The organism is Pseudomonas sp. GT1P32 (genome assembly GCF_054897805.1).
In genome coordinates this window covers 1,982,480-2,208,953 of the sequence record NZ_CM142704.1, presented here as the reverse complement: position 1 = coordinate 2,208,953, position 226,474 = coordinate 1,982,480, and the positions used below count along the sequence as shown (strand labels likewise).

Below are 226,474 nucleotides of genomic sequence, written 5' to 3'. Positions count from 1 at the left end.
ATTTATAAGCTGTTAAACCGCTTATAAAGTTTTTAGCTTGACCATTGTTAGAGTTCCTGCGGCAGCCCCTTAACATTTTAACTGGGGAGCGTGATACCTAGTCGATGCCCAAGCTCTTAAGTCGAGCCAAACCCTGCTTGATATGGCCGGCGTTTTCACCAATCGTTTGCAGCGCTCCCCGGACATTTTCTCCCGCTTCAGCTAAACCCTGCACTTTAACCTGAAGCGTCAGCTCCATCACAGCCGCCTCCAGAGCTAACTGGTTGTGGTGCATCCTCTCCAGCACATCCGACGGCGAATATTCACTTGGCATGGTTTCGACTCCTTTCGAGAAAAAGTACAAGCATAGTACCGGTCGTGCCCGAGACAGGCAGGTGTTATAGCTTGCTTAGAAATTGCTACAAAGCGAAGAGGTTTCAGCGGGTTAGCCAGAGTGGCTGGGGCGTTGGGGGAGTGCTATGTACAATCCATCATCAGGGCGACGGAGAAGCGGCGGGAGAGTGGGGCGGGTGTGGCGGTGATTGGGGGCATTGGCGTTTCTGAGATGGTCTGGGAGGAGGGAGTTTATCAGGATTGAAGAGGTGAGGTTTTGGGAGGGCTGTTACCGCGAATCCGTAAACTGAGTGGATGAACGGTTTGTCCGGAAATGGGTTATTCAGATTGTTGCATATCACTTGCTGCCTTTAGGAGTGATTCTGGTGTAATAGTAGAAAGCTCCAGAAGATGGCTGTTTTCATGTATTTTTATGAGTGGTATTACTTCTTCAATTTTAACTATGTTTCGATCTAAAAAAGCAATTTTGTGATCCTCATTTAGAGCATTTCTGTACGAGACTGTAGTTATAGTTATGAACTTATTGTCGATATATGTTTGGTTTTTTTCTGATCTTTCTAAGAATAGTTTGCTTATTCGGGCGGCGTGATAGTTGTTGTTGTGTCCTCTTAGGGTCGCAATTAGCTCTTTTGGTGCATGGGTTGGGGATGTCATATCAAAATACCCGATTATGGGTATGTACACTGGTTTGGAATGTTCGCTATTTAGTAGGTTGATGCTTATAAAAGTATATGATCTGGTTGAGATGTTGTAAACTGGCGCGCCAGCATTATATAAGCGTAACTCTTGATCGTCATATTTTTGAGATTCTGTGTTTTTAAATAGAATGGTCTCAATATAAAATAACGGTTCCGTTGCAACTCGGGATACCTGGAGTTGAGCCTCACTCACCTGATAGGAAGCATACCCAACGAACACGGCTGCAAGTCCGAGCAAAGATGAAGAAAAAATCTCAAAAAAAACTTTGTTTTTGGTTAGCCAGTTTCTTGTTTTCTCTACGGACATAAGGTGGCTTCGTGAGTTTGTTTAAAGGTGGTTGGTGAAGAATTATAATATTACTTTGCTCGTATGGTAAGTCAGTGATTTGCATTGTTTCAATGCTTTTGCTGTTTGCGCTTTATTCAGCGAACTGCAGCGTTAAAGTTTACACCGATGCCGCTGAAATTTGGCTTTGATTTTTTGATCGAAAGCGCGCTCCAGGGAGAGCGTCCTTTGTTGCATCCAAAAACCGCACAGCTGAACAGAAGCTGTCAGCCTGCGAGGTTTCATAATCCCCTATGGGCGCACGACCTAGGATTACGACTAAAGCTCGCATCACCACACCCCCAGCTCACAGGAAAACCGAAAAATGATCTCAACTCTCTCCAAAGTCTTGCTGATCGCCGGTGCCTTGCTGTTGAGCGCCTGCTCAGGTGTGAGCACCTCTGACAACTATTCAGAAGACCTCCAGCCGTCCGCCGGCTTCGGCCCGGGCCCGACCAATAACCACAGTCAGTTGAATTTCCATGGCAGTGCGCTCGGTAGCAGCTTCGGCGAGTACAGTTCCGGGTTGTTGCACGACGATTGAGGTGTGACGCAACGGCGCGGTATTTCTGCCGTTGCGTAGTCTCCGAGGGGCGGCTGCATGAAATACGGCTATTTGGCCTCAGGCGTAGCAATCCACTCACCCAAAACCTTCTGATACTTCCCCGTCACCTTAGCCAAGTGCAACCACTGATCGACATACAGCTTCCACGTCATGTCATCACGCGGCAGCAGATACGCCTTCTCCCCATACTGCATGTACTGGCTCGGATTCACTGCGCACAAACCGGGTTTGAGTTTCTGCTGATACAGGGCTTCCGACGTGTCGGTAATCATCACGTCAGCTTTCTTGTCCAGCAGCTCCTGAAAGATGGTCACGTTGTCGTGCAACTGCAGCTGCGCCGCTGGCAAATATGCGTGGACAAAAGCTTCGTTGGTGCCGCCGGCCGGTTCGACCAAGCGAACCGAAGGCTGGTTGATTTGCTCGACGGTCTGATACTTCGCCTGATCTTCGCAGCGTACCAACGGGATTTTGCCGTCGACGTCCAGCGTGGTGCTGAAGAAGGCTTTTTTCTGCCGCTCCAGGGTGACCGAGATCCCGCCCATGCCGATGTCGCATTTACCCGCCAGCATGTCGGGCATCAGGGTTTTCCAGGTGGTCGGTACCCACTCGACCTTGACGCCAAGGCTGTCGGCCAGCGAGCGGGCCATGGCGATGTCGATGCCCGAGTATTCGCCGTTCTCGGCTTTAAACGTGTAGGGCTTGTAATCGCCCGTGGTGCAAACACGCAATTGGCCTTGCTGAATGACGCTGTCCAGGTGCGATTGTTCGGCCTGGGCGCCAAACGAGAGTGCGAGCAGGCTACCGAGCATTACTGTGCATTTATTGGTTTTCATGTGTACCCGACTTCCATGATGGATTGGGGCTGAGAGTACTTAATTTTTCCCGACGATGGTTATAAGTACTTAGGGATCTCCTACCCGATTGGCTATTGCGCAGCGTCCTCCATTTCCGGACTCAGCGTCCCCAACCAAGCCACCAGCCCCACAATCAACACCGCGAGCGCCAACTCAAACACCATACTGCGTCGCAACGCGTTGGCGGCAACGACGTATTGCCCCTCCCGCAGCGACCGCTCCAGAAACGGCCCAAGGTGAAACCGGTTCAGCGCGGCGAGCACCAGCATTCCGGCAAACAACCCCACTTTGATAAACAGCAAAATCCCATAGGTACTTAGCAACACGGCATCAAGCTTTGGCCCGACGATGAACAGGTAATTCACGACGCCCGTGACCGTGATGACGACCACGATCACCGCGCCCACCGATTCAAATCGAGCGACGGCCCGAGCCAGTAACCTGATGCGTTCTGCGGTTTTCAGCGCGTTGATTTTCGCCATCAATGCAAACGCGACCAGCGCCCCAACCCAAGCCCCCGCTGCCAGCAGATGCAGAATATCCATCGCAAAATGCCAATAACGACGGCTGCCTTCATCCATCGCCCCATGACCGCTCCAGGCCAGGCTGGCCAAGGCGATAGCGCCGGCAAAAGATGCAATCAGCAGGCTGAATCCGGGCGCACGGTCATTGAACGTAACCGCCAAACCGGCGATAACCAGCGCGGTGATGCGCACTGCCCAGGCCAACCCGAAATCCGTCTCGAACACCAACATCTGGACATGCGGAAGCAGCTCGGTGAAGTCCGACTCTCCGCTCATCGCACTCACCATCGTCAGCATGCTCGCCACGGACAACAGCGCTCCGAACGCGGCCGTCACCAGCAGGATCGACCGAAACGGCAGCACCGCGCCGGACACCCGTTCCCGGCCGGCAAGGCTGTAGAGCCCGAACAAGCCCAGCCCAAACAGCACCATCAAATCCACATACAACCCAAACCGCAGAGCAATGCTGACCCAGTCGCTCATCAATCACTTCACTTTGAACGTAACGTTGCCGGTGATCGGGTGAGTGTCCGAAGACACCGCGCGCCACTCGACTTTGTAGCTGCCGGCGGGCAACGGCGAGAGCGGGGTGATGAGCATGGTTTTCGGGTCGCTGCCGCCGGTGACTTTGGCTTTCATCGGCATGGGGGAGTGCGCCATGCCGGGCATTTCGGTCATGACCAGTTTCGCCCCGGAAAACTGGGTCATGAGGCTTTCGGAAAAGTGCAGTTCGATCGTGCTCGGTGCCGCGCCATCCGCGCCTTCGGCCGGGGTGGATGAGAGCAGTTTCGGATGCGCCTGAGCCAGTGTGCTCATGAGCAAGCCGATGACAACAGCGGTGGTTTTCATTGTGCGCATGCAAGGCCTCTTTACCGCTCGAAGCGGTTTTTTTTGATGGTGATGTGAGTGCGATCAGAACCACAGCCGAACGCCGAGAACGACGCGTGTTTCGCTGCGATCCTCGCCATCGTCTTTGGCGTAGTCGGCGGTTTTGCCGTAGGTGCGGTTCCAGGTCACGCCGATGTACGGGGCGATTTCCCGGCGAATTTCATAGCGCAACCGCAACCCGGCTTCGGTGTTGGAGAGCCCGGAACCGATGCCCCGCTGCGGATCGTTTTTGCCGTAGACATTCAGCTCGGCGGTCGGCTGCAAAATGAGCCGGTTGGTCAGCAGGATGTCGTAGTCACCTTCCAGCCGCGCCGCGCTCTGGCCGCCTTCGCCGATGAACGCCGTGGCTTCGGCTTCGAAGTTGTACAGCGCCATGCCTTGCACGCCGAACGCGGCCCAGGTTTGCGGGGCGCCGGGTTTGAAGTCCTGACGCACGCCGCTCACCACATCCCACCACGGCGAGATCGCGTGGCCCCAAAGCGCCTGGACTTCCGCGTCTTCGGTTTTGCCGTTGCTGCGCTCGCCTTCGGATCGCAGCCACAGGCGATCGATGTCACCGCCGATCCAGCCCGACAAATCCCAGGCCAGCGCGCTGCCATCGTCGGCGTCCTGCCATTCGAGTTTGTCGGCGAGGAAGTAGTGATTGAGCGCAGAGTCATGCACGTTGTGGCCGCCGGGGCTGACGAACACGGCGGCGCGGTCGGCATCGGTCAGCGGCGGGATCGGCGTGCGGCTTTCAGTGGGCGCGGCGGGCTGCATCTGGCCGTCGTCCATGCTTTGCATCTGGCCATGGTCCATGCCCGGCATCTGGCTGTGATCCATGTTTTGCATGTCGTTGGTGGCAGCGATTGCCGAAGAAAGCGTCAGGCCCGTCGTGCAAACGGCGAGAAAAATCGATGTAAGTCTGGTCATGGGTAGCGCCTCATTCTTCCACGCGAACTTCACGGAACATGCCCATTTCCATGTGGTACAGGAGGTGGCAGTGATAGGCCCAGCGGCCGAGTGCGTCGGCGGTCACCCGATAGCTGCGTCGGGAGCCGGGGGGCATGTCGATGGTGTGTTTGCGCACCATGAACTCGCCGTTCTCGTCTTCGAGGTCGCTCCACATGCCGTGCAGGTGGATGGGGTGGGTCATCATCGTGTCGTTGACCAGCACGATGCGCACGCGCTCGCCGTACTTGAGGCGCAGCGGTTCGGCATCGGAGAATTTCACGCCGTTGAACGACCACGCGAATTTCTCCATGTGGCCGGTGAGGTGCAGTTCGAGGGTGCGGCCCGGGTCGCGGCCGTCCGGGTCTTCGAAGGTGCTGCGCAGGTCGGAATAGGTCAGGACGCGGCGGCCGTTGTTTCTTAAACCAAGGCCAGGATCGTCGAGTTTCGGCGAGGTGCTCATGGCTTGCATGTCCACCAGCGGGTTGTCGTTTTCCGTCGCGGGATGCGCTTGCATGCCACCCATCGCGCTGTGATCCATGCCGGCCATGCTGCCGTGATCCATCCCGCCCATGCCCATGTCATCCATGGTCACCAACGGTCGCGGATCGAGTGCAGGCACAGGCGCGGACAAACCCGCCTTCATCGCTAGCGTGCCGCGCGTATAACCGGTGCGATCCATCGATTGGGCGAACACGGTGTAAGCGTCCTGCGTCGGCTCGACAATCACATCAAACGTCTCCGCCACCGCAATGCGGAATTCATCGACGCTCACCGGTTTGACGTGCAGCCCGTCCGCCGCGACCACCGTCATTTTCAGGCCGGGAATGCGCACGTCGAAGTAGGTCATGGCTGAACCGTTGATAAACCGCAGTCGCAGTTTTTCACCTGGCCGAAACACGCCCGTCCAGTTCGAGTCCGGCGCCTGGCCGTTCATTAAATAGGTGTACGTGGCGCCGCTGACGTCGGCGAGGTCTGTGGGATTCATCTTCATTTCCGCCCACATCTTTCGATCGGCGACTGTGGAAGCCCAGCCGTTTTTGCTGACGTCGTCGATGAAATCGCCCACGGTGCGCTTGTTGTAGTTGTAGTAGTCGGATTGCTTTTTCAGGGTGTTCATCAGGCTGGCCGCGTCTTCGTCGGTCCAGTCGGTCAGCATCACCACGTGATCGCGGTCGTATTCAAAGGGCTCCGGTTCCTTGGCGTCGATCACCAGCGGGCCGTAAACGCCGGACTGCTCCTGAAGGCCCGAATGGCTGTGATACCAGTAAGTGCCGTTCTGCCGGACCTGAAATTGATAGACGTACACGCCGCCCGGTTCGATGCCGTGAAAACTCAGGCCCGGCACGCCGTCCATGTTGGCCGGCAGCAAAATGCCGTGCCAGTGAATCGAGGTGGTTTCCTTGAGTCGGTTCTTCACCCGCAGCGTGACCGTGTCGCCTTCACGCCAGCGCAGCAGCGGGCCGGGAATGCCGCCGTTGATGGTCATCGCGGTGCGCGGATTGCCGGTGATGTTGACCGGGGTTTCGCCGATGAACAGCTCGAAATCGCTGCCCGTGAGCATCTGCGGTTCGCCCGGGCGGGTGAGCGCCCACACAGGCGTGCGCCATAACCCGAGGCCGCCGAGCAATCCGCCCGCGGCCAGCCCCTTTACGAAGGTGCGTCTTGAAGTATTGGAGTGCATGCCGTTTTTATTCCCGGTCCGTCAGTTGGGAGACAACTTGACGACGAGGCTAACGGGCGATGCCTTTCAGCAGACTGAGGCGGGGATTACAGTTTTGACAGCTTCAACGCGGTGTTCAACGGTTGGTTGAGGGCTTGGCGGTCGACGCCACCGTCCCGCTACCGCAATTGATATACGAAGACTTTTTCAGCCAGCGCTGATCCGGGTAGTACGAAAACAACAGTTGCCCGTCTTTCATCGAGTCAATCAGCTTGTGCGCAATCGCCGGCCGTACCGCCGGGCAACCGAGGCTGCGGCCAATCCGCCCGTTTGCCCGTGCAAGCACCGGGCTGACATAAGGCGCGCCATGAATGACGATCGCCCGGTCGAAGGCGTTGTCGTTGAAGCCCGGTTCGAGTCCTTCCATGCGCAACGAATAACCGTTTTGCCCGACGTAACTTGACTGTGTGCGATACAAGCCCAGGCTGGTGGCGAAGCTTTCGTTTTGATTGGAAAACTTGACCGCCATGTTCTCGCCGCTGTTGCGACCGTGGGCAACCAGTTCGTGAAACAGCAACTTGCGCTGTTTAAGGTCAAACACCCAAAGGCGTTGTTCGGTGGAGGGCAGGGAGTAATCGATGACGGCAAGTCTTTGGACAGGCGCGGCACCTTGGGCCAAGCTGCATTGAGAGGCACGGACGGCCAGTGCAATCACCTTGGCGTTAGCGTCTGGAGCGGCTTTGACCAAAGCGGCTTCAAGTGAGTCGGCGTAGGCTGCCGTGACTGATGTTGAACTCAGCAGCAGGGCCGTAATTAGGAAGCCGAAGCGGTCTAGCGCCATATGCGTGTCTCATCATGATTGTTTCGAGTCTAGCAGCGCGAGCGCGGCTAGCCGGTGAATGCGGGAGATTAAGGATTATCCATGGGGCAGTTAACAAGGTTATTCGTCATAAGCCGTGTGTTTTTTATGGGCTTTCTGATCAGCGGTGCAGCGATTGCGCAAACTTCGCCGATCGAGCAGTCATCTCCACCTAACAACGTCAGTGAGGCAGCAGCGGATGACATCGTCGGTCAGGCGATTCAAAGCATGCTGGCGCCGTTGGCCTCGGCGTTTCCGCCGCTGCTCACATCCTCCCGGCATCAACGGGTGGATGTCAGCCGCGTGGTCATGGATTTTTATACGCATCGCAGCTATCGCGCAGCGTGGACACACGACAGTGATGTCACGCAGTTGCTGAAAAGCCTGGGCGACACGCAAGCGGATGGTCTGGAACCGGCGGATTTTCATATTGATGAACTGGCCAAGGCACGAGCGTCGATGCAAACCCCGGCGCAGCGGGCGAGTTTCGATGTCGCGGCCACCCGAACGTTCATCGCCGCGCTCCTGCAATTGCGGCGCGGCAAGGTCGACCCTTCGCGCCTGGACATGCATTGGAATTTCGACCCGGTCGGCGTCGATCCGCGTGAAGACGTGAACACCTTCTTCGCCGCCCTCGACAGCCATGACGTCGCCCGGGCATTCGCTCAAGCGCCACCGCAAGAAGCGGTTTATGGCAGCTTGCGCATGGGTTTGGCGCAACTGCGCAAGGTCCGGGATGCGGGTGGCTGGCCGAAGGTTGCCGAAGACAAGTCGCTCAAGCCTGGTATGGACGAACCTGCGGTCGCGCAGCTGCGAGCCCGTTTGGCGGCCGGTGGTTATCTGGCCCCGCAACTGAAACCACGTAACGACTATGACGCTGCCGTCACCGCGGCGGTCAAAAAGTATCAAGCCGAACAGTACCTGGGCGCGGACGGTGTCGCCGGGGCGGCGACGCTCGCGGCGTTGAATGTGTCGGTTGAGGCGCGGATCGACCAGGTTCGGGTGAACATGGAGCGTGCGCGTTGGTTGCTGTACAAACTTCAGGGCACTTTTGTCATTGTTGACATAGCTGGTTACAAAGTTGCGCTCTACCGCGACGGCAAGCCGATTTGGCGTTCTCGGGTGCAAGTCGGTAAACCGTTTCGCAGTACGCCGGTGTTCCAATCAGAGATTACTTACGTCACGTTCAACCCTACCTGGACTGTGCCCCCGACCATTCTGGTCAAGGACATGCTGCCCAAGATTCAGAAAAATCCTGGCTACCTTGCCGCCAACCGAATCAAGCCCATCGACCGTGAAGGGAACTTGCTCGACCCAGCGACGGTCGATTGGTCCAATCCGCGCGGCGTTACGCTGCGACAGGATGCCGGGCCGGACAACTCGCTGGGCCAGGTCGTGATCCGGTTTCCCAATGACTATGCGATTTATCTGCACGACACGCCGCATCGCGAGTTGTTTGCTCAATCTCGCCGCGCCACCAGTTCAGGCTGCATCAGGGTCGAGAACCCGCTGCAGTTGGTGGAACTGTTGTTCAACGATCCGGTGCATTGGAACAGCGCCGGGATCCAGGCGCAGTTGGCCAACGGCAAGACCGAAAACATCCGGCTTCCTGTCAAGGTGCCGGTGCTGTTGGCTTACTGGACGGTGGACCTGAGTAACGATGGTCGCGTGATGTTCAAGCCCGATGTCTACGGGTACGACTCTGCGGTTCTGCGGGGATTGAATCTGCGTTCGGAACTGCCTGCTCCGCAATGGCAGCAGGCAGGAATGCCTGCGCTGGCGGCCGGGCAAAAGAGCACTGGCGAGTAGCAGGGAGGCGCAGTTGTAGAGGACGGTTCCTGTTCATTTGGCGAGGCCAATCCGCAGCGGCTGTAGCGACGCGGTTTGCGCCATGGTTGAAAGCTACCACAATGAAAAAAGACCCAAAGGAACAGGGACAGTGAAGATGGATGTTGTGCCGGAAAACACGGTACCCATTGCAGGTTTGCCTCATGTGCATGACCTCGATGAGTGCCGCAACATTCAAAAAGGACCGGTGTTCATCATTGCCTCGGGGGCAACCGCCAAGGATTTTCCGCTGGAGAACTACGCAGACATTCCGATGATCACGATGAACGGGGCCATCTCGAAGTTCATCGGTACCGATATCAAGCCGTTCTTTTATGCCTGCACCGACATTGCCTTTTACCGGGAACAGCCCGAATTGCTGGCGGCGGCCATGCACCTCAGCGAACGGGTTGCCGTGTGGGAAGAGCACATCCGGTGTTCGGCCGTCATGCCTGAAGGGGACCTGTACCTGTTGACCAAGGCGCCCAAACTTTCCTGGAGTGACCTGGTCTTCAGGGGCGATAAAGAACTCGTCAGACGTCGCAGGCTTGGAAACGGTCGCAACAGAACCCTGGGGTTCAGCAAGAACCTCAAGCGCGGCTTTTTTGATGCGCGCACGGTGGCCTATCTGGCGCTGCAAATTGCCTACCACGCAGGTTTTAACAAGGTGTTTCTGGTGGGGGTCGACTTGAATCAGTCAGTGCGGCGTTTTTATGAAGAAGACGATGCCGACGCGTCACCGTGCATGCTCGATCAGCATTTTTTTACGAGAATTCTGCCCTCGTTCAAGATCCTGTCGAAGTACGTCGTGAATGATGATTTTCGGGTTTACAACTTGTCCGGCTCTTCAAGAATTCCTGGCGAACTTATTCCCCGAGTGACGTTGGATGAAGTCGACAGGATGCTCTAAGGATTGTCTGTGTTTCATGACTGTGGGTGCTCTTGAGGCACCCTTTTTTTGCGCGGGCTTCAACCGGCGTCGCCTAAGCTTTGAGGTATCGGAAATTCCTCCGGTGCTTGCAAGGAAGGTGTGGCATGACTTCATTAAAGTTCGGCGCGTCCATCCTGTTGGTCTGCCTGGCAGGCTGCGTAACCAGCAGCCATTACGAACCACCACCGGTGCCTGCGTCGGCAGTGACGCTGGATGATGGGCAAATCACCAGCACATTGGTGGGCAAGAAGTTCTATGGCACCACCAGGGAAGGTAGTCACCCTTACTCGATGAGTTTCGCCTCAAACGGAGTAGAAATCTTCGAAATGGCGCCGAACAAACCGGAGAAGGAAAAATGGACGTTGAAAGATGGCGTTGTGTGTATTGAACCGAAAGATTACCCAACCGAATGCGGCCAGTTGAAGACGGCCAATAACGAGTACTGGTTTGTCGATCCGAAGAGCGGCAGAGTTAATGCCCACTTGAAACTTGCGCCTTGAGGCCGGGTTTCGCGCACGAATGGGCGTTCATTGCGCGCCCATTCTTCATGTTCATGCCTTGCCCAGCTCCTCCTGCAAAAAAGCCACGAGGGCACGCTGCAACCCGGTCAACGCGCCCTCGTGGCTGATCAACGCCAACTCGGTCGGCGGCAGCTCGGGCAGATCGCTGCACACTCGGTGCTCAGGCAACACCGCCGAAGCGGGCAGCACCGACACGCCCAGCCCGGAGGCCACCGCTGCCTGAATCCCCGTCAGGCTGTGGCTGCCAAACGCAACGCGCCAGGGCCGCTGCGCCACATCCAGCAGACGGATCGCCCGTTGCCGATAAATGCAGCCCTGTGGAAACAGGGCCAAGGGCAATACCCCGTTGGCCGAGTCGACCCCCGCACCCTTGACCCACACCAGCGTTTCCGGCCACGCCGCCCAGCAGGGACCACTGTCCGGTTCGCGTTTGACCAGGGCAATATCGAGGGTGCCCGCCGCGAGTTTTTGCTTGAGATCGGTGCTCATGCCGCTGACGGTTTCCAGGCGCGCTTCAGGCCTGGCCCGGTTGAATCCGGCAAGGATCACGGCCATGCGTCGGGCATCGAAATCTTCCGGTACGCCGATACGCAAGATCTCCAGGTCGAGGTCGCTGGCCAAGGCTTCCACCGCCTCCGAGGACAGGGCCAGCAAGCGCCGTGCATAGTGAATCAGCATCTCGCCATGCTCGGTCACGCTGATGTTCTGCCCGGTTCGGTCACGCAACAGCAGCGCATGTCCGACCAGTTCTTCGAGTTTGCGCACCTGTTGGCTTACGGTGGATTGGGTCCGGTGCACGCGTTCGGCAGCGCGGGTGAAGCTGCCTTCGTCCGCCACGCAAACGAAGGTCTTGAGCAATTCGAGATCGAGCATGGCGGCCTCTTGATATTCGATTTGTCACTGACAGATCGTTATTAATTTAATTTCACACTATCACTGATCGCTCTTAACCTGAAGATCACCCTTCAGAGGAAACGAACATGACACTCACAATCACCCCGCGCCCCGAGTGGCTGACCTTCGATTGCTACGGCACGTTGATTCAGTGGGATGAGGGCTTGAAAGCCGTGGTGGCGGACATCTTGCGCGACAAGGGGGATCACAGCGTTGATGTCGATCGTCTGATCGAGGTGTACGACAGGCATGAACACCGGCTGGAACAGTTGCCGCCGCATCGTTCGTTCCGCGAGTTGAGCACTTGCGGGTTGCATCTCGCCCTGGAAGAACTGGCGCTGACAAGTGCCCCTGAAGACAGTCTGCGCCTGGCCGCGGCGATCCCGCGGATGCCACCGTTTCCGGAAGTGATCGAGACGCTCGCCCGGCTCAAGGCGATGGGCTTCAAGCTGTGCATTGTGTCCAACACCGATGACGACATCATCGCCGGCAATGTTGCGCAACTGGGCGGGTACATCGATCGGGTGATCACGGCGCAGCAGGCCGGCGCTTACAAGCCGGATCCGCGACTGTTCGACTACGCTCACGAGCAACTCGGCGTGACACGTGATCAAGTGGTGCACATCTGCGCCAGCCCGACGCTGGACCACACCGCCGCGCGGGACATGCACTTTCGCTGCGTGTGGGTCGATCGCGGCACCGGTCGGCAATTGCTGCCGGACTACCGGCCCGATGTGACAGTCAACACGCTGGATCAAGTCGTGCCCTTGTTCAAATCCCTTGGCTGGTAAACCCGGAGTCATTGCCATGGCACACACCCTTGCAGGCGGTTCCCGTCCCACCCGTTACACCGAGCTGAATCTGGATTCGCAGGCGGCCATCACCGCGCGCACGGAACTGGCAGCGTGCTTCCAGCTTGCGGCACTGCACGGCCTGGAGGAGGGGATCTGCAACCACTTTTCCGCGATGGTGCCGGGCCGGGATGATCTGTTCTTTGTGAACCCCTACGGTTATGCCTTCGAAGAAGTCAGCGCTGAAAATCTTCTGGTCTGCGACTTTCACGGCAATGTCGTGGCCGGCGAAGGGCAGCCTGAAGCGACCGCGTTTTACATTCACGCCCGCCTGCACCAACAGCTGCCAAGGGTGAAAGTGGCGTTCCATACGCACATGCCTCACGCCACGGCGTTATGTTTGCTGCAAGGTCCGCCGCTGTTGTGGCTGGGGCAGACGGCATTGAAATTTTATGGTCGCACGGCGGTGGACGAGGACTACAACGGCCTGGCCCTCGATGAATCCGAAGGCGACCGGATTGCCAGTGTCATGGGCAATGCCGACATTCTGTTTCTGAAAAACCACGGTGTGATTGTCGCCGGACCGACCATCGCCGAGGCGTGGGACGATCTGTATTGCCTCGAACGCGCCGCCCAGGTGCAACTGATGGCGATGGCGACCCAGCGCGATCTCAAGCCTGTGCCCGAGCCGATTGCCCGGCGCGCCTACGAACAAATGCGCCAGGGGGATGCCGAAAGCGCGCGGGCGCATTTGCACAGTGCGATGCGCAGACTGTCCAAAGGACAATTGCCCCTCACTACGGCGTAGACTAAGCTCGCAAAATATAAGGGTTTTGGGCCTTCGCCCATGCCTTACCCTTGCAGGATGAGCTTTGCATATTCTCCAAAACGACCCGCACATCGCCACTGGCGTTGCTTTGAAACGGCTACCGCTGCGCAAGGCAGCGATGCTGTTCATTGCTGTTGTGTGCCTGTGCCTGTGCGGTTTGCTTTACCTGCAACTGGAGCAATCGCGCCGGCACGATCTGGCCGTGGCCGAAGTAGCGTCTTCGAACCTGACGCGAGCCATGGCGCAGCAGGCCGAAGACACCTTCATGAAAGCCGACCTGGTGTTGACCAGTCTGGTTGACTGGATTCAGGCCGACGGTTTCGGTCCGCCGCAGCGCCCACGTCTTCAGAAAACGTTCGCTCAGCGGGTGCAGACGCTGAGTCAATTGCACGGGATCTTGCTGTTTGACCAGAAGGGCCAGTGGATCGTGACCTCTTTTGCGGATCTGCCTCGTGGTCGAGGCGTGGCGGACCGCGAATACTTTATGTATCACCAGCAGAACGTATCGTCCGTGGCGCACATCGGGCCTGCCATTCGCAGTCGTGAGAATGGCGAGTGGATCATCCCGGTCTCCAAGCGCATCAACGACAAAAACGGCCATTTCCAGGGCGTGTTGCTGGCCGGCATCAAGATGTCCTACTTCGACCAGTTCTTCAAAAGCTTCAGCCTTGATGACAATGGCTCGATGTTTTTGGGGCTGACCGACGGGACGTTGCTGGCGCGCCGGCCGTTTGTCGAATCGCAGATCGGCACGTCGCTGGCCAATGGCGAGATTTTTCAGACGTTGCTGCCCAACGCGCCCTCCGGCAATGCAACGTTCCGTTCGGTGGTCGACGGCACCGTGCGGTTGTATGGCTACCGACAGCTCGACGCCTATCCGCTGGTGGTGTCGGCGGCATCGTCCAGGGATTCGATACTCAAGGGTTGGTACGACACCGCGTTTCGATCCAGCGTCATCGTTGCCCTTGTCGTGCTGGGGATTGGGTTGTTCGGCTGGGTGTTCGTGCGCCAGGTTCGCCTCGGCGAGCAGGTCGAGGCGGATTTGCGCAAGGCCAAGGAGGCGCTGAAGCTCATCGCGACCCACGACAGCCTGACCGGCCTGGCCAATCGCCGACTGTTCGAGCAGGCGCTGGACATCGAGTTCGGCCGTGGCATCCGTCAGTCGAGTTCATTGAGCCTGATCATGCTCGATATCGATTACTTCAAGCGCTACAACGACGCTTATGGCCACGTGGCGGGGGACCATTGCCTGGCGCAAGTGGCGCGGGCGGTGAAGGGTTGCTGTCATCGAAAAGCCGATCTGGCGGTGCGGTACGGTGGTGAGGAGTTCGCAGTGTTGCTGCCGGATACCGATATTCACGGTGCGATGGTCATTGCCGAGCATATCCGTCGCGCCGTCATGGCCAAAAACATCAGCCACAGCGGTTCGCCCAACGGTTTCGTCACGGTCAGCCTAGGTTGCTATTCGTTTGTGCCCACGCGGCTGGACAGCACCGAAGTGTTCATCGGACGTGCGGACGCTGCCTTGTATCAGGCCAAGCATTCAGGGCGAAACCGTTCGGCGGTGCTGTCCATCGACGGCGGGATCGAGGAGTTGATGCGCTCGGATCGTTGAGAAGACTCAGGCACGAGCGGTCTGTGCGGATCAGCGAAGGCTGTAATCGGCAAGTTTTTGTTCGAGCCGCTGACGCACCATCGGCCATTCATCATCGATGATGCTGAACCGCACCGAGTTGCGCTTGCGTCCATCCGGCATGATCCGTTCGTGACGCACGATGCCTTCCTGTTGCGCGCCGAGCCTTAGGATTGCATTGCGCGACTTCTGATTGTTCTCGTCGGTGGTGAACTGCACCCGCACGCAGTCCAGCACCTCGAAGGCGTGGCGCAGCATCAGGTATTTGGCTTCGGTGTTGACGAAGGTTTTTTGCCAGCGGGTCGAGATCCAGCTGCTGCCGATTTCGAGCTTGCGATTGAGCCGGTCGATTTTCCAGAATCGCGTCGAACCGATGACCTCGCCGGTGTCCTTGAGCACGATGACGTAGGGCAGAACAGTGCCTGCATCCCGGCCGTCGAGGGCTTTTTTCAGGTAGCTGTGCACCGTGGTCGGGGAGGGCACGACGGTGACAGTCAGGTTCCACAGTTCGCCATCTTCGGCGGCGTGTACCAGCGCATCGGCATCGGCGTATTGCAGTGGGCGCAGGCAGATTCTGTTGCCTTCCAGCGGTGTTTCCATGGCGTCGGTTTTCTCGGCAGATCAGGCAGGCGTCGGGCGCCTATTACGCCGTAGTTCCGACGGCTGACGCAACTGGCAGGGCTAATCGTCGTGGAACGGGGTGGCGATTCTGGCGTGGGGTGCGCAACGAGCCGCATTCAACTGGGTTCGCGCAAGCGCCGTCGATTTTTCGGTCGTGTGGCGATTGGCGAAATCAATTGTCGGTCGTACCGCTTTTTCCCTTATACATGGCGGCCATCGGCGCAGAGATCTGCGGCCACTGCATAAGGACCGAGCAATGAGCGAGCCACGCCTGAGCAATCTTGCGTTGTACCTGCAACGCCTGGGTTTCGACGCGCCACCGGCACCGACCCTGGACACCCTGCGTCAACTGCAACTGCGTCATACCGGCGCATTCCCGTTTGAAAACCTCACCACGCTGTCAGGCGAGCCAGTGCTCATCGATCTGCCGTCCATCGAGCAAAAAGTCCTGCACGATGGTCGTGGTGGTTACTGCTACGAACTCAACAATCTGTTTCTGGCGCTGCTTCAGGCGCTGGGCTTCAACGCTCGTGGCATCTCCGGCCGAGTGGTCATGGGCCAACCCGAGGGCGCGTGGACGGCGCGGACACATCGCTTGAGCCTGGTCACCCTGGATGACGTGCGCTACATCACCGATGTCGGCTTCGGTGGCATGGTGCCTACGGCACCGCTGCTGCTCGATACCCCGGCCGAACAGCGCACGCCCCACGAACCCTATCGCATCGAGCAACATGCCGATGGCTACACCTTGCGCGCCAACGTTGCCGGTGAGTGGCGGGCGATGTACATCTTCGACCTGCAACGGCAGGAAGACATCGATTTCGCCGTCGGCAACTGGTACGTCTCGACCCACCCTGAATCGTCTTTTGCCAGGCAACTGATGGTGGCGCGAACGGGAGAAGGCTGGCGGCGCACGCTCAATAACGGCAGTTTTGCGATTCACCGGATGGGCGGCGAGAGCGAACGTCGGCAGGTGACGGATGTGGATGAGCTGGTCGGGTTGCTGGGGCGCGAGTTCGGGATTCGGGTGCCGGAGCACACAACGCTCAAACAAGTGCTTGCGCGGTTGATCGTGGCGACGTAGCTCAAGGCTTCATCACGCGATGAATTTCACTGAGCACCTCCGATAGTTTTTTCTCCAGGCTTTTTAGCTCGGCGGCCGTTATCCCTTCTTTGAAATGTCCGGCATTTGCAACGGCGGTGTTCGGGATGGCCGCTGCGCTCGTGCTTCCATCGCCGAGCAAGGCCTTGCGCAAGGTGTTGTTGATCACCGTCTGATAACCGAAACCTTCGCTCTCGGCGGCAAGGCGCGCCGCGTCTAACACGACATCGTCGAGCATGATGGTGATGCGGGTTTTGCCTTTGCTCGAGGCAACCGCTCCGCGTTTGGCGTTACTGAAATCGTATTCGTCTTTCATGGTTCAAGCCTCCAGATATCGGCGCCGCTCATTTTTGGTAGCGACGCGCGCGGAAATGATTCGAACGAAATTCGGCTCGCGCCAGGTGTACGCAACGACCAACAATCGACCTTTGGCATCCAGCCCCATGGTGATCCACCGCTGCTCATCGTGATGGTTGTCCTCCAGCGAGAGGGCTCTCTCGTCATAAAACACGGCCTCGGTCTCCGCGAGGCTGATCCCTTGGTGCTTTAATTTGTTAGCTGCGTTCTTTGCCTTGTGAAACTGAATCTCGAATGACTTCATTATGCATACTTTATATGTATAAGCGAGAAGGCGTCCGTGCCGGCGGTCGCTTGGAATGCCAAAGACTAGCGGGCGGGGGAGAAGGCGCTGGAAGGATGTATTTCAAATGTTTTTTTGGAGGGGGAAACAGCGCAGGGAAAGGACTGCATGGACACATGTCCATAATCTGACTGATGAGTTGTATACAACTCTATAGACATTTGTCCTGAGTCTTGCATACAGTGTGCGCATAACAAAAACCAGGGAACCCCCCAACCATGAAAACGCCCCATGTTTCACACCAACGGCCTGAGGACGAAAACCTCGGGATCGGCGCGAATATGGCTTACGGCCTGCAACACGTTCTGACCATGTACGGCGGCATCGTCGCGGTGCCTTTGATCATCGGCCAGGCGGCCGGGCTCTCGCCGGCGGACATCGGTTTGTTGATTGCTGCTTCATTGTTTGCGGGGGGCTTGGCAACATTGCTGCAGACCCTCGGTTTACCGTTTTTCGGTTGTCAGTTGCCGCTGGTGCAGGGCGTGTCCTTCTCGGGCGTCGCGACGATGGTGGCGATTGTCAGCAGTGGCGGGGAGGGCGGGTTTCAGTCGATTCTGGGTGCGGTGATTGCCGCGTCGTTGATCGGTTTGCTGATCACGCCGGTGTTCTCGCGAATCACCAAGTTCTTCCCTCCGCTGGTGACGGGCATCGTGATCACCACCATCGGCCTGACGCTGATGCCGGTGGCCGCGCGCTGGGCCATGGGTGGCAACAGTCATGCTCCGGATTTCGGCAGCATGGCGAACATCGGCCTGGCGGCGGTAACGCTGGTGCTGGTGTTGTTGCTGAGCAAGATCGGCAGCGCGACCATCTCCCGGTTGTCGATTCTGCTGGCCATGGTCATTGGCACGCTCATCGCGGTGTTCCTCGGCATGGCGGACTTCTCGTCCGTCACCCAGGGCCCGATGTTCGGCTTCCCCACGCCATTCCACTTCGGCATGCCGACCTTCCACTTCGCTGCGATCCTGTCGATGTGCATCGTGGTCATGGTGACGCTGGTCGAAACCTCGGCGGATATCCTCGCGGTCGGTGAAATCATCGACACCAAGGTTGACTCCAAGCGTCTGGGCAACGGTCTGCGCGCCGACATGCTGTCGAGCATGATCGCGCCGATCTTCGGCTCTTTCACCCAAAGTGCGTTCGCCCAGAACGTCGGGCTGGTGGCGGTGACCGGGATCAAGAGCCGTTTTGTGGTGGCCACCGGCGGTTTGTTTCTGGTGATCCTCGGCTTGCTGCCCTTCATGGGACGGGTCATCGCTGCGGTGCCGACCTCCGTGCTCGGCGGCGCCGGGATCGTGCTGTTCGGCACCGTGGCGGCCAGCGGAATTCGCACGCTGTCCAAGGTCGACTACCGCAACAACGTCAACCTGATCATCGTCGCCACTTCCATCGGTTTCGGCATGATCCCCATTGCCGCGCCGAACTTTTACGACCACTTCCCAAGCTGGTTCGCGACGATCTTCCACTCGGGCATCAGCTCCTCGGCAATCATGGCCATCGTGCTGAACCTGGCCTTCAACCACCTCACTGCCGGCAACTCGGATCAGCAGTCGGTGTTTGCTGCCGGTACTGAGCGAGTCTTGCGTTATCAGGATCTGGCTGCATTGCGCGAAGGGGATTACTTCAGCGAAGGCAAGTTGCATGACTGCGACGGCAAAGAGATCCCGGTGGTAGAGACAGATCATGGGCATGGCGAGCCGAAGGCGGTGCATGCGAAAAGCAGTGAACATGTCTGAATAAAAAAGGCGCCCCCAGGGGCGCCTTTTACATGATATGACCCCCGTACTGTAGGAGCCGGCTTGCCGGCGATGGCGGCCTTAAGAACGATGCATTCTTCAAGGCCCTCATCGCCGGCAAGCCGGCTCCTACAGGTCTTTAGTCGTCTTTTTCACCGCCCACAAAAAAGCCCCTGAACCTTTCGATTCAGGGGCTTTTCGATATTGCTGTCTGGCTCCACGACCTGGACTCGAACCAGGGACCCAGTGATTAACAGTCACTTGCTCTACCAACTGAGCTATCGCGGAATGGCGTGTATGTTACTGATTCAAAAAGAGAAGTCAAGCACCTGTTGGCAATATGAGCGATTCGTCGGGACGGACGGCGGTTTATCGGCGATTGGCGGTTACCAGAATCGCACCAGAGGTCTACCATGGCCGCCCGGAAGTGGTGACACGCGCTGCCGGCCATTCGCCGAAAAGGTACGCGCCATGAATCACCCAACCCTCACACTTCGCCACAACGAGGTGTTCGTATGAGCATCGCTCAGATCAGCCTGCCCAAAGGCGTCGGTCCGCACGCCGAAAAACTGTTCGACGCAATCACTCAGGCCAGCACCGCTGACGAATTGAATCGCGCTGGCGGCAAGGCCGAAGGTTTTGTCCTGGGCCTGGAAAGCACCAAGGCCATCAAAAGTCAGGTCGCCGAGTCGCTGTACGTCGCATATGACGATGCAGCCAGCCAGCGCGCGACCGAACTGGCTTAACCGCCGAACGTAATGGTGCCGAGCATCAATTTGGCGTACAGCAGTGTCGCGCCCAGTTGAACCAGCCACAGCGCCAGGCCGCCAAGAAAGACCCCCGCAGCCACTTGCAGCACCAGGTTACTGCCGCGTTTGGCCGGGGTGCGGGGGATGAAGTCATTCAGGTCATCCAGGTCATCGCGCTCAGCGCGCAGGTCATCGTTTTTCATATCGGCTCACATCGAATTCGGTGGTGTACACAAACACTGTAGGAGCTGGCTTGCCGGCGATAGCGGTGGGTCAGCCAACCTGTTTATAGATGGGGCGGACGCCATCGCCAGCAAGCCGGCTCCTACAAAGTAGATGTGTGCAGTCTAGAGGGCTTGGTTGGCGGGTTGAGAATTATCTGCGGCCAATAAAAAACGGGAAGCCCAAGGGCTTCCCGTTTTTCGTATCACCGTGAGACTCAGATCACCGCAACGATGGCCTTGGTCACCACGTCGATGTTGCTCTGGTTCAACGCCGCCACGCAGATGCGGCCGGTGTCCAGGGCGTAGATGCCGAACTCGTTGCGCAGACGGGTCACTTGCTCAACCGTCAGGCCGGAGTAGGAGAACATGCCACGCTGACGGCCCACGAAGCTGAAATCGCGCTGAGGAGCCTGTTTCGCCAGCAGATCAACCATCTGGGTGCGCATGCCGCGAATCCGCAGGCGCATTTCGGCCAGTTCTTCTTCCCACTGTGCGCGCAGTTCCGGGCTGTTCAGCACGGCGGCGACGATGCTTGCACCGTGGGTCGGCGGGTTGGAGTAGTTGGTGCGGATCACGCGCTTGACCTGCGACAGCACGCGCGCGCTTTCTTCTTTCGATTCGCTGACGATCGACAGGGCGCCAACGCGCTCGCCGTACAGCGAGAACGATTTGGAGAACGAGCTGGAAACGAAGAAGGTCAGGCCCGACTCAGCGAACAGGCGCACGGCTGCGGCGTCTTCGTCGATGCCATCGCCAAAGCCCTGGTAGGCCATGTCGAGGAACGGCACGTGACCTTTGGCTTTCACCACGTCCAGGACGTTTTTCCAGTCCGCCGGGCTCAGGTCCACACCGGTCGGGTTGTGGCAGCAGGCGTGCAGCACAACGATCGAGCCGGACGGCAGGGCGTTCAGGTCTTCCAGCAGGCCGGTACGGTTAACGTCGTGGGTCGCGGCGTCGTAGTAACGATAGTTCTGCACCGGGAAACCGGCGGTTTCGAACAGCGCGCGGTGGTTTTCCCAGCTCGGGTCGCTGATCGCCACGACGGCGTTCGGCAGCAGTTGCTTGAGGAAGTCGGCACCGATTTTCAGCGCGCCAGTACCGCCAACGGCCTGAGTGGTGATGACGCGGCCAGCAGCGATCAGCGGCGAGTCATTGCCAAACAGCAGTTTTTGCACGGCCTGGTCGTAGGCAGCGATGCCGTCGATCGGCAAGTAGCCACGGGAAGCGTGTTGAGCGACGCGAATCGTCTCGGCTTCGACAACGGCGCGCAGGAGTGGAATTCGCCCCTCCTCGTTGCAGTAAACACCGACCCCCAGGTTGACCTTGTTGGTACGGGTATCGGCGTTGAATGCTTCGTTGAGGCCCAGGATTGGATCGCGTGGTGCCATTTCGACAGCGGAGAACAGGCTCATTTTTGCGGCGGCTCTGAATGGAGTGTGGAGGGACGTGTCGCGCTCCAGCCGAATGCACTAGAGCGGTGCACAAACGGGGAGCTAGTATAGAGGTCATCCGCGATTGATGGCGACAGTCGATTCGGCTTTTACCGTAAGTTTTTCCGATTATTTTTCGACCGTTAGTCGATTGATCGCGTCAGAGGCTTCAAGGGATGTAGGACGTTTGCCTTGAAAGCGAGGGCAATCGACTCCACATTGAGCACAATCCAGTTTTTTCCTCGGGCGACGTCGGTCGTTTGCGGTCTTTCTCGTTCCTGTCCGGTTTGACCGCGTACGGGTGAACCCAGAGGTATTTCATGTCTGAATTCCAGCTAGTCACCCGCTTCGAGCCCGCCGGCGACCAGCCGGAAGCCATCCGCCTGATGGTCGAGGGCATCGAAGCCGGGCTGGCGCACCAGACGTTGCTCGGTGTGACCGGTTCGGGCAAGACGTTCAGCATCGCCAATGTCATCGCCCAGGTTCAGCGCCCGACGCTGGTACTGGCGCCGAACAAGACCCTGGCCGCGCAGTTGTACGGCGAATTCAAGGCGTTTTTCCCGAACAACGCTGTCGAGTATTTCGTTTCCTACTACGACTACTACCAGCCTGAAGCGTATGTGCCGTCCTCGGACACCTTCATCGAGAAAGACGCCTCGATCAACGACCACATCGAGCAGATGCGACTCTCGGCGACCAAAGCGCTGCTGGAGCGCAAGGACGCGATCATCGTCACCACGGTGTCGTGCATCTACGGTCTGGGCAGTCCGGAAACCTATTTGAAAATGGTGTTGCACGTGGATCGTGGCGACAAGCTCGATCAGCGCGCCTTGCTGCGCCGTCTCGCCGATTTGCAGTACACCCGCAACGACATGGATTTCGCCCGCGCGACCTTCCGTGTGCGCGGTGATGTGATCGATATCCACCCGGCAGAATCCGATTTCGAAGCGATCCGCATTGAGCTGTTCGACGACGAAGTCGAGAGCCTGTCTGCGTTCGATCCGCTGACTGGCGAGGTGATCCGCAAACTGCCGCGTTTCACCTTCTACCCGAAAAGCCACTACGTGACGCCACGAGAAACCCTGCTCGAAGCCATCGAGGGGATCAAGGTCGAGTTGCAGGAACGCCTGGAATACCTGCGTTCCAACAACAAATTGGTGGAAGCGCAACGCCTCGAGCAACGTACGCGTTTCGATCTGGAGATGATCCTCGAACTGGGCTACTGCAACGGTATCGAAAACTACTCGCGCTACCTGTCGGGTCGCGATTCCGGTCAGGCGCCACCGACTTTGTTTGACTATCTGCCGGCCGATGCCTTGCTGGTGATCGACGAATCCCACGTCAGCGTGCCGCAGGTCGGTGCCATGTATAAGGGCGACCGTTCGCGTAAAGAAACGCTGGTGGAATACGGTTTCCGCCTGCCGTCAGCGCTGGACAACCGGCCGATGCGCTTCGACGAATTCGAAAGTATCAGTCCACAGACGATTTTCGTTTCGGCCACGCCGGGCAACTACGAGGCGGAACACGCCGGGCGTGTCATTGATATGGTGGTGCGCCCGACCGGCCTGGTGGATCCGCAAATCGAAATCCGCCCGGCGTTGACCCAGGTCGACGATCTGCTCTCGGAAATCAGCAAACGCGTTGCACTGGATGAGCGGGTATTGGTCACGACGCTGACCAAGCGCATGTCCGAAGACTTGACCGATTACCTGGCCGACCATGGCGTGCGCGTACGTTATCTGCACTCGGACATCGACACCGTGGAGCGTGTGGAAATCATCCGCGATTTGCGCCTTGGCACGTTTGATGTGCTGGTGGGGATCAACCTGTTGCGTGAAGGCCTGGACATGCCGGAAGTGTCCTTGGTGGCGATTCTCGATGCGGACAAGGAAGGCTTCCTGCGTTCCGAGCGCTCGCTGATCCAGACCATTGGTCGCGCGGCGCGTAACCTCAACGGTCGGGCGATTCTGTATGCGGATCGCATCACCGGCTCCATGGAGCGGGCGATGGGTGAAACCGAGCGTCGTCGCGACAAGCAGATCGCCTTCAACCTGGCCAACGGCATTACGCCGAAGGGTGTGTTCAAGGACGTCGCCGACATCATGGAAGGCGCCACCGTACCGGGTTCGCGCAGCAAGAAGCGCAAAGGCATGGCCAAGGCTGCCGAGGAAAACGCCAAGTACGAAGCGGAATTACGTTCGCCGGGCGAAGTCGCCAAGCGTATCAAGGCGCTGGAAGAGAAGATGTACCAGCTCGCTCGCGACCTGGAATTCGAAGCGGCGGCGCAGATGCGCGACGAAATTGCCAAGCTGCGGGAGCGGTTGATCGCGGTTTGAGTGTTGTGGTGACTGGGCTGGCCTCTTCGCGGGCAAGCCTCGCTCCTACAGGTTTTGTGTCGTTTATCAATTTTGTGAACGATGCAAAACCTGTAGGAGCGAGGCTTGCCCGCGAAGGCCGCACCACCAATTTAATGTGCTTCGCCAGCCTTGAGCCCCGCCGGCAACTGCTTGGTCAACAACACCGCAATCATGCTGATCCCCAGCGCAATCCCGACAAAGTGAAACGCATCGTTGTAAGCCATGATCGACGCCTGCTGATGGGCAATCTCACTGAGCTTGCCCAGCGCCGCCGATTCACTGCCTAACCGGTCCGTCAGCGACGCCATGCGCTCGGCCACCTGCGGGTTACTCGGCACGATGGATTCACGCAAATAATCAAAGTAGGTCTTGGTTCGCGCATCCAGCAACGTGGCGAGGAGGGCGATGCCAATGGCGCCGCCGAGGTTGCGCAGGATGTTGAACAGGCTCGACGCCGAGCCCGCGTCCTGCGGCAGGATGTACGCGGTGGCGATCAGCGAGATGGTCACCATGATCAGGGGCTGGCCGAGTGCGCGGATGATCTGGATCTGGTTGAACTGCGGCCCGGCGAAATCCGGGTTCAGTACCCCCGAGGAAAAACTCGCCAGGCCGAACAAGCCGAAGCCTAGCGTGCACAGCCATTTCGGCGAGATGACCTTCATCAACTTAGGCACCAGCGGAATCAGGAACAGCTGCGGCACGCCCATCCACATGATCACTTCGCCGATCTGCAGAGCGTTGTAGTTTTGGATCTGCGCCAGGTACAGCGGCAACAGAAAGATCGAACCGTACAACCCGACCCCCATTCCCAGGCTGGAAATACTCGATAAGCCGAAGTTGCGATTGCCCAGGATCCCGAGGTTGATCAGCGGATTGGGTTTGGAAAACTGCACGATCACAAAGGTGATCAGGCTGATCAGCGCGATGCTGCCCAGGGTCACGATCAGGTCTGATTCCAGCCAGTCCTTGCGATGGCCTTCCTCCAGAAAAACCTGCAAACAACCGAGGCCGATACCGAGGGTGAGAATCCCGGTGTAATCGGTACTTTTCAGCAATTCCCAGTGCGCTTCTTTTTTCTCCAGGCCATACATCAGGCCGGCGATCATGATCAGGCCCGGCGGAATGTTGATGTAGAAGATGTATTCCCAGCCCCAGTTTTCCGTCAGCCAGCCGCCGAGCGTCGGGCCGATGGAGGGCGCGAACGTTGCGGTCATGGCGAACATGGCCATGCCTTTGGCGCGATGGTGTTCGGGAAGCTTGATCAGCGTCAGGGTGAACGCCAGCGGGATCAGCGCGCCGCCGGTGAAGCCTTGCAGCGCGCGGAAAATGATCATGCTTTCCAGGCTCCACGCCATCGAGCAGAGCAGGGACGAGGCAAGAAATCCAAGCGAAACCCACACCGCCAGACGGCGTGCGGACAGCAGCTGCACCAGCCACGCCGTCAGCGGAATCATGATGATTTCCGCGACCAGGTACGACGTGGAAATCCATGAGCCTTCTTCAAGTGTCGCCGACAGCGCGCCTTGAATGTCCTTGAGCGACGAGTTGGTGATCTGGATGTCGAGCACCGCCATGAAGGCGCCGAGCATCACGCTCATCACTGCGATCCAGTCCCGCCGGGTCGGTTCGCCGGCCGGGCGGATCAGTTGATCACCGGCCATCGTCAGGGGCGTCTTTGATGTTCACTTTGGCGGTGACCGACATGCCCGGACGAATCTTGCCGTGCAGCGGGTTGTCCGCGGCGAAGGTCAGTTTTACCGGAATCCGTTGTACGACTTTGGTGAAATTGCCCGTGGCATTGTCCGGCGGCAACAGGCTGAACTGTGCCCCTGAGGCGGCGAACAGGCTGTCGACCCGCGCTTCGATTGGCGTGTCGCCGTAGGCGTCGAAGGTCAGTTCGGCTTTCTGGCCGGGCTGCATGTGACCGATCTGGGTTTCCTTGAAGTTGGCCTGAATCCAGATGTCCTGATCCGGGACGATCGACAGCAAATAAGCGCCGGCCTGAACGTATTGGCCTTCGCGGGCGGCGCGCTGGCCGATCATGCCGCTGATGGGCGCGTGGATTTCGCTGCGGGTCAGGTTCAATTCAGCCTGGGCCAGATCGGTTTTGGCGTTGGCGATCATCGCGTCGAGGCGCTTGATCTCGGCGCTGAGGGAGTTGACTTGCTGGCGCTGACTTTGTGCGTCTGCCTGGGCCTTGGTCACCTGCGAGCGGGCGATGTGGTTGTCGGCGGAAAGGGTGGTCACGCGCTCTTCCGACACGTAGCCGGGTTTGCGCAGGGTTTGCGCGCGGGACAGATCGATCTGCGAGCGACCGAGGCTGGCCTGGCTGGACGCGACTTGCGCCTCGCTGGAGGCGATCAGGCTGGCTTGCTGCGTCAGTTTGCTCTGGGCTTGCAGGCGTTCGGCCTGGCGGGTGGCGAGGGCGGCGTTGGCGCGGTCGACGGCGAGGTGAAAGTCATCGCCTTCGAGCTTGATCAGCAGCTGGCCCTTCTCGACGTGCTGGTTGTCCTGCACCAGCACCTGATCGATGCGTGCGCCCAACTGGCTCGACACACGGGTGATCTCGCCCTGGACATAGGCGTTATCGGTGCTTTCATAAAACCGTCCTTTGAAGAACCACTGGGCAAACAAGGCCCCGGCAATCAGCAGGACGATCAGCAGGAAAATAGACAGGCGACGCTTGAGTTGGGCAGGCATGGGGCAAACTGTAGTCGAGAAATTGTAAGGAAAGTTATCAGCAGGCGAATTTGTCATACAGTCGATAGTGGGTAAATGCCATCGGCTGATAATCCACCATTCATCCCGGCCCAGGCCCGTTGTAGACGCAAACTTGGCTTAAATGCCCTGCTCACTGGAGCCGGGCGGGCAACGCCTGTTACCATTCGCCCTTTGTTTTATCTTCATTTCGAGACTTGCCATGACCACCGTCCGCACGCGCATCGCGCCATCGCCTACCGGGGACCCCCACGTAGGTACCGCTTACATCGCTTTGTTCAACTACTGCTTTGCCAAGCAGCACGGCGGTGAGTTCATCCTGCGGATCGAAGACACCGATCAGTTGCGTTCGACCCGCGAGTCCGAACAGCAGATTTTCGACGCCCTGCGCTGGTTGGGCATCGACTGGAGCGAAGGCCCGGACGTCGGCGGCCCGCACGGTCCTTACCGTCAAAGCGAGCGCGGCGACATTTATCAGAAGTACTGCCAGCAACTGGTCGAGATGGGCCATGCCTTCCCGTGCTTCTGCACCGCTGAAGAGCTGGACCAGATGCGCGCCGAGCAAATGGCTCGCGGCGAAACCCCGCGGTACGACGGTCGTGCGCTGCTGCTGTCCAAGGAAGAAGTTGCACGTCGCCTGGCCGCTGGCGAACCGCACGTGATCCGCATGAAGGTGCCGAGCGAAGGCGTGTGCGTGGTGCCGGACATGCTGCGTGGCGACGTCGAGATCCCGTGGGATCGCATGGACATGCAAGTCCTGATGAAGACCGACGGCCTGCCGACGTACTTCCTCGCCAACGTGGTCGATGACCACCTGATGGGCATCACCCACGTGCTGCGTGGCGAAGAATGGCTGCCTTCGGCACCGAAACTGATTCTTCTGTACGAATACTTCGGCTGGGAACAACCGGAGCTGTGCTACATGCCGCTGCTGCGTAACCCGGACAAGAGCAAGCTGTCCAAGCGCAAGAACCCGACCTCGGTGACGTTCTACGAGCGCATGGGCTTCATGCCGGAAGCAATGCTCAACTACCTGGGGCGCATGGGCTGGTCGATGCCGGACGAGCGCGAGAAGTTCTCGCTGCAGGAAATGGTCGATAACTTCGACCTGAGCCGCGTCTCCCTCGGTGGGCCGATTTTCGACATCGAGAAACTGTCGTGGCTCAACGGCCAGTGGCTGCGTGATCTGCCGGTGGAAGAGTTCGCCAGCCGCTTGCAGACCTGGGCGCTGAACCCCGAGTACATGATGAAGATTGCGCCGCACGTGCAGGGCCGCGTTGAAACCTTCAGCCAGGTCGCTCCGCTGGCCGGTTTCTTCTTCGCCGGTGGCGTGAACCCGGATGCCAAGCTGTTTGAATCGAAAAAATTGTCGGGTGATCAGGTTCGTCAGTTGATGCAGTTGATTCTGTGGAAGCTGGAAAGCCTGCGTCAGTGGGAGAAGGACAGCATCACCGCGACCATTCAAGCGGTGGTCGAGTCCCTGGAGTTGAAGCTTCGCGATGCCATGCCGCTGATGTTCGCTGCGATCACTGGTCAGGCGAGTTCGGTGTCGGTGCTCGATGCGATGGAAATCCTCGGCCCGGACCTGACGCGTTTCCGTCTGCGCCAGGCCATCGACCTGCTCGGTGGCGTGTCGAAGAAGGAAAACAAAGAGTGGGAAAAACTCTTGGGCAACATCGCCTGATAACGACGGTCCTGTAGGAGCGTTGCTTGCTCGCGAAGAACGATGACGCGGTGTGCCAGGCACACCGAGGCGTCCCATTCGCCGGCAAGCCTGGCTCCTACAGATCCACGTATACCCCGGATTTACGGGGGGAGGGCGGTAAGTGATTGTTATGTCGGCAAAAAACTTTGGAAATTGTTAAAAATAAATTTGACACGTTTCCGAAGCGCCATTAAGATTCGCCCCGTCCTCAGCGATGAGGGGCTATAGCTCAGCTGGGAGAGCGCTTGCATGGCATGCAAGAGGTCGACGGTTCGATCCCGTCTAGCTCCACCAATTTACACTTCAAGGTCTGGCCACACCGGCCTTGAAGCGATCAACACTCAGCGTTGATCTGTTGTATAGAAGGGTTTGCGTCCCCTTCGTCTAGTGGCCTAGGACACCGCCCTTTCACGGCGGTAACAGGGGTTCGAGTCCCCTAGGGGACGCCAGTTTTACAGAAGCGATGTCGCAAGATGCCGCTCCGCCGCGAGGCGAAAAATCCGGGGCTATAGCTCAGCTGGGAGAGCGCTTGCATGGCATGCAAGAGGTCGACGGTTCGATCCCGTCTAGCTCCACCAATTTTACAGTTCAAGGTCTGGCCACACCGGCCTTGAATCGATCAGCTCTCAGCACTGATCAGTTGTATAGAAGGTTTTGCGTCCCCTTCGTCTAGTGGCCTAGGACACCGCCCTTTCACGGCGGTAACAGGGGTTCGAGTCCCCTAGGGGACGCCACGATTACCCGCTCTGCGGGATTTTATAAGGGTCATTCAATTATTGAATGGCCCTTTTGTTTGTCTGGCGTTTGGCCAAATCCCCCATTTCTCTCAAACTGTTCTTCAGACCAGCGGTCACATCTACGACTTGCGGAAAATTATTATGAGAATAATATTCTAGTCGTAATATTCGGAGGCAACGATGAACGATAAAAAAGCTCAAACCCGCGAACGCATTCTCAAGGCCGCCAGCGCAGCGCTGATTCAGCGTGGCCCGGCCGAACCGAGCGTGGGCGAAGTGATGGGCGCAGCCGGCCTGACGGTTGGCGGCTTCTATGCGCACTTCGAAAGCAAGGACGCGATGATGCTGGAAGCGTTCAAGCAACTGCTCGGTCACCGCCGTAGCTTGATCGCCGACATGGACGCCGAATTGACCGGCGAAGAGCGTCGCGCGTTGGTGGCGGCGTTTTACCTGTCACGCAAACACCGGGATTCCTCTGAATCCGCGTGCCCGATCCCGGCCTCCGTCGGCGAGCTGGGACGCCTGCCGGACGCATTTCGGGTGGCGTTGAATGAACACGTGGAAATGATGGTCGCGCAGTTGGCGGCCAGCCCGGAAGACACCGACAAAGCCCTGGCCGACATGGCCCTGATGGTCGGTGGATTGGCTCTGGCACGGGCGCTGGGGCCGGGAGAGTTGTCTGATCGATTGCTGCGTGCCGCCAAGTCGGCGGTGCAATGACCTGAAGGCAATGGCCTGAGGAGTGAGAGCGATGAGCACGTTAAAGTGGGTTCGTGGCGTTAATGGCACCTTGGGCTGGTTTGCACCGAAACTGGTCGCGAGCAAAATGCGACTGGCGTTCATGACGCCGCGGGATCTGCCGCCGCGTGATTGGGAGTTGCCGTTATTGGCGAAATCCGAGCGCATCACGCTCCGTTTCGGCCTCTCGGCGTTGCGCTGGGGGCAAGGCCCGGCAGTGTTGCTGATGCACGGTTGGGAAGGTCGGCCAACGCAGTTTGCCAGCCTGATCACCGCCCTGGTTGACGCCGGCTACACCGTAGTAGCCCTTGACGGTCCGGCTCACGGTCGCTCGCCGGGCAACGAAGCCAACGTCGTGCTGTTCGCCCGGGCCATGCTTGAGGCCGCCGCAGAGTTGCCGCCGCTGCAGGCGGTCATCGGTCACTCGATGGGCGGTGCCAGCGCCATGCTCGCCGTTCAGTTGGGCTTGCGCACCGAAACCCTGGTGACCATTGGCGCTCCGGCGCGGATTCTCGGGGTTCTGCGCGGTTTCGCCCGCTACGTGCGGCTACCGCCAAAAGCCCGTTCGGCGTTCATTCGCCAAGTCGAAAAAGACGTCGGCATGCGTGCGGCTGCATTGGATGTCTCGCACTATCAGCTCGACATGCCTGGCCTGATCGTTCATGCCGAAGACGACAACTTCGTCCCGGTCAAGGAATCCCAACTGATCCACGAGGCCTGGTTCGACAGTCGTTTGCTGCGGCTGGAGGAGGGCGGTCATCAACGGGTGCTTGCCGACCCGCGGGTGATTGATGGCGTGTTATCACTGCTGGCCGGTCGCAGCCTGCAATCGCGCCAATCGGCCTGAGCATCCGTTACACTGCCCCGGTCGACATCATCTGACCGGGAGTGGGGCATGGGCTGGGATCGGGCAACGCCATTTATCATTGATCTTGCGGTGGACGCCGAGGACATCGACGGGTTGGGTCACGCGAATAACGCGGTGTACGTGACCTGGCTCGAACGCTGCGCTTGGCGCCACTCGCAGCGGCTTGGCCTCGATCTGGTCGAGTACCGGCGGCTGGATCGGGCGATGGCGGTGGTACGGCACGAGATCGATTACCTGGCGGCGGCCTATGAAGGCGATGAGTTGCAATTGGCGACCTGGATCGTCGATTGGGACCAGCGCCTGAAAATGACTCGACACTTCCAGCTCAAGCGGCCGAGCGACAACACCACGTTACTGCGCGCGCAAACCACGTTTGTCTGCATTGAGCTGTCCACGGGCAAGCCCAAGCGCATGCCGGCGGAGTTCATCGAAGGTTACGGCCCGGCGTTGCAAGTCACGATTTAATTGAACCCTTCGCGGGCAAGCCTCGCTCCTACATGAGATCGTGCCGCACCTGTAGGAGCGAGGCTTGCCCGCGAAGGCGTCCGCACAATCAACACCGCCCGGTCTGACGAAATACCCTCTAACCGCCGAAACCAGTAAACTGCCGCACGTTTTTCGTCGAGTGTGTTTTTCATGCAAATTGCTTTGGCGCCCATGGAGGGGTTGGTCGACAACATCCTGCGGGACGTGCTGACCCGTGTGGGCGGTATCGATTGGTGCGTGACCGAGTTCATCCGGATCAACGATCAGTTGCTCACCCCTGCCTATTTCCACAAGTTCGGTCCTGAACTGTTGACCGGTGCGCGCACCGCGTCCGGCGTGCCATTGCGCGTGCAGCTGTTGGGTTCCGACCCGGTGTGCCTGGCGGAAAACGCCGCGCTGGCCTGTGAACTGGGTTCCGAAGTCATCGACCTGAACTTCGGCTGCCCGGCCAAGACCGTCAATAAATCCCGTGGCGGCGCGGTACTGCTCAAAGAGCCCGAGCTGCTGAACCAGATCGTCGAGCATGTCCGTCGCGCCGTTCCGGCGCACATTCCGGTCACCGCGAAAATGCGCCTCGGCTTCGACAGCCCTGACGGATCGCTGGTCTGCGCCACGGCCCTGGCCGAAGGCGGCGCGGAGCACATCGTGGTGCATGCGCGGACCAAGATGGACGGCTACAAGCCACCGGCGCATTGGGAGTGGATCCCTCGCGTGCAGGAAGTGGTGAAAGTGCCGATTTTCGCCAACGGTGATATCTGGAGCGTCGAAGACTGGCGCCGCTGCCGCGAAATCAGCGGTGTCGAAGACATCATGCTCGGTCGCGGGCTGGTGTCGCGTCCGGACCTGGCCCGGCAGATCGCCGCCGCCCGTGCCGGTGAAGAGGTGGTCGAGATGACCTGGGCCGAGCTGCTGCCGCTGATTCAGGACTTCTGGCTGCAAGCCAAAGCCCAGATGACGCCACGCCAATCGCCCGGTCGCCTGAAGCAGTGGCTGGCGATGCTGACCCGTAATTATCCCGAAGCGGTTGAGCTGTTCACCCTGCTTCGCCGTGAAACCGAACTGGATCAGGTTTCGCGTTTGCTGGGGTTGCAGGTAGCCGAAGCGGCCTGAAAAAAATCTCGAAATAATCTCTTGAAATGCAATCAGCGGTCCTTATCTAAGGATTACGCGATGCCGAATTCGGGTCGCGGAGACAAAAAACTTGCTGATTGTTTTCAGGAGATTTGAACCATGACTACTGCATTTTCCCTGGCCCCACTGTTCCGTTCCTCGGTAGGCTTCGACCGTTTCAACGACCTGTTCGAAACCGCCCTGCGCAACGAGCCAGGCAGCACCTATCCACCTTACAACGTGGAAAAACACGGCGACGACCAATATCGCATCGTCGTAGCGGCAGCCGGTTTCCAGGAAGAAGACCTGGACCTGCAAGTCGAGAAAGGTGTGCTGACCATCAGTGGCGGCAAACGCGACGCAACTGAAGGCGTGACCTTCCTGCACCAAGGCATCGCCCAGCGCGCGTTCAAACTGTCGTTCCGCCTGGCCGATCACATCGAGATCAAGGCCGCCGACCTGCGCAACGGTCTGTTGAGCATCGACCTGCTGCGTGTTGTGCCGGAAGAGGCGAAAGCCAAACGCATCCCTATCAACGGGACGCAAAAACCCGCTCTGCAGCACTAAGGCGGGGCAATGAAAAAGGGCGCCAATGGCGCCCTTTTTTTGTGCCCGCAATCTGTAGGAGCGGGTTATTTCAGAAGTTTTTGGAACATCTCCACCGGCAGCGGCTGGCTGTGCAGATAGCCCTGATAAAAATGGCAGCCCAGCCCCTGCAAAAACTCCAACTGTTCCGGCGTCTCCACCCCTTCGGCAATCACTTTCAACTCCAGGCTGCGGGCCATGGCGACGATGGCGCGGATGATCTCGGCGTCGTTCGGGTCGGTAGTCGCGTCGCGAATGAATGACTGGTCGATTTTCAGGGTGTCGACCGGCAGTCGCTTGAGGTAAGTCAGCGAGGAATAACCGGTGCCGAAGTCGTCCATGGCGAAGCTGATGCCGAGTTTTTTCAGGCGACGCATTTTGCCGATGGTGTCTTCCAGATTCTGGATGACGATGCCTTCGGTGATCTCCAGTTTCAGCAGCGAGCAGGGCAGGCCGTGGTTGGCGAGGCTGAGCTCGATGCGCTCGACGAAGTCGTTCTGGCGGAATTGTCGTGGGCTGATGTTCACGCACAGGCTGAAGTCGAGCGGGTCGATCAGGCCCTTGGCGATCAACTGTTTAAAGGCATCGCAGGCTTCGTCGACGATCCAGGTGCCGACTTCCAGAATCAGTCCGCTGTCTTCCAGGACCTTGATGAATTCAGTCGGCGATTGCGCGCCCAATTCCGGATGGTTCCAGCGCACCAACGCTTCGGCGCCGACAATGCGATTGTCGCGCGCGTCCACCTGCGGCTGGTAATGCACGTCGAATTCGCCCCGTGAAAGGGCCAGGCGCAGGTCGGTTTCCATGCGCAGGCGTTCACTGGCGGCCTTCTGCATGGTGTTGTGATACATCTGGGTGGTGTTGCGTCCCGAATCCTTGGCCCGATACAGCGCGATGTCGGCGCGTTTGAGCAGGTCGGTCGGGGTCGAACCATGATCGGGAATCAGCGCGATACCGATACTCGGTGTCACTTGCAGGCGCTGACCGTCGAGGAACATCGGTTCCGACAGCAGTTCGCGCAAGGTGTCCGCCAGCTCGCGGACCTGCTCGCTGACTTCATTGCGCGAACCTTCCAGGCCGCTGAGCAGCACCACGAATTCGTCACCGCCCAATCGTGCCACGGTGTCTTCCATGCGCACGCTGGCTTCGAGGCGCGCAGTGATGATTTTCAGCACCGTGTCGCCCACCGGATGGCCGAGCGAATCGTTGATGTGTTTGAAGTGGTCGAGGTCCAGAAACATCAGGGCGCCGCGCAGGTTGTGGCGTTTGAGCAGGGCGATCTGCTGGCTCAGGCGATCCATCAGCAGTGCGCGGTTGGGCAAGTTGGTCAGCGGGTCGTGGTAGGCCAGGTGGCGGATCTGCGCTTCGGCGTTTTTCAACAGGCTGACGTCCCGCGCGGTCAGCAGCAGGCACGCGGTTTCATTGAGGGTGATCGGTTCCACCGAGACTTCGACGGTCAGCAAATCGCCACGCTTGTTGCGGCCGAGCATTTCCTGGTGATGCACCCGGCCCTTGATCTGCAGCTCGGCGAGCAGTGCCGAGCGTTGTTTCTCTTCGGCCCAGATGCCGACCTGGTACACCGTGCGGCCGACGACTTCATCGGCGCGGTAGCCGGTCAGGCGGCAGAAGCCGTCGTTGACTTCCAGATAGCGCCCGGTGTCGCGTTCGGTGATGGTGATGGCGTCGGGGCTGGAGTGGAAGGCTTTGGCGAACTTCTCTTCACTGGCCTTGAGCGCCGCTTCCGAGCGTTGTTGCTGGGTGATATCACGCAAAGTGGTAACGATGCACGGCTGGTCGCCGACACTGATCTGGCGGCTGGAAATCACGCAGGTCAGCGACTGGCCGTCCTTGTGCTGGACGATGATGGCGACGTTGTTCAGGCCTTGCTCGCGGATGACTTGTTCGATCCGGCGCAGGCTTTTTGCCGACGCATCCCACAGGCCGATCTCGTCAGCGCTGCGGCCAATCACCTCGGCGGTGCTCCAGCCGAAGGTCTGGGTGAAACTGGAGTTGATCTCGATGAACTGGCCGGTGTCCTGGCGGGTAACGCAGATCGGGTCCGGGCTGACCTGGAACAGGGTGGCAAATTTCTCTTCGGAGGCGACCAGCTTCTGTTCGCGCTCGACCTGATCGGTAATGTCCAGCAAGGTCCCCGCCATGCGTAGCGGTGCGCCGTTTTCATCGCGGTAGAGGCGGGCGCGGCTTTCCAGGTAACGCGAAGTGCCGTCCTCCAGCTGTACGCGGTAGGTTAACTGATAGTTGCCGGCCGGGCCTTCGCGCAGGCTGCGATAGGCGTCGCGCATGCTGTCGCGCTCCTCGCCAGGCACGCCTTCGAAAAACTCGTCGAAGGATTCATGGAACGGTATGGGGTCCAGCCCGTGCAACTGCGCGGCGCGGGCTGAGCCATACAGCATGCCGCTGGGAATGTGCCAGTCCCAGGTGCCGAGCTGCGCCGAGTCCAGCGCTAGGTCAAGACGTTCCTGGCTGTCCTTCAGGGCAAGTTCGGCGGCCTTGCGTTCGGTGGTGTCGAGGAAAGTGCTGAGCAGATAGGGCTGGCCCTCAAGCTCGACTTTTTGTGCGCTGAGGATGCCATCGTGAACCTGGCCGTTGCTGGCGCGGAACTGCACTTCCATGCTGATCAGCTCGCCTTTGGCCTTGGTCGCCTTGACCAGTTTCTCCCGTTGCTCCGGGTGCACCCAAAGGCCCAGTTCCAGCGTGGTGCGGCCAATCGCGTTCTGTACCGGCCAGCCGAACAGGCTTTCGAAATACTGGTTGGCTTCGGTGATCAGCCCGTCTTCCTGGCGGGTCAGCAGGACCATGTTCGGGCACAGGTGAAACAGCGTCGCGAAGCGTTTTTCCGAGCTGCTCAGTGCCTGTTCGCGCTGACGTTGGTGGGTGATCTCGCGGATCACCCCGATCATGCGTGGTCGCCCGTGTTTGTCCGGCAGCAGGCTGCCGTTGATTTCGAGCCAGTGCAGGCTGCCGTCGGGCCAGCGAATGCGGTGATGCATCGCCTGTTCCAGCGGCGCGCCAGCGATCACCGCGTGGAAGGCACGGAGGGTTTTCGCTCGATCCTCCGGGGGCAACAGGTCGAGGTATTCCAGATCCGCCGGCAATGGTTGCCGGGGGTCGAAACCGAACAGTGCCTGCGTACCCCGCGACCAACTGATCTGCCCGCGCTCAATGTCCCAATACCAGGCGCCCAAACGTGCGCCGTTGAGGGCGGCCAGCAGCTGCGGCGCACTCTCCCAGCTTTGCTCGGATCGTTTCGGGTCAAGCGCCTGAATACGTGGCATCGGCGGAATACGGTCAACAGATTTCGGCATTGGCAGGCCTTGGGCTGAATGGGGCGTTAGGCGCAGGTATTTGAGGCTCTATAGGAGTAGCACAAATTAGCCTTGAGTCCCTGGCAGATCGAGTTGTGCATCCAGCAAGGCCATAAAAGCCCGTGCTGCGTTCGACAGCGTCCGTTCGGTGTGCAAGATATAGCCTAGCTGGCGAGTCAGTTGTATGCCGGGCAAGGGTATTCGCGCAACCTGATCGTCAAGCATTGTGCGCGGCAACACGCTCCAGGCCAGGCCGATCGATACCATCATCTTGATGGTTTCCAGATAATTCGTGCTCATTGCGATGTTCGGCGTCAAGCCTTGGGCTTCGAACAGGCGTCGGACGATATGGTGAGTAAAGGTGTTGCCACCGGGAAACACCGCCGGATGCAGGGCGATGTCCGCCAGGCTGACCGCGCCATTGCTGATCAGTGAATGCTCCGGCGCGACCACGAAATCCAGCGGGTCGTCCCACACCGGCGTGGCCTTGACCAGTGCATGAGGCTCGGGCGCGAGGGTGATGACGGCCAGCTCGGCGCGACCGTGGAGGATTTCTTCGTAGGCCACTTCCGAATCGAGGAACTGAATATCCAGCGCCACTTGTGGGTAACGGCGGGTGAATTCCCTTAGTAAGGGCGGCAAACGGTGCAGGCCGATGTGGTGACTGGTGGCCAGCGTCAGGCGGCCGGTCACTTCGCCAGTCAGGTTGGTCAGGGCGCGGCGGGTGTCGTCCAGCACGTTCAGAATCTGATAAGCCCGTGGCAGCAAGGCGCGTCCGGCTTCGGTCAGACCGACTTCGCGGCCCAGTCGATCAAACAGTCGCACCTTCAATTGCTGCTCCAGCCCGGCAATCCGTTTGCTGATTGCCGGTTGCGTCAGGTGCAGCCGTTCGCCGGCACCGGAGAAGCTTCCTGTCTCGGCAATGGCAATAAAGGCATTGAGGTTGGCCAGATCCATCGTCGTATTCCAGTTGGTTATCCAAAGCATAAAAAATATGAATTTGAGTTATTTAATGTAACCCCCTAGGATCGACCTCACAAGCCAAAGGGTTATTGAATCTCTCAAAATCCAGGGCATAGAAACACGCTGATGAGGACCGTCTGATGGCCGGCAAAACGCTTTACGACAAGCTTTGGGATTCCCATGAAGTGAAACGGCGCGACGATGGGTCGTCGCTGATCTATATCGACCGCCACATCATCCATGAAGTGACTTCGCCCCAAGCTTTCGAAGGCCTGCGCCTGGCCGGGCGCAAGCCTTGGCGCGTCGACTCGATCATCGCCACACCGGACCACAACGTACCGACCACTCCGGATCGCAAGGGCGGCATCGAAGCGATTACCGACCAGGTCTCGCGTTTGCAGGTTCAGACCCTCGACGACTACTGCGATGAATATGGCATCACCGAATTCAAAATGAATGACGTGCGTCAGGGCATCGTTCACGTGATCGGTCCGGAGCAGGGCGCAACCTTGCCGGGCATGACCGTGGTCTGCGGCGACTCGCACACCTCGACTCACGGTGCTTTTGGCGCCCTGGCGCACGGCATCGGCACTTCCGAGGTCGAGCACGTGTTCGCCACGCAGTGCCTGGTCGCCAAGAAAATGAAGAATATGCTGGTGTCGGTCGAAGGCAAACTGCCGTTCGGCGTGACCGCCAAGGACATCGTGCTCGCAGTCATCGGCAAGATCGGCACCGCCGGCGGTAATGGCCACGCCATCGAGTTTGCCGGCAGCGCCATTCGCGACTTGTCTATCGAAGGCCGCATGACCATCTGCAACATGTCCATCGAGGCCGGCGCTCGCGTAGGTCTGGTGGCGGCGGATGAAAAAACCGTGGCGTACGTGAAAGGCCGTCCGTTTGCCCCGAAAGGCGCGGAATGGGACCTGGCTGTCGAAGCCTGGAAAGACCTGGTTTCCGACGCTGATGCGGTGTTCGACACCGTCGTTGAACTCGACGCCACGCAGATCAAACCTCAAGTCAGCTGGGGCACTTCGCCCGAGATGGTGTTGGCGGTCGATCAGAACGTGCCGGACCCGGCGAAGGAAATGGACCTGGTCAAACGCGGTTCCATCGAACGCGCCTTGAAGTACATGGGTTTGACCGCCAATCAGGCGATCACCGACATTCAGCTGGACCGTGTATTCATTGGCTCCTGCACCAACTCGCGGATCGAAGACCTGCGCGCTGCGGCAGTGATCGCCAAGGGCCGCAAAGTGGCTTCGACCATCAAGCAAGCCATCGTGGTGCCGGGCTCGGGCCTGGTGAAGGCGCAAGCCGAGGCCGAAGGCCTGGACAAGATTTTCCTCGAGGCCGGTTTCGAGTGGCGTGAACCAGGTTGCTCGATGTGCCTGGCGATGAACCCGGACCGTTTGGAGTCGGGCGAGCATTGCGCATCGACCTCCAACCGCAACTTCGAAGGGCGTCAGGGCGCCGGTGGCCGTACGCACCTGGTCAGCCCGGCCATGGCCGCGGCGGCTGCCGTCAACGGTCGTTTCATCGACGTTCGCGAACTGATCTGAGGAACCGCACATGAGAGCTTTTACCCAACACACCGGTTTGGTCGCGCCATTGGATCGTGCCAACGTCGACACCGACCAGATCATTCCGAAGCAGTTCTTGAAGTCGATCAAGCGCACCGGTTTTGGCCCGAACCTGTTTGACGAATGGCGCTACCTGGACGTGGGTTATGCCTACCAGGACAACTCCAAGCGTCCGCTGAACAAGGATTTCGTCCTCAACGCCGAGCGTTACCAGGGTGCCAGCGTATTGTTGGCCCGCGAGAACTTCGGTTGCGGCTCCAGCCGCGAGCACGCTCCGTGGGCGCTGGAAGAGTACGGTTTCCGCAGCATCATTGCGCCGAGCTATGCCGACATCTTCTACAACAACAGCTTCAAGAACGGCTTGCTGCCGATCATCTTGAGCGACGCTGAAGTGGATGAACTGTTCCAGCAGGTCGAGGCGAATCCTGGCTACGAATTGAAGATCGACCTGCAAGCCCAGACCGTGACCCGGCCGGACGGCAAGGTCTACAGCTTCGAGCTTGACGAGTTCCGCAAGCATTGCCTGGTCAACGGCCTCGATGACATCGGCCTGACTTTGCAGGATCACGAGGCGATTGCGACGTTTGAAGCCAAGCACCGTGCGAGCCAGCCGTGGTTGTTTCGCGACGCATAAGTTTGCGTAAGGCGTGATGACGCCTTCGCGGGCAAGTCGGATCGCCGCACCGCTCGCTCCTACAAGGACAGCGCAATACCTGTAGGAGCGAGGCTTGCCAGCGATGAGGCTCGAAAAAACACCCCAAGACTCACCCGAAAAAGGAAGTCCCCATGACCAGCACCGCCCAGCACACTCAGGTTGTACAAAAGCAATTCGGCGAACAGGCCTCGGCCTACCTGAGCAGCGCCGTCCACGCTCAAGGCACTGAATTTGCGCTGATACAGGCTGAGCTGGCCGGGCAGGGCGATGCCCGCGTGCTGGACCTCGGTTGCGGCGCCGGTCACGTGAGTTTTCACGTGGCGTCGCTGGTCAAGGAAGTGGTGGCTTACGACCTGTCGCAGCAAATGCTCGACGTGGTCGCCGGTGCTGCCGTTGATCGTGGGTTGGGCAACGTGTCCACGGTCCTGGGTGCCGCCGAGCGGTTGCCATTCGCCGATGGCGAATTCGACTTCGTCTTCAGCCGTTATTCGGCGCACCATTGGAGCGATCTCGGCCTGGCCCTGCGCGAAGTCCGGCGGGTGTTGAAGCCAGGCGGCGTGGCGGCGTTCATCGACGTATTGTCACCGGGCAGCCCGTTGTTCGACACTTACCTGCAAAGTGTCGAAGTGCTGCGCGACACCAGCCATGTGCGCGATTATTCCGCCGGCGAGTGGCTGCGTCAGGTCAGCGAGGCGGGGTTGCACACTCGCAGCACCACGCGTCAACGCCTGCGTCTGGAGTACAACAGCTGGGTCGAGCGCATGCGCACACCACAAGTGATGCGCGCCGCGATCCTCGAGTTGCAGCAGTCGATGGGCAACGAAGTACGCGAATATTTTGAGATTGAGGCCGATGGTTCGTTCAGTACCGATGTACTGGTACTGATGGCTGAACGATAAGCTCGGAAACATAAGCGCCGAGCGATAGAATTTTTCCGGGCGTGCCCACGGGCACACCGACTGATGACATGAGGAAAGCATGAGCAAGCAGATTCTGATTCTCCCAGGTGACGGTATTGGCCCGGAAATCATGGCCGAAGCGGTCAAGGTGCTGGAACTGGCCAACGACAAGTACAGCCTGGGTTTCGAACTGAGCCACGACGTGATCGGCGGCGCCGCTATCGACAAGCACGGCGTGCCACTGGCCGACGAAACCCTGGAGCGTGCTCGCGCCGCCGATGCTGTTTTGCTGGGCGCCGTGGGCGGCCCGAAATGGGACACCATCGAGCGTGATATCCGCCCTGAGCGCGGTCTGCTGAAAATCCGTGCGCAACTGGGCCTGTTCGGCAACCTGCGTCCGGCGATCCTGTACCCGCAACTGGCCGAGGCTTCCAGCCTGAAAGCCGAGATCGTTTCCGGCCTGGACATCCTGATCGTTCGCGAGCTGACCGGCGGCATCTACTTCGGCGCGCCGCGTGGCACCCGCACCCTGGAAAACGGCGAGCGTCAGTCCTACGACACGCTGCCGTACAGCGAAAGCGAAATCCGCCGCATCGCCCGCGTCGGTTTCGACATGGCCATGGTGCGCGGCAAGAAGCTGTGCTCGGTGGACAAGGCCAACGTGTTGGCTTCCAGCCAGCTGTGGCGTGAAATCGTCGAAGAAGTGGCCAAGGATTACCCGGAAGTCGAACTGAGCCACATGTACGTCGACAACGCCGCCATGCAGCTGGTGCGCGCACCGAAGCAGTTTGACGTGATCGTCACCGACAACATGTTCGGCGATATCCTGTCCGACCAGGCGTCGATGCTCACCGGTTCCATCGGCATGCTGCCGTCGGCATCGCTGGATACCCATAACAAAGGCATGTACGAGCCGTGCCACGGTTCGGCTCCGGACATCGCGGGCAAGGGCATCGCCAACCCGCTGGCGACCATTTTGTCGGTGTCGATGATGTTGCGTTACAGCTTCAACCAGTCGGGTGCAGCGGATGCAATCGAGAAAGCCGTGAGCCTGGTGCTGGATCAGGGCCTGCGGACGGGCGACATCTGGTCGACCGGTTGCACTAAAGTCGGTACGCAGGAAATGGGTGACGCAGTAGTCGCCGCGCTGCGGAATCTGTAATCTCTCGGGCCCGCTGCCACTTTCCACTTCGAAAGCAGCGGCCCACTTTTCAAGAAGGTGTAGTTGCGATGAAACGTGTAGGTCTGATCGGTTGGCGCGGTATGGTCGGTTCCGTGCTCATGCAGCGGATGCTGGAAGAGCAGGATTTCGATCTTATCGAGCCGGTGTTTTTCACCACTTCCAATGTCGGTGGCCAAGGCCCGTCCGTGGGCAAGGACATTGCTCCGCTCAAGGACGCTTACAGCATTGAAGAGCTGAAAACCCTCGACGTGATTCTGACCTGCCAGGGTGGCGACTACACCAGCGAAGTCTTCCCTAAGCTGCGCGAAGCCGGCTGGCAGGGTTACTGGATCGACGCCGCTTCCAGCCTGCGCATGCAGGATGACGCGGTCATCGTGCTGGACCCGGTCAACCGCAAGGTCATCGACCAGCAGCTCGACGCGGGCACCAAGAACTACATCGGCGGCAACTGCACCGTCAGCCTGATGCTGATGGGCCTGGGCGGTCTGTTCGAAGCCGGTCTGGTCGAGTGGATGAGCGCCATGACTTATCAGGCAGCCTCCGGTGGCGGCGCGCAGCATATGCGTGAACTGATCAAGCAAATGGGTGTGACCCACGGCGCTGTCGCCGATCAACTGGCCGACCCGGCCAGCGCCATCCTCGACATCGACCGCCGTGTGGCCGAAGCCATGCGCAGCGACGCGTACCCGACCGAGAACTTCGGCGTACCGCTGGCCGGCAGCCTGATCCCGTGGATCGACAAGGAACTGCCGAACGGTCAGAGCCGTGAAGAGTGGAAGGCCCAGGCCGAGACCAACAAGATTCTCGGTCGCTTCAAGAGTCCGATCCCGGTCGATGGCATCTGCGTGCGCGTCGGCGCCATGCGCTGCCACAGCCAGGCGCTGACCATCAAGCTGAACAAAGACGTGCCGATCGCCGATATCGAAGGGTTGATCAGCCAGCACAACCCTTGGGTCAAGCTGGTGCCGAACAACCGCGACATCAGCATGCAGGAGCTGAGCCCGACCAAGGTCACCGGCACCCTGAATGTTCCGGTTGGCCGTCTGCGCAAGCTGAACATGGGTTCGCAGTTCGTCGGCGCCTTCACCGTTGGCGACCAGCTGCTGTGGGGCGCGGCCGAGCCGCTGCGTCGCATGCTGCGGATTCTGCTTGAGCGTTGATCGATTGAAGCAATGAAAGAACCCGTGCCTTGAAAGGGGCGCGGGTTTTTTTATTTCCGATAACCTGATGTTGATGGGTTGTCAGGCAGGCCGCCATCGCCAGCAAGCCGGCTCCTACAGGGGGGGCGCTTAATCTCAAAATTGTAGGAGCCGGCTTGCTGGCGATGGCGATCCCGCCGGCGCCGCATAATCCCCGGCCGAATTGCCTGCACACCCTCCACCCGGTAAAGTGCCGCTCCACCCGTTTCGCCAGAGGTACACCCATGAGCCAGTCCTTTGATATTGCCGTGATCGGCGCCACCGGTACTGTCGGCGAAACGCTCGTGCAGATTCTCGAAGAACGCGACTTTCCGGTCGGTAACCTGCACCTGCTGGCCAGCAGCGAATCCGCCGGTCATTCGGTGCCGTTTCGCGGCAAGAACGTGCGGGTACGGGAAGTCGATGAGTTCGACTTCAGCAAAGTACAGCTGGTGTTCTTCGCCGCAGGTCCGGCGGTGACCTTGAGTTTCGCCTCGCGCGCCACGGCGGCCGGTTGCTCGCTGATCGATCTGTCCGGCGCCTTGCCCGCCGATCAGGCGCCGCAGGTGGTGCCGGAAGCCAATGCTCAGGTTCTGGCCGGTCTGAAAAAGCCTTTCCAGGTCAGCAGCCCAAGCCCGTCGGCCACCACTTTGGCCGTGGTGCTTGCACCCTTGCTCGGTCTGCTCGATCTGCAGCGCGTGAATGTGACCGCCAGCCTGGCCGTTTCTGCCCAGGGCCGCGAAGCCGTTAAAGAGCTGGCCCGGCAAACCGCCGAACTGCTCAACGTGCGTCCGCTGGAACCGGTTTTTTTCGATCGGCAGATGGCCTTCAACCTGCTGGCGCAAGTCGGCAAGCCGGATGAGAACGGCCATACGCTGCTGGAAAAGCGTCTGGTGCGTGAGCTGCGTCAGGTCATGGCCTTGCCTTTATTAAAGATTTCCGTCACTTGCATTCAAGCCCCGGTGTTTTTTGGCGATAGCTTTAACGTGACCCTGCAGTCTGCAAGCGCTGTGGACCTGGTAAAAGTCAACGCGGCGCTGGAAGACGCTCCGGGTATCGAACTGGTGGAAGCCGGTGATTACCCGACGCCGGTCGGCGATGCGGTAGGGCAGGATGTGGTCTACGTCGGTCGCGTTCGCGCTGGAATCGACGACCCGTCGGAACTTAATGTGTGGCTGACGTCAGATAACGTACGCAAAGGCGCGGCGCTCAATGCTGTGCAGGTGGCTGAATTGTTGATAAAAGACCTGCTGTAAAAGATACTTGGCAACAATTTGCAGAATGATTCTGGTCGGACGTCATGCTCGACCGGATTGCTGAAGGCAAGCCACCCTGCGAGGCTTTCCGGGGCATGAAAGAAATGATCGCGCGCGACGACCCTTCGCCGCCGCGCGCAATGCCTTACGGCAGCGACTATCAACACCTTCTCGCTGGCCGAGGAATGTTCAAACAAAGGATGAGGCTATGGTTCAAGTTCGCAAACTGGTGTTAGCAATAGCGGCCGCCTCGGCGCTGTCCTCCGGTATGGCGCATGCGCTCGGGCTCGGGGAATTGACCCTGAAGTCGTCGCTGAACCAGCCGTTGGTGGCGGAAATCGAATTGCTCGACGTCAAGGAACTCACGGCTGCCGAATTGGTGCCGAGCCTGGCGTCGCCCGAAGATTTCGCCAAGGCCGGTGTCGACCGTCAGGCATTCCTCAATGACCTGAGCTTCACCCCGGTGCTCAATGCCAGTGGCAAAAGCGTTCTGCGCGTGACCTCCAGCAAGCCGCTGTCCGAACCGATGGTGAAATTCCTGGTTCAGGTGATGTGGCCCAACGGTCGCCTGCTGCGCGATTACAGCGTGCTGCTCGATCCGTCCAAATTCTCGCCGCAAACCGCTGAAGCGGCTGCGCAGCCGGCACCGACTCAGACTGTCGCTGCACCGGTGACCGGCGCTACCAAGCCGACCCAATACACCACCACGCCGCGCGATACCCTCTGGGAGATCGCTGCGAAGGCGCGCAATGGCGGCTCGGTTCAGCAAACCATGCTGGCCATTCAGGCGCTGAACCCGGATGCCTTCATCAACGGCAACATCAACCTGCTGAAAACCGGACAGGTGCTGCGCCTGCCGGATCCGACGCAAGTCACCAGCGTGCCGCAACCCAAAGCCATTGCCGAGGTCGCTGCGCAGAACACTGCGTGGCGTCAGGGGCGTCGCTATGTCGCGAAGCCTGGAGCAGGGCAGCAGCAACTCGACGCGACCAAGCGCACTCGCGCTGAGGGCGCTCCTGTGCAGCCCGCCAAGGACAAACTGAGCCTGGTGTCTGCCGAGTCCGGCAAGGCCGGTGGCAAAGGTGCGGCAGGTGATGCGAAGGCCTTGAGCAACAAACTGGCCGTGACTCAGGAAAGCCTCGACACGACCCGTCGTGACAACGCTGAACTGAAAAGCCGCATGACCGATCTGCAGAGTCAGATGGACAAGCTGCAACGCCTGATTGAGCTGAAGAACAATCAACTGGCCAAGATGCAGGCAGAAGGTGCTGCGGGTGCGCCGGCTGCTGCTGTCGCGGCGGCCCCGGTGATCTCGGCCGAATTGACGCCGAGCCCTGCGCCCGTAACGCCAGCCCCGGTGGCGGTCGCTCCTGAGGCAGCGCCAGCTCCGGCTGAAGCGCCTGTCGAGCCAGCGCCGACCGCGTCTGACGATCAAAAATTCAACGACCTGCTGACCAATCCGGTACTGCTGGGTCTGGTCGGTGGCGGGGCAGTGGTTCTGCTGCTGTTGCTGCTATTGCTGGCCCGTCGCCGCAAAGCCCAGCAGGAAGCCGAGAAACACCTGCGGATGGCCCGTGCCTTGTCCGAGGAGCAGGATTTCTCCGCTGATCTGGATTTGCCTGAAAGCAGCTTCGAAGGTCTGGAAGTGCCGCCGCCAAGCGTGAAACTCGCGACCGCGCCAGCGCCAGCTCCTGCCCCCGCGCCAACCCCGGCTCCCGCTCCTGCTCCGGTCATTGAGCCAGTGGTGGTCATGCCGCCGATTGCCGCGCCACTGGTCGCGCCTGCCGCTGAACGTGATGACGACGTGCTGGCCAAGGCGCAGTCGCACATGGCCGCCGGTCGTCTGAATCAGGCGGCTGCGTTGCTGGAAGATGGCATCAAGCAAGAGCCTCAGCGCAGTGATCTGCGTTTGAAGCTGATGGAAGTCTATGGTCAGCAGGGCGATCGCGATGCGTTCGTGGCCCAGGAGCGTCAGCTTGTGGCCAACGGCGAAAACTTCGCCCGTGTCGAAGAGCTGAAAAGCCGCTTCCCGGCCATGGCGGTCGTCGTGGCGGGTGGTCTGGCTGCCGCGGCCGTCGCCGCCGAACTGGACGCCGAATACGTCAAGGACCTGTTGATGGACGAGTCCGAGGAGCCGGCGCCGGCACTGGCCGATGACGACTTCGACAGCGCGTTTGATCTGAGTCTGGATGATCTGGAAAACGTCGTTCCTGTGGTGGTTGCGCCTGAGCCGACGCCTGAGCCAGAACCAGAGGCTTTGGCCGAGCTGGATGAATTCCCGCTGGACGACGACCTGAGCTTTGAGTCGGTGTTGCAGCAACAGACTGAAATCAAGGAAAACCTCGACGACCTGTCGGACTTCGATCTGGACATGGACCTCGGTGCCGATCCGTCGCCAGGGATTCTCGATGAAGACGATTTCCTGCTGAGCCTGGATGACGACGTCAAAGACTTGCCTGCCGCTGAAGTGCCTGCCGCCGCTCCTGAGGTCGCGCTGGATGATCTGGAGCTGCCGGCGGATTTCGATCTGTCGCTGGCCGATGAAATGGACGCTCCGGATGCATTCGCCGCTGAACTGGATGACGTCAACGCCGAGCTGGATCGTCTGTCGCAGAGCATCGGCGAGCCGACCTTCACTGCCGAAGATGCATTGGCTTCCGCAGCTGACGAGCCGGAATTCGATTTCCTCTCCGGCACCGACGAAGTCGCCACCAAGCTCGATCTGGCCCAGGCCTACATCGACATGGGCGACGCCGACGGCGCACGGGACATCCTCAATGAGGTGGTCAGCGAGGGTGATGCGGGTCAGAAGAGCGAAGCCAAGGAAATGCTTTCGCGTCTGGCTTGAATGACCGGTAATGCATAAACAAAACGGCAGCCCATTGAGGCTGCCGTTTTTGTTTTAACGATAGTGCGATGGTGTTTGTCGGGATGTCTTCGCGGGCAAGCCTCGCTCCTACAGGTTCGGTGATCCCCGTAGGAGCGAGGCTTGCCCGCGAAGCTTTTTGGCTCAGGCCAGCAAATCCTCATAAAACGCACCAAACGGCCGTGTAGGGTGGGCAATCTGGATTTCCAGAATCCATAACCCCACATTCGGACATTCCTCGAAATTCCCCAGATCCCCGGCACGATAAATCGCATGAGGGAAATCACTGACCCGGTGTCCCTTGATCTCCAGGTTCAGCTTCCAGCCCATCGCCGTCGCCTGTTCGTCGGCATAGCGATACAGCTCGGGACCGGCCACCTGCCGGGTGCGCCAGTAATCGTGAACCTGATCGAACAAGGTCTTCGCGGCCGCCGCGCAGGCCTTCATCTCGGAGTCGTCACCGACGACGAACGTCGCGCCGGAGTCGCCTTCATGGCGGTCCCAGACCACGCCTAGGTCGATAAAGAAAATGTCGTTCTCGGCCAGTACCGGATCGCCTTCGGAGCGTTGCTTGAAAGTTTTCAGGGTGTTTTCGCCAAAGCGGATCTTTGACGGGTGCCAGATGCGGTCCATCCCCAGTTCGTTCAATACGTTGAGGCTCATGGTCAGCGCCTCGGACTCACGCATGCCGGGTTTGATGCGTCGGGCCATTTCGTCGATGGCTTCCCACGTCTTGCGTTTAGCGTGCAGCATGCCTTCCAGGCTGTAAGCCAGGCCGACGGCTTCTTTGAGGGGTGCATTCATCATCAGGTCTCGGTGGTGTTCTGTTTTTTTCGTTGTGTAGTTATCTATATAGCGAAGTCTGTATGGACACTGCAACGGCACAAACGACACACGCCTCTGGCGTCCCGGTCCGGCGGCCTTATAATGCCCGCCTTTGCGTAGATCAGCAGGCTGTCACTCCTTGGCAAATATAGATAACCCGGCCGCCGAAATGGCGGCCGACGGCTTTTTCCGCATCGCGTTGGGCGTTGAATACAAAGGCTCGCGCTATCGCGGCTGGCAGCGTCAGGCCTCCGGCGTGCTCACGGTGCAGGAAACCCTGGAAAACGCCTTGTCCAAAGTTGCCGACTCACCCGTGTCGCTGCTGTGCGCCGGGCGTACGGACGCCGGTGTGCATGCGTGCGGGCAGGTGGTGCATTTCGACACGACGGTCGAGCGGTCGATGAAAGCCTGGGTCATGGGCGCCAACATCAACTTGCCCCACGACGTCAGCGTCAGTTGGGCCAAGGTCATGCCGGCGCATTTCCATGCGCGGTTCAAGGCCATCGCCCGGCGCTATCGCTACGTGATCTACAACGATCAGATCCGCCCGGCGCACCTGAACGAAGAAATTACCTGGAATCACCGTCCGCTCGATGTCGAGCGCATGGCCGAGGCTGCGCAATACCTGGTCGGCACCCACGACTTCAGCGCTTTTCGCGCCGGTCAGTGCCAGGCCAAATCGCCGGTCAAGGAGCTGCATCACCTGCGCGTCACGCGTCACGGCAAGATGATCGTGCTGGATATCCGCGCCAGCGCCTTCCTGCACCACATGGTGCGTAACATTGCCGGTGTATTGATGACCATCGGCGCCGGTGAGCGTCCGGTGGAGTGGATGAAGGAAGTACTGGAGAGCCGTATTCGCCGTTCCGGTGGGGTAACGGCGCATCCATTCGGCCTGTATCTGGTGCAGGTCGAGTACCGCGACGAGTTCGAATTGCCCGAGCGTTACATTGGCCCACACTTCCTGACCGGTTTCACCGAACTTGGCGGCTGACGCCCTCGAACGCATTTGTTACCATCCGGGACTTTCTCGGATTTGCCCTGAGGTTTTATCGACATGTCAGCCGTTCGCAGCAAGATTTGCGGGATTACCCGCATAGAAGATGCGTTGGCGGCGGTCGAGGCCGGGGCTGATGCCATCGGGTTTGTGTTTTACGCCAAGAGCCCGCGGGCCGTGACGTTCCAGCAGGCGCGCGACATCATCAAGGCGCTGCCGCCGTTCGTGACGACCGTGGGTTTGTTCGTCAACGCCAGCCGTTGCGAGTTGGGAGAGTTGCTCGACGCCGTGCCGCTGGACCTGTTGCAGTTCCATGGCGACGAAACCGCTGCCGACTGTGAAGGCTGGCATCGGCCGTACATCAAGGCGCTGCGGGTCAAGGCCGGCGACGATATCGCGGCGGCATGCAATGCGTTTCCAAGTGCCAGCGGTATCCTGCTCGACGCCTACGTTGAAGGTGTACCCGGCGGAACCGGCGAAGCGTTCGACTGGTCTCTGATACCGCAAGGCTTGAGCAAGGCGATCATCCTGGCGGGCGGTTTGACGCCGGACAACGTCGCCGAAGCGATTGCCCGGGTTCGGCCTTACGCCGTGGACGTTAGTGGTGGAGTAGAGGCGAGCAAGGGCATCAAGGATCACGCAAAGATTCAGGCATTCATTAACGCAGTACGCAGCAGCAAGTAGTTGATGTGACGGCTGGCAGACTGCCGCCGTCCCAAAATGCACTGCGCTGCACAAAGCAGGCACGGCTGAGGATTGATGGGTTGTACGCAGGTCACGCTTCACTGACCCGACCACCCACCGATCATCGCCACACACATGAATTTAGCTCAAGGGCATACGCGGGGCTGCGAACCAGAGCGTTCGGGCCGCCGGTACTGGAGAAAGAAAGCATGAGCAACTGGTTAGTAGACAAACTGATCCCTTCGATCATGCGTTCCGAGGTCAAGAAGAGCTCGGTGCCTGAAGGTCTGTGGCACAAATGCCCGTCTTGTGAGGCTGTGCTGTATCGTCCGGAGCTGGAAAAGACCCTGGACGTTTGCCCCAAGTGCAACCACCACATGCGTATCGGCGCCCGCGCCCGTATCGACATCTTCCTTGATGCTGAAGGCCGCAGCGAGCTGGGTGCGGACCTGGAGCCAGTCGACCGTCTGAAATTCCGCGACGGCAAGAAGTACAAGGACCGCCTGACCGCTGCGCAAAAGCAGACCGGCGAGAAAGACGCGCTGATCTCCATGAGTGGCACCCTGCTGGGCATGCCAGTGGTGGTTTCGGCCTTCGAATTCTCCTTCATGGGCGGTTCCATGGGTGCGATCGTCGGTGAGCGCTTCGTACGCGCCGCCAACTACGCTCTGGAAAACAAATGCCCGATGATCTGCTTCGCTGCTTCCGGTGGTGCGCGGATGCAGGAAGCCCTGATTTCCCTGATGCAAATGGCCAAGACCTCTGCGGTGCTGGCGCGTCTGCGTGAAGAAGGCATTCCGTTCATCTCCGTGCTGACCGATCCGGTCTACGGCGGCGTCTCCGCCAGCCTTGCGATGCTTGGCGACGTGATTGTCGGCGAGCCGAAAGCCCTGATCGGCTTCGCCGGTCCGCGCGTGATCGAACAAACCGTTCGCGAAAAACTGCCGGAAGGCTTCCAGCGCAGCGAATTCCTGCTGGAGCACGGTGCGATCGACATGATCATTCACCGTCAGGAACTGCGTCCGCGCCTGGGTAACCTGCTGGCGCAACTGACCGGCAAGCCGACGCCGAAATTCGTCGCCGCGCCAATCGAGCCGATCGTCGTTCCGCCGGTGCCTGCAAACATATGACCCAACGCACCCTTGGCGAGTGGCTCGCCTACCTTGAGCAGTTGCACCCTTCGGCCATCGACATGGGCCTTGAGCGCTCGCAACAGGTAGCGTCCCGCATGGGGCTGGGCAAGCCGGCGCCTCGGGTGATTACGGTCACCGGCACCAACGGCAAGGGTTCCACCTGCGCATTCGTGGCTTCATTGCTGCGAGCGCAGGGTCTGAAGGTTGGTGTCTACAATTCTCCGCACCTGCTGCGTTACAACGAGCGGGTGCAGGTCAACGGCGTCGAAGCGACGGATGCCGAGCTGTGCGAAGCCTTTGCTGCGGTAGAGGCGGGGCGTGGCGAAACTTCCCTGACTTACTTCGAAATGGGCACCCTGGCGGCGTTCTGGCTGTTTCAGCGGTCAGCGCTGGATGCGGTGGTGCTGGAAGTCGGTCTGGGCGGGCGGCTGGACACGGTCAACGTGGTGGATGCCGACATGGCGCTGGTGACCAGCATCGGCGTGGATCACGCGGATTATCTGGGCGACACCCGTGAGTCAGTGGCCTATGAAAAGGCCGGCATCTTCCGCCAGGGCGCGCCTGCGCTCTGTGGCGATCTGAACCCTCCTCAACCTCTGCTGGACAAGGCGCGCGAGCTGGCTTGCCCGTTTTTCCTGCGGGGGCGCGATTTTGACCTCGGTGTCACCGATCACAACTGGCAATGGCGCGGTCTTGACGCTCAAGGGCGTGTAGTCGAGTTGCATGATCTGCCGTTGCTCGATCTGCCGATGGAAAACGCCGCGCTGGCGTTGCAGGCGTACCTGTTGCTTGGTTTGCCTTGGGTCGATGCGCAGATTATTGATGCACTGAAAGCCACGCGGGTGGTCGGTCGCCTCGACCGCCGCCAGTTCGACTGGCAGGGCAAGCGTCTGAACCTGTTGCTGGATGTGGGGCATAACCCTCACGCCGCCGAATATCTGGCCCGTCGTTTGGCGAGCCGACCACCGGCCGGCAAGCGTCTGGCGGTGTTTGGATTGCTGGCGGACAAGGATCTGGATGGTGTTGTCGGCGAATTGAATGCTAGTGTCCAGCACTGGGCTGTTGCGCCGCTGGATTCGCCGCGGGCGCGACCGGTCGCCGATTTGCACGGGGTGTTGCATGACCTCGGCGCTTCAGTCACATCCTATGACAGCGTGGCCGCGGCCCTGGAAGGGCAGTGCGCGCTGGCGACGAGCGACGACGAAATTCTGTTGTTCGGATCATTTTATTGTGTTGCCGAGGCCCTTGAATGGCTGGCCCGGCGCTCCACGGAGGAAGCGGCAAATGGCATTGCTGGATAAGGCTTACAAACAGCGCATGGTCGGCGCCCTGGTGCTGGTGGCGCTGGCGGTGATTTTCCTGCCGATGCTGTTTTCCCGTCAGGATGAGCAGCGTCAGGTGACGGTCGAAGCGCCAGCCGCCCCGCAAGCGCCTTCGGTGCCGCAGGTGCAGGTTGAGCCGGTGGCGGTGCCTGAGCCGCAAGCCTTGCCGCAGGAGCCTGTGCCGAGTGATGACGACATCGCGCAGCAGGAAGAGCCTGTAATGCCGATCGCGCCGACTGCGCCCGTCGCGACTGCGCCTGTCGCAAAACCGGTAACGCCGCCTCCGGTCAACAAACCAGCGACTGCGCCGAGCCAGCCGATTACCGCCGCACCGGGTAAGCCGGATACCACTCAAAGCCGCGTCGACGCCAATGGCCTGTCGGTCAGTTGGTCGGTGCAACTGGCCAGCCTGTCGAGCCGTGCCAGCGCAGAAAACCTGCAAAAAACCCTGCGCAGCCAAGGCTACAACGCCTACATTCGCACGGCTGACGGCAAGAATCGGGTGTTCGTCGGGCCGTTGATCGAGCGTGCGGAAGCCGATCGTCTGCGTGACTTATTGAACCGCCAGCAGAACCTCAAGGGTTTTGTGGTGCGCTTCCAGCCTGAGCGCGGTTGAAAACTATCGACCCGATTTGAAATGCACTGACAATCGCAGCTTACCGATAAGCATGGGCTCTGCTAAAATGCGCCGCCTTATCCGTCTGTAGGCTGCACTGTGCCATTTACCTGGGTTGACTGGGCGATCGTAGCAATCGTCGCCATCTCCGCATTGATCAGTCTGAGCCGCGGCTTCGTCAAAGAAGCATTATCGCTGGTGACCTGGATCATCGCAGGAGTCGTCGCCTGGATGTTCGGTGGTGCATTGTCCGAATACCTCGGCGGATACATCGAAACGCCATCGGCACGCGTGATCGCGGGCTGCGCAATAATGTTTGTCGCCACGCTGATCGTAGGCGCAATGATCAATTATCTTATCGGCGAATTGGTTCGCGTTACCGGGTTGTCCGGGACCGATCGATTCCTCGGCATGGCCTTCGGCGCCGCGCGTGGCGTGTTGCTGGTGGTCGTGGCGGTCGGGCTGTTGAGCCTGGGGCCGGTACAGCAGGACGGGTGGTGGCAACAGTCGCAGCTCGTGCCAAAATTTCTATTGGTCGCAGACTGGTCCAAAAACCTGATTCTCGGGTGGAGCAGTCAGTGGCTTGCCAGCGGTATCAGCGTACCCGCTGAAATACCGTTCAAGGAGCACCTCTTGCCGACGGCCAAAACGCCTCAGTGAGTTGTGTTCAGTTCAGATCCATTAAGTAGGGGTTGCGTCGCATGTGTGGCATCGTCGGTATCGTCGGTAAGTCGAACGTCAATCAGGCGCTGTATGACGCGCTAACCGTCCTCCAGCACCGCGGCCAGGACGCTGCCGGTATCGTGACCAGCCATGACGGCCGGTTATTCCTGCGCAAGGACAATGGCCTGGTGCGTGACGTGTTCCATCAGCGTCACATGCAGCGTCTGGTCGGTCACATGGGCATTGGCCATGTGCGTTACCCGACCGCGGGCAGCTCGACCTCGGCCGAAGCTCAACCGTTCTACGTCAACTCGCCTTACGGCATCACCCTGGCGCACAACGGTAACCTGACCAACGTTGAACAACTGGCCAAGGAGATTTACGAATCTGACCTGCGCCACGTCAACACCAATTCCGATTCGGAAGTGCTGCTCAACGTGTTCGCGCACGAACTGGCCCAGCGTGGCAAGTTGCAGCCTACCGAAGAAGACGTGTTTGCTGCCGTCACTGACGTGCACAACCGTTGCGTCGGTGGCTACGCCGTCGTGGCGATGGTGACCGGTTACGGCATCGTCGGTTTCCGCGACCCGCACGGCATCCGCCCGATCGTTTTCGGTCAGCGTCACACCGACGAAGGCGTCGAGTACATGATCGCCTCCGAAAGCGTGTCCCTGGACGTGCTCGGTTTCACCCTGATTCGCGACCTGGCACCGGGCGAAGCGGTCTACATCACTGAAGACGGCAAGCTGCACACCCGTCAGTGCGCGACCAACCCGTCCCTGACTCCGTGCATCTTCGAACACGTCTACCTGGCGCGTCCGGACTCGATCATCGACGGCGTCTCGGTTTACAAGGCCCGTCTGCGCATGGGTGAGAAACTCGCCGAGAAGATCCTGCGCGAGCGTCCGGAGCACGACATCGACGTGGTCATCCCGATTCCGGACACCAGCCGTACCGCCGCGCTGGAGCTGGCGAACCACCTGGGCGTCAAGTTCCGCGAAGGCTTCGTGAAGAACCGTTATATCGGTCGGACCTTCATCATGCCGGGCCAGGCTGCACGGAAAAAATCCGTACGCCAGAAGCTCAACGCCATCGAACTGGAATTCCGCGGCAAGAACGTGATGCTGGTGGATGACTCGATCGTTCGCGGCACCACTTGCAAGCAAATCATCCAGATGGCCCGTGAAGCTGGCGCCAAAAACGTCTACTTCTGCTCCGCGGCACCGGCTGTTCGCTACCCGAACGTCTACGGCATCGACATGCCGAGCGCTCACGAGCTGATCGCCCATAACCGTTCGACCCAGGACGTTGCGGATCTGATCGGCGCAGACTGGCTGATCTATCAGGACTTGCCTGACTTGATCGAAGCGGTTGGTGGCGGCAAGATCAAGATCGACAAGTTCGATTGCGCGGTGTTCGACGGCCAGTACGTGACCGGCGACGTCGACGAGGCTTACCTGAACAAGATCGAGCAGGCACGCAACGATGCCTCCAAGGTCAAGACGCAGGCAGTCAGCGCGATCATTGATCTGTACAACAACTGAGTAACTACCGGCCCTGAGGGGCCGGTTTTGTATCTACTAGAACAGGGCAAGGAGTGACAGCATGAGTCAGGATTGGGATGCCGGTCGGCTGGACAGCGACCTCGAAGGCGTAGCGTTCGATACCCTGGCCGTACGCGCCGGTCAGCACCGCACGCCGGAAGGCGAACACGGTGATCCGATGTTCTTCACTTCCAGCTATGTATTCCGTACCGCCGCCGACGCGGCCGCACGTTTTGCCGGGGAAGTGCCAGGCAACGTTTACTCGCGCTACACCAACCCGACTGTGCGCGCGTTCGAAGAGCGTATTGCCGCGCTGGAAAGCGCCGAGCAAGCCGTGGCCACTGCCACTGGCATGGCCGCGATCATGGCGGTGGTGATGAGCCTGTGCAGCGCCGGCGACCATGTGCTGGTCTCGCGCAGCGTGTTCGGTTCGACCATCAGCCTGTTCGAGAAGTACTTCAAGCGCTTCGGCATCGAAGTCGATTACGTGCCTCTGGCGGACCTGTCCGGCTGGGATGTGGCGATCAAGGCCAACACCAAATTGCTGTTTGTCGAATCGCCGTCCAATCCGCTGGCCGAGCTGGTGGATATCGCCGAACTGGCGAAAATCGCTCACGCCAAAGGCGCGATGCTGGTGGTCGACAACTGCTTCTGCACGCCTGCACTGCAGCAGCCGCTGAAGATGGGCGCGGACATCGTCGTGCACTCGGCGACCAAGTTCATCGACGGCCAGGGCCGTTGCATGGGCGGCGTAGTGGCCGGTCGCAGCGAGCAGATGAAAGAAGTGGTCGGTTTCCTGCGCACCGCCGGGCCAACCCTGAGCCCGTTCAATGCCTGGATCTTCCTCAAAGGCCTCGAAACCCTGAGCCTGCGCATGAAGGCGCACTGCGCCAATGCCCAGCAACTGGCCGAGTGGCTGGAGCAGCAGGACGGTATCGAGAAAGTCCATTACGCCGGCCTGAAAAGCCATCCGCAGCACGCGTTGGCGCAGCGTCAGCAGAAAGGCTTCGGCGCCGTGGTGAGTTTCGAGGTCAAGGGCGGCAAAGAGGGCGCGTGGCGCTTTATCGATGCAACCCGGTTGATTTCGATCACCGCCAACCTTGGCGACAGCAAGACCACCATCACCCATCCGAGCACCACCTCCCACGGCCGTCTGGCGCCGCAAGAGCGTGAAGCAGCGGGTATTCGTGACAGCCTGATCCGCATTGCGGTCGGTCTGGAAGACGTGGCCGATCTGCAGGCTGATCTGGCGCGCGGGTTGGCTGCCTTGTGATCGAGTTGTCCACGCCGACTACCGGTTCCAATGGTCGCGTCGCACTGGTGACCGGTGCTGCGCGGGGCATTGGTCTGGGGATCGCGGCCTGGCTGATCAGCGAAGGCTGGCAGGTGGTGCTGACGGACCTGGATCGGGTGCGCGGTTCGAAAGTGGCGAAGGTGCTGGGCGACAACGCCTGGTTCATCGCCATGGACGTCTCGAACGAAGGGCAGGTGGCGTTGGGCATCGCCGAAGTGCTGGGGCAGTTCGGGCGTCTGGATGCGCTGGTGTGTAACGCGGCAGTGGCCGATCCGCACAACATGACGCTGGAAAGCCTTGATCTGGCTTACTGGAATCGGGTGCTGGCGGTAAACCTCAGTGGGCCGATGCTGTTGGCCAAACACTGTGCGCCGTACCTGCGTGCTCACAGCGGTGCGATCGTCAACCTGGCCTCGACCCGCGCCGGGCAGTCGGAACCCGACACGGAGGCCTATGCGGCGAGCAAGGGCGGTCTGCTGGCCTTGACTCATGCCTTGGCAATCAGCCTTGGGCCGGAAATTCGCGTCAACGCTGTCAGTCCTGGCTGGATCGATGCGCGAGACCCTGGGGTGCGGCGTGCCGAACCCCTCACTGAAGCCGACCATGCGCAGCATCCGGCGGGCAGGGTAGGGACGGTCGAGGACGTGGCGGCGATGGTTGCCTGGTTGCTGTCGAAGAATGCGGGTTTCGTCACGGGCCAGGAGTTTGTGGTCGATGGCGGCATGACCAAGAAGATGATTTACAGCGAATAGCAGTGCGGGGGCGGCCTTCTGCATTGATGCCGAATGTGCCGGCCTCTTCGCGAGCAGGCTCGCTCCCACATTAAAAATGCGCTCCACTGTGGGAGCGAGCCTGCTCGCGAAGCGGTCTGACGGCCGCGGACATCCCCAGGGATGACACGATTTTGTCTTTTTCAGAAAAACTTCAATCCTGCTATTGACTTAGCTTCGTTAGGTGCGTAAATTTCGCGGCCTCAGAGAAGCAAAGGGTGATTAGCTCAGCTGGGAGAGCGTCTGCCTTACAAGCAGAATGTCGGCGGTTCGATCCCGTCATCACCCACCACTTCTTGAGACTCTTGCGAAAGCAGGAGGGAAGCTGAAAAGCCTCCACCGACGCGCAGCGGTAGTTCAGTCGGTTAGAATACCGGCCTGTCACGCCGGGGGTCGCGGGTTCGAGTCCCGTCCGCTGCGCCATATTTTCCGAGTCAGGTTCGCCCTGATTCGAGATTGAAAGAGAAACTGAAAAGTCTCGGAGCTTTCAATCAGACGAGTTAGGACGCAAGTCCAAAGCGATACGCAGCGGTAGTTCAGTCGGTTAGAATACCGGCCTGTCACGCCGGGGGTCGCGGGTTCGAGTCCCGTCCGCTGCGCCATATCTGCCTCAAGGCCCACTGAACGCCTTGGAGCTACGAAGAAGCCTCTGGTGATCTTCGAGTCGATAGCAAAGACCCTGGTCGAAAGACCGGGGTTTTTTGTGTCTGAAATTTGGCTTTTATGCCGCTTCACGCTTACCCATATGACCTTTCTGCACGTCCGCTGCATAAAGGGCTTGGTTCAACGCGCGGACATTAATTAGAATCACTCTCATTTACGATAACTCCTTGGCACAGGGCTTCTTGAGATGAGTGATGCAGCGATGCCGAAGGAGCAAACCCTTCACGACCTGTACCGCGATCACCGTGGCTGGCTGGAAGGCTGGTTGAGAAGGCGCATGGGCAACGGCTGTGATGCGGCGGATTTGAGCCAGGATACGTTCCTGCGCGTGCTCGCCAGCTCCCAGCGCATCGCTGACTTGCAAGAGCCTCGTGCCTATCTGCTGACCGTCGGCAAACGCCTGCTGAGCAACTTCTACCAACGTCGCAGCCTTGAACAAGCCTATCTGGCCGCGTTGGCGTCGATGCCCGAAGACTGCGCGCCATCACCTGAGCAGCGCTGGCTGCTGCTGGAAACCCTGCAGGCTCTGGATGAGCTGCTCGACGGACTGCCAAGGGCGGTGCGCCGGGCGTTTCTCTGGAGTCAGCTCGAAGGCTTGAACTACCAGCAAATTGCCGAGCGTCTGCAGGTGTCGGAGCGCACTATCAAACGTTACATGGCGCAAGCCTACGAGCATTGCCTGTTGGTGGAACTGTGAACAGTCAGTCTTCATCCGATCCCCGTCAGGCCGTCCGGGCTGCCGCGCAATGGCTAGCGTTACTCGAGTCTGGCGGCGCCAATGAGCAGGACCGCGCGAACTTGCAGCGTTGGCGCGACACCTGCGCCAGTCACGAGCAGGCCTGGCAGAAGGCCCAGGCTTTGCGTCAGCGTTTCGCCGATCTGCCGTCGGCGTTGGCGCTGAGCAGCCTGGACCGCCCTGATCCGGGCCGACGCGCAGTGCTGAAGCGCGCATTGGGCGCCGTGGCGTTGGTGCCAGCGGCCTGGCTGATCAGTCGACAATTGCCTCTGGACGTCTGGCGTGCCGACCTGCACACCGCCACAGGCGAGCGCAAAACGGTGCAGCTCGCCGATGGCAGTTCCTTGCAACTCAACACCGCCAGCGCCGTCGATGTGGATGTGCAGAACCGCCGCGTGAAGTTGATCGAGGGCGAACTGTCGCTGAAGGTTCCGGGCATTGCGCCGCTGACGATCCAGACGAAGTTCGGCAACGTTATCCTCAGCCAAAGCGAAGTCTGCGTGCGCCAGGAGGCAGGCGGCTGTCGGGTGTCGGTGTTCAACGGTTCCGTGCAGTTGCAGCCCCTGCATGGGCCGGCACTGGCATTGCGCGAGGGGCAGCAGGTCAGCCTTGAAACGACGGGTGCCGGCGCGATCACGCCATTCGATGCGCTTGCACCGGGTTGGCGTGAAGGCGTGCTGATGGCTAACAACCAGCCGCTGGGGGATTTCCTGCGCGAACTCGGCACTTACCGGCCGGGCGTTCTGCGCTGGGAGCCTGAGCTGGAAACCCTGCGTGTCACCGGCAGTTTCCGTCTCGACGACACGGATCGCGTCCTCGCATTGCTCGCGGCCAGCCTGCCGCTGGAGGTGCATTCCCGAACCCGCTACTGGGTCACGTTGCTGCCGCGCAAAAATAGTGTGTAAAGCCTGTCCCCTTTTTTCGACTCGCTTGTCATTCAAGGCATGTGAACGAATCAAGAGAGCAATTCCAATGCCTGCACCTTGTTATCCGCGTCTGCGTCCGTTGTTGCACCTGAGCCTGTTGTTGGGCCTGAGTGCCAGTCCATTGTTCATAACCGCAAGCTGGGCCGAAGACAGTGCCCGACGCAATTATCAGGTACCTGCCGGCAGCCTGAGCGATGCGCTGACCCGTTTCGCCGGGCTGTCCGGGGTCAATCTCTCGGTTGACCCGGCGCTGGTCAGCGGTCGCAACAGCAACGGTCTGTCCGGCGAATACGCGGTCGAGGAGGGCTTTGCGCGACTGTTGCAGGGTTCCGGTCTGCAGTTGCAAGCGGTCGGCGAGCAGGCGTACATCCTGACCCCGGCGCCAGAAGGCAGCAGCCTGCAACTGGCCCCGACCTCGATTCTCGGTGCCAGCGGCGGAGCGGATGGCGAGGTGTATGCCGGCGGTCAGGTTGCGCGTCGCGGTTCGCAAGGTTTGCTGGGCTCGAAAGACTTCATGGAAACGCCGTTCAGCATGACCACCTACACCAGCGAGGCGGTCAAGAACTTGCAGGCGCGTACCCTGGGCGAACTGATCGCCAGCGATCCTTCCGTTCGCGCCACGAACCCGGCCGGTGGGCGATATGAGCAGTTCACCATTCGCGGGTTCAGCCTGTTCAACAGTGATGTCGCCTACAACGGCCTCTACGGCGTTTTGCCGACCTATACGATCGACATGGAGATGGCCGACCGCGTCGACATTCTCAAAGGCCCGAGCCAGCTCATCAACGGCATCTCGCCGCGAGGTGCCGTGGGTGGCGGGATCAACGTGGTGCCCAAACGCGCGACCGACAAGCCGATCACTTCGTTTACCGGCAACTACGCGTCCGACAGCCAGACCGGCGGTGCCGTGGATATTGGCAGGCGCTTCGGTGAGGACAACAAGTTCGGCATTCGTTTCAACGGCGTGAAGCAGTCCGGCGACACCGAATGGGATCACCAGAATGTCGACCGCGAGATGGCCGTGCTGGGTTTGGATTTTCGCGGTGAGCGTCTGCGACTCTCGACTGACCTGGGGCGTACCGAACGCGATACCGACGCCCCGCAGGAGCGCGTGCAAGTTGGCGCCAACGCACAGGTTCCGCATGCCAGCGATGTCCGCCACAACTATGCGCAGCCCTGGAGCAAGGCGAGTACCAACGACACGTTCGGCACGGTGAACGGCGAATTCGATGTCAGCGATAACGTGATGCTGTACGGCGGTGTAGGCGCGCGCGAAAGTAATCATGACTTCCTCCGTCATGCCGTTTCGGTCACCAACAACCGGGGCGACTTTAGCGTTCAACCGCGTGACTTCACCCGTGACGAAAGTGTCCGGACGGCTACCGCCGGGGTGCGCAACTGGTTCCACACCGGGCCCGTGAGCCATGAGGTCAACCTGGCAGCCAGCTATTTCTACATGGATTTCGAAAATGGCGGCGCCCGTTATGCCACGGCCAACAGCAATCTCTATAACCCGGTGGTAACACCGACGCCTGTCAGGCCCACTCGACTCGATTCGAAGGTCTACACCGAGAACCGCTTCAGCGGTCTGGCGCTGTCCGACACGCTGGGGTTCTTCGATGATCGCTTGTTGCTGACCCTCGGCGCCCGCTGGCAGCGGGTGAAGGTTGACGACTGGACGGACGATGTCAAAGGCGACACGGCTTACGATGAAGAAAAGGTTTCGCCGTCGGGCGGCATCCTGTTCAAGGCTACCGATAAGCTGTCGCTGTACGCCAACTACATGGAAGGCTTGAGCCAGGGCAAGATCGCGCCATCGACTTCGGTGAACGAGGATGAAATCTTCCCGCCGTTCATCAGCCGGCAGGTCGAGGTCGGCGCCAAGTATGACGCGGGTGCGTTCGCCGTGACCGCCGCAGTGTTCCGGATCAAGCAGCCGGCCTATGAAACCAACGCCACGACGCGCGTCTTCGGCCCGAACGGCAAGCGTCAAAACGAGGGCGTGGAACTGAGCGTGTTCGGTGAACCGCTCAAAGGTTTCCGCCTGCTCGGCGGTGTCATGTACATCGACAGCGAGTTGACCCACACCACCAACGGCACCTTCGACGGTAACCGCGCGCCGGCGACGCCGAAATACAACGTCAACCTCGGCGCCGAGTGGGATGTGCCGACCTTGCAGGGGCTGACCCTGACCAGTCGCGGCATCTATTCCAGTTCGCAGTTTCTGGACCAGTCCAACGTCAAGGAAATCGATTCGTGGGAGCGTTTTGATGTAGGCGCCCGCTACGCGTTCAGGGTCGAGGAAAAGAACATCACCTTGCGCGCCAACATCGAGAACGTGGCGGGCAAGCGCTACTGGAGTTCGGCCGGCGCGTCGGATGACAGTGAGCCGGGATTGACGCTGTCGACGCCGCGCACGTACTTGCTTTCGGCGACTGTCGATTTCTGAAACGGACCTGTGGGAGCGAGCACGCTCGCTCCCACAAAATATTGCGGTATTGCTTAGTAACCGAACTTGTCTCGCAATCCGTAGTACCAGGCGCCCAACGCCGCAAACGGCGTGCGCAGCAATTGCCCGCCGGGGAAAGGGTAGTGCGGCAAGTCGGCAAACGCGTCAAAACGCTCAGCCTGACCGCGCAACGCTTCGGCCAACACTTTGCCCGCCAGGTGCGTGTACGTCACGCCGTGGCCACTGCAACCCTGGGAGTAGTAGATGTTGTCGCCCAGGCGTCCGACCTGCGGAAGACGCGACAGGGTCAGCAGGAAGTTGCCGGTCCAGGCGTAATCGATCTTCACGTCCTTGAGCTGCGGGAAGGCCTTGAGCATCTTCGGTCGGATGATCGCTTCAATATTCGCCGGGTCGCGCGCGCCGTACACCACGCCACCGCCGAAAACCAGGCGCTTGTCGCCGGTCAGGCGGTAATAGTCGAGCAGGTAGTTGCAGTCTTCGACACAGTAATCCTGCGGCAACAGGCTCTTGGCCAACGCTTCGCCCAATGGCTCGGTGGTAATCACCTGCGTTCCGCACGGCATCGACTTGGCCGCCAATTCCGGCACCAGATTGCCGAGGTACGCGTTGCCCGCCACGATGATGAACCTGGCCCTGACCCTGCCCTGAGGTGTGTGCACTACCGGGGTTGCGCCGCGCTCGATGCGCACCGCCGGCGACTGCTCATAGATAGTGCCGCCCAGCGACTCGACCGCTGCTGCTTCGCCGAGTACCAGGTTCAGTGGATGTATGTGCCCGCCGCTCATGTCGAGCATGCCGCCAACGTATTGCTCGCAGTTCACCACTTCACGAATGCGGCGTTGATCCATCAGCTCAAGCTGCGTATGACCGAAACGCTCCCACAGACGCTTCTGCGATTCCAGATGGCCCATCTGCTTGGCGGTGATTGCGGCGAATACGCCGCCGTCCTTCAGGTCGCACTGGATATTATATTTGGCGACCCGCTCACGAATGATTCGCCCGCCCTCGAACGCCATCTGCCCCAACAACTGCGCCTGTTTGGGGCCGACAGTGCGCTCGATGACATCGATGTCGCGGCTATAACTGTTAACGATCTGGCCACCGTTACGACCCGATGCACCGAAACCCACCTTGGCGGCTTCCAGCACCGTGACCTTGAAACCGTTCTCCAGCAGAAACAGGGCAGAGGACAGACCGGTGTAACCGGCACCGATCACACAGACATCAGTCTCTACATCACCCTGCAAGGCCGGGCGCGGCGGAACCGCATTGGCCGATGCGGCGTAGTAGGACTCTGGGTAGGGGGTGTTCGCCATCCTGCTGCCTCTGTTTAATATATTTTACGAGTGCATCGATCCTACCCGAGTTAAAAATCGACCGCCAGCCACCGCAAAATCTTCCTTGCAGCCGCGAAATTAAATATTTTGCATATTCATAGGGTTAGCTCGAAAAAAGGTGTTGACACCCCTCCGGAATTCCGTAGAATGCCGCCTCACAGCAGGCACGTAGCTCAGTTGGTTAGAGCACCACCTTGACATGGTGGGGGTCGTTGGTTCGAGTCCAATCGCGCCTACCAAACAAAATCCGCTCTGCTGGGCGGTCTAGAAGGGCTCACCGAAAGGTGAGCCCTTTTTTGTTGTCTGCGATTTGCAAAGCCCTCGCCGCGCTACATCATCAGGTCGGCTCTGACCTTCATGTAAGCCGTAGGCTTACATTTGTCGGAAGATCAAAAGCCAAGACCTGGAGCCTTCGATGATTACTGAGCAACTTGATTAAAAGTTTTTCGGATGTCGGTGCCGAGTATTTCGGTGATCTTTTGATAGCCTTCAAAGTTTGGATGGACTGCGTTATCCCAGAAATAGCTTTGGCTGTTTGGAAGCTTCCTGAACTCGGAGCCCAAATCGATTACTTTGCAGTCGCATCCCTCGCCATTCCACGCAAGCAATAATCTGTTCACTTCCTCATTGCGTGCATCATGTTCGTCAAGCCGGGGAAGCAGCGTAGAAATGATGACCTGTCCGCCTTTTTCGCTCAGTGCTTTCGCGATCACTTTCAAATTTTCAACTGTTTTTGGTGGCGCCCAAAAATTCCAATCGTTTGTTCCTGCAAGCACAAAGTAATAATTGGATGGTTTGATTTTGTCCAGGCGGTCAATTATTTGCTGGGTATTGTTGCCGCCTTCACCGGCATGGCCATAACCAACCACATCGGTGTGAGGCCCTACAAACTGCACTCCAGGCAACTCTGGGGCGAGTAGGCAACGGAAATACCGGCCGTAGCTCCACCAGGTAATCGAGTCGCCTACCATCGTCAGGGTTTTAGCGTTTTTCACGGGTTCTGTTTTAAGGGCGTAAAACTCGTAGATTCCGGGCTTTTTCGGAGCTTTTCCGGATTCCCACTCAACGTTCCCGATATAAGACACCCCGTCAATCAGGAAGGCCTCGCCCAGACGGAATCTCGCAGATGACTTGCCGGAATCCATTTCATAAAGAGTGTCAAAGTCGAACACTGCATTCTTGCCAGTGATGTCGCCGGTCTCCGGTGAGAATTTGATCGCGTCGGATTTCAGCTTTTTCGTCTCAAAAGACCCAATCAAGGTTTTCCCGACGATGGTCGTGGGTTGCATCTCACAGGCTGCTTGCGCCGTAGAGGCGCACAGCATGAGGAAAAATATAATTTTGCGCATTGGAGCTATCAGATCCGTGCCGAATGATGGGCGGGAGTCTACAAGCAGAGTGATCGGATGTCTGTCACATAGCTACCATTGCAAGCCAATGCAGCGCCGACCTGAGTGACGATCTTCATTGCACCTGCTTGCACCTCGCGAGTGACCTTGTTTTCTGTTCATCGTTTGCGTCGTCCGTGCGGGAGGACTGGCAAGCTACGCGGGTTCAAACGATAGCGGCTAGGTAGGCAATCCCCGATTTAATGGGCTACTACTGACAGGCTGATCCAACTCAAACCTGACTGGAGAATCTCGATGCTTGCCCACTGGTTTTTTGCGGCGATTCATCTCTTGGCGTTCGCCCTGGGTTTCTGGGCCGTACTGACCCGCGGCAGCGCTTTTCGGCGGTTGGCCGCTGGGATGGGTGAGGCGCGTAGCGTCTTGATTGCAGATAATCTGTGGGGCATTTCAGCGGTCATTCTGCTGATCACCGGTGGGATGCGAGCCTTTGCCGGGTACGAAAAGGGCACTGATTACTATCTTCACCAGCCGCTGTTCCATCTGAAGATGACGCTTTTCGTTCTCATTCTGCTGCTTGAAATCGCGCCGATGATCACCCTGATCAAATGGCGGATTGCGCAGGCGCGGGGCGCAGCCATTGATGCCAGTCGTGCGAAGCTGTTCGCGCGGATCAGCCATATCGAAGCGCTGCTGGTGATGTTGATGGTCGTGGCGGCCACGGGCATGGCGCGGGGAGTGACGTTTGGTTAGCCGAGTACGAATGCATACTTCCCCAGGCTTAATCCGAAACGTCCGACAGCCATGACGTGAGACATGCCGGTAGTATCGGCTTCACGTTCGTGGGTGGGGGGATGCAGGAGTGATTGCTGTGCGTGAATCTTTAGCCAGCCGTGGTTCGGGGGCGAACAGGCTGGCTACTGACTGCAGCAGGATTCAGGATTGCGGCTTGTCCGGGGCGGTCAGGCCTGCCTGAATGCGCTGATAGATTTCTTCGCGGTGCACCGCAACGTCTTTCGGGGCGTTGATGCCAATTCTGACTTGCTGGCCGCTTACGCCCAGAATGGTGATCGTAATGTCATCGCCAATATTTATGCTTTCACCGACTTTGCGGGTGAGTATCAGCATGGTCTTCTCCTTGATTGCTTTGTAGGGCACCTGATTCGGACAGTGCAGAGGTCGGTGGTATGTATAGATTAGTGCGAAGTCTCACGGTTTGGGTGCCTCTTTCTGACGCGCAGATGCTGCATTAATTCCCAAGGCGTAACTATACAGAGGCCGCCTCCATGATTCTCGTTGTTTTGCGCCCATTTTGCGGCACTCGAGAAGTATTCATGGGTGTTAAAATCTCCGCTTTCAGCATTCAGAGGGAAGCGTTGTGCGCAAAATGGCTTTGGTAATCGCAGTACTGGCATTGGCGGGATGCGGTGAGGATAAGCGCGCTGATGCGCCAAAGCCGCAGCCAGCCGTGGCGGCAGCACCGGCGGCGGTATCTGCGCCGCAGTGGGATCTGGAAGTGCGAGGTGAAATAACCCAGGCTGTCAGCGACCTGAGCGGCTGGCTGATCGAGCACAGTTTCGTTTCCAGCGTGGTCAAGGAAAATGGCAAGACCCGCATCCTGATGGGGCCATTCAATTCCAAAGCCGAAGCTGAAGCCAAGCAGGAAGAGGTGCGCGCGGCGCTGACCCGGGCGAAAAAACAGAACATCGAACTGCTGGTCATCGAGCATCCGGTGACTCAGTAAGGCCTCATCGGTCGCCCAAGCGCCTCGGTGCCCGCACGATTGAAAACGAAAAAGGCCTGGGGCATTCAACCCCAGGCCTTTTTGTTTTCAACAAGTGTTTAACCGCACGCTTTCATGTCCACCGGCCCGACAAACTCGTTGCCGCGCCCCATCACGCACGCCACGCTCTGATTGCGCTGACGTTCCCAGGCCTGTACCGGATAGGTTTTGTTCCATGCTTCGTACAGTTGCAGATCCTGTTTCGACAGGCGCAAACCGTACTGCTTGCTCATGTAAAAGTACGTCCGGGCGATCATGCCGCGAATAGAAGGGCGGGGCATGACCTTTTTTGCCTTGAAATCAACCTGGGTCAGGCACGAACCGTATTGACCCGATTGCTCCGGTAACCAGCCAAAACTGAAATTGCTGCGATCGCCATTCACCTCGCCGATGCTCGGCACCAGGTTATGCAAGTCGGCCTCGGCCTTCTGGTAGGTCGGGTCGTAGCGCGTGCAGTTCTTGCGTCCGCCTTCCTGCCAGCACTGGCGCTGATGGCCGATCTGCCAGGCCGGGACGATGTGTTCCCACTCGATGCGCGAAGCGCGCTTGGCATTTTTGCGTGGCACATAACCGCAGGCCGACAGGTCCACCTTGTTGCCGGTGTATTTACAGCCGCAATAGAACTCGGTGGATTGCGGGGCGTACAGCTTCCAGGCGACTTTCTTGGCTTCATTGAAGGTGCGCGGGGCGTCAGCTTGCGCGCCCATCGCGAAGAGCAAAAACAGCAAAGCAAAAAAACGGACACTCATTGACTCAATCTTCCTTCGGCACAACCCAGAAAATCTGCACACCGCCATCGTCGCGGTAGGCGAGGGTGACGTTGTCGTTTTCGTCGATTTCTTCGAGTAGTTGCTCCCACTCATCCACTGGCTCGTCCGGAAGTCGGAAGATCAGGGCCGCTTTGGCTTTCTGAGCGGTGGGGGAGTTGATGATTTTCTGAACGCGCATACCCATGCGTACATAGGCATCAGGAGAGGCAGAGGTGGTGGCCACGGAATTGTCCTTATTAAGCTGTACGTGCATACAGTATTTAACTGTAGGCATTTTCGCAACTGCTTAAAATTCAAGAAAATCCTCTGACAGCAGTTTTTCCCGATTGGTGTAGGACGAAGAAGATTTTTTTATCAGGCAGAGACCACTCGCCACGGCTGGCGAGTGGTGAAAGCGGTGCCCGACCGGGACCGGTCGGGCGAGGGCGAATCAGTATTCCCAGAACATCCGTTGCAGCTCTTTGCTGTCATTGGTCTTGGTCAGCGCGACCATGGCCAGGATGCGGGCCTTCTGTGGGTTCAGGTCATGGGCCACAACCCAGTCGTACTTGTCGTCTGGCTGTTCGGCGTTACGCAATACGAAGCCACCGGCGTTGACGTGGGAGGAACGAATGATTTGCACGCCATCCTTGCGCAGGGCTTGCAGGGCTGGAACCACGCGCGAAGACACCGAACCGTTGCCGGTACCCGCGTGGATGATGGCTTTGGCGCCGGATTGAGCCAGCGCTTTGTAGGCGGTATCACTCACGTTGCCGTAGGAATAGGCGATTTCGACGTCAGGCAGGCTCTTGATGTTCTTGATGTCGAACTCCGAGTCCATGGTGTGGCGCTTGGCCGGCAGGCGGAACCAGTAGGATTTGCCTTCGACCACCATGCCAAGAGGACCCCAGGCACTTTTAAACGCCTCGGTCTTGATGTTGATCATCTTGCTGACGTCACGACCCGACTGGATTTCATCGTTCATGGTCACCAGCACGCCTTTGCCGCGCGCGTCTTTGCTGCTGGCCACGGCCACGGCGTTGTACAGGTTCAGCATGCCGTCTGCGGACATCGCGGTGCCTGGGCGCATGGAGCCCACGACGATGATCGGTTTGTCGGTTTTTTCCACCAGGTTCAGGAAGTAGGCCGTTTCTTCCAGGGTGTCGGTGCCGTGGGTGATGACGATGCCGTCGACGTCTTTGCTGTCAGCCAGTTCGGCCACGCGACGACCCAGTTGCAGCAGGTTGTCATTGGTAATGCTTTCGGAGGCGATCTGCATGACCTGTTCGCCGCGAACATTGGCCAATTGGCTCAGTTCCGGAACGCCGGCGATCAGCTGTTCGATGCCGACTTTCGCCGCTTGATACGTCGCGCTGTTGGCGGCGCTGGCGCCCGCGCCGGCAATGGTGCCGCCGGTGGCCAGGATCACCACGTTCGCCAGTTTCTGTTTGGTTTCGACTTCTTTTGCCTGAAGGGCTGTCGGAAGGAGCAGCAGGAGGGCCAAGGCGCCCGGAACAAAAGTCTTGAAAGCAGATGTCATTATTTTTCTCTCTAGTAGTGAGACGGTGCGGATGCAGGTTCATCTAGATGCGCCCCGGACAGATCTGAATGTCTGGGGTGAATGAGAGGGAGCAGGATCTGTACCAGTCATACCTGGAAATGAAAAATAGCTTTAACCCAATGATTTGTATCAATTATTCGGACTGTGTTGAGCGAGGTTTAAACGTCCTGTTGTCCGGTTTTCCGAATATGTTTGTTATTTGCGTTCGGCTCTCCGAAAAGGGCTACGGCTTCTGTTGAACAGGTCTTCTTGCCAGACGGAAAATCATTGCTAAAGAAACCTGCGCGCAGGTCGATGCTTGTCTGAAGGATTTTTTTTTTCAGGAGTTCACATGTCTTTTTCGATCGGTTTTCCCAATGCAGGCGCAATCACCATCGGTGGCAAATCCACCGCAACGATCAACGCCTTGAGCGAATCAACTTCCGAGGCTTCAAAACTGGCGTTGGGTACCGAGGAGGAGGGTGGCGCAACCAAGGTCCGGACCGGCGGCGCGGTGATCGAAACAAAAACGGAAAGTGATAGCGAAAGCGGTAGCGACCAAAGCATTGTGGTGAAGATGCTGCTCAAGCGTATGCAGGAACTGCAGCAGCAACTGCGCGAACAACAGCAACAACTGGCGGCGGCTCAAGTGGCGAGTTACCCGACACCGGAAGCCAAGACCGCTGTCGTCATGTCGATTCAAGGGCAAGTTGCCAACACCAGCGGGGCGCTGGCGGAAGTCACAGGCAATCTGGTCAAGGAACTGGCCAAGAGCTCCGGCTCGGGTGGTGTGATCAGCACCACGGCATAAGCGGTTTTGTTACCGCAAGCACAAACCGTATTTTTCGGTCGTTGACAAATAGCGGCAGGGTTCGCATAGTTCGGTCTACGCAAACGTTTGCGCGGCACTGCCGATGGCTTGTGCCATCGGTTTACGCGGTGAAACTTATGCCAGCGCAAGCGTTGCTCAGAATAATCATAAGATCGGAGTGAACCCATGAAGCTGCCATTCGCTGGACGTCTTCTCGCTGTCGCTATGCTGGCTGCCGCATCCGCCGCGTTGCCTGTCTCCTCGGCCTTCGCCGACACTGAAAAACCCAAAGTCGCGCTGGTCATGAAATCCCTGGCCAACGAATTCTTCCTGACCATGGAAGACGGCGCCAAGGCCTACCAGAAAGATCACTCCGCCGATTTCGACCTGATCTCCAACGGCATCAAGGACGAAACGGACACTGCGGGCCAGACGCGTATCGTCGAGCAAATGATTCTGGCCAAGGTCAATGCACTGGTCATCGCACCCGCTGACTCGAAGGCCATGGTCCCGGTGATCAAGAAAGCCATCGACGCCGGCATCACCGTGGTCAACATCGATAACCAGCTGGACCCAGCGGTCGTCAAAAGCAAAAACATCAATGTTCCGTTCGTAGGCCCGGACAACCGCAAAGGCGCGCGTCTGGTGGGTGAGTACCTGGCCAAGCAACTGAAGGCCGGTGACGAAGTCGGCATTATCGAAGGTGTGTCCACCACCACCAACGCCCAGGCTCGCACTGCAGGCTTCAAGGATGCGATGGAAGCGGCGCAGATCAAGGTCGTGTCCCTGCAATCCGGCGATTGGGAAATCGATAAAGGCAACAAGGTCGCGGCGTCGATCCTCAGCGAATACCCGCAAGTCAAAGCCCTGCTGGCCGGCAACGACAGCATGGCCGTCGGCGCAGTGTCTGCCGTGCGTGCCGCGGGCAAGGCCGGCAAGGTGCAAGTGGTCGGTTACGACAACATCAACGCCATCAAGCCGATGCTCAAGGATGGCCGTGTCCTGGCCACCGCAGACCAGTTCGCTGCCAGGCAAGCCGTGTTCGGCATCGAGACGGCGCTGAAGATCGTCAAGGGTGAGAAAGTCGACAGCGGCACCAACGGCGTGATCGAAACTCCGGTAGAGCTGGTTACCAAGTAGTCCTTCTGGCGACGCAACGGTGCTCGCCCGTCCGGGCGAGCGCATGGAGAGTTTTTATGTCTGTTTGCGCTCCGAACGCTGTCCTCTCGGTCAGCGGTATCGGCAAGACCTACGCGCAGCCTGTCCTCACCGGTATCGACCTGACGCTGATACGCGGCGAGGTGTTGGCGCTGACCGGCGAGAACGGCGCCGGCAAAAGCACGCTGTCGAAGATCATTGGTGGATTGGTCACGCCGACCACCGGCCAGATGCAATTCCAGGGGCAGGATTACCGCCCTGGCAGCCGTACCCAGGCTGAAGACCTGGGCATTCGCATGGTCATGCAGGAACTCAATCTGTTGCCGACCCTGTCGGTAGCGGAAAACCTGTTTCTCGATAACCTGCCCAGCAACGGCGGCTGGATCAGTCGCAAGCAATTGCGCAAGGCCGCGATCGAAGCCATGGCTCAGGTCGGGCTCGACGCGATCGACCCGGACACCCTCGTCGGCGAACTGGGCATCGGTCATCAACAGATGGTCGAGATCGCCCGCAACCTGATCGGCGATTGTCATGTGCTGATCCTCGACGAACCGACCGCGATGCTGACGGCCCGTGAAGTCGAAATGCTGTTCGAGCAAATCACGCGCCTGCAAGCTCGTGGCGTGTCGATCATCTATATCTCCCATCGCCTCGAAGAGCTGGCGCGGGTGGCTCAGCGCATTGCGGTGTTGCGCGACGGCAATCTGGTTTGTGTCGAGCCGATGGCCAACTACAACAGTGAGCAATTGGTGACCTTGATGGTTGGCCGTGAACTCGGTGAACACATCGACATGGGGCCGCGCAACATCGGCGCGCCGGCGTTGACGGTCAAGGGCCTGACCCGCTCCGACAAAGTGCGCGACGTCTCCTTTGAGGTGCGTGCCGGGGAAATCTACGGGATTTCCGGTTTGATCGGGGCAGGGCGCACCGAGTTGCTACGCCTGATTTTCGGCGCCGACACAGCGGACAGCGGCACGGTTGCGCTGGGTTCGCCGGCACAGGTCGTGAGTATTCGTTCGCCGGCGGACGCTGTCGGTCACGGCATTGCCCTGATCACCGAAGACCGCAAGGGCGAGGGCTTGCTGCTGACGCAATCGATCAGCGCGAATATTGCCCTGGGTAACATGCCGGTGATTTCCAGCGGCGGTTTCGTCAACAACGGTGACGAGATGTCGCTGGCCCAGCGTCAGATCGACGCCATGCGCATCCGCAGTTCCAGCCCGACGCAATTGGTCTCGGAGTTGTCCGGCGGCAATCAGCAGAAGGTCGTGATCGGCCGTTGGCTGGAGCGCGACTGCTCGGTGTTGCTGTTCGATGAGCCGACTCGCGGCATCGACGTCGGCGCCAAATTCGACATCTATGCACTGCTCGGTGAGCTGACTCGTCAGGGCAAGGCGCTGGTGGTGGTGTCCAGCGACCTGCGTGAACTGATGCTGATCTGCGACCGCATCGGCGTGCTGTCGGCGGGGCGCCTGATCGAGACCTTCGAGCGCGACAGCTGGACCCAGGATGACTTGCTTGCCGCTGCTTTTGCCGGCTATCAAAAACGTGATGCGCTGCTCAACGAAGCAGCGCCTAGGGATCTTCCATGAAAACTGCAACATCTGCCGGTAAACGTAGTGGCAATTTTTACGGCCTCGGCACCTATCTGGGCCTGGCCGGTGCCTTGCTGGCGATGGTCGCGCTGTTCTCGGTCCTGAGCAGCCATTTTCTGTCTTACGACACGTTCAGTACCCTGGCCAACCAGATTCCGGACTTGATGGTGCTGGCGGTCGGCATGACGTTCGTGTTGATCATCGGCGGCATCGACCTGTCGGTGGGCTCGGTGCTGGCGCTTGCGGCGTCAACGGTCAGCGTGGCGATTCTCGGCTGGGGCTGGAGCGTATTGCCGGCAGCATTGCTCGGTATGGCGGCCGCCGCATTGGCGGGGACGATCACCGGTTCGATCACCGTGGCGTGGCGGATTCCTTCGTTCATCGTCTCCCTCGGCGTGCTCGAAATGGCTCGTGGTGTGGCGTATCAGATGACCGGCTCGCGCACCGCCTATATCGGTGATGCCTTTGCCTGGCTGTCCAATCCGATTGCCTTCGGCATTTCGCCGTCGTTCATCATTGCCTTGCTCATCATCTTCGTTGCCCAGGCAGTGTTGACTCGCACGGTGTTCGGTCGCTACCTGATCGGCATCGGCACCAACGAAGAAGCCGTGCGTCTGGCGGGGATCAATCCCAAACCCTACAAGATTCTGGTGTTCAGTCTGATGGGGCTGCTGGCCGGGATTGCCGCGCTGTTTCAGATTTCCCGCCTGGAGGCGGCGGACCCGAATGCCGGTTCTGGCCTGGAACTGCAAGTGATCGCTGCGGTAGTGATCGGCGGCACCAGCCTGATGGGCGGGCGCGGCTCGGTCATCAGCACGTTTTTCGGGGTGTTGATCATCTCGGTACTGGCGGCCGGTCTGGCGCAGATCGGCGCAACCGAACCGACCAAACGCATCATCACCGGCGCGGTCATCGTGGTGGCGGTGGTGCTTGATACCTATCGCAGTCAGCGCGCAAGCCGGCGGACCTGAGTCATGGCAACAATCAAGGATGTGGCAGCGCTCGCGGGGATTTCCTACACCACGGTTTCCCATGTGGTGAACAAGACCCGGCCCGTCAGCGAAGAAGTGCGGATCAAGGTCGAAGCGGCAATCAAAAGTCTCGACTACGTGCCCAGTGCCGTGGCCCGCTCATTAAAAGCCAAGACCACCGCGACCATCGGTCTGCTGGTGCCCAACAGCCTCAACCCATACTTCGCCGAACTGGCGCGCGGCATCGAGGATTACTGCGAGCGTAATGGCTATTGCGTGATCCTCTGCAACTCCGATGACAACCCGGACAAGCAACGCAGCTATCTGCGCGTATTGCTGGAAAAGCGCATTGACGGGCTGATCGTGGCGTCGGCCGGTGGGGACGCCGTGCTGGCTGAGGGGCTTGCGGGCGTGCGCACGCCGATGGTGATAGTCGACCGTGGGCTGGAAGGGGTTGATGCGGATCTGGTACGCATCGATCACGAGTACGGCGCTTATCTGGCAACCCGCCATCTTCTGGAGTTGGGGCATCGTGACATCGCCACCATTGGCGGGCCGGCCAGTACCAGCGTCGCGCAGATGCGTCTGGCGGGTTATTGCCGCGCGCTGAAAGAGGCGGGCGTTGAAGTGCCTCGCGAGCGCATGCTCGAAAGCGATTTCACCAGCACCGGCGGTTACAGCGCCGCCGCGATTCTGTTGGAGAAGAATCCGCCCAGCGCCATCTTCGCCGGTAACGACATGATCGGCATCGGCGTGTTGCGCGCCGCCGCCGAGCGCAATATTCGTGTGCCGAGCGAGCTGTCGGTGATTGGCTTCGACGATATCCAGATGAGCCGTTATGTCTACCCGGCGCTGACCACCGTGGGCCAGTCGATCCTGCAACTCGGCGAGATGGCGGCCGAAGTGCTGTTGCGCAGAATCGCCACCCCGGCCATGGCCACCGATCAACGGATCGTGACGCCCAGTATTGTGCTGCGCGAATCGACTGCGCCGCTGGCCGGTGTGTTTGCCCACTTCCGTTAAACAGAAAGCACCGTTGAAATTGCATTTATGAGTAGTGATGTATGCCAGCAAAAGTAGTGGTGATAGGCAGCCTGAACATGGACCTGGTGACCCGCGCGTCACGGTTGCCCCGTGGCGGTGAAACGCTGATTGGCGAGTCGTTTGCCACGGTCTCCGGCGGCAAGGGTGCGAATCAGGCGGTTGCTGCGGCGCGACTGGGTGCGCAAGTGTCGATGGTCGGTTGCGTCGGCAGCGACGCCTATGGCGAGGAGCTGCGTGGAGCGCTGTTGGCCGACCGTATCGATTGCCAGGCAGTCAGCACCGTCGACGGTGCCAGCGGTGTGGCGTTGATTGTGGTCGATGACAACAGCCAGAACGCGATCGTGATTGTCGCCGGTGCCAACGGTGCGCTGACGCCAGCAGTGATTGACCGCTTCGATGCGGTGTTGCAGGCGGCGGATGTGATCATCTGTCAGCTCGAAGTGCCGGATGCCACGGTCGGCCATGCGCTCAAGCGCGGTCGTGAACTGGGAAAAACCGTGATTCTCAACCCGGCGCCCGCCAGCCGACCGTTGCCGGCAGACTGGTATGCGGCCATCGACTATCTGATCCCTAACGAGAGCGAGGCCTCGGCCCTTAGCGGTGTGCCGGTGGATTCGCTGGAAACCGCCGAAGTCGCGGCGACCCGATTGATCGCCATGGGGGCCGGCAAGGTGATCATCACCCTCGGTGCGCAAGGCTCGCTGTTTGCCAATGGAAGCAGCTTCGAACACTTTCCAGCGCCGAAGGTAAAGGCGGTCGATACCACGGCGGCGGGCGATACCTTTGTCGGCGGTTTTGCTGCCGCACTGGCCGCCGGCAAAAACGAGGCGCAAGCGATCCGTTTCGGCCAGGTCGCTGCGGCGCTGTCAGTGACCCGTGCCGGCGCGCAACCCTCGATCCCCACTTTGTCCGACGTACAGGCCTTTAAAGCACCATGAAAAAAACACCGTTGCTCAACATCGCGCTGTCGCGACTGATCGCTTCCCTGGGACATGGCGACATGGTCGTGATTGGCGATGCCGGCCTGCCGGTTCCGCCGGGTGTCGAACTGATCGACCTGGCCTTGACCCACGGCGTTCCGGATTTCATCAGCACGTTGAAGGTTGTGCTCAGCGAAATGCAGGTCGAAAGCCACGTGTTGGCCCAGGAGATTCTGGACAAACAGCCGTCGGCGCTGGTGACACTGGATGAGCTGAATGCCGAAGGTGCGCTGGGTCGGCGTGAGCTGCTCAGTCATGACCAATTCAAAGTCCTGAGCCGACAGGCGCGGGCGATTGTTCGTACAGGCGAATGTCAGCCGTACTGCAACGTCGTGCTGGTGGCCGGGGTCACGTTCTGATTCGTTTTCGTCTGTCTGCTTTTCCACGCACAAGGAGTGCGCTATGTACCGCTATGCTCAGAAACTGCACCATCTGCTCCGGAGTCTGCTGCTTTTGTCCCTGATTACCGCAACAAGCGCCCAGGCGGCGGACAAGATCGACTTGATCATCGACACCGACCCGGGTGCCGACGACGTGGTTGCTTTGCTGTTTGCGCTGGCGTCACCAGAAGAACTGAGCATCCGCGCGTTGACCACCGTCGCCGGCAACGTGCGTCTGGACAAGACCTCGCGTAATGCGCGGCTGGCCCGCGAGTGGGCGGGGCGCGAGGATGTGCCGGTTTATGCCGGTGCGCCGAAACCGCTGATGCGTACGCCGATTTATGCCGAGAACATTCACGGTAAAGAAGGCCTGTCGGGCGTCACTGTGCATGAGCCGAAGCAAGGTTTGGCAAAGGGTAATGCGGTCAATTACCTGATCGACACCTTGAAAACCGCCAAACCCCACAGCATCACCATCGCTATGCTCGGTCCACAGACCAACCTGGCGCTGGCGCTGATCCAGGAGCCCGAGATCGTTCAGGGCATCAAGGAAGTGGTGATCATGGGTGGTGCTCACTTCAACGGTGGCAACATCACCCCGGTGGCCGAGTTCAACCTGTTCGCCGACCCGCAGGCAGCTGAAGTGGTGCTGAAAAGTGGCGTCAAACTAACCTATCTGCCATTGGACGTGACCCACAAGGTCCTTACCAGCGAAGCGCGCCTGAAGCAGATCGCCGCACTGAACAATAATGCCAGCAAGCTGGTGGGCGATATTCTCAACGAGTACGTCAAAGGCGACATGGAGCACTACGGTCTTCCGGGTGGCCCGGTGCATGACGCCACCGTCATTGCCTACCTGCTCAAGCCGGAGCTGTTCACCGGCCGTTCGGTCAATGTGGTGGTTGATAGTCGCGAAGGCCCGACCTTCGGTCAAACCATCGTCGACTGGTATGACGGCCTGAAAGCGCCGAAAAATGTGTTCTGGGTTGAAAGTGGTGATGCTCAGGGATTCTTCGACCTGCTGACCCAGCGTCTGGCTCGTCTGAAGTAAGTTGTACACCCGCAGGTGCCAGCCTGCGGGGTTACTCCCTTTCGTTGTATTCAGCGCCCTTGTAGTCGGCCGGGTACTTCTCGAATATCTGCGCGATGAAGGATTGCGCCGCTTCAGTCCCCAGCTCCTTGACCAATAGATCGATACCAATGATTGCCAGCTCCTCCGGACTGCCCGGGCTGTAAGAGCTGTGGCCTTGTGGCCACTTGGCTTTGATGTCGGCGTCGATGCTTACGGTGGTCATGTTGGCGCTCGTGAATTCGGGAAAGTCTGGGTGTGAGTTAAGCATTTTGCGGGGCGTTTGGCACTCCGACTTAGGCATGAGGGGAAGGCTATGCGACACTTGGTTTTTGATGATTTTTCAAGGACCGTGCTGTGCAGATTGATTTGAACTCTCCTGACGGCTTGACCCTTGAGGCGGTGCGCCAGCTGCTGGCCTCTGCCAGTGATGATGAGCACACCCAATTGCGGGTGACCAAGGGCGGCATCGCTTACATTTCATCGGGTGTCGTAGGTGGCACTGACATCGGCGGGCTGCTGTTTCGTCTGGAGACGTGGGCCAAGGGCTCGGGGTATGTGGGGTTGGTCGCGGCCAGTGACGAGGTGTGGGTCATGCAGATCTTCAATGCGCTGAAAGAGAACTGGCCATCACCACCATTCGATTACATCGATATTTATTGAGCGCAGGTCATATTCAGTCACGATTGCGGGGTGAATGACCGGGAGTGCTCAGGCAAACTCGCCGCTTGTCCGGGTCGAGGGTAGGGCGCTGGCGCTGCCTGTGAAACCAAACGCCAGATTGGCGGTCGCACGATCTCAGCTTAACTATTGAAAAAAGGAGGCTTCATGCCTTGGAAGCTCGCGTCATTGGGTACTTTGTTGGCCGCTAGTCTGCTGGCAGGTTGCAGCAGCACATCTACCGAATCGGCAACAGACCCTGTCACGACGACGGATACCGGCCACAGTCGTTGCGAAGCAAAGGCTGCCGAATTCACCATTGGCAAAAAGGCTTCGCCCGCGCTGCTGGAACAGGCGCGTGTTCGCGCAGGCGCGCAGAATGCCCGTATCCTCAAGCCTGACGATATGGTGACGCTGGAGTACCGCTCCGACCGCTTGAACCTGAACACCGATGCCAACCTGGTGATCACGCGCATCAACTGCGGCTGATAGCGTCCGGCTTTTGTTCCACCCATAAAAAACCCCGTCACATGGACGGGGTTTTTTTAGTGCGCCAAGAAATTACTCTGGGCGAACTTGAGCAGCTTGCATACCCTTTTGGCCTTTCTCAGCCACGAAGGAAACAGTCTGGCCTTCTTTCAGGCTTTTGAAACCGTCGCTTTCGATAGCTTTGAAGTGTACGAACAGGTCGTCACCGCCACCTTGAGGAGTGATGAAGCCGAAGCCTTTTTCATCGTTGAACCATTTAACGGTGCCGGTTTGGCGATTAGACATGGTGTATCTCCAAGAAACATATATTTTCAGTAGTACTGTGCTGCTCAGGCCAACTGGGCACACCGGGGTATCATAGTCGAAATGTTCGCTTTGGGAGCCCCCCGGACGTGCTGTTTGCCCTACAGTCGCGCTTTCTTTGTTGCCTGATGTGGCTGAAAGCCCCGATTTAAAAGGCTTTCAGCCGAAAGTAAAGACGATAAAAAAACCTGTAAAACCTGCATAAATTGTCGAAAAAGGCGGTTTTCAGATGCCTTTTGTCGGCACCAAACCCTTTTTTGACACCTTGTCGGGCTTATTTTTTCTGCGGATTATTGGCCTTGCACTTGGAAATTTGGGTCAGGGCCTGTTGTTTCAGGGCGTCACTGGCCTGGTTGTCCATCAACGACTGAATGTCGCTGGCCGGGTATGACTTGATGGCATCGGCACCACAAGCGCAGTGGGCTTTTGCCGCTGCAGCGCCGATCTGAGGGGTTGCCGCTTGAGTGCACTGAGCCATGTATTTCTCGCGCTCGCCCTTCGGCCAATCGGCATGGGCGGCCAACGGCAGCAACAGGACGATGGGGGCGACTACTGCGAACAAACGATTCAGACGCATGCTGGGATGCTCCTTGTGGGTCAATGTCTTGTTATCTGAGGGGTAAAGCGGGGTTCAAGTTCAGCACTCTGGCATAAAAAGGACTGATTTGCCCCAGCAGAAAACCTCGGCACCGCGACGACCGTTCATCTGTGCTAGCATGCCTCGCTCGGGTATTTGCAAGCTCCGCAGACCTTCAGTCACGGTGGCGGCAGATGTTCGAATAACCCTGATTTGAATCCCAGTCACTCTGGTTCGGTTTTCCGGTTGGCCGCAAGGCTCCTGCCGCTGTAAGGCAGGCGTTCGTCATTGAATGGCCTGGACCGGATCTTGTACTGGCTCATCCCAACCCACGTGACCTTTGGTAGGGGTCACCACTAGGAGAGGAGGCGCCATGCCAACTATTACTCTTCCCGACGGCAGTCAACGTTCATTCGATCACCCGGTTTCCGTAGCCGAGGTCGCCGCATCCATTGGTGCAGGTCTGGCCAAGGCCACCGTGGCCGGCAAGGTCGATGGCAAGCTGGTCGACGCCAGCGACATCATCAGCGCCGACGCTACGCTGCAAATCATTACGCCAAAGGATGAAGAGGGGCTGGAGATCATTCGCCACTCTTGCGCCCACCTGGTTGGCCATGCGGTCAAGCAGCTGTATCCGACCGCCAAAATGGTCATCGGCCCGGTCATCGACGAAGGCTTCTATTACGACATCGCCTTCGAACGTCCTTTCACTCCGGACGACCTGGCCGCCATCGAACAGCGCATGCAACAGCTGATCGAAAAAGATTACGACGTGATCAAGAAAGTCACTCCGCGTGCCGAAGTGATCGAAGTGTTCAAGGCCCGTGGCGAAGACTACAAGCTGCGCCTGGTCGAGGACATGCCGAACGAACAGGCCATGGGCCTGTACTATCACGAAGAATACGTCGACATGTGCCGCGGTCCGCACGTGCCGAACACCCGCTTCCTGAAATCCTTCAAGCTGACCAAGTTGTCCGGCGCCTACTGGCGTGGCGATGCCAAAAACGAGCAATTGCAGCGCGTCTACGGCACCGCATGGGCGGACAAGAAGCAGCTGGCGGCTTACATCCAGCGCATCGAAGAAGCTGAAAAGCGCGATCACCGCAAGATCGGCAAGCGCCTGGGCCTGTTCCACACCCAGGAAGAGTCGCCGGGCATGGTGTTCTGGCACCCGAACGGCTGGACGCTGTATCAGGTACTCGAGCAGTACATGCGCAAGGTTCAGCGCGACAACGGCTACCTGGAGATCAAGACCCCACAAGTCGTTGACCGCAGCCTGTGGGAGAAATCGGGGCACTGGGCCAACTACGCCGACAACATGTTCACTACTCAGTCGGAAAACCGCGACTACGCCATCAAGCCAATGAACTGCCCTTGCCACGTGCAAGTGTTCAACCAAGGCCTGAAAAGCTACCGTGAGTTGCCGATGCGCCTGGCCGAATTCGGTGCCTGCCACCGTAACGAGCCATCGGGTGCGCTGCACGGCATCATGCGTGTACGTGCGTTCACTCAGGACGATGCCCACATCTTCTGCACCGAAGAGCAGATGCAGGCCGAATCCGCTGCGTTCATCAAGCTGACCATGGACGTCTACGCCGACTTCGGCTTCAAAGACGTCGAGATGAAGCTGTCCACTCGTCCGGAAAAACGCGTCGGTTCCGACGAGCTGTGGGACCGCGCCGAAGCCGCATTGGCTGCAGCCCTTGATAGCGCTGGCCTGCCGTACGATCTGCAGCCGGGCGAGGGTGCGTTCTACGGTCCGAAGATCGAGTTCTCGCTGAAAGATTGCCTTGGTCGCGTCTGGCAGTGTGGTACCCTGCAGCTCGATTTTAACCTGCCTGTCCGTCTGGGAGCCGAATACGTCTCTGAAGACAACAGTCGCAAGCATCCGGTGATGTTGCACCGGGCGATCCTCGGATCCTTCGAACGTTTCGTCGGAATCCTGATCGAGCACTACGAGGGTGCATTCCCTGCGTGGCTGGCTCCGACCCAGGCAGTGATCATGAACATCACTGACAAACAGGCTGATTTTGCCGCCGAGGTTGAAAAAACTCTCAACGAAAGCGGATTTCGTGCCAAGTCTGACTTGAGAAATGAAAAGATCGGCTTTAAAATCCGCGAGCATACTTTGCTCAAGGTTCCCTATCTCTTGGTTATCGGAGATCGGGAAGTCGAGATGCAGACTGTCGCTGTGCGTACTCGTGAAGGTGCTGACCTGGGCTCGATGCCCGTCGCCCAGTTCGCTGAGTTTCTCGCGCAAGCGGTTTCCCGGCGTGGTCGCCCAGATTCGGAGTAATTATTATTAAGCGTGAAATGAGACAAGATAAACGAGCTGCACCGAAAGCCCCGATCAACGAGAATATCTCGGCACGCGAGGTTCGGTTAATTGGGGCTGAAGGTGAACAGCTTGGGATTGTGTCAATTGAAGACGCGCTTCTTAAGGCTGAAGAGGCCAAGCTGGATTTGGTGGAGATTTCCGCCGATGCAGTACCCCCTGTTTGCAAACTGATGGACTACGGCAAATCGATCTTCGAGAAGAAGAAGCAGATTGCCGCGGCCAAGAAAAACCAGAAGCAGATTCAGGTTAAAGAAATCAAGTTTCGTCCAGGGACGGAGGAAGGGGATTACCAGGTAAAACTGCGCAACCTGGTACGTTTCCTGAGTGATGGGGACAGGGCCAAGGTATCCTTGCGATTCCGCGGCCGTGAGATGGCCCACCAGGAGCTGGGGATGGAACTCCTCAAGCGAGTTGAAGGTGACTTGCTCGAGTACGGTTCGGTCGAACAGCATCCTAAGATGGAAGGACGCCAGCTGATCATGGTCATCGCCCCGAAAAAGAAGAAGTAATCAACAGGGCACGGCAGGCCTTCTGATTATGTTTATCAACTGAATGCGGAGTATCCGAACATGCCAAAAATGAAAACGAAAAGTGGTGCTGCTAAGCGGTTTCTGAAAACTGCTAACGGTATCAAGCACAAGCACGCTTTCAAGAGCCACATCCTGACTAAAATGTCGACCAAGCGTAAGCGTCAACTGCGCGGTAGCAGCTTGCTGCATCCGTCTGACGTGGCAAAAGTCGAGCGCATGCTGCGCCTTCGTTAATTTTAGTCAAGAATAGAGGAAGTAACTCATGGCTCGTGTAAAGCGTGGCGTCATTGCCCGTAAACGTCACAAAAAAATTCTGAAACTTGCTAAAGGCTACTACGGCGCTCGCTCGCGCGTATTCCGTGTTGCCAAGCAAGCGGTAATCAAGGCAGGCCAATACGCCTACCGTGACCGTCGTCAGAAAAAACGTCAGTTCCGCGCTCTGTGGATCGCTCGTATCAACGCTGGTGCACGTATCAACGGTCTGTCCTACAGCCGTTTCATCGCCGGCCTGAAAAAAGCGTCCATCGAGATCGACCGTAAGGTTCTGGCTGATCTGGCAGTGAACGAAAAAGCGGCGTTTGCTGCGATTGTCGAGAAAGCTAAAGCCACCTTGGCTTAAGTACCCCCGACAGTCACCCGGCCTCACCTCTGTGGGGCCAGGTGTTAAACGTCATAAATAGGGGAAGAGCCTTCAAGCTCTTCCCCTATTTTGTATCTGGAGTCTGTACATGGAAAACCTGGATGCGCTCGTCTCTCAAGCACTAGAGGCTGTGCAAAGCGCTGAAGATATCAATGCCCTGGAGCAAATCCGGGTTCACTACCTTGGCAAAAAGGGTGAATTGACTCAGGTGATGAAGACCCTGGGGAATTTGCCGGCAGAAGAGCGTCCGCAAGTCGGCGCCCTGATCAACGTTGCCAAGGAGCGTGTCACAGAGGTTCTCAATGCCCGCAAGGCACTGTTTGAAGAGGCCGACCTGGCCGCCAAACTGTCTGCCGAGTCCATTGACGTGACCCTGCCTGGCCGTGGCCAGACCTCGGGTGGTCTGCATCCGGTTACTCGCACTCTGGAACGTATCGAACAGTTCTTCACCCACATCGGCTACGGCATCGCCGAAGGCCCTGAGGTCGAAGACGATTACCACAACTTCGAAGCGCTCAACATCCCAGGCCATCACCCGGCCCGGTCGATGCATGACACCTTCTATTTCAATGCCAACATGTTGTTGCGCACCCATACCTCGCCGGTACAGGTCCGCACCATGGAATCGAAACAGCCACCGATCCGCATCGTCTGCCCAGGCCGTGTGTACCGTAGCGACTCCGATATCACCCATTCGCCGATGTTCCACCAGGTCGAAGGCCTGCTGGTCGATCGCGATATCAACTTCGCCGACCTGAAAGGGACCATCGAAGAGTTCCTGCGCGTGTTCTTCGAAAAAGAACTGGCCGTGCGTTTCCGTCCTTCGTACTTCCCGTTCACCGAGCCATCCGCTGAAGTCGACATGGAATGCGTGATGTGCAGCGGCAAAGGCTGCCGTGTCTGCAAACAGACTGGCTGGCTGGAAGTGATGGGCTGCGGCATGGTTCACCCGAACGTGCTGCGCATGTCCGGGATCGACCCGGAAGAGTTTTCGGGCTTTGCCTTCGGCATGGGCGTTGAGCGTCTGGCCATGCTGCGTTACGGCGTGAACGACTTGCGTCTGTTCTTCGACAACGACTTGCGGTTCCTCGCGCAATTTCGCTAGTCGTAACGAATTCTTAGGAGAGCAGGATGAAATTCAGTGAACAATGGCTGCGTGGCTGGGTTAGCCCGCAGGTAAGTCGCGACGAGCTGGTTGCCCGTCTGTCGATGGCCGGTCTTGAGGTCGATAGCGTTACGCCGGCCGCCGGTGAATTCAGCGGTGTGGTGGTGGGTGAGGTGCTGAGCACCGAACAGCACCCGGACGCTGACAAGTTGCGTGTTTGCCAGGTCAGCAATGGCTCGGAGACTTTCCAGGTCGTGTGCGGTGCGCCAAACGTGCGTCCGGGCCTGAAGATCCCGTTTGCCATGATCGGTGCCGAACTGCCGGGCGACTTCAAAATCAAGAAAGCCAAGCTGCGTGGCGTTGAGTCCAACGGCATGCTGTGCTCGCAAGCCGAACTGCAAGTGGGCGAAGGCAACGATGGCCTGATGGAGCTGCCGGTCGATGCGCCGGTTGGTCAGGACATTCGTGAATACCTGAACCTGGACGACGCCAGCATCGAGGTCGACCTGACCCCGAACCGCGGCGACTGCCTGTCTCTGGCCGGTCTGGCACGTGAAGTCGGCGCGCTGTACGCCGCTGAAGTCACTCGCCCGGTCGTGGCGACCGTTCCAGCCGTACACGATGAAGTGCGTTCGGTTGAGGTGCTGGCACCAGCCGCTTGCCCGCGTTACCTGGGTCGAGTGATCCGTAACGTCGACCTGTCCAAGCCTACGCCGCTGTGGATGGTCGAGCGTCTGCGTCGCGCCGATGTGCGCAGCATTGACGCGGCCGTCGACATCACTAACTACGTGATGCTGGAACTGGGTCAACCGTTGCACGCGTTCGATCTTGCCGAAATCAATGGCGGCATCCGCGTACGCATGGCCGAAGAAGGCGAGAAGCTGGTGCTGCTCGACGGTCAGGAAGTCAGTCTGCGTAGCGATACGCTGGTGATTGCCGACCACACCCGCGCCCTGGCAATCGCCGGCGTAATGGGTGGCGAGCACAGCGGCGTCAACACCGCGACCACTCGTGACATTTTCCTTGAAAGTGCGTTCTTCGATCAGATCGCCGTGGCTGGCAAGGCTCGTTCCTACGGCCTGCACACTGACGCCTCGCACCGCTACGAGCGCGGCGTGGACTGGCAACTGGCCCGTGAAGCCATGGAGCGCGCTACTGGCCTGCTGCTGGATATCACTGGCGGCGAAGCCGGTCCGATCATCGAGACCGTCAGCGAACAGCACCTGCCTTCGATTGCGCCGGTTACTCTGCGTGCGCAACGCATCACTCAGATGCTGGGTATGGAAATGGATTCGGCCGAAGTCGAGCGCCTGCTCAGCGGCTTGGGTCTGAAGATTTCTGCCGATGGGGCAGGGCAGTGGCGCGTTGAAGTGCCGAGCCATCGCTTCGACATCAGCCTTGAAGTCGACCTGATCGAAGAGCTGGCCCGCCTGTACGGTTACAACCGTCTGCCGGTTCGTTACCCGCAAGCCCGTCTGGCGCCGCAAGCCAAGGCTGAAGCGCGCAGCGACCTGCCTGAGTTGCGTCGCCTGCTGGTGGCTCGCGGTTATCAGGAAGCGATCACCTACAGCTTCATCGATCCGAAACAATTCGAGTTGTTTAATCCGGGTGTCGAGCCGCTGCTGCTGGCTAACCCGATTTCCAACGACATGGCGGCCATGCGCTCGTCCCTGTGGCCGGGTCTGGTCAAGGCGCTTCAGCACAACCTGAACCGTCAACAGGATCGCGTGCGTCTGTTCGAAAGCGGTCTGCGTTTTGTCGGTCAGCTGGAAGGCTTGAAGCAAGAGCCGATGCTGGCGGGTGTCGTTTGCGGTAGTCGTCTTCCGGAAGGCTGGGCGCAAGGCCGCGACGTCGTGGACTTCTTCGACGTGAAAGCCGACGTGGAAGCGGTGCTCGGTTTTGCAGGTGCACTGAATTCGTTCACGTTCGTGCCTGGCAAACACCCTGCGTTGCACCCGGGTCAAACCGCGCGTATCGAGCGTGAAGGCCGTTTGGTAGGCTTCGTTGGCGCAATCCACCCTGAATTGTCGAAAACCCTCGGTCTCGACCGTCCGGTCTTCGTTTTCGAGCTGGTTCTGGCCGAAGTGGCGTTGGGTAAAATGCCTAAATTCCAGGAGTTGTCGCGCTTTCCTGAAGTGCGTCGTGACCTTGCGCTGATCGCCGAAAAAGACGTCGCAGCCAGTGCTGTACTGGACGTAATCCGTGAAAATGCAGGGGAATGGCTGACGGACCTCAGGCTATTTGACGTGTATCAGGGTAAAGGCATTGATCCTGATAGAAAAAGCCTTGCAGTCGGCTTGACCTGGCAGCATCCATCGCGCACTCTTAATGACGATGAGGTGAATACCACGACGCAAAACATCCTCACCTCGCTCGAACAAAGGTTGAACGCCACGTTAAGGAAGTGACGTATGGGGGCTCTGACGAAAGCTGAAATGGCGGAACGTCTGTATGAAGAGCTGGGCCTGAATAAACGGGAGGCCAAGGAATTGGTCGAACTGTTTTTTGAAGAAATCAGGCACGCTCTTGAAGACAACGAACAAGTCAAATTGTCCGGTTTCGGCAATTTCGACCTTCGGGACAAACGCCAGCGGCCTGGCCGCAATCCGAAAACGGGTGAAGAAATCCCGATCACGGCTCGCCGTGTGGTCACCTTTCGTCCAGGGCAGAAGTTGAAGGCCCGAGTTGAGGCTTATGCTGGAACCAAGTCATAACGACGAGCTACCCGTCATCCCAGGCAAACGCTACTTCACCATTGGTGAAGTCAGCGAGCTGTGTGCGGTAAAACCGCACGTGCTGCGCTATTGGGAGCAGGAGTTTCCTCAACTCAACCCCGTCAAACGGCGCGGAAACCGCCGGTATTATCAGCGACAAGACGTGCTGATGATCCGGCAGATCCGCGCGCTTCTTTACGATCAAGGGTTCACCATCGGCGGCGCACGCTTGCGTTTGTCCGGCGATGAAGCCAAAGACGACACCACTCAATACAAACAGATGATTCGGCAGATGATTGCCGAATTGGAAGATGTGCTGGTGGTCCTCAAGAAATAAATTCATGCGTTTGAATACTTCCAGTTTTCAAAAGCTTGCGATATATTCTTGAGCGTTCTTCGAGATGAAGGACGAGTTTCACGCCTAGTCGGGGCGTAGCGCAGTCCGGTAGCGCACTAGCATGGGGTGCTAGGGGTCGAGTGTTCGAATCACTCCGTTCCGACCATATAAATCAAGGGGTTGCGAGACTTTATCTCGCGACCCCTTTTTATTTTCGAACGTTTTTGCCCCTACAAAACGACTGGCTCTCGGTGGAATCTTTACCAACACCACCTGGGGTTACACCCTAAATTGTTGGCTTTCTCGGGGAGTTGGTTACCTTCACGGCACAGCTTTTGGCCTTAGGAGAGGTGCAATTGCAGAGTGTTGACGTGTGCATGGATATGCACATATAGTCGGTTGCATGACTAATCGAATCCTTAACCGAACCCGCGCAATTGACGCTGCAATCGAGTCTCTCGATGGCGCTTTCTTCAAGGCGCTTTGCGAGCCTTCGCGTGTAGCTGTGCTCAAGCGCGTGATGCAACTGGGGCGCGCCGACATCGGAGAGATTGCGGAAGCACTGCCCCAGGAACGCTCAGTTGTTTCCCGGCATCTGCAAGTACTGTTAGAGGCAGGTATCGTCCGCGGTACCAAGGTCAGCAGGCAGATGTTCTACGAGGTGGATGGGCCGGCAGTGGTGACACGCCTCGAAGCCATTCTTCAGCATATGAAAAGCCTCGCCCCATTCTGCTGCCCAGGTACGTCCGGATAGTTTTTTTGCTCTGTAGTGTGCATGAGTGTGCATATATGAATGTAATAAATGAAATCTTGGATGTCATTGTGATCGGTGCAGGCCAGGCAGGATTAGCGTGCGGTTGGCACTTACAGCAGCAAAACCTTAGGTTCCTGATTTTGGATGCTGAGCGGTCACCGGGAGGGAATTGGCGCAATTACTACGACAGTCTGAAGCTTTTTTCTCCAGCTGCTTACTCGTCATTGCCAGGCAGGCGCTTCCCGGCAGAACCTGATCATTACCCGCTTCGTGATGATGTCGTACGCTATCTGGAAGACTATGCAAAGGCATTCAGATTGCCAGTTCGTCAGTACACCCGCGTGCAGCATGTACGAAGAGAGCGCGAGCTGTTTCAGCTTCAAACGGACGATGGAGAAATTTTCTGCTCCAGGGCGCTGGTCGTGTGTACGGGGGGATTCAATCAGCCGTTCATTCCAGATATTCAAGGGCTTCAGGGCTTTCTCGGGCGCAGTTTGCACAGCGCGGAATATCGAAATGCCGAAGGCTTTGGTGATCAACGAGTGGTTGTAATCGGTGCTGCGAACTCGGCTGTTCAAATTGCTTATGAACTGGCCCATGTGAGCAAAGTCGTGCTGGCAAGCAGGGAGCCAATTCGGTTTTTTCCACAAAAGATACTGGGTTCGGATTTTCATGCGTGGCTGAAATGGTCGGGGTTGGAAAAGACCCGTTGGTTGAATGACCAAAGTACGCCGGTGCTTGATGACGGGATCTATCGTCGAGCCCTTAAGAAAAAGTTGTTCGAGCGTAAGCCGATGTTCGAGGCGATAACACCAACCGGCGTGATCTGGGCTGATGGGCAGCACACTGAAGCCGATAGCCTGGTGTTTGCTACCGGATTTCGCCCGAACTTGGAATTTTTGAGCGGGTTGGAATGCCCAGGCGATGAATATTGGGCTCACCGTAACGGGCAGGCCGAGCACCTACCTGGGCTGTATTTTGTCGGTCTGCCGAAGCAACGGAACTTTGCTTCAGCGACCCTCAGAGGTGTCGGCCAGGATGCGTCTTACATCATGCCCAGCTTGATGCGATTTGTCCGCGATATGCCTGTTTAGAAGACAACTTGGCAGTTGACGAATCTCAACCGCAGCAACGTTTAGTCAGTGCGTCGAGTCGTTGGAAGGCGCCAGCTGGCGATGAAGCACAGCAAAACCAAACCGCACATAACGACAAGCAGTGCCGAGGCTCCAAAGTTCTGCAAAACAAATGCGGCGGCTATCGGGCCGCAGGCCTGGGCCACGAGTACCGGCCTGGCGAGAAGCCCCATTCTCGCTCCGTAGCCTTGCGGGCCAAACAGCGCCAAGGGGAGGGTGCCGCGAGCGATCGTTAGGATGCCGTTGCCTGCGCCGTAGAGTGCGATCGCCACGAAGGCCATCCAGGGCATCCCTGAGATCAATAATCCCAACCCGACCAGGCATAGAAACACACCGACCCGCGCTGACCAGGTCGGGTGGAGATTTCTGCCTATGGAAAACTCTGCCACCCGTGCCAAGACTTGCGAGGGACCAATCACCATGCCGATGGCCAAGGCCACAGCGGTCGCGATTCCCAGTTGCTTGAGGACATTAAGCAGGTGTACTGAGATACCTGATACGACCAGCGCTAGAACCGTCAGCATGGCGCCAATCAATAAGAATAGATAATTGGTGGTCTTGGGGTGAAGCTCTGACGCGCTGGGTGATTCTGTTATGACGGGGTGGGGTGGTTGTTTTGTGCTTCCAGGAATCAACAGCGAGTGGATGGGTAGCCCAATCAAGAGATGAGCAGCCGCGAGAACAAAGCAGGCGTTTCTCCAGCCGATCCAACTTTCCAGTCCTGCGATCACCGGCCAACCTATGGTACTGGCGAACCCACCTAACAAGGTCAGCCCGGTAATTGACGTTCGAGCCCCTTCGCCGAACAGTCGTCCCAGGGTTGAGAAGGCTGCGTCGTATAAACCCGCCGCCATGGCAACACCGATCAACGTCCAGGCGACATAGTAAGTGGCAACGTTGCCCGCCAGTCCCATTAGTAGCATGCCGAGAGCCAGTAGCGGTGAACTGGCCGCTAGGACAGAGCGTCCGCCGTGGCGGTCAATCTGACGACCAACGGCCGGCGAGGAGGCTCCCGCTACCAAAAGTCCCCAGGACAGACCGCCCACCACATTGGTGATGGACCATCCCGTCTCTTTGGCTATCGGAGACGCAAGCACTGCTGGCAAGTAGTAGGTCGAACCCCAGGCGAGAATTTGAGTAAAACCCATCGCCCATACGAGTCTGGAGCGATTGATCGGGGGATGGATCTGTTCTGGAAGTGTCATGACCGACGTGCTCATTTTTTTGTTGTCAGTAACAACAAGCTATCGCCTTCCTTTGGTTATCGTCAACCGAGAGATCGGTGTTGACGCTTTCGGGATACCAGGATTATTGTTGCAGCTAACAACTAATTTGTGACGGTTATGACGAAGCGTAAAAACGATCAGCTGACTCAGGATTCCGAGGACCTATACGAAGCGTTGAATCAGTTGGTTCGCGTCCATCAGTTCCGTGATCGTGATCGGATTTGCTGTTACGACGTATCGGTCACCCAATGCTATGCCGTCGAGACGCTGGTCAAAAGGGGCGCACTGCGCCTTCAGGTTTTGGCCGAAGAAATGTTCTTGGACAAGAGCACGGCGAGTCGAGTGATCGATACCCTGGAACGCAAGGGGTATGTGTCACGTGTTGAGGATGATGAAGATCGGCGTGCAGTACGAATCCAGGCAACGGATGCAGGGCGTGAGCTATACGAGAAAATCAGAGCTGACCTGATTGCAGAGGAGCGAGCGATGATCGAGAACCTGTCAGCTGAAGCCAGGCAGGGAGCGCTGAGTTTGCTCAGGCAGATCACGCGGGCCACGGAGATTCGCTGCGGGCTCGTGAATGAGTGCTGCCCAGCCGTGAAGAGCAAGGAATGAAAGGGAAGAACTTCCCTTTTTTTGCCAATAATGTTGTTACTACCAACGTAATGGGGCTCCAACAATGCGAGTTCGTTTAGCTGAAACTAAAGACACTGTTTCAATAGCCGCCATCTACAACCAGGGGATCGAGGAGCGTAGCTCTACGTTTGAAACGACTCCTCGAAGCCCGGCAGACATGCTTGATCGCATCAAATCAATGGAGCGCTATCCAGTGTTGGTCATGGTCGATGAGACGGATCAGGTTGTTGGATGGGCAGGACTCAGTAGTTATCGCGCTCGTGCCTGTTACGACGGCATTGCGGATTTTTCCATTTACCTAGATCGCAGTGTTCGCGGCCAGGGGCTAGGCAAACAGTTACTTCAGGCACTGCTGAAAGAAGCCGAAGCTCGCGGATTCTGGAAAGTCCTTTCACGCATTTTTACCTTCAATCACTCCAGCCTCGCATTGTGCGAAGCCTGCGGTTTCCGCCAAGTGGGGGTATATGAAAAACACGCCTGCCTAGAAGGACGTTGGCTCGACTGCGCGATTGTCGAGCGCCTGTTCGCGAACAATCAGCCAACCTGAAGGAGTCGATCATGGATAACACTCACCTTCCCGTCGCCATAATCGGTGCAGGCCCAGTGGGCCTCGCCACAGCCGCTCACCTGCTGGCCAGAGGTATCACTCCGCTGATCCTGGAAGCTGGTCCGGAGGCTGGGGCCAGCATTGAAGAATGGGCGCATGTGAAGATGTTCTCTCCGTGGCAGTTCAATGTGGACAAGGAGGCGGCCAATCTTCTGCTGGCCGATGGTTGGACTCCACCACCGGAGAACGAGTATCCAACGGGTCGTGAACTGCTGGACCGGTTTGTTCGACCTTTCGCCGACCTCGAACAGATCAAGCGTCACTTGCAGTTCAATACCCGTGTTCTGGCAGCCACTCGCGTCGGTCAGGATGTGATGAAGACCCAGGGCAGATCGGCAGCTCCTTTTTTACTGCGTGTCGCAGGGCCGGCGGGTGAACAGGATGTGCTTGCCAGTGCTGTCATTGATGCCTCGGGCACCTACCTGACACCAAACTGGATGGGCGCCCATGGCATCCCTGCATTGGGCGAGATCGAGCATGCAGCGCACATTGCGTACGGCATTCCGGAGGTGCTGGGTCGTGCGCGGAATCGCTATGCCAACAAAAGAGTGCTGGTGGTGGGTGGTGGTCACTCCGCGTTTAACGCCCTACAGGATCTGGTGCGTCTGATTCAGGAGGCACCGCAAACCAAAGTGCTATGGGCGATCCGGGGTAATTCTCTTGAGCGCATTCTGGGTGGTGGTGCGAATGATCAATTGGAAGAGCGCGGAAAGCTCGGCCTAAAGATTCGCCAATTGCTGAATGACGGCGTGATCGAGCTGTTCAAAAACGTCGCTATCGATCAGGTTGTAGGCAATGGCCAAGGGTTGGTTGTGAAGGCGGGAGACCAGATACTTCCACCTGTGGACCAAATCATTGTGGCGACCGGATTCCGACCTGACATGAGCCTGCTCGCCGAGTTGCGTATCGCACTTGATCCCGCAACTCAAAGCGCAGTGTTGCTCGCTCCAATGATCGATCCCAACGAGCACAGCTGCGGTACGGTCAGACCTCATGGCGCGATAGAACTTGCCCATCCTGAGGAAGGTTTGTTCATTGTTGGGATGAAGAGCTATGGTCGGGCGCCTACGTTCTTGTTGATGACTGGGTATGAGCAAGTTCGCTCTGTCGTCGCGGCGCTGGCGGGTGATTGGGATGCGGCCAAAAGGGTTGAGCTGATCCTCCCGGAAACGGGTATTTGCAACTCGGATTTCGATGAAGTCGATGATCGCTTGAAGGCTTCGGAAAGTCAGACGTCTTGTTGTGGCACCGGAGAGACAATCCTTGAGGCCGCGCCTCGTACCTCGCCGGGTTGTTGCAAAGCCTAGTGCACAGCCACCGAACCCGCCCTCGATGACCGGGGCGGGTTAGGGGCGACCTTCTTCTTTTCTTTTGCACGTCCAGGTAGTCCTTGAACCAAGGAGCGACCTATTTCTGCGTGAGTGACAGGTTTATTACAGAAACCATATATGTGCCGCCGCAGATATTTGAAGAGAACCGGAAAGCGATTTATCTGGCTAACGCCGTAATACAGAGCTTTCATTGAAGGTGGTCGGCGGAGTCCAATCGTGTTGATGGATTAATGGGTCGTGGCTCTTTACCTTGTATGCGGAAAAACATATATTTGTTAAACCGCATATGAGCTGAGGCTTCACAATGACCAGCAAAGCCCGTGTCCTGTTCGTCTGTACCGCCAACGCTGCACGATCTCAGTTGGCCCAAGCATTGCTGAGGCATACCGACCCAGAGCATTTCGAGGCGTTCAGCGCCGGCACAGCTCCGACTCAGGTAGATCCGCGTACCTTTGAGGCGCTTTCACATATCGGTGTGAGTACCGAAGGATTACGTAGCAAGTCGATAGACGATTTCCGAGGTGAGCGTTTCGATTACGTCATCACCTTGTGTGATAAAGCCGCAGCGGAATGCCTGTCTTTACCTGGAGCCGGTGAGGCATTGGCCTGGAGTTTTGAGGATCCGGTCACCAGCATCAAACCCGATGCCTTCCGTCACACCCTTCACGAAATTCATGAGCGCATCAAGATGTTCGTCTTGGTCAAAAACAAACACTGAGAAACGATATGGCTGACCATCTGACACCGACCACTGTTTTCAAATGCCTGGCTGACGACACTCGGGTGCGCACGATGATGCTCATCACCCGTGAAGGGGAGCTATGCGTTTGCGAGCTGACCTGCGCGTTGAATGAGAGTCAGCCAAAAGTCTCCAGACACCTGGCGCAGCTGCGCAGTTGCGGTTTGCTGTCGGACCGTCGGCAAGGCCAATGGGTTTATTACCGACTGCACCCGAATCTCCCAGATTGGGTCCATCAAGTGCTGACCACTGTGCTGGAAAGCAACAAGCACTGGTTGAGCCCTGATGCCAAACGCCTTGATGAAATGGGTGACCGTCCTGAACGTGCAGCCGTGTGCTGTGAAAGCAAAATCGCCTGATTCCGCCTTCGACCACGAGATCAATCGATGAAAATCCTGTTCCTCTGCACTGCCAATAGCTGTCGCAGCATCCTCTGTGAAGCGGTCTTCAATCACTTGGCGCCGGAAGGCATGAAAGCCTACAGCGCGGGTAGTCAGCCTAAAGGCGAAGTGCATCCATTGAGTCTCAAGACGTTGGAGAAGGCTGGTATGTCGACGCTCGGGCTGTTCAGTAAGTCCAGCGATGTCCATGTGAACTTGGCACCTGATTTCGTCATCACGGTGTGCGACAAGGCTGCCGGTGAAGCCTGCCCGGTATTTTTTGGGCCGGCCATTAAGGCCCACTGGGGGCTGGCAGACCCTTCGGAATACCACGGAACTCAAGAAGAGATTGAAGCGGCTTTTGAAGCCACTTTGGAGCAGATCAGAACCCGTATTGAAGCCTTCTTGGCATTACCGCTTGCCCAACTGAGTGCCGAACAGCTCAAGGCAGAGCTGGCCCTGATTGGCACGCTGTAACCACAGGAGCAATGATCATGAGTAAAAGCCGCCTTTCCTTCCTGGACCGATACCTGACCCTGTGGATTTTTCTCGCCATGGCCTTGGGCATCGGTTTGGGGAGCCTGTTCGAAGGCTGGCCGCAGTGGCTCAACAGTCTTTCGGTGGGCACAACCAACGTTCCCATCGCTATCGGCTTGATCGTGATGATGTATCCGCCTCTGGCCAAGGTTCGTTATGAGGAACTGCCGGAGGTCTTCAAGGACAAGCGCATCCTCGTTTTATCTCTGGTCCAGAACTGGGTCATCGGCCCGGTGTTGATGTTCGCGCTGGCGATTATCTTCCTGCGGGACCAACCGGAATACATGACCGGCCTGATCCTGATCGGCTTGGCTCGTTGCATCGCGATGGTGCTGGTCTGGAATCAGATCGCGGGTGGCAACAATCAGTACGTCGCCGGATTGGTGGCGTTCAACAGCATCTTCCAGATCCTGTTTTTCAGTGTGTATGCCTGGGTCTTCCTTGGTCTGCTGCCGCCGCTGTTTGGGTTGGAAGGCAGTATGATTGAGACCAGCTTTGTCAGCATTGCCGAGTCGGTCCTGATCTACCTGGGTGTGCCGTTCCTGGCGGGCTTCCTGACCCGCAGGATCCTCATCGCCCGTAAAGGTGAAGCTTGGTTCCAGGAGCGCTTCATTCCGAAGATCAGCCCGCTGACGCTGGTGGCACTGCTGATGACCATCGTGGCCATGTTTAGCCTCAAGGGCGACGTGGTGCTGCAATTGCCATTGGATGTATTGCGCATCGCGATCCCTCTGACGATCTACTTCGTAGTGATGTTTTTCATTAGCTTCTGGATGGGCAAGCTGCTCAAGGCTGACTATCCGCGCACCACCGCACTGGCTTTCACGGCAGCAAGCAACAACTTCGAACTGGCGATTGCCGTGGCCATCGCCACCTTCGGCCTGGCGTCCCCGGTCGCCTTCGCCACGGTGATTGGCCCGTTGGTGGAAGTGCCGGTACTGATTTCCCTGGTCGGTGTGGCCCTCTGGCTGAAACGCCGCTGGTTCGATGAATCCAAGAGCGCCGTTGCGCAGGACAAAGACTATGTTTGATGATCCTATCCCCCAGCTTGATACCGAACTGGTTGATCTCCCATCGGCGGACAAGCTCGGTATCGAAAAAATCTCCATCCACAAGCCGCGCATTTTGCTGTTGTACGGATCGACCCGTGAGCGCTCCTTCAGTCGCCTGCTGGTAGAGGAAGCCGCTCGACTGCTAGAGCACTTCGGCGCTGAGGCGCGGATTTTCAATCCGTCAGGTTTGCCTCTGCCAGATGACGCCCCTGACGATCATCCACGTGTGAAGGAACTGCGCGAGCTGATGCTGTGGTCCGAGGGGCAGGTCTGGTGCTCTCCAGAACGTCACGGTTCCATGAGCGCAGTGTTCAAGGCGCAGATCGACTGGGTGCCACTGGCCATGGGCGCGGTACGTCCGACCCAGGGCAAAACCCTCGCCGTTATGCAGGTGTGCGGCGGCTCGCAGTCGTTCAACGTGGTCAATCAGCTGCGCGTGCTGGGACGTTGGATGCGCATGTTCACCATCCCCAACCAATCCTCCGTGCCGAAGGCCTATATGGAATTCGACGATAGCGGCCGGATGAAACCTTCTCCGTTCTACGACCGTGTCGTTGATGTCATGGAGGAGTTGGTGAAATTCACGCTGCTGCTTCGCGACCGTCAGGACTATCTGGTCGATCGTTATTCCGAGCGCAAAGAGTCGGCGGAAGAACTCATGAAACGTGTCAATCAGCGCTCCATCTGAGGATTTTTCACCGTGCAACAACACCCATACTCCGTACTTCCCTTGGCACAGTTCAATGGCCAATTGATCTTCACCCCGTGCCCAGGCACGAAGGGCACCCGACCTTTCGAGGCGTTGCAAACCCTCAAGGATGTGGGGGCATCGGCGTTGCTGACGCTGATGCCGACCGAGGAGTTGCTCCAGAACGAGATCGACCTGCTGCCCGAAGAGTGCCAAATCCTTGGCATCGAGTGGTTTCACATGCCCGTAGAAGATGATCAAGCTCCTGGCGAAGCATTCAAAGCCGCATGGGAACAGCATCATCCGCGTCTCCAGCAGCTGCTGATCGATGGGAAAACCATCGCCATCCATTGCAAGGGCGGCTCAGGCCGTACCGGTTTGGTCGCCGCTCAGCTGTTGATCGAAAGCGGTGTGCCATTCAGCGATGCCATCCGCGATGTTCAGTCGCTGCGCCCGCGCGCTATTCAGCATCCTGCCCACATTGAATACATCGGCCAGTTCGACACCCAGTCGAACTCCCACTGACAACAGATAAAGAGCACAACAACATGACTATCAAAGTTGGCATCAATGGTTTTGGACGGATTGGTCGCCTCGCGCTGCGAGCCGCCTGGAGCTGGCCAGAATTCGAATTCGTGCAGATGAACGATCCGGCAGGTGATGCAGTCACCCATGCGCACCTGATCAACTTCGACTCTGTGCATGGTCGTTGGCACAACGAAGCCAGCGCAGAAGGCGATCAGGTGATGATTGGCGGCAAGCGCATCAAGGTGACCGCGAACAAAGCGATTGCCGACACCGACTGGTCGGGTTGCGATCTGGTGATCGAGGCCAGCGGCAAGATGAAAACCGTCGCTGTGCTTCAGGCTTACCTCGACCAAGGCGTGAAGCGTGTGGTGGTCTGCGCTCCGGTGAAGGAAAAAGGCGCGCTGAACGTCGTCATGGGCGTCAACCATCAGCTGTTCAATCCGGCTGAACATCGCATCGTCACCGCTGCTTCTTGTACCACCAACTGTCTGGCACCTGTGGTGAAAGTCATCCACGAGAAACTGGGTATTCGTCACGGCTCGATCACCACTATTCACGACCTGACCAACACGCAGAGCATCCTCGATCAGCCGCACAAGGATCTGCGCCGTGCGCGTGCGTCGGGCATGAGCCTGATCCCAACCAGCACCGGCTCGGCCACCGCCATTGCCGAAATCTTTCCGGAGCTGCGTGGGCGTCTGAATGGTCACGCGGTACGCGTGCCGCTGGCCAACGCTTCGTTGACCGACTGTGTCTTCGAGGTCGAGCGGGCCACCACTGTCGAGGAGGTGAATCAGTTCCTCAAGGACGCCTCCGAGAACGAGCTGAAAGACATCCTCGGCTTCGAGGAACGTCCACTGGTGTCCATCGACTACCGCACCGATCCACGCTCATCGATCATCGATGCGCTATCGACCATGGTCATCAACGGTACCCAGGTCAAACTCTATGCCTGGTACGACAACGAATGGGGCTATGCCAACCGCACCGTCGAACTGGCCAAAATGGTCGGTCGGGCAATCTAAGGAGCGGTTATGAAAGCGTTGTCAGCCCTCGCTCCGGAAGTGCGGCAGTACCTGCTCGTCACGGGCAACTACTGGGCATTCACGCTCACCGACGGCGCTTTGCGTATGTTGGTGGTGCTGCACTTTCACGCGTTGGGCTACAGCCCACTGCAAATCGCGGCGTTGTTTCTGTTCTACGAACTCTTTGGCGTGATCACCAACCTGGTGGGTGGCTACCTTGGCGCTCGGCTGGGTCTGAACCGAACCATGAACATCGGGCTGGGCATCCAGGTCGCGGCGCTGTTGATGCTGACAGTGCCCTCGGCCTTGCTGACCATCCCATGGGTGATGGGCGCTCAGGCATTGTCGGGGATTGCCAAAGACCTGAACAAGATGAGTGCGAAAAGCTCCATCAAGCTTCTGGTTCCTGATGGGCAGCAGGGCAAGCTCTACAAGTGGGTGGCGATCCTCACCGGCTCGAAGAACGCACTCAAGGGTGTCGGCTTCTTTCTTGGCGGAGCCTTGCTGGCATTAATGGGCTTCAAAGGCGCCTTGCTGGCCATGGCGGGTGTCCTGGCGCTGATCTGGATCAGCAGCCTGATCCTGCTGAAGAAGGATCTCGGCAAAGCCAAAGCCAAGCCCAAGTTTCGCGACATCCTGTCCAAGAGCCGGGCAATCAACATCCTCTCAGCGGCGCGAATGTTCCTGTTCGGCGCCCGCGATGTCTGGTTTGTGGTGGCCTTGCCGGTGTACCTGAGCAGCGTGTTCGGCTGGGACTTCTGGAAGGTTGGCGGCTTCCTGGCGGCCTGGGTGATTGGCTACGGCATCGTGCAGTCCTTCGCACCCAACATCACCGGCAAGAAACGTGGGCACGTGCCGGATGGTCGTGCGGCATTTCTCTGGGCACTTGCACTCGCGGGATTGCCTGCGGCAATTGCTCTCGGACTGAATAGCGGGCACTCGCAACAAATGGTGCTGTTGGGTGGATTGATGGTTTTTGGCGCACTGTTCGCGGTGAATTCGTCGTTGCACAGCTATCTGATCGTCTCCTACGCCAAGGAAGACGGCGTGTCGCTGGACGTGGGGTTTTATTACATGTCGAACGCCATGGGACGGCTGATCGGCACGGTGCTCTCCGGCTGGGTATATCAGGCGTATGGGCTGGGGGCGTGCTTGTGGATATCGAGCGCCTTTGTGTTGCTCGCAGCGATGATTTCTATCGCGCTACCGAGGCATGCCAAGGCGATCTGAAAGCGCTCAAAGGACGGTTGTAACTAATTGCTTTCGAGGCAAGGCAGGCAAGTGTGAGAGGCAACGCCCGTTCGCCTTTTTGCTGAGTAACGCCAACAGCAACCTTAATACTTCAAGCTGCCGCTGAACCGAGTGATAGAGTTGGGCGCACAGGAGAGATATAAGAACAAACAAGGCCGCAAATGCGGCCTTGTTTTATTCAGGGTGTTACTCGTGTGAGTGTCCGTGCTCAGCGCTCTCGGAGGTTGCTCCTTTCTCACCGCCGCCGCATGCCGTCATCAGGCCGAGGAAGCAGATCAGGAGCATCGAACGAATCAGCGTTGTTGGGGTTTTCATGGGAAGACTCTTCAAAAAATGGATGCAATAAATGGTCTGTGGCCAGGCTGAACACTGTATTTTCGGCAGTAGAACAGCCATCGCTGCTTCGGATTACTGTTTGACGCTCAAGTAATCGCCGGTCGTTTTCAGTGAGATAGTCACGTCGTTGTTGCTGCGATTACGCCAAAACCAACCGTGGGTGCCGTCAAAAATAGCGGTGAATTCACCTTTATCACTTTTGACCTGCTTGCCCTTGTTGTAGCTGTGGAAGTAACCCTTTTCACCGTTGTAGGGTTCGCCATGAGTGTCGAAGTTCACCAGTCCACCCGCAGCCGTCCATTCATAGCTGACGGTCTTGTTCTTCAAGACTTCCAGTTTGATTTCCTTCCCTTCGCCTGGCTTGAGGGTGACGGTCATTTGATTCGTCTTCTTGGCCGGGGATGGTGCCGCTGTCGGTTGAGTTGCCGGTAGCGGCGCAGGCTGTATTTGCGCAACCTTTGGAGCTGGAGCTGGAGCTGGAGCTGGAGCTGGAGCTGGAGTTGCTGCTATCGGCGGCGCGGCATCGGCCAGAGCCTCTTGGGCAAGGATGATCTTCAGCTCACCCATCTGAGTCAGGCCTAGTGCACGGCCCACCCCCGTTGGATCAACGGCGTATTCCGAAGGCATGACAACGGTCACCAGCAGGCCGACAGCAGTCAGCAGTGCAATGACAGTCGAGCGCACCAGTTTGCGAGTGCTGGGCAATTCATTAACAGTTGGAAGCGGAGTATTGAACATGATCAGAATTCCTTACGAAGAGACAAACAGGCCGGTGATCTGGTAACCCATCAGCAGGAAACCGGCACTCATCATGGCGACGTTGGCGGTGTAGGCGTGGCGCCAGAAACTACCGGTGCGCCGCCAATACCCCATCAGAATGAGAATCGTACTGAGAGCCAGCAATTGGCCTATCTCGACACCAACGTTGAAGGCAATCAGGTTCGGAATCAGGCCATCTGGCGAGATCTCGTACTCCTGAATCTTGGTGGCCAGACCGAAACCATGGAGCAGGCCGAAGATCAGCGTGGCCACCTTGGTGTTGGGTTGGAAGCCGAACCAACGCTGGAATGCGCCGAGGTTATCGAGCGCCTTGTAAACCACCGAGAAACCGATGATGGCGTCGATGATGTAAGAGCTAATACTGACCTCAGTCAGCACACCCAGCAGCAGCGTGATCGAGTGGCCTACGGCGAAAAGCGTGACGTAGAGCCCCACATCTTTCAGGCGGTAGAGGAAGAAGATCACCCCGAACAGAAACAGCAGGTGGTCGTATCCCGTCATCATGTGCTTGGCGCCCATGTAGATGAAGGGCAGCAACATGACGCCTGAGCTTTCTTGGATGAACCCCTTATCACCTTCGGCGACGGCATGAGCTATCGCCTCAGGTATTGCGAGGAAAAGTGACGCGACAAATAAAAACAGCAGCAGTAGCAGGCGACGCGAAGGCGCAGTAAATGCGTCAACGCCGCTCATCGAGTGCGAATGCATGGATAAATCCTACGTTGCAGTGATAGTGGGCCGCTTGCGCGGCCATGGTCAGGCTGCGAACGAAGGACGAGGTGGCCGCTCGATCAAGAATATCGGCGGACGGGGAACGGAATAGCGCTGCACGTCGACTCGCATAGAGATCTTCGGCTGCGTAGCCATATTCAACTCAGAGGTGAGCTGTGGCGTTTCGTGTTGATGGTCAGGGGTCAACGGGGAGTGATAGTGATCCGAGAAGCTCGCACACGACATTTCAGCTTGCTGTTCATGGGAGTGATGGGTGTCTTGCGCAATCTCCCAGGCAGGCTGTTTCGACGTGACTGATAACGTATAGGTATGCCCGGCCCAGGCCACCAACATGGCGAGAGCAAGTGCGATTACCACTGTCGTTGTCAGTGTCCTGCTGAACATAGTGTTCCGGTTTCAACTCGTTTTATAGGGCTTCGATTCGTTTGACCATATCCCCCTAGGGGGGATAGGATGCTCAGCGTAATTCATTGAGACCTGAGGCTCAAGTCATGAGTGAGCACGAACACGAACACAGCCACCCCCACACTCACCAAAGTCACGAGGCGATCATCAAACGCCTCAAGCGGGCGGACGGCCATTTACGCGGCATCATCACCATGATCGAAGAGGGGCGTCAGTGCGTGGACATCGCCCAGCAGTTGCATGCGGTTGAAAAAGCGGTATGCCAAGCCAAGCGCACGCTCATTCAGGATCACATCGATCACTGCCTGGAGGACACCGTCTCGGCGTTGAACAATGGCGAGCGCGCACCACTGGAAGCCTTCAAGCAAATCACCAAGTACCTCTAGGTCTTACATGCCCAACTTCGCTGAACTGCTGCAACAAGGCGGGGCTCACGCCTGGCTGTATTTCCCGAGCGCTATTCTGCTCGGAGCCTTGCATGGCCTTGAGCCTGGCCATTCAAAAACCATGATGGCAGCCTTCATCGTGGCCATACGAGGCTCGGTAAAACAGGCTGTTTTATTGGGTTTGGCCGCGACGCTGTCGCACACCGCCGTGGTGTGGCTGGTCGCCATCGGCGGCATGTACCTGGGTAAAGGCCTAGACGCTCAAACCACCGAACCGTACTTCCAGCTCGCGTCCTCCGCACTGATTATTGTGATTGCGCTCTGGATGCTGTGGCGTACCTGGCGCGGCGAGCAGATGTTCAAGTTCGAGCAAGGCGACGATCACCACCACGGCGAACATGATCATGGTCATCATGATGAAACCCATCGTATCGATACCGGTCATGGTCGCGTGGAACTGTCGATCTTCGAGGAGGGGATACCTCCCCACTGGCGTATGAAAACGTTGAGTGGGCATGCTTGGTTAGCATCAGACGTTCGCTTGATGACGACCCGTCCCGACGGCAGCACGCAGACCTTCTCATTTGTTGAGCGTGATGGTTTTGTGGAGTCGACGGTCGATATCCCGGAACCGCATGAATTCAGTGCCCGCTTGAGTCTGGGCCATGCCGGCCATTCCCATGATTACGACTTGGAATACCGGGAGCATGATCACGGGCACGCGCATTCCGAACTGGAAGGGTTGGAATTGTCGATTGACGGCTATCAGGATGCGCATGAGCGTGCCCATGCCAACGATATCCGCAAGCGCTTCACCAACCGTGAAGTCACCACGGGACAGATCATCATGTTCGGCTTGACGGGGGGGCTCATTCCTTGCCCAGCGGCCATCACCGTTCTGCTGCTCTGCCTTCAGGTCAAGGAAGTCGCCTTGGGGGGCGTGCTCGTCCTGTGCTTCAGCATTGGTCTGGCGCTCACACTGGTAACCGTCGGTGCAGCCGCCGCTATTGGCGCCAAGCAGGCGTCCAACCGCTGGCCTTGGATGGGCACCGTTGCTCGTCGCGCCCCTTATCTGTCCAGCGCACTGATTATCGGAGTCGGGCTCTACGTGGGCATCCATGGCTGGATTGGCCTGAACGCATAAGGCGACGCTTGAGTGTTTGAACTCACCAGCTACATTGGTCTGTTCTTGGCGGCATTTGGTGCCGCCACGTTGCTGCCCATGCAGTCTGAAACCGTGTTGGTCGGGATGTTGCTCTCCGGCCAATACGTTGCATCAACGCTCTTGGCGGTCGCCACCTTCGGCAACGTTCTTGGCTCCGCGCTGAACTGGATTCTGGGTCGCTCCATTGAGCGATTCCGCCACAAACGATGGTTCCCGGTTAGGGATAACCAGCTCGAAAAAGCTCAGCAGTTCTATCTGCGCTATGGCCGCTGGTCTTTACTGCTCAGTTGGGTGCCTGTCATTGGCGATCCGCTGACTGTAGTCGCCGGAGTCATGCGTGAGCCATTCTGGAGTTTTCTCCTGCTCGTCACCCTGGCCAAGGGCGTGCGTTATCTCGTACTAACCGCCGTCACGTTGGGGTGGGCATGAGGACTGTTCCTATAGCTCAGCACTCCTCACTCAAGAGCCGAAGCAGTAGCCTGGATCTGATCAAGTGGCTGGCGATGCTGACCATGGTTATCGATCACCTGCGTTTGGTGTGGCCGGAAATGAGCAATCTGTTCATTCCGGGAAGGCTTTCCTTTCCGCTGTTCTGTGTCGCCATTGCGGCCAATGTGGCGCGCGCGAAGCCGGGTGAATTACTGACTGCTGGGAACGGTCGTTATCTCGCTTTAATGCTGTTGTTCGCCGGCATTTCAGAGGTGCCATATCGATACATCAGCACCTCGGGATCATTAAACGTATTGGTGACCCTGACGTTTGGGCTTTTGATTGCTTGGGGATGGCAGCATCGCAACCTGTTGAGCATCGCTACGGCGTTGATGGCCGCCGCAATTGCCTACGTGTTGGATGATCCACTCATGTACGGCTTCTACGGTGCACTCGTTCCAGCGGCGGTCTTGTTAGCGATCAAGAGGCCCAGTGTTCTTTGGTCGCTGCCAGCGGCTCTATGCTTGTTGAGCAATACCCGCAGTAGCATCGTGATCAGGGCGATGGACTGGGAGATCTATTCATTGCTGGCTTTGAGCACTGCGTTCGTTGCACCTCTGATTGGACTCTGGCTTCTACGTCAGACTTTCATCTTCAAGGTCTGGCCGGTGCGGCAATGGGGTTATTGGTTCTATCCAGGCCATCTTGTCGCTCTGCAAGCGCTACGGCTTCTGGTCTGAAGGCTGACCAACCAGCCTTAGCAGATCTTAGGAACTCACGGTCGTTTATCTGGCCATCGGCGATGCTGATCATCGATCACATACGGGTGTTCGTGATCAACGCCATCCTGGCCGTCGAGGTGAGTGTGATCATCCGGCAGGTTCTCATGGGTGTGTTTGATCGACTCTTGGTCATGAGCAGGACGCCAGATCACAATGCTGACCACCAGTGCACTACCTGCTACGACAGCAAGCCCAGCAAACGAGGCCGTGAGGCTGATGTGGGCACTCAGCCATCCCGCCAATGGGTAGGTAATCAGCCAGCAGGCGTGGGATAGCGCAAATTGGGCGGCGAACAATGCCGGGCGATCCTCGGCATGCGCCGAGCGACGCAACAGCCGACCGCTCGGAGTCTGAGCCAGGGAGTAGCCCACGCCGAGCAACATCCACAGAGGCAACAGAAAGTTGTAGGTGGTCAGGGTGATGCCAACGGCCAAGCCTGCAACCAATATTCCCCCACCAAACAGCATGGCCGTTCGGTCTTTGATGTTTTTCAACAGGCGAGGCAAGACCAGGGCAGCGACCATGGAGCCGCCACCAAATGCGGCCAGCGCCAATGCTGTAGAACTTTGAGGTAGGGCGAAGCGCGACTGCACCAGCACCACCGTATTGACGATGACCATGGCACTGGCGGCCGCTACCGTCAGATTAAGAGCCAGCAGCCCTCGCAGCCGTGGCGTGGTCAGGAATATGCGCATGCCACGGGTGGTTCGTTCGTAGATGCTGCGTCGTGGTGTTTGCTTCGCCTTTGGCAGCAGCACTGTGGAGACTAGGGCCGCTGAGGCAAGGAACCCGATGACAGTTCCGGCGAACAGGTTATGGAAGCTGATCACGGTCAGCAGCGCGGCGGCGAGCATCGGGCTGGCAACACTTTCAAGATCATAGGCGAGACGTGATAGCGACAAGGCACGGGTGTAGTCGTCTTCATCCGGCAGTATGTCTGGAATGGTCGCCTGGAACGTCGGAGTGAACGCTGCCGAAGCGGACTGAAGGACGAAAATCAGCACGTAGATTTGCCAGACTTCCGTCACGAACGGCAGTGCGAGTGCGACCAGCGCTCGCACAAGATCCAGAGAAACCAGCATTGCCCGACGGGGTAGGCGCTCTGCAAAAGCCGCTGCAATCGGCGCAACGCCAATGTAGGCCGTCATTTTGATCGCCAACGCCGTACCGAGGACGGCTCCCGCTTGGGCGCCTGCCAGGTCGAACGCCAGTAGGCCCAGTGCGACAGTGGCAAGGCCAGTCCCTACGAGTGCAATCACCTGGGCTAGGAAGAGGTGACGGTAGGTTCGGTTGGCTAGGATTTTCAGCATGAAATATCTCAATTGGCGAAGTGCGTGACCAGGTGGTTACCGAACTTTTCACGTAAAGACGTAAGTAGCTGGTTTCGTCTCTGTTGAGTACGTATATCCCCCTGGGGGGGATAGGTTCGATCCTAAACCATAGACCATGGCAGCTCAAGAAATAGGCGCTACGCCATCTATCGAATGATTGAAGTGCGGACCCGTCCATCGGGTTGTATTGGTTTTGCCCAGCGAGACGAAGTGCTCAACTCTTTCAATTGCAGATTCAATTGCTGACAGTCGGATGTATTCAATCCCAGGCTTGTATGGCTAGTTGGAACGTGTGATCATATTTTCATTATAGGTAGGGGGGGTATGGTATGGGCCATGTGAGATCGAGCAAAGACAATCTTCTTAAACGCGTAAAGCGAATCGCTGGGCAAATCCAGGCGATTGAGCGAGCACTCGACTCTGATGATGACTGCTCGAAGACCTTGCTTTTGGTCGCTTCGACCCGTGGCGCTATCAATGGGCTGATGGATGAAATCATCGAAGACCACGCTCGTGAACATGTCGCGAACCCGACACTCAGCAACGAAGAAAGAGCGAAAGGCGTCGATGAGCTTCTCGAAGCCATTCGCCGCTATTCCAAATAGGATTTACCCAGATGAGTAATTCGTACACCGACTATTCCCACGACCATATGTTCCTCGGGAAATCACATGAAGAAAACGCTAAGCGAACCTTGTCGGTCGTGGCTCTGACCGTCGTAATGATGGTTGCTGAAATCACCGCAGGGTATCTCACTGGATCGATGGCGTTGCTTGCCGATGGTTTTCACATGGCAACGCACGCTGGAGCACTTGGCATAGCCGCAGCTGCTTACGGTTACGCAAAAAGACATGCCTCAAGTGCTCGCTACAGTTTTGGAACTGGCAAGGTGGGAGACTTAGGTGGCTTCGCCTCTGCTCTGATTTTGGGACTGGTCTCCTTGGGAATTGCCGGAGAATCGCTATTCCGTCTCCTTCAACCGACTCAAGTGCAATTCGGGACAGCGACTCTTATCGCAGTTGTCGGATTAGCAGTGAATGTGGTGAGCGCGCTTTTGCTGTCTGGCGGTCATGATCATCACCATGGGCATGACCACGGCCACGATGAATCTCACCATGCGCATGGTCACGACAATAATTTGCGCTCTGCTTACGTTCACGTCATTGCAGATGCACTGACTTCGGTTCTGGCCATCGCAGCACTGCTTGCTGGTCGATACCTTGGTTGGGTATGGCTCGACCCTGCAATGGGGATTGTGGGTGCAGTGGTCATTGCACGCTGGGCTTGGTCGTTGATGCGGGTGACTGCGGGTGTATTGCTCGACCAGACAGATGATCATGTCGCTGAAGAGATTCGTGAACTGGTTGAGCGACCGGGAGATGCTTCGATCATTGATCTTCATGTCTGGCAGGTGGGGCCTCAGGCCCGAGCCGCGATTGTTAGCGTCCTCGGTAGCCCAGCAGTGAATGCCGAAGACATACGAGACCGGCTTGCTACGGTTCATGAAGTCACGCATCTGACTGTTGAATACCGTACGAAGCTGGGAGCTGACTCACCGGTACAAGTCTCCGTTCCGGGCTTAGAAATGAACGCATAGTCGACTGAAATGAAAATAAGGATCGATATATGCTTTTGAGCAAACGGGATCAGGCGCAAATCGAACGTCGTCTGATTGCGGCCCTGACCAAGGCCTGCGAGACGGCCATGGCGGAGATAGTGGGCTTCTCTTGGATGACTCACGATGTGGATTACGCGCGATTTCCCTCCAGTCTGATGGTTGTTTGGGTCTTCGACACCGATGCCAACAGGGATGAGGTGCTTGCCAATGGGCAAGACAAGCGGATGCTCGAACTGACGACCCTGGCGTTAAGTGAAGCGAATGTTCACGTCAGTCAGGTGTCGGCCAACGTGCATTTCGATACTGAAGAGCAATGTCAGCGGTCGAATGCCGGTGACTGGCGGCAGCGTTTAACACGTACACGGTCCACGCGGAGTTGAACCATGGCCAAGGACATCGAAAACCCATGTATTTCCGTTTGCCAGCTGAACAGTGAACTATGTTTGAGCTGCGGTCGCACCAAGGAAGACATCAGAAAATGGAAGCGGATGAAGCGTCCAGAAAAGATGGCCGCTGTACAACGCGCGACCTTGCGTCTGAAAAGCCTGCAAAAAAAGCACAATTGAACGCCGCAGTTTAGGCCGCAGTTGCACTGCGTCCTCCCTTGCTGCTGTCCTCGGTCCCTTACAACTTCTTCTACTGCTTGAACACGTAATGGACAAAGCATTTCTCGCTGCATGGCCATGCTGGACGGTAGCCATGCAGCGTTAGATGGACAGGGTCAGATTAATTGCCGGGGTATTCAGCAAGGACTTGATCTGTGCCGGCTTTGGTCAGGCCGATTATCTGATAAACCTCATGTGCTCCATCGACTTCCATTCCTGGAGAGCCTAGCGGCATGCCAGGAGCGGCGATCCCGAGAAGGTCGTCACGCTTACTCATCGCAATGATTTGTTCAGCGGGTACGTGGCCCTCAACAAACTTCCCATTGATCATCGCGGTGTGGCAGGACGAAAGTCGGGGAGCTACACCGAGATCCTGTTTGACGGCGCTCATGTTGGTTTCTACATGATCAACGACGGTGAATCCGTTGGCCTCAAGATGCTGAATCCATTTCTTGCAGCATCCGCAGTTTGCATCTCGATGAACATCGATGGTCAGGGCCTGTGCCGCTTGCGCGGTTGAACCGATGAACAGCGCGGCGAATGTTGCGATACGCACAAATCGATTCGAGAGTCGGAAGCTACCTGTCATGAATATTTCCTTTTACCTTGGCGGCGTTGGGATATCCCGCGAAAAAGCAGAATTCTCACCCGAGCATTCAGTACGGCTGCTTAGGTTTGGTTGATGGTCTTGCCCTTGAGTCGGGGGAGGTGGCTCCCCGATCATTCAAAGCTCTTAATGGCGTTGCTAAATCGAATCAGAACCACATCCGAACACCCGCTACAAATCGAGCCTCATTGGTCTTATCTCCTTCATCGCTGGCCAGGTCGGCGGTCTTGCCGTAGGAGCGATTCCAGGTAACTCCGATATAAGGAGCAAATTGGCGAACAATCTCGTAACGCAACCGGAAACCTACTTCGGTGTTGGCTAATCCAGATCCAATGCTGCGCTGAGGATCATTTTTTCCGTATAAATTTACTTCGGCTGTTGGCTGCAAGATCAGGCGATTGGTGAGCAAAATGTCGTAGTCGCCTTCAAAACGAGCAGCGGTTTGGCCGTTCTCACCGATGTAGGCAGTCGCTTCGGTTTCAAAGTTATAGAGAGCCATGCCCTGAATACCGAGCGCTCCCCACGTTTGTGGAGAACCGGGCTTGAAGTCTTGTCGTACGCCGGTGACGACATCCCACCATGGGCCTATGGAGTGACCCCAAAGTGCTGAAAGTTCAGCGTTTTCCGTAACGCCATTGGTACGTTCGCCTTCCGAGCGCAACCACAGTCGGTCAATGTCGCCACCAATCCATCCTTTTGCATCCCAGGCCAACGCACTACCGTTGTCAGCGTCCTGGTACTCAAACTTATCCAGCAGCATGAGGGAGTTGAGTTTTTTGTCATGGACACCATGACCAGCCACATCTGGGAAGGCGGCTGCACGGTCAGCGTTGGTAAGTACGGGGATTGGGGTTCGACTGGTGGTAGTCGCCCCTCCATCCATACTTTCCATACCGTCCATTGCTCCATTGTCCATGCTCATCTTGCTGTGATCCAATGCCCCCATCTTGCTATGGTCCATAGCTCCCATTGAGCTGTGATCCATCTCTTCTGCCGCCTGGGCCATGAAAGAGAAAGCAGGACTGGTAGAGACTGCAAGTGCTAACAGGGTTGGACGTATGAATTTTCTGGTCATGATCTCAATCTGCCTTTTTGGTTTTTTGGTCATGATCCATCGACTCATGGCGCTTGTTTCTGTGGTCCATTGACCCGTGATCGGGCTTTGACTCGGTTGTGCTAGTTGCGGGCTGATTCATTGCTTTCGCAGGAGTCGCAGGTGAATGGTCACTACTATCATCCCCTGCCAGTACCACAGACGAGAGTCCACCCAACAGGCCAATGGCAAAGAGGCGACCCACTAGCGATTTACGATTTAGGTATGTGCTCACAGATCGTCTCCTTTACTCATCAACCCGTACTTCACGGAACATGCCCATTTCCATATGGAAAAGCAGGTGGCAGTGATAGGCCCAGCGACCTAAGGCATCAGCGGTGACTCGATAGCTGCGCTTGGTACCTGGCGGCATATCAATCGTGTGCTTGCGCACCATGAATTTGCCGTTCTCATCCTCAAGGTCACTCCACATGCCGTGAAGATGGATTGGGTGGGTCATCATGGTGTCGTTCACCAAGGTGATGCGCAGACGTTCGCCGTATTTCAGGCGGAGCGGCTCGGCGTCGGAGAATTTGATGCCGTTGAACGACCACGAAAACTTTTCCATGTGACCGGTCAAATGAAGTTCGATGGTGCGATTGGGTTCGCGACCGTCAGGATCCTGAAATGTGCTTTTCAGGTCAGAGTAGGTGAGCACGCGACGACCATTGTTCCGTAAGCCGATACCAGGGTCGTTAAGCTTTGGCGTTGGGCTCATGGCTTGCATGTCAACCAAGGGATTATTGGTTTCGGAGGCTGGGTGTGTCTGCATTTCTCCACCCATATCACCCATGCCAGCCATTCCCGACATATCGCCATGATCCATCCCTGCCATCTTGCTGTGATCCATGCCGGCCATGTTGGACATATCGCCTTTGTCCATACTCGCCATCTTGCTGTGATCCATACTGGCCATGTTAGTCATGTCACCGCTGTCCATGCCGGTCATCCCGGTCATGCCACCTTGATCCATGCCGGTCATCTTGCTGTGATCCATGCCCGCCATTCCGGACATGTCACCGTGTTTCATTTCGCCGCCACCCATACCAGCCATGCTGCCATGGTCCATACCCTCCATACCGCCCATTCCCATGTCATCCATGGTCAAAAGAGGCCGAGGATCGAGGGCAGGTACCTGCGCCTTCAATCCTTCGCGAACTGCCAGGGTTCCGCGTGCATAGCCAGTTCTATCCATAGACTGGGCGAAGATGGTGTAAGCCTCTTCGCTGGCAGGTTCTACGATGACGTCATACGTTTCTGCCACGGCGATGCGGAATTCGTCGACGCTGACTGGTTTGACATGTTGTCCATCGGCGGCCACGACGGTCAATTTCAAACCCGGAATACGGACATCGAAATAGCTCATAGCCGAGCCATTGATGAAGCGCAGGCGCAGCTTCTCGCCCGGTTTGAAGATCCCGGTCCAGTTACCGTTAGGCGCCTGGCCATTCATGAGGTAGGTGTAAGTGTCCCCACTGACGTCTGCGAGATCGGTGGGGTTCATTTTCATTTCAGCCCACATCTTTCGGTCGGCTACGGCAGCAGACCAACCTTGCTTGCTGACATCGTCGATGAAGTCGCCCACGGTACGTTTGTGGTGGTTGTAATAGTCCGATTGTTTCTTGAGTTTTGCCATGACGCGACTAGGATCCTCATCGGTCCAGTCAGTCAGCATCACCACGTAGTCGCGGTTGTATTGGAAAGGTTCAGGCTCTTTGGAGTCGATAACGATTGGACCGTAGACGCCTGCCTGCTCCTGTAAACCAGAATGGCTGTGGTACCAGTACGTACCGTTCTGATGAACCTTGAATTTGTACTCGTACATTCCATCGGGAGCGATGCCATGGAAACTCAAACCCGGTACACCATCCATGTTGGCGGGCAGAATGATCCCGTGCCAATGAATGGACGTGTCTTGGTCCAAGCAATTTTTCACACGCAGCGTGACTGTTTCCCCTTCACGCCAGCGTAGCAGTGGTCCCGGCAAAGAGCCGTTGATGGTCATGGCTGTGCGCGGCGAGCCGGTGATGTTCACAGGGTTTTCACCAATAAACAGATCAAATTCGTTGCCGGTGAGTACGCTCGGCAGACCGGGACTGCTCACTGCCCATACAGGAGTGCGCCACAGACCAAGACCACCGAGAATGCCGCCTGCGGCCAGGCCCTTAACGAATGTCCGCCTAGAGGTTTTGGAGTGCATGCCGTTTATGTCCAATCAGTCAAAAGGGAAGCCGTGATAAACAACTAATGAGTTGCTCATATAGGTTGAAGGCGATGTTTCGAGAAATCGTGCTGAGCCCGGATGAGCTTCGCCCGCCGTTGCCAAAGACGAATGGATACGGCAAGCGGACTCAGAAATTGCCACATCTGGACAATCACGGTGATTACATTTCTGTCAGCTTGGGAGCGCGCCAAGCTCCTCAGCAATTGGCGTGGTTGTCACCTTTGGCTTTGCTCTCTACTACGGGGGTTTGAGTGCCTTGCTTTTGCGCTACCTGGTACGCTTCCATGGAGTTCTGTCTGGCTGCTTCCATGCGTGCGAATACGCGATCACTGCCACCTTCGGCCATCGCCAGAGAAGAAACGGTCAAGGCTGCGATGACAAACAGGGTTTTCATAGATTTCATATGGGAATCCTCGGATAAAATTTGGCTACCCCCTTTGAACCTGCATCGAGACGTAATTCGTGGGGGCTAAGTTCAAGACGCGACGCAATCTTAAAACCCGCAACCTGTCAGAAGCCTTAAGTGAGTATTACCGTTGTGTCAGGTTGTGATTTCCCCGTTCCCTTCCGGAATAGCATCATGACTGCACTCGGAGTAGGCATCTCGTCTTGGTGGTTTTGAGGTCAAAACTAGTTGATCAGAGTTGGATCAAGCCATCTCTGCTGCACGCTCGTATCTGAATGAACGCTAAAAAGTGTTCATGAGAAAACTGAGCGTGCAGGGCGACTGGGGCTAGATGGCGATTTTGGAAGGGAAGCCAAGTGCTTCAATAGTTGAACGCACGCGCTCTGGGCTTTCGTTGCTTTCGACGTTGACCTTGCCGGCAGTACGATCCACCGAAACGGTTGCCTGATTATCCAGCGATTGAATGGCTTTGGTGATTTTATTGACGCAGCCTCCACAGCCAATGCCTGACACGTCTAAGACGAACATAGGTATTCCTCTCGTGTTGAGCAGCCCCATTTAGCCGCAACCACAGCATCAGCGTTGACACGATAGGAAGGTCAAGGGTTGTCTGAACCCAGGCTTGAATGGTGTCGAGGCCTCACTCTATACGGGTGCTCCTCAGCCTCAATGCATTGAACACGACGGATGCGGAGCTAACACTCATGGCAATGGCCGCGATCATCGGCGATAGGAGATGTCCTGTCAGCGGATACAGGAGACCTGCTGCGAGCGGGATACCCATCACGTTGTAGATAAAGGCGAAACCCAGGTTCTGCCGCATGTTTTTTACCGTCGCGACAGAAAGGGCGCGCGCTCGAAGAATCCCCATCAAGTCGCCTTTTACCAAGGTGAGCTGCGCGCTGTTCATAGCGACGTCTGTTCCTGTCCCCATCGCGATGCCCACATCTGCCCGAGCCAAGGCCGGTGCATCATTGATACCGTCGCCAGCCATCGCAACCCGTCGACCGTATTGCTGAAGGTCTGCGACAAGACGCTCTTTGTCTTGGGGTTTCACCTCGCCGTGCACTTCTTCAATGCCCATTTCCTTGGCGACAGCCCGTGCCGTGGTGAGGCCATCTCCGGTGGCCATGATGATCTTTATATTGTCGGCTTTGAGTTTGGTGACAGCCTCCTTGGAGGTCGGCTTGATCGGGTCTGATACCGCCAGCAACCCCGCCAGTATTCCATCGACCGCCAGGTAGATGATGCTGATGCCCTCAAGGCGCAATTGCTCAGCGCGGTTCTTGAGGAGGCTGATGTTTACACCAGCCTCTTCCATCAAGGCGGTGTTGCCCAACTGGATTTTCTTGCCATCGACCATGCCGCTGACTCCGATCCCAGAACCGGACTCGAACGACTCAGGTTTAGTTAGGACCAGGTTCTCAGCAAGGGCATGATCAACAATGGCGCGAGCCAACGGATGCTCACTGCCTTGATCAAGGCTAGCGGCCAGTTGAAGTACATCATTGGGGACGAACTTCTGCGTGGCCTCCACACTGTGAAAAACCGGACGACCCTCTGTCAGGGTTCCAGTCTTATCCACGATCAGTGTGTCGATCTTGCAAAGGTTCTCGATGGCGCCGGCATCTCTGAACAGGACCCCCATGCTGGCCGCTTTACCGGTGGAAACCATGATTGACATTGGTGTAGCAAGCCCAAGAGCGCAGGGACAAGCAATGATAAGCACAGCGACAGCGTTGATTAGGCCGAAGACCCAGCTAGGCTCAGGACCAAACAGCCCCCATCCCAAAAAAGTCAGTATGGCAATCGCTATTACACCCATCACAAAATAACCAGCGACGACGTCGGCCATACGCTGCATGGGGGCTTTAGAGCGTTGGGCACGAGCAACCATCTGAACGATTTGCGACAGCATGGTTTCAGCACCAATTTTCTGCGCTTCCATTACCAGGCTGCCATGGGTATTGAGCGTGGCGCCGATCAGGCTATCACCGATTCTTTTCATCACAGGCACCGGCTCGCCGGTCAGCATCGACTCATCGACCGCGCTTTCGCCTTCCAGCACTGAGCCGTCGACAGGAACCTTTTCACCGGGTCTGACCCGAAGGTGATCCCCCTTGTGCACATGCGTGAGAGGAATGTCTTCCTCTTTGCCATCGGCATTGATCCTGCGAGCGGTTTTCGGAGACAGGCCAAGTAGAGACTTAATAGCCAAAGACGTTTGTGATCGAGCTTTGAGTTCAAGCATCTGACCGAACAAAGTTAGCGAGATGATCACGGCTGCGGCTTCGAAGTAGACGCCGATGCGGCCCTCTTGCATGAAGGTGATGGGAAACCACTGGGGAAACAATGTGGCTACGACGCTATAAAGGTATGCAGCTGCTGTGCCCAGGCCAATCAAGGTCCACATATTGGGGCTTCGATGACGAATTGAATCGATGCCCCTCACAAAAAACGGCCAACCAGCCCATAAGGTTACAGGGGTCGCAAGGATAAGCTCGACCCAGTTCTGGGTAGCCCCATGGAAAAGTTGCAACGAGTGTCCCGCCATGGCGAGTACCGTCACGATCACAGTTAATGGCAACGACCACCAAAAGCGACGGGTGAAGTCCTTGAATTCGGGGTTTTCTTCCTCTTCCAGCACTGGCATGACCGGTTCCAATGTCATGCCGCATTTAGGACAGGTACCGGGGCCAGGCCGACGTATCTCCGGATGCATAGGGCAGGTGTACTCAGTAACTTCCTGCGTTTCAGCTGCTGGAGCGGGGTGACTGGAGTGATCGGTATCCAACGGGGCAGCGGTATAGCGTTGGGGTTCTGCTCGAAACTTCTCCTGGCACTTCAGGCTGCAAAACTGATACGGGTGCCCCTGATAAGTCTCGTTGAACTTGATCGGTGGGGTAACAGTCATGCCACACACCGGATCGCGTAGACCTTCATCCCGGACCTTCGCAGTATGGGTGTGGTCTAGGTGATTTGTGGCGTTGGGCATGACTAGCTTCCTTTCTCATCTTTGTTGGTTTTTGCCGAGTTGGCATGTCCACCATGGTGCCCATGGCCGTGTCCAAAAAAATGCATCAAGGGGCAGATCAAAAGGATCAGATAGGGCAGATAAGGCGAAACATGGCCGAAGTGTTCCCGAACCAGGTAGAAGGCGCCAATCGCAACCAGCATGATGAGTACGACACCCATTTTGCTCCTCCAAAATGGTGGGCCCGCGTTTCCAACTGAATGCTGATGAGGAGTCATGATGTAGCTCCCACTGTTATGGCAAGAGTTGCCGTGAGTCTGATACTTGAGCGTAGTCACTGCTCGCCTTAAAACTGTGATCTCGATCAAGTCACACGCACTACACATCACGCCGACCTACCATTCAGACCGGTGGTGGCTCCGAAGGGCCGGTGTTTATGTGAAAAGGTCTTGATGGACTCTTGATCAGAACTCCGTCACGGGCGAGACGGATGAGTGCATATAAGAAATCATGCTAGTTACAAGACGACGCTCGACTGACATCTACCTGAAGCTAAGATTACTTTTCTGTCAGTTTCTGATGACGCAGGCTTATTCGTTGCAAAATCAGCCTAGTTATCAATTTGAGATCCATCCCATGAGACTTCTGGTTGCTGAAGACGAACCGACATTAGGTATCTATTTACAGCAGGGTCTAACGGAGGCTGGGTTCAATGTTGATCGATTCACCGACGGCGAGGAGGCCCTTCAGCGCGCCTTGAACGAGGGATATGACCTGCTGATTCTTGACGTTATGATGCCGGGTTTGGACGGATGGCAAGTCCTACAGAGGGTGCGTGCATCAGGTATGGATGCTCCTGTCCTTTTCCTTACTGCGCGAGACCGTGTTGAAGATCGGGTCAAGGGACTAGAGCTTGGAGCCGATGATTATCTGATTAAGCCCTTTGCGTTTTCTGAATTGCTGGCTCGGGTCAGAACGCTGCTGCGCCGAGGGAGTAGCGCGCCATCGCAAACCCATATGAAATTGGCCGATCTTGAGGTTGACCTGCTCAAGCGCCGGGCTATCAGAGGAGGCAAGCGTATCGATCTCACGGCCAAGGAGTTTGCGCTGCTGGAGTTGCTTCTCCGTCGTCGGGGCGAAGTACTATCGAAATCGCTTATTGCCTCGCAAGTCTGGGACATGAACTTCGACAGCGATACCAACGTGATTGAGGTTGCGGTGAGGAGGCTCAGGGCGAAGATTGATGACGACTTCGAGGTCAAACTCATTCAAACCGCTCGCGGCATGGGCTACATGATCGATTCACCAGACACGGAACTGGAATGAACCGCCTATCCCTGACAACACGCCTGAGCTTGATGTTCATGCTTTCGGTGACGGTTGTCCTCACCGTTGCCGGAGTCAGTTTCAATCACCTCAGTCAACGTCATTTCGAAATGCTGGATCAGCAAACCCTGGACGAAAAACTAAACTCGGCCCAAAGGATTTTGGGTGAGATGCGCAGCATCGATCAATTCAGTGAGCTAAAGCCGCAGTTGGAGGCTTTGCTAGGGGCCCACCGTGATTTGACTGCCATCATTCTGAACAACGACGGAAAGCTGTTTTTCTCTGGCCCAGGGCCGGTTAATGTCCCAGAGCAGTTTCGCACACGGATAGGTAACACGATGTGGGAGTGGCGGGACGAAGAGCATATTTACCGAGGTGTCACCGCCCAAGCAAAGGTTTCCGGGCAGGACCAACCACTGACTGTGATCTTGATCTTTGATGTTACGCAGCACATGTTTTTCTTCGAGACACTTCAAAGATGGTTCTGGATAGGGCTCGTAATCAGCGCACTCGTTAGTGCGGGGCTGGGATGGATGGTTGCCCGCAGCGGCATGCGTCCTATTCGTCAGGTGACCATGGTCGCCGCATCCATGTCTGCTAAATCACTCAAAGAGCGCATCCCATTGGCGCCCGTTCCAAAGGAGCTTCAACAGATGGTGTCGTCATTCAATGCGATGCTGTCGCGTCTGGACGATGCTTTTGTGCGGCTGTCGAATTTTTCCGCAGACATTGCTCACGAACTGCGGACCCCAGTCAGCAATCTTATGACCCACACTGAGGTGGTGCTCTCAAGAAAAAGGAACATTGAGGACTACGAAGACAATCTGTACTCGAACCTGGATGATTTGAAGCGAATGTCTCGCATGATCGATGACATGCTTTTCTTGGCTAAATCCGATAATAGATTGCTCAAGCCAGAGAACGATCAGATAGACCTACAGGAGGAGGTGGGGAAGCTGCTTGAGTACTACCGTCTACTGGCTGATGAACGCAGCATTGAGCTTAGCGTTTCGGGGGCAGGAAGTGTCCGGGGTGACGTATTTATGTTACGCAGGGCGATCTCGAACTTGCTTTCAAATGCGCTACGGTACACGCCAGAGGGGCAAACCATCCGTGTGGATATCCGTCAGAAAAATACGTCGACAGTTGTGACGGTGCAAAACCCCGGGAAGACCATTGCGCCTGAACACCTTGAGAAACTATTTGACCGTTTCTACCGCGTAGATCCTGCACGACGTGAAGGAAGCCCTAGCAACGCTGGGCTGGGTCTCTCGATCACTCGATCAATCATTGAAGCTCATGAGGGCAGGATCTGGTGCACCTCGTCAAATGGAACAACCGGCTTTCATATTGAACTCCCTAGTGCCGGACTGAAACGCGCCTGAATTTGGAGACGCCTCTTAAGTCGGCTCCACGCCCAAGAACTCCATCCAACATGGACGTTTGTTTTGCAGGATGTGCGCTTCTGTTTGACCTATATCAACGCTCCGAAAACAGGCGAGAGCTATTCTTAAATTGACAGAGAGCCAATTTTTAGATTCGAAGCATTCATTCTGGCAGACACCCTTGAGGCTGATCTTTGGTTTGCTTCTGGTGTCTGCCTTTTTTGCGTTCCACGGTAACCATGCGAGCTTTCCCCCTTACCCTTGGAGATCGTCATGCAAGCACCACTGAAGCTAGTTCTAGCACTACTACTCACTAGCGCTGCTGTACTCGCTAACGCCACTGATACTCATCATCCAGACGACGCTCAAGCGCCCTCAGCCCAGGCAAGCGGGCAGACCAAGCCTGCCACGGACAAAGCCGTAGCTGAGCAAATGCAGAAAATGCAGGCCGCCCACGACAAAGTCGCAGCAGCCAAGACTCCGACAGAGCGCCAAGCTGCCATGCAAGAGAGCATGCAAACGATAAAGGGGTCCATGGCTATGATGCGGGACATGCACTCAGGTGACCACTGCAAGGGCATGGGTATGTCTAAGTCAGAAAACGGCAGTGGCATGGAGATGATGGATATGATGATGCAAATGATGGATCAGCAGTCCAGCATGATGAACATGCAGATGTCCAAATGAAGGCGTACCCAATGCAGCGCCGAACCTTCCTCGGCGGGGTGGCAGTTGCAGGGTTGGCGGCGCCTTGGCTGCAAGCGTGGTCAGCCGTAGATATGGCCTCGGCGCCTGTTGGATTACCATTGCTTGCATCAGATCTACTACCGGCTGATGCCACACTGCGCGAATTACCCAAACTGGCGAATGCGAGCAGCATTCCAGGCCATTTTCAAGCCACGCTGACCGCTGCGCCGCTCAAACTGCCCTTGATCCCCGGACATGCGTCGACTGAGTTCTGGGGCTATAACGATAGTTTACCTGGTCCGTTGATTGAGCTTTTTGAGGGTGACATGGTGGAGATCACCTTCATCAACAACCTCAAGCAACCCTCTACTATTCATTGGCACGGTCTGCCAATTCCGCCCGAGCAAGACGGTAATCCCCATGATCCGGTGCCACCTGGCGGACGCCATACTTACCGTTTCAATCTGCCGCAGGGGAGTGCGGGTACCTATTGGTACCACCCCCATCCACATCAGTACACCGCTGAACAAGCCTTCCGTGGATTAGCCGGGCCACTACTGGTTCGGTCGCGAGAGGATCCACTGGCCGAACTGCCGGAGCGATTGTTGGTGGTCTCTGACCTCAAACTCGACCGCTACGCCGTCATCGCCCCGAACGATTCCAATGATTGAATGAATGGCCGCGAAGGGCAGTTCGCCTTGGTCAACGCTCAGCGTCAACCAGTCTTGCCGTTTGACGCGGGAGGTCGTGAGCGCTGGCGCGTTTGGAATGCTTATAGTGCCCGCTATCTGCAACTCACATTACCCGGTAGCACGCTGACCCTGGTCGGTACCGACGGTGGCTTACTTGAAGCCCCTCAACCTGTACAGGCCGAATACCTATTGGCACCTGCCCAGCGGATCGAACTGATCGTCGATGCTGGCACCCTTCGTGATCGCATAGAGCTGAACGCGAATATCTACCCACGCGGCAAAATGGGCGACGTCGAGCCTGACAAGGTCATGTCTCTGCTAACGGTCGATTTCACGGCGGTCAGAACAACAGCTCTGGCTGCCTTGCCTGGTAGGCTTGGTTCAGTAGCCGACCTCGGTCCGGTCGCAGCACACAAAAAAGTGGTGTTCAGCGAAAAAATGAATATGGCCAATGGTCGTCATCGCATGCAGTTCCTGATCAACGACCAGGAGTACGACATGGGGCGGGTCGACCTTGTAAGCAAAATCAACGAGGTGGAACTGTGGGAAATCGTCAATCGCTCTGATATGGATCATCCTTTCCATTTGCACGGCACCCAGTTCCAAGTAGTTGAGAGAGAGTTGGATGGGGTGATCACGCCTGCTCCATTCCGTGCCTGGCAGGACACGGTCAACCTGCGCTCGAATGAGATCGTACGGATTAAAACTGTCCAGCGATGGTCCGGATTACGTATGTTCCACTGTCATATTCTCGAACATGAAGCGACGGGAATGATGGGGCAGCTCAAAGTGGTTTGAACAAGAGCTGCTAGTCGCTATGGACCTCAGGTTTGACCGGCTGAAAAGGCAGGGAGTTGCTCGGGGTTGGTGAGCCTGATGTCGCTGGTCCTGATCGATTGATGCGTACGTTACCTATCCCATGAAAAACGGATAGTTTTGAAACTACCGACATGGTGTTTACTCTAACCGCGAGTCCTGTTCCAAACCTCAATTCAGACTCCGGTGTGGAGGAAAACCACGAGGCTTTCGATAGATACCCGTCTAGTTTCATTGGATGTACTGCATCCAATCGATGGAATAGCACGTCACTCGCCGCATCTCTTATTAGCCATTACCGTTCGTCCCGGTTGGGGGCGTCAGAGTCGATTGTCACCACAATGCTGATGCAGAGATCGGGCGCCAAGCTTACTGAATTGTAATCGACCAGTCGGCTGCAATGTGGCATCGTGGCTCAGCTCTAAGACACAAGAGTCTTTGATCAATTACCTAAGTTCAGTTAATACCATGACGGTTTATGCATTTGGCTGTGTTATGTGGTTTTAGCCTGATCGAAAGTATAAAACTAGATCTTCCCCGCCAAACCTCGAACCTACAGCTTATGCTGTGAGGAGTCTTGCATGTCACCTTTTAAAACTACCACCGTGATGGTTGGACTAACCGCAGGGTTGCTTTTGAGTGCTGTGGCACAAGCGCATCCAAAGTTGGTGTCTTCTAGTCCTTTAGAGGGCTCGACCTCCGCAGCACCTTCCAAGATCGAACTGCACTTCTCGGAGAACCTCACGACTCAGTTCTCAGGAGCGAAACTGATCATGACCGACATGCCGGGCATGCCGAACTCGCCGATGGGAGTTAAGGCTGGAGTCTCAGGCGGCGACGATCCAAAAACGATGGTCATCACACCAGTTGCACCATTGACCACTGGTACTTACAAGGTCGAATGGCGTGCTGTTTCTTCAGACACTCATCCCATCACAGGCAACGTTACATTTAAAGTGAAATGATTTATGAGCGACTCAATCAACATCGCCCTTCGTTTCGCTCTTTATTTGGATCTGATGCTGCTGTTCGGATTAGCAATTTTTGGATTGTACAGCCTCAAGGGAAAAGAGCGAGTATCCGGCGCTGTCTTGAATTTTGAGTCGCTCCTTTTGGGTGCAGTAATTATTGGTATCGTTTTATCCCTTGCTGCTATGTTGCTTCTTGCGAAAGCGATGAGTGGTGTTTCAGAGCTAATGGAGCTGCATCACCATATATTTAAAATGGTTCTTATGGGAACCGACGTCGGTTTGACGTGGATGGTGCGAATAGTCTCCCTTGTGATGGCCGGTATAGCCGTCACACTTAACAAGCGTTTCCCAAGTCTAAGTCTATGGGCGGTCACCGTCTTTTCTGCGATTGCTTTGGCGACTTTGGCATGGACAGGACATGGCGCGATGGACGAGGGCGGCAGTCGTTATATGCATTTCACCAGCGACATATTTCACCTTTTGGCCGCAGGGGGCTGGATGGGGGCTCTCGCGGCATTCGCTTTACTGCTGCGTGAGAAGATACTTAACGGTGAACAAGAAGTACGAGTTCTTTCCCGGGTTCTGACTGGATTTGAATCGGCAGGAGCGCTAATTGTTGTGATTCTAGGTATTACCGGAATAGTAAATTACCTTTTTATTGTAGGTCCGACCCTGGACGAGGTGATGCTTAGCACTTACGGCATATTACTGTTCTTGAAGGTTTTGCTATTCGCAGGGATGGTTATATTGGCGTCTCTAAATCGCTTTCATTTGAGCCCCCTATTAGAGCGCTCAATCAAGAAGGGAGAGCATGCCGTCGCCGTCAATGCCTTGCGACGTAGCATGATCCTTGAGTTCTCCGTTGCAGTGGTTATCGTATGTCTTGTCGCTTGGCTAGGAACCTTGAGTCCGGAAATGGATATGAGAGCGGTATAGAACACAGAATATAAGAAAGACTTTCTTCTACGCCGTGGAGTCTGCTCGTAATGAGCTTCTATTTTGTGCCAGCTAATGTTGGCTTAATTCTGGTTCGGTATTATCCCCTCAATCAGGGCATTTCGGTAGGCTGCTGATGACACGAGTCCAATTGTAAGAGCCATTTTCAGCGACTACACTCCAGCCCATGAAACGCTATCTGCGGTTTTGCATCATCTTCATGATTAGCCTGGCGCTTCCCCTCAGCGGGATGGCGGGTGTTCAGGCACCGACAGAACCTTGCCCAATGAAGACGATGGGCATGGCGATGATGGACGACATGGGGATGGACTGCTGCAACGATATGAAAAGCCCTTCCGAGCACGGCAAACCTTGTAAGCCGGGCCAGGAGTGTAAGACGGGCGGCATGCTGCAAGTCTCGATCTTCAAGCCTCCGGTAACCGTATTCAGCCCCGTAGTGCTTTCCTTCCTCAGCGATTCCCTACCTGTACAGACCCCGTCCGGGGTATGGCGACCGCCTCGCGTTTGATTCCTGCCCCACATTGAGCCTCATTCCGCGTTAGCGGGATGGACTAGCTGCGCGCATGTCTTTTGACGCGTGCAGTGGATGATCACAGGAATCGTAAACATGAACTCCAAGTGCTATTGCACAGGTTGGTCCCTCGTGGCCGGTCTGGCGGCAAGCGTACTGGCATTGCCGGGCTTCGCTGCCGCATTGACACTCGATGAAGCGTTGCGGCTGGCCGAAAATAATGCACCGTCGCTGACCGCACAAGACGCCAAAATTCAGGCTGCCAGCAGCGCGGCCATACCAGCCGGTGAGCTACCCGACCCCAAGCTGCTGCTGGGTGTGCAGAACTACCCCATCGGCGGTCCGGATCGCTGGAGCATCGACCAGGACTTCATGACCATGCAAATGGTCGGGGTCAGGCAAGAAATGCCCAACAGCGACAAGCGCAAAGCACGCATCGAGGTCGCCGATGCGGCCGTTGATCGCGCCGCTGCGGAGCGTCGAGTCGAACGCCTGAAGGTACGCCAGTCCACGGCGTTGGCCTGGATCAGCAGCTACTCGGTTGAACGCAAAGATGTGCTGTTCCAGGACTTCTACAAAGAAAACCGCCTGCTGAGCGATACCGTCCGGGCCCAAATTGCCGGTGGTCGCGCGCAACCTGCCGATGCGGTGACGCCCAAGCAAGAAGCGGCTCAACTGGCGGAGCAACAGGACGATCTGATTCTCCAGAGAGCGCAGGCCCGAGCAGCCCTCAAACGCTGGATTGGCCCCGCCGCCAACGACAAGCCTGTGGGCAGCTTGCCTGTATGGCCCGTCGATACCTCAAGCTACTCCCATAAACTGCAACACCATCCCGAGTTGGCCGCGTTTGCGCCGATGACCCGCGAAGCACAAGCCAAGGTTCGTGAAGCCGTGTCTGAGAAGCAGTCGGACTGGAACTGGGAACTGGATTACCAGCGCCGTGGCCGTGAGTTTGGCGATATGGTCAGCGTGCAATTTTCATGGGACCTACCGCTGTTTCCTGACTCTCGCCAAAATCCCAAAATCGCAGCCAAACAGGCTGAACTCAGCCAGCTTGAGGCCGAGCGCGAAGCCCTGTCACGCGAGCACACCCAGCAACTGGAGAACGAACTGGCTGACTATGAGCGCCTGAATCGTGCCGTACGCCGAAACCAGGAAAGCCTGTTACCGCTGGCCAAGGAAAAGGTCGACCTCAGCATGGCCAGCTACCTTGCCGGCAAAGGCGATTTAAACGCCGTTGTTGCCGCCCGACGTGAACTCATCGAGGCCCGCCTCAAACAGATCGACGTGGAAGAGCAGCGAGCACTGACCAGTGCGCGTCTGTATTTTGCTTATGGGGAGCCCAGCCAATGAGCCTTAAAAAATGGAACGGGGCATTGCTGGTTGGCATCTCGCTGGCATTAGGTGTTGCCGGTGGTTACTGGTTTGCACACCAACGCATGAGCGGAGTACCAAGTACCGCCTCGGAGCAGAGCCTCAATTCAACGGGCGAACGCAAAGCGCTCTATTGGTACGACCCCATGTACCCGCAACAAAAGTTCGATAAGCCTGGTAAGTCCCCCTTCATGGACATGCAACTGGTCCCCCAATACGCCAGCGGCGCAGGGGACCGTGCGAGTGTCAGCATCGATCCGAGTCTGACCCAGAATCTCGGACTGCGTTTTGCGACTGTCACCCGTGGGATCTTTGATTCCAGCCTCGACGTGACCGGTGCCTTGGTGTTCAACGAACGTGATGTCGCTGTGATTCAGGCACGCACCACTGGCTTTGTGGAGCGGGTCTATGCCCATGCTCCCGGCGATGTACTCAAAGCCAACGCGGCGTTGGCGGATATCCTGGTGCCTGAGTGGGCCGCTGCCCAGACAGAGTTTCTTGCGCTGAGGCGCAATGGAGATGCTGACTTGTTGGCCGCGGCCCGACAACGCCTGCGGCTCACAGGGATGCCGGCAGCACTGATTGCTCAAGTAGAACGTGGCGGAAAGGTTCAGCCGTACCTGACGCTCACCAGCCCTATTGCCGGTGTGCTGCAAGAGTTGAACGTACGCGCGGGTATGACCGTGGCGACCGGCGACACCCTGGCACGCGTCAATGGCTTGAGCAGTGTCTGGCTAGCCGTGGCCGTTCCAGAATCGGATGCCGGATCAATCACCGTGGGACAGGCAGTCGAAGCGCGTCTGCCAGCTTTCCTAGGGACAATGCTCAGTGGCAAGGTCAGCGCGATCTTGCCCGAGACCAATCCGGACAGCCGCACTCTTCGCGTACGTGTCGAGTTACCCAATCCGGACGGACGCCTCAGACCGGGTTTGACAGCGCAGGTACGCCTGAATCGTTCGACCGAGCAAAGTGTGTTGTGGGTGCCGAGCGAAGCCGTCATTCGCACTGGCCGACGTGCCTTGGTGATGCTCGCTGAAGACGCGGGTCGCTACCGTCCCGTGGAGGTGCAACTCGGGCAGGAAAGCGATGGCAAGACGGCGATATTGAAAGGTCTGGAAGAAGGCCAGAAGGTGGTTACCTCTGGCCAGTTCCTGCTCGACTCGGAGGCCAGTCTAAAGGGCATTGTTGCCCGCTCGGAGGAAGAGTCACCACCCCGCGCAGCAGCCTCCAGCTTTCATGAAGCGGATGGGCAGATCGTTGAGATCAACGATAAAGAAGTCACGCTTGCCCATGGTCCCTTCAAGACACTCGGCATGCCTGGCATGACGATGACGTTCCCACTCGCTAGTCCGGGGCTGATGCAGGGCCTCAAAACGGGCGATAAGGTTCGGATTGCGGTGAGCCAGACCGATGATGGTTTGCGTGTTGAGCGTCTGGATAAATCGAGGAGCCAGCCATGATCGCTGCCCTGATTCGTTGGTCAGTGGCCAACCGATTCCTGGTGCTGTTGGCGACGCTGTTTGTCACGGCTTGGGGCATCTGGTCGGTGCAGAGCACGCCCATCGATGCGCTGCCAGATCTCTCGGATGTTCAAGTGATCATCCGCACCCCTTTTCCGGGACAAGCGCCGCAGATTGTCGAGAACCAGGTGACCTATCCGTTGGCCACCACCATGCTCTCGGTGCCGGGAGCCAAGACGGTGCGTGGCTATTCCTTCTTCGGCGACAGCTTCGTTTACGTGCTGTTCGAAGACGGCACTGACTTGTACTGGGCTCGCTCGCGGGTGTTGGAGTATCTGAGCCAAATACAAAGTCGCTTGCCGGCCAGCGCCAAGCCGGCGTTGGGGCCGGATGCGACGGGCGTGGGTTGGATCTATCAGTACGCACTGGTGGATCGCAGTGGCGGACACGACCTGGCGCAGCTCCGCGCACTTCAGGACTGGTTCCTCAAGTTCGAACTCAAGACCCTGCCCAACGTTGCGGAAGTGGCCACCGTGGGGGGCATGGTCAAGCAGTACCAGGTGCAGCTTGATCCGCTCAAACTGGCCAGCCTCGGCATCACTCAGGCTGAGGTGACCGACGCTATCGGCAAAGCCAATCAGGAAACCGGGGGTGCCGTGCTGGAGATGGCAGAGACCGAGTTCATCGTGCGCGCTTCCGGCTATCTGAAGACGCTCAATGACTTCCGGGCGATCCCGCTCAAGCTCGGCTCGGGCGGTGTGCCGGTGACCCTTGGCGATGTCGCCACGATTCAGTTGGGACCGGAAATGCGGCGTGGCATTACTGAACTCGACGGCGAAGGCGAGACGGTCGGCGGCGTGGTGATTTTGCGCAGTGGCAAGAATGCTCGCGAGACCATTGCGGCGGTCAAAACCAAACTCGACGAACTGAAAAGCAGCCTGCCGGCTGGTGTGGAAATCGTCACCACCTACGACCGCAGCAAGCTGATCGACCGCGCCGTGGAAAACCTCAGCCACAAGCTCATCGAAGAGTTCATTGTCGTCGCGTTGGTGTGTGGGATCTTTCTCTGGCATTTGCGCTCATCGCTGGTGGCGATTATCTCCCTGCCGGTTGGTGTGTTGATTGCCTTCATCGTAATGCGTTACCAAGGGATCAATGCCAACATCATGTCCTTGGGTGGGATTGCCATCGCCATCGGCGCCATGGTCGATGCCGCCGTGGTGATGATCGAGAACGCCCATAAGAAGATCGAGGCCTGGCATGCGGCCAATCCTGAGGAGGAACTGAAGGGTGAGCGTCATTGGCACGTGATGACCGAAGCAGCGGCAGAGGTAGGCCCTGCGCTGTTCTTCTGTTTGTTGATCATCACTTTGTCGTTCATTCCGGTGTTCACGCTGGAAGCTCAGGAAGGACGCCTGTTCGGCCCTTTGGCGTTCACTAAAACCTACGCCATGGCCGCCGCGGCGGGATTGTCAGTGACCTTGGTGCCGGTGCTGATGGGCTACTGGATTCGAGGACGAATTCCCAGTGAACAACAGAACCCATTGAACCGGTGGTTGATTCGGATCTATCAGCCAGCCCTGGACGCAGTCTTGCGTCGACCAAAGATCACGCTGCTTGTCGCGTTGCTGGTCTTTGTCAGCGCGTTGTGGCCAATGTCTCGTTTGGGTGGTGAGTTTCTCCCGCCACTGGACGAGGGTGATCTGCTCTATATGCCTTCCGCTTTGCCGGGGTTGTCGGCGCAGAAAGCAGCGCAACTACTGCAACAGACCGACCGTTTGATCAAGACCGTGCCAGAGGTCGAATATGTCTTCGGTAAAGCTGGTCGTGCCGAAACCGCCACCGACCCGGCACCGCTGGAAATGTTTGAAACCACCATTCAGTTCAAGCCACATGAGCAATGGCGTCCTGGCATGACCCAGGAAAAGTTGGTGGAAGAACTGGATCGAGTGGTACGAGTCCCTGGGCTTACGAATATCTGGATACCACCGATTCGCAACCGTATCGACATGCTGGCCACTGGGATCAAGAGTCCCATCGGAGTGAAAGTTGCCGGCCCCAACCTGACGGAGATCGATGCCGCGACTCAGGCGGTCGAGCGTTTCGCCAAGGGCGTACCCGGTGTCAGTTCGGCTCTGGCCGAGCGTCTGACCGGTGGCCGCTATATTGATGTGGATATCGACCGCAAAGCCGCCGCTCGCTACGGACTGAATATCGCCGATGTGCAGTCCATCGTGGCCGGCGCTATCGGCGGTGAAAACGTCGGGGAAACCATTGAAGGCCTTGCACGCTTCCCGATAAACGTGCGTTACCCACGGGAGTGGCGTGACTCGCTCGGCGCCTTGGAGCAATTGCCGATCTACACCCCTCTGGGGAGCCAGATCACCCTCGGCACTGTGGCGAAGGTTAAGGTCACGGACGGTCCACCGATGCTCAAGAGCGAGAACGCACGACCTTCGGGCTGGGTGTACATCGATGTGCGGGGTAGGGACATTGCTTCTGTGGTCGCCGATCTACGCCGGGTCGTCAATGAGCAGGTCAAGTTGCAGCCCGGCATGAGCCTGAGTTACTCAGGGCAGTTCGAGTTTCTCGAAAGGGCCAACGCACGACTCAAACTGGTGGTGCCTGCCACGCTGTTGATCATCTTTGTGCTGCTCTACCTGACTTTTGCCCGCTTCGATGAGGCCCTCCTGATCATGGCCACTCTGCCATTCGCACTGACTGGCGGAGCATGGTTCCTCTATCTGTTGGGATTCAACCTGTCGGTCGCCACCGGGGTCGGCTTTATCGCCTTGGCCGGTGTTTCCGCCGAGTTTGGCGTGATCATGCTGCTCTACCTGAAGAACGCCTGGGCCGAGCGCGAAGACCTCGGCGACAGCACTGAGCGTGGATTGGTCGCGGCAATTCGTGAGGGCGCTGTGCAACGAGTTCGGCCCAAGGCCATGACCGTTGCCGTCATTATTGCTGGCCTGTTACCCATTCTTTTGGGTAGTGGCACTGGCAGCGAGGTGATGAGCCGCATTGCTGCACCCATGGTCGGCGGCATGGTCACGGCACCCTTACTTTCTCTGTTTGTCATTCCGGCAGCCTATCGCCTGATGCGTCGGCGCCATCTCCCAGTTGAACTCACCACCCCTCAAGGAAAAGTCGTATGAAACTGACCCTGATTGCAGTTGCAAGCACCATAGTTACACTGTCTCTTTCTGCTCTGGCGGAGGACATGCCGGGCATGAAAATGGACGGTATGGAGGGCATGCAGATGACGCAGGAAACAACGCAGGCTCCAGTCGCCACCGCCGACGGAACGATCAAGGCTATCGATACTGTGAAGCATACGGTGACCATCTCTCACGGCGCTGTTCCAGCTGTGCAGTGGCCTGCTATGACCATGGCTTTTTCCGCCACGGCGGAGCAATTGGCGGGGCTAAGCGCTGGAGATCAGGTGGCTTTCGAATTCAGGTCTGAAGGCGCGAAATCCACGGTTGTGTCCATTGTAAAGGTGAAATAACCACGAGGTGCCTAGCACCCCCTCCCACACGATGTAGGTGGAAGGGGGTTTAGCGTCGGTTAAACGATTTTGTTGTTACCCAACCGCGATCACGTTAAACCGGCGCGACTTAAAGCTGATCGTCTCTTTGAATTCCTCCACCTTACCGATGCGACGGATACTCGCCCATGTTCCTTTGTAATAGGGCACCACGTTGCGGTCGGTCCATGGGGTAGTCAAGTCTCCCATCACACCGTTGAAATGCCCAAACTGCATGAAGGTTTGATTCCGTTTGATGTCAGGCTCCAGATAGGCCAGCGCATAAGACGAACCGTAATCGTTGAACACCTCGACCACATCTCCAGATTCAATAGCCAACGCTTGTGCATCGTCGGGATTGATTTCCAGATAAGCCATCGGCACGCGCCGCTGTACGAAATCGTTGTATTGGTCGTGGTAGAGCGTTTGCCACACTTCGTTAATGCGTCCATTGTTGACCCAGAACTGGTGCTTCGCCTTCTGTTCTGCCACCGGTTTCGGCAATCCGGGCCATGTTGCTGGCTTGAACTCTGCTTTGCCGTCCGGAGTGTCGAACTTGTAATCGGTGTAGAGCATTTCGGTGCCGATCAGTTTGCCGTCTCGGTATTCTTTTGCGGGTAACTGGACACCATTGTTGCCCATGTCTTTCAGCCGCTCGTAGGTGACAAGATTGCCCGTGGTTCCGCCCTGACTGTCGATTGGGCCTGCACCGGGCTGGCCGGCCATACGGAAGCCGTCATTGAAGGCGTCCTCCTCGGTATTCCAGTCGAACCCTGCAAAGCGCGCCGCCATGTCCTGTTTTCCTTCGTCCGTATACATCTGCCGAAGTGTGTTAGCGATAGCCGCTGCGATTAGGCAATCGGCTTTCGCCGAACCAGGGGGATCCATGAATTTTTGTGAAAGGCGCATCCGGCGTTCCCCATTCATCGAGGTGAGATTTATCTCACCCGGATGGGCTGCCGGCAGCATCACATGGGCAGCTTCTGCCAGCTTGGTAGGGTAGAGGTTGATGTTGGCGAAGAAGAGACCTCCTTTGTTTTTTACCGCGTCGTAGACCGCGTCCACCATCTGCGCGGTTGTACCGCCGCGAACATTGGCCATGGCCTCCCTGACAATGTTGGCGCGTTTCAGAATGACCGCACGATGCTGCTCAGCATTCAGCGTCGTCTGGAAGGGATTAGCCCCCCATGCCGTGTACATCATGCCCTTGCCGTTGATGATCTCCTGATCCACATAGATCTTGGTATTACCTGGATAAGGGGGGCGTGTGTAACCCTCTTGATGCCCACCCATGCGCACCACACCCGTACCTCGTCGTCCGACGTTGTGGGTCGCAAGCACCAAGTCGACCAGGGCAGACTGGATGAGGTAGTTGTCATTGCCCCAGATGATCCCTTTTTCGTAGGCGTGCATGGTATGGGGGCGATGGCCAGAGGCTTTGGGTTTGTAAGCCCATTCGGCTGCTAGCTTGAGCTTGTCTACCGATACCCCAGTAACGTGACTGGTATCCTCCAGCGACATTCGATTGGCTTGAAGTGCCTGGTCAAACGCTTTGGTATGGGCTGCGATAAATTCCTGGTCATGCCATTTTTGGTCGACCACGTAGGTCAGCAAACCATTGAACAGGGCGATATCCGTTCCCGGTTCGATATCCAGGTGAAGCACGTTGTCCTTGCCCGCTGCTTGCTCGGCCACCGCAATAGTCGGTGTCCTACGAGGGTCGACAAAAATCACCTTGGCTGGAGCAACGGTTTCTCCAGGAAAACGCTGCTTACGTTTGTCGACTGTCTGCCCCTGCAAGTTGGGAAGCCAGTGCGCCAAGAAGTAGTTGGTTTGGGTTTCGTATGAGTTGCAACCGATAGCAACAATGACGTCGGCCAATTCCGCGTCTTCATAGCTGTTGTTGAGTTCGCCAATGCCCATCTCGCGGGTAGCGTGGCACTCGGAGTTGTAGGCTGGGCGGTTGTGGATACGTACCAGCGGTGTTTGCAATGCCGTGAACATCAACTTACCGGTGCCCCAGGTATTCTCAAATCCGCCTCCGGCGCCTCCGTGATCGAAGCAGTCAAAGGCGAGCGAGGCAGGTCCGTCATTATCAAGAATCTTCTTGGTCACCCCAGCGTAAAGCGCCAGAGCATCATCCCAGCTAGTGTCCACCCACTGATCAGCCACGTAAACGCGTGGGCTGCGTAACCGCTCCTTGCCTACCCCGTCGGGGCTATACATGACCTTGGCCAGTTGTCCGCCTCGTGTGGACGAGAGACCTTTATTAACTTCGCACTGTTTGTCCGGCACGATCATGATGTTGTAGCGCTTGCCGTCCTTGTCGGTGATCGTGTTCTGCATTGCCGGCGTCATGATGACAGCCAACGGGGGTAACTGTTTGCGGAAGTCGAGCCCCAGTGCGTTCTCATCGGGTGTCCGTCCACCTTCCTGATTTTCCGGCCATTTGTACACGTGATAACCACAACCCACGATGCAGAAGTGGCATGTCAGATTGGTCTTTTGGGCATCTGTAGGGGGCAGTGCCACACGATCTTTGTTGGTTGCCATTTTTAATCTCCTTATCAAAGAAGGTTGGACTGACGTCCGTAGATCAACCCTTCGACGGCAACTGCACGTACCGAATCGTCATTGGGGTTGTACTCAAGCACTATGCTCGGCAGATTCTCGGTGGCTTGGCCGGAAACCATTTGGCCAATATTCTCAGGATCGAAAATGCTGAAATGACAGGGGCATTTGAACAGCTTCTGTCCCGTGTCATAGGCGACCGGACAACCCATGTGTGTGCATAGCGTGCTGAAGGCGACAATGTCGCGCTCCGGGCCGACACCACCCGGAACAGGAGCGCCCATCTTGATCAATGCGCAAGGTGAAGCCGCGTCGGGATAGGAAAATAGGACTGGCGTGTTGACCTGCAATTTCTGAGCTTTGGTGAGCGCCTTCATTTGGTAGGGGAGATTGACTCGCCCCTCTACCGTTGGCTTTGGTGTTGCAGCTTGTGTAAGTTCAGGCAGTCCTATCGCTACGCTTGCAGCAACCCCGCCTCCAACTTTCAAGAAGAGTCTTCTGGATATCGATACCATCTCTGCCTCCGCATTGCGCTTGCGATGCAGTCGGCCCTATCTGTGTCGTAAGCGGCTTTTACTTCAACCCATTGAGCATAGTTGACCGCCCGATTCTGTGACCGAATTGGCTCGAACAACGGGAGTATCTCTCATGATTTTGTCGGCATTTCCGACTGACGGGTTACCAAACCATCTGCTTGTTGTCGCGGTGCATGAAGCGAAAGCGCCGCGTCACAGATTCTGATGCTCGCTCGATAGGCGCTCTCGCTGCATGTCATGATGACTTCCGCTTTCCTTCTGCAGGAAAAAACCACACGCGCCCATCAGCAGCCACTCCATCTAGAAGTGTCAGAACGTTTGAGGATTGGACGCAAGCCTATGGACAGATCATTACGTCCGCTCCGGTTTTCGAATCTTCGGACCATGGTACGTTAGACCTATGAAGGTGACTGTGCCTCTGTCGACGCGTACGCTGGAAAAGACATCATCGACTCGGAGGGTGGATGCTCGTAGGTTGAGGACAACACAGCACTGAGTCGATCGCCCAGCAGATTCCAGGCACACTTCTTCTCTTCGGCATAGTCGTGATGCAGGTAATGGCGCCTCACCCGTGAGCCTGCCAGTACATGGTTTTGGCAGCGATCGATGACGTCCAGGCTGACGCCTAAGGCCTGCATCATGGTCGCTCCGGTACGGCGCAGGTCATGCGGCGTCCAGTCGCCGTTTTGGCCCTCGGCAAGGACCAGGGTATCGTCGTGACGCCGTCTGGAGAGGGCCTTGCGATTTTTGAACCGGGCATGGCGATCGCCGACCTGTTTACTCACCACTTTCACGTCCACATGCCCATCATCCTGTTTGTTAGGAAAGCACCACTGAGAGTCTCCGATCAGGGGCTTGAGTTCCTGAAAGAAATGCAGGGCGAAGGGGGAGAGGAAGACATGGTGGTCCTGTTTCTTGCCGTGAGTGCCTTTGACGTTTTCACTGGGGAGGAACCAGGTCTGCAGGTCCAGATCAACATTTTTCCATTCGGTCTGCAGCAATTCGCTAATCCGGCACAGCGTGCCCAGGCTGATCCAGAGCGCGAGCTGCGTTTCCTTCTTTAATGGCCGAATGCCTGCACACTTTTTCCTGGCGGGGAGAGCGGTGTAATCGGCGGTCATTTGCTGGAGCGGTTATGCAGTTCCAACAGCTCTGCCGGTGAAAGGATCCGACTTTGTTCGGCCTCGTAGTCGGCAGGGATCAATGGAGTGCTAGGGGTCGAGTGTTCGATTCACTCCGTCCAGAACATATAAATCAAGGGGTTGCGAAATTTTATATCGCGACAAATTTTTTGTTTTTGATCGTTTTTACCCCTGCAGAACGACTGGCTCTGGGTGGAGTCTTAGGTCGCGCGTACTTTCTGGAAAGGCTGAACAAGGGGTGCTGATCGGCGAGAACCACAATCTCCGAGCCCCCTTTGCGTTTCGAGAGCGTACGCCTCACTAAACCACCGATCCGAACAGCGATCCCACCAGTGCCGTGACGCCCATGGCCAGCGCACCCCAGAATGTCACCCGCCAGGCGCCGGTGATGACCTTGGCCCCGCCTGCCTTGGCGGCAATGGCGCCCAGTGTCCCGAGAAACACCAATGACATGCCCGATATCCAGGGCACCGCGCTGTGCTCCGGTGCGACAATCGTTACTGCCAGAGGCAATGCAGCGCCCACCACAAAACTGGCGGCCGAGGCCAGGGCGGCCTGCAAGGGTTGGGCGGTGAGGGTGGCGCTGATGCCCAGCTCGTCCCGGGCGTGAGAGCCCAGTGCGTCGTGGGCCATCAATTGATCGGCCACCTGATGCGCCAGCTCAGGTGATACGCCTCGATGCATGTAGATGTTGGTGAGCTCGATGTGTTCGGCTTTCGGGTCGCTCGCAAGTTCTGCCTGTTCGCGGGACAGATCGGCCCGCTCGGTATCGGCCTGGGAGTGTACGGAAATGTACTCGCCTGCCGCCATGGACATGGCACCGGCCATCAGCCCCGCCATTCCGGTGACCAGTAACGTGGCGTGGCTGGCGTTGGCGGCCGCGACGCCGATCAGCAGACTGGCGGTAGAGACAATCCCGTCGTTGGCCCCAAGGACGGCGGCGCGCAGCCAGCCGATACGATCGCTTCGGTGTGCCTCTGTGTGCCTGTGCATGAATTTCATTGTTTAACGGGACTCACTGTCATTAGGCGGTTCAAGTCGGACGGGGTCCGAGCGGTCCGGCAATCGGCGTCAACGGGTTTCAATCTGCACCTGCAACTGGCCGCCGACAATGGATATTTCTTTGAACTGTTCACCCTCGCGCAGCACAAACAATGCGTCCATCCCGCGCTCCTGAGTCAGACGTGGGCCCTCGGTTTCGCCCAAGACCATCAGCGCCGTGGCCCAGGCATCGGCGAGCATGCACGAGGCGGCTACCACGGTGACGGCGGCCAGTCGGTTGCACAGCGGGGCGCCGGTGACCGGGTTCATGGTATGAGCATAGGATTGTCCGGCCACGTCGACCCAGTGTCGATAGTCCCCGGATGTCGCGATAGCGGCATCGCTAAGTTCCATCACGCCCATGACTTCACGCACGCCCCGGTTGGGCTTTTCCAGGGCCACGGCCCAGCACTGGCCGTCAGGTTTGACGCCAAGGGCGCGCATCTCGCCATCAATGCCGACCAGGTAGCGGGTAATGCCCAAACCCTCCAGGCAACGGGCCAGTTCATCCACGCCAAAACCTTTGGCGATGCCACTCAAATCAAGGTTCAGCGGCATGCGCTTGCGCGCCTGATTGCGTTGCGGGTCAACCACCAACGCGGCGCTGGCTAACAGCCGGGCGCGGGGCGCAATCGTACCGATCGCCTGCTCTGTGACTGTCTGTTCCCCGGGGCCAAACCCCCACGCGTTAACCAGATCACCGACCGCGATGTCGAAGGCGCCGCCGGATTGTTGACTGACACGCAGCGCAGCAGACAGCACCGTCGCCAGTTCCTTGGGCACGGACACCCATTCCTGCTCGGGGGCGGCGTTGAGGCGGTTGAGGTCCGAGTCGGGTTTCCAGGTGGACATTTGCTGGTCCACCCGGGCCACGGCGCGCGCCAGGCGATGGCCAACGTCGTCGGTATCGATCCCGGCCCCGGCATAAAACAGGGCGGTGTAGCGGGTGCCCATGGTTTCGCCGTTCAGGCTATAACGCTGCAACTCAGTAGACGTCTTCACGGTAGCGTCCTTGTGCCTTGAGGGTCAGCACACTCAGGTTGAGAGGTGCCAACACTTCATCGAGGGCCTGCATCACGCCTTTGGCCATTTCGCGACTGCCACACACCAGCACCTGGGCACCTTTTTCAATCAGTCGGCGCAAGGCCAGGGCATCGCTGATCAGCCGGTCTTGCACGTAGCTGCGGTCCTGTACCTGAGAGAAGGCGGCGCGCAGTGCCGTGAGGCGTCGGTCCGACAAGTATTGGTTGAGCTCCGGTTCATAGAGAAAGTCCGAGGCCGGGTTGCGCCCGCCCCAATACAAGTGCATCGGGTGTCGAGCCTTGTTGTTGCGGATAAATCCGGCCAGAGGACCGATGCCGGTACCGGCGCCGATCAGGATCACCGGGTGCGTGCCCGATGCCGGACGAAATTGCGGGTTGGGCTGGATAAAAGCTTCGATCTGCGCGCCGATGTTCAGGCCATGAAGGAATTCCGAGCACATGCCACCGTTGTGTTTACGCACACAGATCTCCAGCACGCCGTCCTGCGAACCGCTGGCCAGCGAGTAGAAACGCGGGACTGGGCTGCCCGAGGGCAGAATCCCGACCAGGTCACCGGCCAGAAAGTCCGGCAGCTCGCCGCAGGCTTTGAAACGCAGTACGTGGGTCGGCGCATTCACCTGTTCGCCATAGGCAATCCGCTCTGTCAGCTCCAATTGATGCGTACGCGGCTGCTGCCGGGTGTGAACCAACGTCAGGTCCTGCCCCAACACTTCGCCCAACGCGAGGCCCCAGCGCGCAAACTCCTGAGAGGATTGGCGGTTGACGGTTTCCAGCTCCAGCAATGGCGAGCCACCGGCCTGCAACATCGCGTCCTGCACCTGATGGGCGTACTGACAGAACTGCGCAAACTGGCGGTCGCCCAGGCCCAGCACCGCAAAGGGCAGGCCGGGTTTGAGGCCGGTTTTGGCCAGCCGCGCCAGGAACTGCGAAGCCGAGGCCGGCGCATCGCCGTCACCGTGGGTCGCGGTGAGAATGAACACCCGTTGGGCATTGCGGTAATCGCCTACCCATTCATCCATCGCCGCGCTATGCACTTGATGGCCACTCTGGTGCAAGGCGTCATGCAAGGTTTTGGCAAAGCCCCAGGTGCTGTTGTTTTCACTGCCCACCAGAATCACGCTGTCGGCGGAGTGGGCAGGGTTGTTGTGGCGGATGCTCGGGCCAGCCTTGCGGCGACGCCACCACAACAGGATGCCGGTTACGCTCATCAACGGCACGCAGAGGGCGCAGAGCCCAAGCGGCAGGCCCAGCCACCAGAGGCCTTCGCCGGTGTGCAGCTGATAGATCCATTCATAGAGGTTGTGCATCGAGTCGTGGGCTTGATAGGACAACAAGGCGCCGCTGGCCTGATCCACGTAGTCGTCGCCCTGGGCCGTGCGCAGGGAAAACACATCGTGCGGGTTGCCGGGGCTCGGGAAGACCAGCTCGCGCAGGTCGTTCAGGTCGGTGGCCTGCAAGGCTTGCAACTTCGCCACCGGCAAGGCCGGGCCGGCGCTAACGTGGGCGGGGAAGGCGGGCTCACTCTGACTGCCGTCGGCGATAAAGCCAAAAGTGGTGGCGGACATGTAGAGCCCGCTCAATGCCGACAGCAGCAGCCCGAGCAAGGCCAGTCGCCCGACTTCAGCATGCCAGCGCTGGCTGAAAGTGCCCCGCAGTGGCAGCAGCAGGTTGCGCCAGCCACCCAGACGCCGGGCCAGCAATAACGCGCCGGACACCGACAATATCAGCATGAACAGCGCGCCGACACCCGACACCCCATGGCCCGGCGTGCCAAGGAACAGCGAGCGGTGCAGGTCTTTCACCCAACGAGAGAACGCGGATGGCTCGTAAGGTGCGAGGCCTTGGCCGGTCAGTGGGTCGACCTTTTCAGCCCCGGCCTGACCGTTCTGGTTGTAGTAGACGATCACCGTGCCGGACGCTGTGCGCTGGATCTGCTCCACGCCCGGGAAGTGGCTGGTAACGCGCCCGGCCAGTTGGCCGACGTTGAGTTGTCCGGCAGGGGTGGACGTGCTGTGCAGGCGTTCCAGGGCCGGGTCGACAGACAGCACCGCGCCGCTGATGGCCAACAACATGACCAACAGGGCGGCGATCAAGCCGGGCAGGGAATGGAACTGGCGAAGCATGTTCAGCCTCCAGAAAGAGCAGGTGCTACAGATCGTAAGTAAAGGAGTCGACGTAGGTGCTGCCGGTCACCGGCTTGCCTGCACCCTTGGACGTCAGGGGCACGTTGACATCAGCGTGGGCTTCACGTTTATCCTCGACGGCGCTGTCGATGCGGATCTGATACCCGGCATCAATGAGCGTATCTGCCAGCTCGACGCTGACTTTGAGCGTGCGCCCGCTGCCGACACTGGCACCGCTGACCCCATCAAACTCTTTCGGGTTCATCCCGCTGCCACGGGCCCAGTCGCCCAGGTGCTTGTAATATTTGGCCTTCTTGCCGGCCACCCAGAGGGTTTTCTGGTATTGGCCATTGGCGTCGGTGACGTAGATCGCCAGGTAGGCATCATTGCCGCTGTAGTCCTTGAGCTGTGTGGTCAAGGTCACTTCACGGGCCTGGGCCAGCCCCGGCAGGGCAATGGCGCCGGCGAGGCAGGTTGCTGCGATGATCTTTTTCATGGCGGTGTCCTTTTGATCGTTAGGTCGAGAGCCTGGACCTGCTTGCTGACAGCAACCTGAAGCGCAGGAAAAACACATCGACAGGTGAGGCGTCATTCGGTGAGCGGGCTGCCGAGGTAATCCCCGGCATCGCCGTCGTCCCGGAAATGGATCTCGAGTGTGTGCAGGCGCAGCGATGCCGGTGAATAGCTGGCTTCGATGGCATTGCCTTTGCGGTCCAACCCCTTGAGCTCGTAACAACCGTCGTCGACCTTGATGCGCTGCACGCTCCAGCCGTATTGCCGCTCGACCTGCTGACGCAAGGTTTCACGCGGTTGCCAGTCGCTCACCGGGTCGCTGCAGTCGTCATCGGCCAGGGCGTAACCGCTGAGCAGCAGGCTCAACAGCGCGGCATTGGCAATAAAACCTGATTTCATGATCTGTCTCCTGCCGAGGTCGGCGTCTGTGGCATACCCTAAGGTGCATTCCTGACAATCAGCTGAATCTTCAGATTCACGTCAGGTAAGGCGATTAAGGTGCTGCACGACAACCAACACAGGAGGTGCCAGATGCGGGTTTTATTGGTCGAGGACGCACCAGGCTTGGGGGAAGCGGTGCGCGAACAAATCGCCGATGACGGCCATGCAGTCGATTGGGTGCAGCGTCTGGACCATGCGCGCAACAGCGTGCGCACCACGCCTTATGACCTGATCCTGCTGGACCTGATGCTCCCGGACGGTCGCGGGCTGGATTTTTTGCGTCAGCAACGCTCGGCAGGGGACGTGACCCCGGTGATTATCCTGACCGCCCAGGATCAGATTTCCGATCGCATCGCTGGCCTCAACGCGGGCGCCGACGACTACCTGGTCAAACCGTTCGACCTGTTTGAGCTCTCGGCCCGTGTGGCGGCGGTGGCCCGGCGTTATAGCGGCAACCCCAATCCGCAGATCAAGCTCGGTGATTTGCAGGTTGACATGAGTGCCCGTACGGTGCAGCGAGCCGGCGCGACGGTGGATCTCACGGCGCGGGAATGGGCGCTGTTCGAGGCGTTTGTGCAACGCCCCAGCGCGCTGCTGTCCAAGTCGCAGCTAGAAGAACGGCTGTATGCCTTCGGCGCCGAAATCGAGAGCAATACCATCGAGGTCTATATTAGCCGTCTGCGTAAAAAACTCGGGCGCGACCTGATTGAAACCGTGCGCGGCATGGGCTATCGGTTGATGTCCGCATGAAGCCGTCGTCAAGCCTGCAAAAACGTCTCGGCCTGGGATTGACGTTGGGCACGACCTTACTGTGGCTGGCGGCGACCGTCGGTGCCTGGCTGGTGGTGCAACATGAATTGAACGAAGCGTTCGACAGCGCGCTGGAAGAGACCGCGCAGCGCATCCTGCCTTTGGCCGTGCTGGAGATCAGCAACCGGGAAACCCCCAGTGAGCCACAACATGTCGCCACCCTGAAAATGCACAAGGAATACCTGACGTATCTGGTACGCGATGCCAAGGGCGAAATCCTGATGCAGTCCCACGACGCCAACCCGAAGATCTTCAACCAACAACCGGCCGAAGGCTTTTCAACCACTAAAAAATACCGTCTGTATGGCGCCAGTGCGCTGCGTGAGACGGTGTTCATCGAAATCGCCGAACCTCTGGAACATCGCCGTGAAGCCGCCCGCGAAGCTTTGCTTGCCTTGTTGTTGCCGCTGTTGGCGCTGATTCCCGTCAGCCTGTTGGGCACCTGGTTGTTCGTGCGGATCAGCCTGCGCAGTGTGTTGGCGTATCGTCGTGCGGTCGAGGCGCGTGGCGTGGGTGACTTGTCGCCGATCAAGGTGGCCCGCCTGCCGGCAGAAATCGATCCGTTGGCCGAGGCGGTCAACCACCTGCTGGAGCGCTTGCGCAAGGCCCTGGAAGCCGAGCGCAGTTTTACCGCCAACAGCGCCCATGAACTGCGCACGCCGCTGGCCGCGACCCTGGCGCAGATCCAGCGGTTACACCACGAGGCGCCCGAAGGCCCGTTGCGGGTACGAGCGGCGAAGATCGAAAACGCGTTGCGCGAGTTGGCGCGGCTTTCGGAGAAGCTCATGCAACTGGCCAAGGCCGAGGGCGGTGGGCTGTTGTCCGAAACACCTCAGGACCTGATTCCATTGCTGGCCCATGGGGTCGACGAGTGGAACCAACGCAGCGGTCAGCGCATTGAGTTGCATTTGCCCGGCCAAGCCAGCGTGTACTCGAGCATTGATCCGGACGCCTTTGGCATCCTGTTGCGCAACCTGATCGAGAATGCGCTGAAGTACGGCGCAGCGGATCAACCGATCGAAGTCAGCCTCACCGAACAGGCACAACTGCGGGTGGTCAATAGCGGCCCGGCGGTGCCGCAGTCGGTATTGCAGCATCTGACAGAGCGCTTTGTGCGCGGTCACAGTGAAATCAGTGGTTCAGGGCTGGGGTTGGCGATTACTAAAACCATCGTGCAGGGGGTCAACGCGAGGATGAAATTGGTTTCCCCTGCAACAGGTCGACAGGAGGGTTTCGAAGTGTGCGTCTGGTTACCGCTTGCCTAGTTCCAACCAGGTCGTCCGGCTCCACTTGGCTCTTTCTCAGCGTCGGGAATAACGAACGAAGTTAAGTTCGGCGCGTCCACAGGCAGCAGCTTAGTCACGGATTACTGACGCCAGTGGACGCAAATCACTGCGTCCACTGCGGTTTCCGAATCTTCGGGCCATGGTATGTTCGGCCTATGAAGATGGCCGTGCCTCTGTCAATGCGTACGCTGGGAAAGACATCATCGACTCGATCGGTGGATGCTCGTAGGTTGAGGACAGCACGGCACTGAGTCGATCGCCCAATAGATTCCAGGCGCGTTTCTTCTCTTCGGCATAATCGTGATGCAGGTAGTGACGCCTCACCCGGGAGCCAGCCAGCACATGGTTTTGACAGCGATCGATGACGTCCAGGCTGACCCCCAAGGCCTGCATCATGGTCGCGCCGGTGCGGCGTAGGTCATGCGGTGTCCAGTCACCGTTCTGGCCGTCGGCAAGGACCAGGGTGTCGTCGTGACGCCGTCGTGAAAGGGCCTTACGGTTTTTGAACCGGGCCTGGCGATCGCCCACCTGTTTGCTCACCACTTTCACGTCCACATGCCCATCATCCTGCTTGTTCGGAAAGCACCACTGGGAATCTCCCGTCAAGGTCTTGAGTTCCTGAAAGAAATGCAGGGCGAAGGGGGAGAGGAAGACATGGTGGTCCTGTTTCTTGCCCCGGGTGCCTTTGACGTTTTCACTGGGGAGGAACCACGTCTGCCGGTCCAGATCGACATTTTTCCATTCGGCCCGCAGCAACTCGCCAATCCGGCACAAGGTGCCCAGGCTGATCCAGAGCGCGAGTTGGGTTTCTTTCTTTAGCGGCCGTATGCCGTCGTATTTTTGCCCGGCGGGCAGGGCGTTGTAATCGGCGGTCATTTGCTGGAAGCGGTTGTGCAATTCCAACAGCTCCGCTGGCGAAAGGGTCCGGCTTCTTTCGGCTTCGTAGTCGGCAGGGATCAATGGAGAGATGTCGACCAGTTCCGTCGGATCGCCCTCGATCAATAAGGCCCGCCAGGGCTGACGTTTTCTGGCCCAGTTGAACATCTGAGTGAGGTCGGCGAAGAAACTGATGGCTTGGCGGTGAGCGCCGCGGTTGACCACGGTGCGGATCAGCGCCCGAACCTCCTGTTCGGAAACATTGTTCACCGCGGTCTTGCCAAGTGCTGGTAAAAGGTCTTTGTTAAAACGTCGTTGTAACTCGGCATTGCCGTCTTTACGCGCCACGCCATCCAACAGCCAAGCCTTGGCCAGATCCTGGAGGGTCAGCGTTTGCACCTTCGTCGTTTTTACTTGTTCGGCCTCTACGTTGGCTGCCGCGTATGCCTGTGCCTTGGCGGTTTTCTTTTGCTCGTTGGGATTGATCTGCTCATCGATCAGCGCTCGGGCCTGGTTACGCGCCTTGCGAATGTCCGTCAGGGATTTGCGCGGCCAGGTTCCGCAGGCGTACTCTTTATTTTGGTCGCCCCAGCGATAACGATAGAAAAAGCTGACTGACACGCCGTCCTTACGCACTGAGATTCGACCGGCGAGATTGCCATCCTCCCGGAGGATTCGGCCGGCATCGTTGGGAGTCAGCGACTCGAGTTCTTTGATGGTGATTTTGGCCATGAAACGGACTCCCCCTACTTTTACCCCCACAAAAACGTCGGCTCTTGATGGACGTTACTGGACTCTCGTAGAGCAGAACACCGCTGGAGCTCAAGTAAATACTAGCTTATAAAAATCCAGAGTAAAATTTTGGAAGCTTTCAAGAAGTATGAAAAAGGAGATGGGGTGCTAGGGGTCGAGTGTTCGAATCACTCCGTCCCGACCATATTTCCTGAGTAAAATCAGACAGTTAAGCCGATCAGATGGATCGGCTTTTTTGTGCCTGCGCAAAACTGGCGCAAAACTACCCGGTGATTTCGCTAATATTTAGGTCCGGAATTGCCTCAGCCCAGACGATTCCCTCGTGGTCTCGCTGGTAGTTTCTGGTCATACCCTCGCTCGCATGCCCCGCAATTTTTTGCCCATCTTTTCCGGCTTTCTTGTACAGGTGGAGCGACAGTGCTGCATTGGTTACAGGGTTTGGCATGGCAATAGAATTCCTCGCCCGCCATTCACCGGCAGAATGTGAGTCGTAAGGTTTTGGCTTGCAGTCGGACGAATTCGACGGGGACGCTGGCGGTGGGTATCAGGGAATAGCTGATATACGAGGAAGGCCTGCTCGAATAAGGTCCAGTAGTTCGCCCTGCCAGCTGTTTCAGAGAAATGCTGAGTGGCCGCAACTGGTCAGGGTGGGCTTACTTCTTGGTCGCTGATCCTTGTAGCAGTACATGTAGGCGAACCAGGCGAGGGCGATCATGGCGAAACCTCGCGCCGAGCCCACTGCACATACGGGCTGTCTTCAGTGTCAAAAAGCCGGGCTTTATAGGCTTCGATATCCTCGTCGAATTCTGGAATGTCCGGGTGCCATCAATACCCGTTTTCGTCACGCACAACTTCGACGGAGCCAGTCGGTGCCACGGAGGAACGCGAGCCAGGCTTGCCCCAGCGCATGCTCAACGAATTATCGCCATCACCGACGCCAGTGAGCGCTAATGGCCTGCCAGGCCTACGTAAGGGAGGTCTCGCGGTGAAGTCGAACTCCCACGATTGTCATTCCTGCTTACGTAGACGCAAGATCAGCGGCTCAAGCGTTGGACGCTTGTTTTTCCATTCTTCTTTGGTAATGCCGAGCAGTACCACGTCAATTCGGCTTCCGTTTTTCAGAATGTTCTTGCGTCTAACTCCTTCAAGTTCAAAGCCAAACTTCTGGTGCATTTTTATTACGGCAGAATTAGTTTCCAATACCTCGCAATTGAGCTTTTCCAGGCATGCGTCATTGAATGCATAGTCAAGCATCCAAAACTCTACAATGCTTCCTATGCCTTTTCCTTGATGCTCAGTGTCTAGATAGAACGCCCAATCGGCTGTTTGTTGAACTGCATTTATGGCGTTGAGTGAAACGACACCGATGGACTGCTCATTCCTCATGGCCACGAACACCGCTTGGCGCTTGTTTCCTTTCAAAGAACGCAACCAATCCTCGTGCTCCTCTTCGGTGATTTCGTGGGAGGTGTACATGTTATTTCGGACATCCTCCTGGTTTCGGAGAGTGCGCACATGTGCTTGAACAGAGGGGCTGGCGTCAACTAAAGGAATAAACTGCACCGGATTACCTCGCGGGGACCAGAAAACTTAAAAGGCTAACAGCTTCATAGAGAAAATACCTTTTCAAGCGACTTGGTTTGCAGAGTCACTCCGGAGCCTTCGGTACCGCAAGCGTCAACTTGATGAATTCCTCATTCTTGTCGATCGTATCCAGGGCGCCGCGCACATTGTCGGCGACATCGGCAGCTCCTCACTACTCGACTTGGTTGGACAGTTCCAGGATGGCGGTCTCAAGGGGCAGTTGGTTTTCGTTGATCTTGTAGAGTAGGGAAGGGATCAGGTCTGAACTTGGCAAGGGCGATTCCTCCGTGGAAGAGGAGGGCTTGGCAGTCAAAAAATTGAATTGGGATTTGTTCGGCAGGATGCCGGAGAAGGGGAAGTGCTGTGGGAATATACAACGCTAAGTTATTGATTCTTGTTGGGGGATGCGCCGGTTTTGAGATCGTCCAAAACCACCGTGTTTCCCTTGCACATCAGGCTGCCGGTTGCCTCGACATGGTGAGGGGGGCGGAAATTGGACAGAGTGATGGCCATTGGCTAACGTCATGTAGCCTCCCTCCGAATCACAAATCGGCGGATTACCAAGGCATGCAAATCGATCTACCGCCCGAGCCGGGAAGCGAATCACGGAGATAGAGGCATGGAGAGTGCTGGGGCGGACTTTGATTTGATCGTGGTGGGTGGTGGGCCAGCAGGCTCTTCGGCAGCGATTCGTGCTGCGGAGCTTGGGTTGTCCACGGCGGTGATCGAAGTTTCTGGAGGTCCTCGGTTCCGACCTGGAGAATCCCTTGCGCCAGGTACAGCTCTTCTCATTTCTCAATTGCTCGGAAGTGAAGCTTTTTCTCAGCTCCCGAAAGCAACTCACGACACGATCAAATTTACGGATGACAACGCTCAAAGGCTGAATCATTTCGGTTTCGAACAAAGTGGCATTCATGTGCATCGGATCGAATTGGACGAGGCGTTGTTGGCCGCGGCGGCCAGGGCTGGCGTTCGTCTTTTTCGGCCTGCATCTGCAAGATCAATTGATTTGTGCGATGCAGGGTTAGTCACAGTTAACTCAACATGCGGTCAATTGACATCTCGAGTTGTCATTGACAGTACGGGTTCAGCCAATTGGCTTAGCAAGAAAACTGGCATTGAAGCGCTGCGTTTGAGTAACCCTCTTGAGGTCGCGTACCGCTATAGCGACTCGGTCGATGATGATATGAATCCGTCTTTTCACCTTGGCTCGCAAGGGTGGCGGTGGACATCCAATATTGGATCGGGTCGACACGTCGAGTGTGAGATGACCTTTGAAGAGCGCCGTAAAGTTCATACATCGCGTTTGGGCTTCCTCAGGGCCGACAGCACTTGGCGCATTGCCGATCAATTGGCCTCGCCCCGATTTGTACTAACGGGTGACGCGGCTTGCAAGCTCGATCCTGCGGCTTCTCGGGGGGTATATCGAGCCCTGGTCTCGGGGATGGCTGCCGCGAACGCGGTGAGTGTTTACCTCGGGCGAAACTCAACCGAGGCTCTGGAAGATTACTGCGCAATGATAACGGGGTGGTTCCTGGGCGACTGCCAACGGCTCAATGCGTTCTATCAGAGCGCATCGGGCCGGGACGACCCCATAGGCTTTGCTTCAAGAGTGGCAACTACCTTTGGAGTGGTCATATGACGCTTGAACAAGATGTTCGTAATCTGCTGGTAAAGTTGCTGGCCACCCGTTGGAAAACGGTTCTTGGCGCGCATGGTGTCAACGCGCAAACAGAGTTTTCAGCCGAACTCACCGTGGATCGTACAGTCCTTGGCTTTCATGATTTCAGTACGGATAAAGCAGCTCTTATTCAACCAGGTGATCCTGCGAGGAGTTTGCTTTATCACTGTCTGGCGAGCCCTGCGGTTCAACCATCAGGTTTGAAACAAAGCGACTATCCAACACAGGAAGATCTGGATCTGGTCGAAAACTACATCTACAGCCTGGTTGAAGTTTCTGATCAACAACGGCGCAAATGGGTGGCGGCCGTCTTCGCCTATGAGTATCGGGAAGCCGCTGGAACACCGCATCGCATGCATGCAGACCTTGTTTTCAGTCGCACTGGTATAGCTCGTGTCGGAAATGCGCCGGCACTTTACGACCCCGCGATACGCAACTATCGGCACGATACCGATGTATCACACGAAGTGCGTGTCATGCCTGCCCGCTATGCTGCCTTCCTTTGCGAACGTGTAGAGGGTAGTGATCTTGAGGGGTGTTATTTAGGTAGTTCACAGTTTGGCGATGCGAGCCGCCAATTCCTTGTTCCAATCGTTAAGCTTTTTCCAGGTTTGAGACTGGACACCTTTACCTGTGAGACTGTTGAGTTTTCTGCTTTCCACTTCACTGATCGACTGCGTCGTCTTTTTTCCGTCGGAAAACTACCGAACATCAAGGATGCGGACCTTGGCCAACCTCCCTATACGCGCACAAGTCGCAACCACGGGTTAATGATCAATGCGGAATTGAAAGGTGCAACCCTTACAGTCTGCGCAGAACCTCAACCACTTGTGCGAGAGGTCATGGTGTCGATGGAGGCCGGTGGCGGTCAGGATCAACTTGGTGCAACTGAGGTGCCTCCGAAGGGACCCGGGATCGAAGCCTATATCGAGAACAGGAGGTACTCGACACTTCGTGTTGGGCAGAAATTATTCAGCGCAGGCCTCGACTATATTTCTGCTGCCATCATCGGAGTCGTGGCGGCAAACGAACGGCCGTTCCTTTCACCGCGCAACTGTTCTGAATTCATTAATATGCGTCATCAGCTGATAGATGACGCTGGCATCGTGAATGATATAAATATCACCATTCCTGGTGCGACAGCGTTTGAGTCGATGCTTGATGCAGGTCGCTATGATATAGCCCTTTACCTTGATGATATTTGCGATGGTTATGTGGCTGCCATGTATAGCAGTAACGATCACAAGTACGACGTGACACCTGCTTTTTCAGTTATTACGGCTCCTGATTTTTTCCCATATGTTGGAAACCTGGAACTCAAAAAGTTCTCAAGTAATTTTGAGGAAGGTGGTCCGTCTGCATTGTGCGAAGGGCGGTTGGGCGCAAATGCACGGATGACTGACCCTGATACAGGGGCACCGATTTTTACTTCAGATGACACTATCGTTACTGCTGTCAGCAGACCACCACGCAGGGAGGGTATGGCCCACACGGAGCGAGTGGTCGATGTGCCGACTGCCTTGTCGGATGGTGCTTCGAATGTCTTTGCACCTGGTTGGGACGTCACCTACGGCAGAGACAGTGTTTTTTCGGCACCTTATTATCACACCGCCGGTTTGGGCTCGCCGTTTGTTGAAGACGCAAAGTTATGTGCTGCCGCCAACGGTATGTGGGCTGCCGCATCGCCAGATGCATCGCGCACATTTAACCGAACTAAAACGCCGACAGCGATCCCTTTGACAGATGAGGAACTCGGCCTGCATCCAGATAGCCCGGGTGCGATAAATGGGCAACCAACTCCTGGTTGGGACGGGGAGCATGGACCATTTTTAGTGGCGGGCGGATTGAACGTGATGGTCAACTTTTCCGACATCATGAGAGCTGACTATGTCACCAATGCTCTGTCCAACAGCATATGTTTCGATAAGTTGCGTGCTGTCGGTCGGTCAGAAATGCAGCACCGAATGCGTGCATTCGCTCTTATTATCGAGAAATTAGACGGTCCAGGCGCCAAGGTTTCGAAGTCAAGTCACTGGCTTGTGGTTTTCCGATCCTATGAGCGGTGGTCTGATCTGAAGACTGAAGAAATCTTGCCCGCATCGCTTCTGAATGATTATTCCGCCTCTGAAGCCAAGGTCAGAGACATGTCCGGTGGTGGCTATTTTTTTGGCTTTGCTGACGGTGGTAAATCACCGCAACATACAAATGATCCGAAGAGACTCCTGGTTGCCGTGTCTTCCATCAGGTTTTTGCTTTGGGATCGTGATTCAGGCAGAGCGATCACGTTTTAGAAGAGTTGAAGTAACGTGGAGGTGCGATGTTTGCCATCTTTAATGGCAATTTTTTCGTCTTTCAAGGAGGACTTAATATGCGTTTTCTAATTCTTGTGTTTCTTGTTCTCACGTTGCAAGCCTGCGCTCCGATATCGTATCGCGAAACCGATGAGGGAAGGTTTGAAGGCGCTTTGGATGTGCGCTGGATCAAGAATGACTATTTTCTATTTGTTCCAAGCAAGGATGATCCGTTTCGATTTACACGTTCTAATGGTGAAGTAATCCGCCCTGGCCCCATGTATACCGATGGGGGGTCAATTCCTCGATTTCTATGGGGCGTCAATGGTTATTCCCCTTGGGGGTACGCCCCCGCTTATATCATTCACGATTGGCTTTTCGTGGCTCATGAGTGTGGTTACCCCGGGTACAAGGATTACTCGTTCAAAAATACGCACATCGTCCTGGCAGAGGGTTTGAAGGCGGTGATGGAGGTAAGTCCTGAGGTTCGAAATTACTTTGTTTTTGAGTCGGTGGTTGCAGCCGTCAGTTCGCCCATAGCGAAACGGCTCTGGGAGAAGGGTATATGTAATGAACCCGTAGCTTTCAATCTGCTGGGCATTCCTGAACAAACGCCTCCTGGGGAGTTGCTGATGACAATAAAATTCAAATAGTGGCTGACGCGCAGCTTCAATCTGATGCCCGAGATCAGCGCCCGAGTCGTGATGGGCGATGCTGTTGTTTTTGTGGCCCAGAAGCGCCTTTCGTCTTGTTACGGGTAGGTGATATCAACCCTTCGGATGCCGGTCAAACATTTGCCCGCTACAATGCGTGCCTCGACCGTGACAAACCAGATAAAAAATATGTCCTTGCCCAAACATCACCTGGAACTGCTCAGCCCTGCCCGTGACGTGAGCATCGCTCGCGAGGCGATCCTGCATGGTGCCGACGCCATTTATATCGGTGGCCCGAGCTTCGGCGCCCGCCACAATGCCTGTAACGAAGTGAGTGAGATCGCCGGACTGGTGGAGTTCGCCCGGCGCTACCACGCCCGGGTGTTCACGACTATCAACACCATCCTGCATGACAATGAGCTGGAGCCAGCCCGCAAGCTGATCCATCAGCTCTACGATGCCGGGGTCGATGCGTTGATCGTCCAGGACCTTGGCGTGATGGAGCTGGATATCCCGCCGATCGAGTTGCACGCCAGCACCCAGACCGACATCCGCACCCTGGCACGGGCGAAGTTTCTTGACCAGGCGGGCTTCTCCCAACTGGTACTGGCCCGCGAGCTGAATCTGCAAGAGATTCGCGCCATCGCCGACGAGACCGATGCGGCCATCGAATTCTTCATCCATGGCGCGTTGTGTGTGGCGTTCTCCGGCCAGTGCAACATCTCTCACGCACAGAACGGTCGCAGCGCCAACCGTGGCGACTGTTCACAGGCCTGTCGTTTGCCGTACACCCTCAAGGACGACCAGGGCCGCGTCGTCGCCTACGAAAAACACCTGCTGTCGATGAAGGACAACAACCAGAGCGCCAACATTCGCGCGTTGGTGGAAGCCGGCGTTCGCTCATTCAAGATCGAAGGGCGCTACAAGGACATGGGCTACGTGAAGAACATCACGGCCTACTACCGCCAGCGCCTGGACGACGTTCTTGAAGATCGCCCGGACCTGGCCCGTGCGTCCAGTGGCCGCACCGCGCATTTCTTCGTACCTGACCCGGACAAGACCTTCCACCGTGGCAGCACCGACTACTTTGTCACCGACCGCAAAGTCGACATCGGTGCCTTCGACTCACCGACTTTCACCGGCTTGCCGGTGGGCGTAGTGGAGAAGGTGGGCAAGCGTGATTTGCAGGTGGTGACCTCTGAGCCGCTGTCCAACGGCGACGGTCTCAACGTGCAGATCAAGCGCGAAGTGGTGGGTTTTCGCGCCAACATTGCCGAGCCCAAGGGTGAGTTCCTCGAAGAGGGCGAGAAGCGTTATCGCTACCGTGTCGAGCCCAACGAGATGCCGGACGGGATGTACAAGCTGCGGCCCAACCATCCACTGAGCCGCAACCTGGACCATAACTGGCAGCAAGCCTTGCAGAAGACTTCCGCTGAACGTCGTATCGGTCTGGCCTGGGTCGCACAGCTGGACGAGCAGCGCCTGCAACTCACCGCCACCAGCGAGGAGGGCGTCAGTGCCAGCGTGTCTCTGGACGGCCCGTTCGGTCTGGCCAACAAGCCGGAGCAGGCCCTGGACCAACTGCGTGATCTGCTCGGTCAACTGGGCACCACCGACTACCACGCCACCGGCATCAAGCTGGAAGCACCCCAGGCATTCTTCATCCCCAACTCGCAGCTCAAGGCGCTGCGTCGGGAAGTGATCGAAGCGCTGACTGCGGCCCGTCTGCTGGCCCACCCTCGGGGTGGTCGCAAGGCCGAGACAAACCCGCCGCCGGTGTACCCGGAGTCGCACCTGTCGTTCCTGGCCAACGTCTACAACCAAAAGGCTCGCGACTTCTATCACCGTCACGGCGTCAAGCTGATCGATGCAGCCTTCGAGGCCCACGAGGAAACCGGAGAAGTGCCGGTGATGATCACCAAGCACTGCCTGCGTTTCTCCTTCAACCTCTGCCCCAAACAGGCCAAAGGCGTCACCGGCGTTCGCACCAAGGTCGCGCCGATGCAACTGGTTCACGGTGACGAGGTGCTGACGTTGAAGTTCGACTGCAAACCTTGCGAAATGCACGTGATCGGCAAGATCAAGGGCCACATCCTTGACCTGCCACTACCGGGCAGCGTCGCGGAGCCGGTCGTCGGTTACATCAGTCCTGAAGATCTGCTCAAGACGATTCCTCGCGCGCCCCACTGAAAGGTGGGCTAGCCCGCATCAGGGACAGGGACGTTTCTTGATCGGTGTCAAACGGATGGGGCGGGCAGCTCTGTATTCTGCGAAGCAACACTCGCGCGCCCTTGCGGATGAACGCGCGAGTTCCCATTGGGCCGAAGCTCGCCGGCACTGGCGACACAATGGGATTGATGTTCCTCTCGCTGAGTCATCAGAGCCATCCCTCTCATGGTCTATCCCGTTTTTCTGACATTGCACCTGTTCGCCGCGCTGATCTTCATCGGCACGGTGTTCTTCGAAGTCCTGTTTCTGGAAAGCATCCGCAAGCAACTTCCCGACAGGGTGATGATGCTGGTCGAGCAGGGGATCGGTCGTCGAGCCCGGACGCTGATGCCGTGGGTGTTGCTGGTGTTGTTCGGTGCGGGAATCGGCATGGTCTGGCAGCGCTACTTGCCCGCTCTTGCCACGCCGCTGGCGTCCTCGTTCGGCACGCTGCTGATGGTGAAAATCGTCGTTGCCGTGAGCGTGCTCCTGCATTTTCTGGTTGCCATGATTCTGTTCAAAAGCGGGCGCATGAACGCTCGTTATCTGCAATTCATCCACGGCAGTCTGTTCTGCCATATGGTCGCCATCGTCTTGCTGGCCAAAGGCATGTTTTACCTGGCGTGGTGACCGATGGTCGGCCTCTGCAAGCACTTGGCTGGCGGCTTGATACAAATCAAGGAGCGATGATTGCCGATCCCGGACACTGAAGATCCGCAGCCAGTCTGGGAGACTCGTCATGCTCGATTTCTTTCACAACCCCGGCGAGCTTGTCGCTCGATGCGATCAAGGCGTACTCGACCCCAACTGCCATGCCGATACGCAAAAGTTTCACAACGGCATCGGCTCTCTGGATTTGCTTCGAGCCTTGCGCACCAGTCGCCAGAAACGCCGGCCGCTCTCCCTGAACGTGCGCCTGCCTTCCAGCCTCAAGCCATCCTTTTGCACCCTTGCTGATGCCTGCGGCGAGCAGGGCGCCATCGAGCACTACCTGCGGCGTCTGGAACACGAGATCGACCTGGTCGGTTGCCACACCCATCCAGAGCAACGGGTCGAGCAATTTCACCTGGGAGGCGGAACGCCCACCATCGCCCATATTCAGCGACTGATGGGGCATTTGCGTCGCCGGTTCAACTTTCTGGCGCATGAGTCTGGCGACTACAGCGTTGAAGTGGATTTGCATCACACCGATTGGTCGACCATGGGCGTGCTGCGCGATCAGGGATTCAATCACGTCAGCATCGGCGTTCCGGACATCGACACCGAGTGCGAGATGTCCGTGGCTTGTTACCAGAATCCGGCGCCGATCCATTCACTCATCGATGCCGCGCGCACGTTTGGTTATCGATCCATCAATGTCGATCTGGGGTTTGGCCATGCCTGGCAAACGCCGGACAGTTTTGCGCTGAAGCTGACGACGATTATCGAGCTGGAGCCCGACCGCCTGATGGTGTTCGACTACGCACGACCACCACGCCGCTATCGGCCTGTGCTCGGTGAAACGGCCAGGGCGTTGTGCAGCCAGGACGACAAAGGCGCGATGCGTCAGATCTGCTTCGAGCAATTGCTGGCAGCGGGGTATCACTACATCGGCATGGGGCAGTTTGTCCGGCCCGATGATGACCTGGCGATCGCTCAGGAGCGGGGCCGCTTGAGCCGCACCTGCGATGGTTTCACCCGTCACGGCTATTGCGATCACATCGGGTTCGGTGTGGGCGCCATCAGCCGGATCGACGATTTGTACACGCAAAATACCGATGTCATTGGGCGCTATCAGCGTCAGCTGGACAACGACCAGCTGCCGACAGCGCGTGGCTGGCGTTTCGAGGCGGGGGAGCAGATCAGGCAAATGGTCATGGAGCGACTGGCGTGTGATCAGGAGCTGGATATCCGTGCCATCGAGCGGCGCTATGGGCTGGTGTTCCCCATGTATTTCTCATCCGTCTGGCCGTTGCTGGAGCAATTGAGTCGTGACGGTTTGATTGAATTGTCAGAGCGTTTCATCAGCATCCTTCCCGCCGGCCGGCAGGAAGTGGATGCCATCTGCAGCCTTTTTGAAAAGGAGGTGGACTGTGCAAAACATTAACCCACCTGCGAGTTGATTGATCATGAAGCCTTCATTCGATTTCAATCGTGCCCTGGTCGAAAAATATGACCGCCCCGGGCCGCGCTACACCTCTTACCCGACGGCCCCGCAGTTTCATCAGGCGTTTGCCGTCGACGACTATCAGCGTGCCGCCCACGATAGCAACCTGGCCGCTGTGCCGAAACCGTTGTCGGTGTACATCCACATTCCATTCTGCAAAAGCCTTTGTTACTACTGCGCCTGCAACAAAATCATTACCCAAAAGACTCATCGTGCCGTCGAATACCTGACGTACCTCAAGCGTGAAATCGCCATGCAGGCCGCGCTGTTCGACAGCACGCGCAAGCTTACGCAGCTGCATCTGGGCGGGGGCACACCGACGTATTTGACCCAGGAACAACTGGCCGACCTGATGGACTGCCTGCACCAGGCATTCGACATGGACGACAGCGACGACCATGAGTTTTCCATCGAGGTCGACCCGCGCACCATCAGCAGCGAACAGATCCACTCGCTGCGCCAATTGGGCTTCAATCGACTGAGCTTTGGCGTGCAGGACTTCGATCCCGACGTCCAGGCGGCGGTCAATCGCCAGCAAAGTGAAGCGCAGATTTATGCGCTGGTCGCGGCGGCGCGCGAGGCGCAATTCAAGTCGATCAGCGTCGATCTGATTTACGGCCTGCCCCTGCAAACGGTGCAGAGTTTCGACGTCACCCTCGCCAAGATTATTGCCCTGCGCCCGGACCGGATTGCTGCCTACAGCTATGCGCATCTGCCGGAGCTGGTGCGCGCGCAACGGCTGATTCGCCCAGAGGACATGCCACCGCCGAAGCGCAAGCTGGAGTTGCTCGAACTGACCATTCGCCGTTTGACCGAGGCCGGTTATGTCTACATCGGCATGGATCACTTCGCCTTGCCGGATGACGAGCTGGCACTGGCCCGCGCCCATGGCACGCTGCAACGCAATTTCCAGGGGTACTCGACCCATGCGGACTGCGACTTGATCGGCCTCGGGGTGTCTTCGATCGGCAAGGTCGGCGACAGCTACAGCCAGAGCGTCAAGGAGCTTTCGCAGTACTACGCGCGCATCGATCAAGGTCTGTTGCCGGTGCATCGGGGTTATCGCCTGAGCGCTGACGACCTGTTGCGCCGCGAAGTGATCAGCGACCTGATGTGTCATGGCCGGATCGATTTCGCCAAGTTCGAAGCGCGTCACGCGATCTGCTTCACCGAGTATTTTGCCGAGTCATTGGCCCAACTTGGCGAGCACGTTCGCGACGGACTCTTGCAGATTCACCGTGACGAGCTGGTGCTGTTGCCGCAAGGGCATTTGATGATGCGCAGCGCCGCGATGGCGTTTGATGCCTACTTGGGCGATCAGCAAAAAGGCCAGTTTTCCCGCACTGTTTGAGAGGGGCGGAACGCTCTGGCACGGGGATTTTCAGCAAGTTGATTTCAATCAAGGGCAGGGCGCACAACGCTCCCTAACATGGCCGCAGACCCTTTGAAATCAGCCCGCTCATGACAACTTCTTCGCCTTCGATACCTGGCAACCTGCGCATCTGGAGCGTTGGTCTGGTGGTGATGGTCTTGCTGATACTCGCGATGTTCGCGGTGGTCCAGGCCAAGTCATACGGCGACATCGAGCAGCAGCGCATCGAGAAGGTCTTCCCGCAAACCGATTCGGTTTCCACACCGGAAGGCCCGTTCAAGGTGCGGACGATATCAGCGGCCGGCAAGGTCATCGGTTATGTCTTCCAGAGCCTGGACGTGGTGGACATTCCGGCCTACTCGGGCAAACCGATCAATACCCAGGTGATTCTCGACACCGCCGGTGTGATTCAGGATGCCTACGTCCTGGAACACCATGAGCCGATTCTGCTGATCGGCATCCCCGAAGAAAAACTCCACGGTTTCAGTGCCCGCTACAAAGGGATCAAGGTCAGCCGGCGAGTGGTTGTCGGCCATTCCAGTGACCCGAGTGCGGTCACCGTAGATGCCATCGCCGGCGCAACCGTCACCGCCATGGTGGTCAATGAAGTCATCATGCGGGCCGCCCATGAAGTGGCCGTATCGCTCAAGCTGATCGAAGACAAGGGGGCAGTGGCGAGCAAGCCCGCCACCGTGCGCCAGGACTTTTTCGAGCCTGCCACCTGGGAGCAACTGAGCGGAAACGGCGCCATCCGCCGCTTGAACCTGACCCGTGGACAGGTCGATGCAGCCTTCAAGGGCACCGAGGCCGAAGGCGTCGACACGGCCGCGCCTGACCAGGTCGATGACACCTTTATCGAGTTGTACACCGCCGACCTGAACCCGCCGACCATTGGCCGCGCGCTGCTGGGTGACATTCAATACCGTGTCCTCATGCAAGACCTCAAGCCTGGCGAGCAAGCCATTGCTGTATTGGGACGCGGCTTGTATTCGTATAAAGGTTCGGGTTACGTGCGCGGCGGGATTTTCGACCGGGTGCAATTGCGCCAGTTCGGCAATGTCATCAGCTTTCGCGACATGGACCATCAGCGCCTCTCCGACGTATTCGCCAAGGGCATGCCCGAGTTCAATGAGATGTCGGTGTTCATTGTGCGCAAGCAGGCGGGTTTCGATCCGGGATCGCCCTGGTCCCTGGAGTTGCTGGTACGGCGTCAGACCGGTCCGGTCAGCGGCATGTTCAGCAGCTTCGAACTGTCTTATCAATTGCCCGAGCAATACCTTGAGCGCCCCGCACCGAGTGCCGAAGAACTGGCCGCCATCGAGGAAGCCAGCCGGCCGATGTGGCTGACGATCTGGTATCAGAAACACTTCCAGGTCGGTGTACTCGCCACCGCGTTGTTGCTGCTGACCGCGATCCTGTTCCTGCAGGACAAGTTCACCCGCCGCCCGCATTTCCTGCACTGGCTGCGTCGCGGTTACCTGATCTTCACTGTGGTGTTCCTCGGTTGGTATGCCCTGGGGCAACTGTCGGTGGTCAACGTCCTGACCTTTGTCCATGCGTTGTTCGAGCACTTTCGCTGGGAGCTGTTTCTCACCGATCCGCTGATTTTCATGCTGTGGGTGTTCACCGCCGCGAGCGTTCTGTTGTGGGGGCGTGGGGTGTTCTGCGGCTGGTTGTGCCCGTTCGGTGCCTTGCAAGAACTGATCAACGAAGCCGCGCGCAAGCTGAAAATTCCTCAGTACGAATTGCCCTTCGCGGTGCATGAGCGGTTGTGGGCGATCAAGTACATCATTTTGCTGCTGCTGTTCGGTATCTCCCTGGAATCCATGTCCACTGCCGAACTGTTCGCCGAAGTGGAACCGTTCAAGACCGCCATCACCCTCAGGTTCGACCGCCAATGGTGGTTTGTCCTTTACGCGGTGGCGCTGCTGGTCATCAACATCTTCACGCGCAAAGTCTATTGCCGCTACATCTGCCCGTTGGGTGCCGCGTTGGCGATCCCGACCAAGCTGCGCCTGTTCGACTGGCTCAAGCGCCGCAAGGAATGCGGCAACCCCTGCCAGTTGTGCGCCAAAGAATGCGAGATCCAGGCGATTCACCCGGATGGGCGGATCAATGCCAACGAGTGCCACTACTGCCTCGATTGCCAGATGACTTACCACAACGAACACAAATGCCCGCCGCTGATCAACAAGCGCAAGAAGCGCGGCAAACCCGCACCCGTGGCGGCGCAACTGATACCTGTCGTGGAAGTGACGGCGCCTGAATGACGCGCCCCTTGTAGGAGCGAGCCTGCTCGCGATGGTCGCTAACGTTGACGCGTAATGACTGGCTAAACGCGGCGCTCTTGAGTCCATCGCGAGCAGGCTCGCTCCTACCGTTGACCGAGTTCTACCCGCACACCGATTTATCCCTTCAAGGAGTACGCAGCATGACTGACACAGAATCCACAAAACCGGTGCAGGAAGAAGAACAGACCGGACTCAGCCGTCGCGGTTTTCTCGGCAGCAGCGCCGTTACCGGGGCGGTGCTGGCAGGGGCCACGACATTGGGCGGGGCGGTGTTCAGCCGCGAGTCATGGGCGGCTGCGGTCAAGGATGCGCAGGCGAAAACCCATGTCGGCCCCGGCGAGCTGGACGAATACTACGGCTTCTGGAGCGGTGGTCATCAGGGCGAAGTGCGGGTGCTGGGCGTGCCGTCGATGCGCGAGTTGATGCGTATTCCGGTGTTCAACGTCGACTCGGCCACCGGTTGGGGCCTGACCAACGAAAGCAAGCGCATCCTCGGCGACAGCGCGAAGTTCCAGAATGGCGATTGCCATCACCCGCACATCTCCATGACGGACGGCAAGTACGACGGCAAGTACCTGTTCATCAACGACAAGGCCAACTCCCGTATTGCGCGCATCCGCCTGGACATCATGAAGTGCGACAAGATGCTCACGGTGCCGAACGTGCAAGCCATTCACGGCCTGCGCCTGCAAAAAGTGCCGTACACCAAGTACGTGTTCGCCAACGCCGAGTTCGTCATTCCGCACCCCAATGACGGCCACACCTTCGACCTGCAAGACAAGAACAGCTTCACCATGTTCAACGCCGTCGATGCCGAAAAAATGGAAATGGCGTTTCAGGTGATCGTCGACGGCAATCTGGACAACGCCGACATGGACTACACCGGCAAGTACGCCGCGTCCACCTGCTACAACTCGGAGAAGGCCTACGACCTCGGCGGCATGATGCGCAACGAGCGCGACTGGGTCGTGGTGTTCAACATTCCGCGCATCGAAGCCGCGATCAAGGCCGGCAAGTTCATCACCCTGGAAAACTCCAAAGTGCCGGTGGTCGACGGTCGTAAAACCGATGGCAAGGACTCCGAATTCACCCGTTACATCCCGGTGCCGAAGAACCCCCACGGCCTCAACACCTCATCCGATGGCAAGTACTTCATTGCCAACGGCAAGCTGTCGCCGACCGTATCGATGATCGCCATCGACCGCCTGGACGACCTGTTCGCCGATAAATTCAAGGACCCGCGCGAGGTCATCGTCGCCGAGCCGGAACTGGGCCTGGGCCCGTTGCACACCACCTTCGACGGTCGCGGCAATGCCTACACCACGCTGTTCATCGACAGCCAGGTGGTGAAATGGAACATGGCGGACGCGATACGTGCCTACAAGGGCGAGAAGGTCAATTACATCAAGCAAAAACTCGATGTGCATTACCAGCCCGGCCACAACCACGCGTCGCTGACCGAAACCAGTGAAGCGGACGGCAAGTGGCTGGTGGTGTTGTGCAAATTCTCCAAGGACCGCTTCCTGCCGACCGGGCCGCTGCACCCGGAAAACGACCAGTTGATCGATATTTCCGGCGAAGAAATGAAACTGGTGCACGACGGCCCGGCGTTTGCCGAACCGCACGATTGCATCCTCGCGCGGCGGGATCAGATCAAGACGCAAAAAATCTGGAACCGTAACGACCCGTTCTTCGCCGCCACCGTGGAGCTGGCCAAGAAGGATGGCATCAACCTGGAGACCGACAACAAGGTGATCCGCGACGGCAACCATGTGCGGGTCTACATGACCTCCATGGCGCCGGCGTATGGCTTGACCGAGTTCACCGTCAAGCAGGGCAACGAAGTGACCGTGACCATCACCAACATCGACCAGATCGAGGACGTGTCCCACGGTTTCGTCATGACCAACCACGGCGCGAGCATGGAGATCAGCCCGCAGCAAACCTCGTCCATCACCTTCACCGCCGACAAGGCCGGCCTGCATTGGTATTACTGCAGCTGGTTCTGCCATGCGCTGCACATGGAAATGGTCGGCCGCATGAAGGTCGAGCGGGCCTGACGGTTGAGCATCGACAGGAGCGGACCGATGACCGACATCAAGGCAAACCCGATCAAGGTGATCGCGCTTGCGCTCCTGCTGATGCCCGGCAGCGTGTTGGCGGTGCAACCCATTACCACGCTGCCGTTGCGCCTTGACGCCGAGCAGCGCTGGCATCTGCCGGCGGGCGAATACCGTGGCTCGTTCAGCGTCGATCAGCCGATGCAGATTGTGTGCGAGCCCGGCGCGGTTTTTCAGGCGCAAGGGCAGGGCAACGGGGTGATTGTCAGCGCCCCGGACGTCGGGATCGAGGGCTGCACTTTTCTGGACTGGGGGCACGACCTCACGGCCATGAATGCGGCGGTCTTCCTCCAGCCCAAGGCCCGTGGCGCGGTGATCAAAGGCAATCGACTGCAAGGTCAGGGATTCGGGATCTGGGTCGATGGGACTCAGGATGCGAGCCTGATCGACAACCGCATCCAGGGCGATCCGGCGATGCGTTCACAGGATCGCGGTAACGGCATTCACTTGTATGCAGTGCATGGCGCCAGGGTCATCGGCAACCAGGTGCGCGACACCCGCGATGGCATCTACATCGACACCTCCAACGGCAACCTGCTGCAAGGCAATACCCTGGAAGACCTGCGTTACGGCGTGCATTACATGTTCGCCAACGACAACCAGCTGATCGGCAACATCACCCGCCGCACCCGCACCGGCTACGCCCTGATGCAAAGCCGCAAGCTCACGGTGATCGGCAACCGCTCTGAACAGGATCAGAACTACGGCATCCTGATGAACTACATCACCTATTCGACCTTGCGCGACAACTTCGTCACCGACGTGCGCGACGGCTCGACCGGCGACAGCATGATCAGCGGCGCCGAGGGCAAGGCGCTGTTCATCTACAACTCGCTGTTCAACCGCATCGAACACAACCACTTCGAGCACAGCGCCGTGGGCATTCACCTCACCGCCGGCTCCGAAGACAACCGCATCGCCGACAACGCCTTTGTCGGCAACCAGCGCCAGGTCAAATACGTCGCCACCCGCTTGCAGGAATGGTCGGCGGATGGCCGGGGCAATTACTGGAGCGACTACTTGGGCTGGGACCGCAACAACGATGGCCTGGGTGATATCGCCTACGAACCCAACGACAACGTCGACCGCCTGCTGTGGCTGTATCCGCAGGTGCGGCTGTTGATGAACAGCCCCGGGATTGAACTGCTGCGCTGGGTGCAACGGGCGTTTCCGGTGATGAAATCGCCGGGCGTACTCGACAGCCATCCGTTGATGAAATCCACCACGCACACCCTGACCAAGGAGCCCGTCACATGAATGTCGTCGATCTGGAAGGCGTCAGCCAGCGTTATGGGCACACCACGGTGTTGCATCAGTTGAGCCTGAGCCTGGCCGAAGGCGAAGTGCTGGGTTTGTTCGGGCACAACGGCGCGGGCAAGACCACCAGCATGAAACTGGTGCTCGGTTTGCTGCAGGCCAGCGAAGGGCAGGTCAGGGTGTTTGGCCGCTTGCCCAGTGATCCGAATGTCCGGCGTCTGCTCGGCTATTTGCCAGAGAACGTGACGTTTTATCCGCAGATGAGTGGCCTGGAAACCTTGCGTCATTTCGCGCGACTCAAAGGGGCCTCGTTCGCTCAGGTGGACGGGCTGCTGGAGGAAGTTGGCCTGGCAGGGGCGGCGCATCGACGGGTCAAGACCTACTCCAAAGGCATGCGCCAGCGCCTCGGGCTGGCGCAAGCCTTGCTCGGCGAGCCGCGCCTGTTGCTGCTCGACGAGCCGACGGTCGGCCTCGATCCCATCGCCACTCAAGACCTGTATCGGTTGCTCGACCGTCTGCGCAGCCAGGGCACCAGCGTCATTCTCTGTTCCCACGTTTTGCCGGGGGTCGAGGCGCATATCAATCGTGCGGCGATCCTGACCCAAGGGCGTCTGCTGGCCCTCGGCAGTCTGCGCAGCCTGCGCGAGGAAGCCGGGTTGCCGACGCTGATTCGCGCCAACGGGCTCAAGCATGCCGGCCCCTTGCAGGCCTCGTGGAACATCGCAGGGCATGTCACTCAACGTTGGGGCGTGGAGGGCCTGGAAGTGGCCGCGCTCAATGGCAGCAAACTGGGCCTGTTGCGTCAGTTGCTCAATGAGGATGAGCCGGCTGACGTGGAAATTACTCCACCGTCCCTGGAAGACCTCTACCGCTATTACATGGGACGGGCCGCTGCGACCCACAGTGGAGAGATTCTATGAACCCGATCTGGAACATGGCCCGCAAGGAATTCAATGACGGTTTGCGCAACCGCTGGTTGTTGGCGATCAGCCTGTTGTTCGCGGTGCTGGCCACCGGTATTGCCTGGTTGGGCGCGGCGGCCTCCGGTCAGTTGGGTTTTACCTCGGTGCCCGCGACCATCGCCAGCCTGGCCAGCCTGGCGACGTTCCTGATGCCGCTGATCGCCTTGATGCTGGCGTATGACGCCATTGTCGGCGAGGACGAAAGCGGCACCTTGCTGCTGTTGTTGACCTATCCGCTGGGGCGCGGGCACATCCTGCTCGGCAAGTTCATTGGCCACGGGTTGATCCTGGCGCTGGCGACGCTGATCGGTTTCGGCTGCGCGATGCTCGCGATCGCCGTGCTGGTGGACGACGTCGAACTGAACCTGCTGCTCTGGGCCTTCGGACGATTCATTGTGTCGTCGACGCTACTGGGCTGGGGCTTCCTTGGGCTGGCTTATGTGCTGAGCAGTGTCGCGGCCGAGAAATCCACGGCTGCCGGTTTGGCGCTGGGCGTGTGGTTCTTTTTCGTGCTGGTGTTCGACCTGGCGCTGCTCGCCCTGCTGGTGCTCAGCGAAGGGCACTTCAACCCGAAAGTGCTGCCCTGGTTGCTGCTGTTCAATCCCGCCGACCTCTATCGCTTGATCAATCTTTCCGGTTTTGACGCCGTCGCCAGTACCGCTGGCGTGCTGACCCTGGGCAGCGATTTGCCTGTGCCGGGCTCGATGCTCTGGTTTTGCCTGCTGTTGTGGGTGGCGGCGCCGTTGGGTACGGCCTGGCTGCTGTTCCGTCGACGGGCGACTTGAATTCTTACTTTGGTTTTTTGGAGCACCTGATGATGAGAACGCTTGATTGGAAGACGCTGCGCAACCTGGCGGGCCTGATGGTCTGTGTGCTGCTGACGGCGTGTGACAAACCCGTGCAAGCCAGCTACAGCGATGCCCCCAGCGCCTTTCATCCCAGTGATGAGTGCCATGTCTGCGGCATGATCATCGACGGCTTCCCCGGCCCCAAGGGTGAAGTGGTCGAGCACAGCGGCATCAAGAAATTCTGCTCCACGGCGGAAATGATCGGTTGGTGGTTGCAACCGGAAAACCATCATGGCGATGCCAAGTTGTATGTCCACGACATGGAGCACAGCCCCTGGAATTCGCCGGATGATACCCGGCTGATCGATGCCAAAGATGCGTTTTACGTGGTCGGCACCCGGCTCAAGGGCGCGATGGGTGTGGTGTTGGCGTCGTTCTCCAGCCAGCAGGCTGCTGAAAAACTGGCCACGGAGCAGGGCGGTCGCGTGCTGCGGTTCAGCGAGATCGATCAGTCGGTGCTGCAGCAACCGGCCATGTCGCACTCGACTCATTGAGCTGTCGATCCATTGAGAAAATCTGATCGCCGTCAAGTCGGTATTTCTGCATCTGTTCAAAGATAGGGGCCCGCCAGGTCCCCAGTGCTTGGCATCGATGATGCCCAGGAGAACATGATGCAAACCGAGTTTCAGGATCGTTTGGCCGTGATCACCGGCGCCAGTTCCGGGATTGGCCTGGCCTTGTGCGCGGCGCTGTTGCCGCGTGGGGTCAGGGTGTTGGCGATGTCACGCACCGTCGGTGACTTGCCGGCCTTGCAGCAGATCTACGGTGAACGGCTGCAATGGTGTGCCGGGGATGTTACCTGCGAGGACGATCTGCAAGGGTTGGCCCGGCGTGCGGCGACGTTGGGGCGGGTGGATTATCTGGTGCCCAACGCCGGCATTGCCGAAATGGCCGACAGCCTGGACATGCCGGCCTTCCAGCGGCAATGGGCGGTTAACGGTGCGGGTGCGTTGAACACCCTGGCGGCGTTGCGCGGTGAGTTGGCGAACCCGGCGTCGGTGGTGTTTGTCGGCAGCTTCCTGACGGGTTCGAGTTTTCCCGGCCTGGCTGCCTGCATTGCCAGCAAGGCCGCATTGGCGGCACAGGCGCGCACGCTGGCGGTGGAGTTTGCCCGTTACGATGTGCGCATCAACCTGGTCTCGCCGGGGCCGACCGCGACCTCGATGTGGGACAACCTGGGCTTGAGCGACGGTGAGCTTGACGATGTTGCCGACACGCTTGGCAAGCGTCTGTTGCCGGGGCATTTTCTTGATGCGTCTGCGGTGGCCAACGTGATTATTTTTCAGCTGTCCCAGGGGGCGCGGGGTGTTTATGGACAGGACTGGAAGGTTGATAACGGTTATACGTTGGGCTGAGGGGGGCTTGGGGTACATATCCGTTTCTGCGGTAACGGCGGCTATTGGTTTCGCCCTTACGGCGAGTCCCTTTTCCAAACGCCGAAAAGGAACCAAAAGGCTTTGCCCCTGACGTACGGTGCCTCGCCTAGGCTCGGCATTCCCTCGCTCCGGTCCTGCTCCGTGGGCCCGCCGCGATCGGCCATCCCTGGCCGTGCGCGGCTAACCCGGCATCCATGCCGGGTTGCCCACTGCGCAGAACCTCCACTCGGCCTCCCGACGGGGCAGATCAAAATCAAAATCAAAATCAAAAGCCAAAGCCAAAGCCAAAACCAAAACCAAAGCCAAAGCAAAGCAACAGAAGTAGGCGCGATAATTGGCCATGACACCAATCAACTGTAGGAGCCGGCTTGCTGGCGATAGCGTCCGTCCAGCCAATAAATGAGTCGACTGACCCACCGCTATCGCCAGCAAGCCGGCTCCTACACGGTGATTGGGTTCACACGATTCAAAATTGTAGGAGCCAGCTTGCTGGCGATGGACGTCAACGATAACGCGGGCTGTCTGAATGAACGCGTTGTCCAAACGTTTTTCGCCGGCAAGCCGGCTCCTACAGGGATCTGCGTTTGCTTTTGATTTTCACCACTCATCAGGCCGAGCGTTAGCTCGCCTTCAGCTTTTGATCTGAGCGCCCCCTCGAGAGGCCGAGCGCAGGTTCTGCGCAGTGGGCAACCCGGCATGGATGCCGGGTTAGCCGCCCCCGGCCATGGATGGCCGATGGCGGCGGGCCCACGGAGCAGGACCGGAGCGAGGGCATGCCGAGCATTAGCGAGGCACCGAACGAAAGGGGCAAGAGCCCTTTGGTTACTTTGGGGCTTTTCCAAAGTGACTCGCCGTAAGGGCGAAACCGCCAGCCGCCATCACCAAAAAAACGGATATACACCCAAACCAAAACCCAACCCCTAATGCGAAGTCCCCTCCACAAACTCGATCTTGTTGCCAACGTTGTACTTGCCCGACGGCTTGTTCATCGGGATACGCTTGATCTCCTCAAGCGTGTCACTGTCATAAACAATCAGCGCCCCATCGGTGGCCCAAATGCTCAACAGCAAGTGCCGCCCATCGCGAGTGAACTCGACGTGCGCCGCCGTCTTGCCAGGCATCGGACGCAAGGTACGAGCGATTTCCAGAGTCTGTTTGTCGATCAAATGAATCGCATCGTTGTCCGGCCCGAAGAACACATCCGTCCAGGCATACCGCGAATTGACGTGACTGCGCATGAAAAACCCCGGCCCCAGCGTCGGGATTTCCTTGATCAGCTTCCAGGTCTTGAAATCGATGACCGAGATCAGCCCCTTGCTGATGTTCGGCGTGGCAAACACCCACTGACCGTTGCGTTTCCAATAGGTCCCGGACCCCAGGTGCGGCATGCCCGGCAACGGAATGTCGGTGACCACCTTGCCACTGTCGAGGTCGATCACCTGACCGCCCTTGGCCTTGCGCGACGTGGCCAGCAACTGCTTGTAGTCCGGTGAAAAGGAAAAGTCGTCGAACATGTCCTCAGCCTCGATCCGTCGCGGCTCGAAGTCCGGAGTCCCGGCGCTCGACAGTTCCCAGACTTCCTTCACGTCCTTGAGCGCGACGATGAAACTGTCCCGTGGCGGCGCGGTGTAGACGGCGCTGACCCGTGACGCCGTGCCGTCCCGGCCGATGGCTGGAATGGTTTTGACCAGCGACAGATCGCGGGCATCCAGCACGACAAGATTGCCCGGCAAATAGTTACCCACCAACACCCAGCGACCATCCTTGCTCACCGCAAGGTTACGGGTGTTGAGTCCGGCGCGGACCTCGGCGATCAGCTTCAGGTTGTGCAGGTCGTAAAGGCTGACCCAGCCATCGCGCGAGGCGACATAGACGAAGCGCCCGTCGGGTGAGAACTTCGGTCCGCCATGCACGGCAAAGTGCGAGGTAAACCGCGCCAGCACCTCGAAACGATCGCCGTCGAGGATGTTGATGTGGTGATCGCCAGCTTCCACCACCACGAACAGGTTCAGTGGATCGGCGCCATGCTGGGGCGTGGTGGGCAGCTTGCTGATGTCGGCGAGCATCGAGTGACTGCCGCGAATCTCGTCGTTGCTCCAGGTCGGCGGGGTGGTGGGCGGTTGCTGAAGGTAGCTCACCAGCGCGTCGATCTGCGCCGGGTTGAACACGTTGGCAAACCCGGTCATCTGGCTTGCGGGACGGCCGTTCTGGATCACGCTGCGGATTTCATCGGGTTTGATCCGGCTCAGACTCTCTGGCAACAACGCCGGCCCGGTACCGCCGAAACGGTTGGCGCCATGGCAGCTTTGGCAATGCTGGCGGTAGTCGTTCGCGGCGTGTTCAAGTGCCGGGTCGGCGGCGCCAGCGGCGACACTGACCCATAACAACGGCAGCAGCAACCCGCGCTTCATGGCGCCACCTTGCCGTGCCGTTGCAACGCCTGAACAGGATAAAAACGCGCCGGGTATTCCATCGGTTGTGCCGCGAACAGATCGACCACCTTGCCAATCACCGTCAGCGTCGGGATACCGGGCGGGCACTCCAGCGCCAACGTCGGCAGTTGGTGCAACAAACCACGGGCAACGTGCTGGTCGGGTCGCGTGCCGTTGCTAATCAGCGCTGCCGGTGTATCGGCCGACAACCCGGCCTCGATCAGGTGCCGGGCGATCACCCCGAGGTTCGATAAGCCCATGTAAAACACCAGGGTCTGGCTGCTGTCGGCCAGATCGCGCCAAGGCAGTTTCAACTCGCCGTCGTGTTGCAAGTGGCCGGTGATGAATCGACAGGAATTGACCAGGTCCCGGTGCGTCAGCGGGATGCCGGCGTAAGCGCTGCACCCGGACGCGGCGGTGATGCCCGGCACCACCTGGCAGTCGATGTTGCGCTGCAGCAGATACTGCAACTCCTCGGCGCCGCGACCGAAAATGAACGGGTCGCCACCCTTGAGCCGGACCACGCGTTGCCCTTGCTCGGCGAGGTCGGCCAGCAGCTCGTTGATCTGTTCCTGGGGCAGGCTGTGGCAGCCGCTGGCCTTGCCGACGTAATGCCGGGCGCAAGTGAGGGGGATCAGCGTCAGCAGGTCGGGGCTGATCAGACGGTCGTAAACCACGGCGTCGGCCTGCATCAACAGGCTCCAGGCGCGCAGGGTCAGCAGGCGTGGATCGCCGGGGCCCGCGCCGACCAGGGCGACTTCGCCCGGTCTGAACAGGGACGCAAGTGCGGCCGGTAAAATAATCGATGGATGCATGGGACGTCCTTGGTTCTTCATCAGGTTGGCCGGGGCTTGCCAGGCGGATGCTTCAGTGCATGACGCAAGGGATTGTCGTGATGGGCGGCACACCGATTTCTTCATCGCTGAGGTGGCAACCGGGGTCCTGCCCCCACAGATCGCCTTCGGCCCAGGCGCGGGTTCGGGTGTTGCCGTTGCAGATGTCCAGCCAGCGACATTGGCCACAGCGGCCGCCGACGGCGCGCGGATGCGCCCGCAGCTGTTGCAACAGGGTGTCCGGCCGGTCCAGCCACAGCGTGCGAAACGGCGTGTGCCGCACGTTGCCCACCGAGTGCTGCCACCAATAGGTGTCCGGGTGCACTTCGCCGGTGTTGTCGATGTTGGCGATGCCGCTGCCCGAGGCATTGCCGCCCCAGGCGCGCAGCATGTGTTCCAGGCGCGGGTAATGTTCGGGCAGATGCAGCCCCACCCATTGCAGCAACAGAACCGCGTCGGCATCGTTGTTGCCGCTGACGAAATCGCTGTCGCGACCCTGCGCGATGTCCTCCCAGGCGCGTTCGAAAATCAGCGTCATCGCCTCGCGGCTCATCTGTTGCCGGGCGTCGAGCTGGCGGCTGCGTTTGCCGCGACCGCTGTAGTTGAGGTGCGACAGGTAAAACTTCTGCACGTCGTACTCGCGCATCAGCGCCAGCAATTGGGGAAGCTGCGCATGGTTTTCCTGGGTCAGGGTGGTGCGCAGGCCGACCCGAATACCTTGTTCGCGACAGAGGCGGATCGCCCGCATGGAACTGGCAAAACTGCCCTTGAGTTGACGGAAGGCGTCATGGGTGGCTTCCAGGCCATCGATGCTGATCCCGACATAGTCGAAATTCGCCGCACGGATCTGCGTGATGTTGTGCTCATCGATCAGCGTGCCGTTGGTGGACAAGGCAACAAAGAAACCCTTGGCGCGGGCGTAGGCGCTGAGCACAAACAGATCGTCACGCAGCAGCGGTTCACCGCCGGACAGGATCAAAACCTTCACCCCGGCAGCGCGCAGATCATCGATCACGCTCAGTGCGGCGGGCGTATCCAGTTCATCGCGAAAGACACTGTCGGCCGAGGTTGCGTAGCAGTGTTTGCAAGTCAGATTGCAGCGCCGCAGCAGGTTCCAGATCACCACGGGCGGCCGGTTGTAGCCCGGTGGGCTGGTTCTGGGGGCGGGCGCCTGGCCGGCCAGCGCACGCAGGTATTGGCTGATCCTCAACATGCAACTCTCCTTGAGTCGGCGCGCTTTCAGTGCGTTGCGGGTGGCAGGCGCAATCCGGTTTTTTTCAGGATGCGGCTGCTCACCAGCATCTCGTCGGCGGCACAGGCATCGCCCAGCAAGTAGCGCAGGTGTTCGCGGTAGCTGTCGATTTCCTCGCTGCTGCGACCGTGCACCATGGCAAACAGGTTGTAACGCCAGTCCTCACGGCGCGGGCGTCGATAGCAATGGCTGACGAAGGGCTGCGCACCGATCAGCGCACCGAGGCGCGGCATGTCGGCGTCGCGCACATCCCAGACCGTCATGCCGTTGTAGCGATAACCCAGGCGATAGTGATTGGGGACGGCGGCGATGCGGCGGATGGCGCCCTCGGCCTGCAAACGCTTGAGCAAGTCCAGGGTGGATTCGATGCTCAAGTCCAACTGCTCGGCGAGCCAGGCCCAAGGGTCGTCCAGCAATGGCAGGCCGGTCTGGGTCAGCTCGATCAGGCGATGGGCCAGGGTGTCTTCAGACCGGGAAATACAAACCGACATGGTAGGTCTCCTCTTTGGGCAGATTCAGCAGCGGCAAGCCGGTCAGGGATTCAATGCGCTGCAGGGTCTCGGCAATGCCTTGTTCGGTCGGGCAGCCGAGCACAAACCACATGTTCCAGGGGTGTTCGCGTCGATAGTTGTGGGCCACTTCCGGCAGGGCATGCAGTTGCTCGGCGACGTCTTCGAAGCGTTCTTCCGGCACCGCCAGCGCCGCGAGCGTGAAGGCACCGCCCAGCCGTTCAATGTCGAACATCGGGCCAAAGCGTGTGAGTACGCCGTCTTCCAGCAGCGCGTGGAGTCGATCGAGCAGTTCGCTGCTGCTGCTTTGCAGTTCGGCGGCCAGTACTTTCCAGGGATGGCGCACCAACGGCAGGCCCAGTTGCAAGCGGTTGATCAGTCGACGGTCGAGGTCATCCACGGTCGGGTGCTCCTGTTGATGAGGGCGCAAAGCGCCCGCCGCATTGTTTGAAGGCGTGGGTGCTGAACAGCAGTTGGTGGGGCAGGTCGCTCAGCAGGTGTTCTTCGAGCAGCGCCTGAATGTGCGCCGCGACTTGATCGCGTTGGCGACCGTGAACCATGCAGAACAGGTTGTATCGCCAGTCAGGCAAGCGTCGCGGCCGTTGATAGCAGAGGGTGATGCCGGGCGCTCGCCCCAGGCGCTGGCCGACTTCGTCGATCAACGCGTCCGGAATGTCCAGCACCAGCATTGCGTTGGCGGTAAAGCCCAGCGCGCGATGGTTGAGCACCAGGCCAACCCGACGGAATAACCCTTGTTCGTGCCACTGGTGCATTTGCGCGAGCACCTGGTTTTCCTCAGCGTTGATCCGTTCGGCGAGTGCCTGATAAGGGCGCGAGACCAGCGGCAACCCGCCTTCCAGGTGCCGACGCAGGGCCAGTGCCTGTTTGGGATTCAATGGCGCTTTCATCGGCTTTCTCCCAGGGCAAAGCCGAGGTCGATGCGGTAGGCGGTCAACATCGGCAGGTCCAGTGGGGTGAGGCCGGTGTCGTGCTCCAGTTCTTCGAGAATGCGCTCGATGTGTTGGCGATCGGGGCCGGTCAATACAAACCACAGGTTGTAGTGATGCTCGCGCGCATAGTTGTGATTGACCTCGGGGTATTGGCTGACGCGCTCGGCGACTTGATGCAGGCGTTCGGCGGGCACGGCGAGGGCGGCGAGGGTGCTGGCGCCGGCACGGCTGTGGTCGAACACCGGGCCGATCCGCGACAAGGCCCCGGCCAGTTCCAGGCGTTGCAGGCAGGCGATCACTTGCGACTCGCTGCAACCCAGCACCTGGGCCATTTCACGATAAGGTTCCGGGCACAGCGGCATGCCATGCTGGAAGCGATCAATCAGTTGGCAGGCAAGCAGGTCGAGGTCCATTTCAATAGCCCATTTTTTGTGCGCGGCTGCTGAAGAAGATGCCGCTCGGCGCGGTGGCCGGCAGGGTGCTCAGCTGTTTCAGGCTGTACGGGTCCCAGACCTGAACCTGATTGCCGTCGCGTAACGACAGCCACAGCTGATCGCCGCGCGCGGTGAATTCCATGTGCAACACCGCCGGGCCTGGTCGCAGGTCGGCGACCACGGCGTGGGTTTCGGTGTCGATCACCTGGACCCGATCGTTGTCCGGGTAGGCGAAATTGACCCACAGTTGCCGACCGTCCGGGCGCGAGGTGACGAACACCGGTTGGCCGGCCACGGGGATCACGGCGCTCTGCTGCCAGGTGCGCGAATCCATCACCAACACTTGATGGCGACCGACAGCGGGGACGAAGGCCTGATGGTCGGCGACAGCCCAGCCCTCAAGGTGCGGCATTTTGTAGACCGGCAGTTTTGCCTGGCCGCGTCCGTAATCACCGAGCACCCGCTTTACCCCACGCTCGGGATGCCAGAGGTCAAGTTGCGCCATGCCGTCTTCGCCGAACAGGCCGGCCATGTAGTAGCGCCCGTCCGGGGTGATCAGCGCGTCGTAGGGTTGCTCGCCGATGTCGGTGAAGCGGCTGATCTGCGGGGTGGTGCCCTGGCTGAAATCCAGGGTCCAGATCTCGCCGGTGTCGAACAGGCTGAACACAAAACGCTGGCCAGGCGCGTCGACCAGGCCGACCACACGGGAACGCTTGCTGCCATCGGCCAGCGGGGTAGCGGGAATGTCGGCCACCAGCTGCAAGGTCTGTGCATCAAAAACCTTGACCCCGCCCGGCACATAGTTGGAGACCGCGATCAGCTTGCCGTCCTGACTGATGGCGCCGCCGATGCTGTTGCCGCCCTGGATCACTCGGTGATCGATGCGTCGGGTCAGCAGGTCGATCTTGCTCAGACCGCCGTCGCGGCCGAACACATAGGCAAAGCGCTGGTCGCGGGAGAACACCACCGAGGCGTGGGACAGGTCGCCCAACCCTTCGAGTCGGGCCAGCGAAGTGCGGTTGTCGCTTTCGATGATTTGCAGGCTGCCGGTGGCGCGTTCCACTACCACGCCCAAGTCGCCGGTGCCACGCAAGGGTGGCTGAGCGCAGGCGGATAACAACAGCCCGGTCGCCGCTGACAGCAGGATTGAACGGATCATGGTGCGGGATATCCCTGGAGAAGAAGATCGATCAGCCAACGGATGTCGGCGGTGCTGAGCAGCGGGGCCCAACCGGGCATTGCGGTGCCGGGCCGGCCATGGGTGACGGTGGCGATCAGGCTGTCCCTGGACTTGCCCGCCAGCGCTGCGCGGGTCAGTTCGGGGCCGAGGCCGCCGGTCATGTGCAGCCCATGGCAGGCGCCGCAGTCCTGGGCCAGCAGGTGTTCGAGTTGCGCCTGACGCTGGGCGTCGGGCGCGGCAACCGTGGTTGCGCAAATGAGGAGGAGGGCCGCCAGAACCAGAGCCTTTCGATAAATCATCATGGCGCCCTCCAGGCGGTTATTTGAGCGTCAGGACCCAGGTCGCGAGAATCTTCGCTTCCTCATCCGTGACCGGGTTGGCCGGCATCGGCATCGGTCCCCAATTGCCCTGTGTGCCGTTTTTGATATGACTGGCCAGGGTGTCCGCGGCCCCGGCTACGCCCGCATTCTTGGCCGCTACATCCTTGAGTGCCGGGCCGACCAGTTTGGTGTCGATGGTGTGGCAGGCGGCGCAGGGTTTGCTCTTGAACAGCTCCAGTGCGTCCTGGGCCATGGCCGGTTGCACGCTCAGCGCAGCGGTCAGGGCGAACAGTGAAAGCAGAGTATTTTTCATGGTGTTTCCTTGCATTGATGGAGCTCAATAGATGTCGTGTTGGGTGTTGTAGACGTTGAACTTTCCGGTGGGTGTAATCAGTCGTTTGTCCTTGATGACTGACTTGAGCTTCAGGGTTTTATCGTCGATCACCACCAGCGCCGATTCGTCGGCCTGGCCGCTCCACACGGAGAACCAGACTTCATCGCCGGCCTTGTTGTATTCCGGTTGCACGACGCGCATCGCCCCTTGCTTGATGCCCGCGTATTCGGCGATGGGCAGCACGGTGTAGCCGGCGTCGAGCTTGTCGATGTTGAACACCGCCACCGACTGACTGAGTTTTGCGTCCGGGTTGAGGGTGGTGTCGACGTACAGGTGACGGGAGTTGGGGTGGGTCTTGATGAACAGCGATCCGCCGCCCTGACCCTTGATCGAGGCGACCTGTTTCCAGGCGTATTGCGCGTGATTGACCGGGTCGGTGCCGATCAGCGAGATGCCTTCATCGCCCAGGTGGCTGGTGGCCCAGACCGGCCCGTAGGTTGGGTGGTCGAAGTTGGCGCCGCGCCCTGGGTGCGGGGTTTTGCCGACGTCCACGAGCGCGGTCAACTTGCGCTCCTTGGAGTCGATCACGGCGACTTTGTTGGAGTTGTTGGCGGCGGTCATGAAGTAGCGGTGCGTGCTGTCCCAACCGCCGTCATGCAGGAACGGCGCGGCGTCGATGGAGGTGACGGTGAGGTTCTTGATGTCCTGGTAATTGACCAGCATGACCTTGCCGGTTTCCTTGACGTTGACGATGAACTCCGGCCATTCGTGAGACGCGATGATCGCCGCGACCCTCGGCTCAGGGTGATATTCCTGCTTGTCGACGGTCATGCCGCGTGTCGAGACGATCTGCTTCGGCTCCAGGGTTTCGCCGTCCATGATGGTGAATTGCGGCGGCCAATAGGAACCGGCGATGGTGTACTTGTCTTCGTAGCCCTTGAATTTGGAGGTCTCGACCGAGCGCGCTTCGATGCCCACTTTGACTTCGGCGACCTTGGTCGGCTCCACCGGCCACAGGTCGATCATGTCGATCCGGGCGTCGCGGCCAATCACCAGCAAGTAGCGGCCCGAGGCGGAAATCCGCGAGATGTGCACCGCATAACCGGTCTCGATCAGCTTGACGATTTTCTTGCTGTCGCCGTCGATCAGGGCAATCTTGCCGTCATCGCGCAACGTCACCGAAAACAGGTTGGGCAGGTCGAGTTTGCTCAATTGCTTTTTCGGACGATCCTCAGGTTTGACCAGCACCTTCCAGGTTTTCAGCGTTTCGGCCATGCCCCATTCCGGTGGTGTCGGCGGCGTGTGCTGAACGAACTTGGCCATGGCCGTGATTTGCTCCTTGGTCAGGGCATTGGACGTCCCCCAGTTCGGCATGCCTGCCGGTGAACCGTAGGTAATCAAGGCCTCCAGGAACGGTTGCCCGCGCGACTGGGTGATGTCCGGGGTCAGCGGCTTGCCGGTCGCCCCTTTGCGCAGCACGCCGTGACAGCCGGCGCAGCGCTGGAAGTAGATTTCCTTGGATGAATCGAACTCGGCCCGGCTCATGTCGGGAGCGCCAGCGGTTATGACCATGGGCGGTGTGGCGGCGGGTTCGTTGGCTCTGGCTGCGTGAGACACCGCAAAGGTCAGTGTCGAACACAGGGTGGCGACGGTCAGAGCAAACGTTTTTCTATTGCTGATCAGCATTCCATTTCTCCTCAGGCAAGACCTTTGCGATGCGCTGGAACGACAGCGCAGGACGCAGGTTCTTAGTGCGCTGCAAGGCTATGCCCGAGCAGGCCAATGCCCGCTTGACGGCGATCAAGTTTGCCGGCCATGTCGCTTGCCAGGTTGTCGCAGGGGTCCGTAGCGTGTCCCTCAATTCTGTTGTTGAATCAGGTGCCCCATGGACCATCTCCCGTCTGGCGAACACAAGGCCGAACCCTTCTACCAACCGCTCAATAATGAGGAGGCGCTGTTCGAGCAGGCCTGGCGACACGGCATGCCGGTGCTGATCAAGGGACCGACCGGATGCGGCAAGACCCGTTTCGTCCAGCACATGGCGCATCGGTTGAACCTGCCGCTGTACACCGTTGCGTGCCACGACGACCTGAGCGCGGCTGACTTGATCGGCCGCCATCTGATCGGTGCCCAGGGCACCTGGTGGCAGGACGGACCGCTGACCCGCGCGGTACGCGAAGGCGGCATCTGTTACCTCGACGAAGTGGTCGAGGCGCGCCAGGACACCGTGGTGGTGTTGCATCCGCTGGCCGACGATCGTCGCGAATTGTTCCTGGAACGCACCGGCGAGGTGTTGCAGGCGCCGCCGTCCTTCATGCTGGTGGTGTCCTACAACCCCGGTTACCAGAACCTGCTCAAAGGCATGAAACCCAGTACCCGACAACGCTTCGTGGCGATGCGTTTCGGTTACCCGCCGGTGGCCGATGAAGAGCGCATTGTTGCCCGCGAGGCCCAGGTGGACAGTGCGCTGGCGGCGCAAGTGGTCAGGTTGGGGCAGGCGCTACGCCGGCTCGATCAGCATGATCTGGAGGAAGTCGCTTCGACGCGGTTGCTGATTTTCACCGCACGAATGATCCGCGCCGGCATGAGCCCGCGTGAGGCGTGCATGGCCTGCCTGGCCGAACCATTGAGCGACGATCCGCTGACCGTTGCGGCGCTGATGGACGTGGTTGATGTCCACTTCGGTTGAGCCCGGCGGTGTTGCGCCCAGGCATTTGCCGGGCGATCTGGCGATGTGGTTTTTCATTCTCGCCGAGCTGTCGGTGTTTGCCATTCTGATTCTGGCGTTCGCCGTGACCCAGGCACTCAAGCCGCAGCTGTTCAGCGAAAGCCGTCTGTTACTGAACACGTCGACCGGTCTGGCGATGACCCTGAGCCTGCTCACCGCCGGGCTGTTCGCGGCGCTGGCGCAGGCGCAAGTCAGGCGCTCACGGCCTCGCCACGGCGTTGTCTGGCTGTTGGCCGCGTTGTTCGTCGCCAGTGTTTATGTGGTGTTGAAAGTCACCGAGTACCGACACTTGCTGGCCTCGGGGCTGGGGATGGAGCACAACACGTTTTTCACGCTGTACTGGATCCTCACCGGGTTTCATTTTCTTCATGTGTTGCTTGGCATGTTCATCCTCGGATGGCTGGCCGAGCGTTGCCGTCGTGGGTTGTACGACGCCAGTAATCGCAGCGGATTTGAATCCGGCGTGTTGTATTGGCACATGGTTGATCTGATCTGGGTGGTGTTGTTTCCGCTGGTTTACGTGCTGGGTTGATGAGGTTTTCATGTCTGCTTCCAGGTTCTTGTTTGTCTGCTGGGCTGCGTTGGCCACGCTGAGCGTGTGCACTGTGTTGCTGGCGCAGTCGGGCGCGACAGGGGTGTTGTCCGTGGCCATTTTGCTGGTGGCGGTGGGCAAGGCCTGGTTGATTACTGATGGCTTCATGGAAATGCGCCATGCGCCGCGATTGTGGCGTCGGTTGTTGGTGAGTTGGGCGTTGGTGTTGGCGGTTGTTGTGGGGGTGATGTTGGTAGTGGTTGATTGATTGAGTGCATATCCATTTCTGCGGTAATGGCGGCTATTGGTTTCGCCCTTACGGCGAGTCACTTGGAGAAGCGCCAAGTAACCAAGCGCTCTTGCCCCTTTCGTTCGGTGCCTCGCTAAGGCTCGGCATGCCCTCGCTCCGGTCCTGCTCCGTGGGCCCGCCGCGATCGGCCATCCTTGGCCGTGCGCGGCTAACCCGGCATCCATGCCGGGTTGCCCACTGCGCAGAACCTGCGCTCGGCCTCTCGAGGGGGCGCTCAGATCAAAAGCTGAAGGCGAGCTAACGCTCGGCCTGATGAGTGGTGAGAAGCGAAAGCGTACGCGATTCCCTGTAGGAGCCGGCTTGCCGGGGAAAAAAACGCCCGGACACCGCATTTATTCAGACAGCACGCGTCATCGTTGACGCCCATCGCCGGCAAGCCAGCTCCTACAATTTTGAATCGTGTGAACCCAATCTTCGTGTAGGAGCCGGCTTGCTGGCGAAAATCGTCTGAACACTGCGCTCATTCAGACAGCCCGCGTTATTGTTGGCGTCCATCGCTGGCAAGCCAGCTCCTACAATTTTGAATCGTATGAACCTAATCCCCGTGTAGGAGCCGGCTTGCCGGCGAAAATCGTCTGAACACTGCGCTCATTCAGACAGCCCGCGTTATCGTTGGCGTCCATCGCTGGCAAGCCAGCTCCTACAGTTTTGAATCGTGTGAACCCAATCTTCGTGTAGGAGCCGGCTTGCTGGCGAAAAGCGTCTGGGCAACGCGTTCATTCAGAAAGCACGCGTTATCGTTGGCGTCCATCGCTGGCAAGCCAGCTCCTACAGTTTTGAATCGTGTGAACCCAATCCCTGTGTAGGAGCCGGCTTGCTGGCGAAAAGCGTCTGGGCAACGCGTTCATTCAGACAGCACGCGTTATCGTTGACGCCCATCGCCGGCAAGCCAGCTCCTACAGTTTTGAATCGTGTGAACCCAATCCCTGTGTAGGAGCCGGCTTGCTGGCGATAGCGGTGAGTCAGTCGACGTATGTATTGGCTGGACGGACGCCATCGCCAGCAAGCCGGCTCCTACAGGGGAGCGGTGTACATGTCCGGAATGAGTGAACACATCAAAGAAGGACAACGCGTACACAAATGAGCCAGGTCGGCTTTCAGGCCGCCTCGGCGGCTGTGGCGGTAGTCGCCCCCTCGAGAGGCTGAGCGCAGGTTCTGCGCAGTGGGCAACCCGGCAAGGATGCCGGGTTAGCCGCCCCCGGCCAGGGATGGCCGATGGCGGCGGGCCCACGGAGCAGGACCGGAGCGAGGGCATGCCGAGCATTAGCGAGGCACCGAACGAAAGGGGCAAGAGCGCTTGGTTACTTGGCGCTTTTCCAAGTAACTCGCCGTAAGGGCGAAACCAATAGCCGCCATCACCGCAAAAACGGATATGCCCCCCCCTTCAAAAAACAAACGGCCTGACACAAAAACGTTCCCACATTCGATCTGCGGTGCCGGCAATACCCGAGCAAAACCATCGGAGTTTCTTGATCGCCATCAAGCAGGTTTCAACCCTTCGCTTCCTATCATGGACGGGCCAAGCAAAGAGGAAGCGACCATGTCAGAGACCTTCACCAAAGGCATGGCCAGGAACATCTACTTCGGGGGAAGCATCTTCTTCTTCCTGGTATTCCTGGCCTTGACCTACCACACGGAACAGACCTTCCCGGTGCGCAGCAACGAAGCGCAGTTAACCGAATCAGTGATTCGCGGCAAGACAGTCTGGGAGCAAAACAACTGCATCGGCTGCCACACGCTGCTGGGCGAGGGCGCCTACTTTGCGCCTGAGCTGGGCAACGTCTTCCAGCGACGCGGCGGGGAAGAGGGCTTCAAACCTTTCCTGCATGCCTGGATGAAAATGCAGCCGCTGGGCGTACCCGGCCGGCGCGCGATGCCTCAGTTCAAATTGAGTGACCAGGAGGTGGATGACATCGCCGAGTTCCTCAAATGGAGCTCGAAAATCAACACCAATGGCTGGCCGCCAAACAAGGAGGGCTGAGCAATGAGCATTGCCAATCCACATCTTAAATTCGCCTCGCAAGCCGTGGCCAAACCGTACTTCGTGTTTGCCCTGATCCTGTTCCTCGGTCAGGTGCTGTTCGGTTTGATCATGGGCCTGCAATACGTGATCGGAGACTTTCTGTTCCCGATCATTCCGTTCAACGTGGCGCGGATGGTGCACACCAACCTGCTGATTGTCTGGCTGCTGTTCGGCTTCATGGGCGCGGCTTACTACCTGATTCCGGAAGAAGCCGACCGTGAGCTGCACAGCCCGAAACTGGCGATCGTCCTGTTCTGGGTGTTTGCCGCCGCCGGTGTGCTGACGATCCTGGGCTACCTGCTGGTGCCGTATGCGGGTCTGGCCAGGCTGACCCACAACGAGTTGCTGCCGACCATGGGCCGGGAGTTCCTCGAGCAGCCGACCATCACCAAGATGGGCATCGTGGTGGTGTGCCTGGGCTTCCTCTACAACATCGGCATGACCCTGCTCAAAGGTCGCAAGACCACCGTCAGCATGGTGATGATGACCGGGTTGATCGGCCTCGCGGTGTTCTTCCTGTTCTCCTTCTACAACCCCGGCAACCTCGCCCGTGACAAGTTTTACTGGTGGTGGGTGGTGCATCTTTGGGTGGAAGGCGTGTGGGAATTGATCATGGGTTCGATGCTCGCCTTCGTGCTGATCAAGATCACCGGGGTAGACCGGGAAGTCGTGGAGAAATGGCTGTACGTGATCATCGCCATGGCGCTGATTACCGGGATCATCGGCACCGGTCACCACTTCTTCTGGATCGGTGCGCCCGAGGTCTGGTTGTGGGTCGGCTCGATCTTTTCCGCCATGGAGCCGCTGCCGTTCCTGGCCATGGTGATCTTCGCGTTCAGCATGGTGAAGAACCGTCGTCGGCAACACCCGAATCGTGCGGCCACGCTGTGGGCCAAGGGCACCACGGTCACGGCGTTCTTCGGTGCGGGCGTCTGGGGTTTTCTGCACACGTTGGCCCCGGTCAACTTCTACACCCACGGTTCGCAACTGACGGCGGCTCACGGTCACCTGGCCTTCTACGGCGCTTACGCGATGATCGTGATGACCTTGATCAGCTACGCCATGCCACGCTTGCGCGGCTTGGGTGAAGCCGGCGACGAGCGCTCGCAGACGCTGGAGATCTGGGGCTTCTGGTTGATGACCCTGTCGATGGTGATGATCACATTGTTCCTCACCGCTGCCGGTGTCGTGCAGGTCTACCTGCAACGCTGGCAGGCCGACGGAATCGCGTTGCCCTTCATGTCCACGGTCGAACATTTGCAAGTGCTGTTCTGGGCCCGCCTGGGTTCCGGTGTGGGTTTCTTCGCCGGGTTGCTCTGCTACTTGTTCAGCTTCAAGCAACGTGGCCGCGCCGCTTTGCGCGCCCCGGCAGCCGTGGTTCCGTCGTGAGCCTGCATAACGGCTAGAAAAGGTCGGCCCGGCTGAGACAGCGGGCCGTTTTTTTGCGTTGAAACAAGGGCAACTACCATGGCCTTTACCGTTGAACTGGAAGAGTGGGTCGGCAGTGTCTGGCACCGTTTCATCACCCGGCGCGCCAGCGCGGATTTCCCCGAGGCACGCGTTGAGCTGATCAGCCAGCAACGCCCGCTGGCGCTGTTGTTTCGCGCCATGGGCGGTGCCAACGGTGTCGGCGTTGAAGCCGCCAGCGACCGCGATCTGCTGCTGCGGCGCAACGTGTTGCAGCAGATCGCCGGCACCTGCAAACAAGTGCCGTTGGCGTGGTGCGACGCGGCGAATCTTCGGCTGCCGTCTAGCCTGGCGGTGTTTCCTGAAGTCGCTCTGAACGAGGAACTCTATCGTTGGCTCGCGCTGCTGGCGGCACAGGCCGGGCCGATGCGTCAGTGGGGGCGGGACAATCAGCGCTGGACGCAACAGCTGTTGCAGCGCTTCCCCGCGTTGCGCGTCCGCTATCAACGCCTGGTCGATGCGCATCTGCAATTACGCCCGGATCCCGCCTCGTTGAGCCGCAGTGAAGCCGCGCTGGAGCGGGCGTTATGCCAGGCGTTGCGTGAGCCGGGCAGTGTCGAGCATTTTCCTCGTAGCGAACGGGCTGCCTGGCCGCTGCCATTGTGGTTGTACCCGCCGCAAAATTTCGCCAGTGCGCAAGCAGCCGATCTGGGCGATGAATCCGAAGAGTCGTTGACCACGCCACCCGGCGAACAGAAAAGCGGACGCAAACGCGCCACGCGGATCGATGAAAGCACCCGTGATGGCGGGCTGTTGGTGGTGCGCCTGGAGAACCTGTTCAGCTGGACCGAACACGTGGATCTGGATCGCTGGTCGGACGACAGCGAAGACCCGGACGCCGCCCGGGTTGCCGATGACCTGGACGAACTGACGCTGTCGCGCACCCGTCTGCGCAAGGGCGGTGGCCTCAAGCTGCATCTGGATCTGCCGCCGGCCGATGTCGACGATATTCCCTTGGGCGAGGGCATCAAGTTGCCGGAGTGGGACTATCGCAAGCAGCGGATGCAGGACAGCTTCGTCAATCTACAAATGATGGTGCCGCGCGACTGTGAAGCGCAGCCGCTGCCGCCAGGGCTCAAGGCCTCGGCGCGACGTTTGCGCCGCCAGTTCGAGCACCTGCGTAACGACCGCCAGTGGTTACGCCAGCAACCCCAGGGCTCTGAACTGGACATGCAGGCCTGGCTGGATTTTCACGTTGAGCGCGAGCATGGCGAGTGCGCCGAACGGGGTTTGTTCATGGAACAACGCCAGACCCGCCGCGACCTGGCGTGCCTGTTGCTGGCCGATGTGTCGATGTCCACCGACGCCCATCTCAACGATGAACATCGCGTTATCGATGTCATCCGCGACAGCCTGCTGCTGTTCGGCGAAACCCTGTCGGTGCTGGGTGATGATTTTGCCCTGTACGGGTTTTCCTCGTTGCGTCGCCAGCAAGTGCGTATGCAAGAACTCAAGTCGTTCACCCAGCGTTATGACGACAACACCCGAGGTCGCATCCAGGGACTCAAGCCGGGTTATTACACACGCATGGGCGCCGCCATTCGCCAGGCCACCAAACTGCTGGGCACCAGCAAACGACGGAGCAAATTGTTGTTGCTGCTCACCGACGGCAAGCCGAATGATCTGGATTTGTATGAGGGCCGCTACGGTGTCGAAGACACCCGCGAGGCGGTGCTGGAGGCGCGGCGCCAGGGGTTGACGCCGTTCTGTATCACGATTGATCGCGAGGCCGGGGACTACTTGCCGTACATGTTCGGCGCCAATGGCTACACCTTGATTCGCCAGCCTGAACAACTGCCCCTGCGCCTACCGCAGTTGTATCGCCAGTTGACCCAGCCTTGACCCTGGCTTCAGCGCGGCAGCCAGAAAAACATCGCCACGCAAAAAACCGTCAGGCCGATGCAGAACCACATGAACCGACGCTGCCGACGCTCCCCGGCGCGTTCGGCCAGTGCCGGCAGGGGCATGCCGCAGTGGCGGCATTCGGTTTCTTTTGATGGGTTGGCGTGTTGGCAATACAGGCAGACGGGCATGGCGCTCACTCGAACTGTTCCAGGCGTGGACGATCAAGAATGGCGATCTGGCGGCCGTCCTGGGTAATGATTTTTTCATCGATCAGGCGGCGGATGATGCGCGAAAACGTCTCCGGCTGGATCGACAGGTGCCCGGCAATCAGTTGCTTGGCCATCGGCAGTTCGAATTGACTGTCGATGGTTTGCTGGCGCACGAGTTGCGTCAGCAGATAGCGCACGACCCGGTGAGTGGCGTTTTTCAGTGACAGGGTTTCGATTTCGTTGACCCGCTGATGCAGGCGAACGCAGAGCTTGCCCAGCAGCGCGAAGGTCAGCCGGCTGTTGTTCTGCAGCAAGCGCATGTAGGTGCTGTTGGATAACCGGTAGAGCTGGGTAGGGCAGACCGCTTCGGCCGAGGCCACATAGTTGGGGGTGTCCATCAGCATCATCGCTTCGGCGAAGGTTTGCCGATCGCTGAGCACCTCAAATACTTTCTCCTGCCCGTCGGGTGTCAGGCGGTAGATCTTCACCGCCCCGGCAATCACGAAATAGAACGAATCGGCCGGCTCGCCCTGACGGAACAACGGCTCGCCTTTGTCGATGCTTAGCAGTTGGCTGGTACTCATCAATTCATCCAGCTGTTCTTCATTCAACGGCTCGAACAAGTGATGACTGCGCAGAATCTGGTGATGGACGCGATGAAGCACCATGGGAATTCATCCTGAAGGTTGAGGAGGTGGCTTGCGATCAAGAATCAGACAAGGCCCAGGGAGATGCCGCTGGCCACCGCCAGGACAGAGGTCAACACCACAAACCAGGCCAGTGGCTGGACAACTTTTTTCATGAGGACTCCCGGGATCGAATTTGCTTTGAGTTCCCGAGGCTTGAGCAAGACGCGGGCCATGCCTGAAGGCCTTTGTTTATTGGGGTTGGAGATGAATAGGGTTAAAAGGACCCAATCGATCAGGGTAAAAACAACCCTCAAATGGTCATTTGTACCCTGTGTAAGCCACCGTTGCAGTGAGGAAGTGCCGCCGGCCGTTGATCTGGAGCGGGGGCACGCCCCTTGCACACTTGATCTGCGACAAAGGCAATTGCTCGGCAATACCCGATGATTGCACCCGGAATTACCTCGCGCGCTGGTTGGCGCCAGGTCAGCAACAAGGTAGAGGAGTGGCTTTATGCAAGTGCTTGACCGCCGTAAAGCGATGGCCATCGCGCCGCTGTTACGTCTGGCCTTTCGGCCGTTCTTCCTCGCGGGCGGCCTGTTGGCTGTGCTGGTCATCCCGCTTTGGCTGGCGGCCTTCAGCGGTTCGTTGTCCGCGTGGCAGCCGGCCGGTGGTTGGCTGGGCTGGCATCGGCATGAATTGCTGTTCGGGTTCGGGCTGGCGATTATTGCGGGCTTCCTGCTGACGGCCGTACAGACCTGGACCGGTCGCCCCGGCCTCAGCGGCAAACCGTTGGCCGCGCTGGCGCTGCTGTGGTTGGCGGCGCGCGTGGCGTGGCTGGTCAATGCTCCGTGGCCGCTGTTGGTGGTGCTGGAGCTGGCGTTCCCGCTGGCGGTGGCGGCGTTGATGGGCTTCACGTTGTGGAAGGTACGGCAAAAGCGTAACTACCCGATTGTGGTGGTCCTGCTGTTGCTGGCCGCGGCCGACGGGTTGTCCGTGTCGGGGCTGGTCGCAGGTCATGAAGGCTGGCAGCGTCAGGGCGTGCTGACCGGCATCTGGCTGGTGGCGGCCATGATGGGGTTGATCGGCGGCCGCGTGATTCCGTTCTTCACCCAGCGCGGCCTCGGCCGGGTTGACGCTGTTGCCCCTTGGCCATGGCTGGATTGGCTGCTGCTGATTGGCTCGCCACTGGTGGCGTTGCTGTATGCGGTCGGCCCTGCGCTCAACGCCAATGTCTGGGTGGGTTTGTTGTTCGCGGTGCTGGGGGCTGGGCATCTGGTGCGTCTGGTGCGCTGGCAAGATCGCGGCCTGTGGCGCGTGCCGTTGTTGTGGTCGCTGCACCTGGCTTACGGCTGGCTGGCGGTGGCCTGTCTCGGCATGGCGCTGTGGCATTTCGGCGTGCCGCTGAACCCGAGCCTGGCAGTGCATTGCCTGACAATCGGCGCCATGGGCGGTCTGGTGCTGGCGATGATCGCGCGGGTAACGCTCGGGCATACCGGCCGTGCGCTGGAGCCACCGTCGGGCATGACCTTGGCGTTCATTTTGCTCAACCTGGCGTGTCTGAGTCGGGTCGTGTTGATTGTGTTTTTCCCTTTGCCGGCGTTGTGGCTGGCCGGTCTGTGCTGGACGCTGGCGTTTGCGCTGTACGCCTGGCGTTATGGGCCGATGCTGCTGCGGGCCCGGGTCGACGGTCATCCGGGATGAGCAGGCCAACGAATGGAGACGGGCGATGATGTACCCCTTTTTGTTGATTACGCATTTGCTGGCAGCCATCGCCTTCATCGGCACGCTGTTTTTCGAAGTGGTGATCTGGCATCGCGCACGCCAGCCGTTGGCAGAAACGGCGCGAGCGACGGCGGATCAAGCGATTGCCGTGCGCTCGCGCAAGGTGCTGCACGGTGTGGTGTTGCTGTTGTATGGCGCCGGCATCGCGCTCGCCTGGCAACACCGCAGTGTTTTGAGCCAGCCGCTGGCCAGCAGTTTTGGCACCTTGCTGAGCCTGAAAATCATCCTGGCCCTGAGCATCATCGGCCATTACCTGCTGCTGGCGTATTGGCTGAAAAGCGCGCGGCTGTCCACGACCCGCGCGACCTGGATTCGCCGCAGCATTCTCGGGCACATGGTGTTGATCGTGATCCTGGCCAAGGCGATGTTCTATTGGCACGGCTGATGGTGCTGTAAAACCGGTAGTTCTGAGGTGACGCCATTCGCGAGCAAGCCCGCTCCCACAGGGGAATACTGATCCCTGTGGGAGCGAGCCTGCTCGCGAAAAGTGTGATCAGTGGTGTGGGTTCAGGGCGTTGATGAACAGCACGTTGTTTTCCAGATGAATGTGTTGCATCAGGTCGTCCTTGAATTCCAGCAACCCGCGATAGAGTGCGCGCCAGGTGTTGCAGGCATCCGCCGGCGGAGTGATGTGATGGGTCAGGGCGAGCATCTGTTCCAGCGCTTCGCCATGTTGATCATGTTCGAAACGCAACACCTGGATCGGCGGTGCGGCCTGAGGGCCGATGCCTAGTTGCAGCATCGGGAAGAGCACTTGTTCTTCCTTGAGCATGTGGCCTTCGAGTTCTTGCTGCATGTCGCTCAGCAGATCGGCCAGGCCGTTGGGACAGGTGCTGCGCGACCCGTGCACTTGCTCGACGCGCCGGGCCAGGCGGATCAGTTCCGGCAGTTGCTCGCGGTGGCGGGCGTGGTAGCGCGTCAGGAGGTGGGCAATCAACGCCTCGGACGTTTCGGTGCGCCAGTCGTGCTGGGTTTCGCCGGTGTCTTGCAGGGTTTCCAGGGCATCGGCAATCAGCAGCGGATCGAGGTCTTTGCCAAGGGCCGCTTCCCGCAGGCTTTTATGCCCGCCGCAACAGAAGTCCAGTTTGAAGTTGTGAAAGATTCGGGTGGCGCCGGGAATGTCGCAGGCCAGTTGGCCGAGGCTTTGTTCCAGTAGGGTCTGGCTCATCAGGGGTTCCTTGCTTGGGTTTCAACGGTTCTCCTGGTTCTCTGCATCCGGCATGCCATATTTAACTGATTGATAAATATGAATTTATTTTTAGTTGTGGTGATGCGCACCCTGACGCATTAGGGTGAATCCCACCATAGAGGGTAATTAAAACCATGCTGCGTGAAAGCCTGGCGGCCGACCTGATTGTCGAGTTGCCCAATGCCGTGCGGTTGCAACGATTGGTCCAGACCCTGCGCGAATACTTCAACAGTGGCGCGGTGGGATTGTTGCGTCTGGATGACGACAGCCTCAGGCCTGTGGCGACGGTGGGGCTGGTGCATGAAGCGTTGGGGCGCCGGTTCGTCATTGCCCAGCATCCCCGGTTGGCGGCGATCATGGCGTCGCGCGAACCCGTCTGGTTCGAGCCCGACAGTCGCCTGCCGGATCCTTACGACGGATTGCTCGACAACCACATCGGCGAACCGCTGCCGGTGCATGACTGCATGGGCGTGAGCCTGTATGTCGAGGGGCGGATCTGGGGCGCGATCACCCTCGATGCCCTGCACGCCGGAACCTTCGACAGCCGTGCGCGGGAGGAGCTCAAGCGCTGCACCTTGCAGATCGAAGCGGCCGTGCGGGTCACTCGCCTGGAACAGGAAAACCGCAGCTTGCGCCTGTCCCGCAGCGATCCTCAGGATCTACGAATGCCGGTCGAGGAGGGCGAGATCCTCGGGCAGAGTGAGGTGTTGCATCAGCTACTCAATGAGCTGGACGTGTTGGCCGACTCCGATCTGCCGGTGTTGCTGCTGGGCGAGACCGGTGTCGGCAAAGAGCTGTTCGCCCGGCGCTTGCATCGTCTGTCGCGGCGCAGCCACAAACCGCTGATTCAGGTCAACTGCGCGGCCTTGCCCGAGTCGTTGGCAGAAAGTGAATTGTTCGGTCACGTCAAAGGCGCCTTCTCCGGTGCCACGGGTGACCGTGCCGGGCGCTTCGATGCGGCCAACGGTGGCACGCTGTTTCTCGATGAAGTCGGTGAGTTGCCATTGAGTGTGCAAGCGAAATTGCTGCGCACCCTGCAGAACGGCGAGATCCAGCGCCTGGGCGCGGACAAGCCGTTGCATGTCGATGTGCGCATCATCGCCGCCACCAATCGGCACTTGCCGGACAGCATTCGCGATGGCCTGTTTCGGGCCGATCTGTATCACCGGCTCTCCGTGTACCCGGTGCCGATCCCGTCGTTACGCGAACGCGGCAATGACGTGTTGATGCTGGCCGGGCATTTCCTTGAGCTCAATCGGGCGCGGCTCGGCCTGCGTGGCTTGCGTCTGTCGCCGGCGGCCGAACGCGCGTTGCTGGCGTATAGCTGGCCGGGCAACGTGCGTGAGCTCGAGCATGTGATCAGTCGTGCTGCCTTGAAGCAGCTCAGTCGCGGCACCAGTCGTGCGTTGATCATGACGCTGGAGCCCGAGATTCTTGATCTCGACAGTGCTCCGAACGCACCGCAGGTTGTTTCTGAGCCTTCCGACGCAGCTCCGGCTGATCTGCCATTCCAGCCGCTGGGTGAAGCCGTCGACGATTATCAACGCAGGAAAATTCTCCAGGCCCTGAGCCTGTCCGGGGAAAACTGGGCCAGCGCGGCGCGGATTCTGGAAGTCGATCCGAGCAATTTGCACAAACTGGCGCGGCGTCTGCGGCTCAAGTAATCGACACTGTTGATGGCGGTCAAGGTCGGTTGGCGCAGTGCCTCGCACACTGAGCAAAACCTTCCGGAGATCACTGTCATGCCGCTTTCCCTGGCCCAAATGCGCCGCAACTACACCCTGTATGGTTTGCAGGACGAGCATGCGCTGGATGACCCTTTGGTGATGTTTCGCCAATGGCTGCAACTGGCCCGCGACACCGAGAGCGCGCCTGTCGAAGCCAATAGCATGATGCTGGCGACGGTCGACAGCGAAGGGCGGCCGCACTGTCGTGTCCTGTTGCTCAAGGGCTTGAGCGAGGAAGGTTTTACGTTCTTCGGTCATTACCAGAGTGACAAGGGCCAGCAACTGGCCGCGAATCCCTATGCCGCCATGACGTTCTTCTGGCCGGGGCTGGAGCGGCAGGTGCGAATTGAAGGTCGCGTCTCGAGGCTGGATCCGACGCTGTCGGATGAGTACTTTGATTCCCGGTCCATGGCCAGTCGTCTCGGTGCCTGGGCTTCACCGCAAAGCCGTCCGCTGGCGAGTAGGGCAGCGCTTGAATCGCTGCTGGCTGACACGATCAAACGCTTCGTCGGTCAGACCGTGTCGCGACCTGAGCAGTGGGGCGGCTACTGCCTGCATCCTGAGCGCCTGGAGTTCTGGCAGGGGCGTGCCGACCGATTGCATGACCGTATCGACTATCGCTTGCATGAAGGTGTCTGGAAACGGAGCCGTCTGGCGCCTTGAGCCTGATGGAAAATGGTGGGGGGGCTTTGTTCGGGTGCATATCCGTTGCTGCGGTGATGGCGGCTTATGGTTTCGCCCTTACGGCGAGTCACTTTCGAAAAGCGCTTTGGTTACTTTCGCGCTTTTCGAAAGTGACTCGCCGTAAGGGCGAAACCAATAGCCGCCATCACCGCAGCAACGGATATGCCCCCCAACAAAGCCATCCCCCCATCAGCCAGAAACCCATGCGCCCGAGAGGTACCTCCTTGGAGGAATAGGCTCATCAAGGATTCCGGTTCAGGCTTGGGCCCATACCCTCATCTACGGGAAAACCTGGACATGGCCCATCTGGCGCAACGCATATTTGAACCCCTGAACATTGCCGTGCTGACCATCAGCGATACACGCACCTTCGACACCGACACCTCGGGACAGACCCTGACCGATTTGCTGCAAACCGCCGGGCATGTGTTGATCGATCGTGATCTGGTCAAGGACGATATCTATCAGATCCGCGCCACCGTTTCCCGGTGGATCGCCGACCCCGAAGTACAAGTTGTGCTGATGACCGGCGGCACCGGTTTCACCGCTCGCGACAACACGCCGCAAGCTGTCCTGCCGCTGCTGGACAAACACGTGGAAGGCTTCGGCGAATTGTTCCGCCAGGTGTCCCTGGAGGAAATCGGCATGTCCAGCCTGCAATCCCGGGCACTGGCCGGCATGAGTAACGGCGTGCTGGTGTGCTGCGTACCCGGTTCGCCGGGTGCCTGTCGGACGGCCTGGAACAAGATCCTGCTCGAACAACTGGACAGTCGCACCGGCCCCTGCAATTTCGCCCCGCATTTGAAACCTCAGGCCCAGCGCGTCATTGAAGCCTGCGAGACACGCTCATGACCGGCCGGGTGTGCGACCTCGGCAACCTGATGCCGGTGGACGAGGCCATCAGCCGCCTGCTCGGTCAGGCACCGCCGCCGCCCCTGGTGCAAATGATCCGCCTGGATCAAGCGATGGGGCGCGTGCTGGCAGCGGATATCCATTCCCCGGTGAACCTGCCTGCGTGGGACAACAGTGCCATGGACGGTTACGCCCTCAGGGCCGTCGACCTGCCCGAGGAGGGTGGCTGGCTGTTGATCGGCGGGCGAATCGCGGCGGGGGATCAGGCGTGCGCACCGTTGCTCGCGCAACAAGCGGTGCAGATTTTTACCGGTGCCCCCTTGCCACCGGGCGCCGACACCGTCGTGCCGCAAGAGCGTTGCCGTATCGATGGCGAGCGTGTCTGGTTGCCGCCCGCAAGCGTTGGCGATCACGTCCGCAAAGAGGGTGAAGAAGTTCGTCGCGGGCACCTGCTGCTCAAGGCGGGAAAGCGCCTGCGCGCACAGGAAATCGGATTGCTGGCCGGCGCCGGAATTGCGCGGATCGAAGTCTATCGACCGTTGCAGGTGTGTTTGCTCAGCAGCGGCAATGAACTGCGCGAGCCGGGCGATCCCTTGGCGCCGGGGCAGATCTACAACAGCAATCGCTACTGCCTGGCGGAGCTGTTGCGTGGATGGGGCGTCGAGGTGCATGACTACGGCGTGATGGCCGATGAGCTGGCGGCCAGTCGGCACGCTTTGAGCCTGGCGTCGTCGGAATGCGACCTGTTGCTGAGCAGTGGCGGCGTTTCGGTCGGCGAGGAGGATCATCTCAAGCACGCCATCGAGGAACTGGGCAGCGTCGATTTCTGGCGCATCGCCATGCAGCCGGGCAAACCGCTGGCCTTTGGCGAAGTGGCGGGCAAACCGTGGATCGGCGTGCCCGGCAATCCTTCGGCGGCACTGATTACCGCATTGGTGGTGGTGCGACCGTTCTTGCTCCGGGCCCAGGGTATGACGGACGTGATGCCACGGCCACTGGCCGTGCCCGCCGGGTTCGACTGGTTGCAACGCAACAAGCGCCGGCAATACCTGCGAGCCAGGTTGACGCCCGGCGCTGGCGGCCAATTGAGCGTGGAACTGCACCCTCAGCAAAGTTCGGCGATGTTGACGGCCGCGTGCTGGGCTGACGGGCTGGCAGTGATCGACTGCGAGCAACAAGTGCTCAAGCACGACAACGTGATGTTCCTGTCCTTTGCCGACCTGATGCAGTGAGGGCAATTGATTGCCGTCAAGGCAGTGCCTGCCGGTCTGACTAGACTGGCAGCGCCGCTTTTTTCATGAGGATTACCCATGCAACTGGTCTGCCCGGCAGGGAACCTGCCTGCGCTCAAAGTGGCGGTGCGCCAAGGCGCCGATGCCGTGTATGTCGGCTTTCGCGATGACACCAACGCCCGGCATTTCGCGGGGCTGAACATGGACGACAAACAGTTCGACGCCGCCGTCGCCCACATCCGTCAGCATCAACGCAAACTCTATGTCGCCGTCAACACCTACCCGCAACCCAAGGGCTGGGAGCGCTGGCAGCGGGCGGTGGACCGTGCTGCCGATTTCGGTGTGGATGCGCTGATCGCCGCCGACCCCGGGGTGCTCAACTATGCCAGCCAGCGCCATCCGCAACTGGCGTTGCACCTCTCGGTCCAGGGCTCGGCGACCCACGCCGCCGCGCTGGCGTTTTACGCGCAGCGCTACGATATTCGGCGCGCCGTGCTGCCACGGGTGTTGTCGTTGGCGCAGGTGCGCCAGGTGGCCGCCAGCAGTCCAGTGCCCATTGAAGTCTTCGGTTTCGGCAGCCTGTGCATCATGGCCGAAGGGCGTTGCCACCTGTCGTCCTACATCACCGGCGAGTCACCAAACCTGTGCGGCGTCTGTTCGCCCGCTAAGGCGGTGCGCTGGAGCGAGGACGCCGAAGGGTTGAGCGCGCGGCTCAGTGAAGTCCTGATCGACCGCTACACCCCCGACGAACCGGCCGGGTACCCGACCTTGTGCAAAGGCCGTTTTCTGGTCGACGGCAAACGCTTTCATGCTCTGGAAGAACCCACCAGCCTCGACACCCTGGACCTGCTGCCGGAGCTGACGGCCATCGGCGTCGAAGCCGTGAAAATCGAAGGCCGCCAACGCAGCCCGGCCTATGTCGAGCAAGTCACCCGTGTCTGGCGCGCCGCGCTGGATGCCCATCGCGGCGCGCCGGGCGCTTTTCGGGTCAAGGAAGAATGGCGTCAGGTACTGGCCGGTTTGTCCGAGGGCAGCCAGACGACCCTGGGTGCTTATCATCGATCATGGCAATGAGGGGACGCGACATGAAGCTCAGCCTGGGACCGGTCCTGTTTTATTGGGACAAGGAGCAACTCAGCAACTTTTACGCCGAGATGTCGGCCATGCCCCTGGACGTGATTTACCTGGGGGAAACCGTGTGCTCGAAACGCCGGGCCTTTTCACTGGATCAGTGGCTGGGACTGGGGCGCGAGTTACAGGAGTGCAGCCAGGCGCAGTTGGTGATCTCCAGCCTGACGCTGATCGAAGCGGCGTCGGAACTTTCCAGCCTGCGCCGCCTGTGTGACAACGGCCAGCTGTTGGTGGAGGCCAATGACATGGGCGCGGTGCAGTTCCTCGCCGAGCGCCAGTTACCGTTCGTGGGTGGCCCGGCCCTCAACCTGTACAACGGCCACTCGCTGGCGCAGCTGCTCGACTGCGGAATGACCCGCTGGGTGCCGCCCGTGGAGTGTTCGGCGGCGCTGATCCGCGACGTGATCGGGCAGGTCCGTGAATTGGGCCGAGCGGTGCCGGAAGTTGAAATTTTCGCTTATGGGCATTTGCCCCTGGCTTATTCCGCACGCTGTTTCACTGCCCGCGCGGAAAACCGGCCCAAGGACGACTGCCAGTTTTGCTGCATCAATTACCCCGACGGCATGGCGCTGACCAGCCAGGAAGGGCAGCCGCTGTTTACCCTCAACGGTATTCAAACGATGTCGGCCGAGGTCACCAATTTGCTCGCCGATTATTCCGGGCTGGTGGACTGCGGCGCCGATCTGTTGCGCCTGAGCCCGCGTGCGCAGGGCATGGCCGAGGTGATTGCCAGTTATCAGCGGGTTCGTTCGGGCGAGACGCCGCCGCTGTTTGTCGAAGGGTGCAATGGCTACTGGCATGGCCAGGCCGGCATGTTGCGCGTCGAGGAGGTCGGCCTGTGCTGAACCGAAAAAAGTGGCTGCTCAAAGGTGCCGACCGGTTGTTGCCGCTGGTGCGTCGGGTGCCGTTTGCCGTGCAGCGCCTGGCGTTGCAGCAGGCGCTCAATCGCTGCCTCGCCGAGCCGTTGCGCGATGGCGAGTTTGAGGTGTTGCGCGGGCGTTGGTTGTGTTTGCGGATTCCGGACCTGGGGTTGTCCTGGTACTTGACGCTCAGTCGTCAGGGGTTGCGGATTGCCGAGCATGCTACGGCGGCGGTGACCATCAGCGGGAACTGGCGTGAGTTTTTACTGTTGGCTAGTCGTCAGGAGGATCCGGACACGCTGTTTTTTCGTCGGCGTCTGGTGATCGAGGGTGATACTGAGTTGGGGCTGGCGTTGAAGAACCTGATCGACAGTCTTGATCCTGATGTGTTACCGGTCTGGTTGTGGCGGAATCTGGAGCGGGCGGGGAAGGGGCTGGCAGCGGGGTGACCGGCATTGCTCAACTGTAGGAGCCGGCTTGCTGGCGATGGCTGTGTCGAGTTTTTTGATGGTGTACATATCCATTCCTTCGGTAACGGCGGCTTATGGTTTCGCTCTTACAGCGAGTCCCTTTTTCAAACGCCAAAAAGGAACCAAAAGGCTTTGCCCCTGACGTACGGTGCCTCGCCTAGGCTCGGCATTCCCTCGCTCCGGTCCTGCTCCGTGGGCCCGCCGCGATCGGCCATCCCTGGCCGTGCGCGGCTAACCCGGCATCCATGCCGGGTTGCCCACTGCACAGAACCTCCACTCGGCCTCCCGACGGGGCAGATCAAAATCAAAAGCGAGGCGGCCTGCCAGCCGACCTGGCTCTATGATCGTACGCATTCCCCTGTAGGAGCCGGCTTGCTGCGGGCGGCGTTCCGACGATAGCGGTGGGTCAGCCAACCTGTTTATTGACTGAACGGACGCCATCGCCAGCAAGCCGGCTCCTACAGTTGATCGGTGTCATGCCCGCGTATCGGATTCGCATGACGATGCTGCAGGGGCTTTGTGGTTGATCTGAGATGTCAGGTGTACGCATTCCCCTGTAGGAGCTGGCTTGCTGGCGATAGCGGTGGGTCAGCCGACCTGTTTATTGACTGAACGGACGCCATCGCCAGCAAGCCAGCTCCTACAGTTGATCGGTGTCATGCCTGCGTATCGGATTCGCATGACGATGCTGCAGGGGCTTTGTGGTTGATCTGAGATGTCAGGCGTACACATTCCCTGTAGGAGTCGGCTTGCCGGCGATGGACGCCAACGATAACGCGGGCTGTCTGAATAAACGCGTTGTCCGGACGTTTTTCGCCGGCAAGCCGGCTCCTACAGGGGGATGTTCGCTGCCCTCAAACCCGGCTTTCATGTTGCCGGGCATCACTGGCAATCAACTGCCTGATCCCCTCAAACAACTCATCGCTCTGCGCCTCGGTGCAATCCTCGCCATAACGCTTACGCAACCCGTAATGACTAAGAATCAAATGCACATCCGCATGCAATCCATGCTGCTTCAGACAGTTCTCGACACATTGCAGCGGGCAACCATCCAGCGCAAAGATCCGCCGCCCCGACCGCGCCTTGTTGACCAACGCGGCCACATGCCCGCCGACACCGGCGATGCAGGACATTTCAGCAACGCCACTGCGATCCAGGCGCACAGCCAATGTGTTGGCCAGTTGCGCAACATTGGAACAGCCGGAACAGGCATAGACCAGAGGCAAAGTCGAAGGGGGCATTGACGCTCTCCGTTGATGGGGTGTTCAAGTGTGCAAGGCACAGGGCATTGCGCATTGATGGCAGTCAATTCCGGTTATTGGAACGCCGCCAGGTCCTCTTCCGCGAGGATGCTGATGTGGCGTCGCTCCATGGCGATCAGGCCGCTGTCCACCAAGCGATGCAAAATCCGCGAAAAGGTTTCCGGCTGAATCCCCAGCTTCGACGCCACCAGGCGTTTGGACATCTGCAAGACAATCTGGCCGGTGACCGGGTTGCGTTCCTGAAACAGGAAATTGATCACCCGACGGCTCGCGCTCGCCATGGTCAAGGTGTCGATGTCCCGCAGCCGCAGGTGCAGGTGCACGCTCATGCTCGCCAGAATCGCCAGGCAGACTTTCGGCTGGTCCTCCAGCGCATTGCGATAGTGGGTGCCCTCGATGCTGACCAGCACGCTGTCCTTCAACGCGGTGGCGCTCACCGGGTAGAGCCGGGCCTGGCTGAACAGCAGCGCTTCGGCAAAGGTTTGTCCGGGCTGAATGATCTCCACCAGGTTTTCCTGGCCTTCGCCAGTGAGCCGGTACAACTTGACCTGGCCGCTGACCAGCAGAAAAAAGCGTTTGGCCGGATCGCCCTGATGCATGAGCGTGCTGTGACAGGGCAGGCGCTTGAGCATGGCCAGGGCACAGACTTCCTCGAAGACTTTCTCCGGCAATTGGCTGAACAGATGATGACGGCGCAACGTTAAAACGATGGAAGGGTGGGTCAGCATGGCGTACCTCCGCTGACGGTCATAGTAGAGAGCGCAGGCCGGTTGACCTATGCCTCTGCAGGCCTACCTCCAAGGAGGCATGGCCGTCAGCCCGCACTGCGCAGATGCTCCATGGCCCACACCGCCGCCTCGACCCGCGAGCGCAAACCGAGTTTGTGCAGCAGGTTCTTGACGTGAACCTTGACCGTCCCTTCGGTGATGCCCAGCTTGTGCCCGATGACCTTGTTGCTGAAGCCGCTGGCGATGGTTTTCAACACCTGGCGTTCGCGCTCGGTCAGTTCGACCACCGCCTGGCGTGGCGGCGAGCGCAAGGCCTGGGCCATGACCTGGGTCAGGCCGGGGCTGATGACCAATGCACCGTCCAACGCTTCGCGGATGTACTGGATCAACAGTTCGGGCTCCATGTCCTTGAGCAGATAACCGTCGGCATCCAGGCGCAACGCGTCGCGAATATCGTCTTCGGCGTCCGACACGGTGAACAGCAACACCTTGCCGGTGTAGTGCATCGCGCGCAGTCGACGCAGGGTTTCAATGCCGTTCATTTGCGGCATGTTGTTGTCGAGCAATACCAGGTCCGGTTGCAGCGGTTCGATCAGGCTGAGTGCTTCTTCGCCATGGTTGGCTTCGCCGACGATCAGGAAGTCATCTTCGAGTTCGAGCATTTGGCGGATGCCGCGACGCATCATGGGATGGTCGTCTACCAGCAGGATTCTGTGTTGTGGGGACGGGCTCATGTGACGCTACCTTCTGTGTGCCGCCCGAGAAATTCCGGGTGGAATTCCAGCTGGACGAGGGTGCCTTGAGGCTCCCTGGAAAATATGTGCAAGTGGCCGCGCAAGCTCCGCGCCCGCTCATCCATGATGTTCAGGCCGTGATGTTCGCGCTGGTCGACGTCGCCGCTGAAGCCGCGTCCGTCATCCTCGACCGAAAGCCTGACGGTTTCGCCGTCCTGACGCAGTTCCAGCCAGGCGTTTTGCGCGTGGGCGTGGCGCAGGCAATTGGAGAGCGCCTCGCGGGTGATCTGCAAGATGTGGATCTGCTCGCTGGCCGAGAGCTGAAAGGCCAGCGCATCGACGTGCAGGTGCACCTGGAATTCGCCGCGACGGGAGAATTCTGCTGCGGTGTCCTTGAGCTCCTGCACCAGCCCGGCATCGTGAATCTGCAAGCGAAAGGTGGTCAGCAGTTCGCGCAATTGGCGGTAGGCATTGTTCAACCCTTCGCGTAATTCGGCGGTGACGTTTTCCAGGGTCTGCACCGGTTCGCCCCGGCGCATCAGGGTCTGCATGCGGCTGACATGCAGCTTCATGTAGGACAGGGCCTGGGCCAGTGAGTCGTGCAGTTCGCGGGCGATGATCGTGCGCTCTTCCAGCAACAGAAGCCGATGATCCTGTTCCCGTTGACGCTTGAGTGAGAGCGAAGTGCCGATCAGGTTGGCCAGGGCCTGGATCAGTTGGGTTTCCCAGGCTTGCGTGGGGTGGCCGTCGACAAAGTAAGCCTTGAGTTCACCCAGTTCACTGCCCTGGTTGCTGATGCTGAAGGATTGCGGCCTCGCGTCGTGGTGTTTCTGGCAGGTGGCACAATCGCTGCTGGCGCAGACGTCGCGGATGTTGGCGCCATGCAGGGCGATCAGTTGCTGGGCAGGCGCCTGCGCCTGACCTTGCAAGCACAGCGACAGGCGCAAGCCCGGCAGGCGTTGCTGGAAGCGCCGGATCAACTCGTCCAGCCCTTCGGCATTGGCCAGGCGCGTGGCCAGGCTGCGACTGCTCTGATAGAGCAACTCCAGCGCGGCGTTGGCTTGTTGCAGGTTCAGGGTTTTTTGCTGGACCTGACTTTCCAGCGTGCGGTGCGACTCTTCAATCGTTTCGGCCATGGCGTTGAAGCTCGTGGCCAACTGGCCCAGTTCGTCCTGGGACTGATGGTTGACCCGCACCTTGAAATCACCGCGTCGAAAGCGCTGGGTTGCGTCCACCAACTCCTTGAGGGGCGTGACGACGCCGTACTGCAACTCGTACAAACCGATCAGCAGGACAATCATGGTGGTGAACAGCGCCATGCCCTGGATCACTTGTTGCCAGCCCTGCTTTTGCTCGCTCTGGCGCTGGAGCAGGCTGACGAACTGGTTCAGTTGCTCAACGAACGGCCGGGCCTGGGCTTGAAACGCCACGGCATCGCCGCGTTCCAGCGCCGGGCGCAACGCTTCGTTCCATTGTTGCTGGAGTTGCCCATAGCTGGTTTGCAACGCGGTGCTCGGGCCATCTTCCAGCACGGCCTTGAGTGACTGACTGTTGAGGCGACGTTGCAGGCTGTCGGTGATGCCGATGATTTCTTCATTGGTGGCACCGGCGGCGAGTTTCCAGCTCAGGTGGTAGGTTTCCATGCGCACCGAGCCCGCCGTGTTGATGGCGGCGGCATCACCCTGGCTGAACCAGGCGATCAACCCGGCGCTCAACGAGCTGGCGAGGGCGAGCACGGCGATCAGGATCACCGCGAGCCCGGCGCGGGCGGGCAGGGAGCTGCGCAACCAGCGAATCATCGGCGCAGGTCCCGGGGAAAAAGCAGAAAGCAGAGCATGCACAGCTCCAGGGTAAGGTTTGCCACCGATCCCGGGCGCGCTACCTCTAAAGAGTTGTCGACGGCTCCCTGTCGACAGAACACTGGGTGGAAAAAGTTAAAACGCTGATAAACAAGGGGTTTTAAGCATTCTCCGGTCTACCTCCTTGGAGGTAGGCAGTGCAAGCATAGGCTTGGGCCCGCTTGGGCTTCGTTGACGTGGATCAAGTTTTTACGGGGTTGCTCTCTCTAGTCTGCCGCCATGGCTAACTGACTGGAGAGCATTGTGACCCAACCCCGTGTACGACAAGGCTTGGTGCTGGGCATGAGCACGCTGGCCTTCACTGTGTGTTTCATGGTCTGGATGATGTTTGCCGTGCTCGGGGTGCCGATCAAGGAACTGCTCCAGCTCAACGAAACCCAGTTCGGCCTGCTGGCCGCGACCCCGGTATTGACCGGTTCGCTGGCGCGTTTGCCGCTGGGCCTGCTGACTGACCGCTTCGGCGGGCGCAGCGTGTTCTTTGTGCTGATGCTGTCCTGCGTCGCGCCGCTGTACCTGATCAGCCACGCCACCGCCTATTGGCAGTTCCTGGTCCTGGGCTTGTTCGTCGGTTTGGCCGGCGGCTCGTTCTCGGTCGGGATTGCCTACGTCGCCAAGTGGTTCGACAAAGAGAACCAGGGCTTCGCCATGGGCATCTTCGGCGCCGGTAACGCCGGGGCTGCGGTCACCAAATTTCTCGCCCCGGCCCTGATCGCGGCTGGCAGTTGGCAGCTGGTGCCGAAAGTCTTCAGCGCCATCCTCTTCATCACTGCGCTGTCGTTCTGGTTCCTCAGTGCCGAAAACAAGGACCACCGCAGTGCCTCGGGCGCCACGTTGCGTGAGCAACTGCGTTCGCTGAAAGATCCCGCGGTGTGGCGCTACTGCCAGTACTACTCGATCGTCTTCGGCGGCTATGTGGCCCTCGCGCTGTGGATGACCAAGTACTACGTGCAGGAATACGGTTTCAGTCTGCAAAGCGCGGCGCTGCTGGCGGCGTGTTTTTCCTTGCCCGGTGGCGTGCTGCGTGCCGTCGGCGGCTGGATGTCGGATCGCTGGGGCGCGCAAAGCGTGACCTGGTGGGTGTTGTGGGTCAGCTGGATCTGCCTGTTCCTGCTCTCGTACCCACAGACCCAACTGCAAGTGCAGACCATCAACGGCACCGTGGATTTCCACATCGGCCTCAATCCCGCGCTGTTCACCGTGCTGCTGTTCGTCATGGGCATTGCCTTCGCGTTCGGCAAGGCCTCGGTCTTCAAATACATCGCCAATGACTACCCGAAAAACATGGGCGCGGTGTCCGGCATCGTCGGTCTGGCCGGTGGCCTGGGCGGTTTCGTGCTGCCGATCATGTTTGGCGCCCTGGTGGACCTCACCGGCGTGCGCTCGTCCTGCTTCATGTTGATGTACGGCGTGGTCTGGGTCTCCCTCACCTGGATGTACTTCAGCGAAATGCGCAAAAGCCCGGTGCTTGGTAAAGCGCCGACGCTGACCCCGTCCCCGATTTCCAGCATTGCCCAAGGAGAACAACATGTCCGTTCTGCAAAAGCCTGAAAAAGGGCCGGTCATTCATGACTGGCGCCCCGAGGACCCTGCGTTCTGGGGAAGCAGCGGCAAACAGACCGCCACGCGCAACCTGTGGATCTCCATTCCCGCGCTGCTGTTGGCTTTCGCCGTGTGGATGGTCTGGAGCACGGTGATCGTGCGCCTGAACGCCATCGGCTTCACCTTCACCACCGACCAGTTGTTCTGGCTGGCGGCGTTGCCGGGGCTGTCCGGCGCGACCTTGCGCGTCTTCTATTCCTTTATGGTGCCGATCTTCGGTGGCCGGCGCTGGACCGCCCTGAGCACCGCGTCGTTGCTGGTGCCATCGATCTGGATGGGCTTCGCGGTGCAGGACCCGGGCACCCCGTACAGCGTGTTCGTATGGATTGCCTTGCTCTGCGGTTTTGGCGGCGGCAACTTCGCCTCGAGCATGTCCAACATCAGCTTCTTCTACCCAAAGTCTCAGCAAGGCACGGCCCTGGGCCTCAACGCCGGGTTGGGTAACCTGGGCGTCTCGGTGATGCAGTTCTGCGTGCCGCTGGTGATCACCTTCGGCGTGTTCGGCGTCATGGGCGGCAATCCGCAAACCCTGCCGGACGGTGGCCAATTGTGGCTGCAGAATGCCGGGTTCATCTGGGTACCGTTCATTGTTCTGGTGACGGTACTGGCCTGGTTCGGCATGAACGATTTGTCCAGTGCCCGGGCCTCGTTCAGCGAGCAAGCGGTGATCTTCAAACGCAAGCACAACTGGCTGATGTGCTGGTTGTACCTGGCGACTTTCGGTTCGTTCATCGGTTTTTCCGCTGCGTTTCCATTGCTGATCAAAACCTCGTTCCCTGATGTGATCGCGCTGAAATTCGCCTTCCTCGGCCCGTTGGTGGGTGCGCTCGTGCGTCCATTGGGCGGCTGGCTGGCGGACAAGCTCGGCGGCGCGAAAGTGACCTTGTGGAACTTCGTCGCGATGATCGTGATGGTCTTCGGCGTCATGCACTTCCTGCCGCAGCACGGTACGGGCGGCAACTTCTACGGTTTCCTCGGCATGTTCATGCTGCTGTTCATCACCACCGGCGTGGGCAACGGCTCCACCTTCCGCATGATCCCGGTGATCTTCCGCACCCAGCATGAAAAAGCCGCTGCCGGAAAATCCCCAGCCGTACGCGAACAGGCACTCAAGAATGCCGGCAAAGAGTCCGCCGCCGTCCTGGGCTTCAGTTCGGCCATGGGCGCCTTCGGTGCGTTCTTCATTCCCAAATCCTTCGGCACTTCGATGGCCCAGACCGGCGGACCGGAGATGGCCTTCTACATGTTCGTCGGTTTTTACCTGAGCTGCATCGTCGTGACCTGGTGGTGGTACGCGCGCAAAGGCGCCGCGACACCCTGCTGAGACGACCCGAATCCAACCATTGCGTGGGCGGGGCACAGAACCCCGCAGCAAGCCTGAGAGGACTACACCGTGAGTCATTTACTGGATCAATTGCGGTTTTTCAATCGCAAGCAAAACGAGTTTTCCGAAGGTCATGGAGAGACCCGCAAAGAGTCGCGCGACTGGGAGAACGTCTACCGTTCACGCTGGCAGTACGACAAGATCGTGCGTTCCACCCACGGGGTGAACTGCACCGGGTCTTGCTCGTGGAAGATCTACGTGAAGAACGGCCTGATCACCTGGGAAACCCAGCAGACCGACTACCCGCGCACCCGCAACGACCTGCCCAACCATGAGCCTCGTGGTTGCCCGCGCGGCGCCAGTTACAGCTGGTACATCTACAGCGCCAACCGGCTCAAGTACCCGAAAATCCGCAAGCCGTTGCTCAAGCTCTGGCGCGATGCGCGCCAGACCATGGCGCCGGTCGAAGCCTGGGCCAGCATTGTCGAGGACAAGGTCAAGGCCGACTCCTATAAAAGCAAGCGCGGCATGGGCGGCTTCATTCGTTCCAGCTGGGACGAAGTCAACGAGATCATCGCGGCATCCAACGTCTACACCATCAAACAGTACGGTCCCGACCGGATCGTCGGGTTCTCGCCGATCCCGGCCATGTCGATGGTCAGCTACGCCGCAGGCTCGCGATACCTGTCGCTGATCGGCGGCGCCTGCCTGAGTTTCTACGACTGGTACTGCGACTTGCCACCGGCCTCGCCGATGGTCTGGGGTGAGCAGACCGACGTGCCGGAATCGGCCGACTGGTACAACTCCAACTACATCATTGCCTGGGGCTCCAACGTTCCGCAGACCCGTACCCCCGACGCGCACTTCTTCACCGAAGTCCGTTACAAGGGCACCAAAACTGTCGCGATCACCCCGGACTATTCAGAAGTCGCCAAGCTCACCGACCTGTGGCTGAACCCCAAGCAGGGTACCGACGCGGCGCTGGCGCAAGCCTTCAACCATGTGATCTTCAAAGAATTCCACCTGGACAAACCGAGCGCCTATTTCACTGATTACGCCAAGCGCTTCACCGATCTGCCGGTGCTGGTGCTGCTCAAGCAAATGGCCGACAAGGCGCCGGGCGCCGGTTACCAGCCGGACCGCTTCCTGCGCGCCAGCGACCTGACCGACAACCTCGGCCAGGAAAACAACCCGGAATGGAAAACCATCGCCCTGGATGTCAGCGGCGAACTGGTGTCCCCTCAGGGCTCCATCGGTTATCGCTGGGGCGAGAAGGGCAAGTGGAACATCCTTCCGCGTGAAGGCGGTGAAGGCCGCGAGATCGATCTGAAACTGAGCCTGATCGGCGATGACGTGGCCGAAGTGGCGTTCCCGTATTTTGCCGGCGAGTCCCACGAGCACTTCCAGCACGTGGCCGGCGATGCCGTGCAATACCGTCGTGTGCCGGTGCACAGCATCGTTCTGGCTGACGGCAGCGTGGCCAAAGTCGCCACCGTGTTCGACCTGTCGGCCGCTAACCTGGCGATCGACCGTGGCCTGGGTGGCGAAAACGTCGCCAAGGATTACAACGACGCCTCGGTGCCCGGCACCCCGGCCTGGCAGGAGCAGATCACCGGCGTCAGCCGCGAGAAAGCGATCCAGATTGCCCGTGAGTTTGCCGATAACGCCGACAAGACCAAGGGCCGCTCGATGATCATCGTCGGCGCGGCGATGAATCACTGGTACCACATGGACATGAACTACCGCGGGCTGATTAACATGCTCATGCTCTGCGGGTGTGTCGGCCAGACCGGTGGCGGTTGGGCGCACTACGTCGGCCAGGAAAAACTCCGTCCGCAATGCGGCTGGCTGCCCCTGGCATTCGGCCTGGACTGGAACCGTCCGCCACGGCAAATGAACGGCACCAGCTTCTTCTACGCCCACAGCTCGCAGTGGCGCCACGAGAAGATGAGCATGCACGACGTGCTCTCGCCGTTGGCCGACAAGTCGCAATTCCCCGAGCATGCGCTGGACTACAACATCCGCGCCGAACGCGCCGGCTGGTTGCCTAGCGCACCACAACTCAACACCAACCCGCTGCACATTTGCCGTGATGCCGCTGCTGCCGGCATGGAACCGAAAGACTACGTGGTCAAGTCGCTGCAGGACGGTTCGCTGCGCTTCTCTTGCGAGCAGCCGGACAGCCCGGTGAACTTCCCGCGCAACATGTTCATCTGGCGCTCCAACCTGCTGGGCTCCTCGGGCAAGGGCCACGAGTACATGCTCAAGTACCTGCTCGGCACCAAGAACGGGGTGATGAACGAAGACATCGGCCAGGTCGGCGACTGCAAACCGGAAGAAGCCGAATGGGTAGACGAGGGCGCCATCGGCAAGCTCGATCTGGTGACCACGCTGGACTTTCGCATGTCTTCGACCTGCGTCTATTCCGACATCGTCTTGCCGACCGCGACCTGGTACGAAAAAGACGACATGAACACCTCGGACATGCACCCGTTCATTCATCCGTTGTCGGCCGCGATCGACCCGGCGTGGGAATCGCGTTCCGACTGGGAAATCTACAAAGGCATCGCCAAGGCGTTTTCCAGCATGGCCGAAGGGCACCTGGGCGTCGAAAAGGATCTGGTGACCATTCCGCTGATGCACGACAGCGTCGGCGAACTGGCCCAGCCGTTTGGCGGCACCGACTGGAAAAGCGAAGGCGTGGCACCGGTGCCGGGTAAAAACGCACCGAACCTGCACGTGGTCGAGCGCGACTACCCGAACATCTACAAGCAGTTCTCGTCCCTCGGGCCATTGCTGGAGAAACACGGCAACGGCGGCAAGGGCATCAACTGGAACACCGAGGCCGAAGTGAAATTCCTCGGTGAGCTCAATCACCACGAACGCGACGCCGGCATCAGCTACGGCCGGCCGAAAATCGACACGGCCATCGATGCGGCGGAAGTGATCCTGTCGCTGGCACCGGAAACCAACGGTCATGTAGCGGTCAAGGCCTGGGCCGCGCTGTCGGAATTCACCGGCATCGACCACAGCCATCTGGCCGTGGGCAAGGAGCATGAGGCGATTCGCTTCCGTGACATCCAGGCGCAGCCACGCAAGATCATTTCCAGCCCGACCTGGTCGGGTCTCGAAGACGATCACGTCAGCTACAACGCCGGCTACACCAACGTTCACGAAGGTATCCCGTGGCGCACCATCACCGGTCGCCAGCAGTTCTACCAGGATCACCCGTGGATGCAGGCGTTCGGCGAGCAGCTGATGAGTTACCGGCCGCCGGTCAACACCCGGACCATCGCCGGGGTGAAAGGCAAGCGCAGCAACGGCCACAAGGAAATCGTCCTGAACTGGATCACGCCACACCAGAAGTGGGGCATCCACAGCACCTACAGCGACAACCTGCTGATGCTGACCCTCAGCCGTGGCGGCCCGATTGTCTGGCTCTCTGAGAACGACGCGAAAAGCGCCGGTATCGAGGACAACGACTGGATCGAGTGCTTCAACGTCAACGGTGCGCTGACTGCCCGTGCGGTGGTCAGTCAGCGGGTCAAGGACGGCATGGTGATGATGTACCACGCCCAGGAACGGATCGTGAACGTGCCCGGATCGGAAACCACCAAGACCCGTGGCGGCCACCACAACTCGGTGACCCGCGTCGTGCTCAAACCGACCCACATGATCGGTGGCTATGCCCAGCAGGCCTACGGTTTCAACTATTACGGCACGGTCGGTTGCAACCGCGACGAGTTCGTCGTGGTGCGCAAAATGTCCAAAGTCGACTGGCTCGATGGTTCGTCCGGTGATGACCTGCCGCGTCCTCTGCCGACCGATATCGAGGAGAACTGAGATGAAGATTCGCTCACAAATCGGCATGGTGCTGAACCTGGACAAGTGCATCGGTTGCCACACCTGCTCGATCACCTGCAAAAACGTCTGGACCAGCCGTGAAGGCATGGAATACGCCTGGTTCAACAACGTCGAAAGCAAACCCGGGATCGGCTACCCGAAAGAATGGGAAAACCAGGACAAGTGGAAGGGCGGCTGGATCCGCAATGCCAACGGCTCGATCAACCCGCGCATCGGCGGCAAGTTCCGCGTGTTGGCCAACATCTTTGCCAACCCGGACCTGCCGAGCCTCGACGACTACTACGAGCCGTTCGACTTCGATTACCAGCACCTGCACACCGCACCGCTGGGCGAGCATCAGCCGACTGCGCGCCCACGCTCGCTGGTCTCCGGCAAGCGCATGGAGAAAATCGAGTGGGGCCCGAACTGGGAAGAAATCCTCGGCACCGAATTCGCCAAGCGTCGCAAGGACAAGAACTTCGACAAGATCCAGGCGGACATCTACGGCGAGTACGAAAACACCTTCATGATGTATTTGCCGCGCCTGTGCGAGCACTGCCTCAACCCGGCGTGCGCGGCATCGTGCCCGAGCGGGGCGATCTACAAGCGTGAAGAAGACGGCATTGTTCTGATCGACCAGGAAAAATGCCGCGGCTGGCGCATGTGCATCAGCGGCTGCCCGTACAAGAAAATCTACTTCAACTGGAAAAGCGGCAAGTCCGAGAAGTGCATTTTCTGCTACCCGCGTATCGAAGCCGGGATGCCGACCGTGTGCGCCGAAACGTGCGTCGGTCGTATCCGTTACCTCGGCGTGTTGCTATACGACGCCGACCGCATCAGCGAAGTGGCGAGCACCGCCAATGAGCAGGATCTGTACGAGAAACAACTGGAGATCTTCCTCGACCCGAATGACCCGGCGGTGATCCGTCAGGCCCTGGCAGACGGTGTGCCGCAGTCGGTGATCGATTCCGCCCAGCGTTCGCCGGTCTACAAAATGGCCGTGGACTGGAAACTCGCGCTGCCGCTGCACCCGGAATACCGCACCTTGCCGATGGTCTGGTACGTACCGCCACTGTCGCCGATTCAAAACGCCGCAACCGCTGGCACCGTCGGCATGAACGGGGTGATTCCGGACGTCGACAGCCTGCGTATTCCACTGAAGTACCTGGCCAACCTGCTGACTGCCGGCGATGAAAAACCGATCAAGCGTGCACTCAAGCGCTTGCTGGCGATGCGTGCCTACAAGCGTTCCGAGCAAGTCGATGGCGTGCAGGACCTGCAAGTACTGGCGGACGTCGGATTGAGCGTGGACCAGGTCGAGGAAATGTACCGCTACCTGGCCATCGCCAACTATGAGGACCGCTTTGTGGTACCGAGCGCCCACCGCGAAGACGCCATGAGCGACGCCTTTGCCGAACGCTCCGGTTGCGGTTTCAGTTTCGGCAGCGGTTGCAGCGGCAGCTCCGACACCAACATGTTCGGCGCGAAAAAGGCCAACCGTCGCGACGTCCTGAAAACCGTGCAGTTGTGGGAGGAATGAGCATGCAAATTCTCAAAGTGATTTCGCTGCTGCTCGATTACCCGACTGAAACGCTGATCAGCGGCCGCGACGAACTGGAGCAGGCGATCATTCAGTCGCGTGAAATCAGCCCGAAGCAGCGCGGTGCGTTGTTCGAGTTGCTGGAACTGATTTGCGCCAATGACCTGATGGACGGACAGGAGCACTACGGTGCGCTGTTCGGTCGGGGGCGCGCGCTCTCGTTGCTGTTGTTCGAACACGTGCACGGTGAGTCCCGCGACCGTGGCCAGGCCATGGTCGACATGATGGCGCAGTACGAAGACGCCGGTTTTGCCATCGGCGTCAAAGAGCTGCCGGACTACATCCCGCTGTACCTGGAGTTTCTGTCCACTCGCGAAGACATCGAGGCCCGCGAGGGCCTGGCGGATGTCTCGCACTTGCTGGCCTTGCTCGCGGCGCGTCTGGAGGAGCGTGAAAGCGCCTACGCCAGTTGCTTCCGGGCGCTGCTGCAGATTGCCGGGGCCGAGCCGCATCAGGCCGTGGCCGACCTGCGTGAGCAGGTCGCGGCGGAAGTGCGCGACGACTCGCTCGAAGCCCTCGACAAAATCTGGGAAGAGGAGGCCGTGGACTTTCTCCAGGCCGAACAGCAGGACCGTTGCGGTTCGCTGCCAAGCGCACCGGGCAAGGCCCGGGAAGAAAGCGCGGTGCCGTTGCACTGGGTGGATTTTCAGCATGAAGGGCTGGCCGCTACGCCAGCCAAGGAGGTGGGCAATGTCTAAATGGAACCTGTTGTTGTTCGGGATCTATCCCTATATCGCTTTGGCCATTTGCCTGATCGGCAGTTGGGCTCGCTTCGACCTGTCGCAGTACACCTGGAAGGCGGGCTCCAGCCAAATGCTCAACCAGCGCGGCATGCGCGTGGCGAGCAACTTCTTCCACATCGGTGTGTTGTTCGTGCTGGCCGGGCATTTCGTCGGCCTGCTGACGCCCGCGTCGGTTTATCACCATGTCATCAGCACTGAGAACAAGCAGTTGCTGGCGATGGTGTCCGGCGGCTTCTTCGGCCTGTTGTGCCTGATCGGCCTGCTGATGCTGGTCAACCGGCGCCTGAGCGACCCTCGGGTCCGCGCCACGTCCAGTACGTCGGACATCCTGATTCTGCTGGTGCTATTGGCGCAGTTGCTGCTCGGCTTGCTGACCATCGTTGCGTCCACCGCGCACATGGACGGTTCGGTGATGGTGATGCTCGCCGACTGGGCGCAGAACACCGTGCTGTTGCGGCCGATGGAAGCGGCGGCCTCCATCGCCCCGGTCGGGCTGACCTACAAGCTGCACGTGTTTCTCGGCCTGACCCTGTTTGTGCTGTTCCCCTTCACCCGTCTCGTACATGTGATCAGTGCACCGGTCTGGTACCTGGGACGCCGTTATCAAATCGTTCGGCAGAAATTCTGAGGAGACAATCATGTCAGGTGGATGTGGATGTGGCGGCGGTAACGGCGGCAGCGGTGGCTGCGGATCTTCCAAACAAGTAGAGGTTGCGGTGCCGGACGATGTCGCACCGTTTGAAGAGCTCGCGGTTGAGCCTGCGGCGGCCGATGACGCGCCCGCGCAGTTGATCGCCAGCAGTGAGCAGGAGTGGCCGATCATCAGCGTCAACGAGGTGGTGATCACCCCGGAAGCGATGGCCCAGGAGCTGCAATATCACCCGGCCGAAAGCCGCGAAGAGGCGGTGTATCTGGCCGCCAAGGCGCTGGTAATCCGCGAGTTGTTGCAGCAGCGCATTGCCGAACTGGGCGTGTCGCTGGAGGTCGGTGCCGGTGAGAACGAAGAAGAAGCCGCCACGCGCTTGTTGCTCGAACGCGAGGTGATCGTGCCGCAATGCGACGAGCAAACCAGCCTTCGTTACTACGAAAACAATCGCGGGCGTTTTCACAGCGCGCCGTTGCTGGCGGTGCGGCACATCCTGCTGGAGTGCGCGCCGGACGATGCCGAAGCCCGCGAGCTGGCGCTTGCCCAGGCAGAAATCCTGCTGCAACGGCTGGAAGAGTTCCCCGGCAGCTTCGCCGAGCTGGCGGTGAAATATTCGGCCTGCCCGTCGAAAGCGCAAGGCGGTTCACTGGGGCAGATCAGCAAGGGCCAGACCGTGCCGGAACTGGAGCGGCAGTTGTTCACGCTGGCACCGGGGCTGGCCAGCAAACCATTGGAAAGTCGTTACGGCTGGCATGTGATCAGTGTCGATCAGCGGATCGAAGGCATGCCGTTGCCCTATGAAGCGGTGTCGACGGCGATCCGCACGCAGTTGCAGCAGGGCGTCTGGCAAAAGGCCCTGGTGCAATACCTGCAAACCCTGATTGGCGCGGCGGATGTTCGCGGCATCCATTTGCAGGGCGCTGACTCACCGCTGGTGCAGTGAGCCTCAAGGCTAACCGGGAGATGTGATGAACGCTGTGATGCAGGATGGTTTTGGGCGGCAGATCGATTATCTGCGGATGTCGGTGACGGACCGGTGTGATTTTCGTTGTGTGTATTGCATGGCGAAAAACATGACCTTCCTGCCGCGTCAGCAGGTGCTCACGCTGGAGGAATTGCAGCGCCTGGCAACGCTGTTCGTTGGTCTGGGCGTGCGCAAGATTCGCCTCACCGGCGGCGAGCCGTTGATCCGTCCCGGCATTGTCGATCTGTGTCGCAACATCGCCGCGTTGCCCGGTTTGCGCGAACTGGTGATGACCAGCAACGGCTCGCAGCTGGGCCGCCTGGCGCGGCCGTTGGTGGAGGCGGGTGTTAAACGGATGAACATCAGCCTCGACAGCCTGGACGCGCAGAAATTTCGCGCGATCACCCGCAACGGCGATCTCGATCAAGTGCTGGGCGGCATCGAAGCGGCGCGGGATGCGGGGTTTGAGCGAATCAAGCTCAACTGCGTGGTGATGAAGGGGCGCAACTTCGATGAGGTCCCGGCGCTGGTGCAATACGCTATCGACCAGCGCATCGATATCAGTTTTATCGAAGAAATGCCGCTGGGCGACGTCGGGCGATCACGGGGCGAATCTTTTTGCTCCAGTGATGACGTGCGCACTTTGATTGCTCAGCGTCATCGCTTGCTCGACAGCACGGAAAACAGCGGCGGGCCGGCGCGTTATGTGCGCCTGGAACGCCATCCCGAGACCCGGATCGGTTTCATTTCGCCCAACAGCCATAACTTCTGCGGTACTTGCAACCGGGTGCGGATGACGGTCGAGGGCAAGCTGCTGTTGTGTCTGGGGCAGGACGATGCGCTGGATTTGAGAGGGTTGCTGCGGCGTTATCCGCTGGATGATCAGCCGGTGATCAATGCGGTGCAAAAGGCTTTGCGCGGTAAACCGCTGCGCCATGACTTCACTCCGGAGGGGGACGTGCAGATCGTGCGATTCATGAATATGAGTGGTGGTTGATTTACCGCAAATCCAAGCGCCGAGTTTCTGATGGTGTACATATCCATTCCTGCGGTAACGGCCGCTAATGGTTTCGCTTTTACAGCGAGTCACTTGGAGAAGCGCCAAGTAACCAAGCGCTTTTGCCCCTTTCGTTCGGTGCCTCGCTAATGCTCGCCATGCCCTCGCTCCGGTCCTGCTCCGTGGGCCCGCCACCATCGGCCATCCATGGCCGGGGGCGGCTAACCCGGCATCCATGCCGGGTTGCCCACTGCGCAGAACCTGCGCTCGGCCTCTCGAGGGGGCGACCACCGCCACAGCCGCCGAGGCGGCCTGAAAGCCGACCTGGCTCTACGGTCGTGCGCACACTTCCGCACTGTGGTGGCCGCACTAATTTTGGATGTTTGCACATCCCCCCTGTAGGAGCCGGCTTGCTGGCGATGGCGTCCGTCCAGCCAATACACACGTTGACTGACCCACCGCCATCGCCAGCAAGCCGGCTCCTACACGGGATTGGGTTCACACGGTCAAAATTGTAGGAGCTGGCTTGCCGGCGATGGACGTCAACGATAACGCGGGCTGTCTGAATGAACGTGTTGTCCGGTCGTTTTTCGCGGGCAAGCCTCGCTCCTACAGGGAATCGCGTTTGCTTTTGATTTTCACCACTCATCAGGCCGAGCGTTAGCTCGCCTTCAGCCTTTGATCTGAGCGCCCCCTCGAGAGGCCGAGTGGAGGTTCTGCGCAGTGGGCAACCCGGCATGGATGCCGGGTTAGCCGCGCACGGCCAAGGATGGCCGATCGCGGCGGGCCCACGGAGCAGGACCGGAGCGAGGGCATGCCGAGCACTAGCGAGGCACCGAACGAAAGGGGCAAGAGCGCTTGGTTACTTGGCGCTTCTCCAAGTGACTCGCCGTAAGGGCGAAACCGCCAGCCGCCATCACCACAACAACGGATATACACACCAAAAACAAATGCTCAGCAATCACCGCCAAATCTTGATATCGGTCAATTGCAGATCCGCCCTTTGTCCGTAACCTCCACTGCATGTTGTGTTTTTAGATGAATAAAAATCTATATGTAGTATCTGGAGGCCGAATGCAAAGCACGCTGATCTCAGTAGGAAGTAACCGTTTGCACAAGCGCAACGGTGATCTGGTTGCCTTCGACGCCGACAAGATCCGTCAGGCGTTGATCGCTGCCGGCAGGGCAACCGGGGAATACACCGACGTTGAAGCCGAAGGCCTGCTCGAGGCCGTACTCGCCCGTCTGGAAGGGCTGCCGAGACTGCATGTCGAACAGATCCAGGACCGTGTCGAACGGGTGCTGATGGACGCCGGTTTTTTCTTCGCCATGCGCGCCTACATCGTCTACCGCGAACAGCACGGACGCTTGCGCCGCGACCGTCGGACCCTGGTCGAGGTCGCCACCTCCATGAACGAATACCTCGACCGTGAAGACTGGCGGGTCCAGGCCAACGCCAATCAGGGCTATTCCCTGGGCGGGCTGGTACTGAACGTGTCGGGCAAGGTCACCGCCAACTACTGGCTGGACGAGGTCTACAGCGAAGCCATCGGCCAGGCCCACCGCGAGGCGGATTTGCATGTGCACGACCTCGACATGCTCGCCGGTTATTGCGCCGGATGGTCACTGCGCACGCTCTTGCACGAAGGGCTCAACGGTGTGCCGGGACGGGTCGAAGCCGGTCCGCCGAAGCACCTGAGCAGTGCCCTGGGGCAGATGGTGAATTTCCTCGGCACCCTGCAAAACGAATGGGCCGGTGCCCAGGCGTTCAGCTCGTTCGACACCTACCTGGCGCCCTATGTGCGCAAAGACCAGCTGGGTTTCGAGCAGATACGCCAGGCAATCCAGGAATTCATCTACAACCTCAACGTACCGTCGCGCTGGGGCACGCAAACACCCTTTACCAACCTGACCTTCGACTGGGTTTGCCCGCAGGATCTGCGCGAGCAGATCCCCATCATCGGCGGTGAAGAAATGCCGTTTGCCTATGGCGACCTGCAAGCCGAAATGGACCTGCTCAACCGCGCCTATATCGAGGTGATGCAGGCCGGCGATGCGAAAGGGCGGGTGTTCACCTTTCCGATCCCGACCTACAACATCACCCATGATTTTCCATGGGACAGCGAAAACGCTGACCGCCTGTTCGAGATGACCGCGCGTTACGGCCTGCCGTATTTCCAGAACTTCCTCAATTCGGACATGCAGCCCAATCAGGTGCGCTCGATGTGCTGCCGCTTGCAACTGGACGTGCGCGAGTTGCTCAAGCGCGGCGGCGGTTTGTTCGGCTCGGCGGAACAGACCGGATCGCTCGGCGTGGTGACCATCAACTGCGCGCGCCTGGGCTACGTGTTCAAGGGTGATACCAGCGGTTTGCTCAAGCGTCTGGACACGCTGATGGAGCTGGCGATGGAGAGCCTGGAGGTCAAGCGCAAGGTGATTCAGCATCACATGGACGCCGGTTTGTACCCATACACCAAGCGTTACCTAGGCACCTTGCGCAACCATTTCTCGACCATCGGCCTCAACGGCCTGCATGAAATGCTGCGCAATTTCAGCGGCGACAAGGAGGGCATGCACACCGAGCACGGTCGGCAGTTTGCCCTGAGGATGCTGGACCATGTGCGCGCCACGCTCGTGCGTTTCCAGGAAGAAACTGGCCACCTCTACAACCTCGAAGCGACGCCGGCCGAGGGCACCACCTACCGTTTCGCCAAGGAAGACCTCAAGCGCTATCCCGACATTCTCCAGGCCGGCAGCGCGCAGGCGCCGTATTACACCAACTCCTCGCAACTGCCCGTGGGCTACACCGAAGACCCTTTCGAGGCCCTGGAACTGCAAGACGAATTGCAATGCAAATACACCGGCGGGACGGTCTTGCATCTGTACATGGCCGAGCGGATTTCTTCGACCCAAGCCTGCAAGCAACTGGTGCGCAAAGCCCTCGGGCGGTTCCGCCTGCCGTACCTGACCGTGACCCCGACATTCTCCATTTGCCCGGTGCACGGCTACCTCGATGGCGAGCACGAGTTCTGCCCTAAATGCGACGAGATCCTGCTGCTCAAAGAACAGCAAACCGGCACCGTTCACTGATTTCGATCCACTCAACCGCAAGGAGCTTCACCATGATTGCATCGCAAACACTGCCCCAGGCTCAACGTCAACGCTGCGAAGTCTGGACCCGGGTGATGGGTTATCACCGTCCGGTGTCGGCGTTCAATCCGGGCAAACAGTCGGAGCACCGCGAACGGGTGCACTTCACCGAAAGCGCGGCCGTGGCCGGGCGCCAATGAGTCGAATGCTGCGGGTCGGGGGCATGGTGCCCCTGACCACTATCGACTATCCGGGACAGCTCGCCTGCGTGCTGTTTTGCCAGGGGTGCGCCTGGCGTTGTCGTTACTGCCATAACCCGCAACTGATCCCGCCTCGTGGCACCGAGGAAGTGGATTGGCGGCGGGTTATGGCGTTTCTGCAACGTCGGCAGGATCTGCTCGATGCCGTGGTGTTCAGCGGCGGTGAGCCGACCTTGCAGGACGCGTTGCCCGGCGCCATGGATGAAGTGCGCGCCATGGGATTTCGCATCGGTTTGCACAGCGCCGGCATCAAGCCGGTCGCGTTCGCCAAGGCTTTGGCCGGGGCCGACTGGGTGGGCTTCGACGTCAAGGCGTTGCCCGAGGATTGCCAGGCCATCACCCGCGTCGAGGGCAGCGGAACAGCCAACTGGCGCAGCCTCGAGCATCTGCTGGCCAGCGATGTCGACTACGAATGCCGCACCACCGTGCATTGGCATCTCGTCGAGCCGGCACGTCTGCTGACCCTGGCGCAGCGATTGAGCGCGCTGGGCGTCAAGCGCTTCGCCGTGCAACTGGTGCGCACCGAGCGGATGTTCGATCCGCTGCTGCCGAGCGTTTCGGCACAGGCCTTGCTACCCGATCTTTGGGAAGCGATGCGCGAGTTGTTTCCAGCGTTCGTGTTACGGGGGTAACCGAACCTGCGGATCAACGTTCAAGAGTGACATCCACCATGAATTTCAAATGCGCTGCCAATCAGGCAGGTATCAAACTGGGAGCATTTGATATGGCTAAATTAACCACGGCACAACGGATCGTCATCGGCTTTGCAATCGCGCCGCTGGCGCTGATGGGCATGGCGTTTTACGCGTTGCACGATCTGGCAACGCTCAAGGAACAGGCGGTGGTCATCGTCAAACAGGACTGGCCGAAGATCGAACCGATCATGGTCATTGCCACTGGCGTGCGCGATAACGCCAGGAACACCCGGGACTTGCTGATCAACAAGGACAATCAGCAAGTGCAGCAGTCGATCGACGCCACCAAGAAACGTATCACCCAGGCGCTCGAAACCCTTGAGCCGCTGTTCTATCTGCCAGAGGGCAAAGCCGCTTATGCGGCCCTGAAAAAGAATCGCGAAGCCTACGTTGCCGCGTTCACCCAGGTGCAGGTCTTGATTCGGCAAGGGGCTTCCGACGATGCCATGGCCCAGCTGAAGCAGAAAGTCGTACCGGCCGAAGCCGAGGTGTATCGCAGCCTGGATGAGTTGATGGCGCTGCAAGGGAAAATCTTCATCGACCGTGAACAGTCGGCGCAGGCACTGTACAGCGATGCCCGGCGCAACATGCTCGGGTTGTTCCTGTTCTGCCTGGCGCTGGTGATTGCTGCTGCGATAGTCGTCACGCGCAGTGTGACCCGGCCATTGGGTGGCGAGCCGGATGATGCCGCACGGTTCTTGAGTGAAATCGCCGAGGGCGACCTGACGATTCAGGTGCCGGTGGGTGCAAGTGCCGACGGCAGTGTGATGATGAACATGCATCAGATGCAGCAAAGCCTGAATGCCATGGTCAAGCACATCGCTGCTTCGGTTGACCGGGTAGCCAGCTCTTCCGAAGAACTGAGTGCCGTCAGCAGCCAGACTGCCAGCAACCTGCAATTGCAGGGGCTGGAGATCGAGCAGGCCGCTGCGGCGGTGAATCAGATGACGGCAGCGGTGGATGAAGTGGCGCGCAACGCCGTCAGCACTTCAGAGGCCTCCAAACAGTCCGAGCAAACCGCACAGCGCGGCCGCGAACAGGTTCAGGAAACCGTGGTTGCCATCGGCGAACTGGCCGATGGCGTCACCGACACCTCGCAACGCATCGAGCAATTGGCGGGCCGGGTGCAGGACATCAGCAAAGTCCTGGACGTGATTCGCAGCATTGCCGAGCAGACCAATCTGCTGGCCCTCAACGCGGCAATTGAAGCCGCACGGGCCGGGGATGCCGGGCGCGGCTTTGCCGTGGTCGCCGATGAAGTGCGCGCGCTGGCGCATCGCACGCAGGAGTCCACCCAGGAAATCGAGCAGATGATCGGCAACATCCGCCAGGATACCGGCCATGCGGTGACGGCCATGCAAAGCAGCAGTCAACTGGTGCGGGCCACCCTGGAAGTGGCGCAGCGCTCAGGTGATGCACTGGATCAGATCACCCGGTCCATCTCGCAGATCAATGAGCGCAACCTGATGATTGCCAGTGCCACGGAGGAGCAGGCGTTGGTGGCGCGTGAGGTGGATCGCAATCTGGTGGGGATTCGCACTTTGTCCGAGCAAGTCTTGCTGGGTGCGCGGCACACCGACACCGCTGGCCATGAACTGGCGCAGATGGCCGGTGCGCTGCATCAGACCGTGGCGCGATTCAAGGTCTAGACCCACCGGGCAGGTGGTTGTGGAGGTGGGCGCTCAGGACCAGCCCCAGAACTGCAACCACCAGCCAAACCCGATCAAACCATTGGCCAACAGCAGGCAGGCGCTGCCCGACATGCGCCGCGCCAGAGAGCGGTTTTCGCGGCTCAGTCGCTTCCATCCCAGCAGCAAACTCCAGCCTGTCGCGGCCACCAACAGGCAGGCCCTGACCGGTTGCACCCATTCCAGCAGCAAACCTTCATAGCGCAGCAGTTTCACGGTGGTTGCCGACAACCCGAGAAACAGTCCCGCACCACCCAGGGGCGTGAGTGTGAGCGCCAGGGGCCAATACAGTGCACGATCACCCGCCAGTCGAGCCGTCAGACGCAAGAGAACCATTAACACGGTGCCGAGCAGCACCGAACTCAAACTCAGGTAAGTGACGATGCTGAACCCGTCGAGCCAACTGAAGCTGTCGTTGAGTTGCGGGTAATGGGTGAGCAGCCACCAGGGCGCGTTGTCTTGCAGGGCCCAGAGCTGGTCGTGTTCAACCAGCCATTGGGCGAGCGTTTGTTTGAGGGCGACGAACCAGGGGCTGACCGTCCATTGGAATGCGCCCATTGCCAGGCCGATCACACCGAACAGCAGCAAGCGAGCATCCCACGGGGATAGCGTCTGCGAAGTCGCGTGAAGAATCTCTTGATTGCCCGACCGGGCGATCAACTGGACGGCACCGCGTTGCCCGCTGCAGCGCCCACAGGCATGGCAATCACTGGCGCCTTGCAGGCGTCGGATATCGAGCAATGGTGCGCAGTTGGGTGGCGGCAGGCGTGGCGGCGCGTTTTCTATCCAGCGTTGTTCATTGACCTGGAAATGCACCGGCGCCAGGCGAGCGAGCAGCGCGAACACGCCGCTGACCGGGCACAGGTAACGGCACCAGACCCGCTTGCCTCGGGCGAACAACAACCCGACGACCACCGCAGCGACAGTCGAACCCCCCAGAATCAGCAGCGCCGCCTGAGCGTAGTCATAGACGCTGATCAACTGGCCATAGAGGGTCGTCAGGCAGAACGCCAGGGTCGGCCAGCCGCCCCAGCGCAACCAGCGCGGCACGCCCATGCCTTTGCCGTAATGGCTGGCCCATTCGCTGAGCGAGCCTTCCGGACACAGCACGCCACACCAGAGCCGACCGAACATCACGATCGACAGCAGCACGAACGGCCACCAGATCCCCCAGAACAGAAACTGTGCAAGCAAGGTCAGGTTGTCGAGCATTCGTGCCTGGCTGTCCGGCAGCGGCAGCAGCGGTGGGATCACCAGCAGCAATGCGTAAAACACCACAACCAGCCACTGCGCGGCACGAATGAACCGCGCATGGCGACGCATCCCGTCGCCCAGTCGCTGGAGCCATCGATTGTGCCAACTCAGTTCAGGCATGGGACTTTTTCCATCGTCCGTTGCCGTTGCCGTAGCCATCCGCCGACGACCAGCCAGTAACCGATCCACACCAGCAAGGTCAGGCCACTGGGGGTTGCCCGATAACCGGCAAAACCGGCCAGGAAACCACCCAGTCCATGGCTGTCGTTCAGTAAGGCGCTGCTGTCCCAGAACGCGTCGCCAATGACGCTGTAAACCTGCTCCGGCAGATCGAGGGCAAGCAGTTGGCCGCCGATTCGCTCGGTGCCACTGACCAGCAATGCGGCCCCGAGCATGAGCAGGATGACCTCGCTGATGGCAAAGAATCGTTGCCACGAAATGAACCGGCGACTGCTGTGCAGCAGGATGATGGTCAACGCCGACAGCACCAGTCCCATGGCGCCGCCGATGGCAAACAAACCAAGCTGCGGGCCTCGCAGTTGAGCGCCGGCGCCATAGAGAAACACGACCGTTTCACTGCCTTCACGACTGACCGCGAGCATCGCCAGCAGCAACAACCCCATGCCGCCTTGCCGGGCCAGATGGCTATCGGCGTGGCGCTGCAAATCCTGTTTGAGGGAGCGCCCGTGACGGTGCATCCAGCCCACCATCTGCACCATCAACAGGCTGGCAACCAGCGCGAGTGCAGCCTGGAACCATTCACTGGCCGACCCGCTCATGGCCTCGCCGGCGAACAGAATCAGCACGGCCAGCAGACACGAGAGCAGCAACCCCAGCCCCACGCCGATCCACAGGTATTTGACCAGCCGATGACCCTGGCCCTGCTGGCTGGCCCAGGCCTGGAGAATGCCGATCACCAGCAGCGCCTCGACGCTTTCGCGCCAGACGATGAACATTGATTGATTCATGAAAACTCCGTGCGCTGACAGGTTATTTCGCGAGGATGCCGCCCTCGGGCAGTTGCGGATTGAACTCGTCGAAAAACGGGTAGTGACCGGGCCTGAGCGGGTGAATGACGACAAAGGTGGTCACGCCCGGTGACATGACTTTTTCAACCCGCAACGGTGTGCTCTCGAATTCGGCTGGCCCCTGACCGTTGTTTTTCAGGACGATCTTGAATCGCTGCCCGGCCGGAACCTCCAGCAAGGCCGGCGTGAAGTGGCCATCGCGCAGGATCAGTTCGTAGCTCGGTAACTCGGCATGGGCGGTCAACGGCGCAAGGGCTCCAGCCACCAGCAGGCAGGCAACCTGCAGGCGCTTCATTCAATAGCCACCTTTTTTGCCAATGCCGGCGTAGACGAATTCGTAGTGCAGCTCGCAGCGTTCGAACCAGGGCGCGACACCGGTTTCCTTGTCGGTGTGGCGACCGAGAGAGGCGTGACCACCGGGTGGCAGGATGGTGAAGGTGAGTTGATATTTGCCCGGCCCCATCAGCTTCACATTGTCGCCGTAGTGCGGACCATCGTTGGCGACCATGGCGTGGAAATCGCCTTTGAGTTCCGGGTCGTTGCCGTGCTTTTTCAGATTGAAAGAAACGTTGAGATAGGGCACGAAACTACCTTCCTGAAAGCCCTGGCGATTATCCGCAGTGGCGCGGATGTCGGCCTCCAGATGCACATCCGAATCCGCAGTGGCGCGCATCATGCCTGCCGGTTCCATCTCGATCGGTTGCAGATAAACCGCCCCGACTTCCAGCCCCGGACACAGCTGTGGTTCGCCGATCGGGTATTCCTTGGCCTGAGCCAGTGGTACGAGCATGAGCAAAGCGAGTGTGAGAGAGGTACGCATGATTTCTTCCTGGGCGCTGACGAGTAGGAACCCGAGTCTAGGAAGGTTTGCTGCGAACAATAATGATTGCTATCAAGTTTTGAGTAATTAAAGCCTGGGGCTTTTGCGGGAGGGCAGTCACTCGATGTCGATAGCTTGATATCCATCAAGGACGACTTTGCACAGAGGCTGTAGGTTGGAAAAACGCCTCTCAATGACCGGAGATCGGCATGGCCAAGAACTTCCCCGACAACCCCAGGCACCCCGAGCGGATTTGCTGGGGATGCGACCGGTATTGTCCGGCCAAATCGTTGGCGTGCGGCAATGGCTCCGAGCGTACGATGCATCCGGCCGAGCTGTTTGGTGAAGACTGGAACGTGCCCGGCGACTGGGGTATCGAGCCCCTCATCGTCACAACCAAGGCGGCGGATGACGATATCTAGCGCAGGTCCAACCTGGTCAGACCGCAGCATTGCGTTCCATGCCCGCAACCATCTGTCATGAAATGAAAAGCCGGTGTCGTCTGATGAGAAGCGGCTCGCCAGACTGCGTCCTACAGTCCAATCAGCGCAAATCGACGCTGTACAGACTGGAGAATAAGAAAAAATGGCCAACGCCGTACGCTTCTACGAAACCGGTGGTCCCGAAGTCCTCCGTTATGAGGAGGTCGAGGTCGGCGATCCCGGTCCAGGCCAGGTTCGTCTTCGTCATGTGGCGGTGGGCCTTAATTATGCCGACACCTATTTTCGCAATGGTACTTACCCGATTCCGATGCCCAACGGCATGGGGGTTGAAGCGTCCGGTGTGGTCCAGGCCGTCGGCGAAGGGGTGACCAACGTCCAGGTGGGGGACCGCGTCACCTATACCGGTTTCCTCAACACCCTTGGCGCCTACAGCACCGAACGGCTGATCGCGGCCGCGCCGTTGATCAAGCTGCCGGAAACCATCAGTTTCGAGACCGCTGCGGCCATGACCATGCGCGGCCTGACGTCTTCGTACCTGATGCGCCGCATCTACGACTTCAAGGAAGGCGACAGCATTCTGCTGCACGCCGCCGCTGGTGGCGTCGGCCTGATCGTCTCGCAGTGGGCCAAATTGCTCGGCTTGAACGTGATCGGCACGGTTTCGACCGAGGAAAAGGCCGAAATCGCCCGGGCTCACGGTTGCGACCATACTATCAATTACAGCCATGAAGACGTCGCCGCCCGCGTTCGCGAATTGACCGATGGCGTTGGCGTCAACGTGGTGTTCGACAGCGTCGGCAAGAACACCTTCGCCGGCTCCCTGGATTCGCTCAAGCGTCGTGGCCTGATGGTGTGCGTCGGCACGGCATCCGGTCCGATCCCTGCGTTCGACCCGGTGATGCTGGCGATGAAAGGCTCGTTGTTCCTGACCCGCCCGGCCCTGGCTGACTACATCGCCGACCCTGCGGAGAAAGCCGCCCTGGCCGGTGAGTTGTTCGACCACGTCGGCAGCGGCCGGATCAAGATCGAGATCAACCAGCACTACGCCTTGCAGGATGCGGTGCAGGCTCATCGCGACCTCGAGTCGCGCAAGACCACCGGTTCGTCGATTTTCGTCATTTAAGGAGCGGCCAGCCATGAAAGTCGAACAATTGACCTGCAGCATCGGCGCCGAACTGATCGGCGTGAACCTCGCCGACGCGGTGCATGACGACGGTTTGTTTGCCGAGATTCGTGCCCAGTTGCTCAAGCACCGGGTGGTGTTCCTGCGTGATCAGGACATCACTCGCGAGGAGCACGTGGCCTTCGCTCGCCGCTTTGGTGAGTTGGAAGACCATCCGGTGGCCGGCAGCGATCCGGATCATCCGGGGCTGGTGCGGATCTACAAGAACCCGGACCAGCCGATGGACCGCTACGAAAACGCCTGGCACACCGACGCCACCTGGCGCGAGGCGCCGCCAATGGGTTGCGTGTTGCGCTGCGTGGAATGCCCGCCGGTTGGCGGCGATACCATGTGGGCCAACATGGTCGAGGCTTATGCGCGTTTGCCGGAAGACGTGAAGGTGAGGATCGCCGACCTGCGTGCCCGTCACAGCATCGAAGCGAGTTTCGGTGCGGCGATGCCGATCGAAAAACGCCTGGCGCTCAAAGCGATGTACCCGGACGCCGAACACCCGGTGGTGCGCACCCACCCGGAAACCGGCGAGAAGGTGCTGTTCGTCAACGCCTTCACCACCCACATCAGCAACTACCACACCTCTGAACGGGTGCGTTTTGGCCAGGACGCCAACCCCGGCGCCAGCGAATTGCTGCGCTACCTGATCAGCCAGGCATACATCCCCGAGTATCAGGTGCGCTGGCGCTGGAAGCCCAACAGCATCGCCATCTGGGACAACCGCAGTACCCAGCACTACGCCGTCATGGATTACCCGCCGTGCCATCGCAAGATGGAGCGCGCCGGGATCATCGGCGACAAGACCTACTGATCGACCCTTTCTGCATACGCACTCGTAAACACGCCTGCCCGGCACGATTCCGGGTGGGCGGGACAATCATAAAAAGTGCCATAAGAACTGGAGCAACCATGCAATTCTTCGACGATTCCCTGCACCCCGAAAACATGGAAAAAGTGGTCATCACCGTGGCCCCGTACGGCCCGGAATGGATGCCTGAAGATTTCCCGGAAGACATCCCGCTGACCATGGACGAGCAAGTCCAGAAAGCGGTCGATTGCTATGAAGCCGGCGCCACGGTCCTGCACCTGCATGTGCGTGAACTGGACGGCAAGGGCTCCAAGCGCCTGTCGAAGTTCAACGAGCTGATCGCCGGCGTGCGCGAAGCCGTGCCGGACATGATCATCCAGGTCGGCGGCTCGATTTCCTTCGCCCCGGAAAGTGATGGCGAAGCCGCCAAGTGGCTGTCCGACGATACCCGCCACATGCTGGCCGAGCTGACGCCAAAACCGGATCAGGTCACGGTGGCGATCAACACCACCCAGATGAACATCATGGAGTTGCTGTATCCGCAATACCTGGAAGGTACTTCGCTGGCTAATCCGTTGATCCAGGCTGCCTATAGCGAAATGACCGTACCGGCCGGCCCGGCCTGGGTTGCCGAGCACCTCAAGCGCCTGATGGACAACGACATCCAGCCGCACTTCCAGCTGACCGGCATGCATGCCCTGGAAACCCTCGAGCGCCTGGTGCGCAAGGGCATCTACAAGGGCCCGCTGAACCTGACCTGGATCGGCATCGGTGGCGGTTTCGACGGCCCGAACCCGTTCAACTTCTTCAATTTCATCCACCGCGCGCCGAACGGCTGCACCCTGACCTCCGAGTCGCTGCTCAAGAACGTCATGCCGTTCAACACCATGTCGATGGCCATGGGCATGCACCCGCGCGTGGGCAATGAAGACACTATCATTGATCACAAGGGCGATCGTTTCGGCTCGGTGGCGCAGATCCAGCAAACCGTGCGCATTGCCCATGAACTGGGTCGCGAAATCGCCACGGGCAAAGAAGCCCGCGAGATTTATCGCATCGGTGTGAAGTACGACAGCATCGAGCAGACCCTGCTGGCCAACGGTATGGCCCCCAACCGCAAGGCTGGGCAAAAGGGTGTGCCGCAACGCGGCTGACCGGCGGTCCGGACGAGGGGCCGTGACCTCTCGTCCACCGCACTGCATCACGCTTGATAACAACAATAAATAAAAGCATTGAGGAGGCTGCATGGCCTTTCACCCAATCGCCGCTGACGATGACGACGCAGGTTGCGTCGGCGTTTCGCGCCAATATGCCTGGATCGTTTTTGCATTGACGTTCGGCCTGTTGATTTCCGATTACATGTCGCGTCAGGTGCTGAACGCGGTGTTCCCGCTGCTCAAGAGCGAGTGGGCCCTGAGTGACGGCCAGCTCGGGTTGCTCAGCGGCATCGTTGCCTTGATGGTCGGCCTGCTGACATTCCCGCTGTCGCTGATGGCTGACCGCTTTGGACGAGTCAAGAGCCTGGCGCTGATGGCGCTGCTGTGGAGCCTGGCCACGCTGGGCTGCGCATTGGCGCAGGATTACCAGCAAATGTTCATTGCCCGGTTCATGGTCGGCGTCGGTGAAGCGGCTTATGGCAGCGTCGGTATCGCCGTGGTGATTTCGGTGTTTCCGAAACACATGCGCGCCACTCTGGCCAGCGCGTTCATGGCGGGCGGCATGTTCGGCTCGGTGCTGGGCATGGCGTTGGGCGGTGCCATCGCGGCCAAGCTAGGCTGGCGCTGGTCGTTCGCCGGCATGGCGTTGTTTGGCCTGGTGCTGGCGATGCTTTATCCGATCATCGTCAAGGAAGCGCGCATCGCTCCGCAACGGGTCGCCAAGGCTGTCGCGGGGGCCAAGCGTCCGCTGCGTACGCTGTGGTCCAGTCGTTCGGTGGTAGCGACCTACGTCGCCAGCGGCTTGCAGCTGTTCGTCGGTGGCACGGTGATGGTGTGGATTCCCAGCTACCTCAATCGCTACTACGACATGCCGACGGACAAAGCCGGCGCCATGGCGGCGATCATCGTGCTGTGCAGCGGTGCGGGGATGATTGTGTGCGGCATGCTCAGCGATCGGCTGTGTCGCAACTCGCCGGAACGCAAGGTCAGCCTGGCCATCGCCTTTTGCCTGGGCAGTTGCCTGCTGCTGTCGGCGGCGTTCGCACTGACGGCAGGGCCTTTGCAACTGGCACTGATTTGCCTGGGCATGCTGATTGCCACCGGCACCACCGGCCCGGCTGGCGCGATGGTCGCCAACCTGACCCATTACTCGGTCCATGGCACGGCCTTCGCCACGCTGACATTGGCCAACAACATGCTGGGACTGGCGCCGGGGCCGTTCATCACCGGAAGGGTGTCGGACCTCATCGGCCTGCATGCCGCTTTCCAACTGGTGCCATTGGTCAGCCTCGCGGCAGCGGCCGTGTTCTTTTATGCCAAGTGTCATTACCACAAAGATATTGCCCGCCTTCAGGGTCAGCGCGTGCCTGACCCCGTCAGCGAAGCCGGGTTAGAGGTGAAGTTGTGAGTCGTCGTCTACAGATTGATGTGTTTTTCGATTTTATCTGCCCTTGGTGCCTGATCGGCAAACGCCAACTGGAGCATGCGCAGGTACAGTTTCGCAGTCGCCATCCAGATGTGCAGATCAGCACGCACTGGCATGGCGTGCAGTTGCTGCCGCAGTTGCCGTTGGAAGGTGAGCCCTTCGCCGATTTCTACCGCAAGCGTCTGGGCAATGCCGATGCCATGACCATGCGCCAGGCCCAGGTACAAAAGGCTGCCGCGGCGGTTGGACTGACCATCGACCTCGGCCAGATCGAGACGATGCCCAATACCGCAGACGCCCATCGTCTGTTCGAGCGGGTCAGCGCGCTGGGCAACGCTGCCCAGAGTGAAATGTTGCTCGAGCGGCTGTTCGCCGCTTATTTCCGCAAACGCGAAAACCTTGGTTGTCGCGAGACCTTGCTCGCGATTGCCCGCTCCTGCGGCATTGATGCGCAGGCCTTGGCGGACTGCCTGATGGGCGACGCCACTCCATTTGCCGGATCACCCGAGGCGAGCAGTGGCGTACCCGGCTTTCAGTTCGATCGCCGCATGACGGTGGTAGGGGCGCAACCTGCAGAGGTGTTGCTCGGGGCCATGAGCCAGGCACTGAAAGAAAGTGATTACGAGCGGCAACCTGCATGACCCGTCGTATCCCCGTGCCTGCCGGCAAACACCCGCAGGCGGGCGGTCGTGCACTGTTCGAATTCGATGACAAAAGCCTGGTGCTGTTCAACGTCGAAGGTGACTTGTTCGCCATCGACGACAGTTGCCCGCACCAGGGCGCCTCGCTGTGTGGCGGGCGTCTTGAGGGGCGAGTGATTCAATGCTGCGCCCATGGTCTGCGCTTCGATCTGCACAGCGGTTACCTGCTCAATTCCACCGCAGTCAAAGTCGCCAACTACCCGGTCGAGATCATCGACGGTCAGGCATTCATCGTCATTGTTCCCGAGGAGGCCGCGCCATGAGCGCCATCGCTCTCACCCGTATCCACAGCCGAACGCGCGAACTGGCGCCGGGTTTTCTCGTCAGTCTGATCGTGGCGGCGGCCGCGTCCTTTTTGTCCGAGCACTACGGTGCGCCGGTGATGCTGTTTGCCCTGCTGCTGGGCATGGCCCTGAATTTTCTGGCCGGCGACGGTGCCTGCAAGGCCGGCATCGAGTTCACGGCGCGCACCGTGTTGCGCATCGGCGTGGCGCTGCTGGGCATGCGCATCACCCTTGAACAGATGGCGGCGCTGGGCTGGAAGCCCGTGGCGCTGGTGGTGATTCTGGTGGTGGTGACCATCGGCGTTTCAGTGATCGCTGCCAAGGCGCTGGGCTTTCAGCGTTTGTTCGGCATGCTCACCGGAGGAGCCACGGCAATTTGTGGTGCATCGGCCGCGTTGGCGCTGGCGGCAGCGCTGCCTAATCACCCGCAGAAAGAACGCGCGACGTTGTTCACGGTGATCGGGGTGTCGGCGCTGTCGACTCTGGCGATGATCGTGTACCCGATGATCGCCAACTGGCTGCAACTGTCGCCGCAAGTGGCCGGGGTGTTTCTCGGCGCGACCATCCACGACGTGGCCCAGGTGGTCGGTGCCGGTTACAGCATGTCGACCGAGACCGGCGATACGGCCACGGTGGTCAAGCTGATGCGGGTCGCCATGCTGCTGCCGGTGATCGTCACCGCCGCGATGATCACCCGCATGCAGGGCGCCGATCCGACCGGCAAGCGACCGCCGTTGCTGCCGTGGTTCGCCGTCGGTTTCCTGTTGTTGGCGTGCATCAACAGCACCGGGTGGATAGCCCCGGTGGTGCAGGGATCGATCAATGAGCTGTCGCGCTGGTGCCTGGTGGTGTCCATCAGTGCCCTGGGTATGAAGACCCAGCTCAAGGAACTGGCGGCGGTGGGTATCAAGCCCATTTTGTTGATGGTGGGGGAGACGGTGTTCCTCGTCGTGCTGGTGCTGTTGTTGCTGCACTGGGGCCTTTGACACCCGACGCAAAAACGCTTTTTGACAGAGGGCTGCACCGTGGTTGACTCCTCACTGTGGTGGTGTCCTCGACCGGTGTCGACAACACCGGTTTTTTTCGGTGACTGTGCCAGCAGTTGCCGTTTTTTTTGCCCGGTGTGAGCTCGCTGGGGAAGGACCAGAGGCCAGGCTTTCCGCGTCATCGTTGATCTCCATCGGTGCCTTTGCCAGCGTTGATCCATGTCGCGTCAAAGCTTGTGGGAGATTGTTGTCTGAGTACATATCCGTTTTTTCGGATGCGGCGGCTATTGGTTTCGCCCTTACGGCGAGTCACTTTGGAAAAGCCCCAAAGTAACCAAAGGGCTCTTGCCCCTTTCGTTCGGTGGCTCGCTAAGGCTCGCCATGCCCTCGCTCCGGTCCTGCTCCGTGGGCCCGCCGCCATCGGCCATCCCTGGCCGGGGGCGGCTAACCCGGCATCCATGCCGGGTTGCCCACTGCGCAGAACCTGCACTCGGCCTCTCGAGGGGGCGACTACCGCCACAGCCGCCGAGGCGGCCTGAAAGCCGACCTGGCTCATTTGCGTACGCGTTGTCCTTCTCTGCTGCGCTCACTCATTCCGGACATGTACACCGCTCCCCTGTAGGAGCCGGCTTGCTGGCGATGGCGTCCGTTCAGTCAATAAATGCGTCGACTGACCCACCGCTATCGCCAGCAAGCCGGCTCCTACACGGGATTGGGTTCACACGGTCAAAATTGTAGGAGCTGGCTTGCCGGCGATGGACGTCAACGATAACGCGGGCTGTCTGAATGAACGCGTTGTCCAGACGATTTTCGCCGGCAAGCCGGCTCCTACAGGGATCGGCGTATGCTTTTGATTTTCACCACTCATCAGGCCGAGCGTTAGCTCGCCTTCCGCTTTTGATCTGAGCGCCCCCTCGAGAGGCCGAGCGCAGGTTCTGCGCAGTGGGCAACCCGGCATGGATGCCGGGTTAGCCGCCCCCGGCCATGGATGGCCGATGGCGGCGGGCCCACGGAGCAGGACCGGAGCGAGGGTATGCCGAGCCACAGCGAGGCACCGAACGAAAGGGGCAAGAGCGCTTGGTTACTTGCCGCTTCTGCAAGTGACTCGCCGTAAGGGCGAAACCCATAGCGGCCGTTACCGCAGGAATGGATATGTACACCAGAAAGATAATCGTCGCCTGTCAAGACGCCTTCGCCGGCAAGCCAGGCTCCTACAGTAGTTCGGGAGTACATCCGGGAGTGATTGGTCGGCTGTCAGGCCGCCATCGCCGGCAAGCCGGTCTCGCTCCCACAATAGGCGCGATATCAGTAGGGTTTGGGTGGGGCAGCGTCCGTCGGGGCTTTTGCCGAACCCTGCTTTTGCACCCGCCACGTCGCCGGCGGCATACCGAACTGGCTGATGAACCACCGCGTAAACGAACTCGCCATCGAGTAGCCAAGCATGTCGGCAATGCGACCGAGCGTGTAATTCGGGTTGTCCAGATAACGCAGCACCAGGTCGCGACGCACATCGTTGATCACATCGTTGAACGCACAGCCATCATCCTTGAGGCGACGTTGCAGGGTGCGAACGTTCATGCCCTGGCTCTGCGCGACTTGCTCGATGGTAGCGCGGCCCATGGGCAGCAGCAGGTAGATGGCCTTGCGCACTTCGAACAGCATCGAAGTGCCTTGGTGGCTTTGCAGCGAATCGAGGTAGCCCTGGGCGTAGCGGGCCATGGCCGGGTCGGCATTGGGGTTGGTCATGTCCAGGCTGGCACCTGCGCAGACGATGCCGTTGAATTCACTGCCGAACTCCAGGGTGCAGCCGAACAGGCGACGGTGCAGTAGAAGGTTGTCGGGGGCCTGGTGAGTGAAATTGACGCTGTAGGGATGCCAGTGAGAGCCGAGCAGGGCGGCGCACAGTCGGAACATCACGCCGATGGCAAGCTCGGTGGCCTGTCGACTGGGCATCGGCGAATCGGTAACCACCTCTTCGCGAATGATCACCATCTTGCCGGCCTCTTCAATGAAGATGGCCAGCGAATCATTCATCAAGTGCCGGTAATGCACCACCACCTGCAAGGCATCGCGCAGCGTGCGCTGATGGCTGAGCAGCAGGCTGACCACGCCGAAGTCCGAGAGCTGGCGCGACTCGGCCATGCTCAGGCCGAAGCTCTGGCAGCCGCTGGCGGCGGCTGAATCTTCCAGCAGACGCACGGCGGCATCGATGGGGATGCGATGTTCAGGGGCTTGCAGCAGGGCTTTGCTCAAACCGACGCCGGCCAGTACATCGCGCGGGTTGAACCCCAGGTACTGAGTAACCTCCAGGTAGTTGGTCAAGACGGCGGCGCGAACAAGCTTGGGCATGCGAAGGTCTTTCCTGGGCCGGTTGCGATTCAGATGAGCGTGGCGACTATATCCAGCACATCAGCGATTGAACAGTTGCGATGTTGTCGAGGGCGCTCGCCAGTTTCTGTCCGCAATCACCTCCGTTGTCGTGGAGCAATCGACGCACACCCATTGATTACAGTGAGCTGCAGAGAACCTGTGGGGATTTTCGACCAGTGGTCGGCGCGCGCCAATACCTGGAAATCTGTCATGAAAAGAAAAGTGCCTGACGTCCAATGAAAAGCGCCTGGGGTGGGCGCTCTTTAATGTCAGTCCTACAAAAAGCCCCTGGCCACAGAGCCAGTCGAGTCATCGAGAAAGCGTAGGTGCTGAAGTGGACAAACTGCAAACTGCCGCAACCGTTCTGATCGTACCGGGCCTGCGCGAGCACGTTGCCGAACATTGGCAGACGTTGCTTGAAGCCAGGCTGAGCAAGGTACGTAGTGTGCCGCCGCAGGAGACCGACAAGCTCGATTGCAACAAGCGCGTGCAAGCGATCCAGCACGCGCTGGAGCAGATCGACGGGCCGGTGATTCTGGTCGCCCATAGCGCCGGCGTACTGATGGTCGCGCACTGGGCCGCGCAGTACCGCCGGCCGATCAAGGGCGCGCTGCTCGCCGCTCCACCTGACCTCGATGCCCCTTGGCCGTCAGGCTACCCATCGCCTGAAACCCTGCGTAGCCAGGGTTGGGATCCTCTACCCAAAGGCCCGCTGCCATTTCGCAGCCTGGTGGCCGCCAGTACCAACGACCACCTCGCCAGCCTGGACTCCGTTGCGCACCTGGCCGAAGGCTGGGGCAGCGAACTGCTCAATCTGGGCGATGTCGGTCATCTCAATCCTGCTGCCGGGTACGGGCACTGGCCGCAAGCCGAAGCCCTCATCCTCGAGCTGGATCGCTAGTTCAGGCGCCGGTTGGCTCGCGCCATCCGGCATTTGCCCTCACTCCTGAAAAACGCAAACCCCTGGAACAAGAGGGTGCGCGAGGGCGGCTGCGCTTAAAACAAATACAAAAAGGCGGAGACAACGCAATGCACAACAATAAGAGTCACGGGTTCACCGCTTCACGCTACACCTTGCTGGCCTCAGCTATTCTCGCGGCAACGGTGCCGATGGCCCATGCGGCAGAGATCGAGACAGGTAACCCGGACTGGACCGTTCGCCTGGATAACACCATCAAGTACAACTATGGCGTGCGCACCGAAAGCGCGGACAAGCGTATGTTGGGCACGCCCAACAACAACGACGGCGACTACAACTTCCGCAAGGCCGGGACCAACATCACCAACCGCGTCGACCTGTTGACCGAGATGGACGTGGTCTACCAGAACCACATGGGCTTTCGCGTCAGCGCCGCCAGTTGGTACGACAAGGCCTACGAGAACACCGGTTCCAATTCGAACCCGTTCGTCAACGGCAACGGTTCGACCTCGGGCCTGGTCGCCAACGACCCGCGCCTGGCCGGGGTCACCAATGACAACGTCGGCAACGGCAGCCCGCACCTGAGCAACTATGCCCAGCGTTACTACACCGGTCCGTCCGGTGAAATCCTCGACGCCTTCGTGTTCTACAGCACCGAAGTGGGCGAGGAGTCGATGCTGAGCTTCAAGGCTGGCCAGCACAACGTGTTCTGGGGCGAGACCATTCTCAACCCGGTGCATTCGATCAGCTACGGCCAGTCCGGCCTGGACCTGGCCAAGCTGGCCGCGTCGCCGGGCACCGAAGCCAAGGAACTGTTCGTTCCGCGCAATCAGCTGTCGATGTCCTTCACGATCAATCCCGAACTGACCGTGGCCGCCCAGTACTTTCTCGACTGGGACGCCGCACGCTTGCCGGAAGCCGGCACCTACTACGGCGGCTCCGACCTGGTCGGTTTCGGCGCGCAGTCGTTCTTGCTGGGTAACACTAATGCTGTCGTGCCTGGCAGCCCTCTGGGTTGCGGCCTGGCTCCGTGCAACGGCTTGACCAACGTGCGGCGCGGGCACGACCTGACGCCGGACAAGCGCGGCGACTGGGGCCTTATGGCCAAGTGGTCGCCAGCCTGGCTGGACGGCACCCTCGGCGTCTACTACCGCGAAACCTCGGAAATCCTCCCGCAAGCCTGGCTGGATGCCCGAGGCCTGAGCTCGGCCAACCCGAACGGCACCCGGCCGGCAGGGCAAGTGCCTGCGGTGATCAATACGCTCAACTCGCTGAGCACCGCCACCTATCAAATGGCCTATGCCGACAACATCAAGATCGTTGGCCTGAGCCTGTCCAAGGATGTGGGCGGGGTGAGCGTGGGTTCGGACCTGAACATTCGTCACAACATGCCGCTGGCCAGTATTCCGGCGGTTGTCAGCACTAACAGTCCGCTGGGTCTGGGCGCGGGTCTTGGTCTGTTGCCGGCGCGTACGGCTGCCACCGGTGTGGTTTATGACACCCCGCAGAAGGGCGACAGCATGGCCGCCACCGGCGACACCTTGCACTGGACGCTCAACGGTCTGATGACCATTGCCAAAACGCCTGTGTTCGATTCGGCAACCCTGCTTGGCGAGCTGTATTACAGCAACCTGCTCAAGCTCGATAGCAAGAATGAGGCGCTCTACAAGGGCAAGGGCACCTACCACGGTATCGACCAGCCAACCCGGGACAACTGGGGCATCGCGGTCAACTTCACACCGACCTGGTACCAGGTGTTTCCCGGTGTCGACCTCAACGCGCCGATGTCCATCAACGTCGGTCTCGATGGCGTTTCACCGGTCTCCGGTGGCGGTGCCAAAGACACCGGTAACTACGCCATCGGTCTCGGGGCCGTTGTGTACAACAAATACT

216 protein-coding genes, 10 tRNA genes and 5 pseudogenes (1 of these 231 only partly in view) are annotated in these 226,474 nt (G+C 58.8%); 154 read left to right on the top strand and 77 right to left on the bottom strand.

What is annotated here, in order from left to right; translation table 11 throughout:
- Positions 1-97: 97 nt before the first annotated feature.
- Together ACYZUC_RS10080 and ACYZUC_RS10075 are read right to left on the bottom strand one after the other, a co-directional pair.
- The gene (locus ACYZUC_RS10080; protein ID WP_461995449.1) at positions 98-313 is read right to left on the bottom strand and encodes a hypothetical protein; all 216 of its coding nucleotides are present in this window, start codon (positions 311-313) and stop codon (positions 98-100) included.
- Positions 314-651: 338 nt separating this feature from the next.
- Positions 652-1,338 (bottom strand): hypothetical protein, encoded by a 687-nt coding sequence (locus ACYZUC_RS10075; protein ID WP_461995447.1) that lies wholly within the window; start codon positions 1,336-1,338, stop codon positions 652-654.
- A gap of 343 nt (positions 1,339-1,681) precedes the next feature.
- Between ACYZUC_RS10075 and ACYZUC_RS10070 the strand changes: the two genes are divergently transcribed.
- The gene (locus tag ACYZUC_RS10070; protein WP_461995445.1) at positions 1,682-1,900 is read left to right on the top strand and encodes a hypothetical protein; all 219 of its coding nucleotides are present in this window, start codon (positions 1,682-1,684) and stop codon (positions 1,898-1,900) included.
- A 68-nt stretch (positions 1,901-1,968) separates the two neighbouring features.
- Here ACYZUC_RS10070 and ACYZUC_RS10065 read toward each other — a convergent pair whose 3' ends face one another.
- The 6 genes from ACYZUC_RS10065 to ACYZUC_RS10040 form a co-directional block, all read right to left on the bottom strand.
- Positions 1,969-2,754, bottom strand: a complete 786-nt coding sequence (locus ACYZUC_RS10065; RefSeq protein WP_461995443.1) for a transporter substrate-binding domain-containing protein — start codon at positions 2,752-2,754, stop codon at positions 1,969-1,971.
- Between the two features lie 92 nt (positions 2,755-2,846).
- Positions 2,847-3,782 carry a copper homeostasis membrane protein CopD gene (gene copD / locus ACYZUC_RS10060; protein WP_461995441.1) on the bottom strand — a complete coding sequence of 312 codons (936 nt, stop codon included), beginning with the start codon at positions 3,780-3,782 and terminating at the stop codon, positions 2,847-2,849.
- 3 nt (positions 3,783-3,785) lie between these two features.
- On the bottom strand, positions 3,786-4,157 hold the full coding sequence (gene copC / locus ACYZUC_RS10055) for a copper homeostasis periplasmic binding protein CopC (RefSeq protein ID WP_008037673.1): 372 nt from the start codon (positions 4,155-4,157) through the stop codon (positions 3,786-3,788).
- Positions 4,158-4,211: 54 nt separating this feature from the next.
- Positions 4,212-5,099: a copper resistance protein B gene (locus ACYZUC_RS10050; RefSeq protein ID WP_461995439.1), complete on the bottom strand. Its 888-nt coding sequence runs from the start codon at positions 5,097-5,099 to the stop codon at positions 4,212-4,214.
- 10 nt (positions 5,100-5,109) lie between these two features.
- Complete coding sequence (locus ACYZUC_RS10045; RefSeq protein WP_461995437.1) at positions 5,110-6,801, bottom strand: copper resistance system multicopper oxidase; 1,692 nt, start codon at positions 6,799-6,801, stop codon at positions 5,110-5,112.
- Positions 6,802-6,916: 115 nt separating this feature from the next.
- Positions 6,917-7,621, bottom strand: coding sequence for a murein L,D-transpeptidase catalytic domain family protein (locus ACYZUC_RS10040; RefSeq protein WP_192416871.1), 705 nt, complete (start codon positions 7,619-7,621; stop codon positions 6,917-6,919).
- 81 nt (positions 7,622-7,702) lie between these two features.
- On the opposite strand from ACYZUC_RS10040, the gene ACYZUC_RS10035 reads away from it, so the two are divergent.
- The 3 genes from ACYZUC_RS10035 (at position 7,703) to ACYZUC_RS10025 (ending at position 10,897) form a co-directional block, all read left to right on the top strand.
- On the top strand, positions 7,703-9,448 hold the full coding sequence (locus tag ACYZUC_RS10035) for a L,D-transpeptidase family protein (RefSeq protein ID WP_461995436.1): 1,746 nt from the start codon (positions 7,703-7,705) through the stop codon (positions 9,446-9,448).
- A 136-nt stretch (positions 9,449-9,584) separates the two neighbouring features.
- Entirely contained in the window at positions 9,585-10,376 is a 792-nt protein-coding gene (locus ACYZUC_RS10030; protein WP_461996694.1) for a lipopolysaccharide biosynthesis protein, read from the top strand.
- Positions 10,377-10,501: 125 nt separating this feature from the next.
- Complete coding sequence (locus ACYZUC_RS10025; protein ID WP_461995434.1) at positions 10,502-10,897, top strand: hypothetical protein; 396 nt, start codon at positions 10,502-10,504, stop codon at positions 10,895-10,897.
- 51 nt (positions 10,898-10,948) lie between these two features.
- Here the strand turns inward: ACYZUC_RS10025 and ACYZUC_RS10020 are convergent, their stop codons facing one another.
- Positions 10,949-11,791, bottom strand: coding sequence for a LysR substrate-binding domain-containing protein (locus ACYZUC_RS10020; protein WP_461995432.1), 843 nt, complete (start codon positions 11,789-11,791; stop codon positions 10,949-10,951).
- 107 nt (positions 11,792-11,898) lie between these two features.
- Between ACYZUC_RS10020 and ACYZUC_RS10015 the strand changes: the two genes are divergently transcribed.
- From ACYZUC_RS10015 to ACYZUC_RS10005, 3 genes are all read left to right on the top strand, one after another.
- Positions 11,899-12,603, top strand: a complete 705-nt coding sequence (locus tag ACYZUC_RS10015) for a haloacid dehalogenase type II (protein ID WP_461995431.1) — start codon at positions 11,899-11,901, stop codon at positions 12,601-12,603.
- A 16-nt stretch (positions 12,604-12,619) separates the two neighbouring features.
- Positions 12,620-13,411: an aldolase gene (locus ACYZUC_RS10010; protein ID WP_461995429.1), complete on the top strand. Its 792-nt coding sequence runs from the start codon at positions 12,620-12,622 to the stop codon at positions 13,409-13,411.
- A 64-nt stretch (positions 13,412-13,475) separates the two neighbouring features.
- Positions 13,476-15,047, top strand: coding sequence for a sensor domain-containing diguanylate cyclase (locus ACYZUC_RS10005; RefSeq protein ID WP_461995427.1), 1,572 nt, complete (start codon positions 13,476-13,478; stop codon positions 15,045-15,047).
- A 30-nt stretch (positions 15,048-15,077) separates the two neighbouring features.
- Here ACYZUC_RS10005 and ACYZUC_RS10000 read toward each other — a convergent pair whose 3' ends face one another.
- Positions 15,078-15,665: a GNAT family N-acetyltransferase gene (locus ACYZUC_RS10000; RefSeq protein ID WP_461995425.1), complete on the bottom strand. Its 588-nt coding sequence runs from the start codon at positions 15,663-15,665 to the stop codon at positions 15,078-15,080.
- A 277-nt stretch (positions 15,666-15,942) separates the two neighbouring features.
- On the opposite strand from ACYZUC_RS10000, the gene ACYZUC_RS09995 reads away from it, so the two are divergent.
- A complete protein-coding gene (locus tag ACYZUC_RS09995; protein ID WP_461995423.1) occupies positions 15,943-16,770 on the top strand; it encodes an arylamine N-acetyltransferase family protein in 828 nt (275 codons plus the stop codon).
- A gap of 1 nt (position 16,771) precedes the next feature.
- Here the strand turns inward: ACYZUC_RS09995 and ACYZUC_RS09990 are convergent, their stop codons facing one another.
- Together ACYZUC_RS09990 and ACYZUC_RS09985 are read right to left on the bottom strand one after the other, a co-directional pair.
- Positions 16,772-17,104, bottom strand: a complete 333-nt coding sequence (locus ACYZUC_RS09990) for a BrnA antitoxin family protein (RefSeq protein ID WP_461995421.1) — start codon at positions 17,102-17,104, stop codon at positions 16,772-16,774.
- A 3-nt stretch (positions 17,105-17,107) separates the two neighbouring features.
- Positions 17,108-17,389 carry a BrnT family toxin gene (locus ACYZUC_RS09985; RefSeq protein WP_461995419.1) on the bottom strand — a complete coding sequence of 94 codons (282 nt, stop codon included), beginning with the start codon at positions 17,387-17,389 and terminating at the stop codon, positions 17,108-17,110.
- Between the two features lie 257 nt (positions 17,390-17,646).
- Between ACYZUC_RS09985 and ACYZUC_RS09980 the strand changes: the two genes are divergently transcribed.
- A complete protein-coding gene (locus ACYZUC_RS09980; RefSeq protein WP_461995417.1) occupies positions 17,647-19,164 on the top strand; it encodes a nucleobase:cation symporter-2 family protein in 1,518 nt (505 codons plus the stop codon).
- A gap of 212 nt (positions 19,165-19,376) precedes the next feature.
- On the opposite strand, the gene ACYZUC_RS09975 is transcribed toward ACYZUC_RS09980, so the two are convergent.
- Positions 19,377-19,452: transfer RNA gene (locus ACYZUC_RS09975), tRNA-Asn, on the bottom strand.
- 227 nt (positions 19,453-19,679) lie between these two features.
- Here ACYZUC_RS09975 and ACYZUC_RS09970 point away from each other — a divergent pair.
- A complete protein-coding gene (locus tag ACYZUC_RS09970) occupies positions 19,680-19,910 on the top strand; it encodes a hypothetical protein (RefSeq protein ID WP_008007186.1) in 231 nt (76 codons plus the stop codon).
- On the opposite strand, the gene ACYZUC_RS09965 is transcribed toward ACYZUC_RS09970, so the two are convergent.
- Together ACYZUC_RS09965 and ACYZUC_RS09960 are read right to left on the bottom strand one after the other, a co-directional pair.
- A complete protein-coding gene (locus ACYZUC_RS09965) occupies positions 19,907-20,116 on the bottom strand; it encodes a hypothetical protein (RefSeq protein ID WP_461995415.1) in 210 nt (69 codons plus the stop codon). The two genes, ACYZUC_RS09970 and ACYZUC_RS09965, sit on opposite strands and share 4 nt — an antisense overlap.
- A 236-nt stretch (positions 20,117-20,352) precedes the next feature.
- Positions 20,353-21,549 carry an amino acid aminotransferase gene (locus tag ACYZUC_RS09960; RefSeq protein ID WP_461995414.1) on the bottom strand — a complete coding sequence of 399 codons (1,197 nt, stop codon included), beginning with the start codon at positions 21,547-21,549 and terminating at the stop codon, positions 20,353-20,355.
- 338 nt (positions 21,550-21,887) lie between these two features.
- On the opposite strand from ACYZUC_RS09960, the gene uvrB reads away from it, so the two are divergent.
- Entirely contained in the window at positions 21,888-23,903 is a 2,016-nt protein-coding gene (uvrB, locus tag ACYZUC_RS09955; protein WP_461995413.1) for an excinuclease ABC subunit UvrB, read from the top strand.
- A 131-nt stretch (positions 23,904-24,034) separates the two neighbouring features.
- Here the strand turns inward: uvrB and ACYZUC_RS09950 are convergent, their stop codons facing one another.
- Complete coding sequence (locus ACYZUC_RS09950) at positions 24,035-25,585, bottom strand: MDR family MFS transporter (RefSeq protein WP_461995411.1); 1,551 nt, start codon at positions 25,583-25,585, stop codon at positions 24,035-24,037.
- A complete protein-coding gene (locus ACYZUC_RS09945) occupies positions 25,575-26,624 on the bottom strand; it encodes an HlyD family secretion protein (RefSeq protein ID WP_461995410.1) in 1,050 nt (349 codons plus the stop codon). Before ACYZUC_RS09945 ends, ACYZUC_RS09950 begins: the two co-directional genes overlap by 11 nt.
- 220 nt (positions 26,625-26,844) lie before the next feature.
- Between ACYZUC_RS09945 and gltX the strand changes: the two genes are divergently transcribed.
- The 10 genes from gltX (at position 26,845) to ACYZUC_RS09895 (ending at position 32,853) form a co-directional block, all read left to right on the top strand.
- On the top strand, positions 26,845-28,326 hold the full coding sequence (gene gltX, locus ACYZUC_RS09940; RefSeq protein ID WP_008037650.1) for a glutamate--tRNA ligase: 1,482 nt from the start codon (positions 26,845-26,847) through the stop codon (positions 28,324-28,326).
- 239 nt (positions 28,327-28,565) lie between these two features.
- Positions 28,566-28,641: transfer RNA gene (locus ACYZUC_RS09935), tRNA-Ala, on the top strand.
- Between the two features lie 79 nt (positions 28,642-28,720).
- Positions 28,721-28,796: transfer RNA gene (locus ACYZUC_RS09930), tRNA-Glu, on the top strand.
- 53 nt (positions 28,797-28,849) lie between these two features.
- A tRNA-Ala gene (locus ACYZUC_RS09925) sits at positions 28,850-28,925 on the top strand.
- A gap of 80 nt (positions 28,926-29,005) precedes the next feature.
- Positions 29,006-29,081: transfer RNA gene (locus ACYZUC_RS09920), tRNA-Glu, on the top strand.
- 183 nt (positions 29,082-29,264) lie between these two features.
- Positions 29,265-29,804: a TetR/AcrR family transcriptional regulator gene (locus ACYZUC_RS09915; protein WP_008037648.1), complete on the top strand. Its 540-nt coding sequence runs from the start codon at positions 29,265-29,267 to the stop codon at positions 29,802-29,804.
- Between the two features lie 31 nt (positions 29,805-29,835).
- Complete coding sequence (locus tag ACYZUC_RS09910) at positions 29,836-30,669, top strand: alpha/beta fold hydrolase (protein WP_461995407.1); 834 nt, start codon at positions 29,836-29,838, stop codon at positions 30,667-30,669.
- A 48-nt stretch (positions 30,670-30,717) separates the two neighbouring features.
- Positions 30,718-31,155, top strand: a complete 438-nt coding sequence (locus ACYZUC_RS09905; protein ID WP_461995406.1) for an acyl-CoA thioesterase — start codon at positions 30,718-30,720, stop codon at positions 31,153-31,155.
- Positions 31,156-31,326: 171 nt separating this feature from the next.
- Positions 31,327-32,286 carry a tRNA dihydrouridine synthase gene (locus tag ACYZUC_RS09900; RefSeq protein ID WP_461995404.1) on the top strand — a complete coding sequence of 320 codons (960 nt, stop codon included), beginning with the start codon at positions 31,327-31,329 and terminating at the stop codon, positions 32,284-32,286.
- A 120-nt stretch (positions 32,287-32,406) separates the two neighbouring features.
- A complete protein-coding gene (locus ACYZUC_RS09895) occupies positions 32,407-32,853 on the top strand; it encodes an Hsp20 family protein (protein ID WP_253439292.1) in 447 nt (148 codons plus the stop codon).
- Positions 32,854-32,918: 65 nt separating this feature from the next.
- Here the strand turns inward: ACYZUC_RS09895 and ACYZUC_RS09890 are convergent, their stop codons facing one another.
- Complete coding sequence (locus ACYZUC_RS09890; protein ID WP_461995401.1) at positions 32,919-36,197, bottom strand: PAS domain S-box protein; 3,279 nt, start codon at positions 36,195-36,197, stop codon at positions 32,919-32,921.
- A gap of 66 nt (positions 36,198-36,263) precedes the next feature.
- The gene (locus tag ACYZUC_RS09885; protein WP_461995399.1) at positions 36,264-37,154 is read right to left on the bottom strand and encodes a LysR family transcriptional regulator; all 891 of its coding nucleotides are present in this window, start codon (positions 37,152-37,154) and stop codon (positions 36,264-36,266) included.
- A gap of 146 nt (positions 37,155-37,300) precedes the next feature.
- Here ACYZUC_RS09885 and leuC point away from each other — a divergent pair, with 146 nt between their 5' ends.
- The 7 genes from leuC to ACYZUC_RS09850 all read left to right on the top strand — a co-directional run bounded on the left by leuC (position 37,301) and on the right by ACYZUC_RS09850 (position 46,759).
- Positions 37,301-38,719 carry a 3-isopropylmalate dehydratase large subunit gene (gene leuC / locus ACYZUC_RS09880; RefSeq protein WP_008028300.1) on the top strand — a complete coding sequence of 473 codons (1,419 nt, stop codon included), beginning with the start codon at positions 37,301-37,303 and terminating at the stop codon, positions 38,717-38,719.
- A gap of 10 nt (positions 38,720-38,729) precedes the next feature.
- Positions 38,730-39,374: a 3-isopropylmalate dehydratase small subunit gene (gene leuD / locus ACYZUC_RS09875; protein ID WP_084318008.1), complete on the top strand. Its 645-nt coding sequence runs from the start codon at positions 38,730-38,732 to the stop codon at positions 39,372-39,374.
- 152 nt (positions 39,375-39,526) lie between these two features.
- Positions 39,527-40,294 carry a class I SAM-dependent methyltransferase gene (locus ACYZUC_RS09870; RefSeq protein ID WP_461995397.1) on the top strand — a complete coding sequence of 256 codons (768 nt, stop codon included), beginning with the start codon at positions 39,527-39,529 and terminating at the stop codon, positions 40,292-40,294.
- 79 nt (positions 40,295-40,373) lie between these two features.
- On the top strand, positions 40,374-41,456 hold the full coding sequence (gene leuB, locus ACYZUC_RS09865; protein WP_280163445.1) for a 3-isopropylmalate dehydrogenase: 1,083 nt from the start codon (positions 40,374-40,376) through the stop codon (positions 41,454-41,456).
- A 68-nt stretch (positions 41,457-41,524) separates the two neighbouring features.
- Positions 41,525-42,637 carry an aspartate-semialdehyde dehydrogenase gene (gene asd, locus ACYZUC_RS09860; RefSeq protein ID WP_008037636.1) on the top strand — a complete coding sequence of 371 codons (1,113 nt, stop codon included), beginning with the start codon at positions 41,525-41,527 and terminating at the stop codon, positions 42,635-42,637.
- Between the two features lie 263 nt (positions 42,638-42,900).
- Positions 42,901-43,911, top strand: coding sequence for an aspartate-semialdehyde dehydrogenase (locus tag ACYZUC_RS09855; protein WP_461995395.1), 1,011 nt, complete (start codon positions 42,901-42,903; stop codon positions 43,909-43,911).
- 208 nt (positions 43,912-44,119) lie between these two features.
- On the top strand, positions 44,120-46,759 hold the full coding sequence (locus ACYZUC_RS09850) for a FimV/HubP family polar landmark protein (RefSeq protein ID WP_461995393.1): 2,640 nt from the start codon (positions 44,120-44,122) through the stop codon (positions 46,757-46,759).
- Between the two features lie 162 nt (positions 46,760-46,921).
- On the opposite strand, the gene ACYZUC_RS09845 is transcribed toward ACYZUC_RS09850, so the two are convergent.
- Positions 46,922-47,581 (bottom strand): M24 family metallopeptidase, encoded by a 660-nt coding sequence (locus ACYZUC_RS09845; protein ID WP_461996693.1) that lies wholly within the window; start codon positions 47,579-47,581, stop codon positions 46,922-46,924.
- Between the two features lie 190 nt (positions 47,582-47,771).
- Here ACYZUC_RS09845 and truA point away from each other — a divergent pair, with 190 nt between their 5' ends.
- The 15 genes from truA (at position 47,772) to ACYZUC_RS09770 (ending at position 61,399) form a co-directional block, all read left to right on the top strand.
- Entirely contained in the window at positions 47,772-48,596 is an 825-nt protein-coding gene (gene truA, locus ACYZUC_RS09840; protein WP_461996692.1) for a tRNA pseudouridine(38-40) synthase TruA, read from the top strand.
- Positions 48,597-48,659: 63 nt separating this feature from the next.
- The gene (locus tag ACYZUC_RS09835; RefSeq protein ID WP_461995391.1) at positions 48,660-49,283 is read left to right on the top strand and encodes a phosphoribosylanthranilate isomerase; all 624 of its coding nucleotides are present in this window, start codon (positions 48,660-48,662) and stop codon (positions 49,281-49,283) included.
- Between the two features lie 209 nt (positions 49,284-49,492).
- Complete coding sequence (gene accD, locus ACYZUC_RS09830; protein WP_008028281.1) at positions 49,493-50,413, top strand: acetyl-CoA carboxylase, carboxyltransferase subunit beta; 921 nt, start codon at positions 49,493-49,495, stop codon at positions 50,411-50,413.
- Entirely contained in the window at positions 50,410-51,717 is a 1,308-nt protein-coding gene (gene folC / locus ACYZUC_RS09825) for a bifunctional tetrahydrofolate synthase/dihydrofolate synthase (RefSeq protein ID WP_461995389.1), read from the top strand. Before accD ends, folC begins: the two co-directional genes overlap by 4 nt.
- A complete protein-coding gene (locus tag ACYZUC_RS09820; RefSeq protein ID WP_461995387.1) occupies positions 51,701-52,354 on the top strand; it encodes an SPOR domain-containing protein in 654 nt (217 codons plus the stop codon). The genes folC and ACYZUC_RS09820 overlap by 17 nt, the downstream gene beginning before the upstream one ends.
- A gap of 99 nt (positions 52,355-52,453) precedes the next feature.
- Entirely contained in the window at positions 52,454-53,014 is a 561-nt protein-coding gene (locus tag ACYZUC_RS09815) for a CvpA family protein (protein ID WP_461995386.1), read from the top strand.
- 41 nt (positions 53,015-53,055) lie between these two features.
- Positions 53,056-54,561 carry an amidophosphoribosyltransferase gene (purF, locus tag ACYZUC_RS09810; protein ID WP_046026886.1) on the top strand — a complete coding sequence of 502 codons (1,506 nt, stop codon included), beginning with the start codon at positions 53,056-53,058 and terminating at the stop codon, positions 54,559-54,561.
- Positions 54,562-54,622: 61 nt separating this feature from the next.
- Complete coding sequence (locus ACYZUC_RS09805) at positions 54,623-55,834, top strand: O-succinylhomoserine sulfhydrylase (RefSeq protein WP_461995384.1); 1,212 nt, start codon at positions 54,623-54,625, stop codon at positions 55,832-55,834.
- Positions 55,831-56,607, top strand: a complete 777-nt coding sequence (locus tag ACYZUC_RS09800) for an SDR family oxidoreductase (protein ID WP_461995382.1) — start codon at positions 55,831-55,833, stop codon at positions 56,605-56,607. Before ACYZUC_RS09805 ends, ACYZUC_RS09800 begins: the two co-directional genes overlap by 4 nt.
- Before the next feature lie 234 nt (positions 56,608-56,841).
- A tRNA-Val gene (locus ACYZUC_RS09795) sits at positions 56,842-56,917 on the top strand.
- A gap of 54 nt (positions 56,918-56,971) precedes the next feature.
- Positions 56,972-57,048: transfer RNA gene (locus ACYZUC_RS09790), tRNA-Asp, on the top strand.
- 102 nt (positions 57,049-57,150) lie between these two features.
- A tRNA-Asp gene (locus tag ACYZUC_RS09785) sits at positions 57,151-57,227 on the top strand.
- Between the two features lie 248 nt (positions 57,228-57,475).
- The gene (locus ACYZUC_RS09780; RefSeq protein ID WP_461995381.1) at positions 57,476-57,985 is read left to right on the top strand and encodes a sigma-70 family RNA polymerase sigma factor; all 510 of its coding nucleotides are present in this window, start codon (positions 57,476-57,478) and stop codon (positions 57,983-57,985) included.
- The gene (locus tag ACYZUC_RS09775) at positions 57,982-58,929 is read left to right on the top strand and encodes a FecR domain-containing protein (protein WP_461995379.1); all 948 of its coding nucleotides are present in this window, start codon (positions 57,982-57,984) and stop codon (positions 58,927-58,929) included. Before ACYZUC_RS09780 ends, ACYZUC_RS09775 begins: the two co-directional genes overlap by 4 nt.
- A gap of 67 nt (positions 58,930-58,996) precedes the next feature.
- Positions 58,997-61,399 carry a TonB-dependent siderophore receptor gene (locus ACYZUC_RS09770; RefSeq protein WP_461995377.1) on the top strand — a complete coding sequence of 801 codons (2,403 nt, stop codon included), beginning with the start codon at positions 58,997-58,999 and terminating at the stop codon, positions 61,397-61,399.
- A 53-nt stretch (positions 61,400-61,452) separates the two neighbouring features.
- Here ACYZUC_RS09770 and ACYZUC_RS09765 read toward each other — a convergent pair whose 3' ends face one another.
- Positions 61,453-62,736, bottom strand: coding sequence for an NAD(P)/FAD-dependent oxidoreductase (locus tag ACYZUC_RS09765; protein ID WP_461995375.1), 1,284 nt, complete (start codon positions 62,734-62,736; stop codon positions 61,453-61,455).
- A 183-nt stretch (positions 62,737-62,919) separates the two neighbouring features.
- On the opposite strand from ACYZUC_RS09765, the gene ACYZUC_RS09760 reads away from it, so the two are divergent.
- Positions 62,920-62,996 (top strand) — tRNA-Val (locus ACYZUC_RS09760).
- Between the two features lie 180 nt (positions 62,997-63,176).
- On the opposite strand, the gene ACYZUC_RS09755 is transcribed toward ACYZUC_RS09760, so the two are convergent.
- Positions 63,177-64,106 (bottom strand): SGNH/GDSL hydrolase family protein, encoded by a 930-nt coding sequence (locus ACYZUC_RS09755; protein WP_461995374.1) that lies wholly within the window; start codon positions 64,104-64,106, stop codon positions 63,177-63,179.
- Positions 64,107-64,400: 294 nt separating this feature from the next.
- On the opposite strand from ACYZUC_RS09755, the gene ACYZUC_RS09750 reads away from it, so the two are divergent.
- Positions 64,401-64,856 (top strand): DUF2214 family protein, encoded by a 456-nt coding sequence (locus ACYZUC_RS09750; RefSeq protein ID WP_461995372.1) that lies wholly within the window; start codon positions 64,401-64,403, stop codon positions 64,854-64,856.
- A 183-nt stretch (positions 64,857-65,039) separates the two neighbouring features.
- Here the strand turns inward: ACYZUC_RS09750 and csrA are convergent, their stop codons facing one another.
- Positions 65,040-65,231 (bottom strand): carbon storage regulator CsrA, encoded by a 192-nt coding sequence (gene csrA / locus ACYZUC_RS09745; protein ID WP_008028241.1) that lies wholly within the window; start codon positions 65,229-65,231, stop codon positions 65,040-65,042.
- Positions 65,232-65,481: 250 nt separating this feature from the next.
- Between csrA and ACYZUC_RS09740 the strand changes: the two genes are divergently transcribed.
- The gene (locus tag ACYZUC_RS09740) at positions 65,482-65,847 is read left to right on the top strand and encodes an SPOR domain-containing protein (RefSeq protein ID WP_008037578.1); all 366 of its coding nucleotides are present in this window, start codon (positions 65,482-65,484) and stop codon (positions 65,845-65,847) included.
- 98 nt (positions 65,848-65,945) lie between these two features.
- On the opposite strand, the gene ACYZUC_RS09735 is transcribed toward ACYZUC_RS09740, so the two are convergent.
- The 3 genes from ACYZUC_RS09735 to ACYZUC_RS09725 all read right to left on the bottom strand — a co-directional run bounded on the left by ACYZUC_RS09735 (position 65,946) and on the right by ACYZUC_RS09725 (position 68,175).
- Entirely contained in the window at positions 65,946-66,635 is a 690-nt protein-coding gene (locus ACYZUC_RS09735; RefSeq protein WP_461995370.1) for an endonuclease, read from the bottom strand.
- Between the two features lie 4 nt (positions 66,636-66,639).
- Positions 66,640-66,930, bottom strand: a complete 291-nt coding sequence (locus ACYZUC_RS09730) for a DUF1654 domain-containing protein (RefSeq protein WP_008037577.1) — start codon at positions 66,928-66,930, stop codon at positions 66,640-66,642.
- Between the two features lie 156 nt (positions 66,931-67,086).
- The gene (locus tag ACYZUC_RS09725) at positions 67,087-68,175 is read right to left on the bottom strand and encodes an asparaginase (RefSeq protein ID WP_392887108.1); all 1,089 of its coding nucleotides are present in this window, start codon (positions 68,173-68,175) and stop codon (positions 67,087-67,089) included.
- A 352-nt stretch (positions 68,176-68,527) separates the two neighbouring features.
- Here ACYZUC_RS09725 and ACYZUC_RS09720 point away from each other — a divergent pair, with 352 nt between their 5' ends.
- The 8 genes from ACYZUC_RS09720 (at position 68,528) to ACYZUC_RS09685 (ending at position 76,165) form a co-directional block, all read left to right on the top strand.
- The gene (locus ACYZUC_RS09720) at positions 68,528-68,986 is read left to right on the top strand and encodes a hypothetical protein (protein ID WP_461995367.1); all 459 of its coding nucleotides are present in this window, start codon (positions 68,528-68,530) and stop codon (positions 68,984-68,986) included.
- Between the two features lie 186 nt (positions 68,987-69,172).
- Positions 69,173-70,126 carry a sugar ABC transporter substrate-binding protein gene (locus ACYZUC_RS09715; RefSeq protein WP_008028234.1) on the top strand — a complete coding sequence of 318 codons (954 nt, stop codon included), beginning with the start codon at positions 69,173-69,175 and terminating at the stop codon, positions 70,124-70,126.
- Positions 70,127-70,182: 56 nt separating this feature from the next.
- Entirely contained in the window at positions 70,183-71,736 is a 1,554-nt protein-coding gene (locus ACYZUC_RS09710; protein ID WP_461995365.1) for a sugar ABC transporter ATP-binding protein, read from the top strand.
- The gene (locus ACYZUC_RS09705; RefSeq protein WP_280163459.1) at positions 71,733-72,710 is read left to right on the top strand and encodes an ABC transporter permease; all 978 of its coding nucleotides are present in this window, start codon (positions 71,733-71,735) and stop codon (positions 72,708-72,710) included. The genes ACYZUC_RS09710 and ACYZUC_RS09705 overlap by 4 nt, the downstream gene beginning before the upstream one ends.
- Before the next feature lie 3 nt (positions 72,711-72,713).
- Positions 72,714-73,733, top strand: coding sequence for a LacI family DNA-binding transcriptional regulator (locus tag ACYZUC_RS09700; RefSeq protein WP_192226380.1), 1,020 nt, complete (start codon positions 72,714-72,716; stop codon positions 73,731-73,733).
- Between the two features lie 41 nt (positions 73,734-73,774).
- A complete protein-coding gene (gene rbsK / locus ACYZUC_RS09695; protein ID WP_461995363.1) occupies positions 73,775-74,692 on the top strand; it encodes a ribokinase in 918 nt (305 codons plus the stop codon).
- Positions 74,689-75,093, top strand: coding sequence for a D-ribose pyranase (gene rbsD / locus ACYZUC_RS09690; RefSeq protein ID WP_008037567.1), 405 nt, complete (start codon positions 74,689-74,691; stop codon positions 75,091-75,093). Before rbsK ends, rbsD begins: the two co-directional genes overlap by 4 nt.
- A 43-nt stretch (positions 75,094-75,136) precedes the next feature.
- On the top strand, positions 75,137-76,165 hold the full coding sequence (locus tag ACYZUC_RS09685) for a nucleoside hydrolase (RefSeq protein ID WP_461995360.1): 1,029 nt from the start codon (positions 75,137-75,139) through the stop codon (positions 76,163-76,165).
- A 31-nt stretch (positions 76,166-76,196) separates the two neighbouring features.
- On the opposite strand, the gene ACYZUC_RS09680 is transcribed toward ACYZUC_RS09685, so the two are convergent.
- Positions 76,197-76,409: a hypothetical protein gene (locus ACYZUC_RS09680; RefSeq protein ID WP_461995358.1), complete on the bottom strand. Its 213-nt coding sequence runs from the start codon at positions 76,407-76,409 to the stop codon at positions 76,197-76,199.
- A 131-nt stretch (positions 76,410-76,540) separates the two neighbouring features.
- On the opposite strand from ACYZUC_RS09680, the gene ACYZUC_RS09675 reads away from it, so the two are divergent.
- Together ACYZUC_RS09675 and ACYZUC_RS09670 are read left to right on the top strand one after the other, a co-directional pair.
- Positions 76,541-76,846, top strand: a complete 306-nt coding sequence (locus tag ACYZUC_RS09675; RefSeq protein WP_008023976.1) for a hypothetical protein — start codon at positions 76,541-76,543, stop codon at positions 76,844-76,846.
- A 165-nt stretch (positions 76,847-77,011) separates the two neighbouring features.
- Complete coding sequence (locus tag ACYZUC_RS09670) at positions 77,012-77,332, top strand: I78 family peptidase inhibitor (protein WP_008037562.1); 321 nt, start codon at positions 77,012-77,014, stop codon at positions 77,330-77,332.
- A 72-nt stretch (positions 77,333-77,404) separates the two neighbouring features.
- On the opposite strand, the gene ACYZUC_RS09665 is transcribed toward ACYZUC_RS09670, so the two are convergent.
- Positions 77,405-77,617: a cold-shock protein gene (locus ACYZUC_RS09665; protein ID WP_003179963.1), complete on the bottom strand. Its 213-nt coding sequence runs from the start codon at positions 77,615-77,617 to the stop codon at positions 77,405-77,407.
- Between the two features lie 292 nt (positions 77,618-77,909).
- Entirely contained in the window at positions 77,910-78,212 is a 303-nt protein-coding gene (locus ACYZUC_RS09660) for a hypothetical protein (RefSeq protein WP_192226388.1), read from the bottom strand.
- 373 nt (positions 78,213-78,585) lie between these two features.
- Between ACYZUC_RS09660 and thrS the strand changes: the two genes are divergently transcribed.
- The 11 genes from thrS to ACYZUC_RS09605 all read left to right on the top strand — a co-directional run bounded on the left by thrS (position 78,586) and on the right by ACYZUC_RS09605 (position 87,724).
- Positions 78,586-80,508 (top strand): threonine--tRNA ligase, encoded by a 1,923-nt coding sequence (gene thrS, locus ACYZUC_RS09655; protein WP_008023971.1) that lies wholly within the window; start codon positions 78,586-78,588, stop codon positions 80,506-80,508.
- On the top strand, positions 80,508-81,059 hold the full coding sequence (infC, locus tag ACYZUC_RS09650) for a translation initiation factor IF-3 (protein WP_172435341.1): 552 nt from the start codon (positions 80,508-80,510) through the stop codon (positions 81,057-81,059). The genes thrS and infC overlap by 1 nt, the downstream gene beginning before the upstream one ends.
- Positions 81,060-81,119: 60 nt before the next feature.
- Complete coding sequence (rpmI, locus tag ACYZUC_RS09645; protein WP_002553160.1) at positions 81,120-81,314, top strand: 50S ribosomal protein L35; 195 nt, start codon at positions 81,120-81,122, stop codon at positions 81,312-81,314.
- A gap of 28 nt (positions 81,315-81,342) precedes the next feature.
- Complete coding sequence (gene rplT, locus ACYZUC_RS09640) at positions 81,343-81,699, top strand: 50S ribosomal protein L20 (protein WP_007905879.1); 357 nt, start codon at positions 81,343-81,345, stop codon at positions 81,697-81,699.
- Between the two features lie 109 nt (positions 81,700-81,808).
- Positions 81,809-82,825 (top strand): phenylalanine--tRNA ligase subunit alpha, encoded by a 1,017-nt coding sequence (gene pheS, locus ACYZUC_RS09635; protein ID WP_007905876.1) that lies wholly within the window; start codon positions 81,809-81,811, stop codon positions 82,823-82,825.
- Between the two features lie 26 nt (positions 82,826-82,851).
- On the top strand, positions 82,852-85,233 hold the full coding sequence (gene pheT / locus ACYZUC_RS09630; RefSeq protein ID WP_461995354.1) for a phenylalanine--tRNA ligase subunit beta: 2,382 nt from the start codon (positions 82,852-82,854) through the stop codon (positions 85,231-85,233).
- Positions 85,234-85,236: 3 nt separating this feature from the next.
- The gene (ihfA, locus tag ACYZUC_RS09625) at positions 85,237-85,539 is read left to right on the top strand and encodes an integration host factor subunit alpha (protein ID WP_002553164.1); all 303 of its coding nucleotides are present in this window, start codon (positions 85,237-85,239) and stop codon (positions 85,537-85,539) included.
- Entirely contained in the window at positions 85,520-85,876 is a 357-nt protein-coding gene (locus ACYZUC_RS09620; protein ID WP_003179985.1) for a MerR family transcriptional regulator, read from the top strand. Before ihfA ends, ACYZUC_RS09620 begins: the two co-directional genes overlap by 20 nt.
- Positions 85,877-85,965: 89 nt before the next feature.
- Positions 85,966-86,042, top strand: a tRNA-Pro gene (locus ACYZUC_RS09615).
- A gap of 237 nt (positions 86,043-86,279) precedes the next feature.
- Positions 86,280-86,630, top strand: a complete 351-nt coding sequence (locus tag ACYZUC_RS09610) for an ArsR/SmtB family transcription factor (RefSeq protein ID WP_048377495.1) — start codon at positions 86,280-86,282, stop codon at positions 86,628-86,630.
- A gap of 35 nt (positions 86,631-86,665) precedes the next feature.
- On the top strand, positions 86,666-87,724 hold the full coding sequence (locus tag ACYZUC_RS09605) for a flavin-containing monooxygenase (RefSeq protein ID WP_461995352.1): 1,059 nt from the start codon (positions 86,666-86,668) through the stop codon (positions 87,722-87,724).
- 41 nt (positions 87,725-87,765) lie between these two features.
- Here the strand turns inward: ACYZUC_RS09605 and ACYZUC_RS09600 are convergent, their stop codons facing one another.
- Positions 87,766-88,968, bottom strand: a complete 1,203-nt coding sequence (locus ACYZUC_RS09600) for an MFS transporter (protein WP_461995349.1) — start codon at positions 88,966-88,968, stop codon at positions 87,766-87,768.
- Here ACYZUC_RS09600 and ACYZUC_RS09595 point away from each other — a divergent pair.
- The 13 genes and pseudogenes from ACYZUC_RS09595 to ACYZUC_RS09535 form a co-directional block, all read left to right on the top strand.
- Positions 88,967-89,101, top strand: coding sequence for a hypothetical protein (locus tag ACYZUC_RS09595; protein WP_258558634.1), 135 nt, complete (start codon positions 88,967-88,969; stop codon positions 89,099-89,101). The two genes, ACYZUC_RS09600 and ACYZUC_RS09595, sit on opposite strands and share 2 nt — an antisense overlap.
- A 5-nt stretch (positions 89,102-89,106) precedes the next feature.
- A complete protein-coding gene (locus ACYZUC_RS09590; RefSeq protein WP_092238472.1) occupies positions 89,107-89,604 on the top strand; it encodes a MarR family winged helix-turn-helix transcriptional regulator in 498 nt (165 codons plus the stop codon).
- Between the two features lie 64 nt (positions 89,605-89,668).
- Positions 89,669-90,172 carry an arsinothricin resistance N-acetyltransferase ArsN1 family A gene (locus tag ACYZUC_RS09585; protein ID WP_048377491.1) on the top strand — a complete coding sequence of 168 codons (504 nt, stop codon included), beginning with the start codon at positions 89,669-89,671 and terminating at the stop codon, positions 90,170-90,172.
- An 11-nt stretch (positions 90,173-90,183) separates the two neighbouring features.
- Positions 90,184-91,539 carry an FAD-dependent oxidoreductase gene (locus ACYZUC_RS09580; protein ID WP_461995348.1) on the top strand — a complete coding sequence of 452 codons (1,356 nt, stop codon included), beginning with the start codon at positions 90,184-90,186 and terminating at the stop codon, positions 91,537-91,539.
- A 328-nt stretch (positions 91,540-91,867) separates the two neighbouring features.
- Entirely contained in the window at positions 91,868-92,281 is a 414-nt protein-coding gene (locus ACYZUC_RS09575; RefSeq protein ID WP_461995346.1) for an arsenate reductase ArsC, read from the top strand.
- A gap of 8 nt (positions 92,282-92,289) precedes the next feature.
- Positions 92,290-92,661, top strand: coding sequence for a metalloregulator ArsR/SmtB family transcription factor (locus ACYZUC_RS09570; RefSeq protein ID WP_461995344.1), 372 nt, complete (start codon positions 92,290-92,292; stop codon positions 92,659-92,661).
- A 27-nt stretch (positions 92,662-92,688) separates the two neighbouring features.
- Positions 92,689-93,159 carry an arsenate reductase ArsC gene (locus ACYZUC_RS09565; RefSeq protein ID WP_461995342.1) on the top strand — a complete coding sequence of 157 codons (471 nt, stop codon included), beginning with the start codon at positions 92,689-92,691 and terminating at the stop codon, positions 93,157-93,159.
- Positions 93,160-93,176: 17 nt separating this feature from the next.
- A complete protein-coding gene (gene arsB / locus ACYZUC_RS09560) occupies positions 93,177-94,250 on the top strand; it encodes an ACR3 family arsenite efflux transporter (protein WP_461995340.1) in 1,074 nt (357 codons plus the stop codon).
- The gene (arsH, locus tag ACYZUC_RS09555; RefSeq protein ID WP_461995338.1) at positions 94,243-94,959 is read left to right on the top strand and encodes an arsenical resistance protein ArsH; all 717 of its coding nucleotides are present in this window, start codon (positions 94,243-94,245) and stop codon (positions 94,957-94,959) included. Before arsB ends, arsH begins: the two co-directional genes overlap by 8 nt.
- A gap of 12 nt (positions 94,960-94,971) precedes the next feature.
- Positions 94,972-95,484, top strand: coding sequence for a phosphatase domain-containing putative toxin (locus ACYZUC_RS09550; protein ID WP_461995336.1), 513 nt, complete (start codon positions 94,972-94,974; stop codon positions 95,482-95,484).
- A gap of 23 nt (positions 95,485-95,507) precedes the next feature.
- Positions 95,508-96,512 (top strand): ArsJ-associated glyceraldehyde-3-phosphate dehydrogenase, encoded by a 1,005-nt coding sequence (locus ACYZUC_RS09545; protein WP_461995334.1) that lies wholly within the window; start codon positions 95,508-95,510, stop codon positions 96,510-96,512.
- 9 nt (positions 96,513-96,521) lie between these two features.
- Positions 96,522-97,742, top strand: coding sequence for an organoarsenical effux MFS transporter ArsJ (gene arsJ, locus ACYZUC_RS09540; protein ID WP_461995332.1), 1,221 nt, complete (start codon positions 96,522-96,524; stop codon positions 97,740-97,742).
- Between the two features lie 58 nt (positions 97,743-97,800).
- A pseudogene (locus tag ACYZUC_RS09535) lies at positions 97,801-97,961 on the top strand (hypothetical protein); the annotation flags it as partial.
- Here ACYZUC_RS09535 and ACYZUC_RS09530 read toward each other — a convergent pair.
- The 3 genes from ACYZUC_RS09530 to ACYZUC_RS09520 all read right to left on the bottom strand — a co-directional run bounded on the left by ACYZUC_RS09530 (position 97,950) and on the right by ACYZUC_RS09520 (position 99,587).
- Positions 97,950-98,078, bottom strand: a complete 129-nt coding sequence (locus ACYZUC_RS09530) for a hypothetical protein (protein ID WP_256556348.1) — start codon at positions 98,076-98,078, stop codon at positions 97,950-97,952. The pseudogene ACYZUC_RS09535 and the gene ACYZUC_RS09530 overlap by 12 nt on opposite strands.
- A gap of 93 nt (positions 98,079-98,171) precedes the next feature.
- On the bottom strand, positions 98,172-98,837 hold the full coding sequence (locus ACYZUC_RS09525) for a transmembrane anchor protein (RefSeq protein ID WP_461995330.1): 666 nt from the start codon (positions 98,835-98,837) through the stop codon (positions 98,172-98,174).
- 12 nt (positions 98,838-98,849) lie between these two features.
- Positions 98,850-99,587, bottom strand: a complete 738-nt coding sequence (locus ACYZUC_RS09520; RefSeq protein WP_461995329.1) for a HupE/UreJ family protein — start codon at positions 99,585-99,587, stop codon at positions 98,850-98,852.
- Between the two features lie 515 nt (positions 99,588-100,102).
- Here ACYZUC_RS09520 and ACYZUC_RS09515 point away from each other — a divergent pair.
- Genes ACYZUC_RS09515 through ACYZUC_RS09500 form a run of 4 tightly spaced genes read left to right on the top strand, consistent with a single transcriptional unit; the run spans position 100,103 to position 102,736 of the window.
- A complete protein-coding gene (locus ACYZUC_RS09515) occupies positions 100,103-100,402 on the top strand; it encodes a metal-sensing transcriptional repressor (RefSeq protein ID WP_069557030.1) in 300 nt (99 codons plus the stop codon).
- Between the two features lie 7 nt (positions 100,403-100,409).
- Positions 100,410-101,546 carry a nickel/cobalt efflux protein RcnA gene (locus ACYZUC_RS09510; RefSeq protein ID WP_461995327.1) on the top strand — a complete coding sequence of 379 codons (1,137 nt, stop codon included), beginning with the start codon at positions 100,410-100,412 and terminating at the stop codon, positions 101,544-101,546.
- A 12-nt stretch (positions 101,547-101,558) separates the two neighbouring features.
- Complete coding sequence (locus tag ACYZUC_RS09505) at positions 101,559-101,996, top strand: YqaA family protein (RefSeq protein ID WP_461995325.1); 438 nt, start codon at positions 101,559-101,561, stop codon at positions 101,994-101,996.
- Entirely contained in the window at positions 101,993-102,736 is a 744-nt protein-coding gene (locus ACYZUC_RS09500) for a TraX family protein (protein WP_461995324.1), read from the top strand. Before ACYZUC_RS09505 ends, ACYZUC_RS09500 begins: the two co-directional genes overlap by 4 nt.
- A 35-nt stretch (positions 102,737-102,771) precedes the next feature.
- Here ACYZUC_RS09500 and ACYZUC_RS09495 read toward each other — a convergent pair whose 3' ends face one another.
- Complete coding sequence (locus ACYZUC_RS09495; RefSeq protein WP_461995322.1) at positions 102,772-104,088, bottom strand: MFS transporter; 1,317 nt, start codon at positions 104,086-104,088, stop codon at positions 102,772-102,774.
- 350 nt (positions 104,089-104,438) lie between these two features.
- Here ACYZUC_RS09495 and ACYZUC_RS09490 point away from each other — a divergent pair, with 350 nt between their 5' ends.
- Genes ACYZUC_RS09490 through ACYZUC_RS09475 form a run of 4 tightly spaced genes read left to right on the top strand, consistent with a single transcriptional unit; the run spans position 104,439 to position 106,293 of the window.
- Complete coding sequence (locus tag ACYZUC_RS09490; RefSeq protein ID WP_028621219.1) at positions 104,439-104,714, top strand: metal/formaldehyde-sensitive transcriptional repressor; 276 nt, start codon at positions 104,439-104,441, stop codon at positions 104,712-104,714.
- An 11-nt stretch (positions 104,715-104,725) separates the two neighbouring features.
- Positions 104,726-105,706: a CDF family Co(II)/Ni(II) efflux transporter DmeF gene (dmeF, locus tag ACYZUC_RS09485; RefSeq protein WP_461995320.1), complete on the top strand. Its 981-nt coding sequence runs from the start codon at positions 104,726-104,728 to the stop codon at positions 105,704-105,706.
- 29 nt (positions 105,707-105,735) lie between these two features.
- Positions 105,736-106,107: a hypothetical protein gene (locus ACYZUC_RS09480; RefSeq protein ID WP_461995318.1), complete on the top strand. Its 372-nt coding sequence runs from the start codon at positions 105,736-105,738 to the stop codon at positions 106,105-106,107.
- A 3-nt stretch (positions 106,108-106,110) separates the two neighbouring features.
- Entirely contained in the window at positions 106,111-106,293 is a 183-nt protein-coding gene (locus tag ACYZUC_RS09475; protein ID WP_084317634.1) for a DUF1289 domain-containing protein, read from the top strand.
- Positions 106,294-106,453: 160 nt separating this feature from the next.
- Here the strand turns inward: ACYZUC_RS09475 and ACYZUC_RS09470 are convergent, their stop codons facing one another.
- The 7 genes from ACYZUC_RS09470 to ACYZUC_RS09440 form a co-directional block, all read right to left on the bottom strand.
- Complete coding sequence (locus ACYZUC_RS09470) at positions 106,454-106,921, bottom strand: DUF411 domain-containing protein (protein ID WP_461995316.1); 468 nt, start codon at positions 106,919-106,921, stop codon at positions 106,454-106,456.
- Positions 106,922-107,087: 166 nt separating this feature from the next.
- Positions 107,088-108,047 (bottom strand): copper resistance protein B, encoded by a 960-nt coding sequence (locus ACYZUC_RS09465; protein ID WP_461996691.1) that lies wholly within the window; start codon positions 108,045-108,047, stop codon positions 107,088-107,090.
- Positions 108,048-108,279: 232 nt separating this feature from the next.
- Positions 108,280-110,232 carry a copper resistance system multicopper oxidase gene (locus ACYZUC_RS09460; RefSeq protein ID WP_461995314.1) on the bottom strand — a complete coding sequence of 651 codons (1,953 nt, stop codon included), beginning with the start codon at positions 110,230-110,232 and terminating at the stop codon, positions 108,280-108,282.
- Between the two features lie 220 nt (positions 110,233-110,452).
- A complete protein-coding gene (locus ACYZUC_RS09455; RefSeq protein ID WP_461995312.1) occupies positions 110,453-110,659 on the bottom strand; it encodes a co-regulatory protein PtrA N-terminal domain-containing protein in 207 nt (68 codons plus the stop codon).
- A gap of 330 nt (positions 110,660-110,989) precedes the next feature.
- Entirely contained in the window at positions 110,990-111,190 is a 201-nt protein-coding gene (locus tag ACYZUC_RS09450) for a heavy-metal-associated domain-containing protein (protein ID WP_461995310.1), read from the bottom strand.
- A 112-nt stretch (positions 111,191-111,302) separates the two neighbouring features.
- Entirely contained in the window at positions 111,303-113,657 is a 2,355-nt protein-coding gene (locus tag ACYZUC_RS09445) for a heavy metal translocating P-type ATPase (protein ID WP_461995308.1), read from the bottom strand.
- Between the two features lie 2 nt (positions 113,658-113,659).
- Entirely contained in the window at positions 113,660-113,914 is a 255-nt protein-coding gene (locus ACYZUC_RS09440) for a DUF2933 domain-containing protein (protein WP_461995306.1), read from the bottom strand.
- 358 nt (positions 113,915-114,272) lie between these two features.
- Between ACYZUC_RS09440 and ACYZUC_RS09435 the strand changes: the two genes are divergently transcribed.
- The 12 genes from ACYZUC_RS09435 to ACYZUC_RS09380 all read left to right on the top strand — a co-directional run bounded on the left by ACYZUC_RS09435 (position 114,273) and on the right by ACYZUC_RS09380 (position 127,323).
- Entirely contained in the window at positions 114,273-114,962 is a 690-nt protein-coding gene (locus tag ACYZUC_RS09435; protein WP_461995305.1) for a heavy metal response regulator transcription factor, read from the top strand.
- Positions 114,959-116,347 (top strand): heavy metal sensor histidine kinase, encoded by a 1,389-nt coding sequence (locus ACYZUC_RS09430; RefSeq protein WP_461995303.1) that lies wholly within the window; start codon positions 114,959-114,961, stop codon positions 116,345-116,347. Before ACYZUC_RS09435 ends, ACYZUC_RS09430 begins: the two co-directional genes overlap by 4 nt.
- A 273-nt stretch (positions 116,348-116,620) precedes the next feature.
- On the top strand, positions 116,621-117,034 hold the full coding sequence (locus ACYZUC_RS09425) for a hypothetical protein (protein WP_461995301.1): 414 nt from the start codon (positions 116,621-116,623) through the stop codon (positions 117,032-117,034).
- 11 nt (positions 117,035-117,045) lie between these two features.
- Positions 117,046-117,705 carry a multicopper oxidase domain-containing protein gene (locus ACYZUC_RS09420; protein WP_461995299.1) on the top strand — a complete coding sequence of 220 codons (660 nt, stop codon included), beginning with the start codon at positions 117,046-117,048 and terminating at the stop codon, positions 117,703-117,705.
- On the top strand, positions 117,706-118,524 hold the full coding sequence (locus tag ACYZUC_RS09415; RefSeq protein WP_461995297.1) for a multicopper oxidase family protein: 819 nt from the start codon (positions 117,706-117,708) through the stop codon (positions 118,522-118,524).
- A gap of 599 nt (positions 118,525-119,123) precedes the next feature.
- Complete coding sequence (copC, locus tag ACYZUC_RS09410) at positions 119,124-119,507, top strand: copper homeostasis periplasmic binding protein CopC (protein ID WP_461995295.1); 384 nt, start codon at positions 119,124-119,126, stop codon at positions 119,505-119,507.
- Between the two features lie 3 nt (positions 119,508-119,510).
- Entirely contained in the window at positions 119,511-120,449 is a 939-nt protein-coding gene (gene copD / locus ACYZUC_RS09405) for a copper homeostasis membrane protein CopD (RefSeq protein WP_461995293.1), read from the top strand.
- 187 nt (positions 120,450-120,636) lie between these two features.
- Positions 120,637-120,978, top strand: coding sequence for a hypothetical protein (locus ACYZUC_RS09400; RefSeq protein ID WP_461995292.1), 342 nt, complete (start codon positions 120,637-120,639; stop codon positions 120,976-120,978).
- Positions 120,979-121,077: 99 nt separating this feature from the next.
- The gene (locus ACYZUC_RS09395) at positions 121,078-122,334 is read left to right on the top strand and encodes a TolC family protein (protein WP_461995290.1); all 1,257 of its coding nucleotides are present in this window, start codon (positions 121,078-121,080) and stop codon (positions 122,332-122,334) included.
- Positions 122,331-123,815 carry an efflux RND transporter periplasmic adaptor subunit gene (locus tag ACYZUC_RS09390; protein ID WP_461995289.1) on the top strand — a complete coding sequence of 495 codons (1,485 nt, stop codon included), beginning with the start codon at positions 122,331-122,333 and terminating at the stop codon, positions 123,813-123,815. The genes ACYZUC_RS09395 and ACYZUC_RS09390 overlap by 4 nt, the downstream gene beginning before the upstream one ends.
- Entirely contained in the window at positions 123,812-126,970 is a 3,159-nt protein-coding gene (locus ACYZUC_RS09385; RefSeq protein WP_461995287.1) for an efflux RND transporter permease subunit, read from the top strand. Before ACYZUC_RS09390 ends, ACYZUC_RS09385 begins: the two co-directional genes overlap by 4 nt.
- On the top strand, positions 126,967-127,323 hold the full coding sequence (locus ACYZUC_RS09380) for a copper-binding protein (protein WP_461995285.1): 357 nt from the start codon (positions 126,967-126,969) through the stop codon (positions 127,321-127,323). Before ACYZUC_RS09385 ends, ACYZUC_RS09380 begins: the two co-directional genes overlap by 4 nt.
- A 75-nt stretch (positions 127,324-127,398) precedes the next feature.
- Here ACYZUC_RS09380 and ACYZUC_RS09375 read toward each other — a convergent pair whose 3' ends face one another.
- From ACYZUC_RS09375 to ACYZUC_RS09340, 8 genes and pseudogenes are all read right to left on the bottom strand, one after another.
- Positions 127,399-129,894 (bottom strand): arsenate reductase (azurin) large subunit, encoded by a 2,496-nt coding sequence (locus tag ACYZUC_RS09375; RefSeq protein WP_461995283.1) that lies wholly within the window; start codon positions 129,892-129,894, stop codon positions 127,399-127,401.
- A gap of 14 nt (positions 129,895-129,908) precedes the next feature.
- Complete coding sequence (locus ACYZUC_RS09370; RefSeq protein WP_461995281.1) at positions 129,909-130,427, bottom strand: arsenate reductase (azurin) small subunit; 519 nt, start codon at positions 130,425-130,427, stop codon at positions 129,909-129,911.
- 419 nt (positions 130,428-130,846) lie between these two features.
- Positions 130,847-131,658 (bottom strand): annotated as a pseudogene (locus tag ACYZUC_RS09365) (site-specific integrase); the annotation flags it as partial.
- 232 nt (positions 131,659-131,890) lie between these two features.
- Positions 131,891-132,592 carry a VIT1/CCC1 transporter family protein gene (locus tag ACYZUC_RS09360; protein WP_461995279.1) on the bottom strand — a complete coding sequence of 234 codons (702 nt, stop codon included), beginning with the start codon at positions 132,590-132,592 and terminating at the stop codon, positions 131,891-131,893.
- A 69-nt stretch (positions 132,593-132,661) separates the two neighbouring features.
- Entirely contained in the window at positions 132,662-133,633 is a 972-nt protein-coding gene (locus tag ACYZUC_RS09355) for an FAD:protein FMN transferase (protein ID WP_461995278.1), read from the bottom strand.
- Complete coding sequence (locus ACYZUC_RS09350) at positions 133,617-135,797, bottom strand: PepSY domain-containing protein (RefSeq protein ID WP_461995276.1); 2,181 nt, start codon at positions 135,795-135,797, stop codon at positions 133,617-133,619. Before ACYZUC_RS09350 ends, ACYZUC_RS09355 begins: the two co-directional genes overlap by 17 nt.
- A 25-nt stretch (positions 135,798-135,822) precedes the next feature.
- Positions 135,823-136,293, bottom strand: coding sequence for a DUF2271 domain-containing protein (locus tag ACYZUC_RS09345; RefSeq protein WP_461995274.1), 471 nt, complete (start codon positions 136,291-136,293; stop codon positions 135,823-135,825).
- Between the two features lie 92 nt (positions 136,294-136,385).
- Positions 136,386-136,709, bottom strand: coding sequence for a PepSY domain-containing protein (locus ACYZUC_RS09340; RefSeq protein WP_461995272.1), 324 nt, complete (start codon positions 136,707-136,709; stop codon positions 136,386-136,388).
- 132 nt (positions 136,710-136,841) lie between these two features.
- Here ACYZUC_RS09340 and ACYZUC_RS09335 point away from each other — a divergent pair, with 132 nt between their 5' ends.
- Both ACYZUC_RS09335 and ACYZUC_RS09330 read left to right on the top strand, forming a co-directional pair.
- Positions 136,842-137,501 carry a response regulator transcription factor gene (locus ACYZUC_RS09335; RefSeq protein WP_046815239.1) on the top strand — a complete coding sequence of 220 codons (660 nt, stop codon included), beginning with the start codon at positions 136,842-136,844 and terminating at the stop codon, positions 137,499-137,501.
- Positions 137,498-138,826, top strand: a complete 1,329-nt coding sequence (locus ACYZUC_RS09330) for a sensor histidine kinase (RefSeq protein ID WP_461995269.1) — start codon at positions 137,498-137,500, stop codon at positions 138,824-138,826. Before ACYZUC_RS09335 ends, ACYZUC_RS09330 begins: the two co-directional genes overlap by 4 nt.
- A gap of 174 nt (positions 138,827-139,000) precedes the next feature.
- On the opposite strand, the gene ACYZUC_RS09325 is transcribed toward ACYZUC_RS09330, so the two are convergent.
- Together ACYZUC_RS09325 and ACYZUC_RS09320 are read right to left on the bottom strand one after the other, a co-directional pair.
- Entirely contained in the window at positions 139,001-140,455 is a 1,455-nt protein-coding gene (locus ACYZUC_RS09325) for a tyrosine-type recombinase/integrase (protein WP_461995267.1), read from the bottom strand.
- Positions 140,456-140,738: 283 nt separating this feature from the next.
- Positions 140,739-140,897 (bottom strand): annotated as a pseudogene (locus tag ACYZUC_RS09320) (integrase); the annotation flags it as partial.
- A 452-nt stretch (positions 140,898-141,349) separates the two neighbouring features.
- Here ACYZUC_RS09320 and ACYZUC_RS09315 point away from each other — a divergent pair.
- Positions 141,350-141,465: pseudogene (locus ACYZUC_RS09315) on the top strand (lysis protein); the annotation flags it as partial.
- Between the two features lie 19 nt (positions 141,466-141,484).
- On the opposite strand, the gene pseH reads toward ACYZUC_RS09315, so the two are convergent.
- On the bottom strand, positions 141,485-142,039 hold the full coding sequence (gene pseH, locus ACYZUC_RS09310) for a UDP-4-amino-4,6-dideoxy-N-acetyl-beta-L-altrosamine N-acetyltransferase (protein ID WP_414911579.1): 555 nt from the start codon (positions 142,037-142,039) through the stop codon (positions 141,485-141,487).
- Positions 142,040-142,124: 85 nt separating this feature from the next.
- Positions 142,125-142,334, bottom strand: a pseudogene (locus ACYZUC_RS09305) (hypothetical protein).
- A gap of 345 nt (positions 142,335-142,679) precedes the next feature.
- On the opposite strand from ACYZUC_RS09305, the gene ACYZUC_RS09300 reads away from it, so the two are divergent.
- From ACYZUC_RS09300 to ACYZUC_RS09235, 14 genes are all read left to right on the top strand, one after another.
- Entirely contained in the window at positions 142,680-143,702 is a 1,023-nt protein-coding gene (locus ACYZUC_RS09300; RefSeq protein ID WP_461995265.1) for an NAD(P)/FAD-dependent oxidoreductase, read from the top strand.
- Complete coding sequence (locus tag ACYZUC_RS09295; protein ID WP_461995263.1) at positions 143,699-146,032, top strand: hypothetical protein; 2,334 nt, start codon at positions 143,699-143,701, stop codon at positions 146,030-146,032. The genes ACYZUC_RS09300 and ACYZUC_RS09295 overlap by 4 nt, the downstream gene beginning before the upstream one ends.
- Positions 146,033-146,058: 26 nt before the next feature.
- Positions 146,059-146,685: a DUF1353 domain-containing protein gene (locus ACYZUC_RS09290; protein WP_461995261.1), complete on the top strand. Its 627-nt coding sequence runs from the start codon at positions 146,059-146,061 to the stop codon at positions 146,683-146,685.
- A 189-nt stretch (positions 146,686-146,874) separates the two neighbouring features.
- The gene (locus ACYZUC_RS09285; RefSeq protein ID WP_461995260.1) at positions 146,875-148,875 is read left to right on the top strand and encodes a peptidase U32 family protein; all 2,001 of its coding nucleotides are present in this window, start codon (positions 146,875-146,877) and stop codon (positions 148,873-148,875) included.
- A 204-nt stretch (positions 148,876-149,079) separates the two neighbouring features.
- Entirely contained in the window at positions 149,080-149,523 is a 444-nt protein-coding gene (locus ACYZUC_RS09280; protein WP_461995258.1) for a CopD family copper resistance protein, read from the top strand.
- A 109-nt stretch (positions 149,524-149,632) separates the two neighbouring features.
- Positions 149,633-150,979, top strand: a complete 1,347-nt coding sequence (locus tag ACYZUC_RS09275; RefSeq protein WP_461995256.1) for an oxygen-independent coproporphyrinogen III oxidase — start codon at positions 149,633-149,635, stop codon at positions 150,977-150,979.
- Positions 150,980-151,001: 22 nt separating this feature from the next.
- Complete coding sequence (hemN, locus tag ACYZUC_RS09270; protein ID WP_461995254.1) at positions 151,002-152,390, top strand: oxygen-independent coproporphyrinogen III oxidase; 1,389 nt, start codon at positions 151,002-151,004, stop codon at positions 152,388-152,390.
- 110 nt (positions 152,391-152,500) lie between these two features.
- Entirely contained in the window at positions 152,501-154,681 is a 2,181-nt protein-coding gene (gene nosR, locus ACYZUC_RS09265; protein WP_461995252.1) for a transcriptional regulator NosR, read from the top strand.
- A 161-nt stretch (positions 154,682-154,842) separates the two neighbouring features.
- Positions 154,843-156,762, top strand: coding sequence for a TAT-dependent nitrous-oxide reductase (gene nosZ / locus ACYZUC_RS09260; RefSeq protein WP_461995251.1), 1,920 nt, complete (start codon positions 154,843-154,845; stop codon positions 156,760-156,762).
- A gap of 27 nt (positions 156,763-156,789) precedes the next feature.
- A complete protein-coding gene (locus ACYZUC_RS09255) occupies positions 156,790-158,079 on the top strand; it encodes a nitrous oxide reductase family maturation protein NosD (protein ID WP_461995249.1) in 1,290 nt (429 codons plus the stop codon).
- On the top strand, positions 158,076-158,999 hold the full coding sequence (locus ACYZUC_RS09250) for an ABC transporter ATP-binding protein (protein WP_461995248.1): 924 nt from the start codon (positions 158,076-158,078) through the stop codon (positions 158,997-158,999). Before ACYZUC_RS09255 ends, ACYZUC_RS09250 begins: the two co-directional genes overlap by 4 nt.
- Entirely contained in the window at positions 158,996-159,826 is an 831-nt protein-coding gene (locus ACYZUC_RS09245) for an ABC transporter permease (RefSeq protein ID WP_461995247.1), read from the top strand. The genes ACYZUC_RS09250 and ACYZUC_RS09245 overlap by 4 nt, the downstream gene beginning before the upstream one ends.
- A gap of 32 nt (positions 159,827-159,858) precedes the next feature.
- Positions 159,859-160,383 carry a nitrous oxide reductase accessory protein NosL gene (locus tag ACYZUC_RS09240; RefSeq protein ID WP_461996690.1) on the top strand — a complete coding sequence of 175 codons (525 nt, stop codon included), beginning with the start codon at positions 159,859-159,861 and terminating at the stop codon, positions 160,381-160,383.
- A 117-nt stretch (positions 160,384-160,500) separates the two neighbouring features.
- Positions 160,501-161,244: an SDR family NAD(P)-dependent oxidoreductase gene (locus ACYZUC_RS09235; protein ID WP_008032084.1), complete on the top strand. Its 744-nt coding sequence runs from the start codon at positions 160,501-160,503 to the stop codon at positions 161,242-161,244.
- Positions 161,245-161,445: 201 nt separating this feature from the next.
- Here ACYZUC_RS09235 and ACYZUC_RS09230 read toward each other — a convergent pair whose 3' ends face one another.
- From ACYZUC_RS09230 to nirS, 12 genes are all read right to left on the bottom strand, one after another.
- A complete protein-coding gene (locus ACYZUC_RS09230) occupies positions 161,446-161,808 on the bottom strand; it encodes a hypothetical protein (RefSeq protein WP_461995245.1) in 363 nt (120 codons plus the stop codon).
- 377 nt (positions 161,809-162,185) lie between these two features.
- Entirely contained in the window at positions 162,186-163,676 is a 1,491-nt protein-coding gene (locus tag ACYZUC_RS09225) for a cytochrome D1 domain-containing protein (protein WP_461995243.1), read from the bottom strand.
- The gene (gene cobA, locus ACYZUC_RS09220) at positions 163,673-164,512 is read right to left on the bottom strand and encodes a uroporphyrinogen-III C-methyltransferase (RefSeq protein WP_461995241.1); all 840 of its coding nucleotides are present in this window, start codon (positions 164,510-164,512) and stop codon (positions 163,673-163,675) included. Before cobA ends, ACYZUC_RS09225 begins: the two co-directional genes overlap by 4 nt.
- Positions 164,513-164,564: 52 nt before the next feature.
- A complete protein-coding gene (gene nirJ, locus ACYZUC_RS09215) occupies positions 164,565-165,743 on the bottom strand; it encodes a heme d1 biosynthesis radical SAM protein NirJ (protein ID WP_461995240.1) in 1,179 nt (392 codons plus the stop codon).
- 26 nt (positions 165,744-165,769) lie between these two features.
- The gene (gene ahbB / locus ACYZUC_RS09210) at positions 165,770-166,273 is read right to left on the bottom strand and encodes a siroheme decarboxylase subunit beta (protein WP_008043669.1); all 504 of its coding nucleotides are present in this window, start codon (positions 166,271-166,273) and stop codon (positions 165,770-165,772) included.
- On the bottom strand, positions 166,248-166,691 hold the full coding sequence (locus ACYZUC_RS09205; protein WP_008034421.1) for an Lrp/AsnC family transcriptional regulator: 444 nt from the start codon (positions 166,689-166,691) through the stop codon (positions 166,248-166,250). Before ACYZUC_RS09205 ends, ahbB (ACYZUC_RS09210) begins: the two co-directional genes overlap by 26 nt.
- Positions 166,684-167,199: a siroheme decarboxylase subunit beta gene (gene ahbB / locus ACYZUC_RS09200; protein WP_253402644.1), complete on the bottom strand. Its 516-nt coding sequence runs from the start codon at positions 167,197-167,199 to the stop codon at positions 166,684-166,686. The genes ACYZUC_RS09205 and ahbB (ACYZUC_RS09200) overlap by 8 nt, the downstream gene beginning before the upstream one ends.
- On the bottom strand, positions 167,196-167,654 hold the full coding sequence (locus ACYZUC_RS09195) for an Lrp/AsnC family transcriptional regulator (RefSeq protein ID WP_226299015.1): 459 nt from the start codon (positions 167,652-167,654) through the stop codon (positions 167,196-167,198). The genes ahbB (ACYZUC_RS09200) and ACYZUC_RS09195 overlap by 4 nt, the downstream gene beginning before the upstream one ends.
- 1 nt (position 167,655) lies before the next feature.
- Complete coding sequence (locus ACYZUC_RS09190) at positions 167,656-168,834, bottom strand: cytochrome D1 domain-containing protein (RefSeq protein WP_461995237.1); 1,179 nt, start codon at positions 168,832-168,834, stop codon at positions 167,656-167,658.
- The gene (locus ACYZUC_RS09185; RefSeq protein ID WP_253402646.1) at positions 168,831-169,157 is read right to left on the bottom strand and encodes a c-type cytochrome; all 327 of its coding nucleotides are present in this window, start codon (positions 169,155-169,157) and stop codon (positions 168,831-168,833) included. The genes ACYZUC_RS09190 and ACYZUC_RS09185 overlap by 4 nt, the downstream gene beginning before the upstream one ends.
- Before the next feature lie 16 nt (positions 169,158-169,173).
- Complete coding sequence (locus ACYZUC_RS09180; protein WP_461995235.1) at positions 169,174-169,488, bottom strand: c-type cytochrome; 315 nt, start codon at positions 169,486-169,488, stop codon at positions 169,174-169,176.
- 24 nt (positions 169,489-169,512) lie between these two features.
- Positions 169,513-171,195, bottom strand: a complete 1,683-nt coding sequence (nirS, locus tag ACYZUC_RS09175) for a nitrite reductase (protein ID WP_461995233.1) — start codon at positions 171,193-171,195, stop codon at positions 169,513-169,515.
- Positions 171,196-171,394: 199 nt separating this feature from the next.
- Here nirS and ACYZUC_RS09170 point away from each other — a divergent pair, with 199 nt between their 5' ends.
- From ACYZUC_RS09170 to ACYZUC_RS09145, 6 genes are all read left to right on the top strand, one after another.
- The gene (locus ACYZUC_RS09170) at positions 171,395-172,198 is read left to right on the top strand and encodes an AAA family ATPase (RefSeq protein WP_461995231.1); all 804 of its coding nucleotides are present in this window, start codon (positions 171,395-171,397) and stop codon (positions 172,196-172,198) included.
- Positions 172,182-172,769, top strand: a complete 588-nt coding sequence (locus ACYZUC_RS09165; protein WP_461995229.1) for a cytochrome c oxidase subunit 3 family protein — start codon at positions 172,182-172,184, stop codon at positions 172,767-172,769. The genes ACYZUC_RS09170 and ACYZUC_RS09165 overlap by 17 nt, the downstream gene beginning before the upstream one ends.
- 10 nt (positions 172,770-172,779) lie before the next feature.
- Complete coding sequence (locus tag ACYZUC_RS09160) at positions 172,780-173,037, top strand: cytochrome C oxidase subunit IV family protein (protein ID WP_461995228.1); 258 nt, start codon at positions 172,780-172,782, stop codon at positions 173,035-173,037.
- A 1,582-nt stretch (positions 173,038-174,619) separates the two neighbouring features.
- Positions 174,620-175,060: a c-type cytochrome gene (locus ACYZUC_RS09155; RefSeq protein ID WP_461995226.1), complete on the top strand. Its 441-nt coding sequence runs from the start codon at positions 174,620-174,622 to the stop codon at positions 175,058-175,060.
- A 3-nt stretch (positions 175,061-175,063) separates the two neighbouring features.
- Positions 175,064-176,491, top strand: a complete 1,428-nt coding sequence (locus ACYZUC_RS09150; RefSeq protein ID WP_461995224.1) for a cbb3-type cytochrome c oxidase subunit I — start codon at positions 175,064-175,066, stop codon at positions 176,489-176,491.
- A 78-nt stretch (positions 176,492-176,569) separates the two neighbouring features.
- The gene (locus ACYZUC_RS09145) at positions 176,570-178,411 is read left to right on the top strand and encodes a nitric oxide reductase activation protein NorD (RefSeq protein WP_461995222.1); all 1,842 of its coding nucleotides are present in this window, start codon (positions 176,570-176,572) and stop codon (positions 178,409-178,411) included.
- A gap of 8 nt (positions 178,412-178,419) precedes the next feature.
- Here ACYZUC_RS09145 and ACYZUC_RS09140 read toward each other — a convergent pair whose 3' ends face one another.
- Both ACYZUC_RS09140 and ACYZUC_RS09135 read right to left on the bottom strand, forming a co-directional pair.
- The gene (locus ACYZUC_RS09140; RefSeq protein ID WP_461996689.1) at positions 178,420-178,602 is read right to left on the bottom strand and encodes a protein DnrP; all 183 of its coding nucleotides are present in this window, start codon (positions 178,600-178,602) and stop codon (positions 178,420-178,422) included.
- Positions 178,603-178,607: 5 nt separating this feature from the next.
- Positions 178,608-179,291 carry a Crp/Fnr family transcriptional regulator gene (locus tag ACYZUC_RS09135; protein ID WP_008029654.1) on the bottom strand — a complete coding sequence of 228 codons (684 nt, stop codon included), beginning with the start codon at positions 179,289-179,291 and terminating at the stop codon, positions 178,608-178,610.
- 471 nt (positions 179,292-179,762) lie between these two features.
- On the opposite strand from ACYZUC_RS09135, the gene ACYZUC_RS09130 reads away from it, so the two are divergent.
- Together ACYZUC_RS09130 and ACYZUC_RS09125 are read left to right on the top strand one after the other, a co-directional pair.
- Entirely contained in the window at positions 179,763-180,953 is a 1,191-nt protein-coding gene (locus tag ACYZUC_RS09130) for an NnrS family protein (protein ID WP_461995220.1), read from the top strand.
- A 28-nt stretch (positions 180,954-180,981) separates the two neighbouring features.
- The gene (locus tag ACYZUC_RS09125) at positions 180,982-181,419 is read left to right on the top strand and encodes a CopD family copper resistance protein (protein WP_461996688.1); all 438 of its coding nucleotides are present in this window, start codon (positions 180,982-180,984) and stop codon (positions 181,417-181,419) included.
- A 108-nt stretch (positions 181,420-181,527) separates the two neighbouring features.
- Here the strand turns inward: ACYZUC_RS09125 and ytfE are convergent, their stop codons facing one another.
- The gene (gene ytfE, locus ACYZUC_RS09120; protein WP_461995218.1) at positions 181,528-182,202 is read right to left on the bottom strand and encodes an iron-sulfur cluster repair protein YtfE; all 675 of its coding nucleotides are present in this window, start codon (positions 182,200-182,202) and stop codon (positions 181,528-181,530) included.
- A 155-nt stretch (positions 182,203-182,357) separates the two neighbouring features.
- Between ytfE and norR the strand changes: the two genes are divergently transcribed.
- The 7 genes from norR to ubiT all read left to right on the top strand — a co-directional run bounded on the left by norR (position 182,358) and on the right by ubiT (position 189,158).
- Positions 182,358-183,887: a nitric oxide reductase transcriptional regulator NorR gene (gene norR, locus ACYZUC_RS09115; RefSeq protein WP_461995216.1), complete on the top strand. Its 1,530-nt coding sequence runs from the start codon at positions 182,358-182,360 to the stop codon at positions 183,885-183,887.
- A 78-nt stretch (positions 183,888-183,965) separates the two neighbouring features.
- Positions 183,966-184,613 carry a pyridoxamine 5'-phosphate oxidase gene (gene pdxH / locus ACYZUC_RS09110; RefSeq protein WP_461995214.1) on the top strand — a complete coding sequence of 216 codons (648 nt, stop codon included), beginning with the start codon at positions 183,966-183,968 and terminating at the stop codon, positions 184,611-184,613.
- 318 nt (positions 184,614-184,931) lie between these two features.
- Entirely contained in the window at positions 184,932-185,486 is a 555-nt protein-coding gene (gene moaB / locus ACYZUC_RS09105; RefSeq protein WP_461995212.1) for a molybdenum cofactor biosynthesis protein B, read from the top strand.
- The gene (locus tag ACYZUC_RS09100) at positions 185,483-186,718 is read left to right on the top strand and encodes a molybdopterin molybdotransferase MoeA (protein ID WP_461995210.1); all 1,236 of its coding nucleotides are present in this window, start codon (positions 185,483-185,485) and stop codon (positions 186,716-186,718) included. The genes moaB and ACYZUC_RS09100 overlap by 4 nt, the downstream gene beginning before the upstream one ends.
- Positions 186,719-186,796: 78 nt before the next feature.
- The gene (gene ubiU, locus ACYZUC_RS09095) at positions 186,797-187,792 is read left to right on the top strand and encodes a ubiquinone anaerobic biosynthesis protein UbiU (protein WP_461995208.1); all 996 of its coding nucleotides are present in this window, start codon (positions 186,797-186,799) and stop codon (positions 187,790-187,792) included.
- Positions 187,793-187,803: 11 nt separating this feature from the next.
- Complete coding sequence (locus tag ACYZUC_RS09090; RefSeq protein WP_461995206.1) at positions 187,804-188,694, top strand: U32 family peptidase; 891 nt, start codon at positions 187,804-187,806, stop codon at positions 188,692-188,694.
- Complete coding sequence (gene ubiT / locus ACYZUC_RS09085; RefSeq protein ID WP_008044144.1) at positions 188,688-189,158, top strand: ubiquinone anaerobic biosynthesis accessory factor UbiT; 471 nt, start codon at positions 188,688-188,690, stop codon at positions 189,156-189,158. The genes ACYZUC_RS09090 and ubiT overlap by 7 nt, the downstream gene beginning before the upstream one ends.
- A gap of 875 nt (positions 189,159-190,033) precedes the next feature.
- Here ubiT and ACYZUC_RS09080 read toward each other — a convergent pair.
- The 4 genes from ACYZUC_RS09080 to ACYZUC_RS09065 form a co-directional block, all read right to left on the bottom strand.
- The gene (locus ACYZUC_RS09080; protein ID WP_461995204.1) at positions 190,034-190,420 is read right to left on the bottom strand and encodes a putative zinc-binding protein; all 387 of its coding nucleotides are present in this window, start codon (positions 190,418-190,420) and stop codon (positions 190,034-190,036) included.
- A 74-nt stretch (positions 190,421-190,494) separates the two neighbouring features.
- A complete protein-coding gene (locus ACYZUC_RS09075; protein WP_008030978.1) occupies positions 190,495-191,169 on the bottom strand; it encodes a Crp/Fnr family transcriptional regulator in 675 nt (224 codons plus the stop codon).
- Between the two features lie 86 nt (positions 191,170-191,255).
- Positions 191,256-191,903 (bottom strand): two-component system response regulator NarL, encoded by a 648-nt coding sequence (gene narL / locus ACYZUC_RS09070; protein ID WP_461995202.1) that lies wholly within the window; start codon positions 191,901-191,903, stop codon positions 191,256-191,258.
- Positions 191,900-193,702, bottom strand: a complete 1,803-nt coding sequence (locus tag ACYZUC_RS09065; protein ID WP_461995200.1) for a HAMP domain-containing protein — start codon at positions 193,700-193,702, stop codon at positions 191,900-191,902. The genes narL and ACYZUC_RS09065 overlap by 4 nt, the downstream gene beginning before the upstream one ends.
- Before the next feature lie 303 nt (positions 193,703-194,005).
- Between ACYZUC_RS09065 and ACYZUC_RS09060 the strand changes: the two genes are divergently transcribed.
- The 12 genes from ACYZUC_RS09060 to ACYZUC_RS09005 all read left to right on the top strand — a co-directional run bounded on the left by ACYZUC_RS09060 (position 194,006) and on the right by ACYZUC_RS09005 (position 211,172).
- A complete protein-coding gene (locus ACYZUC_RS09060) occupies positions 194,006-195,310 on the top strand; it encodes an MFS transporter (RefSeq protein WP_461995198.1) in 1,305 nt (434 codons plus the stop codon).
- Positions 195,288-196,685, top strand: coding sequence for a NarK family nitrate/nitrite MFS transporter (locus tag ACYZUC_RS09055; protein ID WP_461995196.1), 1,398 nt, complete (start codon positions 195,288-195,290; stop codon positions 196,683-196,685). Before ACYZUC_RS09060 ends, ACYZUC_RS09055 begins: the two co-directional genes overlap by 23 nt.
- A gap of 69 nt (positions 196,686-196,754) precedes the next feature.
- Complete coding sequence (locus tag ACYZUC_RS09050; RefSeq protein ID WP_461995195.1) at positions 196,755-200,528, top strand: nitrate reductase subunit alpha; 3,774 nt, start codon at positions 196,755-196,757, stop codon at positions 200,526-200,528.
- Position 200,529: 1 nt separating this feature from the next.
- Complete coding sequence (narH, locus tag ACYZUC_RS09045; RefSeq protein ID WP_461995193.1) at positions 200,530-202,068, top strand: nitrate reductase subunit beta; 1,539 nt, start codon at positions 200,530-200,532, stop codon at positions 202,066-202,068.
- 2 nt (positions 202,069-202,070) lie between these two features.
- Complete coding sequence (gene narJ, locus ACYZUC_RS09040; protein ID WP_461995191.1) at positions 202,071-202,826, top strand: nitrate reductase molybdenum cofactor assembly chaperone; 756 nt, start codon at positions 202,071-202,073, stop codon at positions 202,824-202,826.
- Positions 202,819-203,499, top strand: coding sequence for a respiratory nitrate reductase subunit gamma (gene narI, locus ACYZUC_RS09035; RefSeq protein WP_461995189.1), 681 nt, complete (start codon positions 202,819-202,821; stop codon positions 203,497-203,499). Before narJ ends, narI begins: the two co-directional genes overlap by 8 nt.
- A 10-nt stretch (positions 203,500-203,509) precedes the next feature.
- On the top strand, positions 203,510-204,460 hold the full coding sequence (locus ACYZUC_RS09030; protein WP_461995187.1) for a peptidylprolyl isomerase: 951 nt from the start codon (positions 203,510-203,512) through the stop codon (positions 204,458-204,460).
- A 25-nt stretch (positions 204,461-204,485) separates the two neighbouring features.
- A complete protein-coding gene (gene moaA / locus ACYZUC_RS09025; RefSeq protein WP_008031001.1) occupies positions 204,486-205,478 on the top strand; it encodes a GTP 3',8-cyclase MoaA in 993 nt (330 codons plus the stop codon).
- Positions 205,479-206,552: 1,074 nt separating this feature from the next.
- Positions 206,553-208,568 carry a ribonucleoside triphosphate reductase gene (locus ACYZUC_RS09020; RefSeq protein ID WP_008032936.1) on the top strand — a complete coding sequence of 672 codons (2,016 nt, stop codon included), beginning with the start codon at positions 206,553-206,555 and terminating at the stop codon, positions 208,566-208,568.
- Between the two features lie 32 nt (positions 208,569-208,600).
- Positions 208,601-208,768 carry an anaerobic ribonucleoside-triphosphate reductase gene (gene nrdD / locus ACYZUC_RS09015; protein WP_008032934.1) on the top strand — a complete coding sequence of 56 codons (168 nt, stop codon included), beginning with the start codon at positions 208,601-208,603 and terminating at the stop codon, positions 208,766-208,768.
- A complete protein-coding gene (locus ACYZUC_RS09010; RefSeq protein WP_461995186.1) occupies positions 208,765-209,460 on the top strand; it encodes an anaerobic ribonucleoside-triphosphate reductase activating protein in 696 nt (231 codons plus the stop codon). Before nrdD ends, ACYZUC_RS09010 begins: the two co-directional genes overlap by 4 nt.
- A 92-nt stretch (positions 209,461-209,552) precedes the next feature.
- Positions 209,553-211,172: a methyl-accepting chemotaxis protein gene (locus tag ACYZUC_RS09005; RefSeq protein ID WP_461995185.1), complete on the top strand. Its 1,620-nt coding sequence runs from the start codon at positions 209,553-209,555 to the stop codon at positions 211,170-211,172.
- 33 nt (positions 211,173-211,205) lie between these two features.
- Here ACYZUC_RS09005 and ACYZUC_RS09000 read toward each other — a convergent pair whose 3' ends face one another.
- The 4 genes from ACYZUC_RS09000 to ACYZUC_RS08985 are packed head-to-tail and all read right to left on the bottom strand — an operon-like array spanning position 211,206 to position 214,313.
- Positions 211,206-212,585 carry a 4Fe-4S binding protein gene (locus ACYZUC_RS09000; RefSeq protein WP_461995183.1) on the bottom strand — a complete coding sequence of 460 codons (1,380 nt, stop codon included), beginning with the start codon at positions 212,583-212,585 and terminating at the stop codon, positions 211,206-211,208.
- The gene (locus tag ACYZUC_RS08995; protein WP_461995181.1) at positions 212,573-213,433 is read right to left on the bottom strand and encodes an FTR1 family iron permease; all 861 of its coding nucleotides are present in this window, start codon (positions 213,431-213,433) and stop codon (positions 212,573-212,575) included. The genes ACYZUC_RS09000 and ACYZUC_RS08995 overlap by 13 nt, the downstream gene beginning before the upstream one ends.
- Positions 213,434-213,455: 22 nt before the next feature.
- Positions 213,456-213,788 (bottom strand): cupredoxin domain-containing protein, encoded by a 333-nt coding sequence (locus tag ACYZUC_RS08990; RefSeq protein ID WP_008032923.1) that lies wholly within the window; start codon positions 213,786-213,788, stop codon positions 213,456-213,458.
- A complete protein-coding gene (locus ACYZUC_RS08985) occupies positions 213,789-214,313 on the bottom strand; it encodes an iron transporter (protein WP_461995179.1) in 525 nt (174 codons plus the stop codon).
- Between the two features lie 209 nt (positions 214,314-214,522).
- On the opposite strand from ACYZUC_RS08985, the gene ACYZUC_RS08980 reads away from it, so the two are divergent.
- From ACYZUC_RS08980 to ACYZUC_RS08945, 8 genes are all read left to right on the top strand, one after another.
- Positions 214,523-214,735 carry a DUF3079 domain-containing protein gene (locus ACYZUC_RS08980; protein WP_461995178.1) on the top strand — a complete coding sequence of 71 codons (213 nt, stop codon included), beginning with the start codon at positions 214,523-214,525 and terminating at the stop codon, positions 214,733-214,735.
- 163 nt (positions 214,736-214,898) lie between these two features.
- A complete protein-coding gene (locus tag ACYZUC_RS08975) occupies positions 214,899-215,879 on the top strand; it encodes a quinone oxidoreductase family protein (protein ID WP_461995176.1) in 981 nt (326 codons plus the stop codon).
- 13 nt (positions 215,880-215,892) lie between these two features.
- Positions 215,893-216,741 carry a TauD/TfdA dioxygenase family protein gene (locus ACYZUC_RS08970; RefSeq protein ID WP_461995174.1) on the top strand — a complete coding sequence of 283 codons (849 nt, stop codon included), beginning with the start codon at positions 215,893-215,895 and terminating at the stop codon, positions 216,739-216,741.
- 98 nt (positions 216,742-216,839) lie between these two features.
- Complete coding sequence (locus ACYZUC_RS08965; RefSeq protein WP_008032909.1) at positions 216,840-217,892, top strand: beta-keto acid cleavage family enzyme; 1,053 nt, start codon at positions 216,840-216,842, stop codon at positions 217,890-217,892.
- 91 nt (positions 217,893-217,983) lie between these two features.
- Complete coding sequence (locus ACYZUC_RS08960) at positions 217,984-219,303, top strand: MFS transporter (protein ID WP_461995171.1); 1,320 nt, start codon at positions 217,984-217,986, stop codon at positions 219,301-219,303.
- On the top strand, positions 219,300-219,962 hold the full coding sequence (locus ACYZUC_RS08955; protein ID WP_461995169.1) for a DsbA family oxidoreductase: 663 nt from the start codon (positions 219,300-219,302) through the stop codon (positions 219,960-219,962). The genes ACYZUC_RS08960 and ACYZUC_RS08955 overlap by 4 nt, the downstream gene beginning before the upstream one ends.
- Positions 219,959-220,285 carry a Rieske (2Fe-2S) protein gene (locus ACYZUC_RS08950; RefSeq protein WP_461995167.1) on the top strand — a complete coding sequence of 109 codons (327 nt, stop codon included), beginning with the start codon at positions 219,959-219,961 and terminating at the stop codon, positions 220,283-220,285. The genes ACYZUC_RS08955 and ACYZUC_RS08950 overlap by 4 nt, the downstream gene beginning before the upstream one ends.
- Complete coding sequence (locus ACYZUC_RS08945; RefSeq protein WP_461995165.1) at positions 220,282-221,292, top strand: YeiH family protein; 1,011 nt, start codon at positions 220,282-220,284, stop codon at positions 221,290-221,292. The genes ACYZUC_RS08950 and ACYZUC_RS08945 overlap by 4 nt, the downstream gene beginning before the upstream one ends.
- A gap of 1,305 nt (positions 221,293-222,597) precedes the next feature.
- Here the strand turns inward: ACYZUC_RS08945 and ACYZUC_RS08940 are convergent.
- The gene (locus tag ACYZUC_RS08940; protein WP_461995163.1) at positions 222,598-223,641 is read right to left on the bottom strand and encodes an AraC family transcriptional regulator; all 1,044 of its coding nucleotides are present in this window, start codon (positions 223,639-223,641) and stop codon (positions 222,598-222,600) included.
- 355 nt (positions 223,642-223,996) lie between these two features.
- Here ACYZUC_RS08940 and ACYZUC_RS08935 point away from each other — a divergent pair, with 355 nt between their 5' ends.
- Together ACYZUC_RS08935 and ACYZUC_RS08930 are read left to right on the top strand one after the other, a co-directional pair.
- The gene (locus tag ACYZUC_RS08935) at positions 223,997-224,563 is read left to right on the top strand and encodes an RBBP9/YdeN family alpha/beta hydrolase (RefSeq protein ID WP_461995161.1); all 567 of its coding nucleotides are present in this window, start codon (positions 223,997-223,999) and stop codon (positions 224,561-224,563) included.
- A 128-nt stretch (positions 224,564-224,691) separates the two neighbouring features.
- A protein-coding gene (locus tag ACYZUC_RS08930; RefSeq protein ID WP_192226495.1) for a DUF1302 domain-containing protein crosses the window boundary here: on the top strand, positions 224,692-226,474 show its 5' portion. The gene runs 221 nt beyond the window's last position; 1,783 of the gene's 2,004 nt are visible here — the first part of the coding sequence; it begins with the start codon at positions 224,692-224,694; the stop codon falls past the right edge of the window.

Bases quoted from the DNA above. Each gene is read 5' to 3' on its own strand.
- ACYZUC_RS09670 (WP_008037562.1), top strand. From the start codon at position 77,012: ATGCCTTGGAAGCTCGCGTCATTGGGTACTTTGTTGGCCGCTAGTCTG.
- ACYZUC_RS09950 (WP_461995411.1), bottom strand. From the start codon at position 25,585: ATGGCCGGTGATCAACTGATCCGCCCGGCCGGCGAACCGACCCGGCGG.
- nirJ (WP_461995240.1), bottom strand. From the start codon at position 165,743: ATGTTGAGGATCAGCCAATACCTGCGTGCGCTGGCCGGCCAGGCGCCC.
- ACYZUC_RS09065 (WP_461995200.1), bottom strand. From the start codon at position 193,702: ATGATTCGCTGGTTGCGCAGCTCCCTGCCCGCCCGCGCCGGGCTCGCG.
- rplT (WP_007905879.1), top strand. From the start codon at position 81,343: ATGGCTCGTGTAAAGCGTGGCGTCATTGCCCGTAAACGTCACAAAAAA.
- copC (WP_461995295.1), top strand. From the start codon at position 119,124: ATGTCACCTTTTAAAACTACCACCGTGATGGTTGGACTAACCGCAGGG.
- ACYZUC_RS09890 (WP_461995401.1), bottom strand. From the start codon at position 36,197: ATGCCGAAATCTGTTGACCGTATTCCGCCGATGCCACGTATTCAGGCG.
- ACYZUC_RS09250 (WP_461995248.1), top strand. From the start codon at position 158,076: ATGAATGTCGTCGATCTGGAAGGCGTCAGCCAGCGTTATGGGCACACC.
- leuB (WP_280163445.1), top strand. From the start codon at position 40,374: ATGAGCAAGCAGATTCTGATTCTCCCAGGTGACGGTATTGGCCCGGAA.
- ahbB (WP_253402644.1), bottom strand. From the start codon at position 167,199: ATGAAAGCGCCATTGAATCCCAAACAGGCACTGGCCCTGCGTCGGCAC.
- ACYZUC_RS09020 (WP_008032936.1), top strand. From the start codon at position 206,553: ATGCAAAGCACGCTGATCTCAGTAGGAAGTAACCGTTTGCACAAGCGC.
- narJ (WP_461995191.1), top strand. From the start codon at position 202,071: ATGCAAATTCTCAAAGTGATTTCGCTGCTGCTCGATTACCCGACTGAA.
- ACYZUC_RS09725 (WP_392887108.1), bottom strand. From the start codon at position 68,175: ATGACATCTGCTTTCAAGACTTTTGTTCCGGGCGCCTTGGCCCTCCTG.
- arsB (WP_461995340.1), top strand. From the start codon at position 93,177: ATGAGTAAAAGCCGCCTTTCCTTCCTGGACCGATACCTGACCCTGTGG.
- asd (WP_008037636.1), top strand. From the start codon at position 41,525: ATGAAACGTGTAGGTCTGATCGGTTGGCGCGGTATGGTCGGTTCCGTG.
- ACYZUC_RS09155 (WP_461995226.1), top strand. From the start codon at position 174,620: ATGTCAGAGACCTTCACCAAAGGCATGGCCAGGAACATCTACTTCGGG.
- copD (WP_461995293.1), top strand. From the start codon at position 119,511: ATGAGCGACTCAATCAACATCGCCCTTCGTTTCGCTCTTTATTTGGAT.
- ACYZUC_RS09965 (WP_461995415.1), bottom strand. From the start codon at position 20,116: ATGAAAAACGATGACCTGCGCGCTGAGCGCGATGACCTGGATGACCTG.
- ACYZUC_RS09945 (WP_461995410.1), bottom strand. From the start codon at position 26,624: ATGCCTGCCCAACTCAAGCGTCGCCTGTCTATTTTCCTGCTGATCGTC.
- ACYZUC_RS10070 (WP_461995445.1), top strand. From the start codon at position 1,682: ATGATCTCAACTCTCTCCAAAGTCTTGCTGATCGCCGGTGCCTTGCTG.
- ACYZUC_RS09285 (WP_461995260.1), top strand. From the start codon at position 146,875: ATGTCCTTGCCCAAACATCACCTGGAACTGCTCAGCCCTGCCCGTGAC.
- ACYZUC_RS09245 (WP_461995247.1), top strand. From the start codon at position 158,996: ATGAACCCGATCTGGAACATGGCCCGCAAGGAATTCAATGACGGTTTG.
- hemN (WP_461995254.1), top strand. From the start codon at position 151,002: ATGAAGCCTTCATTCGATTTCAATCGTGCCCTGGTCGAAAAATATGAC.
- ACYZUC_RS10020 (WP_461995432.1), bottom strand. From the start codon at position 11,791: ATGCTCGATCTCGAATTGCTCAAGACCTTCGTTTGCGTGGCGGACGAA.
- ACYZUC_RS10015 (WP_461995431.1), top strand. From the start codon at position 11,899: ATGACACTCACAATCACCCCGCGCCCCGAGTGGCTGACCTTCGATTGC.
- ACYZUC_RS09090 (WP_461995206.1), top strand. From the start codon at position 187,804: ATGAAGCTCAGCCTGGGACCGGTCCTGTTTTATTGGGACAAGGAGCAA.
- ACYZUC_RS09185 (WP_253402646.1), bottom strand. From the start codon at position 169,157: ATGATGATTTATCGAAAGGCTCTGGTTCTGGCGGCCCTCCTCCTCATT.
- ACYZUC_RS09170 (WP_461995231.1), top strand. From the start codon at position 171,395: ATGGACCATCTCCCGTCTGGCGAACACAAGGCCGAACCCTTCTACCAA.
- ACYZUC_RS09575 (WP_461995346.1), top strand. From the start codon at position 91,868: ATGACCAGCAAAGCCCGTGTCCTGTTCGTCTGTACCGCCAACGCTGCA.
- cobA (WP_461995241.1), bottom strand. From the start codon at position 164,512: ATGCATCCATCGATTATTTTACCGGCCGCACTTGCGTCCCTGTTCAGA.
- ACYZUC_RS09225 (WP_461995243.1), bottom strand. From the start codon at position 163,676: ATGAAGCGCGGGTTGCTGCTGCCGTTGTTATGGGTCAGTGTCGCCGCT.
- copD (WP_461995441.1), bottom strand. From the start codon at position 3,782: ATGAGCGACTGGGTCAGCATTGCTCTGCGGTTTGGGTTGTATGTGGAT.
- folC (WP_461995389.1), top strand. From the start codon at position 50,410: ATGACCCAACGCACCCTTGGCGAGTGGCTCGCCTACCTTGAGCAGTTG.
- truA (WP_461996692.1), top strand. From the start codon at position 47,772: ATGGCGGCCGACGGCTTTTTCCGCATCGCGTTGGGCGTTGAATACAAA.
- ACYZUC_RS09440 (WP_461995306.1), bottom strand. From the start codon at position 113,914: ATGACTCCTCATCAGCATTCAGTTGGAAACGCGGGCCCACCATTTTGG.
- ACYZUC_RS09910 (WP_461995407.1), top strand. From the start codon at position 29,836: ATGAGCACGTTAAAGTGGGTTCGTGGCGTTAATGGCACCTTGGGCTGG.
- ACYZUC_RS09255 (WP_461995249.1), top strand. From the start codon at position 156,790: ATGACCGACATCAAGGCAAACCCGATCAAGGTGATCGCGCTTGCGCTC.
- ACYZUC_RS09985 (WP_461995419.1), bottom strand. From the start codon at position 17,389: ATGAAGTCATTCGAGATTCAGTTTCACAAGGCAAAGAACGCAGCTAAC.
- ACYZUC_RS09595 (WP_258558634.1), top strand. From the start codon at position 88,967: ATGACCGACGTGCTCATTTTTTTGTTGTCAGTAACAACAAGCTATCGC.
- ACYZUC_RS09350 (WP_461995276.1), bottom strand. From the start codon at position 135,797: ATGCTTCGCCAGTTCCATTCCCTGCCCGGCTTGATCGCCGCCCTGTTG.
- ACYZUC_RS09030 (WP_461995187.1), top strand. From the start codon at position 203,510: ATGTCAGGTGGATGTGGATGTGGCGGCGGTAACGGCGGCAGCGGTGGC.
- narL (WP_461995202.1), bottom strand. From the start codon at position 191,903: ATGAGCCCGTCCCCACAACACAGAATCCTGCTGGTAGACGACCATCCC.
- ACYZUC_RS09325 (WP_461995267.1), bottom strand. From the start codon at position 140,455: ATGGCCAAAATCACCATCAAAGAACTCGAGTCGCTGACTCCCAACGAT.
- ACYZUC_RS09450 (WP_461995310.1), bottom strand. From the start codon at position 111,190: ATGTTCGTCTTAGACGTGTCAGGCATTGGCTGTGGAGGCTGCGTCAAT.
- ACYZUC_RS09700 (WP_192226380.1), top strand. From the start codon at position 72,714: ATGGCAACAATCAAGGATGTGGCAGCGCTCGCGGGGATTTCCTACACC.
- ACYZUC_RS09710 (WP_461995365.1), top strand. From the start codon at position 70,183: ATGTCTGTTTGCGCTCCGAACGCTGTCCTCTCGGTCAGCGGTATCGGC.
- ACYZUC_RS09455 (WP_461995312.1), bottom strand. From the start codon at position 110,659: ATGAAATCTATGAAAACCCTGTTTGTCATCGCAGCCTTGACCGTTTCT.
- ACYZUC_RS10050 (WP_461995439.1), bottom strand. From the start codon at position 5,099: ATGACCAGACTTACATCGATTTTTCTCGCCGTTTGCACGACGGGCCTG.
- ACYZUC_RS09340 (WP_461995272.1), bottom strand. From the start codon at position 136,709: ATGAAATCAGGTTTTATTGCCAATGCCGCGCTGTTGAGCCTGCTGCTC.
- ACYZUC_RS09400 (WP_461995292.1), top strand. From the start codon at position 120,637: ATGAAACGCTATCTGCGGTTTTGCATCATCTTCATGATTAGCCTGGCG.
- moaB (WP_461995212.1), top strand. From the start codon at position 184,932: ATGGCCCATCTGGCGCAACGCATATTTGAACCCCTGAACATTGCCGTG.
- nosR (WP_461995252.1), top strand. From the start codon at position 152,501: ATGACAACTTCTTCGCCTTCGATACCTGGCAACCTGCGCATCTGGAGC.
- ACYZUC_RS10000 (WP_461995425.1), bottom strand. From the start codon at position 15,665: ATGGAAACACCGCTGGAAGGCAACAGAATCTGCCTGCGCCCACTGCAA.
- ACYZUC_RS09300 (WP_461995265.1), top strand. From the start codon at position 142,680: ATGGAGAGTGCTGGGGCGGACTTTGATTTGATCGTGGTGGGTGGTGGG.
- ACYZUC_RS09855 (WP_461995395.1), top strand. From the start codon at position 42,901: ATGAGCCAGTCCTTTGATATTGCCGTGATCGGCGCCACCGGTACTGTC.
- ACYZUC_RS10040 (WP_192416871.1), bottom strand. From the start codon at position 7,621: ATGGCGCTAGACCGCTTCGGCTTCCTAATTACGGCCCTGCTGCTGAGT.
- ACYZUC_RS09510 (WP_461995327.1), top strand. From the start codon at position 100,410: ATGCCCAACTTCGCTGAACTGCTGCAACAAGGCGGGGCTCACGCCTGG.
- ACYZUC_RS09415 (WP_461995297.1), top strand. From the start codon at position 117,706: ATGAATGGCCGCGAAGGGCAGTTCGCCTTGGTCAACGCTCAGCGTCAA.
- ACYZUC_RS09240 (WP_461996690.1), top strand. From the start codon at position 159,859: ATGAGAACGCTTGATTGGAAGACGCTGCGCAACCTGGCGGGCCTGATG.
- ACYZUC_RS09370 (WP_461995281.1), bottom strand. From the start codon at position 130,427: ATGGTATCGATATCCAGAAGACTCTTCTTGAAAGTTGGAGGCGGGGTT.
- ACYZUC_RS09915 (WP_008037648.1), top strand. From the start codon at position 29,265: ATGAACGATAAAAAAGCTCAAACCCGCGAACGCATTCTCAAGGCCGCC.
- ACYZUC_RS09295 (WP_461995263.1), top strand. From the start codon at position 143,699: ATGACGCTTGAACAAGATGTTCGTAATCTGCTGGTAAAGTTGCTGGCC.
- ACYZUC_RS09130 (WP_461995220.1), top strand. From the start codon at position 179,763: ATGCAAGTGCTTGACCGCCGTAAAGCGATGGCCATCGCGCCGCTGTTA.
- ACYZUC_RS09870 (WP_461995397.1), top strand. From the start codon at position 39,527: ATGACCAGCACCGCCCAGCACACTCAGGTTGTACAAAAGCAATTCGGC.
- ACYZUC_RS09885 (WP_461995399.1), bottom strand. From the start codon at position 37,154: ATGGATCTGGCCAACCTCAATGCCTTTATTGCCATTGCCGAGACAGGA.
- ACYZUC_RS10065 (WP_461995443.1), bottom strand. From the start codon at position 2,754: ATGAAAACCAATAAATGCACAGTAATGCTCGGTAGCCTGCTCGCACTC.
- ACYZUC_RS08995 (WP_461995181.1), bottom strand. From the start codon at position 213,433: ATGAATCAATCAATGTTCATCGTCTGGCGCGAAAGCGTCGAGGCGCTG.
- ACYZUC_RS09490 (WP_028621219.1), top strand. From the start codon at position 104,439: ATGGGCCATGTGAGATCGAGCAAAGACAATCTTCTTAAACGCGTAAAG.
- ACYZUC_RS08990 (WP_008032923.1), bottom strand. From the start codon at position 213,788: ATGAAGCGCCTGCAGGTTGCCTGCCTGCTGGTGGCTGGAGCCCTTGCG.
- narI (WP_461995189.1), top strand. From the start codon at position 202,819: ATGTCTAAATGGAACCTGTTGTTGTTCGGGATCTATCCCTATATCGCT.
- ACYZUC_RS09125 (WP_461996688.1), top strand. From the start codon at position 180,982: ATGTACCCCTTTTTGTTGATTACGCATTTGCTGGCAGCCATCGCCTTC.
- nirS (WP_461995233.1), bottom strand. From the start codon at position 171,195: ATGCTGATCAGCAATAGAAAAACGTTTGCTCTGACCGTCGCCACCCTG.
- ACYZUC_RS09820 (WP_461995387.1), top strand. From the start codon at position 51,701: ATGGCATTGCTGGATAAGGCTTACAAACAGCGCATGGTCGGCGCCCTG.
- ACYZUC_RS09495 (WP_461995322.1), bottom strand. From the start codon at position 104,088: ATGCTGAAAATCCTAGCCAACCGAACCTACCGTCACCTCTTCCTAGCC.
- ACYZUC_RS09430 (WP_461995303.1), top strand. From the start codon at position 114,959: ATGAACCGCCTATCCCTGACAACACGCCTGAGCTTGATGTTCATGCTT.
- ACYZUC_RS08975 (WP_461995176.1), top strand. From the start codon at position 214,899: ATGGCCAACGCCGTACGCTTCTACGAAACCGGTGGTCCCGAAGTCCTC.
- ACYZUC_RS09565 (WP_461995342.1), top strand. From the start codon at position 92,689: ATGAAAATCCTGTTCCTCTGCACTGCCAATAGCTGTCGCAGCATCCTC.
- moaA (WP_008031001.1), top strand. From the start codon at position 204,486: ATGAACGCTGTGATGCAGGATGGTTTTGGGCGGCAGATCGATTATCTG.
- ACYZUC_RS09780 (WP_461995381.1), top strand. From the start codon at position 57,476: ATGAGTGATGCAGCGATGCCGAAGGAGCAAACCCTTCACGACCTGTAC.
- ytfE (WP_461995218.1), bottom strand. From the start codon at position 182,202: ATGAGCCAGACCCTACTGGAACAAAGCCTCGGCCAACTGGCCTGCGAC.
- ACYZUC_RS09470 (WP_461995316.1), bottom strand. From the start codon at position 106,921: ATGACAGGTAGCTTCCGACTCTCGAATCGATTTGTGCGTATCGCAACA.
- ACYZUC_RS10030 (WP_461996694.1), top strand. From the start codon at position 9,585: ATGGATGTTGTGCCGGAAAACACGGTACCCATTGCAGGTTTGCCTCAT.
- ACYZUC_RS09970 (WP_008007186.1), top strand. From the start codon at position 19,680: ATGAGCATCGCTCAGATCAGCCTGCCCAAAGGCGTCGGTCCGCACGCC.
- ACYZUC_RS09375 (WP_461995283.1), bottom strand. From the start codon at position 129,894: ATGGCAACCAACAAAGATCGTGTGGCACTGCCCCCTACAGATGCCCAA.
- ACYZUC_RS09345 (WP_461995274.1), bottom strand. From the start codon at position 136,293: ATGAAAAAGATCATCGCAGCAACCTGCCTCGCCGGCGCCATTGCCCTG.
- ACYZUC_RS09385 (WP_461995287.1), top strand. From the start codon at position 123,812: ATGATCGCTGCCCTGATTCGTTGGTCAGTGGCCAACCGATTCCTGGTG.
- ACYZUC_RS08940 (WP_461995163.1), bottom strand. From the start codon at position 223,641: ATGCCCAAGCTTGTTCGCGCCGCCGTCTTGACCAACTACCTGGAGGTT.
- ACYZUC_RS09445 (WP_461995308.1), bottom strand. From the start codon at position 113,657: ATGCCCAACGCCACAAATCACCTAGACCACACCCATACTGCGAAGGTC.
- ACYZUC_RS09980 (WP_461995417.1), top strand. From the start codon at position 17,647: ATGAAAACGCCCCATGTTTCACACCAACGGCCTGAGGACGAAAACCTC.
- ACYZUC_RS09290 (WP_461995261.1), top strand. From the start codon at position 146,059: ATGTTTGCCATCTTTAATGGCAATTTTTTCGTCTTTCAAGGAGGACTT.
- leuC (WP_008028300.1), top strand. From the start codon at position 37,301: ATGGCCGGCAAAACGCTTTACGACAAGCTTTGGGATTCCCATGAAGTG.
- ACYZUC_RS09100 (WP_461995210.1), top strand. From the start codon at position 185,483: ATGACCGGCCGGGTGTGCGACCTCGGCAACCTGATGCCGGTGGACGAG.
- copC (WP_008037673.1), bottom strand. From the start codon at position 4,157: ATGCGCACAATGAAAACCACCGCTGTTGTCATCGGCTTGCTCATGAGC.
- ACYZUC_RS08985 (WP_461995179.1), bottom strand. From the start codon at position 214,313: ATGCGTACCTCTCTCACACTCGCTTTGCTCATGCTCGTACCACTGGCT.
- ACYZUC_RS09465 (WP_461996691.1), bottom strand. From the start codon at position 108,047: ATGACCAAAAAACCAAAAAGGCAGATTGAGATCATGACCAGAAAATTC.
- ACYZUC_RS09715 (WP_008028234.1), top strand. From the start codon at position 69,173: ATGAAGCTGCCATTCGCTGGACGTCTTCTCGCTGTCGCTATGCTGGCT.
- ACYZUC_RS09545 (WP_461995334.1), top strand. From the start codon at position 95,508: ATGACTATCAAAGTTGGCATCAATGGTTTTGGACGGATTGGTCGCCTC.
- ACYZUC_RS09765 (WP_461995375.1), bottom strand. From the start codon at position 62,736: ATGGCGAACACCCCCTACCCAGAGTCCTACTACGCCGCATCGGCCAAT.
- gltX (WP_008037650.1), top strand. From the start codon at position 26,845: ATGACCACCGTCCGCACGCGCATCGCGCCATCGCCTACCGGGGACCCC.
- nosZ (WP_461995251.1), top strand. From the start codon at position 154,843: ATGACTGACACAGAATCCACAAAACCGGTGCAGGAAGAAGAACAGACC.
- ACYZUC_RS09895 (WP_253439292.1), top strand. From the start codon at position 32,407: ATGACTACTGCATTTTCCCTGGCCCCACTGTTCCGTTCCTCGGTAGGC.
- ACYZUC_RS09280 (WP_461995258.1), top strand. From the start codon at position 149,080: ATGGTCTATCCCGTTTTTCTGACATTGCACCTGTTCGCCGCGCTGATC.
- ACYZUC_RS09525 (WP_461995330.1), bottom strand. From the start codon at position 98,837: ATGTTCAATACTCCGCTTCCAACTGTTAATGAATTGCCCAGCACTCGC.
- ACYZUC_RS09705 (WP_280163459.1), top strand. From the start codon at position 71,733: ATGAAAACTGCAACATCTGCCGGTAAACGTAGTGGCAATTTTTACGGC.
- ACYZUC_RS09680 (WP_461995358.1), bottom strand. From the start codon at position 76,409: ATGACCACCGTAAGCATCGACGCCGACATCAAAGCCAAGTGGCCACAA.
- ACYZUC_RS09135 (WP_008029654.1), bottom strand. From the start codon at position 179,291: ATGGTGCTTCATCGCGTCCATCACCAGATTCTGCGCAGTCATCACTTG.
- ACYZUC_RS09380 (WP_461995285.1), top strand. From the start codon at position 126,967: ATGAAACTGACCCTGATTGCAGTTGCAAGCACCATAGTTACACTGTCT.
- ACYZUC_RS09275 (WP_461995256.1), top strand. From the start codon at position 149,633: ATGCTCGATTTCTTTCACAACCCCGGCGAGCTTGTCGCTCGATGCGAT.
- ACYZUC_RS10025 (WP_461995434.1), top strand. From the start codon at position 10,502: ATGACTTCATTAAAGTTCGGCGCGTCCATCCTGTTGGTCTGCCTGGCA.
- ACYZUC_RS09590 (WP_092238472.1), top strand. From the start codon at position 89,107: ATGACGAAGCGTAAAAACGATCAGCTGACTCAGGATTCCGAGGACCTA.
- ACYZUC_RS09055 (WP_461995196.1), top strand. From the start codon at position 195,288: ATGTCCGTTCTGCAAAAGCCTGAAAAAGGGCCGGTCATTCATGACTGG.
- ACYZUC_RS08950 (WP_461995167.1), top strand. From the start codon at position 219,959: ATGACCCGTCGTATCCCCGTGCCTGCCGGCAAACACCCGCAGGCGGGC.
- ACYZUC_RS08965 (WP_008032909.1), top strand. From the start codon at position 216,840: ATGCAATTCTTCGACGATTCCCTGCACCCCGAAAACATGGAAAAAGTG.
- ACYZUC_RS09335 (WP_046815239.1), top strand. From the start codon at position 136,842: ATGCGGGTTTTATTGGTCGAGGACGCACCAGGCTTGGGGGAAGCGGTG.
- ACYZUC_RS09395 (WP_461995290.1), top strand. From the start codon at position 121,078: ATGAACTCCAAGTGCTATTGCACAGGTTGGTCCCTCGTGGCCGGTCTG.
- ACYZUC_RS09005 (WP_461995185.1), top strand. From the start codon at position 209,553: ATGGCTAAATTAACCACGGCACAACGGATCGTCATCGGCTTTGCAATC.
- ACYZUC_RS09580 (WP_461995348.1), top strand. From the start codon at position 90,184: ATGGATAACACTCACCTTCCCGTCGCCATAATCGGTGCAGGCCCAGTG.
- nrdD (WP_008032934.1), top strand. From the start codon at position 208,601: ATGATTGCATCGCAAACACTGCCCCAGGCTCAACGTCAACGCTGCGAA.
- ACYZUC_RS09620 (WP_003179985.1), top strand. From the start codon at position 85,520: ATGCTGGAACCAAGTCATAACGACGAGCTACCCGTCATCCCAGGCAAA.
- ACYZUC_RS09720 (WP_461995367.1), top strand. From the start codon at position 68,528: ATGTCTTTTTCGATCGGTTTTCCCAATGCAGGCGCAATCACCATCGGT.
- ACYZUC_RS09390 (WP_461995289.1), top strand. From the start codon at position 122,331: ATGAGCCTTAAAAAATGGAACGGGGCATTGCTGGTTGGCATCTCGCTG.
- ACYZUC_RS09770 (WP_461995377.1), top strand. From the start codon at position 58,997: ATGCCTGCACCTTGTTATCCGCGTCTGCGTCCGTTGTTGCACCTGAGC.
- ACYZUC_RS10045 (WP_461995437.1), bottom strand. From the start codon at position 6,801: ATGCACTCCAATACTTCAAGACGCACCTTCGTAAAGGGGCTGGCCGCG.
- ACYZUC_RS09435 (WP_461995305.1), top strand. From the start codon at position 114,273: ATGAGACTTCTGGTTGCTGAAGACGAACCGACATTAGGTATCTATTTA.
- narH (WP_461995193.1), top strand. From the start codon at position 200,530: ATGAAGATTCGCTCACAAATCGGCATGGTGCTGAACCTGGACAAGTGC.
- pheT (WP_461995354.1), top strand. From the start codon at position 82,852: ATGAAATTCAGTGAACAATGGCTGCGTGGCTGGGTTAGCCCGCAGGTA.
- ACYZUC_RS09360 (WP_461995279.1), bottom strand. From the start codon at position 132,592: ATGAAATTCATGCACAGGCACACAGAGGCACACCGAAGCGATCGTATC.
- ACYZUC_RS09475 (WP_084317634.1), top strand. From the start codon at position 106,111: ATGGCCAAGGACATCGAAAACCCATGTATTTCCGTTTGCCAGCTGAAC.
- ACYZUC_RS09665 (WP_003179963.1), bottom strand. From the start codon at position 77,617: ATGTCTAATCGCCAAACCGGCACCGTTAAATGGTTCAACGATGAAAAA.
- arsJ (WP_461995332.1), top strand. From the start codon at position 96,522: ATGAAAGCGTTGTCAGCCCTCGCTCCGGAAGTGCGGCAGTACCTGCTC.
- accD (WP_008028281.1), top strand. From the start codon at position 49,493: ATGAGCAACTGGTTAGTAGACAAACTGATCCCTTCGATCATGCGTTCC.
- ACYZUC_RS09960 (WP_461995414.1), bottom strand. From the start codon at position 21,549: ATGAGCCTGTTCTCCGCTGTCGAAATGGCACCACGCGATCCAATCCTG.
- ACYZUC_RS09805 (WP_461995384.1), top strand. From the start codon at position 54,623: ATGAGTCAGGATTGGGATGCCGGTCGGCTGGACAGCGACCTCGAAGGC.
- ACYZUC_RS09480 (WP_461995318.1), top strand. From the start codon at position 105,736: ATGCTTTTGAGCAAACGGGATCAGGCGCAAATCGAACGTCGTCTGATT.
- ACYZUC_RS09995 (WP_461995423.1), top strand. From the start codon at position 15,943: ATGAGCGAGCCACGCCTGAGCAATCTTGCGTTGTACCTGCAACGCCTG.
- ACYZUC_RS09520 (WP_461995329.1), bottom strand. From the start codon at position 99,587: ATGCATTCGCACTCGATGAGCGGCGTTGACGCATTTACTGCGCCTTCG.
- ACYZUC_RS09735 (WP_461995370.1), bottom strand. From the start codon at position 66,635: ATGAGTGTCCGTTTTTTTGCTTTGCTGTTTTTGCTCTTCGCGATGGGC.
- ACYZUC_RS09150 (WP_461995224.1), top strand. From the start codon at position 175,064: ATGAGCATTGCCAATCCACATCTTAAATTCGCCTCGCAAGCCGTGGCC.
- ihfA (WP_002553164.1), top strand. From the start codon at position 85,237: ATGGGGGCTCTGACGAAAGCTGAAATGGCGGAACGTCTGTATGAAGAG.
- ACYZUC_RS09075 (WP_008030978.1), bottom strand. From the start codon at position 191,169: ATGCTGACCCACCCTTCCATCGTTTTAACGTTGCGCCGTCATCATCTG.
- pdxH (WP_461995214.1), top strand. From the start codon at position 183,966: ATGCCGCTTTCCCTGGCCCAAATGCGCCGCAACTACACCCTGTATGGT.
- ACYZUC_RS09585 (WP_048377491.1), top strand. From the start codon at position 89,669: ATGCGAGTTCGTTTAGCTGAAACTAAAGACACTGTTTCAATAGCCGCC.
- ACYZUC_RS09990 (WP_461995421.1), bottom strand. From the start codon at position 17,104: ATGAAAGACGAATACGATTTCAGTAACGCCAAACGCGGAGCGGTTGCC.
- ACYZUC_RS09145 (WP_461995222.1), top strand. From the start codon at position 176,570: ATGGCCTTTACCGTTGAACTGGAAGAGTGGGTCGGCAGTGTCTGGCAC.
- purF (WP_046026886.1), top strand. From the start codon at position 53,056: ATGTGTGGCATCGTCGGTATCGTCGGTAAGTCGAACGTCAATCAGGCG.
- ACYZUC_RS09905 (WP_461995406.1), top strand. From the start codon at position 30,718: ATGGGCTGGGATCGGGCAACGCCATTTATCATTGATCTTGCGGTGGAC.
- ahbB (WP_008043669.1), bottom strand. From the start codon at position 166,273: ATGTCGGTTTGTATTTCCCGGTCTGAAGACACCCTGGCCCATCGCCTG.
- ACYZUC_RS09660 (WP_192226388.1), bottom strand. From the start codon at position 78,212: ATGCGTCTGAATCGTTTGTTCGCAGTAGTCGCCCCCATCGTCCTGTTG.
- ACYZUC_RS09160 (WP_461995228.1), top strand. From the start codon at position 172,780: ATGTCTGCTTCCAGGTTCTTGTTTGTCTGCTGGGCTGCGTTGGCCACG.
- ACYZUC_RS09850 (WP_461995393.1), top strand. From the start codon at position 44,120: ATGGTTCAAGTTCGCAAACTGGTGTTAGCAATAGCGGCCGCCTCGGCG.
- ACYZUC_RS09835 (WP_461995391.1), top strand. From the start codon at position 48,660: ATGTCAGCCGTTCGCAGCAAGATTTGCGGGATTACCCGCATAGAAGAT.
- ACYZUC_RS09750 (WP_461995372.1), top strand. From the start codon at position 64,401: ATGCTTGCCCACTGGTTTTTTGCGGCGATTCATCTCTTGGCGTTCGCC.
- ACYZUC_RS10010 (WP_461995429.1), top strand. From the start codon at position 12,620: ATGGCACACACCCTTGCAGGCGGTTCCCGTCCCACCCGTTACACCGAG.
- ACYZUC_RS09190 (WP_461995237.1), bottom strand. From the start codon at position 168,834: ATGATCCGTTCAATCCTGCTGTCAGCGGCGACCGGGCTGTTGTTATCC.
- csrA (WP_008028241.1), bottom strand. From the start codon at position 65,231: ATGCTGATACTCACCCGCAAAGTCGGTGAAAGCATAAATATTGGCGAT.
- ACYZUC_RS09500 (WP_461995324.1), top strand. From the start codon at position 101,993: ATGAGGACTGTTCCTATAGCTCAGCACTCCTCACTCAAGAGCCGAAGC.
- rpmI (WP_002553160.1), top strand. From the start codon at position 81,120: ATGCCAAAAATGAAAACGAAAAGTGGTGCTGCTAAGCGGTTTCTGAAA.
- leuD (WP_084318008.1), top strand. From the start codon at position 38,730: ATGAGAGCTTTTACCCAACACACCGGTTTGGTCGCGCCATTGGATCGT.
- ACYZUC_RS09515 (WP_069557030.1), top strand. From the start codon at position 100,103: ATGAGTGAGCACGAACACGAACACAGCCACCCCCACACTCACCAAAGT.
- ACYZUC_RS09235 (WP_008032084.1), top strand. From the start codon at position 160,501: ATGCAAACCGAGTTTCAGGATCGTTTGGCCGTGATCACCGGCGCCAGT.
- ACYZUC_RS09330 (WP_461995269.1), top strand. From the start codon at position 137,498: ATGAAGCCGTCGTCAAGCCTGCAAAAACGTCTCGGCCTGGGATTGACG.
- ACYZUC_RS09570 (WP_461995344.1), top strand. From the start codon at position 92,290: ATGGCTGACCATCTGACACCGACCACTGTTTTCAAATGCCTGGCTGAC.
- ACYZUC_RS09140 (WP_461996689.1), bottom strand. From the start codon at position 178,602: ATGCCCGTCTGCCTGTATTGCCAACACGCCAACCCATCAAAAGAAACC.
- ACYZUC_RS10035 (WP_461995436.1), top strand. From the start codon at position 7,703: ATGGGGCAGTTAACAAGGTTATTCGTCATAAGCCGTGTGTTTTTTATG.
- ACYZUC_RS09755 (WP_461995374.1), bottom strand. From the start codon at position 64,106: ATGCGCAAAATTATATTTTTCCTCATGCTGTGCGCCTCTACGGCGCAA.
- thrS (WP_008023971.1), top strand. From the start codon at position 78,586: ATGCCAACTATTACTCTTCCCGACGGCAGTCAACGTTCATTCGATCAC.
- ACYZUC_RS08960 (WP_461995171.1), top strand. From the start codon at position 217,984: ATGGCCTTTCACCCAATCGCCGCTGACGATGACGACGCAGGTTGCGTC.
- ACYZUC_RS09600 (WP_461995349.1), bottom strand. From the start codon at position 88,968: ATGACACTTCCAGAACAGATCCATCCCCCGATCAATCGCTCCAGACTC.
- ACYZUC_RS10080 (WP_461995449.1), bottom strand. From the start codon at position 313: ATGCCAAGTGAATATTCGCCGTCGGATGTGCTGGAGAGGATGCACCAC.
- ACYZUC_RS09685 (WP_461995360.1), top strand. From the start codon at position 75,137: ATGTACCGCTATGCTCAGAAACTGCACCATCTGCTCCGGAGTCTGCTG.
- uvrB (WP_461995413.1), top strand. From the start codon at position 21,888: ATGTCTGAATTCCAGCTAGTCACCCGCTTCGAGCCCGCCGGCGACCAG.
- ACYZUC_RS09165 (WP_461995229.1), top strand. From the start codon at position 172,182: ATGTCCACTTCGGTTGAGCCCGGCGGTGTTGCGCCCAGGCATTTGCCG.
- ACYZUC_RS08945 (WP_461995165.1), top strand. From the start codon at position 220,282: ATGAGCGCCATCGCTCTCACCCGTATCCACAGCCGAACGCGCGAACTG.
- ACYZUC_RS09460 (WP_461995314.1), bottom strand. From the start codon at position 110,232: ATGCACTCCAAAACCTCTAGGCGGACATTCGTTAAGGGCCTGGCCGCA.
- ACYZUC_RS08970 (WP_461995174.1), top strand. From the start codon at position 215,893: ATGAAAGTCGAACAATTGACCTGCAGCATCGGCGCCGAACTGATCGGC.
- ACYZUC_RS09425 (WP_461995301.1), top strand. From the start codon at position 116,621: ATGCAAGCACCACTGAAGCTAGTTCTAGCACTACTACTCACTAGCGCT.
- ACYZUC_RS09530 (WP_256556348.1), bottom strand. From the start codon at position 98,078: ATGAAAACCCCAACAACGCTGATTCGTTCGATGCTCCTGATCTGCTTC.
- dmeF (WP_461995320.1), top strand. From the start codon at position 104,726: ATGAGTAATTCGTACACCGACTATTCCCACGACCATATGTTCCTCGGG.
- ubiU (WP_461995208.1), top strand. From the start codon at position 186,797: ATGCAACTGGTCTGCCCGGCAGGGAACCTGCCTGCGCTCAAAGTGGCG.
- ACYZUC_RS09610 (WP_048377495.1), top strand. From the start codon at position 86,280: ATGACTAATCGAATCCTTAACCGAACCCGCGCAATTGACGCTGCAATC.
- rbsD (WP_008037567.1), top strand. From the start codon at position 74,689: ATGAAAAAAACACCGTTGCTCAACATCGCGCTGTCGCGACTGATCGCT.
- ACYZUC_RS10075 (WP_461995447.1), bottom strand. From the start codon at position 1,338: ATGTCCGTAGAGAAAACAAGAAACTGGCTAACCAAAAACAAAGTTTTT.
- ACYZUC_RS09180 (WP_461995235.1), bottom strand. From the start codon at position 169,488: ATGAAAAATACTCTGCTTTCACTGTTCGCCCTGACCGCTGCGCTGAGC.
- ACYZUC_RS09000 (WP_461995183.1), bottom strand. From the start codon at position 212,585: ATGCCTGAACTGAGTTGGCACAATCGATGGCTCCAGCGACTGGGCGAC.
- norR (WP_461995216.1), top strand. From the start codon at position 182,358: ATGCTGCGTGAAAGCCTGGCGGCCGACCTGATTGTCGAGTTGCCCAAT.
- rbsK (WP_461995363.1), top strand. From the start codon at position 73,775: ATGCCAGCAAAAGTAGTGGTGATAGGCAGCCTGAACATGGACCTGGTG.
- ACYZUC_RS09195 (WP_226299015.1), bottom strand. From the start codon at position 167,654: ATGGACCTCGACCTGCTTGCCTGCCAACTGATTGATCGCTTCCAGCAT.
- ACYZUC_RS09420 (WP_461995299.1), top strand. From the start codon at position 117,046: ATGCAGCGCCGAACCTTCCTCGGCGGGGTGGCAGTTGCAGGGTTGGCG.
- pheS (WP_007905876.1), top strand. From the start codon at position 81,809: ATGGAAAACCTGGATGCGCTCGTCTCTCAAGCACTAGAGGCTGTGCAA.
- ACYZUC_RS08980 (WP_461995178.1), top strand. From the start codon at position 214,523: ATGGCCAAGAACTTCCCCGACAACCCCAGGCACCCCGAGCGGATTTGC.
- ACYZUC_RS09845 (WP_461996693.1), bottom strand. From the start codon at position 47,581: ATGAATGCACCCCTCAAAGAAGCCGTCGGCCTGGCTTACAGCCTGGAA.
- ACYZUC_RS09605 (WP_461995352.1), top strand. From the start codon at position 86,666: ATGAATGTAATAAATGAAATCTTGGATGTCATTGTGATCGGTGCAGGC.
- arsH (WP_461995338.1), top strand. From the start codon at position 94,243: ATGTTTGATGATCCTATCCCCCAGCTTGATACCGAACTGGTTGATCTC.
- ACYZUC_RS09080 (WP_461995204.1), bottom strand. From the start codon at position 190,420: ATGCCCCCTTCGACTTTGCCTCTGGTCTATGCCTGTTCCGGCTGTTCC.
- ACYZUC_RS09010 (WP_461995186.1), top strand. From the start codon at position 208,765: ATGAGTCGAATGCTGCGGGTCGGGGGCATGGTGCCCCTGACCACTATC.
- ACYZUC_RS09900 (WP_461995404.1), top strand. From the start codon at position 31,327: ATGCAAATTGCTTTGGCGCCCATGGAGGGGTTGGTCGACAACATCCTG.
- ACYZUC_RS09730 (WP_008037577.1), bottom strand. From the start codon at position 66,930: ATGCCTACAGTTAAATACTGTATGCACGTACAGCTTAATAAGGACAAT.